The sequence below is a fragment of the Nocardia brasiliensis ATCC 700358 genome (assembly GCF_000250675.2).
Lineage (GTDB): Bacteria > Actinomycetota > Actinomycetes > Mycobacteriales > Mycobacteriaceae > Nocardia > Nocardia brasiliensis_B.
This window is the reverse complement of sequence record NC_018681.1, coordinates 5,743,871-5,971,477: the sequence shown is the minus strand read 5'-3', so window position 1 is coordinate 5,971,477 and position 227,607 is coordinate 5,743,871. Positions and strand designations below refer to the sequence as shown.

212 protein-coding genes, 2 pseudogenes and 1 riboswitch (2 of these 215 only partly in view) are annotated in these 227,607 nt (G+C 68.2%); of the genes and pseudogenes, 114 read left to right on the top strand and 100 right to left on the bottom strand.

The features are described from left to right. The 3 genes in view from O3I_RS26305 to O3I_RS26295 are tightly spaced (at most 12 nt apart) and all read right to left on the bottom strand, a layout consistent with a single transcriptional unit that may run on beyond the window. Positions 1 to 828: the 5' portion of an FAD-dependent oxidoreductase gene (locus O3I_RS26305; protein ID WP_014986038.1), read on the bottom strand. It extends 294 nt beyond the left edge of the window; only the first 828 of its 1,122 coding nucleotides appear in the window; the start codon lies at positions 826 to 828; its stop codon lies off the left edge, out of view. Then, positions 825 to 2,138, bottom strand: coding sequence for an FAD-dependent oxidoreductase (locus O3I_RS26300; RefSeq protein WP_051066763.1), 1,314 nt, complete (start codon positions 2,136 to 2,138; stop codon positions 825 to 827). The genes O3I_RS26305 and O3I_RS26300 overlap by 4 nt, the downstream gene beginning before the upstream one ends. 12 nt (positions 2,139 to 2,150) lie before the next feature. After that, a complete protein-coding gene (locus O3I_RS26295; RefSeq protein ID WP_014986036.1) occupies positions 2,151 to 3,089 on the bottom strand; it encodes a ScbA/BarX family gamma-butyrolactone biosynthesis protein in 939 nt (312 codons plus the stop codon). A gap of 238 nt (positions 3,090 to 3,327) precedes the next feature. Between O3I_RS26295 and O3I_RS26290 the strand changes: the two genes are divergently transcribed. After that, positions 3,328 to 4,263 (top strand): ACP S-malonyltransferase, encoded by a 936-nt coding sequence (locus tag O3I_RS26290; RefSeq protein ID WP_141692007.1) that lies wholly within the window; start codon positions 3,328 to 3,330, stop codon positions 4,261 to 4,263. Beyond that, positions 4,260 to 5,504: a wax ester/triacylglycerol synthase domain-containing protein gene (locus O3I_RS45665; protein WP_014986034.1), complete on the top strand. Its 1,245-nt coding sequence runs from the start codon at positions 4,260 to 4,262 to the stop codon at positions 5,502 to 5,504. Before O3I_RS26290 ends, O3I_RS45665 begins: the two co-directional genes overlap by 4 nt. A gap of 11 nt (positions 5,505 to 5,515) precedes the next feature. On the opposite strand, the gene O3I_RS26280 is transcribed toward O3I_RS45665, so the two are convergent. Next, on the bottom strand, positions 5,516 to 6,631 hold the full coding sequence (locus O3I_RS26280) for an FAD-dependent oxidoreductase (RefSeq protein ID WP_014986033.1): 1,116 nt from the start codon (positions 6,629 to 6,631) through the stop codon (positions 5,516 to 5,518). A gap of 161 nt (positions 6,632 to 6,792) precedes the next feature. Between O3I_RS26280 and O3I_RS26275 the strand changes: the two genes are divergently transcribed. Further along, positions 6,793 to 7,053, top strand: coding sequence for a phosphopantetheine-binding protein (locus O3I_RS26275; RefSeq protein ID WP_014986032.1), 261 nt, complete (start codon positions 6,793 to 6,795; stop codon positions 7,051 to 7,053). 1 nt (position 7,054) lies between these two features. Here O3I_RS26275 and O3I_RS26270 read toward each other — a convergent pair whose 3' ends face one another. After that, on the bottom strand, positions 7,055 to 8,416 hold the full coding sequence (locus O3I_RS26270; protein WP_014986031.1) for an ABC1 kinase family protein: 1,362 nt from the start codon (positions 8,414 to 8,416) through the stop codon (positions 7,055 to 7,057). A gap of 122 nt (positions 8,417 to 8,538) precedes the next feature. Between O3I_RS26270 and O3I_RS26265 the strand changes: the two genes are divergently transcribed. The 3 genes from O3I_RS26265 (at position 8,539) to O3I_RS26255 (ending at position 11,513) form a co-directional block, all read left to right on the top strand. After that, positions 8,539 to 9,168 (top strand): TetR/AcrR family transcriptional regulator, encoded by a 630-nt coding sequence (locus O3I_RS26265; protein WP_014986030.1) that lies wholly within the window; start codon positions 8,539 to 8,541, stop codon positions 9,166 to 9,168. Positions 9,169 to 9,432: 264 nt separating this feature from the next. Further along, complete coding sequence (locus O3I_RS26260; protein ID WP_014986029.1) at positions 9,433 to 10,635, top strand: PucR family transcriptional regulator; 1,203 nt, start codon at positions 9,433 to 9,435, stop codon at positions 10,633 to 10,635. A 209-nt stretch (positions 10,636 to 10,844) separates the two neighbouring features. Further along, complete coding sequence (locus tag O3I_RS26255) at positions 10,845 to 11,513, top strand: YdcF family protein (protein ID WP_014986028.1); 669 nt, start codon at positions 10,845 to 10,847, stop codon at positions 11,511 to 11,513. Between the two features lie 199 nt (positions 11,514 to 11,712). Here O3I_RS26255 and O3I_RS26250 read toward each other — a convergent pair whose 3' ends face one another. Next, complete coding sequence (locus tag O3I_RS26250) at positions 11,713 to 12,126, bottom strand: hypothetical protein (protein ID WP_014986027.1); 414 nt, start codon at positions 12,124 to 12,126, stop codon at positions 11,713 to 11,715. Positions 12,127 to 12,418: 292 nt separating this feature from the next. On the opposite strand from O3I_RS26250, the gene O3I_RS26245 reads away from it, so the two are divergent. The 3 genes from O3I_RS26245 to O3I_RS26235 all read left to right on the top strand — a co-directional run bounded on the left by O3I_RS26245 (position 12,419) and on the right by O3I_RS26235 (position 14,964). Further along, positions 12,419 to 13,249, top strand: a complete 831-nt coding sequence (locus O3I_RS26245) for a hypothetical protein (RefSeq protein ID WP_141692009.1) — start codon at positions 12,419 to 12,421, stop codon at positions 13,247 to 13,249. 108 nt (positions 13,250 to 13,357) lie between these two features. Beyond that, entirely contained in the window at positions 13,358 to 14,128 is a 771-nt protein-coding gene (locus O3I_RS26240) for a helix-turn-helix domain-containing protein (RefSeq protein WP_041562882.1), read from the top strand. Beyond that, positions 14,125 to 14,964 carry a fructosamine kinase family protein gene (locus O3I_RS26235; RefSeq protein WP_014986024.1) on the top strand — a complete coding sequence of 280 codons (840 nt, stop codon included), beginning with the start codon at positions 14,125 to 14,127 and terminating at the stop codon, positions 14,962 to 14,964. Before O3I_RS26240 ends, O3I_RS26235 begins: the two co-directional genes overlap by 4 nt. A 13-nt stretch (positions 14,965 to 14,977) precedes the next feature. On the opposite strand, the gene O3I_RS26230 is transcribed toward O3I_RS26235, so the two are convergent. Genes O3I_RS26230 through O3I_RS26215 form a run of 4 tightly spaced genes read right to left on the bottom strand, consistent with a single transcriptional unit; the run spans position 14,978 to position 18,708 of the window. Further along, positions 14,978 to 15,577: a GTP-binding protein gene (locus tag O3I_RS26230; RefSeq protein ID WP_014986023.1), complete on the bottom strand. Its 600-nt coding sequence runs from the start codon at positions 15,575 to 15,577 to the stop codon at positions 14,978 to 14,980. After that, positions 15,558 to 15,932, bottom strand: a complete 375-nt coding sequence (locus O3I_RS26225) for a DUF742 domain-containing protein (protein WP_014986022.1) — start codon at positions 15,930 to 15,932, stop codon at positions 15,558 to 15,560. The genes O3I_RS26230 and O3I_RS26225 overlap by 20 nt, the downstream gene beginning before the upstream one ends. Continuing rightward, positions 15,929 to 16,354, bottom strand: coding sequence for a roadblock/LC7 domain-containing protein (locus tag O3I_RS26220; RefSeq protein WP_014986021.1), 426 nt, complete (start codon positions 16,352 to 16,354; stop codon positions 15,929 to 15,931). The genes O3I_RS26225 and O3I_RS26220 overlap by 4 nt, the downstream gene beginning before the upstream one ends. 2 nt (positions 16,355 to 16,356) lie before the next feature. Then, positions 16,357 to 18,708, bottom strand: a complete 2,352-nt coding sequence (locus tag O3I_RS26215) for a sensor histidine kinase (protein WP_014986020.1) — start codon at positions 18,706 to 18,708, stop codon at positions 16,357 to 16,359. 255 nt (positions 18,709 to 18,963) lie between these two features. Here O3I_RS26215 and O3I_RS26210 point away from each other — a divergent pair, with 255 nt between their 5' ends. Further along, complete coding sequence (locus O3I_RS26210) at positions 18,964 to 20,517, top strand: succinic semialdehyde dehydrogenase (RefSeq protein ID WP_014986019.1); 1,554 nt, start codon at positions 18,964 to 18,966, stop codon at positions 20,515 to 20,517. Positions 20,518 to 20,615: 98 nt separating this feature from the next. Here O3I_RS26210 and O3I_RS26205 read toward each other — a convergent pair whose 3' ends face one another. The 3 genes from O3I_RS26205 to O3I_RS26195 form a co-directional block, all read right to left on the bottom strand. Continuing rightward, the gene (locus O3I_RS26205) at positions 20,616 to 21,011 is read right to left on the bottom strand and encodes a DUF779 domain-containing protein (RefSeq protein WP_014986018.1); all 396 of its coding nucleotides are present in this window, start codon (positions 21,009 to 21,011) and stop codon (positions 20,616 to 20,618) included. Beyond that, positions 21,011 to 22,528, bottom strand: coding sequence for an acetaldehyde dehydrogenase ExaC (gene exaC / locus O3I_RS26200; RefSeq protein WP_014986017.1), 1,518 nt, complete (start codon positions 22,526 to 22,528; stop codon positions 21,011 to 21,013). Before exaC ends, O3I_RS26205 begins: the two co-directional genes overlap by 1 nt. A gap of 99 nt (positions 22,529 to 22,627) precedes the next feature. Continuing rightward, positions 22,628 to 23,863 (bottom strand): transcriptional regulator, encoded by a 1,236-nt coding sequence (locus tag O3I_RS26195; RefSeq protein WP_014986016.1) that lies wholly within the window; start codon positions 23,861 to 23,863, stop codon positions 22,628 to 22,630. A gap of 133 nt (positions 23,864 to 23,996) precedes the next feature. Here O3I_RS26195 and O3I_RS26190 point away from each other — a divergent pair, with 133 nt between their 5' ends. Continuing rightward, complete coding sequence (locus tag O3I_RS26190; RefSeq protein ID WP_014986015.1) at positions 23,997 to 24,419, top strand: MmcQ/YjbR family DNA-binding protein; 423 nt, start codon at positions 23,997 to 23,999, stop codon at positions 24,417 to 24,419. A 7-nt stretch (positions 24,420 to 24,426) separates the two neighbouring features. Here the strand turns inward: O3I_RS26190 and O3I_RS26185 are convergent, their stop codons facing one another. The 4 genes from O3I_RS26185 to O3I_RS45660 all read right to left on the bottom strand — a co-directional run bounded on the left by O3I_RS26185 (position 24,427) and on the right by O3I_RS45660 (position 27,663). Further along, positions 24,427 to 24,750, bottom strand: coding sequence for a hypothetical protein (locus tag O3I_RS26185; RefSeq protein WP_014986014.1), 324 nt, complete (start codon positions 24,748 to 24,750; stop codon positions 24,427 to 24,429). Between the two features lie 143 nt (positions 24,751 to 24,893). Further along, a complete protein-coding gene (locus tag O3I_RS26180; RefSeq protein ID WP_014986013.1) occupies positions 24,894 to 26,036 on the bottom strand; it encodes an alkaline phosphatase family protein in 1,143 nt (380 codons plus the stop codon). Between the two features lie 45 nt (positions 26,037 to 26,081). Further along, entirely contained in the window at positions 26,082 to 26,390 is a 309-nt protein-coding gene (locus tag O3I_RS26175; protein WP_029900504.1) for a nuclear transport factor 2 family protein, read from the bottom strand. 181 nt (positions 26,391 to 26,571) lie between these two features. After that, a complete protein-coding gene (locus tag O3I_RS45660) occupies positions 26,572 to 27,663 on the bottom strand; it encodes a hypothetical protein (protein ID WP_014986011.1) in 1,092 nt (363 codons plus the stop codon). A 472-nt stretch (positions 27,664 to 28,135) separates the two neighbouring features. Between O3I_RS45660 and O3I_RS26165 the strand changes: the two genes are divergently transcribed. Next, positions 28,136 to 29,020 (top strand): LLM class F420-dependent oxidoreductase, encoded by an 885-nt coding sequence (locus tag O3I_RS26165; RefSeq protein ID WP_014986010.1) that lies wholly within the window; start codon positions 28,136 to 28,138, stop codon positions 29,018 to 29,020. Positions 29,021 to 29,098: 78 nt separating this feature from the next. Here O3I_RS26165 and O3I_RS26160 read toward each other — a convergent pair whose 3' ends face one another. Together O3I_RS26160 and O3I_RS26155 are read right to left on the bottom strand one after the other, a co-directional pair. Next, positions 29,099 to 29,506 (bottom strand): hypothetical protein, encoded by a 408-nt coding sequence (locus tag O3I_RS26160; protein ID WP_014986009.1) that lies wholly within the window; start codon positions 29,504 to 29,506, stop codon positions 29,099 to 29,101. Further along, positions 29,503 to 29,790, bottom strand: a complete 288-nt coding sequence (locus tag O3I_RS26155; protein ID WP_014986008.1) for a hypothetical protein — start codon at positions 29,788 to 29,790, stop codon at positions 29,503 to 29,505. Before O3I_RS26155 ends, O3I_RS26160 begins: the two co-directional genes overlap by 4 nt. A gap of 194 nt (positions 29,791 to 29,984) precedes the next feature. Between O3I_RS26155 and O3I_RS26150 the strand changes: the two genes are divergently transcribed. Next, positions 29,985 to 32,267, top strand: a complete 2,283-nt coding sequence (locus O3I_RS26150; RefSeq protein ID WP_014986007.1) for an ATP-binding cassette domain-containing protein — start codon at positions 29,985 to 29,987, stop codon at positions 32,265 to 32,267. A gap of 37 nt (positions 32,268 to 32,304) precedes the next feature. Here O3I_RS26150 and O3I_RS26145 read toward each other — a convergent pair whose 3' ends face one another. After that, positions 32,305 to 33,153 carry a helix-turn-helix transcriptional regulator gene (locus tag O3I_RS26145; protein WP_014986006.1) on the bottom strand — a complete coding sequence of 283 codons (849 nt, stop codon included), beginning with the start codon at positions 33,151 to 33,153 and terminating at the stop codon, positions 32,305 to 32,307. Between the two features lie 100 nt (positions 33,154 to 33,253). On the opposite strand from O3I_RS26145, the gene O3I_RS26140 reads away from it, so the two are divergent. Then, positions 33,254 to 33,973, top strand: a complete 720-nt coding sequence (locus tag O3I_RS26140) for an SDR family NAD(P)-dependent oxidoreductase (RefSeq protein ID WP_041562881.1) — start codon at positions 33,254 to 33,256, stop codon at positions 33,971 to 33,973. A 16-nt stretch (positions 33,974 to 33,989) separates the two neighbouring features. On the opposite strand, the gene fabG is transcribed toward O3I_RS26140, so the two are convergent. Both fabG and O3I_RS26130 read right to left on the bottom strand, forming a co-directional pair. Continuing rightward, complete coding sequence (fabG, locus tag O3I_RS26135; RefSeq protein WP_051066762.1) at positions 33,990 to 34,784, bottom strand: 3-oxoacyl-ACP reductase FabG; 795 nt, start codon at positions 34,782 to 34,784, stop codon at positions 33,990 to 33,992. Next, on the bottom strand, positions 34,760 to 35,365 hold the full coding sequence (locus tag O3I_RS26130; protein WP_041564386.1) for an HAD family hydrolase: 606 nt from the start codon (positions 35,363 to 35,365) through the stop codon (positions 34,760 to 34,762). The genes fabG and O3I_RS26130 overlap by 25 nt, the downstream gene beginning before the upstream one ends. 143 nt (positions 35,366 to 35,508) lie before the next feature. Here O3I_RS26130 and O3I_RS26125 point away from each other — a divergent pair, with 143 nt between their 5' ends. The 4 genes from O3I_RS26125 to O3I_RS26110 all read left to right on the top strand — a co-directional run bounded on the left by O3I_RS26125 (position 35,509) and on the right by O3I_RS26110 (position 38,717). Then, the gene (locus tag O3I_RS26125) at positions 35,509 to 36,387 is read left to right on the top strand and encodes a siderophore-interacting protein (RefSeq protein WP_014986002.1); all 879 of its coding nucleotides are present in this window, start codon (positions 35,509 to 35,511) and stop codon (positions 36,385 to 36,387) included. Positions 36,388 to 36,446: 59 nt separating this feature from the next. Continuing rightward, positions 36,447 to 36,896: an SRPBCC family protein gene (locus O3I_RS26120; protein WP_014986001.1), complete on the top strand. Its 450-nt coding sequence runs from the start codon at positions 36,447 to 36,449 to the stop codon at positions 36,894 to 36,896. 507 nt (positions 36,897 to 37,403) lie between these two features. After that, the gene (locus O3I_RS45655; RefSeq protein ID WP_014986000.1) at positions 37,404 to 37,871 is read left to right on the top strand and encodes an SRPBCC family protein; all 468 of its coding nucleotides are present in this window, start codon (positions 37,404 to 37,406) and stop codon (positions 37,869 to 37,871) included. A 267-nt stretch (positions 37,872 to 38,138) separates the two neighbouring features. Continuing rightward, complete coding sequence (locus O3I_RS26110; protein WP_014985999.1) at positions 38,139 to 38,717, top strand: EF-hand domain-containing protein; 579 nt, start codon at positions 38,139 to 38,141, stop codon at positions 38,715 to 38,717. Here O3I_RS26110 and O3I_RS26105 read toward each other — a convergent pair. Next, positions 38,714 to 39,655: an Lrp/AsnC family transcriptional regulator gene (locus O3I_RS26105; protein ID WP_014985998.1), complete on the bottom strand. Its 942-nt coding sequence runs from the start codon at positions 39,653 to 39,655 to the stop codon at positions 38,714 to 38,716. The two genes, O3I_RS26110 and O3I_RS26105, sit on opposite strands and share 4 nt — an antisense overlap. Positions 39,656 to 39,740: 85 nt before the next feature. On the opposite strand from O3I_RS26105, the gene O3I_RS26100 reads away from it, so the two are divergent. Further along, complete coding sequence (locus O3I_RS26100) at positions 39,741 to 40,613, top strand: VOC family protein (protein ID WP_202804878.1); 873 nt, start codon at positions 39,741 to 39,743, stop codon at positions 40,611 to 40,613. Positions 40,614 to 40,775: 162 nt separating this feature from the next. On the opposite strand, the gene O3I_RS26095 is transcribed toward O3I_RS26100, so the two are convergent. The 6 genes from O3I_RS26095 to O3I_RS26070 form a co-directional block, all read right to left on the bottom strand. Further along, entirely contained in the window at positions 40,776 to 41,186 is a 411-nt protein-coding gene (locus O3I_RS26095; RefSeq protein WP_041564385.1) for a YybH family protein, read from the bottom strand. A 115-nt stretch (positions 41,187 to 41,301) separates the two neighbouring features. Continuing rightward, the gene (locus O3I_RS26090; RefSeq protein WP_014985995.1) at positions 41,302 to 42,687 is read right to left on the bottom strand and encodes an APC family permease; all 1,386 of its coding nucleotides are present in this window, start codon (positions 42,685 to 42,687) and stop codon (positions 41,302 to 41,304) included. A 138-nt stretch (positions 42,688 to 42,825) separates the two neighbouring features. Next, a complete protein-coding gene (locus O3I_RS26085; protein ID WP_014985994.1) occupies positions 42,826 to 43,971 on the bottom strand; it encodes an LLM class flavin-dependent oxidoreductase in 1,146 nt (381 codons plus the stop codon). Between the two features lie 13 nt (positions 43,972 to 43,984). Beyond that, a complete protein-coding gene (locus O3I_RS26080) occupies positions 43,985 to 44,989 on the bottom strand; it encodes an ABC transporter substrate-binding protein (RefSeq protein ID WP_014985993.1) in 1,005 nt (334 codons plus the stop codon). Beyond that, complete coding sequence (locus O3I_RS26075; RefSeq protein WP_081594141.1) at positions 44,986 to 45,783, bottom strand: ABC transporter ATP-binding protein; 798 nt, start codon at positions 45,781 to 45,783, stop codon at positions 44,986 to 44,988. The genes O3I_RS26080 and O3I_RS26075 overlap by 4 nt, the downstream gene beginning before the upstream one ends. Beyond that, entirely contained in the window at positions 45,756 to 46,493 is a 738-nt protein-coding gene (locus tag O3I_RS26070; RefSeq protein WP_014985991.1) for an ABC transporter permease, read from the bottom strand. The genes O3I_RS26075 and O3I_RS26070 overlap by 28 nt, the downstream gene beginning before the upstream one ends. Positions 46,494 to 46,815: 322 nt before the next feature. On the opposite strand from O3I_RS26070, the gene O3I_RS26065 reads away from it, so the two are divergent. The 3 genes from O3I_RS26065 (at position 46,816) to O3I_RS26055 (ending at position 52,540) form a co-directional block, all read left to right on the top strand. Next, the gene (locus O3I_RS26065) at positions 46,816 to 48,321 is read left to right on the top strand and encodes a flavin-containing monooxygenase (protein WP_014985990.1); all 1,506 of its coding nucleotides are present in this window, start codon (positions 46,816 to 46,818) and stop codon (positions 48,319 to 48,321) included. A gap of 210 nt (positions 48,322 to 48,531) precedes the next feature. Continuing rightward, the gene (locus tag O3I_RS45030; RefSeq protein WP_141692012.1) at positions 48,532 to 49,035 is read left to right on the top strand and encodes a hypothetical protein; all 504 of its coding nucleotides are present in this window, start codon (positions 48,532 to 48,534) and stop codon (positions 49,033 to 49,035) included. Between the two features lie 106 nt (positions 49,036 to 49,141). Beyond that, a complete protein-coding gene (locus tag O3I_RS26055; RefSeq protein ID WP_041562879.1) occupies positions 49,142 to 52,540 on the top strand; it encodes an acetyl-CoA carboxylase family protein in 3,399 nt (1,132 codons plus the stop codon). Between the two features lie 1,144 nt (positions 52,541 to 53,684). Here O3I_RS26055 and O3I_RS26050 read toward each other — a convergent pair. After that, positions 53,685 to 54,851: a serine hydrolase domain-containing protein gene (locus O3I_RS26050; RefSeq protein WP_014985987.1), complete on the bottom strand. Its 1,167-nt coding sequence runs from the start codon at positions 54,849 to 54,851 to the stop codon at positions 53,685 to 53,687. Positions 54,852 to 55,178: 327 nt separating this feature from the next. Here O3I_RS26050 and O3I_RS26045 point away from each other — a divergent pair, with 327 nt between their 5' ends. From O3I_RS26045 to O3I_RS25985, 13 genes are all read left to right on the top strand, one after another. Further along, on the top strand, positions 55,179 to 55,826 hold the full coding sequence (locus tag O3I_RS26045; protein ID WP_014985986.1) for a pentapeptide repeat-containing protein: 648 nt from the start codon (positions 55,179 to 55,181) through the stop codon (positions 55,824 to 55,826). A 3-nt stretch (positions 55,827 to 55,829) separates the two neighbouring features. Then, positions 55,830 to 56,234 (top strand): alpha/beta hydrolase, encoded by a 405-nt coding sequence (locus tag O3I_RS26040; protein ID WP_014985985.1) that lies wholly within the window; start codon positions 55,830 to 55,832, stop codon positions 56,232 to 56,234. Positions 56,235 to 56,379: 145 nt separating this feature from the next. After that, positions 56,380 to 57,423, top strand: coding sequence for an AraC family transcriptional regulator (locus O3I_RS26035; protein ID WP_014985984.1), 1,044 nt, complete (start codon positions 56,380 to 56,382; stop codon positions 57,421 to 57,423). A 29-nt stretch (positions 57,424 to 57,452) separates the two neighbouring features. Further along, the gene (locus tag O3I_RS45650) at positions 57,453 to 57,629 is read left to right on the top strand and encodes a hypothetical protein (RefSeq protein WP_167829181.1); all 177 of its coding nucleotides are present in this window, start codon (positions 57,453 to 57,455) and stop codon (positions 57,627 to 57,629) included. Positions 57,630 to 57,669: 40 nt separating this feature from the next. Further along, positions 57,670 to 57,921 carry an MFS transporter gene (locus tag O3I_RS26030; RefSeq protein ID WP_141692013.1) on the top strand — a complete coding sequence of 84 codons (252 nt, stop codon included), beginning with the start codon at positions 57,670 to 57,672 and terminating at the stop codon, positions 57,919 to 57,921. A gap of 171 nt (positions 57,922 to 58,092) precedes the next feature. After that, positions 58,093 to 59,352 (top strand): hypothetical protein, encoded by a 1,260-nt coding sequence (locus O3I_RS26025; protein WP_237748135.1) that lies wholly within the window; start codon positions 58,093 to 58,095, stop codon positions 59,350 to 59,352. Further along, complete coding sequence (locus O3I_RS26020; protein WP_014985981.1) at positions 59,349 to 60,323, top strand: glutamate ABC transporter substrate-binding protein; 975 nt, start codon at positions 59,349 to 59,351, stop codon at positions 60,321 to 60,323. The genes O3I_RS26025 and O3I_RS26020 overlap by 4 nt, the downstream gene beginning before the upstream one ends. Then, the gene (locus O3I_RS26015; RefSeq protein WP_014985980.1) at positions 60,320 to 61,498 is read left to right on the top strand and encodes a hypothetical protein; all 1,179 of its coding nucleotides are present in this window, start codon (positions 60,320 to 60,322) and stop codon (positions 61,496 to 61,498) included. Before O3I_RS26020 ends, O3I_RS26015 begins: the two co-directional genes overlap by 4 nt. Beyond that, the gene (locus O3I_RS26005) at positions 61,495 to 63,876 is read left to right on the top strand and encodes a serine/threonine-protein kinase (RefSeq protein WP_081594140.1); all 2,382 of its coding nucleotides are present in this window, start codon (positions 61,495 to 61,497) and stop codon (positions 63,874 to 63,876) included. Before O3I_RS26015 ends, O3I_RS26005 begins: the two co-directional genes overlap by 4 nt. Then, positions 63,873 to 64,964, top strand: a complete 1,092-nt coding sequence (locus O3I_RS26000; protein WP_014985977.1) for a protein phosphatase 2C domain-containing protein — start codon at positions 63,873 to 63,875, stop codon at positions 64,962 to 64,964. Before O3I_RS26005 ends, O3I_RS26000 begins: the two co-directional genes overlap by 4 nt. Then, positions 64,961 to 66,247 carry a VWA domain-containing protein gene (locus O3I_RS25995; RefSeq protein WP_041562877.1) on the top strand — a complete coding sequence of 429 codons (1,287 nt, stop codon included), beginning with the start codon at positions 64,961 to 64,963 and terminating at the stop codon, positions 66,245 to 66,247. The genes O3I_RS26000 and O3I_RS25995 overlap by 4 nt, the downstream gene beginning before the upstream one ends. After that, on the top strand, positions 66,248 to 66,883 hold the full coding sequence (locus O3I_RS25990) for an FHA domain-containing protein (RefSeq protein WP_014985975.1): 636 nt from the start codon (positions 66,248 to 66,250) through the stop codon (positions 66,881 to 66,883). An 83-nt stretch (positions 66,884 to 66,966) separates the two neighbouring features. After that, positions 66,967 to 68,865: a CocE/NonD family hydrolase gene (locus O3I_RS25985; protein WP_014985974.1), complete on the top strand. Its 1,899-nt coding sequence runs from the start codon at positions 66,967 to 66,969 to the stop codon at positions 68,863 to 68,865. Between the two features lie 1,457 nt (positions 68,866 to 70,322). Here the strand turns inward: O3I_RS25985 and O3I_RS25980 are convergent. After that, positions 70,323 to 70,787 carry a hypothetical protein gene (locus O3I_RS25980; protein ID WP_065652224.1) on the bottom strand — a complete coding sequence of 155 codons (465 nt, stop codon included), beginning with the start codon at positions 70,785 to 70,787 and terminating at the stop codon, positions 70,323 to 70,325. Positions 70,788 to 70,950: 163 nt separating this feature from the next. Here O3I_RS25980 and O3I_RS47080 point away from each other — a divergent pair. Then, positions 70,951 to 71,238: pseudogene (locus tag O3I_RS47080) on the top strand (GNAT family N-acetyltransferase); the annotation flags it as partial. Between the two features lie 11 nt (positions 71,239 to 71,249). On the opposite strand, the gene O3I_RS46480 reads toward O3I_RS47080, so the two are convergent. Continuing rightward, entirely contained in the window at positions 71,250 to 71,627 is a 378-nt protein-coding gene (locus tag O3I_RS46480) for a hypothetical protein (protein WP_237748445.1), read from the bottom strand. Positions 71,628 to 71,877: 250 nt separating this feature from the next. Between O3I_RS46480 and O3I_RS46475 the strand changes: the two genes are divergently transcribed. Together O3I_RS46475 and O3I_RS25965 are read left to right on the top strand one after the other, a co-directional pair. Continuing rightward, positions 71,878 to 72,270, top strand: coding sequence for a GNAT family N-acetyltransferase (locus tag O3I_RS46475; RefSeq protein ID WP_014985971.1), 393 nt, complete (start codon positions 71,878 to 71,880; stop codon positions 72,268 to 72,270). Between the two features lie 5 nt (positions 72,271 to 72,275). Next, entirely contained in the window at positions 72,276 to 72,803 is a 528-nt protein-coding gene (locus tag O3I_RS25965) for an AAA family ATPase (RefSeq protein ID WP_041564378.1), read from the top strand. A gap of 175 nt (positions 72,804 to 72,978) precedes the next feature. Here O3I_RS25965 and O3I_RS25960 read toward each other — a convergent pair whose 3' ends face one another. Further along, the gene (locus O3I_RS25960) at positions 72,979 to 74,463 is read right to left on the bottom strand and encodes an FAD-dependent oxidoreductase (protein WP_041562876.1); all 1,485 of its coding nucleotides are present in this window, start codon (positions 74,461 to 74,463) and stop codon (positions 72,979 to 72,981) included. 129 nt (positions 74,464 to 74,592) lie between these two features. Here O3I_RS25960 and O3I_RS25955 point away from each other — a divergent pair. Next, positions 74,593 to 75,683 (top strand): annotated as a pseudogene (locus tag O3I_RS25955) (P1 family peptidase). A 283-nt stretch (positions 75,684 to 75,966) separates the two neighbouring features. On the opposite strand, the gene O3I_RS25950 reads toward O3I_RS25955, so the two are convergent. The 4 genes from O3I_RS25950 to O3I_RS25935 form a co-directional block, all read right to left on the bottom strand. After that, positions 75,967 to 76,161 carry a hypothetical protein gene (locus O3I_RS25950; protein ID WP_014985968.1) on the bottom strand — a complete coding sequence of 65 codons (195 nt, stop codon included), beginning with the start codon at positions 76,159 to 76,161 and terminating at the stop codon, positions 75,967 to 75,969. A 19-nt stretch (positions 76,162 to 76,180) separates the two neighbouring features. Further along, a complete protein-coding gene (locus O3I_RS25945) occupies positions 76,181 to 76,639 on the bottom strand; it encodes a hypothetical protein (RefSeq protein ID WP_014985967.1) in 459 nt (152 codons plus the stop codon). A 71-nt stretch (positions 76,640 to 76,710) separates the two neighbouring features. Continuing rightward, positions 76,711 to 77,052, bottom strand: coding sequence for a hypothetical protein (locus O3I_RS25940; RefSeq protein WP_014985966.1), 342 nt, complete (start codon positions 77,050 to 77,052; stop codon positions 76,711 to 76,713). Between the two features lie 66 nt (positions 77,053 to 77,118). Then, a complete protein-coding gene (locus O3I_RS25935; protein WP_014985965.1) occupies positions 77,119 to 78,093 on the bottom strand; it encodes a glycosyltransferase family 9 protein in 975 nt (324 codons plus the stop codon). Between the two features lie 219 nt (positions 78,094 to 78,312). On the opposite strand from O3I_RS25935, the gene O3I_RS25930 reads away from it, so the two are divergent. Beyond that, positions 78,313 to 78,894, top strand: a complete 582-nt coding sequence (locus O3I_RS25930) for a DUF6328 family protein (RefSeq protein ID WP_014985964.1) — start codon at positions 78,313 to 78,315, stop codon at positions 78,892 to 78,894. 77 nt (positions 78,895 to 78,971) lie between these two features. Here the strand turns inward: O3I_RS25930 and O3I_RS25925 are convergent, their stop codons facing one another. Then, a complete protein-coding gene (locus tag O3I_RS25925; protein ID WP_041564376.1) occupies positions 78,972 to 80,195 on the bottom strand; it encodes a glycosyltransferase in 1,224 nt (407 codons plus the stop codon). 151 nt (positions 80,196 to 80,346) lie between these two features. Then, entirely contained in the window at positions 80,347 to 80,499 is a 153-nt protein-coding gene (locus O3I_RS45645) for a hypothetical protein (protein WP_167829180.1), read from the bottom strand. A gap of 277 nt (positions 80,500 to 80,776) precedes the next feature. On the opposite strand from O3I_RS45645, the gene O3I_RS25920 reads away from it, so the two are divergent. The 4 genes from O3I_RS25920 (at position 80,777) to O3I_RS25905 (ending at position 83,377) form a co-directional block, all read left to right on the top strand. After that, positions 80,777 to 81,190: an STAS domain-containing protein gene (locus O3I_RS25920; RefSeq protein WP_014985962.1), complete on the top strand. Its 414-nt coding sequence runs from the start codon at positions 80,777 to 80,779 to the stop codon at positions 81,188 to 81,190. A 98-nt stretch (positions 81,191 to 81,288) separates the two neighbouring features. After that, positions 81,289 to 81,963 (top strand): PAS and ANTAR domain-containing protein, encoded by a 675-nt coding sequence (locus O3I_RS25915; RefSeq protein ID WP_014985961.1) that lies wholly within the window; start codon positions 81,289 to 81,291, stop codon positions 81,961 to 81,963. Between the two features lie 288 nt (positions 81,964 to 82,251). Then, positions 82,252 to 82,602, top strand: coding sequence for an anti-sigma factor (locus tag O3I_RS25910; protein ID WP_014985960.1), 351 nt, complete (start codon positions 82,252 to 82,254; stop codon positions 82,600 to 82,602). Further along, positions 82,592 to 83,377 carry a SigB/SigF/SigG family RNA polymerase sigma factor gene (locus tag O3I_RS25905; RefSeq protein ID WP_014985959.1) on the top strand — a complete coding sequence of 262 codons (786 nt, stop codon included), beginning with the start codon at positions 82,592 to 82,594 and terminating at the stop codon, positions 83,375 to 83,377. The genes O3I_RS25910 and O3I_RS25905 overlap by 11 nt, the downstream gene beginning before the upstream one ends. 20 nt (positions 83,378 to 83,397) lie before the next feature. Here O3I_RS25905 and O3I_RS25900 read toward each other — a convergent pair whose 3' ends face one another. Beyond that, positions 83,398 to 83,637: a hypothetical protein gene (locus O3I_RS25900; RefSeq protein ID WP_014985958.1), complete on the bottom strand. Its 240-nt coding sequence runs from the start codon at positions 83,635 to 83,637 to the stop codon at positions 83,398 to 83,400. Positions 83,638 to 83,856: 219 nt separating this feature from the next. Here O3I_RS25900 and O3I_RS25895 point away from each other — a divergent pair, with 219 nt between their 5' ends. The 8 genes from O3I_RS25895 to O3I_RS25860 all read left to right on the top strand — a co-directional run bounded on the left by O3I_RS25895 (position 83,857) and on the right by O3I_RS25860 (position 92,350). Continuing rightward, positions 83,857 to 84,264, top strand: coding sequence for a hypothetical protein (locus tag O3I_RS25895; RefSeq protein ID WP_237748133.1), 408 nt, complete (start codon positions 83,857 to 83,859; stop codon positions 84,262 to 84,264). Between the two features lie 403 nt (positions 84,265 to 84,667). Beyond that, positions 84,668 to 85,381, top strand: coding sequence for a response regulator transcription factor (locus O3I_RS25890; RefSeq protein WP_014985956.1), 714 nt, complete (start codon positions 84,668 to 84,670; stop codon positions 85,379 to 85,381). Beyond that, positions 85,368 to 86,447 carry a HAMP domain-containing sensor histidine kinase gene (locus O3I_RS25885; protein WP_014985955.1) on the top strand — a complete coding sequence of 360 codons (1,080 nt, stop codon included), beginning with the start codon at positions 85,368 to 85,370 and terminating at the stop codon, positions 86,445 to 86,447. Before O3I_RS25890 ends, O3I_RS25885 begins: the two co-directional genes overlap by 14 nt. Positions 86,448 to 86,531: 84 nt before the next feature. After that, positions 86,532 to 87,128: a diaminobutyrate acetyltransferase gene (ectA, locus tag O3I_RS25880; RefSeq protein ID WP_081594139.1), complete on the top strand. Its 597-nt coding sequence runs from the start codon at positions 86,532 to 86,534 to the stop codon at positions 87,126 to 87,128. Beyond that, positions 87,125 to 88,402, top strand: a complete 1,278-nt coding sequence (ectB, locus tag O3I_RS25875) for a diaminobutyrate--2-oxoglutarate transaminase (RefSeq protein WP_014985953.1) — start codon at positions 87,125 to 87,127, stop codon at positions 88,400 to 88,402. Before ectA ends, ectB begins: the two co-directional genes overlap by 4 nt. Then, complete coding sequence (locus O3I_RS25870; protein ID WP_014985952.1) at positions 88,399 to 88,797, top strand: ectoine synthase; 399 nt, start codon at positions 88,399 to 88,401, stop codon at positions 88,795 to 88,797. The genes ectB and O3I_RS25870 overlap by 4 nt, the downstream gene beginning before the upstream one ends. Before the next feature lie 6 nt (positions 88,798 to 88,803). Further along, positions 88,804 to 89,709: an ectoine hydroxylase gene (gene thpD, locus O3I_RS25865; RefSeq protein WP_014985951.1), complete on the top strand. Its 906-nt coding sequence runs from the start codon at positions 88,804 to 88,806 to the stop codon at positions 89,707 to 89,709. Between the two features lie 583 nt (positions 89,710 to 90,292). Continuing rightward, positions 90,293 to 92,350, top strand: a complete 2,058-nt coding sequence (locus tag O3I_RS25860) for an AMP-binding protein (protein WP_041564370.1) — start codon at positions 90,293 to 90,295, stop codon at positions 92,348 to 92,350. A gap of 52 nt (positions 92,351 to 92,402) precedes the next feature. Here O3I_RS25860 and O3I_RS25855 read toward each other — a convergent pair whose 3' ends face one another. The 3 genes from O3I_RS25855 to O3I_RS25845 all read right to left on the bottom strand — a co-directional run bounded on the left by O3I_RS25855 (position 92,403) and on the right by O3I_RS25845 (position 95,451). After that, positions 92,403 to 93,569: a lactate 2-monooxygenase gene (locus O3I_RS25855; protein ID WP_014985949.1), complete on the bottom strand. Its 1,167-nt coding sequence runs from the start codon at positions 93,567 to 93,569 to the stop codon at positions 92,403 to 92,405. Beyond that, positions 93,566 to 94,426: a 23S ribosomal RNA methyltransferase Erm gene (erm, locus tag O3I_RS25850; protein ID WP_014985948.1), complete on the bottom strand. Its 861-nt coding sequence runs from the start codon at positions 94,424 to 94,426 to the stop codon at positions 93,566 to 93,568. The genes O3I_RS25855 and erm overlap by 4 nt, the downstream gene beginning before the upstream one ends. A 266-nt stretch (positions 94,427 to 94,692) precedes the next feature. Beyond that, the gene (locus O3I_RS25845; protein WP_041564368.1) at positions 94,693 to 95,451 is read right to left on the bottom strand and encodes a tyrosine-protein phosphatase; all 759 of its coding nucleotides are present in this window, start codon (positions 95,449 to 95,451) and stop codon (positions 94,693 to 94,695) included. Between the two features lie 23 nt (positions 95,452 to 95,474). On the opposite strand from O3I_RS25845, the gene O3I_RS25840 reads away from it, so the two are divergent. After that, a complete protein-coding gene (locus tag O3I_RS25840; RefSeq protein ID WP_141692015.1) occupies positions 95,475 to 96,053 on the top strand; it encodes an NADAR family protein in 579 nt (192 codons plus the stop codon). On the opposite strand, the gene O3I_RS46845 is transcribed toward O3I_RS25840, so the two are convergent. The 3 genes from O3I_RS46845 to O3I_RS25825 form a co-directional block, all read right to left on the bottom strand. Continuing rightward, complete coding sequence (locus O3I_RS46845) at positions 96,054 to 98,435, bottom strand: tetratricopeptide repeat protein (RefSeq protein WP_014985945.1); 2,382 nt, start codon at positions 98,433 to 98,435, stop codon at positions 96,054 to 96,056. 114 nt (positions 98,436 to 98,549) lie between these two features. After that, on the bottom strand, positions 98,550 to 98,858 hold the full coding sequence (locus O3I_RS43000) for a hypothetical protein (protein WP_014985944.1): 309 nt from the start codon (positions 98,856 to 98,858) through the stop codon (positions 98,550 to 98,552). Between the two features lie 25 nt (positions 98,859 to 98,883). Beyond that, complete coding sequence (locus tag O3I_RS25825) at positions 98,884 to 101,136, bottom strand: serine/threonine-protein kinase (RefSeq protein ID WP_014985943.1); 2,253 nt, start codon at positions 101,134 to 101,136, stop codon at positions 98,884 to 98,886. 242 nt (positions 101,137 to 101,378) lie between these two features. On the opposite strand from O3I_RS25825, the gene O3I_RS25820 reads away from it, so the two are divergent. Next, the gene (locus O3I_RS25820) at positions 101,379 to 101,978 is read left to right on the top strand and encodes a TetR/AcrR family transcriptional regulator (RefSeq protein ID WP_014985942.1); all 600 of its coding nucleotides are present in this window, start codon (positions 101,379 to 101,381) and stop codon (positions 101,976 to 101,978) included. Here O3I_RS25820 and O3I_RS25815 read toward each other — a convergent pair. The 3 genes from O3I_RS25815 to O3I_RS25805 all read right to left on the bottom strand — a co-directional run bounded on the left by O3I_RS25815 (position 101,975) and on the right by O3I_RS25805 (position 105,001). After that, positions 101,975 to 102,898 (bottom strand): alpha/beta hydrolase, encoded by a 924-nt coding sequence (locus O3I_RS25815; RefSeq protein ID WP_014985941.1) that lies wholly within the window; start codon positions 102,896 to 102,898, stop codon positions 101,975 to 101,977. The two genes, O3I_RS25820 and O3I_RS25815, sit on opposite strands and share 4 nt — an antisense overlap. A 925-nt stretch (positions 102,899 to 103,823) precedes the next feature. Next, positions 103,824 to 104,231 (bottom strand): VOC family protein, encoded by a 408-nt coding sequence (locus O3I_RS25810; protein WP_041564366.1) that lies wholly within the window; start codon positions 104,229 to 104,231, stop codon positions 103,824 to 103,826. Between the two features lie 35 nt (positions 104,232 to 104,266). After that, positions 104,267 to 105,001 (bottom strand): TioE family transcriptional regulator, encoded by a 735-nt coding sequence (locus O3I_RS25805; protein WP_014985939.1) that lies wholly within the window; start codon positions 104,999 to 105,001, stop codon positions 104,267 to 104,269. An 82-nt stretch (positions 105,002 to 105,083) separates the two neighbouring features. Here O3I_RS25805 and O3I_RS25800 point away from each other — a divergent pair, with 82 nt between their 5' ends. Further along, positions 105,084 to 106,226: an erythromycin esterase family protein gene (locus O3I_RS25800; protein ID WP_014985938.1), complete on the top strand. Its 1,143-nt coding sequence runs from the start codon at positions 105,084 to 105,086 to the stop codon at positions 106,224 to 106,226. Positions 106,227 to 106,236: 10 nt separating this feature from the next. Here O3I_RS25800 and O3I_RS25795 read toward each other — a convergent pair whose 3' ends face one another. Beyond that, entirely contained in the window at positions 106,237 to 106,566 is a 330-nt protein-coding gene (locus tag O3I_RS25795) for a hypothetical protein (protein ID WP_014985937.1), read from the bottom strand. A 204-nt stretch (positions 106,567 to 106,770) separates the two neighbouring features. Between O3I_RS25795 and O3I_RS25790 the strand changes: the two genes are divergently transcribed. The 3 genes from O3I_RS25790 (at position 106,771) to O3I_RS25780 (ending at position 109,217) form a co-directional block, all read left to right on the top strand. Continuing rightward, entirely contained in the window at positions 106,771 to 107,493 is a 723-nt protein-coding gene (locus O3I_RS25790) for an esterase/lipase family protein (protein WP_014985936.1), read from the top strand. Between the two features lie 156 nt (positions 107,494 to 107,649). After that, on the top strand, positions 107,650 to 108,729 hold the full coding sequence (locus O3I_RS25785) for a dihydrodipicolinate reductase (protein WP_014985935.1): 1,080 nt from the start codon (positions 107,650 to 107,652) through the stop codon (positions 108,727 to 108,729). Further along, positions 108,726 to 109,217 (top strand): carboxymuconolactone decarboxylase family protein, encoded by a 492-nt coding sequence (locus O3I_RS25780; protein ID WP_014985934.1) that lies wholly within the window; start codon positions 108,726 to 108,728, stop codon positions 109,215 to 109,217. The genes O3I_RS25785 and O3I_RS25780 overlap by 4 nt, the downstream gene beginning before the upstream one ends. Here the strand turns inward: O3I_RS25780 and O3I_RS25775 are convergent, their stop codons facing one another. Both O3I_RS25775 and O3I_RS25770 read right to left on the bottom strand, forming a co-directional pair. Further along, positions 109,218 to 109,916, bottom strand: coding sequence for a hypothetical protein (locus O3I_RS25775; protein WP_141692262.1), 699 nt, complete (start codon positions 109,914 to 109,916; stop codon positions 109,218 to 109,220). Positions 109,917 to 109,947: 31 nt separating this feature from the next. After that, positions 109,948 to 111,501: an amino acid permease gene (locus O3I_RS25770; RefSeq protein WP_041564364.1), complete on the bottom strand. Its 1,554-nt coding sequence runs from the start codon at positions 111,499 to 111,501 to the stop codon at positions 109,948 to 109,950. Positions 111,502 to 111,658: 157 nt separating this feature from the next. Between O3I_RS25770 and O3I_RS25765 the strand changes: the two genes are divergently transcribed. Continuing rightward, positions 111,659 to 113,032, top strand: a complete 1,374-nt coding sequence (locus tag O3I_RS25765) for an FAD-dependent oxidoreductase (protein ID WP_014985931.1) — start codon at positions 111,659 to 111,661, stop codon at positions 113,030 to 113,032. Between the two features lie 3 nt (positions 113,033 to 113,035). On the opposite strand, the gene O3I_RS25760 is transcribed toward O3I_RS25765, so the two are convergent. Beyond that, positions 113,036 to 113,452 carry a nitroreductase family deazaflavin-dependent oxidoreductase gene (locus O3I_RS25760; protein WP_041564363.1) on the bottom strand — a complete coding sequence of 139 codons (417 nt, stop codon included), beginning with the start codon at positions 113,450 to 113,452 and terminating at the stop codon, positions 113,036 to 113,038. Between the two features lie 71 nt (positions 113,453 to 113,523). After that, the gene (locus O3I_RS25755) at positions 113,524 to 113,916 is read right to left on the bottom strand and encodes an ankyrin repeat domain-containing protein (RefSeq protein WP_014985929.1); all 393 of its coding nucleotides are present in this window, start codon (positions 113,914 to 113,916) and stop codon (positions 113,524 to 113,526) included. 130 nt (positions 113,917 to 114,046) lie between these two features. Here O3I_RS25755 and O3I_RS25750 point away from each other — a divergent pair, with 130 nt between their 5' ends. The 3 genes from O3I_RS25750 to O3I_RS46455 all read left to right on the top strand — a co-directional run bounded on the left by O3I_RS25750 (position 114,047) and on the right by O3I_RS46455 (position 117,271). Then, the gene (locus tag O3I_RS25750) at positions 114,047 to 115,324 is read left to right on the top strand and encodes a glycosyltransferase 87 family protein (RefSeq protein ID WP_014985928.1); all 1,278 of its coding nucleotides are present in this window, start codon (positions 114,047 to 114,049) and stop codon (positions 115,322 to 115,324) included. 93 nt (positions 115,325 to 115,417) lie between these two features. Next, complete coding sequence (locus O3I_RS44095) at positions 115,418 to 115,615, top strand: general stress protein (protein ID WP_014985927.1); 198 nt, start codon at positions 115,418 to 115,420, stop codon at positions 115,613 to 115,615. A 120-nt stretch (positions 115,616 to 115,735) separates the two neighbouring features. Further along, complete coding sequence (locus tag O3I_RS46455; RefSeq protein ID WP_081594322.1) at positions 115,736 to 117,271, top strand: FAD-dependent oxidoreductase; 1,536 nt, start codon at positions 115,736 to 115,738, stop codon at positions 117,269 to 117,271. Between the two features lie 56 nt (positions 117,272 to 117,327). On the opposite strand, the gene O3I_RS25735 is transcribed toward O3I_RS46455, so the two are convergent. From O3I_RS25735 to O3I_RS25725, 3 genes are all read right to left on the bottom strand, one after another. Then, entirely contained in the window at positions 117,328 to 117,990 is a 663-nt protein-coding gene (locus O3I_RS25735; protein ID WP_014985925.1) for a DUF4360 domain-containing protein, read from the bottom strand. Positions 117,991 to 118,137: 147 nt separating this feature from the next. Then, on the bottom strand, positions 118,138 to 119,253 hold the full coding sequence (locus O3I_RS25730) for a hypothetical protein (RefSeq protein ID WP_014985924.1): 1,116 nt from the start codon (positions 119,251 to 119,253) through the stop codon (positions 118,138 to 118,140). Positions 119,254 to 119,490: 237 nt separating this feature from the next. Continuing rightward, a complete protein-coding gene (locus O3I_RS25725; protein ID WP_014985923.1) occupies positions 119,491 to 120,159 on the bottom strand; it encodes a TetR/AcrR family transcriptional regulator in 669 nt (222 codons plus the stop codon). Positions 120,160 to 120,293: 134 nt separating this feature from the next. Here O3I_RS25725 and O3I_RS25720 point away from each other — a divergent pair, with 134 nt between their 5' ends. The 5 genes from O3I_RS25720 to O3I_RS25700 all read left to right on the top strand — a co-directional run bounded on the left by O3I_RS25720 (position 120,294) and on the right by O3I_RS25700 (position 124,446). Continuing rightward, complete coding sequence (locus O3I_RS25720) at positions 120,294 to 121,727, top strand: cytochrome P450 (protein ID WP_014985922.1); 1,434 nt, start codon at positions 120,294 to 120,296, stop codon at positions 121,725 to 121,727. Beyond that, on the top strand, positions 121,724 to 121,915 hold the full coding sequence (locus tag O3I_RS25715) for a ferredoxin (RefSeq protein ID WP_014985921.1): 192 nt from the start codon (positions 121,724 to 121,726) through the stop codon (positions 121,913 to 121,915). The genes O3I_RS25720 and O3I_RS25715 overlap by 4 nt, the downstream gene beginning before the upstream one ends. A 269-nt stretch (positions 121,916 to 122,184) precedes the next feature. Beyond that, complete coding sequence (locus O3I_RS25710) at positions 122,185 to 122,835, top strand: hypothetical protein (RefSeq protein WP_193364882.1); 651 nt, start codon at positions 122,185 to 122,187, stop codon at positions 122,833 to 122,835. Continuing rightward, positions 122,832 to 123,545 carry a hypothetical protein gene (locus O3I_RS42995; RefSeq protein ID WP_014985919.1) on the top strand — a complete coding sequence of 238 codons (714 nt, stop codon included), beginning with the start codon at positions 122,832 to 122,834 and terminating at the stop codon, positions 123,543 to 123,545. Before O3I_RS25710 ends, O3I_RS42995 begins: the two co-directional genes overlap by 4 nt. Before the next feature lie 25 nt (positions 123,546 to 123,570). Continuing rightward, positions 123,571 to 124,446: a lysophospholipid acyltransferase family protein gene (locus O3I_RS25700; RefSeq protein ID WP_014985918.1), complete on the top strand. Its 876-nt coding sequence runs from the start codon at positions 123,571 to 123,573 to the stop codon at positions 124,444 to 124,446. Here O3I_RS25700 and O3I_RS25695 read toward each other — a convergent pair. The 3 genes from O3I_RS25695 to O3I_RS25680 form a co-directional block, all read right to left on the bottom strand. Continuing rightward, a complete protein-coding gene (locus O3I_RS25695; protein WP_014985917.1) occupies positions 124,443 to 124,889 on the bottom strand; it encodes a nuclear transport factor 2 family protein in 447 nt (148 codons plus the stop codon). The two genes, O3I_RS25700 and O3I_RS25695, sit on opposite strands and share 4 nt — an antisense overlap. Positions 124,890 to 125,254: 365 nt before the next feature. Continuing rightward, complete coding sequence (locus O3I_RS42990) at positions 125,255 to 126,604, bottom strand: M14 family zinc carboxypeptidase (RefSeq protein WP_014985915.1); 1,350 nt, start codon at positions 126,602 to 126,604, stop codon at positions 125,255 to 125,257. 93 nt (positions 126,605 to 126,697) lie between these two features. Continuing rightward, the gene (locus O3I_RS25680; protein ID WP_014985914.1) at positions 126,698 to 128,998 is read right to left on the bottom strand and encodes a GH92 family glycosyl hydrolase; all 2,301 of its coding nucleotides are present in this window, start codon (positions 128,996 to 128,998) and stop codon (positions 126,698 to 126,700) included. A 212-nt stretch (positions 128,999 to 129,210) separates the two neighbouring features. Here O3I_RS25680 and O3I_RS25675 point away from each other — a divergent pair, with 212 nt between their 5' ends. From O3I_RS25675 to O3I_RS25660, 4 genes are all read left to right on the top strand, one after another. After that, positions 129,211 to 130,029: an alpha/beta fold hydrolase gene (locus O3I_RS25675; RefSeq protein WP_014985913.1), complete on the top strand. Its 819-nt coding sequence runs from the start codon at positions 129,211 to 129,213 to the stop codon at positions 130,027 to 130,029. Positions 130,030 to 130,142: 113 nt separating this feature from the next. Beyond that, the gene (locus O3I_RS25670) at positions 130,143 to 130,871 is read left to right on the top strand and encodes a hypothetical protein (protein ID WP_014985912.1); all 729 of its coding nucleotides are present in this window, start codon (positions 130,143 to 130,145) and stop codon (positions 130,869 to 130,871) included. 28 nt (positions 130,872 to 130,899) lie between these two features. Next, entirely contained in the window at positions 130,900 to 131,463 is a 564-nt protein-coding gene (locus tag O3I_RS25665; RefSeq protein ID WP_014985911.1) for a PadR family transcriptional regulator, read from the top strand. Between the two features lie 56 nt (positions 131,464 to 131,519). Continuing rightward, complete coding sequence (locus tag O3I_RS25660; RefSeq protein ID WP_014985910.1) at positions 131,520 to 132,455, top strand: phosphotransferase family protein; 936 nt, start codon at positions 131,520 to 131,522, stop codon at positions 132,453 to 132,455. Here the strand turns inward: O3I_RS25660 and O3I_RS42985 are convergent, their stop codons facing one another. The 3 genes from O3I_RS42985 to O3I_RS25645 all read right to left on the bottom strand — a co-directional run bounded on the left by O3I_RS42985 (position 132,456) and on the right by O3I_RS25645 (position 134,036). Then, entirely contained in the window at positions 132,456 to 132,788 is a 333-nt protein-coding gene (locus O3I_RS42985; protein WP_014985909.1) for a ribbon-helix-helix protein, CopG family, read from the bottom strand. Next, the gene (locus O3I_RS25650) at positions 132,788 to 133,075 is read right to left on the bottom strand and encodes a hypothetical protein (RefSeq protein ID WP_228836063.1); all 288 of its coding nucleotides are present in this window, start codon (positions 133,073 to 133,075) and stop codon (positions 132,788 to 132,790) included. The genes O3I_RS42985 and O3I_RS25650 overlap by 1 nt, the downstream gene beginning before the upstream one ends. Positions 133,076 to 133,136: 61 nt before the next feature. Continuing rightward, positions 133,137 to 134,036 carry a class I SAM-dependent methyltransferase gene (locus tag O3I_RS25645; RefSeq protein ID WP_041564354.1) on the bottom strand — a complete coding sequence of 300 codons (900 nt, stop codon included), beginning with the start codon at positions 134,034 to 134,036 and terminating at the stop codon, positions 133,137 to 133,139. Positions 134,037 to 134,169: 133 nt separating this feature from the next. On the opposite strand from O3I_RS25645, the gene O3I_RS25640 reads away from it, so the two are divergent. Then, positions 134,170 to 135,051, top strand: a complete 882-nt coding sequence (locus O3I_RS25640; RefSeq protein ID WP_014985906.1) for a phosphotransferase enzyme family protein — start codon at positions 134,170 to 134,172, stop codon at positions 135,049 to 135,051. Positions 135,052 to 135,055: 4 nt separating this feature from the next. Here the strand turns inward: O3I_RS25640 and O3I_RS25635 are convergent, their stop codons facing one another. Genes O3I_RS25635 through O3I_RS25620 form a run of 4 tightly spaced genes read right to left on the bottom strand, consistent with a single transcriptional unit; the run spans position 135,056 to position 139,606 of the window. Further along, complete coding sequence (locus O3I_RS25635) at positions 135,056 to 136,456, bottom strand: beta-N-acetylhexosaminidase (RefSeq protein ID WP_014985905.1); 1,401 nt, start codon at positions 136,454 to 136,456, stop codon at positions 135,056 to 135,058. Between the two features lies 1 nt (position 136,457). Beyond that, the gene (locus O3I_RS25630) at positions 136,458 to 137,330 is read right to left on the bottom strand and encodes a carbohydrate ABC transporter permease (RefSeq protein WP_014985904.1); all 873 of its coding nucleotides are present in this window, start codon (positions 137,328 to 137,330) and stop codon (positions 136,458 to 136,460) included. Continuing rightward, complete coding sequence (locus O3I_RS25625) at positions 137,321 to 138,280, bottom strand: carbohydrate ABC transporter permease (protein WP_014985903.1); 960 nt, start codon at positions 138,278 to 138,280, stop codon at positions 137,321 to 137,323. Before O3I_RS25625 ends, O3I_RS25630 begins: the two co-directional genes overlap by 10 nt. 6 nt (positions 138,281 to 138,286) lie before the next feature. After that, positions 138,287 to 139,606, bottom strand: a complete 1,320-nt coding sequence (locus O3I_RS25620) for an extracellular solute-binding protein (protein ID WP_014985902.1) — start codon at positions 139,604 to 139,606, stop codon at positions 138,287 to 138,289. Positions 139,607 to 140,189: 583 nt separating this feature from the next. On the opposite strand from O3I_RS25620, the gene O3I_RS25615 reads away from it, so the two are divergent. The 14 genes from O3I_RS25615 to O3I_RS25550 all read left to right on the top strand — a co-directional run bounded on the left by O3I_RS25615 (position 140,190) and on the right by O3I_RS25550 (position 154,239). Continuing rightward, a complete protein-coding gene (locus O3I_RS25615; RefSeq protein ID WP_014985901.1) occupies positions 140,190 to 140,969 on the top strand; it encodes a DUF4239 domain-containing protein in 780 nt (259 codons plus the stop codon). Positions 140,970 to 141,037: 68 nt separating this feature from the next. Beyond that, a complete protein-coding gene (locus O3I_RS25610; RefSeq protein WP_141692261.1) occupies positions 141,038 to 141,991 on the top strand; it encodes a hypothetical protein in 954 nt (317 codons plus the stop codon). Positions 141,992 to 142,038: 47 nt separating this feature from the next. Further along, complete coding sequence (locus O3I_RS46450; protein ID WP_014985899.1) at positions 142,039 to 142,227, top strand: hypothetical protein; 189 nt, start codon at positions 142,039 to 142,041, stop codon at positions 142,225 to 142,227. A 941-nt stretch (positions 142,228 to 143,168) separates the two neighbouring features. Further along, a complete protein-coding gene (locus O3I_RS25600) occupies positions 143,169 to 143,765 on the top strand; it encodes a TetR/AcrR family transcriptional regulator (protein ID WP_014985898.1) in 597 nt (198 codons plus the stop codon). 160 nt (positions 143,766 to 143,925) lie between these two features. Beyond that, positions 143,926 to 144,044: riboswitch (SAM riboswitch) on the top strand. 151 nt (positions 144,045 to 144,195) lie between these two features. Beyond that, the gene (locus tag O3I_RS25595) at positions 144,196 to 144,969 is read left to right on the top strand and encodes a 2OG-Fe(II) oxygenase (protein WP_014985897.1); all 774 of its coding nucleotides are present in this window, start codon (positions 144,196 to 144,198) and stop codon (positions 144,967 to 144,969) included. A 2-nt stretch (positions 144,970 to 144,971) separates the two neighbouring features. Next, positions 144,972 to 145,691: a tRNA-dependent cyclodipeptide synthase gene (locus O3I_RS25590; protein ID WP_014985896.1), complete on the top strand. Its 720-nt coding sequence runs from the start codon at positions 144,972 to 144,974 to the stop codon at positions 145,689 to 145,691. Further along, a complete protein-coding gene (locus O3I_RS25585; protein ID WP_014985895.1) occupies positions 145,688 to 147,124 on the top strand; it encodes an MFS transporter in 1,437 nt (478 codons plus the stop codon). Before O3I_RS25590 ends, O3I_RS25585 begins: the two co-directional genes overlap by 4 nt. A 126-nt stretch (positions 147,125 to 147,250) precedes the next feature. Next, positions 147,251 to 148,063 (top strand): MBL fold metallo-hydrolase, encoded by an 813-nt coding sequence (locus tag O3I_RS25580; RefSeq protein WP_014985894.1) that lies wholly within the window; start codon positions 147,251 to 147,253, stop codon positions 148,061 to 148,063. Between the two features lie 256 nt (positions 148,064 to 148,319). Continuing rightward, entirely contained in the window at positions 148,320 to 149,276 is a 957-nt protein-coding gene (locus O3I_RS25575; protein ID WP_014985893.1) for an alpha/beta fold hydrolase, read from the top strand. Between the two features lie 107 nt (positions 149,277 to 149,383). Next, entirely contained in the window at positions 149,384 to 150,394 is a 1,011-nt protein-coding gene (locus O3I_RS25570; protein ID WP_014985892.1) for a FecCD family ABC transporter permease, read from the top strand. Between the two features lie 26 nt (positions 150,395 to 150,420). After that, positions 150,421 to 151,443 carry a FecCD family ABC transporter permease gene (locus tag O3I_RS25565; protein ID WP_041562875.1) on the top strand — a complete coding sequence of 341 codons (1,023 nt, stop codon included), beginning with the start codon at positions 150,421 to 150,423 and terminating at the stop codon, positions 151,441 to 151,443. Between the two features lie 29 nt (positions 151,444 to 151,472). Then, positions 151,473 to 152,321 carry an ABC transporter ATP-binding protein gene (locus tag O3I_RS25560; RefSeq protein WP_014985890.1) on the top strand — a complete coding sequence of 283 codons (849 nt, stop codon included), beginning with the start codon at positions 151,473 to 151,475 and terminating at the stop codon, positions 152,319 to 152,321. A 48-nt stretch (positions 152,322 to 152,369) separates the two neighbouring features. Next, positions 152,370 to 153,365, top strand: a complete 996-nt coding sequence (locus O3I_RS25555) for a Fe2+-enterobactin ABC transporter substrate-binding protein (RefSeq protein ID WP_014985889.1) — start codon at positions 152,370 to 152,372, stop codon at positions 153,363 to 153,365. Between the two features lie 37 nt (positions 153,366 to 153,402). Next, complete coding sequence (locus O3I_RS25550; RefSeq protein WP_014985888.1) at positions 153,403 to 154,239, top strand: siderophore-interacting protein; 837 nt, start codon at positions 153,403 to 153,405, stop codon at positions 154,237 to 154,239. 14 nt (positions 154,240 to 154,253) lie between these two features. Here O3I_RS25550 and O3I_RS25545 read toward each other — a convergent pair whose 3' ends face one another. Continuing rightward, complete coding sequence (locus O3I_RS25545) at positions 154,254 to 155,759, bottom strand: cellulase family glycosylhydrolase (RefSeq protein ID WP_051067009.1); 1,506 nt, start codon at positions 155,757 to 155,759, stop codon at positions 154,254 to 154,256. A 140-nt stretch (positions 155,760 to 155,899) separates the two neighbouring features. Between O3I_RS25545 and O3I_RS25540 the strand changes: the two genes are divergently transcribed. Beyond that, the gene (locus tag O3I_RS25540; RefSeq protein WP_202804877.1) at positions 155,900 to 156,916 is read left to right on the top strand and encodes an ABC transporter substrate-binding protein; all 1,017 of its coding nucleotides are present in this window, start codon (positions 155,900 to 155,902) and stop codon (positions 156,914 to 156,916) included. 10 nt (positions 156,917 to 156,926) lie between these two features. On the opposite strand, the gene O3I_RS25535 is transcribed toward O3I_RS25540, so the two are convergent. After that, positions 156,927 to 158,087, bottom strand: coding sequence for an AbrB family transcriptional regulator (locus tag O3I_RS25535; RefSeq protein ID WP_014985885.1), 1,161 nt, complete (start codon positions 158,085 to 158,087; stop codon positions 156,927 to 156,929). Between the two features lie 201 nt (positions 158,088 to 158,288). On the opposite strand from O3I_RS25535, the gene O3I_RS25530 reads away from it, so the two are divergent. After that, positions 158,289 to 160,403, top strand: coding sequence for an acyltransferase family protein (locus O3I_RS25530; RefSeq protein WP_014985884.1), 2,115 nt, complete (start codon positions 158,289 to 158,291; stop codon positions 160,401 to 160,403). Positions 160,404 to 160,415: 12 nt separating this feature from the next. Here O3I_RS25530 and O3I_RS25525 read toward each other — a convergent pair whose 3' ends face one another. After that, the gene (locus O3I_RS25525; protein WP_014985883.1) at positions 160,416 to 161,084 is read right to left on the bottom strand and encodes a TerD family protein; all 669 of its coding nucleotides are present in this window, start codon (positions 161,082 to 161,084) and stop codon (positions 160,416 to 160,418) included. A 383-nt stretch (positions 161,085 to 161,467) separates the two neighbouring features. Here O3I_RS25525 and O3I_RS25520 point away from each other — a divergent pair, with 383 nt between their 5' ends. The 3 genes from O3I_RS25520 to O3I_RS25510 are packed head-to-tail and all read left to right on the top strand — an operon-like array spanning position 161,468 to position 163,791. Then, complete coding sequence (locus O3I_RS25520; protein ID WP_014985882.1) at positions 161,468 to 162,700, top strand: FAD-dependent oxidoreductase; 1,233 nt, start codon at positions 161,468 to 161,470, stop codon at positions 162,698 to 162,700. Positions 162,701 to 162,745: 45 nt separating this feature from the next. Beyond that, positions 162,746 to 163,021: a hypothetical protein gene (locus O3I_RS45640; protein ID WP_041564345.1), complete on the top strand. Its 276-nt coding sequence runs from the start codon at positions 162,746 to 162,748 to the stop codon at positions 163,019 to 163,021. Between the two features lie 26 nt (positions 163,022 to 163,047). Next, positions 163,048 to 163,791, top strand: a complete 744-nt coding sequence (locus tag O3I_RS25510) for a copper homeostasis protein CutC (protein WP_167829179.1) — start codon at positions 163,048 to 163,050, stop codon at positions 163,789 to 163,791. Positions 163,792 to 163,835: 44 nt separating this feature from the next. Here O3I_RS25510 and O3I_RS25505 read toward each other — a convergent pair whose 3' ends face one another. From O3I_RS25505 to O3I_RS25470, 8 genes are all read right to left on the bottom strand, one after another. Continuing rightward, on the bottom strand, positions 163,836 to 164,744 hold the full coding sequence (locus O3I_RS25505) for a cutinase family protein (protein WP_014985879.1): 909 nt from the start codon (positions 164,742 to 164,744) through the stop codon (positions 163,836 to 163,838). Positions 164,745 to 165,043: 299 nt separating this feature from the next. Then, complete coding sequence (locus tag O3I_RS25500) at positions 165,044 to 165,442, bottom strand: RidA family protein (protein WP_014985878.1); 399 nt, start codon at positions 165,440 to 165,442, stop codon at positions 165,044 to 165,046. Next, positions 165,439 to 167,082 carry an AMP-binding protein gene (locus tag O3I_RS25495; RefSeq protein WP_014985877.1) on the bottom strand — a complete coding sequence of 548 codons (1,644 nt, stop codon included), beginning with the start codon at positions 167,080 to 167,082 and terminating at the stop codon, positions 165,439 to 165,441. The genes O3I_RS25500 and O3I_RS25495 overlap by 4 nt, the downstream gene beginning before the upstream one ends. 34 nt (positions 167,083 to 167,116) lie before the next feature. Beyond that, on the bottom strand, positions 167,117 to 168,289 hold the full coding sequence (locus O3I_RS25490; protein ID WP_014985876.1) for an acyl-CoA dehydrogenase family protein: 1,173 nt from the start codon (positions 168,287 to 168,289) through the stop codon (positions 167,117 to 167,119). A gap of 4 nt (positions 168,290 to 168,293) precedes the next feature. Continuing rightward, the gene (locus tag O3I_RS25485) at positions 168,294 to 169,145 is read right to left on the bottom strand and encodes an enoyl-CoA hydratase family protein (RefSeq protein ID WP_014985875.1); all 852 of its coding nucleotides are present in this window, start codon (positions 169,143 to 169,145) and stop codon (positions 168,294 to 168,296) included. Beyond that, positions 169,142 to 169,690, bottom strand: a complete 549-nt coding sequence (locus O3I_RS25480) for a MarR family winged helix-turn-helix transcriptional regulator (RefSeq protein WP_014985874.1) — start codon at positions 169,688 to 169,690, stop codon at positions 169,142 to 169,144. The genes O3I_RS25485 and O3I_RS25480 overlap by 4 nt, the downstream gene beginning before the upstream one ends. A gap of 1 nt (position 169,691) precedes the next feature. Then, complete coding sequence (locus O3I_RS25475) at positions 169,692 to 170,468, bottom strand: SDR family NAD(P)-dependent oxidoreductase (RefSeq protein WP_041564343.1); 777 nt, start codon at positions 170,466 to 170,468, stop codon at positions 169,692 to 169,694. Positions 170,469 to 170,473: 5 nt separating this feature from the next. After that, positions 170,474 to 172,885, bottom strand: a complete 2,412-nt coding sequence (locus O3I_RS25470) for a bifunctional salicylyl-CoA 5-hydroxylase/oxidoreductase (protein ID WP_202804876.1) — start codon at positions 172,883 to 172,885, stop codon at positions 170,474 to 170,476. Between the two features lie 32 nt (positions 172,886 to 172,917). Here O3I_RS25470 and O3I_RS25465 point away from each other — a divergent pair, with 32 nt between their 5' ends. After that, a complete protein-coding gene (locus O3I_RS25465; RefSeq protein WP_141692101.1) occupies positions 172,918 to 173,313 on the top strand; it encodes a hypothetical protein in 396 nt (131 codons plus the stop codon). Between the two features lie 698 nt (positions 173,314 to 174,011). On the opposite strand, the gene O3I_RS25460 is transcribed toward O3I_RS25465, so the two are convergent. Beyond that, the gene (locus O3I_RS25460) at positions 174,012 to 174,248 is read right to left on the bottom strand and encodes a hypothetical protein (protein ID WP_041562872.1); all 237 of its coding nucleotides are present in this window, start codon (positions 174,246 to 174,248) and stop codon (positions 174,012 to 174,014) included. 18 nt (positions 174,249 to 174,266) lie between these two features. On the opposite strand from O3I_RS25460, the gene O3I_RS25455 reads away from it, so the two are divergent. The 3 genes from O3I_RS25455 to O3I_RS25445 all read left to right on the top strand — a co-directional run bounded on the left by O3I_RS25455 (position 174,267) and on the right by O3I_RS25445 (position 178,648). Next, positions 174,267 to 174,923 (top strand): hypothetical protein, encoded by a 657-nt coding sequence (locus tag O3I_RS25455; RefSeq protein ID WP_014985869.1) that lies wholly within the window; start codon positions 174,267 to 174,269, stop codon positions 174,921 to 174,923. A gap of 306 nt (positions 174,924 to 175,229) precedes the next feature. Then, positions 175,230 to 175,643, top strand: a complete 414-nt coding sequence (locus tag O3I_RS25450; protein WP_014985868.1) for an MmpS family transport accessory protein — start codon at positions 175,230 to 175,232, stop codon at positions 175,641 to 175,643. Then, complete coding sequence (locus O3I_RS25445; RefSeq protein ID WP_014985867.1) at positions 175,640 to 178,648, top strand: RND family transporter; 3,009 nt, start codon at positions 175,640 to 175,642, stop codon at positions 178,646 to 178,648. Before O3I_RS25450 ends, O3I_RS25445 begins: the two co-directional genes overlap by 4 nt. On the opposite strand, the gene O3I_RS25440 is transcribed toward O3I_RS25445, so the two are convergent. Beyond that, the gene (locus O3I_RS25440) at positions 178,649 to 179,566 is read right to left on the bottom strand and encodes a hypothetical protein (protein WP_014985866.1); all 918 of its coding nucleotides are present in this window, start codon (positions 179,564 to 179,566) and stop codon (positions 178,649 to 178,651) included. Positions 179,567 to 179,634: 68 nt separating this feature from the next. Beyond that, positions 179,635 to 180,783 (bottom strand): helix-turn-helix domain-containing protein, encoded by a 1,149-nt coding sequence (locus tag O3I_RS25435; protein WP_014985865.1) that lies wholly within the window; start codon positions 180,781 to 180,783, stop codon positions 179,635 to 179,637. 149 nt (positions 180,784 to 180,932) lie between these two features. Between O3I_RS25435 and O3I_RS25430 the strand changes: the two genes are divergently transcribed. The 5 genes from O3I_RS25430 (at position 180,933) to O3I_RS25410 (ending at position 184,614) form a co-directional block, all read left to right on the top strand. After that, entirely contained in the window at positions 180,933 to 182,384 is a 1,452-nt protein-coding gene (locus tag O3I_RS25430; RefSeq protein WP_014985864.1) for an FAD/NAD(P)-binding protein, read from the top strand. Positions 182,385 to 182,504: 120 nt separating this feature from the next. Continuing rightward, positions 182,505 to 182,696, top strand: coding sequence for a (2Fe-2S)-binding protein (locus O3I_RS25425; protein ID WP_014985863.1), 192 nt, complete (start codon positions 182,505 to 182,507; stop codon positions 182,694 to 182,696). A gap of 59 nt (positions 182,697 to 182,755) precedes the next feature. Beyond that, positions 182,756 to 183,238, top strand: coding sequence for a bacterioferritin (bfr, locus tag O3I_RS25420; RefSeq protein ID WP_014985862.1), 483 nt, complete (start codon positions 182,756 to 182,758; stop codon positions 183,236 to 183,238). A gap of 116 nt (positions 183,239 to 183,354) precedes the next feature. Continuing rightward, positions 183,355 to 184,065, top strand: coding sequence for a hypothetical protein (locus tag O3I_RS25415; RefSeq protein WP_014985861.1), 711 nt, complete (start codon positions 183,355 to 183,357; stop codon positions 184,063 to 184,065). A gap of 111 nt (positions 184,066 to 184,176) precedes the next feature. After that, positions 184,177 to 184,614: a hypothetical protein gene (locus O3I_RS25410; protein ID WP_014985860.1), complete on the top strand. Its 438-nt coding sequence runs from the start codon at positions 184,177 to 184,179 to the stop codon at positions 184,612 to 184,614. Between the two features lie 88 nt (positions 184,615 to 184,702). Here O3I_RS25410 and O3I_RS25405 read toward each other — a convergent pair whose 3' ends face one another. Continuing rightward, positions 184,703 to 189,091 carry a hypothetical protein gene (locus tag O3I_RS25405; RefSeq protein ID WP_014985859.1) on the bottom strand — a complete coding sequence of 1,463 codons (4,389 nt, stop codon included), beginning with the start codon at positions 189,089 to 189,091 and terminating at the stop codon, positions 184,703 to 184,705. Continuing rightward, positions 189,054 to 189,599, bottom strand: a complete 546-nt coding sequence (locus O3I_RS25400; protein ID WP_041562870.1) for a hypothetical protein — start codon at positions 189,597 to 189,599, stop codon at positions 189,054 to 189,056. The genes O3I_RS25405 and O3I_RS25400 overlap by 38 nt, the downstream gene beginning before the upstream one ends. Before the next feature lie 1,284 nt (positions 189,600 to 190,883). On the opposite strand from O3I_RS25400, the gene O3I_RS25395 reads away from it, so the two are divergent. Further along, positions 190,884 to 191,591 (top strand): SDR family NAD(P)-dependent oxidoreductase, encoded by a 708-nt coding sequence (locus tag O3I_RS25395; protein WP_014985857.1) that lies wholly within the window; start codon positions 190,884 to 190,886, stop codon positions 191,589 to 191,591. Between the two features lie 93 nt (positions 191,592 to 191,684). Here O3I_RS25395 and O3I_RS42980 read toward each other — a convergent pair whose 3' ends face one another. After that, the gene (locus O3I_RS42980; RefSeq protein ID WP_014985856.1) at positions 191,685 to 192,332 is read right to left on the bottom strand and encodes a TetR/AcrR family transcriptional regulator; all 648 of its coding nucleotides are present in this window, start codon (positions 192,330 to 192,332) and stop codon (positions 191,685 to 191,687) included. A 727-nt stretch (positions 192,333 to 193,059) separates the two neighbouring features. Between O3I_RS42980 and O3I_RS25385 the strand changes: the two genes are divergently transcribed. Both O3I_RS25385 and O3I_RS25380 read left to right on the top strand, forming a co-directional pair. Next, the gene (locus O3I_RS25385) at positions 193,060 to 194,247 is read left to right on the top strand and encodes an alanine--tRNA ligase-related protein (protein WP_014985855.1); all 1,188 of its coding nucleotides are present in this window, start codon (positions 193,060 to 193,062) and stop codon (positions 194,245 to 194,247) included. 200 nt (positions 194,248 to 194,447) lie between these two features. Beyond that, positions 194,448 to 195,314, top strand: a complete 867-nt coding sequence (locus tag O3I_RS25380) for an alpha/beta fold hydrolase (RefSeq protein WP_014985854.1) — start codon at positions 194,448 to 194,450, stop codon at positions 195,312 to 195,314. A 263-nt stretch (positions 195,315 to 195,577) separates the two neighbouring features. Here the strand turns inward: O3I_RS25380 and O3I_RS25375 are convergent, their stop codons facing one another. Next, complete coding sequence (locus O3I_RS25375) at positions 195,578 to 196,510, bottom strand: SDR family oxidoreductase (RefSeq protein ID WP_014985853.1); 933 nt, start codon at positions 196,508 to 196,510, stop codon at positions 195,578 to 195,580. Positions 196,511 to 196,592: 82 nt separating this feature from the next. Between O3I_RS25375 and O3I_RS25370 the strand changes: the two genes are divergently transcribed. After that, positions 196,593 to 197,174 carry a TetR/AcrR family transcriptional regulator gene (locus tag O3I_RS25370; protein ID WP_014985852.1) on the top strand — a complete coding sequence of 194 codons (582 nt, stop codon included), beginning with the start codon at positions 196,593 to 196,595 and terminating at the stop codon, positions 197,172 to 197,174. 139 nt (positions 197,175 to 197,313) lie between these two features. Here the strand turns inward: O3I_RS25370 and O3I_RS25365 are convergent, their stop codons facing one another. Next, positions 197,314 to 197,919, bottom strand: a complete 606-nt coding sequence (locus O3I_RS25365; protein WP_014985851.1) for a hypothetical protein — start codon at positions 197,917 to 197,919, stop codon at positions 197,314 to 197,316. 239 nt (positions 197,920 to 198,158) lie between these two features. Here O3I_RS25365 and O3I_RS25360 point away from each other — a divergent pair, with 239 nt between their 5' ends. From O3I_RS25360 to O3I_RS25350, 3 genes are all read left to right on the top strand, one after another. Beyond that, positions 198,159 to 199,730 (top strand): LVIVD repeat-containing protein, encoded by a 1,572-nt coding sequence (locus O3I_RS25360; protein WP_041562868.1) that lies wholly within the window; start codon positions 198,159 to 198,161, stop codon positions 199,728 to 199,730. Continuing rightward, entirely contained in the window at positions 199,727 to 200,395 is a 669-nt protein-coding gene (locus tag O3I_RS25355; protein ID WP_041562867.1) for a DUF305 domain-containing protein, read from the top strand. Before O3I_RS25360 ends, O3I_RS25355 begins: the two co-directional genes overlap by 4 nt. A 294-nt stretch (positions 200,396 to 200,689) precedes the next feature. Then, positions 200,690 to 201,871, top strand: a complete 1,182-nt coding sequence (locus tag O3I_RS25350) for an MFS transporter (RefSeq protein WP_014985848.1) — start codon at positions 200,690 to 200,692, stop codon at positions 201,869 to 201,871. 28 nt (positions 201,872 to 201,899) lie between these two features. Here O3I_RS25350 and O3I_RS25345 read toward each other — a convergent pair whose 3' ends face one another. From O3I_RS25345 to O3I_RS25335, 3 genes are read right to left on the bottom strand one after another with little or no spacing between them, the layout of a single operon-like run. Next, the gene (locus O3I_RS25345; protein WP_014985847.1) at positions 201,900 to 204,644 is read right to left on the bottom strand and encodes a non-ribosomal peptide synthetase; all 2,745 of its coding nucleotides are present in this window, start codon (positions 204,642 to 204,644) and stop codon (positions 201,900 to 201,902) included. Positions 204,645 to 204,659: 15 nt separating this feature from the next. Continuing rightward, positions 204,660 to 205,484, bottom strand: a complete 825-nt coding sequence (locus O3I_RS25340; protein WP_014985846.1) for an SDR family oxidoreductase — start codon at positions 205,482 to 205,484, stop codon at positions 204,660 to 204,662. Continuing rightward, positions 205,475 to 206,185 (bottom strand): thioesterase II family protein, encoded by a 711-nt coding sequence (locus tag O3I_RS25335; RefSeq protein ID WP_014985845.1) that lies wholly within the window; start codon positions 206,183 to 206,185, stop codon positions 205,475 to 205,477. The genes O3I_RS25340 and O3I_RS25335 overlap by 10 nt, the downstream gene beginning before the upstream one ends. Positions 206,186 to 206,559: 374 nt before the next feature. Here O3I_RS25335 and O3I_RS42975 point away from each other — a divergent pair, with 374 nt between their 5' ends. From O3I_RS42975 to O3I_RS25315, 4 genes are read left to right on the top strand one after another with little or no spacing between them, the layout of a single operon-like run. Then, on the top strand, positions 206,560 to 209,076 hold the full coding sequence (locus tag O3I_RS42975; RefSeq protein ID WP_014985844.1) for a beta-ketoacyl synthase N-terminal-like domain-containing protein: 2,517 nt from the start codon (positions 206,560 to 206,562) through the stop codon (positions 209,074 to 209,076). After that, positions 209,073 to 209,822 (top strand): thioesterase II family protein, encoded by a 750-nt coding sequence (locus O3I_RS25325; protein WP_014985843.1) that lies wholly within the window; start codon positions 209,073 to 209,075, stop codon positions 209,820 to 209,822. Before O3I_RS42975 ends, O3I_RS25325 begins: the two co-directional genes overlap by 4 nt. A gap of 51 nt (positions 209,823 to 209,873) precedes the next feature. After that, positions 209,874 to 211,115 (top strand): condensation domain-containing protein, encoded by a 1,242-nt coding sequence (locus O3I_RS25320; RefSeq protein ID WP_014985842.1) that lies wholly within the window; start codon positions 209,874 to 209,876, stop codon positions 211,113 to 211,115. Continuing rightward, entirely contained in the window at positions 211,102 to 211,800 is a 699-nt protein-coding gene (locus O3I_RS25315) for a hypothetical protein (protein ID WP_014985841.1), read from the top strand. Before O3I_RS25320 ends, O3I_RS25315 begins: the two co-directional genes overlap by 14 nt. On the opposite strand, the gene O3I_RS25310 is transcribed toward O3I_RS25315, so the two are convergent. Then, positions 211,775 to 213,556, bottom strand: a complete 1,782-nt coding sequence (locus tag O3I_RS25310; RefSeq protein WP_014985840.1) for a non-ribosomal peptide synthetase — start codon at positions 213,554 to 213,556, stop codon at positions 211,775 to 211,777. The two genes, O3I_RS25315 and O3I_RS25310, sit on opposite strands and share 26 nt — an antisense overlap. A 193-nt stretch (positions 213,557 to 213,749) precedes the next feature. On the opposite strand from O3I_RS25310, the gene O3I_RS25305 reads away from it, so the two are divergent. After that, entirely contained in the window at positions 213,750 to 215,312 is a 1,563-nt protein-coding gene (locus O3I_RS25305; protein ID WP_014985839.1) for a condensation domain-containing protein, read from the top strand. 15 nt (positions 215,313 to 215,327) lie between these two features. On the opposite strand, the gene O3I_RS25300 is transcribed toward O3I_RS25305, so the two are convergent. From O3I_RS25300 to O3I_RS25290, 3 genes are all read right to left on the bottom strand, one after another. Next, positions 215,328 to 216,323: an aldo/keto reductase gene (locus O3I_RS25300; RefSeq protein WP_014985838.1), complete on the bottom strand. Its 996-nt coding sequence runs from the start codon at positions 216,321 to 216,323 to the stop codon at positions 215,328 to 215,330. 147 nt (positions 216,324 to 216,470) lie between these two features. Continuing rightward, entirely contained in the window at positions 216,471 to 217,004 is a 534-nt protein-coding gene (locus O3I_RS25295; protein WP_014985837.1) for a GNAT family N-acetyltransferase, read from the bottom strand. Between the two features lie 383 nt (positions 217,005 to 217,387). Further along, the gene (locus O3I_RS25290; protein ID WP_014985836.1) at positions 217,388 to 218,290 is read right to left on the bottom strand and encodes an NmrA family NAD(P)-binding protein; all 903 of its coding nucleotides are present in this window, start codon (positions 218,288 to 218,290) and stop codon (positions 217,388 to 217,390) included. 123 nt (positions 218,291 to 218,413) lie between these two features. Between O3I_RS25290 and O3I_RS25285 the strand changes: the two genes are divergently transcribed. Then, on the top strand, positions 218,414 to 219,283 hold the full coding sequence (locus O3I_RS25285) for a helix-turn-helix domain-containing protein (RefSeq protein WP_051066758.1): 870 nt from the start codon (positions 218,414 to 218,416) through the stop codon (positions 219,281 to 219,283). Here O3I_RS25285 and O3I_RS25280 read toward each other — a convergent pair. The 6 genes from O3I_RS25280 to O3I_RS25255 form a co-directional block, all read right to left on the bottom strand. Beyond that, complete coding sequence (locus tag O3I_RS25280) at positions 219,280 to 219,615, bottom strand: histone-like nucleoid-structuring protein Lsr2 (protein WP_014985834.1); 336 nt, start codon at positions 219,613 to 219,615, stop codon at positions 219,280 to 219,282. The genes O3I_RS25285 and O3I_RS25280 overlap by 4 nt on opposite strands. A 93-nt stretch (positions 219,616 to 219,708) precedes the next feature. Next, positions 219,709 to 221,862 carry a DUF6461 domain-containing protein gene (locus O3I_RS25275; RefSeq protein ID WP_014985833.1) on the bottom strand — a complete coding sequence of 718 codons (2,154 nt, stop codon included), beginning with the start codon at positions 221,860 to 221,862 and terminating at the stop codon, positions 219,709 to 219,711. 251 nt (positions 221,863 to 222,113) lie between these two features. After that, positions 222,114 to 222,692 (bottom strand): SAM-dependent methyltransferase, encoded by a 579-nt coding sequence (locus tag O3I_RS25270; protein ID WP_014985832.1) that lies wholly within the window; start codon positions 222,690 to 222,692, stop codon positions 222,114 to 222,116. After that, positions 222,689 to 223,444, bottom strand: a complete 756-nt coding sequence (locus O3I_RS25265) for a PIG-L deacetylase family protein (protein WP_014985831.1) — start codon at positions 223,442 to 223,444, stop codon at positions 222,689 to 222,691. The genes O3I_RS25270 and O3I_RS25265 overlap by 4 nt, the downstream gene beginning before the upstream one ends. Beyond that, complete coding sequence (locus O3I_RS25260) at positions 223,441 to 224,382, bottom strand: acyl-CoA dehydrogenase family protein (protein WP_014985830.1); 942 nt, start codon at positions 224,380 to 224,382, stop codon at positions 223,441 to 223,443. The genes O3I_RS25265 and O3I_RS25260 overlap by 4 nt, the downstream gene beginning before the upstream one ends. After that, positions 224,382 to 225,116: a glycosyltransferase gene (locus O3I_RS25255; protein WP_014985829.1), complete on the bottom strand. Its 735-nt coding sequence runs from the start codon at positions 225,114 to 225,116 to the stop codon at positions 224,382 to 224,384. The genes O3I_RS25260 and O3I_RS25255 overlap by 1 nt, the downstream gene beginning before the upstream one ends. A gap of 402 nt (positions 225,117 to 225,518) precedes the next feature. Between O3I_RS25255 and O3I_RS25250 the strand changes: the two genes are divergently transcribed. Continuing rightward, entirely contained in the window at positions 225,519 to 226,928 is a 1,410-nt protein-coding gene (locus tag O3I_RS25250; RefSeq protein WP_014985828.1) for a threonine/serine ThrE exporter family protein, read from the top strand. A 69-nt stretch (positions 226,929 to 226,997) separates the two neighbouring features. Here the strand turns inward: O3I_RS25250 and O3I_RS25245 are convergent, their stop codons facing one another. Beyond that, on the bottom strand, positions 226,998 to 227,607 hold the 3' portion of the coding sequence (locus tag O3I_RS25245; protein ID WP_424769588.1) for an ANTAR domain-containing protein. The gene runs 143 nt beyond the window's last position; the window shows 610 of its 753 coding nt (coding positions 144–753); its start codon lies off the right edge, out of view; its stop codon occupies positions 226,998 to 227,000.

Below are 227,607 nucleotides of genomic sequence, written 5' to 3'. Positions count from 1 at the left end.
GGCCGCGGCGTCTCCGAGCAACACGACGCGTCCCCGAACCCAGTGGGGGACGGTGACTTCCACCAGGTCGAGGCATTCGACCCGGTCGGCGTCGCGCAACGTCCGCAGGATCACGCAGTCGTCGATGCGGCGGCGGTCGCTCGGTGGCCAGTGCTGGGGAACCGTGCCGTCGAACGCACCCGAGATCGCCACGAAACAGGCCACCCGATCCTGGGTCGGGTACGCGGCCACGATGCGCCGCAGGCCCCAGGTCTCGTGCAACTCGCCCGGCGGCGTGCTGCCGCGGCGGGCCCACCAGCACCAGATGCGCCAGCCGAAGCGGCGTTCGGCGGTATGCAACCGCGCCTGCTGCCTGGTGCGCGAGCGGATGCCGTCGGCGCCGACGACGAGGTCGAAATCGCGCTCGCGCCCGTCGGCGAAGCGCACCCGCACGGTCGAACCGATCTGGCGCATCCTGGCCACCTCGGTCTCCAGATCGACCGGCGTGCCGCCGTTGGCGGACTCGAGGATGGCGAGCAACTCGGCGCGCGGGGTGGCCCGCGGCAAACCCGCTCGCGCGCCTAATCGTTCGAGATCGAAGGTGCGCAGCACGGCGCCGTCGCGATCGTGCACGACATAGCGCCGCAATGGCGCGCTGGTGTGGATGAACGAGTTCCACAGGCCGAGGTCACGCAGCACCCGACTGCCCGCCGGCCACAGGGTGATCGCGGAACCGTGGCGGCTGTAACTGCTGATCGTGTCGATCACGGTGGGCCGCACGCCGCGCTGGCGCAGCCGCGCGGCCAGGGTCAGCCCGGCGATGCCGCCGCCGACGATCAGGATTCTCACCTGCCCGCTCCCTGCGGCAGCGCCGCAAGCAGTGCCGCGGCCGCGTCTTCGCCGGAGCGGCAGCAGGCTTCGAGCGAGGTGCCGAGCAGATAGTCACCGGCCAGGGCGACGCCGGTGAGCGGCGCGACCGCGGCGGCGAGGGCGGCCAAGAAGGTGCCGTAGTGCGGCAGGTAGGCGCAATACGCGCGCGGCCAATGCCGGATCGCCGCTGCGGTTCTGGGCTGCGGCGACGTGCCGAGGTGGGTGCGCAGGCGCTGTTCGGTTTCGGTGACCAGCTCGAGCACGTCGGCCTCGGTGGGTTCGCTCAGGCGGCCGTGCCTACCGGAGAAGGTGTACCGGACAAGGTTTCTCGTCTCTTTGCCGTAGCTGCCGACATTGCTGCACGGCTGGTCGTCCAGTGCGATCGCGCGCACATCGGCGGCGAAGACGTCGTGCGCGTAGCCCACCACCGCGACCGTGGCCGGAAAGTACCGGACCGAACGCAGCAGGCCCGCCGCCGTTTCCGAGAGCGTGGCCAGCAGCGGCGCCGCCGCGTAGGCGGGCGTGCACACCGCGACGGCGTCATATCGCGTCCGGCTGGACCGGCCGCGGGCATCGATCGCCTCGACGTATATCCGGCTCTCGGCTCGCGAGACACGGGTGACCCTAGTGCGGTAATGGATCTCGGCGCACGTCTCGACCCGTGCCAGCAGTGTGGCCAGGCCGGTGGTCGGCTGGTCGAAGCGGTCGAGCAGCATGCCCATGTTGACGCCGAAAGTGCCGAGGTAGCTCTCCTCGGGTTCGGCGCCGTTCATCCGCACCGTGATCGGCCGGAGGAAGTTGGCGGTGGTATCGCGGCCGAAATGCGCCGACAGTGGCCGGTCGTCCCGGCGTGCCAGCTTCGCGGCCAGCTCGGAGCCGAGGAAGCGGGCCGAGTCCGTCGCGCGGACCTTCCTGGCCAGCCCGTCGAGCTTGCCCAGATCGCGCCAATCACACATGCGCGCAACGGCACTCATGGTCGCGGTCCGGCGCGCGCTGTCGAGCGGGACCAGTTTGCCCGCTACGAGGCGAGCCGTGTTGATGCCGAACGGCTCGTATCCGGTCCCGCCCAGCAGTTCGAGCATCGCCCGCAGCCGGGTGTAGCGGTGCCCGATGTTCTTGCCGCCCAGCAGCACTGCGCGTCCGTCGAGGTCGGCCGCGCCGACGCGGCCGCCGACCCGGTCGTCGGATTCGAAGATCTCCACCGCGCAGCCGGCCCGGTGCAGCGCCAATGCGGCGGAGACCCCGGAGACACCGGACCCCACCACCGCGACTCGTTCCGGTGTCGTCACGTTAGTACCCCTTCAGCCCGAACCGGTTTCGTCGAGCAGGTCGAGGGTGACGGTGCCGAGCGCCGCGCCCGCCTGCTGGAAGCCGACGCGCACGCGCTGTTGCCGGGGGGAACCAGCAGCGCCGGAACATGTTTCGTCGATCGCGGCCGTGCAGTGCGTGACCAGGTCGGGCTCGCAGAAGTTGCCGAAATCGACGTCGCACCCGACGAGCAGACAGCGCTGCGGCGGCACGCCCCGGTGTTCGGCCAAGGTTGCCAGACCCGCCTGGCGGGCGGCCTCCAGCAGCAACATACCGGGCACGTGGTCCATCGGATGGTCGAAGAAGAACGGGTGCGCCGGATCGAAGACCAGCCGGAAGGACATGCCGCCGTCTGTGGTCGTCGCGCCGTGCGCGAGCAGGACGTTCTTCGGGTGCTCCCGGCCGACCCGCTGCGGTGCGAGCAGCGCGGCGGGGTCGACCGGCCCCGCGGGTTGGGGCCCGCGTGCGAGCGTCTTCTTGCGGGCCTTCTCCCGGATGTAGTCGTAGTAGTGCTGGGGTAGCGGCAGCCACCGGCCGCCGGCCCGGGCGCATTCGTTGCCGTCGACGATGATCGTCACCGGGTGCTGCGCGAGCCGCTCGGAGGTACGGGCGTTGACGATGGTCACCACCCGCGCGGGCGCGGGCCCGGCCCGCAGGAACTCGGGGGCGAAGACCTCGATCCGCATATCGCGGAAGACCAGGAACTGATTGTCCGGAACCTGGACGAACGCGTGCGCCACGTACTCGGTCACCTGACGGGTGACCTCCATGATCGCGATCGGATCCAGGTAGTCCGGATTGCCGCCGTCGTTGAACAACACGTGGCTGCGCGGCAGCATCGCGGCCACCGCCCATTCGCGCTTGCCGAGCACCGCGGCGTCGGTGAGGAACACCTCGTTGACGGCGCTGCGGTGCACCGTCGAACGCGGCACGGTCTGCTCGAAGCGTAACTCCGACAGTGTGTTTCGGCTGCTATCGGCGGAAGTACGAGTCGTCGTTGCGGTCGTGTCCACGGTTGCCTCTCGTCGAGTAGCGGGCCGGGATCGCGGCCGCGGGTTCCGGCTATCGGGAGCGTATCGACGCCGAGCGGCGCGAATCATCGTGCGTTCGGTGAACCGTGCTCAACGTCTGACCGAATACCGGTGCCGCAGCGGGCGTTACGCTCGTCCCGTGCTCGATACACGGCCCACCGGGTCGGCGCGATGCGCCCTGATTTTTCCCGGCCAGGGCGCGCAACGTCCGGCCATGGGTGACCGGTGGCGCGACACTGCGCAGTGGCGGATCGTCGATGAGATCTCCGCCTGGACGGGGCGTGATGTCGCCGAGTTGATCTTGCGCACCGGCGAACCCGGTTTGCGCAGAACGGATTCGGCGCAATTGGCGATCTTCACCATGTCGTTGCTGGCGCTGGACTACCTGACCGAGCACCACTCCATCGGCCCGATCCACGCGTGTGCCGGACACAGCCTGGGGGAGTACACCGCACTGGTGGCGGCGGGGGCACTGACACCCGAGACCGGTGCGAAACTCGTGGCCGCGCGGGGTGCGGCGATGCGCATCGCGACGCTGCGGTGTCCCGGCACGATGGCCGCGATCCTCGGCGCGGGCAGCGAAGTGGTCGAGGGGTTCGCGGCCGCGGCGCGGGCCGATGGCGCGCGAGTCTGGGTGGCCAACGTGAACGGGCCGCGCCAGGTCGTGGTGTCCGGCACCGCCGAAGGTGTCGACGCGGTGGCTCAGGACGCGAGGCTGGCGCGGCTGAAAGTGGTGCGGATACCGGTCGGTGGTGCGTTCCACACTCCGCTCATGCGGCCCGCGGTGCCGCTGCTGCGGCGGGCCTTGGCAGCGGCCGAATTCGAGCGGACCGGCGTGGCGGTCGTCGCGAACGCCGATGCCGGGCTGTACACCGCCACGCGCTGGCGGGCACTGGCCGAACGGCAGCTGACGGCGCCGGTGCGCTGGACCGCTGTGCTCGCGACGCTGTCGCGCCTGGGCTGCACGCGGCTGGTGGAGGTGGGGCCGAGCCGGATACTGGCGAAAGCCATCGGCCGCGGCGACCACGCGCCGACGGTGCGGTACTTCGGCTACCCGGCGGAGTTCGAGCCGTGACCGGGTATCGCGCCGGTCGGCGACTGACCGAATTGGACTGCGTCCATCTACGTCTCGACAGCGCCGGGCATCCGATGCACTGGCTGCTCGCGCTGCGGCTGGCGCCGGGTGCTTCGATCGCGGTCGACCGGTTGCGGGCGCGGGTGGCCGAGCGCGCCGGGGCACACGCGCTGTATCAGCTGTGCCTGCCCGAGCGGCCGCGCCGCCGACCGGTTTTCGTCGCGGCCGCGGATCCGGCTGTGCGGGTGCGGCACGCCGCCGTGCCCGATCACAGCGGTCTGCTCCGAGTGATCGAGCAGCGCATGGCCACCGCGCTGCCGCGCAGCGTGCCGCCGTGGGACATCACCCTGGTCGACGAGGCCGACCGTGGCGGCCAGACGGTGTTGCTCCGCGTACACCACTGCCTGAGCGATGGACTGGCCGCACCGGGCTTCGCGGCCCTCGTCGTCGACACCGACACCGCGCACGACTACGAGAGATTCGTTACCGCGCAACGATTTCCCTTCAAGCGCGCACTCACCTGGCGCACCTGCACCGAGGTGCCACGGCAGTATCGTGCCGCGCGTCCGCTGCGCCGCGCGGGCCGGGTGCTGCCGTTCCCGCCCGCGGACTGCGCCCGGCGGGTCGCCGAATTCTCGATCCCGATCCGGACATTGCGGCAGCACGCGGCGGACGCGCTCGGCTCGAGCACCGAATACCTGCTGGCGGCGGCCGCGGCGGCCTATCGCCAGGTGATCCCCGGTACCGATCGCGGCGGGCTGCGCGTCATGGTGCCGGTGACCCTCGACGCGGCGGCGCGGCACACCGGAAATGCCACTGTCTCCGCGTTTTTGGCGGTCGATCCGGCGGGTCCTGGGATGGCGGATCAGGTCAGGGCGGTGCGGGAGCGGTTGGCCGCCGTCGACCCGGTGGACCAGGGCCGCGCGCTGGCGTCGGCCGGGGTGGATCTGCAATATCTGCCGTGGCGGGCGCAGACCCGATTGATGGCACGGATGGTGCGCGACACCTGCCGCCTCAGCGTCAGTGTCACGCCCGGATTCGCGATGCGGCGCACCGTATTCGGGCATGACGTCGATGCGACGGTGCCGTTCTCGCCGCTGATGGCCGACGAGCTGATGGTGACCGCGTTGATCCTGCGCGACCGGCTGACCGTCGGCGTCGTCTCCGATCCTCGAGTATTGCCCGGTGCCGTCTCGGATTTCGCCGAAAGTCTGCGTGCGCTGTTGCTCAGCCCGGTGTAGCGACGCTCGGGCTACGGATTCCAGCGGGTGATCTCGGCGATCACCATCCGTTGCGGCAGCGCGCGCAGCACGGCATTGCGCATCGTGCTGCCGAACCTGGTGCGGCGCTGCATCACCGGGATCAACCAGCGTGAGCGGTTCTGCACCGCGTCGACTCTGGCCCGGCGACGCTGCACGTACCGCCGCAACGCCGCCGGGACCTGGGCGGCATGCACCTGCGACAATTCCTCGGCGAGCACCAGCGCGGATTCCATCGCCATCGACGCTCCGACGCCCGCGGTCGGCAGAAACGCCGCGCCCGCGTCGCCGAGCAACACCACACGCCCGAACCGCCACTGCGGCAACCGGAGATCGTCCAGGTCGAAACAGCCGACGCGATCGTCGGCGCCGAGCGTGTCGATCATCCACTCCATCGGTCCGGCCACCCCGCGCAGTCGATCGCGCAGCTGGGCCGCAGTGGCGGGCGCGCCCACGGCCGGCAGCGCGGCAGCGCAGCCTACCGAGCCGGTGGTGGGGTTGTAGCCGAAATACCGTCCGACTCCCCAGAATTCGTGCGACTCGTCGGCCGCCACCGCGTGACCCGGCGTCCACCAGGTCCACAGCCGCAGGCCGCTGCGGCGCATGTGCACGGGTCCCGCGACCAGCCCGCGTACCGCCGAATCGATTCCGTCGGCACCGACCACCACATCGAATTCGGCCTGCGTGCCATCGTCGAAGTGCGCCAGCACGATTCGTTCGTTCTGGTCGAGGGCGGTGACGGTGCGCGCCATCCGCACCTGGGTGCCGCCGCCGTAGGACCCGAGCAGTTCGATGAGTTCGGCACGCCGCAGCGCCCGGGGCACACCGTCGCCGAGCCGGCCGCCGAAGTCGAACACGCGTAGTGGCCCGCCGCCATCGACGTGGGTGGCGTAGGTGTTGATCGGCACGGTCAGCGCGTCGAATCGGGCGCCGAGACCGAGGTGTCGCACCACCTGGCGGCCCATCGGCCACAGCGTGATGACATACCCGACATCCCCGTACCGGGTGACCCGTTCGACAACCGTGGGCTCGATGCCGGTGCGCCGCAACGCCGCGGCCAGGGTCAGGCCCGCGATACCGCCGCCCACCACCAGGATTCGCGGCGTCATGGCCGGTCCATTCGTGCTTTGTGCACGCTTCGAGTCTATTTCCCGACCGGAGCTCGATCATCGTCCGGCAGTTGATCTCCGCACCGCACCGGGCCGTTCGTTGAGCGCGGCCGGATCATTCGATCCACGACTGCCGCCCGGCCGCTGGATAGGTTGGAGCGGTGTCCGACGCCACCCTGCACGTGCTGCTCGACATCGTCGAGACCGATCTCGGGATGGTGGTGCCGCAGGACGAGCCCACGCAGATCGCCGTCGGCGATCTGGGCTTCGACTCGGTCGCGGTAGCGATCGGTCTCGTCGCCATCGAAGAACGCCTCGGCGTCCGGCTGACCGAACGTGAGTTGCTCTCCTGCTGGACGATCGCCGATATGGTCGAGCTCATCGACACGGCGCTGCGCTCGGCCGCCGGATCGGCCGAGTAGGTCAGCGGAACTGCCGGGTGGCTCGCCCGATCTCGGTGACCGGCGGCTCGTCGTAGAGCCACTCGCGGGCGATCCGATGCCAATTGTTGGTGGTCTCCAGCTGTCCCAGCGCGGCGAAGGTGAACAGGTCGGCGCGCCGGGAGAAGACGTGTTCGGCGGGCAGTCGCTGCTTACGCATGCCGCGGAACTCGGCCGCCCTGGGGTCCACGGCGAGAATCAAAGCCCCCGTGGCGAGTTCGGGGGTGATGGTGATCTCCTCGTCGACCAGGTGCCAACCGGCGGCGGCCCACACGTAATCGAGCACCTCCTCGGCGTCGACACCGGAGTCGGGATCGATGATGCCGCGCGCGACCCACATCGCGAACAGATCGTCGGAGCGGCATTCAGCCGCCGCCTGCAAACAGGCGCGCTCCACCTCGACGTGCTCCGGGTCCATGCGGTGGTAGAGGCCGAAATCCACGAAACCGAGCCTGCCGTCGGCCGCGAGCAGGATGTTGCCGGGATGCGGGTCACCGCAGAATTCGAGATCGGTGAACAGGGATCCGACGTAGAAGCGATAGATCAGCTCGCCGATCCGGTCCCGATCCGCCGTCGGCAGCCGCCGAATCTCTTGGCAGGGCTGCCCTTCGAGGTACTCGGTCACCAAAACCTGTGGACCACAGCACTCTTCGACGCTGTCGGGCACCGTGACGAACGGGTGTCCACGGTAGCGCGTGGCCACTCGGTGCTGGGTCCGCGCCTCACGCACGTAGTCGAGTTCGCTGCCGATATTGCGCGCGATCTCGTCGAGCACCTCGGCGTCGGCGGCGCTGGGCAGCATGGACTTCCACAGCTTGCTGAACATCGCCAGATTGCGCATGTCCGCCTCGACGGCGGCGTCCACCCCGGGATATTTGACCTTGACCGCGACCTGGCGTCCGTCGTGCAACCGAGCCCGATACACCTGGCCGATCGAGGCCGCGGCGATCGCGGTTTCGTCGAAATCGGCGAAAACCCGTGCCAGCGGTCCGAGATCGTCCTCGATCACCGCGCGCATGGTCGAAAACGAGACGGCGGGAGCCTGATCGCGCAATTCGGCGAGCTTGACCCGGAACATCTCCCGATGCGATTCCGGCAGCAGATCGACGTCGAGCACCGAGAGCATCTGCCCGAGCTTCATCGCCGCGCCTTTCAGGCCGCCGAGCACGGTGACGAGCTGTTGCGCCGCTTGCAGTGTCGATCGTTCGGCGAGCACCTGCCGGGCCGCCTCCGGCTTGCCGACCATGGACAATCGGGTGCCGACGCCCCGCAGGGCCTGGCCCGCGGCCAGGCGGCCGAGCTTGCTGCCGCGCGCGAGACGGCCCTTAGGCACCCGATCGCCCACTGTCGTAACCTCCGTTGGCCCAACATGCCGCGTGACGCGGTGGCACCCACTCTCGCACACTTCCGGGCGGGGCTAAACTGAGCGAAGCTCATTTTTGCACGACAGCAGGCAGGAGTTACCCGATGCCGTCGAAAGCCGTGGGGGAGCGCAGGCGTCCTACCCAGGAGCGTGCCAGGGCGACGCGCGAGCACATCCTCGACACCGCCGCCCGGCTGTTCGGCGAACGCGGTATCGCCAACACCTCGACCAACCGGATCGCGGCCGAGGCCGGGGTCAGCATCGGCACGGTGTACCGGTACTTCACCGATCGCTCGGTCATGGTCGAGGAACTGCTGCGGCGCCTGCTGGAGAACATCGAACGCCGCTTCTCCCAACGGGTGTTCGGGCTCGGCGAGAAGCCGAGCCTGGAGGTGATCACCGAGATCCTGGAGGTGATCACCGACGAGCTGGTGGAGAACGCGCTGCTGGTGCGGGCGCTGGTGGCCGGGGTGCAGTTCTACAACAGTGGCATCCCCGAGTTCGAACCGCGCCTGCGTTTGCTGGTGAAGGTCATGGTCATCCAGGTGCTCGGCCCCGGCGACGACCACGAGTACGACGTGATGACCTTCGTGCTGATCAACACCGGTTTCGCCGCGGTACTGCGCGCCTCGGCGCTCGAGGTGGACAGCGCCGAGCGAGCCGAGGCGGTCCGGATGACAGCCAGGATGATGGCCGCTTGGATGGATACCGAGATCAAACGGGTCCAGGCCTGAAAAAGTGAGCACCTCGCTATCTCCGGTACCGCGCGATACACCGCACCGCGCGCCCCGGTTCGGTATTTTGCCTGGTGAGCGGCGGTAGCCGGGCTCGTCACCGACCGCCTAAAGAGGAGTAGAAGGTGAGCGGGCGCTCGGTTTACCGTTGCTGCCAAGAACAAAAACCCCGGTAACAACGAAGTTCTCGGCGTGGCAGAAGTCCTCAGTTACTTCCCGCCAACGCCGCAGCGACTGCGGAGTAGGGAGACCAGGAGGCCACCGGTGACCATCGAAAGTCTCGATCGCCCCGAATGCGGCGTGCTACGCCGCCAGATCTCGTCGTCCGCCCGCGATCTCGACGTGCTGACGCGGACCGTGATCACTCATCTGGCGGCCGGCCCGATGGCCGAGACCGTGCGGCGCGGCGAGGTCAAGACCGTGGTGCGGATCTGCCTGGAGTGGTTGATCCAGCGGTTGAACGGGCACCCGGTGCCCACCGTCACCGACCGGCTGGAATCGGCCGCGGGCGAGTGCGCCCGCGCGGGCATCCCCATCGACACGGTGCTGCACGCGGTGAACGAAGGATGCAAGCTGGGCCTGGACCTGATCGCCCGACCGGGCCCCGCGGACGCGCTCGGCGTGGTCACCGGCATCGCGCGGGTGGTCGAGCTGTCCAAACTGGTCACCGTCGAGGTGAGCAAGGCCTACGTCCGGGAACACAAGGCGGACGCGGCCGAACATCAAACCGAGACCCACAACCTGACCTCGGCGCTGCTCGGCGGGCAGCTGGGCGGCGGCGAGTTGTCCTTCGCCGCAGAGTATTTCGTGCTCGCCATCGCGCTGCCCGCGCACCCCGACGAAGGACGGCCCGGACTGGACCGGCAGGTGGTCGCCCGGCGCAAGCTGCGCCGCCTGCAGTCCGCGCTCGCGACCGAGCTCGGCGGTCAGGCGCTGTCACTGCTGTCGGTCGACGGGGGCACGATACTCGTGCCCGGCACCGCGCGCGCTGACGCCGAACTCGACGATCTGCTGCAGGCGCTGGCCGCGGCGGCGTGCGTGCCGATCACCGCCACCGTCGTGCTCGCCCGGCCCGAAGGAGTGCCCGCGGCGGCCCGGCAGGCGCACGAATTGCTCGACACCGCACAGCGATTGGGTCGCGGGCCCGGCGTACACCGCTTCGCCGAACTGGCGTTGCAGCATCAGTTGAGTCGTCCGGGGATCGGCCGCGACATGCTCGGCCACCATCTCGCGCCGCTGGACGAACACCCGGATCTGCGCGAAACCTTGCAGCTCTACATCGACAGCGATCTGAGCAGGCAGCGCACCGCCGAACAGCTCGGGGTACATCCGAACACCGTCGACTATCGGCTGCGGCGCATCGGGGAACTCACCGGCTTCGACCCGGCTCGTGCCGGTGGATTGTGGTATCTGCGTTCGGCATTGGTGGCGCGATTGGGATTTGTCCCATCGGACGGCCCGCAATAGTGATCGGTCTCGAGTAACAGCCGCGCGAATATATACCGAGGTCACAGCCCGAGGAGCGGCATCACAGCTGGGTGTGGCCGACGGCGGTGAATTATCCAGGAATGGAACGGAATCAGTGCTTTCCGCCGGTAATCGGGCGAATCTTGTTGCGTATTCTTCCCTTTGTGCCGAGGCCATTGTCGTCTCGCACATGATGCCGCGGAGATATTATGCGCAACAAGAATTCCGCTCTGCTCCGGCGAATTGTATATCCGGCCACGGGACTGCTGGCGGGGTTCGCGGTCGCGGTCGCGCAGTGTCCCGCGCACGCGGAACCGCCCCGGCCCGCAGACGCGGTGCGGGCCTTGCCCGCGCCGCTCGCCGAACTGGTCGACGCGGTGCTCTCGGCACTGGAAAACCGTGCACCGCTGGTGGTTTCGCCGCCACCGCCGCGTTACGCGCCCGGTACCGCGATCGTGGTCCTCGGCTACGGTCTGCTGCCGGACGGCACCATGCGCCCGACCCTGGTCGACCGCCTGCGGGCCGGCTGGCTCGAGGCGGTGCTCGCCCCCGCCGCACCGGTCATCGTGACCGGCGGCAACCCGCACAACGGCGTCACCGAGGCAGACGCGATGGCGCAGTGGCTCATCGCACACGGCATCGCCCCCGACCGCATCCACCGGGAGCCCCTGGCCCGCTCGACCGTCGAAAACGCCACCCACTCCGCCCGCCTCATGCGCGACATCGGCGCGACCACCGCCGTGATCGTCACCTCCGCCGACCACATAGACCGAGCTGCCACAGATTTCGCCGCCGCCGGAATCCCCATCACCGCCACCGTAACCGCCGAACAACTCCCAGAACCAGCCGCCCGCCTACTCCGCGCTCGGGGCGCGTGAGCATCGCTGACGCGCCTTGCGACCAGGCGAAAAGTACCGCACCCCGACCGACACCGAACGGAGGAGTTGCTGGGCCATTTCGAACGCCGCGATGGCCCAGGGTGATTGCGGTCGCACGGCTGCTTCCCTGAACTAATCGGCCATGCCCATCCGGCGTCGCCTGAACATTCGCTTCTGCCGACTACCCTGAGTTGCGGTATCAGAGGCCGGCACTCCGCGACAGCAGAACCTCGGCGGTCTCCCGGCTGATCACAACACTGATCTCGTCGAGTGCGCTGTTGACGAGAATGCCGTGACACTCGATGTCGTCCACGGCCATCCGAAGTAGAACCTCGCCGGACACGCCCCCGTTGAATCGGGGACCGAAGTTTCGAAGGGCGACTTCGGGATCCGCCCACGCCAGCACACGTGACCGACCGTCACCGTAGGTGGTGCGTCCGGCTCCTACGTCGTTACCGGCGACGAAACCTCCCTGTCCGTCCGGCTGCACGTTCCCGGTAACCACGATGCCGAGTGTGCTCGAACGAAACAAAGCCAGAAATCGGTCGAAGCTGTCCGGGGTTCGGCCATCCACGTGTTCGCCGATCAAGTCCGACAACAACGATTCAGTCACCCCTCGAACGATAGCCGGACAGTCGAATGCGCGCTCATGCCACGTCCGCGGCGCTTGGCCGATTTGCTGGCGGATATGCGGGCACAGAACCAGCCAGAGGTAGCCTGGGCGCGCTTCTTCCGAGGCGGGGGAGCCTCATGACGGTGAATCCGGCATCCATCGCGCAACGCGGTACACCGGCAAGAAGCGCGGCTAACGCGCTTGCCGATGATGCATACTGACGCAACACGATTGGGACTGCTCACCGACGTTGCGAGCTAATCCCCACTCGCAACGCTTATCGCTGTCGGTCGTGCCGGCAGGGCTCCGGTCGTCCGGTGCAGGCATTCCCCACACGGATGCATTGACGCGGTTTGTTACCGCGGCGGAGCCTGTTCGTATGACATGCCAGCCGCTCTTTCTCGGTACCGTCGCGCTCTGGACACGATGTCCATGGACGCGCGAAAAGCCATTCGGAAAACTGTCCTACGCGCGGACGGCCGTGATCGCGGTGAGTTGTATTGCGGCCGCGGCCGCGATCACGGTCGGTGCAGGCCCGGCACAGGCCGACAGCTCGACCACGGTCAGTCCCGCCGGAGCCGGCGTCACAACTGCCAACATGGGTCCGGTGGTCTTCGGGTCGGGCGCCTCGGCCGTCGACTGCTACACCGGAACGACCAGTGGCGGTGCCGTCCCCGCAGCACCGAACAACCAGAACGCGAGCGGCCCGGTGACCGTGTCGCTGGGCACCTTGACCGTGAGCCGATGCAACCCCGGCGAGCCCGATCGCATCGTCGAGGTGACAACCACAGGGACTTGGACAATGGTGGCACAGAACGGGTCTCCGATCGCCGCCGATCTGGTCATTCCGCAAGGGGGACTGACCATTACAACCAGGGGGACGGTGAACTGCACCACCGTATACGCGCCGGACGAGCCTGCGACGGTGGCCGGTACCTACACCAACAGCGCCGAGATCGGCGGCCTGAAGTCGCTGCCGACAGTGACCGTCCGCGACATGGCGCCGAACCGGACAACGGGTGACGCGTCCTGCCCGCCCGGGAATTCCTGGGGCAGAGTGTCAGCCACTTTCATCGTGAACAACCCCACCGACCCGGGACGCATGATCACCGTTGGTCCGTAACTCCGGGACGCCGGTGCGGTACGGACGCTGCGGTTCGGCTTGCCGACCAAGACCTTCATTACCTGGGAGGTAATGGTTTGGGGGTGGAAGGGTTCGTAGGATTGGGGGGTGACTGGGCGGACGGCGGGGGATTTGTTGCGGCATTGGCGGTTGGAGCGGCGGCTGAGTCAGCTGGAGCTGGCGGGGCGGGCCGAGACTTCGGCGCGGCATCTCAGTTTCATCGAGACGGGGCGGGCGACGCCGAGCCGGACGATGCTGGTGCATTTGAGCGAGCACCTGGAGATCCCGTTGCGTGAGCGCAATCGGCTGCTGCTCGCGGCCGGGTATGCGCCCGCCTATGCGGAACCGGCGCTGGACACGCCCGCGATGGCCGCGATCCGCGGTGCGATGGAACAGATCCTGATCGGGCACGAGCCGTATCCGGCGCTGGCGATCGACCAGAACTGGACCATGATCGACGCGAATTCCGGTGTGGCGCTGATGCTCACCGGTATCGATCCGGCCCTGCTGCAACCGCCGGTGAACGCGCTGCGCCTGAGCCTGCACCCGGACGGCTTGGCAGGCCGCATCGTCAACCTGGCGCAATGGCGCGGTCATCTGTTCGCGCGGCTGGCCCGCCAGGTCGAGGTCACCGGTTCGCCGCAGCTGGCCGAATTGTTCGAGGAGTTGCGCGCTTTCCCCGGCGGCGAGATCGATCCGATGCTGCCCGAACCCGACCAGTCCGTGGTCCCGTTGCGGTTGCGGCACGAAGGCGCGGAATTGTCTTTCCTGAGCGTCACCACCGTGTTCGGCACGCCGATGAACGTCACCGTCGCCGAACTCGCCATCGAGTCCTTCTTCCCGGCCGACGAGGAGACGCGGAAGCGGTTGACCGCATGAACCTTGCCCAGCACCTCGGCGGCCTGCTGGACACCCCGGTCCGCGCCGTGACCGATCTCGGGGCGAGTCACGCGTGGACCCTGCACCGCGCCGACTTGGCCGACAACCGTAGCGTTTTCGTGAAGGCGTCCGCCGAACCGACCACGGTCTTCGCCGCCGAGGCGAACGGTCTGCGCTGGCTCACCACCGATGCCCTGGTCCCCGACGTGCTGGCCGTCGACGAAAACCTGATCGCCCTGCCCTGGTTGGCCGACGCGGGCGCGACGGTTGCCACGGCGGAGCGTCTGGGCCGCGAACTGGCTGCGCTGCACGCGAATTCACCGCAGACCTACGGCGCGCCCTGGCCCGGGTGGATCGCCGAACTGCCCTTGGACAACACCGCTTCCCCTGGCCCGTGGGGGAGTTGGTACGCCGAATACCGCCTCGCCCCCTACCTTCCCCGAGCCGCACCGCATCTCGGCCCCGACGGAATTCGCTTGCTGGAGCAGGTGATCGATCGCATCGACCGGCTGGCGGGCCCGCCGGAGCGGCCCGCGCGCATCCACGGTGACCTCTGGTCGGGCAACCTGATCTGGACCGCCGAACGGGCCGTGCTGATCGATCCGGCCGCACACGGCGGGCACCGGGAGACCGATCTGGCCGTGCTCGCCCTGTTCGGCGCTCCGCACCTGGACCGAATCCGCGCGGCCTACCACGAGTTCCACCCGTTGGCCGCGGGCTGGCGTGCGCGTATCCCACTGCATCAGTTGCACCACTTGCTGATCCACGTGGTGCTGTTCGGCGGCAGCTACCGTGCGCAGACCCTCGCCGCCGCCACGGCAGCGCTGGCGAGCTGAATCGCGCGGTGGCTCAGCTGGTGACGATCGGCTGCTGCACCCGCGCGATCAGATGTTCCACCAGCGTCATCAGCACCGTCTTGCACGATCCCCGATCGCGGGCGTCGCACAGCTGCACGGGGGTGTGCGGATCGAGGTCGAGCGCGTCGCGCACCTCGTCGACCGTGTACACCGGCGCTCCGTCGAAACAGTTCACGCCGACCATGAACGGCAGCCGCCGCCGTTCGAAGAAGTCCACGGCGGCAAACGAATTGCCCAGGCGCCGGGTATCGGCGAGCACGACGGCGCCGAGCGCGCCGCGGGCCAGCTCGTCCCACAGGAACCAGAAGCGGTCCTGTCCGGGGGTGCCGAACAGGTACAGCACCAGGTCCCGGTCGATGGTGAGCCTGCCGAAGTCGAGCGCGACCGTGGTGGTGGTCTTCGACTCCACCCCGGACAGATCGTCGACGCCGGTGCTGACCTCGGTGATGAGTTCCTCGGTGCGCAGCGGGGCGACCTCGCTGATGGCCGAGACCATGGTCGTCTTGCCGACGCCGAACCCGCCGGCGACGAGGATCTTGACCGAGGCGGCCAGGTGCGGCGTGCCGCTCGGGTCAAATTTTTCGGATTCCATCCAGTACCGCTCGCAATATGTTGAGGTCTTCGGGCCCGGCTTCCGTCGGAACCGGAGCACGGAATATGAGTTGCCCGTCGCCGATCAGGTCGCCGACGAGGATCTTCGTCACCGCGAGCGGTAAACGCAACTGTGCCGAGACTTCGGCCACCGATTGCGAAACCCGGCAGACCCGAAGGATATCGGCGTATTCGGGTTCGGTTCGGCGCAGTGGGCCCGCGGCGTCGTCGGTGACGACCGACGTGAGCATGTCCAGCTCGGGACCTGCTCCGGTGGTGCGCCCACGCGTGAGCGCGTAGGGCCGGACCAGCGGGCCGGCCGCCTCGTCGAACCAGGGCTCACGCGGTTGGGTCATGGCAGATGCGGTTCTCCCTGCCCGACGAGATCGTGTCTCGGTGTGGTGGACAGATAAGTGCCGACCCGTTGTACGGTCAGGTTCATCTCGTAGGCGACCATGCCGAGGTTCGCGGACTCGATCGCTTGCAGTGCGAGGCAGGCGTTGTCGCCCGCCGAGGTGACGAACAGCACCGCCCGGTCCAGTTCGATGACGGCCTGGCGTACGCCGCCGCCGTCGAAGCGGTTACCCGCGCTGCGGGCCAAACCGTAGAGCGCGGAGGACATCGCGCCGAAATGTTCGGCGTCTTCCCGGGTCATCGCGCTGGAGCGGCCGAGTAGCAGTCCATCGGTGGACAGCACCACTGCGTGCCGTACTCCGGCCAGCCGGTCGACGAGATCGTCGAGTAGCCAATTGAGATCACCTGTGGGAGTAGCGGACACGCCTACCCTTCCTGTTCGTCCGGGATGATAGCGGAGCGGCGGCCCTGCCTTGTCCCGTTCTCGATGGCGGACATGAGATCACGTGCCTGCTCCGCGGACCGCGCCTGCGGGGCGGGCGAAGCGGGCGGTTCGGGGGCCGATTCCGCCAGCGGCGCAGCGAGATTGGCCTGCCTGCTGCGGCGCGGCAGGGCCGGCCTGGTGTCACCGCCGGGCTGCGGCGCGGCGTACTGCGGCGGCTGCGGGGCCGGTGATTCGAGCGCCAGGGTGGCGACGGCCCCGGCGGCGGGCTGCGGCGCGGCCGCCGATTCGGCGACGGGTGCCGCGGGCAGGCGTCGGCGCCGGCCGGGGTCGGTCAGCTCCGAGGGCGTCTGCGGCGGTACCGAATCGGTGACGATGAGCGCGGACGGAATGAGCACGATGGCCTTGATGCCGCCGTAGTCGGACTCCGACAACCGCACCGTGACACCGTGGCGCACCGCGAGCTGGGCGACGACGAACAGGCCGAGCCGGGAGTCCGCCGACAGCGCCGCGACGCCGAAATCGGGTGGGGTGCGCAGCATGTCGTTGAGCCGGGCGAGTTCGCCGTCGGACATGCCCATGCCCTGGTCGCTGATCTCGGTGACCACGCCCTTGCCGACCACGTTGCCGCTCACCTCGACTCGCGATTGCGGCGGGGAGAACGCGGTGGCGTTGTCCACCAGTTCGGCGAGCAGGTGGATGAGGTCGGCGACCACGGTGCCGACCACGTGCACCTCGGGCAGCCGGGCCACCCGGACCCTGGCGTAGTCCAGTGTTTCACCGACCGAGCTGCGCACCAGATCCATCAGCGGCACCGGGTTGCGCCACTGCCGGCCGGGCTGGCCGCCGCCGAGGATGGTCAGGTTCTCCGCGTTGCGGCGTTCCCGGGTGGCCAGGTGGTCGAGCCGGAAGAGCGTGTCGAGCAGGATCGGATCCTCTTGCCGCTGTTCGGCTTCGTCGAGGATCTCCAGTTGCCGGTGCACCACGATCTGGCTGCGGTGCGCGATATTGAGGAAGACCGACTTCACGCCCTCGCGGGTGCGGGCCTCGGCGACCGCCGCGCCGATGGCGGCCGCGTGCGCGTGCTGGAAAGCCTTGGCCACCTGGCCGATTTCGTCGTGGCCGAAGTCGAGCACCGGCGTTTCGACCGCGGGGTCGATGGTTTCGCCGTCGTTGAGCCTGCGCATCGTCTCGGGCAGGCGTTCGTCCGCCATCGCGATGGTCTGCCGGCGCAAACGCTTGAGCCTGCGAATGATCCGGTTGGCCAGCACCAGCGCGATGAGGAAGGCGACGATGCTGACCACGAGCACGCCGCCGCCCGCGTACAGCGAGTTGGCCGCGGAGTTGTTCGCCTTGTCCTCGGCCAGTTCCTGGGAGTGCCGGTTCTGGGCGGTCCACACATCGATCAGGCCGCGGTTCACCTCGGACGCGGCGTTCTGCCACTCCGCGTTCGACAACGGCAGCGCGGGCTGCTTCGAGCTGGTCGAACTGCTGGAGCTGCTCGAACTACCCGAGCCGTTCGAACTGTTCGCCGCCGCCTGCGTGGTCAGATGCCGCTGGGCGACAGCCGATTCCATCAGCGACAGCTGCTGCCAGGCATTGCTGCCGGTGAGCGCCTGCAGCCGGTCGTGCTGTGCCTTGTCGGCGCTGAGTTCGGTGGTCAGGTTGCCGATCTCGGCGTGATAGAAGCCGACTTGGCGCAGGAATTCCTCGACCGGGATGGGCGTGGCGCCGTTGCTGGTGGAAAGCATGACGCCGAGCGCGTTGCTGCGCGACATCGCTTCGGCCGCATTGAGAAACCGCATGCCGTCGGCGATCGCGACGCCGATCTCGGTGTCCGGCGCGGTCTGTTCGGCGATGCCGGTGCCCACGGAGATGACGTCGAGCAACCGGTTGTAGAACATGTACGCGTCCGAGGGCGGCAGCTGACCCGCGTCGGTCGCCATCCGCACCTGCGTCATCTGGCTGAGCAGTGTGTTGAAGCCCGCGACGTCGTCGCCGATCTTCGAATCGTCCACTTCGCGAAGGCCGTTCGACACCTCGATGAGTCCGCGCATCGCGCCGTCGAGGCGGATCCGGGCTGCGGCGAGGGCGGGCGGAACGGTGTCGTCACCGGCGAGCTGGGCCAGGGTCAGGCGGCGTTCCTGCTGCACCGCCTCCATGAGTTCTCTGGTCTGCGGGATGGCGTTCTGATTCTGTACCGCCCACTCTTTCGCTTTGGTCCCCTCGGCGACCAGGTATCCCGCTGCGCCCACGCCGACCACAAGCAGAGTCAGGCTCGGAATGAGCGCGATTGCCAGGATCCGCGTACGGACCCCGAGCCTCGCTCTGAACATCGGCACAACCTAAACCACAAAATGGACTGGGCGGGACCAGTGTCCCGCTGACTGAGACTCGAGTTGACTTTCCCGTGAACGACAACCGACGGCGGCATGACCGCTCGGCGTGGCGTTTGCGGCGGGATTCGCGGCCGGATCTGTCCCGCTTCGGCGGCAATGACCGCTGTCGCGGTACTGCGGGGTCCGCGCACGGCGTAGATTGTGTGTACCTCGCGGTAACACGAGATCGCATCGACTACGTAGGAGGCCACGATGCCCGCGCCGGAAGCCGCCGTCTTCGACCGTCTGAGCGGGCTCGCCGCGATCGACAATCCGGACGAGCGTGCGCGTAAGACGATCGCCGAGACGTTCAGCGGTAAGCCGCTCGGCAGCGTGCCGGTCGGCACCGCCGACGACGTGGCGGCCGCGTTCGAGAAGGCCAGAGCCGCGCAGACGCGCTGGGCGGCGCGTTCGGCCGCCGATCGCGCCGCGGTGCTGGAACGCTACCGCGCGCTCGTGGTGAAGCACCGCGAATTCCTGATGGACGTGGTGCAGGCCGAGACCGGCAAGGCCCGCTGGGCGGCGCAGGAAGAGATCATGGGCCTGATGTTCGCGGCCCGCTACTTCGCCAAGGCCGCACCCGGCCTGCTCGGCGCGCACAGCGTGCCCGGCGCGTTCCCGGTGCTGAATCGCACGTCGGTGCGCCATCAGCCCAAGGGCGTCGTCGGTGTGGTTGCGCCGTGGAACTACCCGATGCTGCTGTCCATCGGCGATTCGATCCCCGCGCTCATCGCGGGCAACGCCGTGGTGGTCAAGCCGGACAGCCAGACCCCGTTCTCCTCGCTGGCCAACGCCGAGCTGCTCTACCGCGCCGGCCTGCCACGGGACCTGCTCGCGGTGGTCCCGGGACCGGGCACCGTGGTCGGCACCGCGATCGTGGACAGCTGCGACTACCTGATGTTCACCGGTTCCTCCGCGACCGGCCGCACCCTGGCCGAACAGTGCGGACGCAGGCTCATCGGCTTCTCCGCCGAACTCGGCGGCAAGAACCCGATGATCGTGGCGCAGGGCGCGAACCTGGACAAGGTCGCCAAGGCGGCGGTGCGGGCCTGTTTCTCCAACGCGGGCCAGCTGTGTATCTCGATCGAACGGCTCTACGTGGAACGGTCGATCGCCGACGAGTTCACCGAGAAGTTCGTCGCCGCCGTCGAGGCGGCGAAACTCGGTGCGGCCTACGACTATTCGGCCGATATCGGCTCGCTCATCTCCGAGGCCCAGCTGGAGACGGTGACCAAGCATGTCGCCGACGCCACGTCCAAGGGCGCGAAGGTGCTCGCCGGTGGCAAGGCCCGGCCGGACCTGGGCCCGCTCTTCTACGAGCCGACCGTCCTCGCCGAGGTCACCGACGAGATGGAATGCGGCCGCAACGAGACGTTCGGCCCGCTGGTCTCGATCTATCCGGTCGACAGTGTCGCCGACGCGATCCGGCTCGCCAACGACACCGAATACGGCCTGAACGCCAGTGTCTGGGCCGCGAACAAGTCCGCGGGGGAGCGGATCGCCGAGCAGTTGCACGCCGGGACCGTCTGCGTGGACGAGGGTTACGCTCCCGCGTGGGGCAGCACCGCCGCGCCGATGGGCGGCATGGGCATCTCCGGCGTCGGGCGCAGGCACGGCCCGGACGGACTGCTCAAGTTCACCGAGCCGCAGACCGTCGTCGTCACCCGGTTCCTGAATCTCGATGCGCCCCCGCTGGTTTCGCAGGACAAGTGGCAGCGGTTCCTGATGTCGGTCGCGCGCAGCCTGCGGTTCCTGCCCGGACGCTGATCAGCGCCCGCCAGGTGGTCGTGCGCCACCTGGCGGACACTGCCGCCGGGCCTCGCCCGCGCCGGTCGACGCGAACGGGGTCCGCAGGCCCGGAGGTCCTAGGTCATCCGATCGGCCCCGGTGCGCGGCGGCGGCAAGGTCGCCACCTCCGCATCGGTGAGCAGTCGGGATCGGATGCGGAAGCGCACGTCGTCGGGCGCCTCCAGGGGGAAGCCGCTACCGCGTCCGCTCACCACGTCCACCGTCAGGTGCGTGTGCTTCCACACCTCGTATTGTTCGGCGCACATCCAGAATTCGGTGTGCCAGGGCAGGTAGCCGAGCAGCACGTCGGCACTGCCGACCCGGCATTCGCGCACCGGGAACCAGCGTGGCGAGGCGGCGTCGCCGTAGTCGTCGCACTGGTGCAACAGCACGGCACCGTGGTAGTCGATCAACTGCCGCAACACATTTCGTGCCCGGTCCGTGATGGCGACCCGCTGCGCTCGCTGCTGCATCAGAAGAACCCCTGCTTGTTGGGCGCATAGCTGACCAGCAGATTCTTGGTCTGCTGGTAGTGATTCAGCACCATCTTGTGGTTCTCCCGGCCGATGCCGGACTTCTTGTAGCCGCCGAACGCGGCGTGCGCGGGGTAGGCGTGATAGCAGTTGGTCCACACCCGGCCCGCCTTGATCGCGCGGCCCATCCGGAACGCGGTGCTGCCGTCCCGGGTCCAGACGCCGGCCCCGAGACCGTAGAGCGTGTCGTTGGCGATGCGCACCGCTTCCTCGACGGTGTCGAACCGGGTCACCGCGACCACGGGTCCGAAGATCTCCTCCTGGAACACGCGCATGGTGTTGCTGCCGGCCAAGATCGTGGGTTGGATGTAGTACCCGCCGGGCAGCCCATCCACCTTGCGGGCCTCCCCGCCCGTCAGCACCCGAGCGCCCTCCTGTCGTCCGATGTCGATGTAGGACAGAATCTTTTCGTACTGATCGGGCCCGGCCTGGGCGCCGATCATGGTGCGCTCGTCGAGCGGGTCACCGCCCACGATCGCGTCGGTGCGCTCGATACAACGGGCCAGGAACTCGTCGTAGATCGAGGAGTGGATCAGCGCGCGCGACGGGCAGGTGCACACCTCGCCCTGGTTGAACGCGAACATCGTGAAGCCTTCGATCGCCTTGTCCAGATATTCGTCGTCGGCGGCGAGCACGTCGGGCAGAAAGATGTTGGGGCTCTTGCCGCCCAGCTCGAGCGTCACCGGCACGATGTTCTCGCTGGCGTACTGCAGAACAAGCCGCCCGGTGGTGGTTTCGCCGGTGAACGCCAGCTTCGCCACCCGGGGACTGGCGGCCAGCGGCTTGCCCGCCTCCACGCCGAAACCGTTGACCACGTTGAGGACTCCGGGCGGTAGCAGATCGGCGATCAGCTCGACCACGAGCAGGATCGAAACCGGGGTCTGTTCCGCGGGTTTGAGCACGATGCAGTTGCCCGCGGCGAGGGCGGGCGCGATCTTCCACGCGGCCATCAGGATCGGGAAGTTCCACGGAATGATCTGGCCCACCACACCGACCGGTTCGTGGAAGTGGTAAGCGACTGTGTCGCCGTCGATCTCGGCGATGCTGCCCTCCTGGGCCCGGATCGCGCCCGCGAAGTAGCGGAAGTGATCGACCGCCAAAGGCAGGTCGGCGGCCAGGGATTCGCGGATCGGCTTGCCGTTGTCCCAGGTCTCGGCCACCGCGAGCCGCTCGCGGTGCGCATCGATGCGCTCCGCGATCCGCAACAGGATGTTCGCCCGCTCGGTCGCCGAGGTGAGCGCCCAGCGCTCGGCGGCGGCGTGCGCGGCCTCCAGCGCCATATCGATATCGGCGGCACTGGATCGTGCCACGGCACAGAAGTTTTCGCCGTCCACGGGGGAGGGGTTGTCGAAATACCGTCCCGTCATGGGCGGCGCCCAGTCACCGGCGATGAAATTGTCGTAACGGCCGGCGAAACTGACGATGCTGGTGTCGGACCCCGGTCTCGCGTAGATCATGCACTCGCTCCTCGCAGAATCACTGTGGTCGGGTCACTATGACCCGCCAAGGTTGGTGCGAGGTTGGTGTGACCGACGCGCGTGCAACTGCACGTGCATTCAGGAGCGCAAGGCAGTGTGCAACCGGGCGGCGACCACGGCGCGGCGCACGTCGTCGAGGGGCAGCAGTCGCAGCGCGTGCTCGTGCACCGCGATATCGCCGGGCGCGCGCTCGCCGAAGGTGACCGCGTGTTCGGCGCGATCGCTGGCCAAGACCGCATTGCGCACGCCGACATCGAGATAGGAGCGCCACTGCACCACGCCGGGCGTGTCCGAACCGGGCAGCAGTGGGCCGCGATAGAGCCACACCGCGGAGGTGGTGTCGCCCGCCGCCACGGCGGCCAGCAAGTCGACCGCATCGCAGGCCACCGGCCCGGTCAGCAGGTAGCGGCGGTTGGTGATCTCGCCGCCGGTGGCGCGGCGCAGATGCGACACATCGGCCTTGAGCGTGCTGGCGGAGACCGTCCGGTCGCCGTACACGGCGGCGTGCAGCTGCTCGGGCGTGAACCCGTCGGGCTCGAGCGCGAGCAGCGCCAGGATCTCCAGCTGACGCGGTGGCAGCGGGACCGGCCTGCCGTCGCGCATCAGCCGTGCGGTGCCCAGACATTCGAGCCGGACGCCCGGCGTCGGCGTGGGCTCGGCGGCGCGCAGCATCGTCTCCACGGCGGTGACCAGCGCCCGCACCGAGGTCAGCACCAGCGGGTGCGAGCGATCCCAGGAGCTGGACAGGTCGAGCACACCGAGCTGCCTGCCGTCGGGCGCGTGGATCGGCGCCGAGTAGCACACCCAGCCGTGCAGCGCGGCGATCAGATGCTCGGCGGAGAACACCGAGCAGGGGCGGTCGTCGTGCAGGGCCAGCGATAAACCGTTGGTGCCCATATTGCTTTCGTTCCAGCACCCGCCGGGCGCGAAGTTCACCTGCTCGGCCTGCTTGCGCAGCGAACGATCGCCCGCCGACCACAGGATCGTGCCCGCCTCGTCGGTGACCACGGCGAGATAGCCTGCGTCCTCGGCGATTCCGCGTAGTTCACCGGACAGTTCGGTGATCGGCGTGCGCAGCGGGGATTCCGACCAGAGGTCGGCGACGTCGTCCAGGCCGGGGGCGACCGTGCGACCCGGATCCACCGTGTGCAGCGAGCGCTGCCAGGATTGGGCCACGTCGGTGCGGAGCAGGGTGGGCCGCGACCGCGGTGGCGTGGCGGTATTCGGAGCCGTAGCCCAGCGCTCCCATTCCTTTTCCAGTTCGGCCCGCCGCTGGGTCAGGGTGCGGAACTGTGCCACCTCGAAGAACCCCATCGTCGTGTGAGCTCACATTCGCTCTCTCATTCTGGCGTATGCAAGACGGCGGTGGGAGGGTTTGCCGACATACCGAACGGTCCTTGCGGCGTATCTCCGTGTCGCACCCGGCGTGGCGGACTACCCTCGGAGGATGGCGACCGTTTCACGGCGGGCCCAGCTGGCCGACGTGCACGAACTGGCTTCCGGCATGCCGTATGTGACACGCATCGATGGCCCGCGGGGCAACCCGATCTATCAGGTGGGCGGGAAATCGTTCGTGTTCTTCCGGACACCGCGCCCCGACGCCTTCGACCCCGGCAGCGGCGAACGCTACACCGACGTCATCGTCTTCTGGGTGTCCTCGGAATCGGAGAAGCAGGCGCTGGTGCAGGATCCGCGATTACCGTTCTTCACCACCGCTCACTTCAACGGCCACCCCTCGGTGCTGGTGCGCGGCAGCCGGATCGGCGAACTCACGCATCAGGAACTGGCCGAGGCGATCCAGGACGCGTGGCTCGCCCGGGCCTCCGGCAGGCGGGCGGCCGACTGGCTGGCCGCCAACCCGCCGGTCTAGGTCTGGCTTACTTGTTGAGGAAGATGCCTGCCACGTCGGCGTTCTTGATCGGCGTGTCGGCGTTGCGCTGACCACCGCACAGCAGGTCGACCGAGACCATCGTGGCGTCCACCACGGTGCCCGCGGGTTCGTGGTCGTCGTTGGTCTGCTGCTTGACGAACTTGGTGATCGTGACGCGCTTCTTGTCCTGGTCCTGCTGGACGTAGTCGCTGCACTTGGTGTCACCGCCCTTGTTGACGGCGCGTTCCACGTCACTGCAGCCGGCGAGCATCAGTGCGACCGCCGCGATCGCGAGGCCGGCCTGCCCGGTCCGGGACAGCGTGCCGTTCATGTGCTCCTCCTGAATACTTCGTCGCCGCGGCCGTCCGCGGCGATCGTCACCACCCTAGAGCCCACCCCGCGCGCCGCATGGCGGGCGCGCGGGCGAGTCAGGGAACCGGTGGCGGTCCGGCTCCCCGCCCCTGCTGTACCCCGTCAGGCGCGAAAGATGCGCAACGGGATCTCGAGTTCGGCGGGGGTGAGCGAGCCGTGGTGGCCGACCATCATCGACTGCAGCGGCTCGGCGCCGCTGCGGATGATGCCGCCGGTGCCGCGCGGCGCCACGACCACCTCGCCGATGCGCTCGGCGACCCGCGGCGACACGATCGGGCCGAACCACCCGCGGTCGATCACCTCGGTGCGGGGCAGCACCGCGTAGTCCGGGCCGAGGATCTCCGTCCAGGCGGCCGCGACGTCTCCGGCCGCGCCCGGTTCGGTGTACACGTGCCGGGCGCGCGGTTCCCCGCCCAATTGCCGCACGCCCGCGCGGAGCCCGTCGTGCTCGTCGAAATCGATGCGCTCACCGAGTTCGACCATGCCGTGATCGGCGGTGACGAACAGCGCGGCGTCACGCGGCAGCCGTTCGGCGATATCCGCGGCGATCCGGTCGACATGGGCCAGCTCCAGCAGCCACGCGTCCGAGGACGGCCCGCGCACGTGCCCGGTGGTGTCCAGATCGCCGTAGTAGGCGTAGACCAGCGTGCGATCGCCCGCGCGCAGGCTGAGGCCGACGCCGTCCACCAGATCGCCGACCGAGAACGCGGGACGAAACGCGCACCCGCGCAACACCGCTCGGGTGAGGCCCGAACCGTTCTGGTAATTCGGCGCCACCTGTGTGACCACGATGCCCTGCGCGGCCGCGCGTTCGAAAACCGTTGCGGTGGGCTGGAAATCCTCCGGCACCAGCTCGTTCAGCAGATCGACGCGCGCACCCTCGCCGTGCAGCCGCCAGCGCAGCGAGTTCACCAGCCGATCCTGCTCGGGCACCCGCATCAGATAACCGACGATGCCGTGCTCACCCGGCGGCACACCGACGCCGAGCGAACTCAGGCTGGTCGCCGTGGTGCTCGGGAAGCCGGTGGTGAGCGCGACCGACGGCAGGCCCGACAAGAACGGCGCCACACCGGGATTCGCGGCCAGCGCGGCGGCGCCGAGCCCGTCGATCAACAGGACGCATACCCGGTCGGCGGCGATATCGAGGCCGAGCCGGTCGCGCTCGTCCGGCAAGCCGAAACCGGCGAGCAGCGAAGGGAACAGGTCGGCGAGGGAGCCCGTACCGTAACGGGGCGCAGCGAACACGATCGTCAGGATGTCAAGCCCGGTGCGGTGCGGGCAAGGGCGGGGTCAGGCCTGGCCCGTCTCGAACCGGCTGACCTTGCCGTCGCGCACGGTGAACCGCCAGCTGGTGCGCATCGAACCCCAGCGCGAATTGGTGTAATCGGCAACCAGTTCGGTGCCGCCGTCGTCCACCGACTCCACCTGCATCCGCGCGTTGCTGCCGAAGACCTCCGAGTCGGTCCACTGGCCGATATTGCGTTCCACGCCGTCGTCGGACATGGTCGCGTCGTCGGTGAGCGCCGCGAAGAACCGATCCTGGTCGTTGGCGTTGAGCGCGTCCACGAATTCCTGCACCACGGGATCTAGCTGAGTCATCCGGTTACCCCTCTCGGATCAGGTGACAGCACATGAGCGAACGTAATGAGCGAATCATGTCCCAGTGCGCCGTGCGCATGGCGGAACCGAGCGCAGCGAGGTGAAGCCATGAGCAGCAGGGCGGCAAACCTCCGGCGTCCACTCTAGGGCAGAACCGGTAGCCGTGCCGGGACGGCGCTCGTCACGGTGTGGGGAGGTGGAATTCGGTACGCAGCGCGTCGAACAGTTCGGGGTAGTCCATGCCGTAGGTGGTCGCGGCGGCCCGCACCGCACAGCAGGCGGCTTTGAGCGGGTCGTCGATATCGGTCGCGGCGGAATACGCCCAAACAGCTTTGTGCTGCTGGATCTGCTCGGTGTTGCCGGGGAGACCGGACACGATCGTGACCGGGATCTCGGGGTCGGTGTCGATCCGCGTCACTATTTGGGAGCCGTTGCCGAAATCCGGCGGTGCCGCCGCATGGTCCCCGGCGTCCAGCGCGGCGAGACCGGCCCGGAAATCGGCGAATTCCGTCAGTCCCGCGCGTTCGAATGCGCGATGCACGCACCAGCGGGCCAGCTCCCGCTGCCGTGCGGGGGACAGCGCCACGATGCCGTCGACCAGATCTCGGTCCAGACCGGAGAGGACCTGTGCGTCGTAATTGCCGAAACCTGCCGTGAGCACATGTGCGGGTGGTCGCCCGCCCCACGTCGCCACCCGCTCGTGAAAAGCCTTGACATCCGGGTGATCGTGCGGGACCCGCTGCACGAGGCCGTCGGCGTCGCGGATGTAGGACCGGTCGTAATCGGGTATCGGCAGCGCTTTCGCCGGTGCCGAATACGCGGTATCGGTCTTGTGCAGTTGCCGAATTCCGTTGTCTGCCTCGGTAGTCGGCCACAGCACGAGCCGATAGGTCTCGGGCGGTTCGGCCACCTCCAGATCCCAGTTGTCGTCACGGCCCCGGGCGTAGGCGCGAATCCGGTACCGCCCCGGCGGTATCGGCTCGAAGCCGGGCACCACCTCGCCGTCCAACCGCAGTACCCGCAGTTCTCCGGCGGATTCGAGCCCGGCCTCCTCGACGGCCTCCCATTCGGCGAGGTCGTTGTCCTCGGGTGCGGCGTCGGTGGTCACCACCGTGACACTCACCGGCCCGTAGGCGATTCCGGTCAGCACGGTCACGAATCCTGGGCCCGGACACAACAGGGTGCCCTCGTCCCGGGTGTCGAGTGTGTCGGCGTCGACCGCCCCCACACTGAACTGATGGTGGTCGACCTGAACCGGCGCCACACCCGCCATGGTTGTGTTCCTTTCGTCAGCGATCGTCGTTTGTCTCGCGGCTCGAGGTCAGCCCTTCACGTAGAACGTGTCGCCCTCGAGCACCCGGTTCTTGGTGAAGAACCAGGTCGTGATGCCGCCGCCACGCCCGTTCTGTCTACCGTTGATGAAGCACATGCTGATTCCCGTCGCGGCGTGCGTCGGCACGGCGGCGCGCCCGCGGCTGCGCCGGGCAACGTGACCACCACCGCGGTCGCGGCGGCAAGTACGGTCATGCCCAAGGCGATTCGATGTCTGATCCGGCGATTTCGGGCATGCGGCCCTACATGAGAATTCATGAACCCCTCCTGCTCCCCATCGGCCGGGTAGAACTCCGGCGCATCCAGAAGTTGATCACGGACCGGCGCGAACTGTCATCGACTGGGGACTGGGGAGCAAGTGGAGGGCAGAGCCTGTGGAAAACGGGAAACGGGGGGCTGGTAGACAGGGGATCGTGACGGCGCAGCGGGCTTTTCGATTCGGTGTGAACATGGTGGCTCCGGATTCGCGGGCCCTGTGGATCGAGAAGTGCCGCAGGGCCGAGGAACTGGGGTTCGACGTGATCGGGGTGGCCGATCATCTGGGCTGCCCGGCGCCGTTTCCGTCGATGGTCCTGGCCGCCGAGTCGACCGAACGGGTGCGGGTGAACACGTTCGTGTTGAACACCTCGTTCTACAATCCGGTATTGCTGGCGCGCGATATCGCGGGCGCGGATCAGCTCACCGACGGGCGGGTGGAGATCGGGCTCGGTGCCGGTTATGTGCAGACCGAATTCGAGTCCGCGGGAATCCCTTTCGAGTCCGGTGGCAAGCGGGTGGCACACCTGGAGCGGACGGTCAGCACGCTACGGACCCTGTTCTCCGATCCCGAATATCAGCCGCGCCCAGCGCAACCGGCGGGCCCGCCGCTGCTGATCGCCGGCTGGGGCGACCGGCTGCTGCGCCTGGCCGCCGAAAGCGCCGATATCATCGCCTTTCCCGGCGCGTCCGCGACCGAGCACGGCGGCCCCTTGCATCTGGCCGGGTTGGCCGAGATCGGCGAACGGGTCGAGTATGTCCGTGGACTGCTCGGGAAGCGTTCGGACAGTGTGGAATTCAATCTGCTCGTGCAGCGGGTGGTGCCGCCGGAGGAGCGGGTTGCCGTGCTCGAGCTGTTCGGTCCCGCCCTGCCCGAAGATGTCGCCGATCGCCCGGAAGAGCTGCCCACCTTGCTGATCGGCACGCCCGACGAGATCGCCGACCGCGTCCGGGCGCACCGCGACCGCTACGGCTTCAGCTACATCACCGTGCTCGAGCACAGCATGGAACAGTTCGCCCCGGTAATCGACCTGCTGCGCTAGACGCACCGCTTCTGTGTTCGCGCACCGGCTATGGCGTGGCACAGCGGGTGCGGGAACGCAGAACTGGTGCGCGAAACCCTAGGGGAGCAGGTCGATGATGACCCGGGGGTCCAGTTGGCGGAGTTTCTTGGGACGCGCTGTGAGACAAGGCCAGTCGCGAGCCACCGCCTCGGCGGCGGCATGCCCGGCGGGTAGCAGGAGTTCGGCGTCGGGGTTACCGGCGAAGGCGGCGCCGAGTCGTTCGGACGCGCCGCGGTCCAGGGCGGTGATGATGGTGTGCGGCAGTTCCAGCAGCACGTCGAGGATGTCGAGGCGGTGCGGCGAGATGTGCGCGCGGGCGGCCGCCAGTGCGGTGGCGGGGACGACGATGGTGTTGTTCGCGCCGACCGTCGCCCAGACCACGGCCTGGGCGTAGTTGGCTTGGTTGGCCCAGCTGACGACGGCTGCGGTATCGAAGACGACACCGCCCAGGGCGGGGGTTTTCACGCGGCGCCGAGGTGTGGCCCGCCTGCCTCCTCCTCGGATAACGGCGGTAACCCTTGAATGGCGCGGGCGCGGTTGATCAGCTCCAGCGGCGGTCTGCCGCCGAACACCTCTTCGAGCTTGGCCAGCGACTCGGCCGTGCCGAGCCGCGCGAACACCGATTCGGCGACGAACGCCGCCACCGACTCGATCCGCCCTTCGGCGCGCCAGCGTTCGAGGGTACTGACCAGTTCCTCGGGCAACGTGACGGTCACCTTCCGGGTGCGATGCGCGCGAGGCTGGCCCATTCTGGAACCTTATCCCGAGATCGTTCTGGACGGGAAGGGTCCGGCGGGGGCGGCCGGGGCGGAAGTTCGCGCGCGGGAGCATCTTTCACGGCCGGTGCGGAGAGCAGAGCACCCGCCCGAATGGGCGTGAATTAATGTGATCTGCGTCACATCGCCGTGGGTATTTTGTCGGTGTCGAGTGGCATGGTGTTCGTATGCCTTTCGCCGAAACCGCTCCCGGCACCGATGTCATCCGGCTGCTCGGAGCCAGTGAGCACAACCTGCGCAATGTGTCGCTGGACATCCCCAAGAACAAGATCACCGTTTTCACCGGGGTATCCGGTTCCGGCAAGTCGTCGATCGTGTTCGACACCATCGCCGTGGAATCGCAACGGCAGCTCTACGCGACGTTCCCCGCGTTCATCCTCAACTTCCTGCCGCGCTACGAGCGCCCGCACGCGGAGGCGATGGAGAACCTCACCGCACCGGTGATCATCGACCAGCAACCGGTGGGCGGCGGCCCGCGCTCGACGGTCGGCACGATGACCGACATCTTCTCCATGGTGCGCGCCATGTTCGCCCGCTTCGGCGCCCCCTCGGCCGGATTCGTCTACCACTACTCGTTCAACGTGCCGCAGGGCATGTGCCCGGACTGCGACGGCCTCGGCGTCTCGGTGCGGGTCGACCCGGACCGGCTGCTGGACCGCACCAAATCACTCAACGAGGGCGCGATCCTGTTGCCCGGCTACGGCGTCGGCAGCGGCGACTGGCAGCTGTACGGCAATTCGGGGCGCTTCGATCTGGACAAGAAGATCGCCGATTACACCGAGGCCGAATTCACGGATCTGTTGCACGGCACCGGCGGCAAGGTGGAACTCACCTTCGCCAAGGGCACCTGGAAAGCGGACTACGAGGGCATCGCCGCCAAATTCACCCGCACCAAACTGCAACGCGACACCTCCGGCCTCAGCGAGAAGACCCGGGCCCAGATCCAGCAGTTCCTCACCGAAGGCGTCTGCGGGACCTGTCACGGCGCGCGGTTGAACGCGGCGGCGCTGGCAACGAAGATCGACGGCCGCAACATCGCCGACTGGGCCGCGCTGCAGATCACCGATCTGATGGCCGTGCTGGACGAGATCACCGACCCGGCCGCGGTCGGGCTGGCCGCCGCGATCCGCACCGCGCTGCAGCGGGTGGCCGATATCGGGCTGGGCTACCTGAGCCTGGACCGGCCGACCTCGACGCTGTCCGGCGGCGAAGGGCAGCGGCTCAAGATGATCAAGCACCTGTCGAGCACGTTGATCGGCATGACCTACATCTTCGACGAGCCGAGCGTCGGACTGCATCCGCGCGACGTGGGGCGGTTGAACGATCTGCTGAAGGCTTTGCGGGACAAGGGGAATACGGTGCTCGTGGTCGAGCACGATCCCGACGTGATCCAGATCGCCGACCATATCGTGGATGTCGGTCCGCGGGCGGGCCTGCACGGCGGCCGGGTGGTGTTCGAGGGCAGCTTCGAGGAACTGCGCGCGGCCGATACACCGACCGGCGCCGGGCTGCGCCGTCCGTTCACGGTGCGGCAGGACTTCCGGAAGGCCAAGGGGGAGTTGCTGATCGAGCACGCCTCCGTACACAACCTGAAGGACGTGACCGTCGGCATCCCGACCGGCGTGCTGACCTCGATCACGGGCGTGGCGGGTTCCGGCAAGAGCAGCCTGATCCGGGACGTCTTCGTGGTCGAGCATCCGGAGGTGATCTTCGTCGACCAGTCGGCCATCGGTGCGTCGTCGCGCTCCACTCCCGCAACGTATCTGGGGTTGATGGACCCGATCCGCAAGTTGTTCGCCAAGGCGACGGGGGAGTCGCCGGGGTTGTTCAGCTTCAACTCGGCGGGCGCCTGCAAGCAGTGCGAGGGGCGCGGCGTGATCATCACCGAGATCGCCTACATGGATCCGGTGACCACGCACTGCGATGCCTGCGACGGGCGGCGCTTCTCCGACGACGTGCTCGCACTCACCTTGCGCGGCAAGTCGATCGCCGACGTGCTGGAGCTGACGGCAGAGGAAGCGCTGGCGTTCTTCCCGGAGAAGGCGCTGAACGCCAAGCTGCGCACCATGAACGAGGTCGGCTTGGACTACCTGAGCCTCGGCCAGGCGATGAGCACCCTGTCCGGCGGCGAGCGGCAGCGCATCAAACTCGCCACCCAGCTGGGCAATACCGGCAGCGTCTACGTGCTCGACGAACCCACCACCGGCCTGCACATGTCCGATGTCGACACCCTGCTCGCCCTGCTCGACGGCTTGGTCGAGCGCGGCAACACCGTGGTCGTCATCGAACACAACCTCGACGTCGTCGCCCACTCCGACTGGGTGATCGACCTGGGCCCCGACGGCGGCAAGGCCGGCGGCGAGGTCGTCTTCACCGGCACCCCCGCCGAACTTCTCGCCGACCCCCGTTCACTCACCGGCGAATACCTGCGCCGGTACAAGGCCGCCTAGGTCTTCGGGGCCGCACCATCGATCCGTGTCCGGCGGTTCAGCGGTGCTCGCTGAACTGCTGGGTGCCGGTGACGCGGAGTAGGTCGAGGGCGGAGGCGGCGGGGGTGTTCGGTTCGGCGGAATAGACGACCACGGTTTGGTCGGCGTCGGGGACCAGGAGGGTGTCGCATTCGACAACGAGGGGGCCGAGTTCGGGGTGATCGATGGTTTTGGTGGCAGTGCGCCACGGGCTGGACGGCCGTTCGCGCCAGAGCTGCTCGAACTCCGCACTGCGCGTGCGGAGTTCGGTGATCAGGCGATCGAGCTCCGGATCGGTCGGGTATCGGGCTTTCGCGCTGCGCAGGGTGCCGACGCCGTACGCGCCGAGCATGCGGACCTCGTCGGGGGTATGCCGGACTCGGCTCACCGCGGTGCCGAGGAAGCACTGCCAGATCATGTTGCGTTGCGGGACCGGCCACGCGGAGAAGTCGCCGAGCAGTGCGGTGGCCATCGAATTCCAGGCCAGCACATCGCTTTTCGCGGACATCACCAGCGCGGGCAAATCGGACATCCGGTCCAGCAGTCGTAAAACGCTGGGCCGCACCACCATCGCGATATGGCATACCTGCGGCGGAGCGGCCCCGCCGAGTTGGAACAGCAGGTTGCGATCGTTGTCGTTCAGCCGCAACGCGCGCGCCAGCGCGGCCAGCACCGCGGTGGACGGGTGCGGGCCACGGCCCTGCTCGAGCCGCACCACGTAGTCGACGCTGATACCTGCCAACTGCGCCACTTCCTCGCGGCGCAAGCCGGGCACCTGGCGCCGCAGACCGGCGGGCAGGCCGACATCGCGCGGCTGTGTCCGGCTGCGGGCCTGCCGGAGCAGGGCGGCGAGTTCGGTGCGGTCCATCGTTCGATCATCCCGCACCCGGCGCGGCCGGGGGTGGTACCGCTGATCCCATGACGAACCCGCCCTGTGCAGGCGGGGTGCGGGTGCCGAAGCTGAACGTATGACGACAACGACAACGGCTCTGGTGACCGGAGCGAACAAGGGCCTCGGCCGGGAGACCGTCCGCAGGCTGGGCGAATTGGGCTGGCAGGTGTTCCTCGGCGCACGGGACGCCGCGCGCGGCAAGCAGTCGGCGGCGGAACTGGCCGAACAAGGGTTGAACGTCGAGTTCGTGCAGCTGGATGTCACGTCGGCCGCCTCGATCGCGGCGGCGGTCACCGCGGTGCGGGAGCGGACGCAGGCACTGGACGTGCTGATCAACAACGCGGGTATCCCCGGCAACTTCCGGGCACCGGAGGAAACGCAGGCCGAGGATCTGCGTCCGGTCTTCGAAACCAATGTGTTCGCACCGGTCCAGGTGACCCACGCGTTCCTGCCGCTGCTGCGCGCGGCGGCGCACCCGCGTGTCGTGATGGTGTCGAGCGGTATGGGCTCGCTGGCCGTCACCTCCGACCCGGAGCGCCTGGAGTCGTCGCTGCCGAACCTGAACTACAGCCCGTCGAAGGCGGCGCTCAACATGATCATGTCGCAATACTCGCGGGCACTGCCCGAGATTCGCTTCAATGCGGCCGATCCCGGTTACACCGCAACGGATTTCAACAACAACGGCGGCTATCAGACCGTCACCGAGGGCACCGACGCCATCGTCGAACTGGCCACCGCGGGACCGGACGGCCCCACCGGTGGGTATTTCGATCGGCAGGGCCGGCTGCCCTGGTGACGTCGCGGCCGCGCGCCTACCTCGCGCCGCCGTTGACGTAGAGTGTCTGGCCACTGACATAGGACGCTTCGTCGCTGGCGAGGAACGCGATGACCGCGGCGACCTCGGCGGGCTGCCCGACCCGGCCGAGCGGGGTGCGTTCGGCGACCGACTGCTGATGTTCCTCGGCCGACATACCGACGCGGTTCGCGGTCGCGGCGGTCATCGCGGTGGCGATATAGCCGGGCGCGACGGCGTTGACGTTGATGTTGTACGGCCCGAGTTCGATGGCGAGGGTGGCGGTCAGGCCCTGGATGCCGGCCTTGGCGGCGGCGTAATTGGCCTGGCCGCGATTGCCGAGCGCGGACCGGCTGGACAGCGACACGATCTTCCCGTAGCGCTGCGCCACCATGTATTTCTGCGCGACCTGCGCGCAGTGGTACGCACCGGTGAGGTTCACCGCGAGCACCGCGTTCCAGTCGTCCTCGGCCAGCCGGAAGAACAGGTCGTCGCGGGTGATGCCCGCGTTGTTGATCAGGATCTGCGGACTGCCGAGATCGGTGACGATCTGGTCGAAGACCGACTGGACCGACGCGCGGTCGGTGACGTCGCAGACGTAGCCGCGGGCGGTACCGCCCGCGCGCGTGATCTGTTCGAGGGTGTCCTCGGGGGCGTTGCGGTCCAGCACGGCGACCGCGGCGCCCTCGATCGCCAGCTGTAGCGCGGTGGCCGCGCCGATGCCCTGCGCCGCACCCGTCACCACGGCGACCTTGTCGGTGAACCGGTCCTGCACTGCGTTCTCCTCTCTCAAAATGATTGTTCGGCAAGCCATTCGGGAAACTCGGTGAGATCGGTGAGGACGACGTCGGCCCCCGCGGCCCGCAGTTCGGCGGCGTCGCACGGACCGGTGGTGACCCCGACCGCGAGCACTCCCGCGGCCTGCGCCCCGCGCATATCGCCGGCGTGATCGCCGACGAAAAGGTGGGCACCTTCCTCGCGCAGCACGCTCGCCTTGCCCGCGGACCACAGGTCGCCCGCGAGATGGTCTATCCGCCAACCGAGTTCGTCGATGTGCAACTGGGCGAGCGGGCCGTGCTTGCCGGTGACGACGAGCACCCGCCCGCCGCGCGCGTCGACCGCCGCCAGCGCGGCGTCGGCCCCGGGCATGGCGGGGATGCTCGACACGATCGACGGATACAGTTCGCGGTATCGGGTCACCAGGGCCGGGACGAGTTCCTCGGGTGCGCCGGCCTCGGCGAGCAGGGTGGCCAGTGGCGGGCCGAGTCGATCCGCGAAATCGGCGCCGCGCAGCGGCACGTCGAATTCCGCCGCGAGAAGGTCGACGGCCCGGCCGACTCCCGGCCGCGAATCGATCAGCGTCATATCGAGGTCGAAGCCCACCGTCCAGGTCACCACCCGACCCTAACGGGCCGTACCGAACGCCCGCACCCGAGCATCGGGCGGCCCCTGGATCGGGCCGTGTGGCTCGGCGACTGGGGGCTCGATCTGGCGCGGCCCCCTCGCGCGGGGGGTGGCGCTCAGGTTAGCCTAACCTTATGGCAACCACGACGCGCACGAACCGCCCGACCATGGCCTACGCGACGCTACAGGTCAGCCGGGTGGCTCAACTGACACCGCACATGGTCCGCATCACGCTCACCGGACAGGACCCGGACGCGCTGATCAACGTCGGGCCCGATCAGTACACCAAGGTCTTCTTCCCGCTGCCGGGCCAGCGGCGGCCCGTCGTCCCGCCCCCGCTCGACAGCGCCGATCAGGCGATGAGCTGGTACCACCGGTATCTCGCCATGCCCGACGCGATCCGGCCGCCGATGCGCACCTATACGGTGCGTGCGCAACGACCCGAACTCGGTGAACTCGATATCGACTTCGTCCTGCACGCCGAACACGCTGGGCCCGCGTCGGATTGGGCGGCCAAGGCCGTGCCGGGCGCCGAGATCGGCATGCTGTGCCCGCCGTTCGCGCTGTACTGTCCCGAACCCGCGGTGGCGTGGCAGCTGGTGGTCGGCGACGAATCCGCGATCCCGGCAATCGGTTCCATCATCGAGGGGCTCGACCCGGGCGCGGTGCTGCGCGCGTTCATCGAGGTCTCCGGTCCGGAAGAGGAACAGCGCTTCGACACCGCGGGCGACGTGCGGATCGACTGGATCCACCGCGGCGACCATCGACCCGGTGACGCGGTGCTGGCGGCGGTGCAGGCCGCCGAGTTCCCTGGCGGCGCGCCGTATGCGTGGATTTCCGGCGAGGCGAACCTGGTCAAACTGACCCGCAGGCATCTCGTCCGGGAACGCGGCATCGACAAACACTCGATCACCTTCACCGGTTACTGGCGGGTCGGGCGCACCGAAGAGGACAACGGCCGGGAGAACGTGCGGCGGGCCGCGGCCGGGGAGCCGCTCGTCGACGAGGACTGACCGCGCACCGGCGTATGTAATGCTGGTGGCATGGTGGGATTCGTTGCGGCGGTGCGCCGGTGACCTCGGATGCGGAACTGGATCCAGCGGCGGTCGAGATCGGCAGCTTCTTTCCGGTGCCGCCGCAGGACGTGTGGCGCGCGCTGACCGAACCGGACCTCATCGAACGATGGCTACTCCGCTCGACCGGGTTCGCCGCGACCGTCGGCACTCACTTCATCTTCGAGGTTCCCGCTCGTACGCCCGGCGAGGTCGCCTGCGAGGTACTCGTCGCCGAGCCCGACGCGCAGCTGACCGTCAGCTGGGTGGACCTGCGAGCCAAATACCCGGCCCGGTGGGTCGTCGACTGGACGATCCGGCCGCAGGGTCGCGGTACCCGACTCGTGTTGACCCAGACCGGTTTCGACATCGAGAACCGCAGGCAGAAGATGGCACGCAATGCGCTGGAGCGTGGATGGCGGACCACGCTGACCCGGCTGGGCGAGGTGCTGGACGAATTGGCCGAGTGAGGGCCGAGGTAGATCGCCGGCTGTAAATGCCTGGCACGCATGTAGGTTCGTGACCACGCCTGGTTGATCCACGCGGGCAAACCGCAGGTGAAGGGTAAGCTGCTCGCGGCGCTGGCTTTTGACGTCCGACTTCGAATTGTGCTCGGAGGACTCGCGGTGCCGCCTCTGGTGGGCGGTAGCGCGTCCACGGCGTCTCCTTTCGTAATGCGCTGGGCGCAAGTGTCGCTCGGGCCGGTGTGGCAGTGGTCTTTGGCGTCGAGATCGAGCTTGGTCTTCGATCCCGGGTGGCAATGGGCGTGGCGGGTCGCGCGGCTGACTGTTTCTGGTGCGGTGCTCGACGCGGGTAAATGTCTGGCGGGCAATCGAGTTCGCGGGCGAAGATCGGCGTGGTGTTCTAGGGTCGGAGGCGGGCGGCGAGTCGAGGAGACAGCGCGTCGGCGTGCGAGCTTGCTCCGGCGTGGGAGTCGAGCCGGCACCGGGGGAGTCGGGGCGCGGCAGGAGGACAGCATGGGGCATGTCGAGCACAGCGCGGCGTGTAAAGCGCCGGTGGACTTCACCTTCACCTACGTCGCGGACTATCGCAACGTCCCGAAATGGATGTTCGGCATCCGGCACTTCACCCCGGTCGGTGACCAAACCTCCGGTGTCGGAGCGGTTTTCGACACCGCACTGCATCTCGGCCCCACCACTCTGCACCTGCGTGCCGACACCACCGAATGGATCGACGGCTCCCGGGTCACCATGCGGGCCATCAAGGGCATCGCAGGAACGATCCGCTGGGACTTCGCGGCGCTGAGCCCGGACACCACGAAGGTCAGCGCCACCGCCGACTACCGAGTCCCCGGTGGTTTCGCAGGCCGCTTCCTCGATCGAGTGATCAAGGCTTTCATCGGCCCCGCCATCCGGCATACGGAAAAGCACCTCCGCGAGCAGATCGAGACCAGTTACCGCCAGTCCCTCCCGCACCCCGACTGACCGCGCACGTCGTTTCGGCATCCCAATGATTCACGTGGAACGAAGCCTCCCGTAACTCCAAGCTCCCCAACACCTTTCATCAAGCGCAAGTCTGCATCGAGTGCGGGTTCGCAACGGATGCAACGCCTTGGACCCGCCTGCGGCGTCATCGAACTCGCCGAATCGCGACCGGCTGAGCCGCGCGGTCCCTACCATGGTTGGGGTGCGGGCATCGGCCTCGCCCGTTCCGGCTCGTCGCGTTGTCCGAGACCCAGGAGGGGATGAGTCGTGTCGGTTCCGGATTTCCTGACCGCCAAGATCGGTCACGGTTTCGATCATCTCGACGTGGACGGCGACGGCCGGCTGACCGAGCACGATCATGTGCTCTGCGGGCAGCGGGTGGCTGCGTCGCTGGGCTATCCGCCGAATTCCGCTGCGGAGCAACGCATCATCGATGCCTACCTGGCGATCTGGCGGGATCTGCACCTGCCGCACATTCCCGGTGGCGGCACCGCGATCACCAGGGAACAGTTCATCACCTCCACTCGGACCCTGGCCGAGGATCCGGCCGCAGCGGCGGCGACCGTCGGTGCGCTGGCCGAGGCGTTCCTCGCGATCGCCGACACCGACGGCAACGGCAGTGTCGATCCGGGTGAGTTCGCGGCGTTCCAGCGCGGCCACTTCCCCGGCCTGTCCGACGAAGCAGCGCACGAGGCGTTCACGCACCTCGACCGCGACGGCGACGGACGGCTCTCGGCCGCGGAATTCATCCAGGCGATCATCGAGTACTGGTCCAGCTCCGATCCGAACGCCCCGGGCAACTGGTGGATGGGCCGCCCCGACTTCGCGCACATCCCGCCGCCCTAGACAGGTGGCGCGGTGCGCTTGAAATAGCCGTCGATGGGAGCGATTTCGAGGTGCTGCACGCCGGGGAGTGCGCCGAGGCGGTCGGTGGTGTAGCCGAAGAGGTCGTCGACGGTGCGGCATACCGCGATGACGAGCAGGTTGGCGCTGCCGGTGGTGGCGGCGACGAACGCGGCTTCGGGGTCGGCGGCGATCGTTTGCGCGACGGCGGCGAGCTGCCCCGGGGTGACGGTCAGCCAGAGCGCGCACTGGACGGTGAATCCGAAGAGCAGTGGGTCTGTTTCGACGTCGAAGCGGATCAGCCGGGTGCGTCGCAACTCATCCAGCCTGCGCCGGACCGCGGATTCGGACCAGCCGACCGCGCGGGCGAGGCTGGGGTAGGGGGCGCGGCCGTCGACGGCCAGGACGGGGACCAGGCGGCGATCGAGTTCGGTCATGATCGGTGGCGTCGATTCCGCTGCCGGTCCGCGCAGCGCCGCGACCTGTTCGGCCGACAACACCGAGGTCCGCCCCGACCAACGGCGGTTCATGAAATGCCGCAATAGGCGATGTGCTTGTACTGCAAGCACTTTCGGATTCCGGGCCAGCTCTGCGAGCGGCGCCTCGTCCGGGGTCCGGAACAAGCAGGTGATCTCGGTGCCGCTGGATACGACCGTCACCCACGCGGTATCGGGCCGACACGCGAGCACCCGGGCGAGTCCGGCGGTGCCGTCCGGCCGCATCTGCACGCGAACGACCCACTCCGCGCGACCGGTACGCCGCTCGTCCCACGCGCCGGTGATGCGCAGCGCGCCCGCTCCGCGCAACCGGTTATAGCGGCGTGCGACGGTCCGTTCGGCGACGTCGAGCACCGCACCGATCCGGCTGAACGGCGCGCGACCATCCACCTGGAGTGCGTGCAGCAGCCCGCGGTCGATGTCGTCGAGGGTGACCGGATCCACCTGATCAGGGTAGGGCAGTGCCGGATTCCGGCATCGTGCCCCGGGTTTCGGGACTCTTGGTCGGCGGCCGATGATCATCGTCGGCGTGAGCACTATCGACGTCATCCACCACACCGGCATCCTGACCCGCGACCTCGACGGACTCGTCGACCGCTACACCGCACTCGGGTTCACGTTGAGTCCACGCTCCCGGCATCTGCTCAGCGCGGGTCCGGGTGCGCCACTGGTTGAAAGCAGCACCGCCAATCAGTGCGCGCTGTTCGGCAATTCCTATCTCGAATTGCTCGGGATCGTGTCCGAGACCGCGCCCGACCCGTGGCATGCGCGAGCCATGGCAGACCAGTACGAAGGGCTGCGCATCCTGAACCTGGGGACCGACGACGCCTACGGTGCGCAACGGCGGCTGACTGACGCCGGTCTGGCCGCTTCCGGCGTGCTGGAGCTCGAACGCGGCGTCGACACCGCCGACGGTATCCGCACTTTGCGTGCCCGCGCGGTGCACATCGATCCCCGGACCACTCCGGAGGCGCTGCTCGGCATCGCCCAGCACCTCACCCGCGAATACGTGCTGCAACCCAGGTATCTCACGCACCCGAACGGAGCGCGCGACATCACGGCCGTCCTCATCGTGGTCGCCGACGCAGAGTTCGACGCGGTCGTCGACCGGTACCGCCGCATCGTCGAGGTGCGCCCACAGCACCTGGATCATCGCACCGTCCTGGAACTGCCTGCCGCCCGACTGGAATTCGTCCGCGCCACCGCCGCCGCGGATCTCCTGCCCGGCGAACCGGCCCCGGCCGCGTCCTACCTCGCGGCCCTCACCATCACAGTCGATGACACGGACCGCGCCCGCGCCGTCATCGATGCCGCGACCGTGCCCACCCGCGACACCCCCACGGGCTTCGCCGTCTCGTCCCGAGACGCCCTCGGCCCCACCCTGTTTTTCGCCGCCCCCTGAACTGGCCGTCCCGTCGCAACACTCACAGACGATCCATACGGTTCACAGGGACTGTATGCCCTGTGAGCCGTATGAACGCTCTGTGAGTCCCCGCCTATCTGTCGCTTGGTCCACCGTGGGTCAGGGCACGCGGGGGCGAGGACCGTCCGCCCCCAACCACTTTCAGACCGGGGGCAGGGTGCTGTCAGGGAACGAGTGGTGTTCGTGGGTGACGGTCCAGCGGTCGTTCTCTTTACGCAGACCCAGCGTCAGGCGGAGGCGGCGGGCGGGGTTCTCGGCGAATTCCTCCGGGGTGCCGCACAGGAGCAGGGCGTGCGCGAAGGCGACGTCGGCGCCCGCGGTGATGTCGAGGGAGACGATCTCGAAGGTCGCGCCCTGGGCCTGCCATTCGAAGAAGCCGGGCCAGGCCGCGCGGTAGGCGTCGATACCGCGCAGCCCTTCGTCCGGCGGCGGGACGTCGAACATGACGATGTCGGGTGCGTGATCGGCGAGGACGGTGTCCAGGTCGCCGGCGTGCACGGCCGCGGCCCACCGCTCGATCAAGACCCGGATCTGCTTCTCGTCGTCCGACATCGTCAGTCGTCCCTTCGTCTGGGCCTCACCGGCACCGATCGGCATCTGTGAGCCTGCCGAAAACGCGCATGCGACGCAATGGATTCCAGGGGATATGTGATATTTCCCGAGCCGGTCAGGCGAGGGTGGAGCGTTTGCGGCTGTAACCGAGGTAGACGGCGATGCCGATGAGCACCCACACCGCGAACCGCACCCAGGTCAACCCGTCCAGTGTGGTCGCGAGCAGCACGCAGCCGATCAACGCGAGGATCGGCACGAACGGGACGAGCGGCGTGCGGAACGGCCGCTCCCGGTCGGGTTCGGCCCGCCGCAGCACCAGCACGCCTATGCACACCACGGCGAACGCCGACAGCGCGCCGATGTTCACCAGCTCGACCACGATATCGATGGGCAGCAGTCCGGCGATCGCGGCACAGAACACGCCGAGGATCAGGGTGAGCCGGACGGGGGTCGAACGCTTGCCGGTCTGGGCGAGTCCGAAGGGCAGCAACCGATCTCGGCACATCGCGAAGCTCAGCCGCACCTGCGCGTACACGATCAGCAGCAAGCCCTTGGTGAGCGCGATGACCGACGCGATCACGATGACGTTGCCGATCCAGCCGATGTGCAACCCGCTGAACGCGGTCGCGATCGGCGCGCCGTTGTTCAGCGTGGCGAACGGCGCGATACCGGTGAGCACGGCGCTCACCAGCGCGTACAGCAGCGTGGCGATGAGCACTGTGCCGATGATCGCGAACGGGACGTCGCGGCGCGGATTGCGTGCCTCCTCGGCCGAGGCGGCGACTACGTCGAAGCCGAGGAACGCGAAGAAGGCGATTGCCGCGCCGCCGATGATGCCGCTGAAACCGAAGGGCGCGAACGGAGTCCAGTTCTGCACGTCGATATGCGGCGCACCGACCGCGACCACCAGCACGAGCACCCCGATGGTCACCCCGACCAGCGCTTTGGTGATCTTCGCGGTCAGCGACACCTCGCCGACCAGCACCGCGACGATCACGCCGATGATCAGCACCGCGGGCAGGTTCACGATCCCGCCCTCGCCCGGGCCCGCCGCGATGGCGTGCGGGACGGTGATGCCGAACATCGAATCCAGTGCCGACACCGTCGTGCCCGACCAGCCGATCGCGACGGCCGCACCGGCGATGACGAATTCGAGCAGCAGGTTCCAGCCGACCAGGAACGCCGGACCTTCGCCGAGCGTGGCATAGGTGTAGGTGTAGGCGCTGCCGGACACCGGCACCATCGCGGCGAGCTCGCTGTAGCAGAGCGCGACGAGCACACAGACCGTGCCGGCCAGCACGAACGACAGCACGATGGACGGCCCGGCCTTCTCCGCGGCGGCGACGCCGGTGATCACGAAGATGCCCGCACCCACGATGGTGCCGACGCCCATCGCCGTGAGGTCGATGCGCCCGAGCCTGCGCGCCAGCTTCGGCGCTCCGTCGGTGGTCGCGGTGTCGGGGACGCGGCGGCGCCAGCGCTGAGCGGGTGCGGTGGTCATGACTCCCTTATGAGCTCGTCCAACGGTCCCGCCGGTGCGCCGGACCGAAGGACATTCTCATCGAAGTCAGTCAGTGATCGTTAACTGGGGATCCCCAGCCGATCTCGTGCACCTCGTTTTGCCTGCGACTTTGTCAGGTCAGCTGCTCGACGAGGCCGCGAACGGCGTGGCGGCGCGCGGGGCCGCCGGACGCGACGGATGCCGCCACAATCCCTTGCGCTCCAGGATGGGCAGCACCCCTTCGCCGAACCAGTACGCCTCTTCCAGATGCGGATAGCCCGACAGGATGAAGTGACCGATGCCCAGCTTCGAGTACTCGATCAGGCGCTCGGCCACCTCGGCGTGCGAGCCGACCAGCGCGGTGCCCGCGCCGCCGCGCACCAGCCCGACACCGGCCCACAGGTTGGGCGCGATCTCGAGCCGGTCGGTGCTGCCGCCGTGCAATTCGGACATTCGCCGCTGTCCCTCCGACTCGCTGCGCGCCAGGCTGGCCTGTACGCGTTCGATATCGGCCGGGTCGATGCCCTGCAGCAGCCGATCCGCTTCGGCCCAGGCCTCTTCGGACGTGTCGCGGCTGATCACGTGGATGCGCAGGCCGTAGTCGAGCACCCGGCCCGCGTCGACGGCGAGGCGGCGGATCCATTCCAGTTTCCTGCTGACCGCGAGCAGCGGTTCGCCCCAGGTGAGATAGGTGTCGGCGTAGCGGGCCGCGACCGGCCCGGCGGGCGCGGAGGACCCGCCGAAGAACACCGGCGGGATCGGATCGGGCCGGTTGCTCAGCAGTGCGTCGCGGACCCGCACGTGTGCACCGTCGAACGAGATCGGTTCCGGCGAGGTCCACAGCTCGCGGACCACGTGCAGGAATTCGCCGGTGCGCGCGTACCGCTGTTCCTTGTCCAGGAAGTCGCCGTAGGCCTGCTGCTCGTGTGGTTCGCCGCCGGTCACCACGTTCAGCAGCAGCCTGCCCTGCGAGTGCCGTTGGAAGGTGCCCGCCATCTGCGCGGCCAGCGTGGGACTGACCAGGCCGGGCCGGAACGCGACCAGGAACTTCAGCGTCTCGGTGGTGTCGACCATCATCGCCGTGGTGAGCCAGGCGTCCTCGCACCAGGCGCCGGTCGGGGTGAGCACCGCCTCGAATCCGTTGTGCTCGGCGGCCGCGCCGATCTGATTCAGGTAGCGCAGCGTCGCCGGACGGTCGCCGGACATGAAGGTGCCGTGCCCGCCCGCGACCAGGCCGCGGGAATCACCGTAGGTGGGCAGGAACCAGTGGAACGACAAAGTCATGGGAGCCAACTCCTCAGGCAGCGGGGAACAGGTCGTTGAAACGGGTGTCGATGTAGTCGGCGATGGTGACCTTGCGGGGGATGAGCCCCGCCTCGGCGAAGGCGTCGGCCACGTTCTGCTCGGCCGCGATGGTGGGTGCGTCCAGCTGATGGTCGAGATAGCGCCCGCGTTTGACCACGGTGAGGATCACGTCATAAGGCAGGCCGGTCAGTTCGGCGTAGGTTTTCGCCCACTGCTCGGGGTGCTCGTTCACCCACGTGTGCGCGCGGCCGATGCGGCCGAGCAGATCACGCAGCGCGGCGGCGGTCCCCTTGCGGTCCAGCGCCTTGACGCCGGCCACGTAGAAGGCGTCGCCGGGGATGTATCCGTTGCCGTCCACCAGGATTCGCGCGTTCGACTGCTGTTCGGCCTGCGCCGTGTAGGGATCCCAGATCGCCCAGGCGTCGACCCGGCCGGTGGACAGCGCGGCGAGCGCGTCCGGCGGCTGCAGGTACTGCGGCTCGATCTGATCCCACTTGATCCCCGCCTTGTTCAGCACGGTGAGCAGGTGATGGTGCGCCGAGCTGCCCTTGGTGACGGCGATCTTCTTGCCGCGCAGGTCTTCCGGCGTGCGCAGCGGGGAATCCTTGGGCACGACGATGCCCTGACCGTCCTTGCCCGACTGATACGCGCTGACGATCTTGATCGCCGACTTGGCGGCCGCCGCGAACACCGGCGGCGAGTTGCCGACGCCGCCGAAATCGACTGCGCCGGAATTGATCGCCTCCAGCATCGGCGGCCCGGCCTGGTACTGCGACCACTCGATCTGGTACGGCGTCTGGTCCAGCTCGCCCGCGGCGGTGAGCAGCGCCTGCAGCCCGGTGCCCTTCTGGTCGCCGAGGTGCAGTGTCACCTTGGCCAGGTCCACCGAACCGTCCGGGCGCAGCGCCGCATCGTCGGCCTTGTCGGTCCCGCAGGCGGTGCCGACCGCCACGACCAGTGCGAGAGTCGTTGCGAGCAGCAGCCTTCTGGCTTTCATTCGGTTCCTTCCGGTGCCACGCCGAGTTCGGCGAGCAAGGTGTTGCGCAGGGCGAGCAGGTGCGGGTGTTCGCTGCGGCGCGGACGCGGCAGCTCGATGCGGGACTCGTGGGCGATCCGGCCGTCGCCGAGCACCAGCACCCGGTCGGCCAGCCGCAGCGCCTCCTCGACGTCGTGGGTGACCAGCAGGACGCCGGGCTTGCGGCGCTGCCACAGATCGATGACGAGCCGGTGGATGGTGATCCGGGTGAGCGCGTCCAGGGCGCTGAACGGTTCATCGAGCAGCAGCAACTCCGGCTCGCGCACCAGGGCGCGCGCCAGGCTGACGCGTTGCGCCTCGCCGCCGGAAAGGGTGAGCGGCCAGGCCTGCGCCCGCTCGGCCAGGCCGACCTCGGCCAGGGCGGCCCGCGCCGCCCGTTTCGGATCCGGTTGGCGCAGACCGAGATACACATTGGCCAGCACGCGCTTCCACGGGACCAGGCGCGGTTCCTGGAAGGCGACGGCGATCGTGCCCCGCGTACGCAATTCGCCCTGCACCCCCTGGTCGAGACCCGCGAGGGCGCGCAGCAGGGTGGACTTGCCCGATCCGCTGCGGCCGAGCAGCGCGACGAATTCACCCGGCGCGATAGCGAGATCGAGGCCGTCGAGCACGCGTCGCCCGTCGAATTCCCGGACGAGGCCGCGGACCTGGGCGACGGGCGTCGTATCGGTCGCGGAAGTGGTTTCCAGGCTTGATGTTTCGGGCGCGACGACCCGTTCGTCGGTGATCACTGCCCCAGAAACCCGCGTCGCCATGCCAGCGCCTTCCGCTCGATCAATCGGACCAGCGCGTCGGTCAGCAGACCGAGCACGCAGTACACCAGCAGGCCGACGACGATCACATCGGTCCGCAGGAATTCGCGGGCGTCGTTGATCAGGAAGCCGAGGCCCGCATCGGCGTTCACCTGTTCGGCCACGATCAGCGCCAGCCACGCGACGCCGAGCGACTGCCGCAGGCCGACCAGGGTCTGCGGCAGCGCACCCGGCAAGACGATGTGCCCGAGCAGCGCGAAGCGGCCGAGCTGCTGCACCCGGGCGAGCTCGGCCAGTTTGCCGTCCACGCCTCGGATACCGGCGAAAGTGTTGAGGTACAACGGAATCGCCGCGCCGAACGCGACCAGCACCACCTTGGGCAGCTCGCCGATGCCGAACCACAGGATGAGCAGCGGAATCAAGCCGTAGAACGGCACCGTGCGCAGCATCTGCATCGGCGGGTCGACCACGTACTCGCCGATCGTGCTCAGCCCGGCCAGTATCGCGAGGCCGATGCCGAAGACCGCACCGATGGCGAACCCGGTCGCCGCCCGCCCGAGCGACACCGCGATCGCTTCCTGCAGGGTGCCTTCGCCGAGCAACTCGCCGGCGGTGTGCAGGATCGTTATCGGCGAGGCGAGCAGTCGTTCCGGTAGCACGCCGGTGGCGCTGGCGAGCTGCCAGGCGAGCACCAGGACGAGCGGGCTCACCACTCGCAGCCAGGACTTGCGCGGCCGCCACCGAGCGGCCGACCGAACCCGAATCGGTGTCGGCTCCAAGACAATTGATGACACGCGACACCTCGGGTTGGGGACAGGATCCGCGGTGCGCACCAGGGCGCGCCGCAGTCATCCATGTTGAGCGCCCGGCGCCGCGGCGTCATCGTTTGCAACCAGCCAGGTTTTAATTGCGGCGGCGTCCGGCAGCAGCTATTCGGCAACCCGACTAGACGTAACTGTCGATAACACGTAACCTGGCGTCAACTCTGGGCGAAGGTGACCAGAGCGCGACCGACCAGACGAAACGAGTTCCCCAATGACGCGGCATGTCGACGTACTGATCATCGGTGCCGGGCTTTCCGGAATCGGGATGGCCTGCCACCTGACGCGCGAGCAGACCGGACGCAGTTACGCGATCCTGGAGCGCCGCGCCGCCATCGGTGGCACCTGGGATCTGTTCAAATACCCGGGCATCCGCTCCGATTCGGACATGTACACCTTCGGCTACGGCTTCCGCCCGTGGAACGGCACCAAGGTGCTCGCCGACGGCCCGCACATCCGGCAGTACGTCGAGGACACCGCGCGGGAATACGGCGTCACCGAGCACATCCACTTCGGCCGCAAGGTGACCACGGCCCGCTGGTCCAGCGAAACCGAGACCTGGACGGTCGAGGCGCTCGACGAGCAGACCGGCGCGGTCGAGACATTCACCAGCAACTTCCTCGCCGGTTGCACCGGGTACTACGACTACGACAACGGCTACCGTCCCGAGTTCCCCGGTGAAGCGGACTTCGGCGGGCAGATCGTGCACCCGCAGCACTGGCCCGAGGATCTGGACTATCGCGGCAAGCGGGTCGTCGTGATCGGCAGCGGCGCGACCGCGATCACCCTGATCCCCGCGATGAGCGGCGACGCCGCGCACGTCACCATGCTGCAGCGCTCGCCGACCTACATCACCACGCTGCCCGCCAACGATCCGGTCGCGGTCGGCATGAAGCTGGCGAAGGTGCCGGAGAAGGTGGCCTACCGGATCGGGCGGGCCCGCAATATCGCCTTGCAGCGCGCCAGTTTCCAGCTCTCGCGCACCAATCCCGCGGCCTCGCGCCGGGTGTTGCTCGCCGCGGTGCGGGCCCAGATCGGCAACAAGATCGACATGCGGCATTTCACGCCGTCCTACGACCCGTGGGATCAGCGGCTGTGTGTGGTGCCGAACGGCGACCTGTTCCGGGTGCTGCGCAGCGGGAAGGCGTCCATCGTCACCGACCGCATCGAGACCTTCACCGAGAACGGCATCCGGCTCGCGTCCGGCGCGGAACTGCCCGCCGACATCGTGATCAGCGCGACCGGCCTGCGGGTGCAGATGCTCGGCGGGGCGACCCTCGAGGTCGACGGCGAGCCCGTCGTCACCCGGGACCGCGTCGTCTACAAGGGCGCGATGCTAAGCGGCGTCCCCAACGCGATCATGGTGCTCGGCTACACCAACGCCTCGTGGACTCTGAAGGCCGATCTCACCGCCGAATATTTCTGCCGGACGCTCAACCACATGCGCGACCACGGTTTCACCCGGGTGGAAGCGATCGCCGAGGAATCCGACCGTTCGTCCGATTCCGTCATGGGCGGCGCGCTCACCTCTGGCTACATCCAGCGCGGCGACGCCGTCATGCCCCGTCAGGGCACCCACGGCCCCTGGCAGGTCATCAACAACTACTTCCGGGACCGCAAAATGCTGCGCAAGTCCCCGTTGGACGACGGCGTCCTCACCTTCACCCGCTCCCCGCACACCGCCGAAGTGCGCCCGCTGGAAACCAGCCGCACCGCTTAGTCCCACCACCCGTCCCCGGATCCGCCCGAGCGGAGTCCGGGGACGCGGCCGTTCTGCGCCGATGATCCGCGCCCGCAGCAAGTGACCTGCGGTCCCGGCGGCCGGACACACTCGACCGTCCTCGAGAGACACGCAGCCTGTGCCAGGGCGAATCGTGCTGTGCCCGTTGTTCGTCCCGGTACAGCGCCGTTGTTGCGTATATTGCGGCCGGTGGAGACGCCGGGTACGCCTGATCCCTTTCATCCGGCCGGATCGCACCCGGGACCTTGGGACGACGACGCTGTTCGTCGCCTCGAACACGTCGGCCGTGCGGCACTGCATCGTGCAGGCCGCGAGGCTGGTCGCCGGGACTTCTACGCTGACGTCTCGCTCTGGACGACGGTCGGGATGGGTCTCTGTGTCGGCGAGATGGCAGACATTCACGTGCTGCGCTGGCAGGCATACTTGATATCCGCACTGCTGGTCACCGTGGGGGTCCTTGGTGTGGTGTTGCTGCTAGACCGGTTGCCCCGGCGATCGATGGGGTCGTCGCGGAGAACTCCTGCGATCGGGGCGGTGCTGGTCGGCTGGTTCTTCTTCCTCGGTGAATTGCTCGATGTCACGTTGCCCCGTTGGCAGGGGTTTCTCGTGGCACTGGCGACGATCGTCGGGACAGCAGTTGTCGTCGGTGAGTTCGCCGCCCATCGGCAACGCGTGCAACGCCCTCGCCAGTGATCGGCATCCGAATCCCGGCGCGTCCGGACAGTGACGGTTGGCGACCTGAGCACTACCTGGTGAGGCGCGAACGAGCGGGCGGGATGGGATCGGGGAGACTGGCGAGATGCGCTTGGTGGTGGTCAACCGGGGTGAGGTGGCGGTTCGGGTACTGCGGACGGCTCGGGAGCGGGGGTGGGGGACTACGGCGGTGTGTACCACCGACGAGTCCGGGGCGATGCATGCTCGGCTCGCCGACGAAGTGGTGCCGTTGCCTGGCACCGGTGCGGGCGCTTACCTGGACGTGGCCGCGGTGGTGGCGGCGGCACGGCAGGCGGGGCCCGGAGCGCTGGTGCATCCGGGGTACGGATTCCTCAGTGAGAGTGCGGAACTCGCGGCTGCCTGTGCCACGGCGGAGTTGATCTTCGTGGGTCCGTCGCCGGAGGTGCTGCGGATCTTCGGGGACAAGCTGGCGGCGCGGGCCGCGGCGGAGCGGGCCGGCGTGCCGGTGCCTGCCGCGACCAAGGCGGGCTCCGATGCCGCGGCGATCGCCGCACTGCTCGCGGCGCATCCGGACGGGGTGATGGTGAAGGCCGTTGCCGGTGGAGGCGGACGGGGGATGCGCGCGGTGCGCGACGCCGCGTTGCTCGAGGAGGCATTCGAGCGGTGCCGTGCGGAAGCGTCGGCCGGATTCGGCGATGACACCGTGTACGCCGAAGCGCTGATCTCCGCGGCCCGGCATATCGAGGTACAGGTGGTCGCGGACGGCGTGCACGCGGTCGCGCTCGGCGACCGCGATTGCAGTGTGCAGCGGCGGCACCAGAAACTGATCGAGATCGCACCCGCGCCGAATCTCGATGCGGCGCTGCGGGAACGGCTGCATCGCGACGCCGTCCGGTTGGCCGAGTCGGTGGGCTGCCGCGGCGTGATCACCGTCGAATTCCTGGTGCGCGATGCGGAAGCGTGGTTTCTCGAGGTCAACCCGCGGCTACAGGTCGAGCACACGGTGACCGAGGAGGTCACCGGTATCGACCTGGTCGCACTCCAACTGGACCTGGCGCTGGGGGCGACGCTGGCCGACCTCGATCCGGCGGCTACCCGGAGTATCGCGCCTGTTGGCAGTGTGCCGTCGAGCACCTATTTCCATGCGGCGAACGGGGCGCAAGGCGAAGTGGCGCAGGACGAAGTGGCGCGGGGCGAAGTGGCGCGGGGCGAAGTGGCGCGGGGCGAAGTGGCGCGGGGCGAAGCGGGGCAGGGCGAAGCGGGGCACAGTGCGCCGGACACGTTGCCGGGCAAGGGCTTTGCTGATCGAGCGAGCACGGTCCGCGGCTACGCGGTGCAGGCCAGGGTCAATGCGGAGCTTGTTACAGCGGGTGGGGAAGTGCTCCCGAGTACCGGGACGGTGGCCGAATTCGCGGCGCCGACGGGTTCGGGTGTGCGTGTCGACACCGCCGCCTACACCGGGATGCGGCAAGGGGCGCAGTTCGATTCGCTGCTCGCCAAGGTGATCGCGCGCGGCGCGTCGTATCCAGCTGCGCTGCGGCGGTGTTCGGACGCGCTGGCGGAAACCGTTGTGCGGGGGATCGATACGAACCTCGCGCTGCTGCGCGCCGTGCTCGAGTCGCTCGCCGACGGTGTGCCGGTGTCCACCTCGTGGTTCGAAGAGAACTTGGCCGAGTTGGCCGGGCGGGCGAGTAGCTATGCGCCCGTGTCGCATTCGGCATCGAGTCCCGCGACGACCGTCGCCTCCGTCGAACTGGGCGACGACGAGTCCGTGGTGCGTTCGCCGATGGGCGGCACCCTGGTCAGCCTGGTCGAACCGGGCACCGTCGTGGCGGCGGGCGCCGAGGTCGCGGTGCTGGAGGCGATGAAGATGCAGCATGTGCTGCGCGCCGAACAGGCGCTGCGGGTCCGGCGGCACCTGGTAGCGCCCGGCGCGACGGTGGATCCGCATGCGCCGCTGCTGATCTGGACACCTGCCGAGCACGACGGACCCGCCGCCGCCGACACGGTGGTCGACCTCGACACGATCCGGCCCGACCTCGCCGAGGTCTATGACCGGCACCGCGTCGGCCATGACGAAGCCCGTCCCGAGGCCGTCGCCAAACGTCACCGGCTCGGCAGGCGCACCGCCCGCGAGAACATCGCCGATCTCGTCGACGACGACAGCTTCGTCGAATACGGCGCTCTCGCCGTCGCCGCGCAACGCCTGCGCCGCACCGCCGAGGATCTGATCGCGAACACCCCGGCGGACGGGCTGATCGGGGGAGTCGCCACTGTCAACGCCGACCGGTTCGGCGCGGACCGTGGCCGGGTGGTCGTCATGTCCTACGACTACACGGTGCTGGCGGGCACACAGGGGATGCGCAATCACGCCAAGACCGATCGGCTGCTCGAACTCGCACGCGCCCAAGGACTTCCGGTCGTATTCTACACCGAGGGCGGTGGCGGCCGCCCCGGCGATACGGACCACGGCGGCATCTCCGGCCTCGATGTCACCACGTTCCGCGCCATGGGCGCACTGTCGGGCCGGGTGCCGTTGCTCGGCCTTGTCTCCGGCCGCTGCTTCGCGGGCAATGCCGCGCTGCTCGGCATGTGTGATGTCGTCATCGCCACCCCCGACGCCAATATCGGGATGGGTGGTCCCGCGATGATCGAGGGCGGCGGCTTGGGGGTGTACGCGCCGGAGGATATCGGCCCGGTCGAGGTGCAGCGGCGCAACGGTGTTGTGCACATCGTCGCCGCCGACGAAGCCGAGGCGGCCCGGCTCGCGCAACGTTACCTCGCCTATTTCCAAGGGCCGGTGGATGATTGGACCGCGCCCGATCCTCGGCTGGCCCGGCATGTGGTGCCGGAGAACCGCCTGCACGCCTTCGATATCCGGGCCGCGATCGCGGCGGTCGCCGACGTGGACTCCGTGCTCGAGCTACGCGCCGACTGGGCCGTCGGCATCGTCACTGCGCTGATCCGTGTCGAAGGACAACCCTACGGGCTGATCGCCAACAACTGCCACCATCTCGGCGGGGCCATCGACGCGCCCGCGGCCGAGAAGCTCAGCGCCTTCCTCCGGTTGTGCGACGCGCACGGGCTACCGATCGTCTCCCTGTGTGACACACCGGGTTTCATGGTCGGGCCGGACGCCGAGAAAGAAGCCACCGTCACCAAATTCAGTCGCCTGTTCATCGACGCGGCGGGCCTGTCGGTGCCGTGGGGCACGATCATCCTCCGCAAGGGGTACGGCCTGGGCGCACAAGCCATGGCCGCGGGCTCTTTCCGTGCGCCGCGTTTCGTCATCGCCTGGCCCACCGGCGAAATCGGCGGCATGGGCCTGGAAGGTGCGGTCCGCCTGGGGTTCGCGAAAGAACTCGCGGCCATCGAGGACCCGGCCGCCCGGCAGCAGGCGTTCGACAACCTCGTAGGTCTCGCCTACGCCAGCGGCCGCGCCCTCACCGCCGCCACTGCTCTGGAACTGGACGACGTCATCGACCCGGCCGACACCCGCCGCTGGATCCGCACCCTGGGTTGACCACCCCTTTCGCGCACCCTGTGCACCCACCGGAAGCGGCCGATCCTGGGCAGGATTGCGCGTCAGCGGTCCATGCCCCGCGAAGCCGTTCGAAGGGCGACGCACCCTTTTCTGCGACTTCGCACCCGCTGCGGCGTGCCAGAGGGGGTGTGGCAAGGCAGAAAGGGTGCGCCTGCCGGGCAGAACACCGCTGCCGCGCGCCGGTTGCGGCTCCGGCCTCCGCGTGCGTCTGGTCGCTCACCGGGAGCGGTCGCTTTTGCACCGCGGAGGCGAATCCTTTGTGCGCGAACGGCTTTGCGACCGTCGGGTCGGTCCTTGCCTATCGGGGCGTCCGTCGTCCCTCGTCGTCGGCGAATCCGATTGTGGCGCACCGAAGCCGACGGCATTCCCCGGGCCGTTTCCTAAACTCTGTCCCGAAGTCCCATTCGCGCCTGCCTGGTTCGGTGTACCTGCCGCGGGAGTTACCGGGATAGTGCTGAGCACGTCGGGTGGGGTTCCCGGCTTTAGGTGCGGGTCAGGTGCGCGGGGTGGGGTTCCGGCGTGGTCGTCTGGCTGTGGTGGCGTCTCGAGCGGCTTGGGAAAGACAGGGGCGGTTGGGTAGCGGGCCGGGTGGTGTGGACCAAGCGACAGATAGGTTGGGGGTCACAGAGTTTTCGTACTGTTCACAGGGTCTGTAGCTGCTGTGAACAGTATGGAAGGTCTGTGACCCCGGCGACTCGCCCAGCAAAGCACGCCGAGCCATAACCCCACCCACCCGAAACCGCTGTTACCTCGTCGAGGAACTCTCGAAAACAGCACCACAGCCAGACGACCACGCCGGAACCCCACCCCTGCGCACCTGGCCTGCGCCTAAAGCCGGGAACCCCACCTGACGTGCTCAGCACTATCCCTGTAACTCCCGCGGCAGGCACACCGAACTGGGCAAGTCACACTTCGGCAGCCAGCCAACAAGCCCGAACGCAAGCAAACCAAGCGACAGTTAGCCCCGTGTCGACACGCGAAAGCCGCACACCTGCACCACTTCTCGGGATCAACACCCCTTCTGGCCGCCCAGAAAAGGTGTAGATCCCGAGAAGTGGTGCAGCTGCTAATGGCCCGCCTCACCACTTCGAGACAGAACCTAGTCGCCGTCTCGGCCGGAAGCTCAGTTCAGTGTGGTTTCCAGTGCGTCTACCAGATTGCGGGCGCGCAGGTCTATGGCCTGTTCGATGATGTAGTTCGGGGTGTAGGCGAAGGCGATTCGGCGGGCGGGGTCGGCGTAGGCGAGGGAGCCGCCGCGGCCGGGGTGGCCGAAGGATCCCGGTCCGCCGAGCGGGATTTCGTCGCGCGGCAGCATGTAGCCGGTGGCGTACCGGTTCGGCAGCATGATGACCGCGTCTGTGCCGCTGACTTGTTCACGAACGGCGGCGGCGAGGGTGTCCGCGCGCAACAGGCGCCGGCCGTTCACCTCGCCGACGAGCGCGGCGTAGAGCCGGGCCAGTCCGCGGGCGGTGCCGATACCGTTGCTCGCGGGCAGTTCCGCGGCGTGCACAGCGGCCGAGTTGAAGTCGATATCTCCCGGGTCGGTGACTTGAAAGGCGCGGTTGCTCAACGATTCCGGGTCGCGCAGCGCCGCCACCATCGCGCGCAGTGGCTCCGGGATCAGCTCGTCGGGCGCCGCGGTGAGGTCCGGCTTCGGCGCGAAGACCAACCGGCTCACCCGATGCTGTTCGGCGGGCGGCAGGCCGATGAAGAACTCGACGCCGAACGGTCCGGCGATCTCGTCGGCGAGGAACCGTCCGACGCTGCGTCCGGTGACGCGGCGGATGACCTCGCCGACCAGCCAGCCGAAGGTGCGCCCGTGATACCCGTGCGTGGTCCCCGGCGGCCAGTTCGGCGCCTGCGCCGCCAGCGCGTCGACCATCGGCGTCCACGCCAGCGCGTCGGCGAGCGGGACCGGCTTGTCCAGCGCGGCCAGGCCGGCCTGGTGGGTCAGCAGCCAGCGCACCGGGATCTCGGCTTTGCCCGCCGCCGCGAACTCCGGCCAGTACCGCGCGACGGGCGCGTCGAGGTCGAGCAGGCCGCGCTCGGCGAGCAGGTGCGCGAGGGTTGTTGTCACGCCTTTGGTCGCCGAGTAGACCAGCTGCAACGTGTCGCGCTGCCACGGCCTGGCGGTGTCGGGATCGGCGATGCCGCCCCAGAGATCCACCACGGGTTCGCCGTCCCGGTACACGCACACGGCGGCACCGATCTCGCCCTGTTCGGCGAAGTTCGCGGCGAACGCGTCGCGCACCGCCTCGTATCCGGGTGCCACCGTGCCGTCGATCGTCATGTCCCCAGCATGTCATCAGCCTCGCGGGCAACGCATCCGCCGAGCACGAGGGCGCGTATGCCCCGCGCTCCGAAACGCTCGCAGCACCTGCATCCGCCGAGCACGACCGCGCGTATGCCCCGCGCTCCGAAACGCTCGCAGCACACGGTGCAGTATCTGCCTGCCGCCCAACGCGCAACCAGCATTCCGCAGCAGCGTTACCGCCGCCGTCCCATCGTCCGCCGGACGGACGGCGGTTGATCGAACCACCCGCGTCGCGCCGCTTGTCGGTAGGGCAGGGAATACTCGTGTGCCGACCCAGGCAGCGTGAAGATCGGGAGGAAATGCATGGCTCGGGAGCTCGGGGACCTGTCGTACGCGCGGTATCTGACGGCGCCGGCGGGAGCGCTCGAATCGGAGGGCGATTACCACTGCGTGCACGTCGACGCCCTCGACCTCGACGACGCCGACGTGCAGAACGCGCGGTTCGGGGAGTCGGTGTTCACCTCGGTGGCGTGGCATCGGGGCAGCCTGCGCCACACCAGGTTCGCCGACGTGTGGATGCGCAATGTGCGCTGGGTGGGCACCGAGCTGGCCGACACCAACTGGCTGGACGGCGAAGTCGTCGCGGGCGCGCTGTCGGGCGTCGATTTCGCGGGCGCGCGCCTGCGCCGGGTCCGGTTCGAGGGCTGCAAGTTCGATTCGGTCAACTTCCGCACCGCCCAGCTGCGGGAGGTGTCGTTCGTCGAATGTGTGCTGCGGGACTGCGATTTCGGCGACGCCGCGCTGCACACCGTGACCTTCCCGGGTTCGACTTTGGAAAGCCTGGTGCTGCACCGCGCCACCTTGACCAAGGTCGACCTGCGCGGGGCTCGTTCGCTCGATATCACCGAGGGCCTCGACGCACTGCGTGGCGCGACCATCGACAACGGCCAGCTGATGGAGTTGGCCCCCGCCTTCGCCCGGCACCTGGGCGTCGTCGTGCGCGATTCCTGAGCGGTGATATCGCAGCTGCGGTTCGCCGGACAACCGCACCAGGCCGACGAGGCGGCGCCGTACGACGCGGCCACCTGTGACGACTACGAGCCGCGCCCGGCCGAATTCCCGCTCGATACCTGCGATTTCTGGCCGACCGCCGGTACCGCGAAGGCATTTCGGCCGCAGCGCGCCGAGGGTGCGGCTCCGGTGCTGTTCATCGGGACCAGGCACGATCCGACCACGCCGGTGGGCAACGCCGAGCGGATGGCGGGCTATCTCGACAGCCCGCTGCTGATCCGGGAGGGTGACGGGCACACGTTCGTCTTCGGCGACGTCAACCGGTGCATCGACGAACGTGTGGTGTCCTACTTCGAGGACCCGGCCTCGGCGCACGGCGGGGTATGCGCCGCCGAGCCCGAGCACTGACACCAATTGTGTTCCTTCCCAACAGGGCTCGGCCGCGATACTGGACGAGGAGAGAACTTCGGCAATTCGCCCATCGGCGAGCGCGCGCATTGATACATTTCGCCAAGCCAGCTGGTATGGCGAATTCGATGAGGAATGCGAGCGAATGTTCGATCGGGATCTGCGCCGGACGACCACCGCCGGCCTGCGCGTTTTGCTCGCGCTGGCCGAGGAACGCGGAATGGCCGCGGCCGAGGGCCTGGCAGGCACCACGCTCACGCGTGGCGATGTCGAGTGCACGGTGCACCAGGAATTGGTGGTGATCCGTAACCTGCTGGCCCGCTTCGGTACCGAAGCCGCGCTCGGCGCGGAAGCGGGCAGCCGGACCGGTCTGCCGCTGGTCGGTCCCTGGGGTCTGGCGCTGCTCAGCAGCCGTACGCTGCGCGACGGATTCGATGTGGCGGCCCGCTATCTCGACCGCGTTTTCGTCTCCGGCCGGCTCACCGTCGAGCAGACCGGCGGCGAGACCCGGTTACGCTTCGACGATTCGGAGAACCCGGCGCATATCCGTGCTTTTCTCGCCGAGCGAATGCTCACCGGGGCGGCCACCGTGTGCGCCCAGCTGTTCGACGGAGAAATTTCACCGATCCGGATCGAATTCCGGCACACGGCACCGTCGGACAGCCGTCGATTCCGTGAGATCTGCGGCGTGGAACCGCTTTTCGGCGCCCGGGCCGACATTGTGATTTTCCACAGTCGAGGCCTGGACGCGCCGATGCCACGCAACCATGAACGGGCCCGCGGCGACTGCGCCCAGCTCTGCCGGGACCTGCTGCATCGCAGGCAGCCCCGCTCGGGTGTCGCGGGCAGCGTCCGTGACCTGCTCGTCCGCAATCCGGGTGAGCTGCCTGATCAGATCGCGGTCGCCAACGAATTGTTCATGAGCCCGCGCACGCTCTCGCGCCGCCTCAACGAGGAGGCGACCTCGTTTCGCGCGCTGCTCGACGAGGTGCGCCAGCTGCTGTCCGAACAGTTGCTCGCGTACACCGACATGAGTACCGAGCAGGTGGCGGCGCGCCTGGGCTACGCCGAAGCCGCGTCGTTCATTCGCGCGTTCCGGCGCTGGAAGGGCTGTCCGCCCCAGGAGTTCCGCCTGCACGAGGGGCGGTCGCTGCCGCGCGAGGTCCCGGTACCGGCGGGCGTGCGCTGACCTGTCCCCGGGCGTCGAGCGCGCCCACCGTGCCCGGCGTCGATCGTGTCGGACGGTCGGGGCCGCACCGGGGTTGGGCCGCGCCGGGCACACTCGGCTGCTTCGCCGGTGCGGCGGTGTGCCTGGCCGCGCTGGCCCGCTACGCCCCGCAGCACGAGGAGGCGCTGATCGATCTGCGCGTCTTCCGGTCACCGGCGCGGTGGTGATCGCGATCCTGGCGTTCGGCGCGATGGGCGGCTTCCTGTGGTGGCGGGGCTGCCCGTCGCACAGGCCGGGGTCGCGGCCAGCGTGGCCACCACCTCACGACAGATAGGTCAGTCACTCGGTGTCGCGGTGATCGGCTCGCTCATCGCGAGTCATCCTGCCGCTCTGGCCTCAGCGAAGGCGTTCCAGACCCCCGCCCGGCTCGGCTGGCTCACCATCACCGGGATGCGCGTCGCGGCGCTGGTCGTGGCGCGAATCAGCAAAGCGCCCAAGGTGATTCGACCGCCCAGCTGAGCGCAGCGGCGCGCGTCGTCGCGGCCGAGCAGTGTGATCGCCGCCGGACAAGCCCCGACTTGCCTGGTCAGCGGCGTTTGTCCAGTACCTGGGCAATCGGTCGGCGCACCGAATCCTCCTCCCGTACTATCGCGATCGAAGACACCGGCCGGGGAGATGAAGGAGGACGGTGTGGGACCTCGCATCCGCAACGGGACCCTGTGGTTGCGACGCTTCGCCGGCACGACGCCGGGGGTGATCGTGGGCGTCGTCGTCGTATCCGTCGTGCTGTGCCTGCTCGCCGGGTTCACCGCGATGAACCAGATGAGCGGCAAGAACGCCCGCCAGCAGAGCGCGCTGGAGCGCACCGAGCCGCTCGCCTTCGCCGCCCAGCGGCTGTATGTGGCGCTCTCGGCCGCCGACGCGACGGCGGCGACCGCGTTCCTGTCCGGCGGGATCGAGGCGCCCGCGGTGCGTCAGCAGTACCAGCAGTCGCTCGCCGACGCCGCGGCCGCACTGGCGGACGCGACGGTCGGGGCATCCGACGAGCAAACGCGGCAGATCGTCGCCAGGATCGTGGCCGACCTGCCCGCCTACACCGGGCTCGTCGAGGCCGCCAGGTCGAACAATCGGCAGGGCTTCCCGGTCGGCTCGTCCTACCTCAGCGAGGCCTCGGGTCTGATGCAGGACTCGCTGCTGCCCAACGCCGAACGGCTCACCACCGCGCGGTTCGCGGCGGTGCGCACGGACGAGCGGGCGATCGGCGCGCGGCCGATGCTCAGCATCGTGCTGGTCCTGCTGGTGTTGCTCGCGTTAGCGATTGCCTCCTGGATCCTGTTGCAGCGCACCAACCGCCGGGCCAACCTCGGCGTCGTGCTGGCGGCGGGCGCGACCGCGCTGGCGCTGCTGTGGCTGATCGTCGCACCCGGTGTCGCGTCGAAAGCCTTGGACACCAGTGCATCCGGCGCGAGCAGCCGCTTCGAAACCCTGGCCAACGCGCGGATCGCGGCCCAGCAGGCGCGCACCGAAGAGACCCTGCAGCTGATCACGCGCGGTGATATCGCGGCCGGTGAGGATCGCTACACCCAGCATTCGATCGAATTGCGCGAGCGCCTCGCGACCGTCGTCGCCCCCGATTCCATTGCGGCCCAAGAACTCGCGAACTGGCTGTCGGGTCACCGCGCCCAGGTCGCCGCCTATCAGGCCGCCGACTATCGAGCGGCGGTGAGCCAGGCGATCGGCACCGGATCGCAGTCCTCCGCCACCCGGTTCGCCGCGTTGGACCGTGCGATGAACGACAACCTCGCGCAGGAGCGCCGCGCTTTGCGTGACGACTTGTCCACCGCGGGTGCGGCGTTGACGCTGAGCCCGTTCGGCACGCTGGCCCTGCTGGTGTTCGCGGCCGCCGCGATGGTGGTCGGCCTGTGGCCGCGGCTGAAGGAGTTCCTGTGAAAACACGCCTGATCCTGGCCGCGTTACTGGTCGGCGCCACGGCCCTGGTGTCCGGCTGCGGCTCCGGCGACCTGCCCGCGCCGAGCACATTGGACGCGGTGAATCCCAAGCCTGCGGGCGCCGAGGAGATCTCGGTGCCGCCACAGGCCGAGGGCGACAGCAGTTGTGACTCGGAGGCGACGTTGCGGCCGAACGCGGTGCAGCCGAGACCCGGTGCGATGCCGCCGGGTTCGCCGATGGCGGCGATCGTCGCGAACGGCAGGCTGCGAGTCGGGGTCGACCAGAACACCTACCTGTTCGGTTTCCGGGATCCGGGCACCGGCCAGCTGCAGGGTTTCGACATCGATATCGCACGCGAGATCGCCAAGGACATCCTGGGCGATCCCAACAAGATCGAGCTGCGCTCGGTGACCGCCGCGGAACGCATCTCCGCGCTGCACGACAAGAAGGTCGACCTGATCGTGCGTACCTTCTCCGCGACGTGTGAGCGGCGCCGGGAAGTGGACTTCTCGGCCGTCTATTACCGCTCGGCCCAACGCATTCTGGCACCGCGCGAGTCCGGCATCAGCACGGGTGCCGACTTGGCGGGCAAACGCGTCTGCGTCGCGCGCGGTACCACCGCGGCGGCCCCGCTGTTCGCGATGGCCAAGCGCCCCATCGTCATCGGCGTCACCAACTGGACCGACTGCCTGGTCGCGCTGCAGCAGGGACATGTGGACGCGGTCAGTGGCGACGATCCGATCCTGTTCGGGCTGGTCGCGCAGGACCGTAATCTCCAGGTGGTCGGCGAACCGATCGGCACGGGGGCGTACGCGGTCGGCGCGCCCAAGGGCAGCGACGAACTGGTCCGGTTCGTCAACGGCGTGCTGGAGCGGATGCGCACCGACGGCACCTGGCAGCGGATCTACACCGACAAGCTGTCCGTGCTCGGTCCCTCGCCGGGGCAGCCGGTCGCCCGGTACGTGGGATGAGCCGGACCATGCAGCTGCTCGGCCTGGTCGAGATCGACCTCGAATTGACCCGTCGGACAACCGAACTCGACGCGATCACGAACACGATGCTGGAACTCGACAAGCATCCCGGGCTCACCCTGGTGCGCCGGTATCCGCCGTCCGGTGTCACCGCGGCCCGCTGGCTGCCGGTGCGCGACGCGCTGGCGCTGATGTGGGAGGACCTCGGGCGGATGCGCGCGATCCTGGATTCCGCGCGCACCGTGCGCGGCACCCGCGCCAAACTCGACGACGCACAGCGCGCCGAACTGACCGAGCTGCTGCGTGGACGGTCATACGAGGTGTCGCGGACCCCGATCCCGCTGGCCGAGCGCTCGCTGACCGGTCCGAGTGAACACGTGCTGTTCGTCGGCCTCGCCGACACGGTGGACCGGATGCGGGCGAGTTTCCCGCCGATCGCCGAATTCCTCGACGCGGTCGACCAGGTGAACACCCGGGTGATGTCGGGCCTGGCCCCGCTGCAGGAGACCTTGGACAAGGCGGGGGCGGCGACACCGGAGTTGCGCGCGATCGGCGACGGCATCGCCGAACTGCTGAGCTGCTCGGCCACCGATCCGCTCGCGCTGACGAACGCCGAGATCGATGCTCGCCTGGCCGAACTCGGCGATGCGCTGCGGCGGCAGGCGGCGATCCTCGCCGAATTCGCGGCGCTGGCGGCGAATCGGCCCGCCGCGGTGGCCGCCCTGCGCACCAGGTTGGCCGAACTCGTGGCGACCGTGGCACGCGCCGCGCGGGCCAAAGCGGAGGTCGAGCGCACCATACGATCGGGTCCGCTGCCGCAGCTCGTCGACGAATCCGCCCGGCTGCGTGGCGAACTCGACGCAGTCGCGGCCGAATCCGGTGCGGCGGCGCTGCCCGCGCTGCGTGGTCGAATCGACCGTGCGCTCGCGGCGGCCGCCGCGGCGGAGAACCTGGCCCAGGGCCTGCTCGACCGCCGGGCCGAATTACGCGGCAGGCTGGCGGCGTATCACGCCAAAGCGGCGCGGCTGGGCGTCAGCGAAGACCGGGATCTGCTCGCCGCGCACGAGACCGCGGCTGCGCTGCTGTCCGGCAAACCCTGCGATCTGGCGGCCGTCACCCGCGCGGTCGCCGACTACCAGCAACTCGTCGCGGCGAAATCGGGGAGGCGATCATGAGTACCCAGAGCTGCACCGAACCCGGTTGCACCGGCACGATCGAGGACGGCTACTGCACGGTCTGCGGCACCGCCCCGGCCGAGGCGACGACGATCCGCTCGACCGCGCAGCCGAACGAGGCCGCTGCGGCCGAGGCGACCACGGCGGCCGCCACCCCCGAGCACTGCACCGAACCCGGTTGTGCCGGAACGGTGATCGACGGGTACTGCGAGGTGTGCGGCACCGCGCCGGCCCCGCCGACGGCCGCGATCGCATCCACCCCGAGCACCCGCGGCAGTTCGCGCTCGATGCGCACCGGCCGGTCCTCGTCCCGCTCGAGCCGCCGCGGCAGGCTGGGCGCGGGCATGGTCGACGTGCCGCGGGTACCGCGCATCGATCCGGCCGGCGCCATCCTGGCCGACCCGGAAGTGGCGGAGAACAAACGATTCTGCGGCAAATGCGAGAAGCCGGTGGGGCGCGGCCGCGACGGCACACCCGGCCGGACCGAGGGCTTCTGCCCGAACTGCGGTACCCGATTCTCGTTCACCCCCAAGCTGTTCAAGGGCGATCTGGTCGCCGGCCAGTACGAGGTGGCGGGGTGCCTGGCGCACGGCGGACTCGGCTGGATCTATCTCGCGACCGACCGCAACGTCAGCGACCGCTGGGTGGTGCTGAAGGGTTTGCTCAACTCCGGCGACAGCGATGCCATGCTGGCCGCGGTGGCGGAGAAGCGTTTCCTCGCCGAGGTCGAGCACCCGAGCATCGTCAAGATCCACAACTTCGTCGAGCACGCGGGCTCGGACGGGGTGCCGGTCGGCTACATCGTGATGGAGTACGTCGGCGGCACATCGCTGAAACAGATCCTGCGCGCTCGCCGTGAGACCGACAGCGGCTATCTGCCGCCCGCACAGGCGATCGCCTACATCCTGGAGATGCTGCCCGCGCTCGGGTACCTGCATTCCCTGGGCCTGGCCTACTGTGATTTCAAGCCGGACAACGTGATGCAGACCGACGAGCAGCTCAAGCTCATCGATCTCGGCGCGGTGATCGCGATGGACGACGAGGACAGCCCGATCTACGGCACCGCGGGATACCGGGCGCCCGAGATCGCGAACACCGGCCCGACGGTCGCCACCGATGTGTACACCGTCGGCCGCACCCTCGCCGTGCTGCTGATGCACGTGCCCCAGCACAACGGTCATTTCGGCGCGCTGCCCGGCCCGGAGGCCGAACCGCTGCTCGCCACCTACGATTCGCTGCACCGGTTCCTGCTGCGGGCCACCGACGAGTCGCCGGACGCGCGGTTCGCCTCGATGGAGGAGATGGCCGACCAGCTGACCGGCGTGCTGCGCGAGGTGCTGTCCCTTGATGACGGGGTGCCCCGGCCGGGCATGTCGACCTATTTCGGGCCACCGCGTGGTGTGTTCGGCGTCGATGTGGCGGTGGACGCGGCGAAAATCATTGCCGCCCTACCGGTTCCGCTGGTCGACCCGACCGACAGCGCGGCCGCTCTGCTCGCGACGACCGGCGGCACCACACCGGCCGAGCTGGAGCGCTCGTTCGAGGCGGGGCTGCGCTCGGTGGTCACCGGACGCGGTGAGTCGGCCGAGATCCCGCTGCGGCTGATCCGGGCCGCGCTGGAGGTGGGCGACAGCGCCGAGGCCGATCGGCGGCTGACGGCGGCGGCCGGGACGCTGTGGGGGGACTGGCGACTGACCTGGTATCGCGGCCAATCCCGTTTGCTCGCAGGCGATCTGGCGGAGGCGGCGATCGAGTTCGAGGCGGTGTACGCCGGGCTGCCCGGTGAGGCGGCGCCGAAACTGGCGCTGGCCGCCGTCGCGGAGCTGTCCGGTGCCGCCGCGACCACCGATTTCGCCGCCGCACAGCACCAGCGCAGGGCCGCACTGTATTACGAGACGGTCTGGCGCACCGATCGCGGCTACCTCAGCGCGGTGTTCGGCCTGGCTCGGCTGCGCACCGCGGCCGGTGACCGCGACGGTGCGGTGGCGGCGCTGGATCAGGTCGACGCGGGCTCGGTGCTGTTCACCGAGGCCGGGATCGCCGCGGTGCGCACAGTGCTGCACGATCGAGCGCCGGCCGAGCTCACCGAGCCGATCCTGCGCGATGCCGGGGAGCGGATCACCCGCCTGCGACTGGACTCGAGGCGCCGTTCCGCCGAGATCCGGCTGCGGGTGCAGGCCGCGGCGCTCGACTGGCTCCAGGCCGGCGGCGTGCCGTCCGAGCACGGGCGGCTGCTGGGCGTGCCGCTCGATCAAGACGGTGTCCGGGCCGGATTGGAGCGTTGCTATCGGGACCTTGCCCATGAAACCGACGACATGTGGGAGCGATTCGCATTGGTAGAGCAGGCGAACACCATCCGCCCGAGGACCACGCTATGACCGACCCGGATCCGGAGGCCACGCTGCCGACCCCGGTGGTGCCCGCCGTAGCGCCGACCGCACCCGAATCGCGTTGTCCGGGTTGCGCGTCCGCGGTGCACGCGGGGGATCGCTTCTGCGAGAGCTGCGGTCACGAGCTGGGCGGCAGGCAGGTCGTGCTGCCGAACAACGAGCCGGGCCCGCCCGGGGACTGCGAGAACTGCGGGGGCGCCCGCTACGACCCCGACGGATATTGCACCGGCTGTGGGCAATTGCGCGGTGCGCCGGATCGGTTCGCCGCCGACCTCGGCGCCGTCGCGGTGGTCACCGACCGCGGAATCGCGCACGCGCGCAACGAGGACGCGGTGGCCGCCGCGGTGCTCGACGACTCCGCCGCGGTGGTGATCGCGGTCGCGGACGGGGTATCGACCTCCGAGGATCCGCAGGTGGCGTCGGGGACCGCGGCCAAGACCGGTGTCGACGCCTGCCGCGCGGCACTGCTGGCGGGACGACCCGCTCGCGAGGCGGTGATGGCGGGCCTCGAGGCGGCGGCCACCGCAGTGCGCGGGATCGCGATCACCGACGGGCACGCGCCCTCGTGCACCTACGTGTCGGCGGTCGTGCAAGCCGATGCGGATGGTGTGCTGCTGACGGTCGCCAATGTCGGTGACAGCCGGGCCTATTGGCTGCACGCGGATACACCCGAGGACCCCGCGAATCCACCCTCGCAGCGGCTGACCGTGGACGACTCGTGGGCACAGGCCCTGGTCGACGCGGGTGCGATGGACGAGCAGGCCGCCATGAACGATCCGCGCGCACACACCCTGATCCGCTGGCTCGGTGCGGACGGACCGGTGAAACCGTGGTCGGACAACTGCGTTCGCACGCTGCGCACCACCGGACCCGGTGTGCTGCTGCTGTGCAGTGACGGCCTGTGGAACTACCTGTCGGACGCGGCCGCGCTGGCCGAGCTCGCCACCGCGCACGCACCGGCGGTCGCCGCCCGTGAACTGGTCGAGTTCGCGCTGCGCTGCGGCGGCAGCGACAACATCACCGTCGCCCTCGTTCCCATTCCGTGGTCCGGTGAGTCAGGAGCAGAAGTACAGTGAGTTCTCTTGCAGGAAACGGTGTTTCGGTCGCCGTGGACCAGAACGAATATCTGGCCGACGGGGTCGGCACGGTCGATGCCGTGGTCACCGTGGAAACCGCGGCCGGCCTGGTGGTCGCCGCGCCGCCGCAGGAGCGGCTCGAGGTGATCATCGTCGACTGCTCGGGGTCGATGGCCACCGGGCACAAATTCCCGGGCGCCCGCCAGGCCACCCTGGCCGCGCTGGACGCGATGGCCGACGGGACCAGATTCGCCATCATCGACGGTACGCACATCGCCCGGCTGGCCTTTCCCACCGACGTGCCGTCGCTGGCCGCCAACCGCGAATCCCGGGCCGCCGCGCGCCGCAAGCTGGACAAGCTGAAGGCGGGCGGCGGCACCGCGATGGGCACCTGGCTCGGCCTCACCAGACAGCTGGCCAAGAAGCATCCCGGCGCGATGGTGCACGCCATCCTGCTCACCGACGGCAAGAACGAGCACGAGGAACCCGCCGCGCTCGCCGCGGAGATCGCGCAGTCCGAGGGCGTGTTCACCTGTGATTGCCGTGGCGTCGGAACCGATTGGCGGGTGGACGAATTGCGGGCCATCGCCTCGGCGCTGCACGGCACCGTCGACATCGTTGCCGACCCGGCCGAGCTGGCCGCGGATTTCACCGCCATGATGCGGGGCTCGATGGCCAAGGCGATTCCGGAACTGACCCTGCGGGTGTGGACTCCGGCCGGGGCCAAGGTGCGTTTCGTCAAGCAGGTGGCGCCGGCCATCGAGGACCTCACCGCCCGCCGGGTCGACACCGCCGCCCAGGTGGGGGAGTACCCGCTCGGTGCGTGGGGCGCCGAGGACCGCGACTACCACGTGCAGGTGCAGGTGGAACCTGGTGCGCCGGGCCGGGAGAAGCTCGCCGCCCGGGTCAGCGTGGTCAGCGGTGGGGAGGTGCTCGGACAGGGGCTGGTGAAGGCGGTCTGGACCACCGACACCGAACTGTCCGCCCGAATCAGCAGGCGCGTAGCGCATTACACCGGGCAGGCCGAACTGGCTCAGGCGGTGCAGGAAGGGCTGGCGGCGCGCAAGAGCGGCGACACCGAGACCGCGACGGCCAAACTGCGGCGGGCAGTCGAGCTCGCCGCGGAATCGGGGAACGAGGGCACGGCGAAGTTGTTGCGCGGCGTGGTCGAGGTCGACGAGCAGAACGGGACGGTCCGGTTGCGCGCCGGTGTCGCGGCCGCGGAAGAGATGGCGCTGGACGCGCGATCGACCAAGACGGCCAGGGTGCGGAAGGAGGGGTAGATGACCGTCACCTGCCCGGACGGGCACGAATCGAGCGCGACGGACTACTGCGACAGCTGTGGTGCGCCGATCGGTTCGGCTGCCGCCGTGGTCGAACCGAGCGCGCTGTGCCCCGCGTGCGGCGCGCCAGCCGGCGGCCGCTTCTGCGAGCAGTGCGGACACGATTCGGCCTTGCCCGCGCCGCCCGCCGCAGCGCAGGAGACCACACAGACGGTGGTCCCGGACCCGGTTGTCTGGGTCGCCACCGTCACCGCCGATCGGGAGTTCTACGATCGGGTGATCGCCCGCAAGGGGCCCGACGCCGACCAGGTCGGGTTCCCGGCGTTCTACCCTGAACGTCGAATCGTGCTGCACGGCAACGACATCCTGATCGGCAAGCGCAGCGCTTCGCAGGGGCTCAGCCCCGATATCGACCTCGGCATCGCCCCCGCCGACGTCGGTGTCTCGCGCGCGCACGCCACCCTGCACCTCGATGCCGACGGGCTCACCGTCACCGATCTCGGTTCCACCAACGGCACCAGCGTCAACGGCAGTGACGACCGCATCCCCGCGCGGGTGCCGGTGCGGTTGCGCAGCGGGGATCGGATCCACCTCGGGGGTTGGACCACCATCGTGCTGAGCGCCGAACCTGCCTGAACGTCCTGCCGGATCGTCCCGTCTGGGACAGTAGTGCCGATTTCGGGGACGGCGGTGTTCGTTTACGCCTATCGTCGTGCACTATGACGGCCCAGCCACTCAGCACCGCGGCGACGACGGTACCGCCGAACCACCGATTCGAGATCGGTCCGGTGCGCTATCCGAAACTGTTCGGCGCCAACACGGTTCCCATCCCGATGTCCGATGGTGCCGTCCTCACCGCCGATATCCTGCGACCCGGCGACGGTGGCGGACCCGCCCGTGAGCCGTTGCCCGCGATCATCAACTTCACCGCGTACAACAAGATGCTCAATCGCCGAGGTATGCGCTGGCACAACACCTTACGGAAGCTCAGTGCCCGGCTCGGCGGCTCGGACCGGCAGCGGTTCACGGCGCGAGACGTGCTGTACACGCCCGCAGGCGGCATTCTCGAGCCGTTCGTGATCAACCGCACCGCGGTGTTGCGCGGCTACGTCGGGCTGATGATCGACGTGCGGGGGACCGGTACGTCGACCGGCAGTTGGGACTTCTTCCAGCCCCGGGAACAGCAGGACTACCTGGAGGCCGTCGCGTGGGTCCGCGAACAGCCCTGGTGCAACGGCGAATTCGTGGTCACCGGCATCTCCTACGGGGCGATCTCGGCGTTGATCACCGCGGGTTTGCGGCCGGAGGGGCTGCGCGCGGTGTTCGCGATCGAGGCCGGCGAAGACCAGGTGCGTGAGCTGGGACTGACCGGCGGGGTGCCGACTCCCGGCATGCTGCTGTGGATCCTGGCCGTGAACGGCTTCAAATGGTTACCGTCGGTGTCGGGACTGCGGAAGGCGGGGATCACCAAGCAGTTCCTGCGCGACCGGTTCGCTGACCCGGCCAGCTGGGTGCGCCACGCCGTCGAGATCGGGCTCACCGAGAACCACCCCGACAGTTTCCTCAACCCGATGTGGGCGACCAAACTGGCGCGCTTCGAAGACATCACGGTGCCGACCTGGATCCACGGCGGCTGGCACGACGTCTACAACCGATCCAACTTCCGGATGTTCGACCGAATTCCGTTGTCCGGTGGAGCGAAACAGGTGCTGGTCGATGATTCGTATCATCTGACCGCCGGTTCGGGCTTCGGCGCTCCGGACAGTCCGCAGCCGATCGACGAGTTGCAGTGCGCGTGGTTCGACCGCTGGGTCAAGGACATCGACAACGGCATCGACCGGTACGGGCCGGTGACCGTGCGTCGGCAGGGCGACGGTAAATGGTTGCAGCACAAGCAGTTCCCCGACCCCGCGGCGACCGTGCGCAAGCTCTACCTCGACCCCGCGACCAGCGGCACCGCACCGCACGCGGGAACCGACGCCGCGCTCACCGCCGAGCCGGCCGAGATCGAATCGCGGCTCCCGCTGCCCAACGGCCCGACGCGCATGGCTTCCAACAACACCGGCGTGATGAGCATGGGCGTCACCCTGCTGCTCGGCAGGCGGTTCGGCACCGACGACCGGCACGCCGAAGCGGGTGCGGTCACCTTCACGAGCGCGCCGTTTCCCACCGACACCGTGCTCTCCGGCACCATGAACCTGCATCTCAACGCCGAAATCGAAGGCGCCGACGCCTTCTGGTCCGTCACCGTCTGCGACGTCGAACCCGACGGCGCCTCGGTGCCCCTCACCCGCGGCGCCCTGCTCTCCACCCACCGCGCGATCGACACCGCCGCAAGCGATTACGTCGACGGCGAACTCCTCTTCCCGCTGCACACCCTCACCGCCGACGCGGTCCTCCCCATCGAACCCGGCACGCCGTTCACCATCGACATCGAAATCAACCCCACCGAAGCTCTACTCCCCGCCGGCCACCGACTACGCGTAGCCGTGAGCCGCACCAGCTTCCCCCGCCACTTCCTCGCCCCCTGGCGTCAACGCCACATCACCGGCCAAACCATCGTCCTCGACCCCGAGAGCCCTAGCTACTTAACGTTTCTCGCCCGTGCTGCGGAGTAGGGAGTGCGGGTGGTTGTTGCGTTCGACTGCCGATGCGTCGCGTTCGGCTCGATGCCCATGCGTTTGGTCCTGTTGGCTTGTTCCCGTCGTATGACGAGCCCAGTTTCGTGCGCCTGCCGCGGGAGTTACACGGATGGTGCTGAGCGCGTCAGGTGGGGTTCCCGACTGTAGGCGCGCGTCAGGTGTGCGGCGTCCTGTCCCAGCGTGGTCATCTGGCTGTGGTGCCGTTTTCGAGAGTTCCTTGACGGGTATCAGCGGTTTCGGGTGGGTGTCGTTGCCCCTCGGCGTGTTTCACGGCGCGAGTCGGGGGTCACAGACGTTCCCTACGGTTCACAGCAGCTACAGCTGCTGTGAACCGTATGAACTCTCTGTGACCCCCGACCTATCTGTCGCTTGGTCCACTCGCTCGGCTCCCGTAGCGATCAACCGCACCCCTTCTGCGTATCCGCACCACTTCTAGGGATTCGCACCCCCTCTGGCCTGCTAGAACGGGTGCGAATCCCTAGAAGTGGTGCAGCTCTTGCCCCGATCTCCCTATCTGTCGCTTGGTCCTGACCTCCGACTGCTAAGCACCCACCCCACTGCTACTCGCCGGCCAGGCTGACCATCCCCGGCTGTCACCCGCCCGCGTTGCTCTGCGCATACGCGTTGCTCCGCCCGCCCGCCCGCCCGCCCGCGTTGCTTTGCCTCACTCGCACTGCACCACTCACGCGCTGCGTCACTCGCTCCTTGCGTCACTCGCTCCTTGCGTCACTCGCTCCTTGCGTCACTCGCGCGCTGCATGACTCGCGCGCTGCATGACTCGCGCGCTGCGCCACTCACGCGCTGCGCCACTCGTGCCCTGCTCAATTCACGCGCTGCGCCACTCGTGCCCTGCTCAATTCACGCGCTGCGCCACTCGTGCCCTGCTCAATTCACGCGCTGCGCCACTCGTGCCCTGCTCAATTCACGCGCCCTCTCTTCTCCCAAGCTGCTCGAGACTCCACGACAGCCAGATGACCACGCCGGAACTTGGCGCGGCGCACCTGACGTGCGCCTACAGCCGGGTACGGCACCCGACGCGCTCAGCGCTATCCATGTAACTCCCGCGGCAGGTGCACGAAACTGGGCTCGTCACACTGCGGTAGCCAGCCAACAGGACGAAACGCAAGGAATCCCAACAAAACCCAGCCATCACCCGAACCAACGGCCCGCCCTCGCGGCGCAGAGTAAGGCTGGCACCCGCTCTCGGGATGCGCACGTGTTCTGGCGGCTCACAGCTCTGGCAGACCGCTCTGGCGGACCAGCTCGGGTGAGTCGGCTTGGGCCGGTCAGCTCGGGCCGGTCAGCTCGGGGGGTCGGCTCGGGCGGACCAGCTCGGGTGAGTCGGCTTGGGCGGGTCGGCTCGGGCCGGTCAACTCGGCCGGTCAGCTCCGGCCGGTCAGCACTGGCGAACCAGGATGGGCACAGGTGCGAGGTCAGACGATTTCGAGGTCGTAGGTGGCTTCGACCCAGAAGCCGCCGGGTTCGTATTCGCCGCCGAAGGTGAGGATGTAGTTGCCGTAGGCGAGGTCTTCCAGGGTGGCCCACAGGCCCCAGGCGGTTGCTTTGTAGCGGCCGTGTTCGCCGAAGGGGCCGCCCTCGACGGCTTCGACGGGGAATGGTTTGCGGTTGGCGACCTCGCGGACCGGCAGGGGTACGCCGTTGAGTTCGGCGTGACCGCTTGCGGTCGCGACGTATGGGATGCGTCGGTTGCGCAGGGTGGTCCTGTGCATCATGTTGAACAGGGGGAAGAAGATCGGTTTGCCGTGGGGGATCTCGCAGCGCCGGCTTGCTTTACCGCCGAACGTGCCGGCGAGGAACCAGACGTCCGCAGGCTGATTCTCCCCGGCAAACCGCCCGGTCTCATCGCAGACGGGGTTACGTTCGGTGGGTATCGACATCGCCCACTGCCACCACCGTCCGGCCAGCTCGACATCCTGACTCAGCACCACAACCCACCTTGCTCATCCCAGCCCACTGCGCAGGACAGAATGCCACAGTAGAGCCGTCCCGGGCACCCGGCCAGCCCCGAACTCCGGTGGCGCGAGTCGATCGTCGAGCGCTGTGGGTGGGGTGTGCGCGTGGTGGTTTGGCTGCTCTGAAGTTTGGTGGTGGGAGTTGCTCGCCGGGCGAAATGTGCTCGCCGGGCGAAATGGGTTGGACGGGCGGGTGGCGGTCGGCACAGGATGGCTGGTGCGGATTTTTCTGAGGACGCCACGGCTGGTGTTGCGCCGGTTCGACGCAGACGACGTCGATGAACTGGTGCGCTTGGACAGTGATCCGGCGGTGATGCGCTACCTGACCGGGGAGCCGACGCCACGCGCCGAAATCGAGGACGAGGTGTTGCCTCGAATTCTGCGTGACTACGCACGAAGTCCGCTGGGTCGTTTCGCGGTGCTGGAGCGGTCGACGATATCGCGCTCCGCCATGGCCGACAGCGGTGCGATCGACGCCAGTGCGTGGTCGGCCCGCGAGTCGCTGGACTCGGCCAGCCGAGTGGGTGCGGCCGGGTGTTCGTCGGGCACGGTATTGCCGGTATCGGCTGGCAGGGTGGGTGCGGTGGCAAGTTCATGCGGCACTACATCGCCGGTTTCGACTGGCGCAGTGGGCGCGGTCGCGTGTTCGTCGAGCACGGTATCGCCGGACTCGGACGGTCGCGCGGGTGCGGTGGCGAGTTCGTCCGGCATCACATCGCCGAATTGGGTTGGCGGAGTGGGCGCGGTCGCGTGTTCGTCGGGCACGGTATCGCCAAATTCGGACGGTCGTGCGGGTGCGGTGGCGAGTCCTTCGGGCACGGTATCGCCGAATCGGGCTGGCGGAGCAGGTTCGGAGGCAAGTTCGTCGGGGACCGTATCGCCGAATCCGGACGGCCGTGCTGGTGCGGTGGCGGGTTCGTCCGGAACCAGTTCGCCGGATTCGGTTGGCCGAGTGGGCGTGGTGGCGAGTTCGTCCCGCACCACTTCGCCGGACTCGGAGGGCGGAACGCGTGCGGTGGCGACTTCGGTCGACGCGGAACAGGTGGGTGCGTTTGTGGGCTGGGTGGCGTTGCAGCCGCCGGCGGATGGTGGGTGCCGGGAGGTCGAGCTCGGTTATCGGTTCGGGGCGTCGGTGTGGGGGCGGGGGTATGCGACCGAAGTGGCGCGGGCACTGGTGCACAAAGGGTTCACCGAGTTCGGGGTGCGGCGGGTGTGGGCTCAGACGATGGCCGTCAATGTCGGCTCGCGTCGGGTGATGGAGAAGGTGGGTCTCCGCTATGTCCGCACGTTCTATCCCGACTTCGAGGATCCACTGCCCGGCACCGAGCACGGGGAGGTCGAGTACGAGGTGTGCCGCGACGAGTGGCTAGCGGGCGCGGAAAATCGGTTGCCGGGGTTGCGAACATGATCGGTATGACGGCATCGGCCTATCTCCTCACCGGTATCCAGGCGGCGGGCAAATCGACTGTGGCACAGGCGCTCGCCGCGCGGCTGCCGCGCTCGGCGCATGTCCGTGGCGACACCTATCGGCGGTTCGTCGTGGGCGGGCGGGCCGAGATGAGCAGGGAGCCGACGACTGAAGCGATGGACCAGTTGCGGTTGCGGCACCGCCTCGCCGCCCAAACGGCGGACACCTACGTTGCGGCGGGTTTCACCGCGATCGTGCAGGACACGGTGCTCGGTGCGCTGCTGCCCTACACCATCGAGCAGTTCCGGACCCGCCCGCTGTACGTGGTGGTGCTCGCTCCGCGACCGGCGGCGGTCGCTGCCCGGGAGGCCGGGCGCGACAAGGTCGCCTACGGCTCGTTCACCGTCGAGGATCTGGACACCGTGCTGCGGGACGAGACGCCCCGCATCGGATTGTGGCTGGACACTTCGGATCTCACTGTAGAGCAGACGGTGGACGAGATCCTCGCCCGCGCGGAGCCACTGTGCCGATGACTCCGCGCGGACTCCCCGCCGCTCAATGGTGGTGCGCCGCCAGGCTGTTCGGTAACCGACGCCGGTCGAGGACCACGACAACAACGCTAGCCAAGGCACGCTGAACAGATCTCCGCACCATGGGTTCTCAGCAGGATCTTGCTATGCGCTGCGGACCAGCGACTGGCAAGCGCTGCTACAGGGGGCCGAGCGATTCGGTGGCAGGGCCCTCCAACAGGGTGCCGTCGGCGGCGAAGCGGGAGCCGTGCAGCGGGCAATCCCAGGACCGTTCGGCATCGTTCCAGCGGACGATTCCATAGAGATGTGGACAGACGGCGGACACGGTCGTCGTGACGCCGTCGACTGTGCTGGTCGCGGTCGGGCGCAGGCCGTGCCGCCGCACCGCACCACAGCCTTCGGCGGGCACGGTGTGCGCCCCGCGCGCTGCGGCCCGTAACCATCCGGCGGTGAGCCGTTGCGCCACAGCGCCGTTCGCGGAAGCCGCCGACGGCAGCGACTTCAGTTCGCCGGGGCGCCAGCTGGCCAGCGCGCCCGCCCAGCTCGGTGACTTTCCGGTGATCCGCCCGGCCAGCGCCACAGCGGCGGCGATACCGTTGGTGAGCCCCCATTTCGCGTATCCGGTACCGACCAAGATGCTGTCCTGCCCGGGCAGCAGCGGTCCGACATAGGGCAACTCGCCGACCGGCGCGTAGTCCTGAGCCGACCATTCCTGCACGAGTTCCGCGGTGGGGAACCATTTTCGCGTCCACGTGGTCAAGTCGTCGAGCTGCCGGCGCTCCGAGCGGGTGCGCCCGACGGGATGCCCGTTGCCGCCGACCAACAGCAGGTCCCCGTCGGGGGTCGGGGCGTAGCGCAGCGAACGAGTGGGTTGCCCTGCGCTGAGGTACATTTCGCGTGGCAGCTCGGCGGCGATCCGATAGGCCACCAGGTACGAACGCTGCGCGGTGAGCCGCGCGAAGAAGCCGCCGCGATCGAGTATCGGTGTGCCCGTGGCCAAGACGACGGTGCCCGCGCCGAGATCACCGTGCTCGGTCTCGACCGTGAGATCCCCATCTGGGCCCCGCCGCACATTGTGCACCAGGGTCGATTCGTAGATCGGCGCCGCGTGCGCTTCCACGTCGACGGCGAGCGCGGCGAGCACCGCCATCGGATCCACCTGCGCCTGATCGGCCAGGCGCACCGCGCCGAACGTGGGGAACGGCAGGTCGAGTTCCGGGATCAGCTCGGTCGGTAGCCCGGCCTGCCGCGTCACCTCGTATTCCGTACGAACAAAGTCGATTTCGGACTCACGCTGCGCGTAGGTGAGGGCGTCGGCCTGCTGCACCGGCACGGCGTGTTCGGCGCAGAACCGCAACAACCATTGCTGGCCTTCGCGATTCGCCGCGACGTAGTCACGCAGGGTGCCTGCGGTGTGCAGCCGCCGGATCCGCTGGGCTCGGATGCCCTGCAGCAGACTGATCTTCCCGGTCGTGGCGCCGGTCGTCCCGCCGCCGATCCGTTTCGCCTCGACCACGGCCACCTGGACGCCGTTCTCGGCGAGCAGCAACGCGGTCGCCAAACCGGTGAGTCCCGCGCCGATCACGACGGTGTCGAAGCGCGAGCCCGGCGTCAGCCGCAGCCGCGCCGGAACCTCGGCGTCGTTCAACCATAGTGACCTCATGTCCCCGGCATAGCCGGTCCGGAGCTGCGCAAACGCGGCCGATCGATGTCCGGGGCGCGGGTCCGCGGGCCGAAGGATGTTCGCCGAAATTGCCGCGCGGCAGTCGAGTTTGTTCCCTAGGCTCGTCCCATGACTCTGCGCGCGCGAGCACACGGCCTCGAATTCACCGGCGTCCCGGGGCAGTTCAACGCGATCACCGACGTGCCCAGCGTCGAGGTCGGCTACACCACGCTGATCCGCGGCGACGATGTGCGTACCGGCGTCACCGCGATCCTGCCGCGCGGCCGCGACGGGGTGTTCCTGCCGTGCGCCGCGGGTTGGTACTCGTTGAACGGCAACGGCGAAATGACCGGCACCACCTTCCTGACCGAGACCGGGGCGCTGTCGCTGCCCGTGCTCGTCACCAACACCCATGCCGTGGGCACCTGTCATCGCGGCATCATCGACTGGCTGGTCGGCGCGTTCCCGGACCTGCCCGACGATTGGGCGCTGCCGGTGGTCGCCGAGACCTGGGACGGCTACCTGAACGACATCAACCGCGCGCACCTCACCACCGCCGACGCCATGCGGCCATCGAGGCCGCGGCGGGCGGGCCGGTCGCCGAGGGCAGTGTCGGCGGCGGCACCGGCATGGTCTGCTACGGCTTCAAGGGTGGTAACGGCACCGCTTCACGCCGTGTGGGTTACGGCGCGGACACGTACACGGTGGGTGCTTTCGTGCAGGCGAACTTCGGGGCGCGCCGGGAACTCGTGATCCGGGGCGTCCCGGTCGGTACGCAACTACTGGCCGATAATCCGCTCGGAACCTGGACCGCGCCTGCGGGTTCCGGCTCGGTCATCGTGGTGCTCGCGACCGATGCGCCCCTGCTGCCAGGTCAGCTGACCGCAATGGCCCGCAGGGTGCCGCTGGGGTTGGCTCGCACGGGCACCACGGGCTCACACTTCTCCGGCGACATCTTCCTGGCGTTCTCCACCGCCAACGAGGGCGCGTTGACCAGCGCCTTCCTGGACGGCGAAACCGCTTATGAAAACCTGAGATTCATTCCCTGGGGCCAGCTGAACCCGTTCTTCGAAGCCGCAGTGGGAGTGGTCGAGGAGGCAGTGCTCAACGCACTCTTCGCAGGCCGAACTATGGTGGGCCGCAACGGACATCGCGTACCGGCCATGCCGGAGAATACCGTGCTGCGACTGCTGGGCCGCGGCGGGGAACCGGAGGTATAGCGGTCAGTGCTGGGCCGCAGTGATCGCTCACGCACAAACGACCAGCGCCGCGCACCGGACACTTGCTGCTCGATGCCGTCGACACCGCGGTCACTTCGCACGGCGAACTCCCGCCCACCGGTGCAGCGACGAGCGCCCGGCTGCCCTGCAGCCACTGCCCGCAGCAGTGCGGGCCATCGCTGGGCTGCCTCGTCGCCCAGCGCTTGGTGGTGTGGCTCAGCGCTTGGCGGCGTCGTCGCCCTGGCGCGCGCCAGCGTGTGGCTCAACCGGACTGCTTTGTCTCCTAGCGTCCAGGCGCGGTGCCCTGCATCAGTTCGGCCTCGGTGGCCTCGTGTACTGCGAGCCAGCGCACGAACTCTTCGAACGATGCTCGCCGTTCCTGACCTACCGAGGCGAGCATTTCCTCCAGTAGTTCGCGCATTCGATTGTGTTGCAGGACCAGGAGTTCTACGACGTTGCGGTGATGTCGGTCGGTCATCGGTCCGGCCTGTCCACGCTCAACCGCCGAATCCGACCAGCGCGGCGGCGAGGTCGGTGGCGTCGAGTACTTCGAGGGCCTGTTTGCGGACGTCGGGGCACTGCTCCGAGGTGATCTTGTCGATGACACTGCGGTCCTTCAGCACGGTGTCGTTGATGCCGCCGTTGCGCGCCGCCCAGTTGTGCACGGTGCCGTTGAAGGTCACCCGCGCGACGGCGGCACCCTCGGCACGCCACTTGTCGATGTCGGGACTCATCATGTCGCACAACTGCTTTCCCGCCGCGGGACCGACCTCGTCGGGGTCGGGCACCTGCGCGGTGGCGGAGGGCATGGACAGCGTGATCGAGGAGTCGGTGGGCGTCGCGGGGGTCGCCTCCTTGTTGTCGGTGTCCGAGCACGCGGCGGCCAGCGGGGTGACCGCTAGCGCCGCGGCGATCAGCAGGACGCGCAACCCGGACCGACGGCGATGATGAGTCATGTCGTTCTCCTCAGTACAGGAACCGCCCGTGGCGGTGTCCCTTGCGCAATACCCGGGTGCGCGACCGGCAATCAGTGCCCGGCGGGGTCGCTGAGCTGCTTGCCTTCCTTCGCTTTGAGCCTGCGGTGCTCGGCAACCACCACGAGAACACCGATGGCGAAGCACAGCACCGTCACGATGGCGCCGATGATCGCCCAGCCTTCGAAGCCGTAGCCCGCTGCGGTCAGGGTCAGCCCGAGACCCACCAGCCCGAGCGCCACCAGCACGATGCCCGGCCAGTTGCGGGTGTCGGCGATGGACTCACCGACGTGGGTGCGTGAAGTCCGGGTGTAGTCCGGGAAGTTCTCTTCGGGACGTCCGTGGTGCTCGGCACCGCTGTGTCCCGTGGTCGATTCGTTCGGTCCGGGAAGCATGGAGGGTCCTTTCTAGTCCACATCACCCAAGGGGGATATTCGGGCGGGTACCCCGGTGTTCGGCCCTCAACCGGCGCTACGGAGCAGCAACTCGGTCGCGGTGACGATCGCGGTGTCGGGGATCGCGTCCAGGCAGTGGGTGCCGCAGGGTCGGCTGCGGTTACCGAGCACGACGGTCGGCACGCCGTAGGGCGCCCAGCGCCGATCCGGCACGACCGGCGCGAACAACGAGACGACCGGGGTGTCCACGGCCGCGGCCAATGGCGCCGCACCGGTGTTCGGGGCCACCACGGCGTCGGCGTCGCGGAGCACGGCGGCGAGACCGGCCAGGTCGGTGGCGCCGCCCAGATCGCGGGCCAGGCCGTAAGCGACCGTTCCGGTGAGCGTCTGCTCGGCCGGGCTGCCGGTCACCACCACGCGGTGCCCGGCGTCGACGAGCGCCGCGGCGACCTCTCGGCTACGCGTGGCCGACATGCGGCGAGCCGGCTCCGGCGCACCCGGATGCAGCACGATATAGCCTGGGCCGCCGGTCAATTCGTCGACTTCGGGCAGATCCGGGCGCACCCGCAGCCGATGGTCGCCGGGTGGATAGCCCGCCGCGGCCGCCAGCGAGAGCGCCCGGATCTGTTCCGGCAGTGCGTCGTCCACACGATGGCGGACATCGAGCAGGGTGCCCGCCTGGTCCGGACTGATCGCACTGATCCGCGGCACCCCGGCCATTCGAAGGATCAAGGCGAGGGGCAACGGGGATTGCCGCATCGAGGTCGCGATGATGGCCTCGTCGGGTTCCAGCAGGCGCACGCATTCGACGAGCGCGCGTACGCCGGCGTTGGTGAGTGGTGGGGGATCGGCCCCGACCCACGCGGCTTCGAATTCGACCACCCGATCCACGCCGGGGAGTAGGGCGGCGGCCGAACTGCCGCGCGGCCCAGCGAGGAAGGTGAGGGTGTCGGCTTTACGTGCGACGGCTCGGACGGCGGGACCGGCGAGCAGGACGTCCCCCGCGCTGTCCAACCGGGCCACCAGCACATGGCCGGTCATCGGGTCGGCATCTTCCGGTGCGCGGTTTTCATACCGCCCGTGTGCCCGTGTCCGACCATCCGAAACGCCCGATCTGCGGCGGTTCGATATTTGTGCTGGTCGAGTGTCCGACTGGGGTGATTCGTTTCGGTGGAGCCGGGTAAGCAGTGAGGTGCCGGAGTTGCCGCGGCAGCGCGGCGCGGCGGTGGAACAGCGTCGAGCCGGCGAGGGACTAGCGGCATGGTCGAGCAACAAAATGAACCAGCGGTCGAGCACAACCGCGAAATCGATCGGTGCCGAAACGATCGCGACTGGAATTGGGATGCGCGTGGGGAGACCGAAACCGAACGGCTGGACCGCAATTGGGGCACCCTCATCCAGGAACTGCGGGTGGTGCAGACCGGTGTGCAGTTCCTGATCTCGGCGCTGTTGATCGTGCCGTTCCAGGCCTCGTTTCCGACGTTGTCACCATCGCTGCGGGTGCTGTACTTGATCACGCTGGCCGCGGCCATCGGGGCCACCGTCTTTCTCGTCGCACCCATCTCGTGGCATCGCATCCTGTTCCGGCGCCACCGGCTGGGCAACGTCGTGTCAGCGGCGCACCGCTGCGCGATGATCGGGATCGGGCTGCTCGGTGTCTCGCTGACCGGCGCGATGATCCTGGTCTTCGAATTGGTCACCGGGGCCACGGGCGGTGTGGTGGCAGGGGTCGTCGTCGCGGTGCTGTTCTTGGCGGCGTGGTTGATCGTGCCGTGGTGGTGGCGCTCGCCGCGTGACGAACCCGGCTCGACGGACCGCGCGAGCGATGGTGCCGCACGCTGAGGTCGCCGATCGGGCCGCACTCAGTGATCAGACCCTCGCGCAGTGATCGGACCTCTGGCTCAGTGATCGGACCCCGCTCAGCGCGCCGAGGAGACGACTTCCGCGGCGTGTGCGGGCGCGGCGCGGTGGTAGGCGGTCAGTGTCTCCAGCGCCACCTGATCCCATGCGTAGCGTCCCGCGGCGCGTTGATATCCGGCGGCGCCCCAAGTTTCGCGCAGGGTCTTGTCGTCGAGCAGCGGACGCACGGCACGGGCCACCGCGAGCGGGTCCGGCGGCGCGATCAGCCGGCCGGTCACCCCGTCCACCACGGTGTCGAGCAGCCCGCCGACCGCGGTGGCCACCACCGGTTTACGGCACGCCATGGCCTCGAGCGCGGTGCGACCGAACGGCTCGTACGAGGGCGTGCACAGCACCACGTCGGCGGAACGGTACCAGCGCGGCAGTTCCGTCCGCGGCACCGGCCCGATCATCCGAAGACGGTCCTGCACACCGTATTCCATTGCGAGCCGGCGTAGCCGCCTGCCTTCGCCGTCGTCCTCGACATCGTCACCGACCGGTCCGCCCGCGATCACCAGTTCGGTGTCGGGCAGGTCCTCGAGTGCCTTGATCGCGACCTCGAAACCTTTGCGCGGTACCAGCTTTCCAACCGAGAGCAGGCGATGCAGGCGGTAGCGTTGCCCGCGTTCGGCGCGAGCGCCCTCCGGCGTGAACGCCGCGAGATTCACCCCGGACGGAACGATCGAGATCCGGAATCGAGGCACGCCCATCCTGGTCAGCTCGACCACCTCGTCCGCGGAGGTCGCGACGATGTGCGCGGCCCGCCCGGCGATCAGCCGCTCGAAACGGATGCGCGAACGCGGGCTGGTGTCGGCCAAACCCTGATTGCGGCGGCGTACGGTGCCGAGGGCGTGGAAGGTCACCACGACGGGAATGCCGTGCGCCCGCGCGGCCAGCTCCGCGGCGAGCCCGGACATCCAGAAGTGCGCGTGCACGATATCGGGCTTGTCCCGGCCCCAGTGCCGCTGCAGGAAACTGCCGAAATCGCCTAGGTGCGGCAGACTTTCGTTCAACGGCAGCGCTCGCGGCGGCCCGGCGGGCACGCGGACCAACCGGTAACCGGCGGCCGTGACCACTTCGGTCGGGCTGGTCGGGTCGGTCCGCCGGATATAGACCGAGACCTCGTGTCCGCGCTGGACGTAGGCCGCCGCCAGCTCGCCGACGTGGACGCTCTGACCGCTCGAATGGGCGCCGCCGGGCTCGCCGAGCGGGGAGGTGTGCTCGGAAACCATGGCAATCTTCACGATGTGCTCCGTTCTCTCCACTGCTGCGCGGCATGCGGCACCGCCCCGCGACCAGAGATCGCGTGACCCAATGCATTTCGGATATGCGCCTGGAATGCCCGAGTACGCGGGAACGAAACCACCGGGCCTGCTTGCTGTTACGGCTCGGGTCTCACATCGTCGAGACGACGATGCCGAGCGCGACCACGGACAGCACCGCCACCAGTACCGCCGTCGCGATGATCGCGATGGTTGCGGTTACCGGGGATTGGTGGCGAATCAACGGCGGGCGGGTGGCCGAGCCGGGCGTATTCGTGGCCTTCATGGTAGAGGCGTACCCGTTGGCCGGTTCGGTAACCCTCGGCCTGATCAGCGGCGTCGGAGGAATTTGTGACAGCGGCAGCCGAGCGTGCCACACTGTAGTGAGGTTGAGACGACAGCCGACCCCGGTTCGACGCAGGCGCCTATCCCCCGCCACACACCGGCCGATGGAAGCGTGGCGACAACCGATCGCCCCATTGCGCGACACGTGCTCACCTGAGATTCGCATCGCTCCAGGCAGTGGCGTCGAACTGGAAACCCCCCGTACGGGAGGCTCTGTTATGTCCGCGAGTTCCGCTTTACACGAGTACGCCGAAGGTGTGCATCGGAACGGTTCCGGGCCCGCGTCACGCAACAGCCGGGCCTGGGCACAGCGCGTGGACCGCCGGCACGACTGCATGGTGGTCCGAGTCGAAGGCGAATTGGATGCCACCGCCTGTCCGCAGTTCTTCACCACGGTCGAGCGCGCGGTGCGCGCGAAGTGCCCGGCGGTGGTGATAGATCTGCGCGCCGCGCGATTCCTCAGCATCCGGGCCGCCGTGACGCTCGGCGCCACCCGGCAGCGGGCCGCGTGCGACGGTGTGGATCTGCGCCTCGTCGGCGGCGGCCCGGAGGTCGAGCGTTCGCTCGAGGTCTCCGGCGTCAGGCCGCTGTTCAGCCCTTATCCCTCGATGCGCGCAGCGTTGGACGGGTGAGGCCGAGTAATCCGACACGCCGGGTCGACTTCGGCGTGGCGCAGCCAGATCTGTTCGCGTGGCGTGCCCGTTCGACGGATACTTGCGCTGTGACTGAAATGGGGCCGGTCCAGCCCGAGAACGCTCTCGCGCTGGACCGGGTGATCGGATTAGGGACACCACAGAGTGTCGGTAGTTTTCGTTTCTGGTTCGCCGATCAGCGGTGGGATTGGTCGGACGAGGTGGCCGCGATGCACGGCTATGCGCCCGGCACCGTCACGCCGACTACCGAACTGCTGCTGACGCACAAGCACCCCGACGACCGCGCCCAGGTGGCCAGCGCGCTGGCCAAGTCCATCGAGGAGGGCGAGCCGTTCTCCAGCCGCCACCGCATCCTCGACACCCTGGGCCGGGTGCACCACGTCATCGTCGTGGCCGATCACCTCTTCGATCACGTGGGCGCGGTCGTGGGCACCTCCGGGTACTACATCGACGTCACCGAGACCCTCGAGGAACATCGGCAGGAGGCTCTCGACGACGCCCTGCCGGAGCTGTGGGCCTCGCGCGCGGTGATCGAGCAGGCGAAGGGCGCGGTGATGCTGGTCTACGGCGTCAATGCCGAGCAGGCGTTCCGGGTGCTCAGCTGGCGTTCGCAGGAGACGAACATCAAGCTGCGCACGCTCGCCTCACGGCTGGTGGCGGATCTGGAATCGCTCACCAATTCGACCGTGGGACTGCGCACCCAGTTCGACCATCTGCTGCTCACCGCCCACGAACGGATCGACGCGGGCTGACCCGCCGAGCACGTTTCGGTCCAGCCGCGGCGGGTACGACGGTAGGGAAGAAAAGCGCCGCGGTTTCGGATCTTCAGCTTTCGCGGCGCTGGGTTCGGCTGTGGTGGGCGTGTAGCCGCGGCGGTGGGCAGACGGGCGGCCCGCGAGAACCGGATCCCGACAACCTGGCGGCTCCGGGTCGGCTGCGAGAGCAAGGTGGTGATGGGCATGGGGGAGTGGACTTCCCGATCCTCTACGGAAACAACGACAATCGGCGTCCGAATCCCCGCTCGGCTGGAACAGTTGACGATGTTGCGGGGGCTCGCCGAAACCGTGGCCCTTATCGCCGATTTCGCGCTCGACGAAGTCACCGACATCCGTTTGGCCTTGGACGAGGTGGCCACCTCGCTGGTCCTGGACGCGGTGCCGGGCTCGCAGCTCAACTGTGAATTCACCTATGACACCGACCAGATGTTCGTGCACGTCGCGTCGGCAGCGACCTCGGAGCAGGTGGTCGGTCAGGCTGGTTTCGGCTGGCATATCGTGCGCACGCTGACTCATTCGATCGCCGCGTCGCAGGCGCCCTTCGACGCAGACGTGGCCGGCTATCCCACCGTGGTCGACTTCAGTTGGGTGCGAAGGGCATCCGATGGCGGGTAGCTCAGCAACCCGCGGCGACAGCTACGAGAATATCGAGCCTCTGTTCGAGAAGATCGCCGCGCTGGCCGAGGACGATCCGCGGCGTGAGCCGCTGCGCGCCGAACTCATCGAACGCTGCCTGCCGCTGGCCGAACACATCGCGCGCAGATTCGCCGGACGTGGCGAGAATTTCGACGATCTGCTGCAGGTCGCCCGGCTCGGTCTGGTGCAGGCGGCGGACCGTTTCGATGTCGAGCGGGGTTCCTCGTTCCTGTCCTTCGCAGTGCCGACCATCATGGGCGAGGTGCGCAGGCATTTCCGGGACAACACCTGGTCGGTGCGAGTTCCCCGGCGTACCAAGGAGATTCAGCTCACGATCGGGGTCACGGTGGAGGCGCTGTCGCAGCGGCTCGGCCGGATGCCGCGGGCCAGGGAGATCGCCGCGGAACTGGAGGTGGACGTGGTCGAGGTCACCCAGGCGCTGATCGCGGGCAACGCCTATCAGTCCGCGTCGATCGACGCGGTGGCCGGCGACGATGTCGAGAACGCGCCGCTACCGCTGCTGGAAAGCCTGGGCGCCGAGGAGCCCTCCTACCATCTGGTGGAGGACTACCTCGCCGTGCGCCCCCTGATCGAGGAGCTGCCCGAGCGCGAGCGCCGGGTGCTGATCATGCGGTTCTTCGAATCGAAGACCCAGTCCCAGATCGCCGACGTGCTCGGCGTCTCGCAGATGCACGTCTCGCGCATTCTGTCGAAAACCCTGCAGCAGCTCCGCGACGACGCCTTGCGCGACTGACGACGCGAATCCCCTTGTCGTCAGAGCGGATTCGGCGGCGTCGGATCGTGCGGCGGGGACAGCGGCCCGCCCGGTTCGGGTACCGGCGGCAGCGGGCGGCCCGGGTCGGGCGCCGGGCGTGGTTCGGGTACCGGTGGCAGCGGATCCGGCCCGGGCTGCGGCGGCGCGGGCGCCGGGTCCGGACCGGGCACCGGCGGCACCGGATCGGGCTCCGGGATCGGGGGAATCGGACTCGGTTCGTGCGGTACTGGAGTGGTCATGGGATTGCCTCCTCGCAGCAGCGGTACCCACCGTGGCCGGACCCAACCACCGCGTGGCTACCGGTGACTCCGCTCACAGAGTGGCTGTCGGTCAGCGTTTTTGGTGCGTTTCAGCAGCGTTGGCGGGGGCTTTGTGACGTAGTGCCGGTTTGCGCGAAGTTGGCGTCGGGTACGTGAAAGGGAACCGGACTTACGATGCCGATGGCTCAGGAGATCGTCATGAACGACCACCGACTAGGCACCCGGAATCCGTACGCCGGACCGGGGAGCTCGAGGTCGACGAAGTATCAGCAGGACAAGCCCGCACCCGAGCGGCGGGAGCGCACCCGCGCGGGGAATGTGGAGCGCACCCGGGTCACCAGGGATCACGACACCATCCGGCAGTGGGCGGAGCGGCGCGGCGCCACGCCCGCGACGATGCCCGGCATCGCGTACGGCGGACCCATGGGTTCGCTGCGCCTGGATTTCCCCGGCTACGGCGGAGCGGTGCTGCGGCCGGTGGACTGGGACGAGTGGTTCGCCACCTTCGAGGAACGGCACCTGCACTTTCGCTACCAGGAGCAGCTCCCGGACGGCACACCGAGCAACTTCAACCGGCTGGAACGTTCGACTCGCGACGAACGCTGAACCGGCCGGGCAGACGCGAAAACGCGGGGCAACCCGTGTGTCGGGCATCACGTAACGGTTGCATAACGACGCTCATGCGGCCAGGGTGGATGGATAACCAGACAGGCGTGAGCCGCCCGCGTCCGACCCGCACACCGCACCCGTTGCGGCCGGTGCGGGGTGGTGCAAGGGCTGATCAAGCGTCCACACGGCGTTTACCGAATGGTCTGTTCGGGTATCCGATAGATCGGCAAGGTGGCTCGAACAAGCGGTATGTCGCGTCGGTATGGGGATGCGATTCTCCGCACCGGCAGACGTCCTGCGTGTCTGCAAAGGATAGGTATTTGAGCGAGCGTAGCGAGCGAACCAGAGGCACAGCCGCCTTCGCGGCCTTAGCGCGGCCGAGCGTCGGCGAGGTGCGGCGATGACGGCGAACCTGATGATCGTCGAGGACGACGACCGGGTCCGGGGTGCGCTGCGGCTCGCCATGGAGGACGAAGGCTACGACGTCGCCGAGGCCGAGGAGGCCGAGGACGCGCTCACCCATCTGCGCAGCAACGGCGTGCCCGATGTGATGATCGTCGATCTGATGCTCGGCGATATGGACGGCTTCGACTGCATCCGGGAGATCCGCCGCGAACACGACGTGCCGATCATCGTGGTCAGCGCGCGCGACGACACCCACGACGTGGTCGCCGCGCTGGAAGCGGGCGCCGACGATTTCGTGGCGAAGCCGTTTGAGATCAAGGAGATCACCGCGCGGATGCGGGCGGTGCGGCGCCGGGCCAGGCTTACCGCCGAACGTGAGGCGCCGCCGCAGGAAGTCGTGCTCGACGCCGACCCCGAGGCGCCGCTGGTGCTCGCGCAGGACGCGGGCGTGGTGCGCCGCGGCGAGGAGGAGATCCGGCTGACGCTCACCGAGTTCCGCCTGCTGTGCGAACTCGCGGAGACGCCGGGCCGGGTGCTCAGCCGCACCGTCCTGCTCGAACGAGTATGGGACCAAGGCTTTTTCGGTGACGAGCGGATCGTCGACGTGCACATGCGCAGGCTGCGCACGAAGATCGAACGAGACGCTTCCGACCCGCGCGTCGTGGTGACGGTGCGCGGGCTCGGCTATCGACTCGATGTCCAGCGCTGAACGCTGGCTCGATCCGACACGCTGGAGTCTGCGCGGCCGGGTGACCGCCGTGTTCACCACGATCAGCGCGCTGATGTCGCTGGTGCTGGTGGTCTCGGTGTTCACCATCAGTCGCAGCTATCTGGAACGCGCGCAGGCCGGTACCACCGACCTGCAGGCGAACCTGGATCTGCTGCGCAATGTGCTGGTCGCCTGCGCGGTCGCGGTCACCGCGATCGGCGCGGCCGTGGGCTGGTGGGCGAGCAGGCGCGTGCTCACTCCGCTGCACCAGCTGGCCGCGACCGCCGCCCGGATCGCCTCGGGCGATCTGGATCTGCGCCTGTCCGCCACCCACGATCAGGATCTGGCGACCACCGTGGAGTCGTTCAACTCCATGGTCGACTCGCTGCAACGGCGAATCGAGCGCGAGCACCGGCTGTTCGGCGATGTCAGTCACGAATTGCGCACGCCGCTCACCACTTTGATGGCCAGTGTGGACGTGCTCAACCGGCATCGCGACGATCTGCCGGAGCGTTCCCAGCGGGCGCTCGCGCTGGTCACCGAGGAGGTCGATCATCTGCGGCGGTTGCTCGACGACCTGCTCGCGCTCGCGCGGGTCGAGGCGGGCATGCACCGCGGCGACCAGGAACCGCTGTCGGTGCGAGATCTGTTGCGGCACACGCTCGCCGAGCGCCGCTACCCGCCCGAGCTGCTGACCGTGCACGAGGATGTCGTCGTGCTCGGCCGCAAGCTCGAATTGGAGCGGGCGGTGGTGAACCTGCTGCAGAACGCGGATCTGCACGGCGGCGGCGTGGTCGCGGTCGCCGCGGATCGGGTGGGCGACGCGGCGGTGATCGTCGTGGACGATGCGGGCCCCGGGGTGCCGACGGCAGACCGGGTGCGCATCTTCGAACGGTTCGCGACCGCGCGCAGCGGCCGGCGGTCGGCGACCGGGACCGGGATCGGCCTCGCGCTGGTCGCCGAGACCGTCGCCAAGCACGGTGGCCAGGTCGAATGTGTGAGCCGCCCGGGCGGCGGCGCCCGGTTCGTCGCCACCTTGCCGGGCGTCGGCGCAATCGAGCCGTAACACAACCGTAATGAACTCGACCAGGTCAGCTCAAAGTTGATTCGTAAGCCTGGATAAGTACTACAGGCCCGACCAGGGAGTTGTATGTCAGTGCCAACGTTGAACACCGCGGAGATCGAACGATCCCGTGTCGAGCAGGCCGCGGCCGCGCTGGGTCCGGACCCCGGCCGCCACCGGACCGAGTTGGTTCTGCGCAAGCCACGCGTCGAGGACGGCGCCCAGCTGTGGCGGATCGCGAAGAACTCCGAGGTCCTCGACGTCAATTCGAGCTACGCCTACCTGCTGTGGTGCCGCGACTTCGCGGAGACCACGGTGGTAGCCGAACTACAGGGCCGTGTAGTCGGTTTCGTGATCGGCTACCTCCGCCCGCAGGCGCCGGACACCGTGTTCGTCTGGCAGGTGGCGGTGGACCGAGCGCAGCGCGGCCGGGGCACCGGCGCCCAATTGCTGCACGCTTTGCTGAACACTGTTGCACCCCAGGGTGTTACGACGCTGGAGACGACGATCTCACCCGACAACGCCGCGTCCATCGCGCTGTTCGGCTCGGTCGCCCGGCAGCGTGACGCCCGAATGACCAAGCGCCCCTTGTTCGACAAGGGCGTCTTCCCGGACAGCCATGAGTCCGAGGACCTGTATCTCATCGCACCGATCGCTCGCACAACGCAGGAGGACCACCGATGATCACCGCCGACACGAGCATTTTCGAAAGTCTGGAATCGAATGTGCGCGGCTACTGCCGCGCCTGGCCTGCGGTCTTCTCGAAGGCCAAGGGCAGCTGGTTACGAGACGAGGACGGTAAGGACTACCTCGACTTCTTCGCAGGCGCGGGCGCGCTGAACTATGGCCACAACAACGACGTGCTCAAGCAGCCGCTGCTGGACTACATCGCCAGCGACGGCATCACGCACGGGCTCGACATGTCCACCTCGGCCAAGCGCAGCCTGCTGGAGACCTTGCGCGACACCGTGTTCACGCCGCGCGGGCTGGACTACAAGGTGCAGTTCCCCGGTCCGACCGGTGCCAACGCGGTCGAGGCCGCGCTCAAGCTGGCCCGCAAGGTGACCGGCCGGGAGACGATCGTCAGCTTCACCAACGCCTTCCACGGCATGACCCTCGGCGCGCTCTCGGTCACCGGCAACGCGGCCAAGCGCGCTGGCGCCGGTGTGCCGCTGGTGCACGCGGCGCACATGCCCTACGACGGCTACTTCGACGGCACCACCGCCGATTTCCAGTGGATGGAGAAGGTGCTCGACGACACCTCCTCGGGCTTCGACCGCCCGGCGGCCGTGATCGTGGAGACGGTGCAGGGCGAGGGCGGCGTGAATGTCGCTCGCGCGGAATGGCTTCGGCACCTCGCCGGGCTCTGCGAGGCGCGCGACATCCTGCTGATCGTCGACGACGTGCAGATGGGCTGCGGCCGCACCGGGCCGTTCTTCTCGTTCGAGCTCGCCGGCATCACCCCCGATATCGTCACGCTGTCGAAGTCGATCGGCGGCTACGGGCTGCCGATGGCGCTGGTGCTGTTCAAGTCCGAGCTCGATCAGTGGTCGCCGGGCGAGCACAACGGCACTTTCCGCGGTAACAACCCGGCCTTCGTCACCGCCGATGTCGCGTTGCGGCACTACTGGTCCGACGACACCCTGCAGAACGCGACGCTCGCCAAGGGCGAACGCATCGCGAGTACGCTGACGGAACTGGCGGGCAACGTCCCCGGCGTCTCGACCCGCGGCCGCGGCCTGGTGCACGGCGTGGTGTTCGACGACCCGTCGCAGGCGAGCAAGGTGTGCCAGATCGCGTTCGAACGCGGCTTGCTGGTGGAGACCTCGGGTTCCACCGACGAGGTGGTGAAGTTGCTGCCCGCGTTGACGATTACCGACCAGGAACTGGACCACGGCCTGAGCATCCTCACCGGCGCCGTGGACACCGTTTGCAATGGAATGGGGGCGATCGCATGATCGTACGTACCACCGCCGAGATCACCGATACCGAACGCGATGTGGCCGGGGAGGGTTGGCGCAGCAAGCGCATCATCCTCGGCGGCGACGGGGTCGGCTTCTCCTTCCACGAGACCACCATCGACGCGGGCAGCACACACGAGTTCCACTATCGCTACCATGTGGAAGCGGTATGGTTGATCGAGGGTGAGGGCACGCTCACCGATCTCGACAACGGCGTGACCTACGAGCTCGGTCCCGGCTCGATGTATCTGCTGGACGGGAACGAGCGCCACCAGCTCTCGGCCCGCACCCGGATGCGGATGATGTGCGTGTTCAATCCTCCGGTCACCGGGCAGGAGGTCCACGACAGCACCGGCGCGTACCCGCTCGTTGCCGCGACGATCGGGGGATAGGCGGTAATGGTTTTGCAGCACACTGAAACTCGACCCTCGACAGACCGGATCGATCGTTACCCGACCCGGATCGATGCACCGGCCACGCACCTGGATCGTACCGATCCGACGGTGTGGGGCCGGGTCGAGAGCCCGGCGCTCGCGGCCTTCGACACCGACGGCTTCGCCAGCATCGACGAACTGCTCACGCCCACCGAGGTCGCTGATTTCAGCGCCGAGATCGGCAGGCTGGCAGGCGATCCCGCGTTGCGCGACGACGAACGCGTGATCGTGGAGAAGGCGTCGAACCGGGTGCGGTCGGTCTTCGAGGTGCACCGGCTCAGCGCGGCGATCGCGGACCTGGTCCGCGAGTCCCGGGTCGCCGGGCTGGCCCGGCAGGTGCTCGGTTCCGAGGTGTACATCCACCAGAGCCGGGTCAACTACATGCCGGGCTTCCGCGGCACGGGTTTCTACTGGCACTCCGATTTCGAGACCTGGCACGCCGAGGACGGCATGCCGGCGCCCCGAGCGGTGAGCCTGTCCATCGCGCTGACGGACAACTACCCGATCAACGGCAGCCTGATGGTGATGCCCGGCTCGCATCGCACGTTCGTACCGTGCTTGGGCAGCACGCCCGCGGAGCACTACCGGGAGTCCTTGCAGGAGCAGGAGATCGGCGTGCCGACCCAGGAGGACATCACGACGCTGGCGAACCAGTACGGCATCAGCCAGTTCACCGGACGGGCCGGCTCCGCGCTGCTGTTCGACTCCAACCTGATGCACGGTTCGTCGAACAACATCACTCCGTTCCCGCGCTCGAACATCTTCCTGGTGTTCAACAGCGTGGAGAACACCCTGGTCGAGCCGTTCGGCGCGCCCGCGCCGCGGCCCGGCTACATCGGCAGCCGCGACTTCACGCCGCTGTCCGCCTGACCTGGGCCGATCGTCGACCGAAGGTGCCCTTCGCCGCGTTCCCGCGGGGCGAGGGGCACCTTTCGGTTCGGCCGGGTTCCGCTCGCCGCGCGCGGCCGCCGGATCGGCGGTACGATCCGCTGCGCGAGCGTGTTTCGACGCGGGGGCCAGTGGTTACTCAGGTGATCGCGGGGGTAGTCCGCACTGCCGAGGGCTCTCGTGTCCGGCCCGGACGCGCCGAAAGAACTTCTGACCCCGGCAAAATCTCGGCCAACTGCGCTGTCTTGGTGCGCCGGACAAGGTCGGCGGGGATGCTGTCGTGCGCACCCTTGGCTGCCGCATGCCGAACCCCAGGTCGACCGGCATTGCGCGCGTGACGTTCTCGGTCGCATAGCGGATTTTTCGCAACTGTGCGCGCATTTCGCGAACATTGTGCACTGTGCTGTGGCCGATAGTGGATTCGGACGAAAATGGGCATTTGACCAGCTAATTGGCTAATCGATGGCAATGCGTTGCGTACTTGACCTAATTGTTACCGATGGGTACAACTACGTGACCATGCCGACGCAGACCGCTCGGTCGGCCCATGCAGAAAAGCACGCAGTTGGTTACGGATGTCATCACAATAGACGCGGAGTTCGCAGCCGCACGAAAAGCACTGTGGGACTTTTTCATGGACCCGCAGACCTACGCCCGCATGTTCCAGGGAATCGGCGACTGTGAGCGCGCGGAAACCTCGGACACCCACCCGGTGCTGCTGATTCGCGCGCGGCACGCGGACACCGAACTCACCGTGCCCGCGCTGCGGCTGGTGGTCGGCAAGGAGCTGGAAAGTTTCGAGCTGCAATGCCCTGGCCTGGGCAGTTTCGCCGCGGTGCGGCTGCGCGGGGAAGCCGAGGCGGAGCCGACGCGGGTCACCATCACCTACTTCGGCGCCGGACGCATCCATCCCTGGATCGCCGAACAGGACAACGCGGACGTGATCGCCTGGACCACGGCCGGCCTGAGCCGCATCGTCGACGCGGTCCTCGGCACGCCGACCTCGGTGCTCGTCAACGGCGAGGAATCGCCGACGAAACAGCAGGTCGGCACGCTGAAGCAGATGGTGACGACCGGTGTCGTGCGCACCTACCGGCCCGACCGCGCACTCAAACAGGTGGGCGGGCTCGCCCGCTGGGGATTCACGCTCGCGGGTGGTTACGCGGCCGCCGCAGGGCATTCGCCTAATCGGCTCGCGGTAGTGGACGGCGTTTCCGCGCGCACGTTCGGTCAAATGCACGATCGCACCCACAAACTCGCTTCAGCGCTGGCGATGCTCGGCATCGGCGCGCGGGACAAAGTGGGGCTACTCTCGCGCAACCGGGTCACGATGGTCGAATGCATGGTCGCCACCGGCAAACTCGGCGTCGACACGGTGCTGCTGAACACCGGCCTCTCGGCCCGGCAGATCGAGGACGTCGCCGACCGGCACGGACTGTCCGCCGTCTTCCTCGACGACGAGTACGAGCCGCTGACCAAGTATGTGGCCGCGTCCGTACCTCGCTTCGCGACCGGACACCTGACCCGGTACGACCGCAACACCGTCGACGACCTCATCGCGCTCGACGCGCCGACCTTCGCCCGGCCCAGCCATCCCGGCCGGCTGATCGTGCTGACCTCGGGCACCAGCGGCACGCCCAAGAGCGCACAGCGACCGCAGCCCAAGGGTTTCGGCACCGTGGCGGCGCTGCTCTCGCGCATCCCGATGCGGATGGACGAGACGATGCTCATCCCCGCGCCGCTGTTCCACACCTGGGGACTGGCCGCGTTGCAGATCAGCACGCCGATCCGGGCGAGTGTGGTGCTGCCGGAGCGGTTCGACGCCGAGGACTGCCTGCGGTTGATCGAGGAGCACCGGGTCACCGCGTTGATCGTGGTGCCGGTGATGGTGAACCGGATCCTGGATCTGCCCGCGCACGTGCGCGATCGCTACGACACGTCGAGCCTGCGCGTGGTCGCCAGTTGCGGTGCGCCCCTTGCCGGTCCGACGGTGGTGAAGTTTCTCGACGCCTTCGGCGACGTGCTCTACAACGTGTACGGCTCGACCGAGGTGTCCTGGGCGACCATCGCCGATCCGGCCGATCTGCGGGCCGCGCCGACCACCGCGGGACGCCCGCCGCTGGGCACGAAACTCGCTGTGCTGGATAAAGAATTGCGTCCGGTGCCGCGCGGGGTGACCGGCCGCATCTTCGTGCTCAACCACATGCTGTTCGACGGCTACACCGACGCGAAGCCGCCCACCGAATGGGGCGGCATGCTCGATACCGGTGACCTCGGCTACCTCGACGCCGACGGGCTGCTCTTCGTCGCGGGCCGCGACGACGAGATGATCATCTCCGGCGGCGAGAACGTCTTCCCGCGTCCGGTCGAAGAGGCGCTCTCGCATCTGCCGCAGGTCAGCGAGGTGGCGGTGGTCGGCGTGCCGGACCAGGAGTACGGGCAGCGCCTCGCCGCGTTCGTGGTGACCAGGGAGGGTTTCGGGCTGGATCGCGACATGGTGTGCAACTACATCCGGCATCGGTTGAGCCGTTTCTCGGTACCGCGCGATGTGACCTTCCTGGACGCGCTCCCACGCAACGCGACCGGAAAGATCCTCAAGCGCACGCTGATTCAGCCGAGCTGACCGCGGCACGGCCGAGTTGCCCTGCCCGGCAGGACAACTCGGCCGCCGCCGATCAGTGCAGTCGCCTGATCGCGTCGTCGGCCAGGTCGGCGATGGTCGGGTAGCCGTCCACCGCCATGATCAGATCCGCCTCCGCGAGCAGCGTGCGCAGCACGTGCACGATGCCGTCCACCCCGCCGATCGCGAGACCGTACGAGTACGGGCGGCCGATGCCGACGGCGGTCGCGCCGAGCGCGAGTGCCTTGATGATGTCGGCGCCGGAGCGGACCCCGGAGTCGAACAGCACCGGCAAACCGTCCACGGCCTCGACGATCTCGGGCAGATGCTCGATCGCCGGGATCCCGCCATTGGCTTGCCTGCCACCGTGATTCGAACAATAGATGCCGTCGATGCCCGCGTCCTTGGCGCGCCGCGCGTCCTCGGGATGACAGATGCCCTTGAGGATCAACGGCAGATCCGTGAGCGACCGCAGCCAGGGCAGGTCGTCCCAGGTGGGCGCGCCGCCGAACAGTGCGACCCAGGTGAGAATCGCGGTCTTCGGGTCCTCTTCGGGACTCTTCGCCAGCAAGCCGCGGAACACCGGATCGGTGAAGTAGTTCGCCAGGCAGTGCCCGCGCAGCTGCGGGAAGTTCGAGGTGCTCAGATCGCGTGGCCGCCAACCGGTCACCCACGTATCCAGCGTCACCACAATGGCTTTGAACCCGGCCTGTTCCGCGCGCCGGATCAGGCTCTCGGCCAGGTCGCGATTGGTGGGCGTATAGAGCTGGAACATGCCGGGGGTGTCGCCGAAGTGACCGGCCACCTCCTCGAGCGGATCGACTGTCAGGGTGGATGCCACCATCGGCACGCCGGTGCGCGCCGCCGCTTTCGCGGTCGCGATATCGCCGTGCCCGTCCTGGGCGCAGAGCCCGACCACGCCGATCGGGGACATGAAGACCGGCGCGGGCAGCCGCATGCCGAAGAGTTCGATCGAGAGGTCACGGACCTTGGTGGCGCGCAGCATGCGGGGCACGATGCCGTACTTCTCGAAGGCCGTCACGTTGGTGCGCTGGGTCAGTTCGTCGCCCGCGCCGCCCGCCACGTAGGACCAGATCCCCGGCGGCAGCGCGGCCTGCGCGCGGGCTTCCAGTTCGCTGTGGGTCATCGGGAAGCTCGGCTGCACCCCGGCGAGCCCCTGCAGGTAGATCTCGAACTGGTAGTCACCGAAGTTGCTGGTCACCGGCCACCCTTCCTTGTCTGATACACAAATGTATCCGATACGTTTCTGTCCCGGACGGAGTTGCCGCGCAATCCGCGATAGAGGGTGAGCCAGCGCTGCGGGTCGATCGGCCCGACCGGCTCGTCGGGCGCGATGCCCGCGGCGCGACAGGCCGTGCGCACGGTCCGGCCGGGGAAGCGGGTCCGCAGCGAACTCGCCACCGAACCGCCGACACCGGAGAAACCCAGCTCGACCACTTGGCGGTAATCGGCCAGCTCTGCGGCGGGCAGCAATGGGCTGGGGCGGCGCCGCAGCCGCAGCACGGCGGCATCGACGCTCGGTACCGGACGAAAACTGGCCCGGCCCACCCGTGCGCCCAATTCCATTGCGACAGTGGGCCAGTGGGTGATCGTCAGCTTGCTCCAGCGGCCGTAGTCGCCGGTGTGCTTGCGCGCGAACTGGTATTGGGTGAGCAGGGTCGCCGAGGTGAGCTGTCGCGCCGCCAGGCACCAGCGCACGATATCGGTGGTGACGCCGAACGGCACGTTGGCGACCACCGCGAACGGTTCCGCCGGGGCCGGCACGGTGCGGAAATCCCGGTGGAACAGCTGTATTCGCGGATCGCCCGCATACCGGCCGCGCAGTTTGGCCGCGTAGCCGGGATCCTTCTCGTAGGCCCGGATCTGCCCGGCGACGCCGAGCAGGTGCCGGGTGAGCATGCCGTCACCCGGGCCGATCTCCAGTACGAGTTCGTCGGCGCGCAAGGCCGCCGAGCGCACGATGAGCCGGGCGGCGCCGGCATCGGTGAGGAAATTCTGGGACAGGCGTTTGCGGGTGCGCGCGACGCGGGCGCGCGGCAGCGAACGATGGCGGGACATGGTGTCCTCCGAACGGAGTGGTCGAATCAGGGAAAGGTGATTCGCCCGGACCCATGCCAGGGCACAGAGATCCGACGGTCGCTAGCGACCGTCGGCGCAGATCCCGATCAGGACAGTCGGGACACCGGAGCGGTGCGGTGCGCTGGCGGAGTCCAGGCCTCCGCGCGCAGCCGGATGAAATATGCGCCGACCGCGCACGCTCCGTTCGTCACCAATGTGCCCACGTGCGGCAAGCTACCGCACCGCCGCGTTGTCCCGCGACCGAATTATTCGCGCGCGAGCACGCCCGCCGGCGCGGACGTCTCCAGCAGATTCCGGCGCAGGCCCGCGATCAGTTCGTCGTCGACGCCGAGCAGCCGCACCGCGTAGCCGTGCAGCGATCCGTGGTCGGCGGCCAGCGCCGCGAGGAACAGCCGCATCACCTCCGGCGGCGCCTGCCCGAAACCCGGCCAGCGCGGCATCGCGCCGGCGCGGGCGGCCCGCCAATCCGCGACCAGCCGTTCGGTCGCCAGGCCGGTGCGCGCGAAGTCCGCGATGATCTGCTCCTGCGGCACCTCGAGCAAGGCCAGTACCAGCGCGGCCAGCAGTCCGGTGCGGTCCTTGCCGGAGGCGCAATGGAAAACCACCGGGCCCTCGGCGGCGGCGATCACCCGCACGGCCTCGCGGATCTCGGCGACGCCGTCGTAGGCGACCTCGAGGTAGCGCTCCGCGAGAAACGGCCCCACCTCGATCTCGGGACCGAGGGCCGCCTGATCGTAGGGGCGGTGTTCGATGCTGAGATTGTGGTAGCGGAACGAATCATGCTCCGGGATCCGGCCTTTGGACTCGATCTCCCACGGATAGCGCAGGTCGATGACGGTGCCGATGCCCAGTTCCAGAAATTGCTGCCAGTCCGCACCCTGCAACTTGCCGAGCGAATCGGAGCGAAACAGGCGCCGCCACCGCACGATCCGGCCGTCCGGGGTCGAGTAGCCGCCGAGATCGCGGAAATTGTGCAGTCGCACGAACGAGATGTGTCTGTTCACCACTCGGACCCTATGCGTAGGGCATGCTTTCGAGCATGGATCTGCGCTCGGTGGGAGACCTGGTCGGCGCGACGGCGGCCGGGGAGAAGGTGGACTACCTGTGGTTCTGGGGGCATCAGCCGGAGCGGAACGGGCAGCCCGGTCCCGGATGCCTGAGTCAATGGTGGCCGGTGCGATTCACCGTGGATGGTGCGCGTTTCGAGTCCGCCGAGCACTACATGATGTGGGGCAAAGCGGTGCTGTTCGGGGACACCGAGAACGCCGCCCGCGTGCTGGCCGCGCCCACCCCGAAGGACGCGAAAGAACTCGGCAGGCAGGTGCGCGGATTCGACAGCGGTGTGTGGCGCGCGCACCGTTTCGAGACCGTGGTGCGCGGGAACGTGGCGAAGTTCGGGCAGCGCGCCGAACTTGCCGCGTACCTGCTGGGCACCGGGGATCGGGTGCTGGTGGAGGCCAGCCCGGTGGACCGGGTGTGGGGGATCGGGCTGGCCGCCGACGATCCGCGGGCCGAAGATCCCGCGCAGTGGCGTGGGCTCAATCTGCTCGGCTTCGCGCTGATGGCCGCGCGTGCGCGACTGCGGGGCGGCCGGCCGGGCGACTGATCAGGCGTTCGTCGAACGTTCCTCCTCGGCACACGCGCGCCAGACCCGTGCCTCCGCGTAATTGCCTTGCCGGTCGAGCAGTTCGGCCAACCCGGCCATCGCGCGAGGCTCGCGCCGATCCGCGGCGGTGCGCCACCAGCGCTCCGCGTCCTCGAGATCGCCGCGCCGGAACCGGACCACACCCAGGTCGTAGGCGGCACCGGGATGACCCGCCTCGGCCGCCTGCGCCCACAGGCCGCACGCCTGGTCCTCTTCGCCGCGGCTGTACATGGCGACGCCCAGGTCGTACAGGGCGGCGCGATAGCCGGTGTCCACGGTGGCGGCGTCGTCCGGCGGGGGAGGTGGGCTCGGCGGCGGCGCGGTCTGCGGCTCGGCCGGCGCCTGAGCCGCGGGCATGGCCTGCGGAACGCGGTCTCCCGCAGGCGTCTGCGGGCTCGCCGACTGCGCGTTGTTCCGCGCCTGCCCGTCCCGATGCGCCTGCGCCGCACGCGACAGCGGCGGACTCGGCGGCAACTGCCCGTTCCGCAGCGGCCCGTCGCCGTGCGCCTGCCGGGCAAAGGAACTGCCGCCGGGATGCTCTGTCGCGGGCATCTGCTCTGCGGCGGGCCCGGCTGCTCGTTCGGCCTGTGCTTGCCGGTCGCCGAAGTTTTGACCGGCAGGGTCTGCGCCGCGCTGCTGCGGTGCGAGTGGACCATTCCCGGCCGAGTCGTCGGGCTGAATGCGCCGCGACGGGAAGTTGTTTCCGATGAGACCTTCGGAGCGCGCCGACGCGAGCGACCCGTTTCCGGTCGACCCCACAAAGCCTGCGAAGCCGTTGCCGAGGGAGCCTTCGGCTCGCTGCTGCGGTGCGGGGAAGCCGCTTTCGGCCGGACCCTCGGTGCCGGGTCGGGCGAGTGGAGTGTGGTCCGCGGCGTGCGCCTGCTGGCCGGGCGAGGAGTTCCAGGCCAAGCCGTCGGGCGGGGGTTGGCGGGCCGGATCGCTGCCTCCGATGGAATTGTCGGCCCACGGTTGTGGTGCAGGAGCGTCGGTTCCGGTGGAGCTTCCGGCGGGCCATTGCTCGGCGGACGTGTCGTATGCCTGCGGTCGGTCGGTGCGGGGTGGCGGAGCGGTCGAGTTGTTCGCGGACAGCCCCTCGGCGTGGAGTTGCTGGGCGAGTGATCGACTTCCGGCGAAGCCCTCGGCGCGCAACTGCTCAGCGGGAGAGTGAGTTTCGGGCATTCCGGGCGAGTGGGACTGCTGGGATGCAGCGCTGTTTCCGGCAGGCGCATCGGTGTGCGACGGCGCAGGTGCGCCGTTTTCGGCGGGTGCCTCGGTGTAGGGGCGGGTGGGCGGAACACTTCCGGGGAACTCGCCCGCGTGCGTCTGTCGGCTCGACGAGGTGTTCCACCCCAGTTCGTCGGGGTGGGGCAACCGCGGTGGCGGGCTGTTTCCGGCCGGTGGTTCGGCGAGCGGTGGGGGTTGGAGGCGGTTGTTCGCGGTCGCGGGTTCGGCGGACTGCGGGGCCTGGAGGTGGGGATTTGCGGTCGCGGGTTCAGCGGACTGCGGGCCCTGGCCGGGGCTTGCGGTCGGGGGTTCGGCGAGTGGTGGGGGCGTGAAGGGGTCTTTTCCCGCCTGGGGCGCTGTGAATGGTTGCGTGGCCGGAGTGGGGGCGCTCGGCGGGTTGGTCCGGGCGGTGTGGGGTGAGCCGGGTTCGGCGGGGGTCCGGCCCTGGCCGTTGGGGGCGGGCGGGCGGACCGATTGGATGGAGCCGGGGTCTGGTGCGTGCGCGGGAATGGCGGGAAGTTCGCCCGACGGCGGGGTGGGCATCGACCGCAGGGGGCGGGTGGGGGCGGTGTCGGTCGGCGAGGCGGGCATCGAGTCGCCGCCGTATTGGGCGATGGGCGCGCTCTGCACCTCGAGTACGAGATTGGCGAAGTTGGCGGGCCCCTCGCCGATGCTGCACCACAGCACGATTCGATCGTCGGGCGTGGTCTCGATGACGATGCCGTAGTTGCCGACCCAGGACTTCTGCTCGCCGAAGGCGTCGACCCAGACCGGGGTCAAGGTGACCAGGGTGCCGGAGCCGGTGCCGACGATATCGAAGGTGATGCCGCCGACGAGCGCGTCGGACCAGACGTCGACGCCGGCCAGCCGGCGCCCGTTCAACGCGACGTAGCCGTTCACCACGGACACGCCCATCCCGAGCCCGCGCAACCCCGGCGGCGGGGCGGCGGACAGCAGCGTCAGCGTGACCGCGGTCGGCGCGGGGCCGACCTGCTCGGTGTACATCGGGTAGATCTTGCTACCGCGCAGCACGATGGGCTCCGCGCTCTGATAGCGCTCGGCCAGCGGTAGGTCGTCGGGTGAATTCCGCCCAGCCCATGACGAATACGTCTCGTTCATGTGCTGTCCGCCTTTCCGCCGAATGCGGCCGTGCCGTCGCTGTGCTGTTGCGGCGGATATACCGTACCCGGACCCGCAGGGAATGGCGCAGCAATCAGATGCCCGCCCGCATCGTCACCGGGGTGCATCGATACCGAGCAGTTCATCGGCTGTTCGGTCGCCCTGATCCAGTACATCCAGCCCGTGCCGCGATCGCCGCTGCCGCCTGGGGAACTGGGGTCCACGGATCGCGACGAGTCCATCCAGCTCACGGTGCACAGTGTCGCGGTTCGCCGCGGCGTTCAGCAAGCCGTCCGGCCGGCGCACGATGTCCGCGACCGGCTCGTGGTCGGCAGGCAGCTCCGGCGCGAGTTCCGGAAATTGTGCGGCGAGCAACGGCAAGGCCGTGATGTCCGTGCGGGTATGGTGGCGCGTCAGCGCCACGCGGTGCGCGGCGACCGTCAGGATTTCAATCCCGGCGGGCGACGATGCGTTCCAGTGCCGCCAAGTCCTGCTCCAGCATGCGGAACAACCAGTACACGCCGATGAAGGCGAGCGCGCTGCCGACGCACAGCACGCGCAGCGGCACGATGACCGACGGAATGTCTTCGCCCGGAATGAAAGTCGCGCCCGCGACGCCGAGCAGCGGCACCGCGGCGGCGATCGCCAGGAAGTAGGTGCTGCGCCGGTCGAGCTGACGCAGGCGGCGGCCGTCCGCGCCGCCGAGCCCGCCGTGCGGCAGGAACATCGGGTACAGCGAGCGCACCGCATAGAAGTTGACCATGAAATACGGGTAGGCCATGGCGATGGCGCCGCAGACGATCTGGGTGAGGAAGAAGTGCACGTACGATTCGGCCGTGAGGTGATTTCCCGTGGCCTGCACCGAAACCGGGACGACGACGCCCGCGATCACCCACAGCGCGAAACAGGTCAGCACGTTGCGTTTGCCGAGTAGCAGGGTGTCCGAGCGCGCACGGGCGAGTGTCCGCGCGTCGTAGCTCTGCCCGCGGCGCAAGCCGCGCGATACCCGCCACAGCCCGGCCAGCAGCACATTGGTGACGACGAAACCGAGGAGAAAACACAGGGCGTAGGTGGTCACCGCAATCTGGTCGAAGCGATGCTGCGCGGGCGCGTCCAGCTTGCCGATGATGAGCGTGCGGTTGTGGTGGTAGCTGTACCAGATGGCCAGCGCGTTCGGTACGGCGATGGCCAGCGCCATGATCGGGTGCATGAGCAGCCGGGCCCGCAGCCGCCAACTGCCGGGTGGTGGGTCGACGAGGTCGCGGGCGCGCGCATCGAGACAGACCTCCAGCTGCTGGGCCATGTCCGCGCCGCTCGGCCAGCGTTTGTCCGGATCGGGTTCGAGCGCGCGGACCAGGACCCGGCGCAGCGCTGCCGGGCAATCGGCGGGAAGATCCTGATACGGCAAGGCTTTCGGGCTGCCCGACCGGCGTTCGAGCATGCCGTCCAACGCCGTGCGATCACCGCCGGTCACACCCTCGTCGTCGAAAGGCTTTCGGCCGGTGAGCAATTCCCACAGCAGCACGGCCAGCGCGTAGAGATCGCTTCTGGTGTCGAGATCTTCGGCCGTCTCGGGACGGTCCGGATGGACGGCGGCGAGCTGCTCGGGCGACATGTAGGCGAGCGAGCCGCCGAAATAGGCGACCGGGCTGTCCCCGGAGACGTTGCCGCTGAAGCTGATGTTGAAATCGGCCAGCTTGGGCACGCCGTCGGCGGTGAGCAACACATTGGCGGGCTTGATATCGCGGTGCAGCACACCGGCTTTGCCCGCGTAGTCGAGCGCCTCGGCCAACCGGCGGCCCAGCCAGGCGATGGTCTCCGGCCAGGACAGGGCGGTCAGTTCCGCGCGCAACGGTGATTCGCTCGGCCGGATCTCGCCCTTGCCCGCCAGTACCGCGTCGACCACGTCGATGAGCAGCGTCCCGCCGCGCTGGTCGGGCGGCGTCGCCCGCACCCGTTCGAGCACGGTGAACAAGGTGCCGCCCGGCACGTACTGCATGTACAGCAGCCGCAGTTTACGGCTCTGCAATACCCGCTGGTCGAACACGCGCACGATGTAGTCGTGGTCCAGCTGCGCCAAAGTCTGTGGCTCGGTGCCTTTGTCGCGGGAGATCTTCACCGCGACCAGTCGCTGCATCGAGCGCTGCCGGGCCAAGAAGACTCGGGCGAACGCGCCCCGGCCGAGTCCCGTCATGAGGTCGAAGTCGTCGATCTGCTGCCCGGCCGCCAGGTCGTCCAGCCGCACCGGCTCGGCCGCCGACATCAGCGTGCTGTGATAGTCGTCGGTCGCCAGCATTTCCGAAAGTTGCTCGGCCTGTTCGGGATACGCCGCCGTGTACTCGGTCACCTGGACCGCGGTGCCCGCGCGGCGCCGGACGTGGAACTCCTCATAGATGAGGTCCGGCGGCAGCGGCCAGGTGCGCAACTCGGGCAGCTCGTCGACGTATTCCGCGAGGCGTTTCGGCGCGGTGCCCCGGCCCCAGCGCTGGGCGAGATCGACCTTGATCAATTCGATCAGCGACACCCGCCGGATGGCGGGGGAGTCGGGCAGATACGCCCGCAGGTCCGGCGGCTCGTCGCTGTCGCGCCAGGCGTCGGCGAAGCGCTCGACCACCGCGGCAACCCCGGTGCCGCGCGAGTGTGCGGGCGGACGGTCCGATGCGACCGTCGCCCCCGAAACCGGCGGGGCGGGGTGCGCCATCTGCGCATGGTATCCCCGCCTCCACCCGAAAACCGGACGTTTGCCCGCAAAAGCTCAGCGAAACAGTCCGCCTCCGTCAGTGCCCACCCAGCCGCGTACCGAACCACCGCGCCGATCAGCCCAGCGACATCGGCGTATCCCGCCGAACCCACGTCCCGCCTCCGCGGTCTGGCGAAGGCGACCCCGGCCTTGCGCAACGCCGTTGCTGTTGACAATCGGGGTAGGGGCGGGAGAGTGATGGGGTGAGTGTCGACGGGGTGCGGAAGCGGCCGCAGCAGGCGCGGTCCGTGGCGACCGTGGAGTTCGTGCTCGAGGCTGCTGCCCAGCTGTTCGATCGGCGGGGGATCGCGGCCACCACCAACGAGATCTCGGCTCGGGCCGGGGTCTCGATCGGCACGCTCTACCAGTACTTTCCGAACAAATACGCGCTGATCCACGCCTTGGCGCAGCGGCACGTGCGCGACGCCGCCGGTCGGCTCGAGGTGGTGTTCGCGCAGTTGCGCGCCGAGCGGCCGCCGCTCGATCGGTCGATGCGCGCGGTGCTCGACGTGGTCGTGGCGGCGCACCGGGACCACCCCGGCCTGCACCGCCTGATGCACCGGCTCGCCCCGCGGGCCGCGACGGACCTCGTCGCGCTGCAGGAGTTCGAGGCGCACGTGATCGGCGAGATCGCCTTTCACCTGCACCGCTGTGGCCGCGGCGGTGCGGATCCGGCGCTGACCGCGGCCATGCTCTTCCACGCCGTCGACGCGCACCTGCACCGGGTGCTGCTGTGGCAGCCGATCGACGTCGACCAGCTGATGGAGCTGGTGGAACGGCTTGCGCCGCTCGATGATCGCTAGGCGATCGAGGTACCGCGCACGGTATCGGCCACCGCGCGGAGGGTGTCCTCCAACTGAGTGAGGCCGGGCTGCTCGATCGGGTAGTGGCCGCAGTTCGCCAGCAGCACGACCGCGGTGCGCGCGGGGATGCGCCGCAGGAAACGCAGTGACGATTCCGGCGGCGTCCAGCGATCGTTCGCCGGGTGCACCAGGGTGAGCGGCGCCGCCGCGAACCTTTCCGGAGGCGTGTGCCGATAGTCGAGGAAGCCGGAGAGAAAGCGCAGCGGCACCCGCACGCCGCCGCCTTTCGGATCGGTGGCGCACAGCCGCGACAGCGCGGGATCGAGGCTCATGTTGCGCATGTCGGCCAGCCAGCGGATCGGCACCCGGAGCCGGCCGAACAGCGGGTCGGCCACGCGCAGGGCGCTCGGCGCGAATCCGCTGGTCCAGGCGATCCGCACGGCCGCGCGGCGCGCGACCGGATCGGCGGGATCGAGCAGACAGGTGGCGAGTACGTGGGCGATACCGCCGTGGCGGGCGGCCACCTCGTAGGCGAGCATGCCGCCCATGCTCGCCCCGAACAACACCAGCGGCCGCGCGTCCGCCGCCTGTTCGGCACGCACCAGGTCGACGAGCAGTTCCACCCAGTCCTCGTAGCGGACCGACCCCGGGTCCGGTTCGACCGTATCGCCGTAGAGCGGCAGATCCGGCGCGAGCACCTCGACCCCCGCACCGGCGGCGAGTGCCGCCAAGGGCCAGAGCGCTCCCGAATACCCGCCGCCCCCATGAATGATCATCATGCGTACCGTCGCCGCCGGATCGACGGCCCGTGCGATGTGCACCCGCCTGCCCTGCCACGGCCACCAGGTGGACAGCGGTTCGATCAGTGGCTCCGCGCGGTACTCGGCCGGCAGAAATCTCGCGTAATCAGGGCGTTCCATGCCTTCCACCGTGAATTACCCGGTCAGCGGCCACAACTCGCATTCGCCCGCCGGCCCGGCACGGGAAATCGAGTCTGTACCAGGCACGCAACGTCCCGGCGGTCCGGCACCGAAACTGTGCTCGCATTCGATGCCGGCCCCCGCAGCTAGGTTCTGTCTCGAAGTGGTGAGGCGGGCCATTAGCAGCTGCATCACTTCTCGGGATTCACACCTTTTCTGGGCGTCTGGAAGGGGTGTGAATCTCGAGAAGTGGTGCAGGTGTGTGGCTTTCGCATGTGGAGGCGGGGTTATCTGTCGCTTGGTTTGCTTGCGTTCGGGCTTGTTGGCTGGCTGCCGAAGTGTGACCTTCCCAGTTTGGTGTGCCTGCCGCGGGAGTTACAGGGATGGTGCTGGGCGCGTCAGGTGGGGTTCCCGGCTTTAGGCGCATGTCAGGTGCGCGGGGGTGGGGTTCCGGCGTGGTCGTCTGGCTGTGGTGCTGTTTTCGAGAGTTCCTTGACGAGGTAGCAGCGGTTTCGGGTGGGTGGGGTTGTGGCTCGGCGTGTTTTGCTGGGTGAGTCGTGGGGTCACAGACTTTCCATACGGTTCACAGCAGCTATAAACCCTGTGAGCAGTACGAAAACTCTGTGACCCCAACCTATCTGTCGCTTGGTCCACACCACCCGGCCCGCTACCCCCCAACCGCCCCTGTCTTTCCCAAGCCGCTCGAGACGCCACCACAGCCAGATGACCACGCCGGAACCCCACCCCCCGCACCTGACCTGCACCTGAAGCCGGGTACGGCACACGACGTGCTCAGCGGTTTCGGGTGGGTGGGGTTGTGGCTCGGCGTGTTTTGCTTGGCGAGTCGCGGGGGGCACAGACCTTCCATACCCTTCACAGCAGCTACAGCCCCTGTGAACAGTGCGAAACCTCTGTGACCCCCAACCTATCTGTCGCTTGGTTCACACCGATGCGCCCGGATATCGACTGGACGGCCGTCGGGATCCCGAGCGGTCATCGTCCACTGGGTCGGCAGCGTTTCGATCGGCCCGACGGGTGCACCGGCGCCGAGGATTCGTTCCCGGACCGCACACAGGTGCGCGTGGGTCGGCACGCGCAGGCCCCACCCGGCCCGGCCCAGCGGGTCTGGTGCGATATCCGGTCCGGTAACGGTTTCGACGACCATCAGGTGGTCGGCTCCGCCGACGTCGACGACCGCGATGCGCGGCTCGGCGGCCGTCGCCGCGCGCTCGAAAGCGAGCCTGGCTCCGAGTAATTCGGTGTAGAAGGACACGAGCCGGTCGAGGTCGGTGGTGCACAAGGTCAGATGGTTGACGCCGAGGAGGTCAGGCATGGTGGCCTCAGCGTAATGCCGCCGCGTACGCGGCACTAGACCGTGAGTTGTTCTGGCGCAGCGTGTTCGAGGATGTGCCGGTAGTGGCTGAGTTGGGCGGCGGCGTCGAGCATGGCCAGGCCCTGGGTGGTGAGTTTGTGTTGCCAGTCGTCCAGGGCGTCGGCGAGAGCGGCGGTGCCGCCCGCTGTCCGGACCTGTTGTAGCACGGTGGCGATGTGGCGCAGCGGGTAGCCGCCGCGTCGGAGCAGGTGGGCGAGTTCGGCGTCACGGGTGTCGCTCGCGTGATAGCGGCGGTAGCCGGTGGCGCGGTCGCGGGCCGGGACGAGGATCCCGGCGTCTTCCCATTTGCGCAGTGTCGCGGGGGTGACCCGGATACGGTGCGCCAGTTCGCCGATGGTGCGCGCCGCGCGGTCGTCGGGCACCGTGGAGCCGGCGGGCGCCGCGGTCAGGTGCGCGACGGATTTCCGTACCGTGTCGAGGGTTTCCCGGTCGCGGAGCAACTGGCTGTGGCCCCGATCGATGGTGCGCAGCACCTTGTCCAGGTCGCCGTCGTGCAGTGCGCGCATGATCTGCCCGCCGAGCGCGTGGCCGTAGGCGGGGAGCAGGGCGAGGTACGCGCGCAGCGCTGCCGCGTGCACTTCGGTATAGATCCGGTAGCCGCTGGGACTGCGCGCCGCGGGCGGGAGGAAGCCGTCCTGTTCGTAGTTGCGGATCGCCTGGGTGGACAGTCCGTGCTCGCGAGCGAGGTCGGTGGGACGAAAGGATTTCATCGTATTTGAGACTTTACCGGTCGATCAATCCGCTGATAGCGCAGAAGCCTCAACCGTTGTTTCAAAGATACGATTGACCCACATGACTCAGGAAATTCGTGACTTCGTGCCATCCGGGTGTGAGCTGCTAGGCCTCGGGGAGCCGACCCATCAGGAACCGGCTTTCGCGCTGATCCGCAACGAACTGTTCGCGCAACTGGTCGAGCTGGGCTTCCGATCGATCGTGCTGGAAACCGATCGGGTGGCCGCGTTCGCGGTCGACGATTTCGTGCGAGCAGGCATCGGCACCCTCGATACCGCGATGGATCAAGGCTTCTCGCACGGCTTCGGTGCGCTGGACGCCAACCGGCGACTGGTCGGGTGGCTGCGCGACTACAACCGGGGCCGCCCGTCCGCGCAGCAGCTCTCGTTCCACGGTTTCGATACGCCGAGCGAGAACTACAGTGCGCCGAGCCCGCGCCGCTACCTCGAATACGCCCGGGACTACCTGCGGCTCGACCTGGACCTCGGCGATCTGCTCGGCCCGGACGAGCGCTGGAGTCGCTCGGCGGCGGTGCTCGACCCCGCCGAGTCGCCGGGCGCCACCCCGGCGGCCGATCGGCTGCGGTTGCTCGCCGACGACATGACCCTCGCCCTGCGTAAGCGTGCGTCGGACTTGATCGCGGCGTCCTCGCGCACCGAATGGCGCAGGGCTGCAGCATATCTCGACGCCGGTATCGGCCTGCTCCGCTATCACCGCGCCGCCGCGCGGCGGCTGGCCACGGACGAGCGGATCACCCTGTTGCTCGCCACCAGGGACGCGCTCATGGCCCAGAACCTGTTGGAGATCCGCGATATCGAGGCTCGCCGGGGGCCGACGCTCGTCTTCGCGCACAACCTGCACGTCCGGCAGCATCAATCGCGCGATTCCGTGCGTGCGGCGTTGCCGGGCTATGAGTGCGCCGGTGCGATCGTCGGGTCCTTGCTCGACGACGAGCGGTACGCCTGCATCATCGGCAGTCTGGGCAGTAGCGCGGTGCTCGGTCTCGCGGAACCGGCACCGGACACCCACGAGAGTTTCTTGCAGAGCCGGACTTCCAGCTGGGGGCTGCTGCCCGCGGCCACACCCGAGGCGGCGCGCACCAGGACCGATCCCGAGCCCCGGCAGGGTTATTTTCCGCTCGACCATCTCATCGTCGAGCAGGCGGCGGCCCTCCTGCACGTGCACGCCGGCGTCGCGAGCTGACGCGCGCCGCTCACGCGCCGGTGTCGTACTGCGGGATCGCCCAGCGGGCGTAGGTGTGTTCGGGTCGCGCCGTGATGATGTCGCAGCTGTTGACCAGCGGCTCGGCGTTGCCTTCGAGGTGGTCGAGCGTGGGCGTGATGAGTGCTTCGAGACCGTGTGCCTGGACCATGCTGATCAGTTGGCCGACCGGGTCTTCGGTGGCGGCGTCGTATTCCACGGTGGTGAGCAGGTGGTAGCCGAGACGTTTGGCCAGGTTACGGATCTGGGTTGTATCCCATGCCCGTTGCGCACCCGACACGTCGCGGCGCAGATAGCCGAGTGCAGTTGGTTCGGACCCCATGGCCGGCCCTCTCGCGTTGGCGGAATTATTTGGCGGCAAGGCCTACGCTACCTGGGCCTGGGGCGGCATTCCCAGAGTTTCGCGGGGGTGTCCGAGTCGAAAAGGCAGTATCGCGCCATTGGAACTCGGGGCGGGTGTGCGACTGGAACCTCGACGTAGGGTGCAGACGAATGTCCTGGGCTTTTCCGACCGAATGGAGTGCGCATGCTGGTCCGGGTGATCCGGTGGGCCGTGGTGTTGTGTTGCGTGGCAATGGGGTTCGGTGTGGTTCCGGCCGCCGCCGCGCCGCCGCCCGCGCGTCCGGTGCTCGTGCTCGGGGGTTTCGCCGCCGACGCGGGCAAGATCGAGACGTTGCGGGCCTGGCTCGGGTCGCGCGGCTATGTCGCGTACTCGATGCTGCTGCTGGGTGATCCGACGGGGACCGCCGCGATCGCGGATTCGGCGCAGGCGGTCGCGGACCGGGTCGCCGCGATCCGGCGGGAGACCGGCGCCCCCCGGGTCGATCTGGTCGGGCACTCGATGGGCGGGCTCGCGCAACGTCATTTCGTCAAGTTTCTCGACGGGCGGGCGCATGTCGGGACTTATGTCGATTACGGCACGTCGGAGTACGGCACGTATCTCGGTGTCGCCTGTGCGTGGGCCGCGGGATGCCGCGATCTGGTGCCCGGCTCGGATTTCCTCACCCGGCTCAACACCGAACCGGCGTTGCCGCCCGGCCTGCCCGCCTATCACCTGTTCAGCACCGATGCGGGGGAGGAACGCGAGCCGTTGCCGGGTGCGGTCAACGCCAGTGTGCAGGGTTTCTGTCCGGGTCGCGCGGTCTCGCACGCGGACGAACCGATCGATCTGGCGATGCAGCAGTTGATCGAGGCGGCGTTGCGGGGTGGGCCGCTCGGCACCGACTGTCCGCCGCAGCCCGAAGAGTAAGGAGAGTTATCTGTAACCGACGGTTACAGATAACTCTGCTTTGCTTCAAAAGAGGATTGGGAGCGCGGAAACAACACGCTTGCTCCGAAGATGACGCCAGCCTACCAGGTTCGCGATATCGACGTGAACCGACCAAGCGCTTGCTACGCTCGCCGCATGATCTCCACGGCGGTGTGGGGCACCGGCAATGTCGGCCGGGCGGCCATTCGGGCCGTCGAGGCACATCCGGCGCTGGAACTCACTAGTGTGCTCGTCCACAATCCGGACAAAGTCGGGCGCGACGCGGGGGAGTTGAGCGGGCTCGACTACTCGGTCGGTGTCTCCGCGACCGACGATGTGGACGCGGTGCTGGCCGCGCGTCCGCGTGCGGTCGTGTACGCGGCCTCCGGTGATATCCGGCCCGACGCGGCGCTCGCCGATATCGTCCGCGCCCTGCGCGCGGGCGCGGTCGTCGTCAGCCCCGCGTTGTACGCGCTCTACGACCCGCGCAACGCACCGGCCGAGATCCGCGAGCCGGTGCTGGCGGCGATCGCGGAAGGCGGCGGTGCGCTGTTCGTGTCCGGCGTCGATCCGGGCTGGGGCAACGATGTGCTGCCGCTGCTGATCAGCGGGCTCGGCAGCACCGTCGAGGTGATCCGGTGCCAGGAGATCTTCGACTACTCCACCTACGACCAGCCCGATTCGGTCCGCTACCTGGTCGGCATGGGCCAGCCGATGGACTATCAGCCGCCGATGCTCGCGCCGAGCGTGCCGACCATGGTGTGGGGCGGGCAGATTCGTTTGATGGCCCGGGCGCTGGGCGTCGAGTTGGACGAGATCCGCGAGACCCTGGATCGCCGGGCGCTGGACGCCACGATCACCACCCGGTCGATGGGCGAATTCGCGGCGGGCACGCAGGGCGCGGTGCGGTTCGAGGTGCAGGGCATCGTCGACGGCGCGCCCCGCATCGTGGTCGAGCACGTCACCCGCATCCATCCGTCCTGCGCGCCGGACTGGCCCGCACCGGCCGACGGCGACGGTGCGCACCGGGTGATCATCGAGGGGCAGCCGCGCATCGAGGTCACCGTCGAGGCGAGCGACGAGGACGGCAACCGCTCGGCGGGCGGAAACGCCACGGCGGTAGGGCGTTTGGTGAGCGCGATCGATTGGCTCGTCGAAGCGGGCCCAGGACTCTATGACGCACTCGATATCCCGCTGCGTCCCGCGGTCGGCAAACTCGGAAGGAAGAACCCATGATCGTCGATATCCCCGAGGGCAAGGACCCGATCGGTTACGTCTGGGGCGAAATGGTGCCCGGTATCGGTGTCGCCGCGTCGCAGTTCTCGCTGGCGGTGTATTCGCACAGCACCCTCGGGTTGCGCGAATTCGAGGCCGCGCGCCTGCGGATCGCTCAGATCAACGGCTGCCTGTTCTGCCAGGACTGGCGCACCGAGCGGGACGGCAAAAAGGTGGAACCCGAATTCGCCGACGCCGTCACCGAGTGGCGCACCACCGAGGCGTTCGACGAACGCACCAGGCTCGCCGCCGAATACGCGGAACGCTACGCCCTGGATCACCACAGCATCGACGACGAATTCTGGACGCGGATGTTCGCCGAATACAGTCAGGCCGAGGCGGTGGAGCTCAGCATGAGCATCGGATCCTGGCTGGCCTTCGGCCGGCTCAACCGGGTGCTCGGCCTGGACACCGCCTGCGTGCTGCCCAGCCACGCGACCACCCAGTAGTCAGCGCCGCTTCGGCACCCACGCGGGCTGGCCCTCGACCAGCCCGGTCTCGAACAGTTCGGGCGCGTCCAGCACGGCGCGCAGCCGCTGGTACGCCTGATCGGCGGTGAGAGTGCTGGGGTAGCGGATGTATTCGAGCGCGGCGGTCGTGCGCACCCGGAATCGGTGCCGGAATTCGTGATCGCCCGCGTAACTCAGCGCGATCCGGCCACACCATTCGATATCGTGCGCGCCGTCCGCGCGACGGGTGAACAGCACCTCCTGGTCGGCCACCGAATCGTGGCCGAGCAGGTAGATGTTGAACGCCAGATATTCGAGTTCGTCGAGCTCGCGCAGCGGCAGCGGGTCGGCGGTGAGCCGTTGCGGCGCCACGGCCCGCAACTGGAAAAGCTTGCCCGGCGTCGCCGCGAGAAAGCCGGTGCCGTCGTCCTCGCCCCAATAGGTGGACGACAAGGTGCACCGGTGATAGTTCGTCCACACCACCGGCGAGGACCAGTCCGGCGCGTCGGCCGCGTGCTCGGGCAGCCCATCGGCCGCGTAGTCCGCCGACCGGAGATGGAAGTCGAACCACAGATTACCGGCGCGATCGAGCCGCCCGGTCCACGCGAATTCCTCGATGGCATGCCCGGCGGGCCACGGGTTGCCCGGAAACACGATCCGACCGTTGGCAGCCCCGCACTCCAGGTCGATCCTTTCCATGCCGACGAACATAGCGACCGGCACCGACAAATTACGCGTTGACGGGTGCCTCGTCGTCGGGGGCCTGCTCGACGGTGCGTTTCGGGCCGGTGAACCAGGTGCGCGCGGAAACGAGCCACCAGATCCCGATCGCGCCGACCACACCGGCCAGGGCGATCGGCGCGTAATTGACCGTATTCCAGGTGAACTCGCTGTTCCAGGGATAACCACGATCGTCCATCGGCAGGATGAACAGCACACTGATCGCGACGATCCACAGCAGCGCGACGATGCCGACCGGCCGATACCAGCGGCCCAATTGCCATGGGCCGGTGCGGAATCCGGCGCCGTTCAGTTGACGCAGCAGAATCGGAATGCCGTAGGCGATGTACAGGCCGATGGTCGCGACCGAGGTGGCGGCCGCGTAGGCGGTCGGCGCGTTCTCGGCCGGCACCAGCATGGAGGGAATCAGCAGCACGAAAGCGAACGTGGAAATGAAGAGCACCGCGTTCACCGGCACCTTCCGCGCCGAAAGTTTCGACCACAGCGCCGAACCCGGCACCGCGCCGTCGCGGGCGAACGCGAACAGCATGCGTGAGGCCGAGGTGACCGAGGCGTAGCCGCAGAACAGCTGCGCGATCGCCGCGATGATCAGCAGCAATCCGGACCAGAAGGAGTTCAGCGAATTCTCCAGGATGTAGATCACCGGGTAGCCGCTGTTCTTCGCCGGATCGAGGGCGTCGTCCAGATTCGGGATCGCGAACGTCACCGCCATGATCAGCAGGTAGCCCGCGATCGCCGACACCACGATGGTGTTGATGATGCCCTTGGCCGCCATCCGGGACGCGTCGTGGGTTTCCTCGGACATATGCGCGGAGGCGTCGTATCCGGTGAAGGTGTATTGGGCGTGCAGCAGTCCGAGCAGGAAACTGAACGCCACGCCACCGAACCCGACCGCGCTGTTGTCCACCGTTTCGGTGAACACGAAGCCGACGCTCTGGTGCTGTTCCGCGCCGAACGCGAGGACCAGGACGAATATCGCGACGCCGCCGACGTGCCACCACGCGGAAATATTGTTGATCACCGCGGACAGGTGCGGACCGATCGCGTTGAGGATCGCGTGCAGCACCAGAATGACGACGAAGACCAGGAAGATCGCGGTGCGGTCGGTGCCGATATCGAGGCCGATCACATTCAGCACGACCGTCGTGAAGATCGCCGCGCCGTAGTCGATCGCCGCGGTCACCGCGATCTGGCCGATCAGATTGAACCAGCCGGTGAACCAGCCCCACACCGGTCCGCCGAGCTGCGACGCCCACCAGTACAGGCCGCCGGAGGTGGGATAGGCCGAGGCCAGTTCCGCCATCGCCATACCCACGAACAACACCATGATCGAGACCAGCGGCCAGCCCCAGGCCATCGTGATCGGCCCGCCGTTGGCCAAACCTATTCCGTAACTGGCCAATCCGCCGGTCAGGATGGAGACGATGGTGAAGCTGATGGCGAAGTTCGAGAAGCCGGACCAGGACCGCGCCAATTCCTGTTTGTAGCCGAGCTCGGCGAGCCGGCGTTCATCGTCGGAAGGGGGTGGCGTGCTATCGCTCATGTACTGCTCCAGAGTGTAAACGCTGCCCTCACACAGCGTTTGCCAGAAGATCAGTGTGAAGTAATCGATGGTCAACCGCACGGCAACCAGGAATTCCGCGGCAAATCGCGCCGACCCCGTCGTCTGCCGGGCGGTTCGCCGCCGTAGCGTGGACAGTATGACGGAGCGACTGGTGGTCATCGGTGGTGACGCGGCGGGCATGTCGGCGGCTTCGCAGGCCCGCAGGCTGCGGTCGGCGCGCGAACTGGAGATCATCGTCTTCGAACGCGGCCGGTTCACCTCGTTCTCCGCGTGCGGCATCCCGTACTGGGTGGGCGGCGACGTGCTCGACCGCGACGCGCTGATCGCCCGCACGCCCGAAGAGCATCGATCCCGCGGCATCGACCTGCGGCTGCGCACCGAGGTGATCGAACTCGATCTCGAGGGCCGCCGGGTGCGCGCCCGGGCGCTCGACTCGGGCGACGAATCCTGGACGGACTACGACAAACTCGTGCTCGCCACGGGCGCTCGCCCGATCCGGCCGCCGCTGCCCGGCATCGACGCCGCCGGCGTGCACGGCGTGCAGACGCTCGACGACGGGCAGGCGCTGATCGATACGCTCGAGACCACCACGGGCAAACGTGCGGTGGTGGTCGGCGCGGGCTATATCGGCGTCGAGATGGCCGAGGCGCTGATTCAGCGCGGCTACGACGTGACGATGCTGCATCGCGGCCCCGAACCGATGGCGACCATGGATCCGGACATGGGCGCGCTGGTCCGGGAAGCCATGTGCGGCATGGGGATCACGGTGGTCAGCAAGGCCGAGGTCACCGAGGTGCTGACCGACGAGCACGGTCGCGCCCGCGCGGTGGTGGCCGACGGCGCCGAATACCCGGCGGACGTGGTGGTGCTCGGCATCGGGGTGCGCCCCGACACGGAGCTGGCGCGCGCCGCGGGGCTACCGCTCGGTGCGCACGGCGGGCTGCTGACCGATCTGGCCATGCGGGTGCGCGGTCACGAAAACATCTGGGCGGGCGGCGATTGCGTCGAAGTGCTCGACCTGGTGTCGGGCCGGGAACGGCATATCGCCCTGGGTACGCACGCCAACAAACACGGTCAGATCATCGGTGCGGGTGTCGGCGGGGGATACGCGACGTTCCCCGGCGTCGTCGGCACCGCGGTGAGCAAGGTCTGCGACCTCGAGGTGGCCCGAACGGGGTTGCGCGAGAAGGACGCTCAGGCCGCCGGACTGCAATACGTCACGGTCACCATCGAATCCACCAGCCGCGCAGGCTATTACCCCGACACCGCGGCGATGACGGTGAAGATGCTCGCCGAGCGGCACACGGGCCGGCTGCTCGGCGTGCAGATCGTCGGCCGGGAAGGCGCGGGTAAGCGCGTCGACATCGCCGCCGTCGCGCTCACCGCCCGGATGACCGTCGAGCAGATGACCGCGCTCGACCTCGGTTACGCGCCGCCGTTCTCCCCGGTCTGGGATCCGGTTCTGGTGGCGGCGCGCAAAGCGGTCGCCGCGGTGCGGGCCCGCGGCTAGCGTTCAGGCCTGCTTGCGGTAGACCGCGAACACCGGGATCCGCCGTGACGTCTTTTCCTGGTACTCCCCGAAGCCCGGCATGATCTCGACCATCCTGGCGTACAGCGCGTCGCGCTCGGCGCCGGTGACCTCCTCGGCTTTCGCCTCGTAGCGTTCGGTGCCGATCTCCACGGTCAGCTCGGGGTTCGCGCGCAGGTTGAAATACCACGCCGGGTGCTTGTCCGCGCCGCCGTTGGACGCGATGAGCACCACTCGCTCGCCGTCGGGCAGGAAAACGAGCGGGCTGGTGATCTGCCGGCCGGACTTCGCGCCGGTCGTGGTGATCAAGACCATGTGCGCGCCCTCGAACATGCCGCCGACCTTGCCCGCGTTCGCGCGGAACTCCTCGATGACCTGTTCGTTGAAGCTGTTCTGTGCCACGTCGTTCGCCTCCGGTTCGTCGGTTCCGTCCTGACAACACCGGCCGTGCACCGCGAAATTCCGGGGTCGGCTCAGTAGTCGCGGAACAACTCGATCAGGTCGGTCTTGCCGAACATCACGGCGGCGTCGCGCGCCGACGGGGTACCCGCGTCCGGGTCGGCCCCGGATTCGAGCAGCAGCCGCACGATCTCGGTTTCCCCTTTGAACACCGCGCCCGCCAACGGGGTCTGCCCCTTGTCGTTGGCGCGCGTCGGATCGGCGTCGCGGTCGAGCAACGCCGCGACGGCCGCGCGGTGCCCGTGGTAGGTGGCGAGCATGAGCAGCGTGTCGCCCGCTTCGTTGGTGAGGTCCGCGGGTACTCCCGCATCTATGTATGTCGCCAGCGCCGTCGCGTCGCCCTGCCGGGCGAAATCGAACACCTTGGTAGCGAGCTCGATGAGTTCCGGATCCATGTCAGCGCCCATGGGCTCATTACTACCACCGCCCGCGCGGTTCCCGGTCGCGCGCGCCGCGACGCCGAGTCCGGTCGAATACTCGTGGGTAGCCCCTCCCACCTGGTGTGCCGCGCCGCACGGGTCGGTATAGTCGCCGCGGATGAGTAGTGTCACCACCCGCGTTGAGCCGGAAGCACAGCACCGTCGACTCGGGGTCGTGGTGTGGCTGGCACCGGCCCTCGCCATCGGGTTCTCCGCGTTCTGTCTGCTGCTGCCGGTGTGGCCGTTCCACGAGATCACCGGCGGGTTCATCGACCTGCAGGTCTACCGGTTGGGCGTGGACGCGCTACGGCACGGCAAGGACATGTACGGCCAGCTGCCACAGACCACGATCGGCGCGGGACTGCCGTTCATCTACCCGCCGTTCGCCGCCCTGGCGCTGAGCCCGTTCGCGCTGCTGCCCTGGCACGCCGCCGCGTTCACCTTCTTCGTGTCCTCGGTGGTCGCGCTGGCGTTGACGCTGTACCTGGTGGCGCGCCGGATCTGGCCCGCGGCGGAGCAGCGCAAACTCGCGCTGTTCGCGACGCTGTGCGCCACACCGCTGGGTCTGCTGCTGGAACCGGTGCACGCGACGCTGGACTTCGGCCAGGTGAACCTGCTGCTCATGGCGCTGGTCGCGGCCGACTGCCTGGCCCACAAGCCACGCTGGCCGCGCGGCATGCTGATCGGCATCGCGGCCGCGATCAAGCTGACCCCGGCCGCGTTCGTGCTCTACTTCCTGGTGCGCCGGGACTACAAGTCGGCGGCCACGGCGGCGATCACCGGCGCCGCGGCGACCGGCCTCGGGTTCGTGGTGTTGCCGCACGATTCGGCCAAGTACTGGTTCGGCGGGCTGGGCAATGTGTCCGGCTTGAGCGGTTCGGCGTTCCACACCAATCAGTCGATCCAGGCCGTGCTGGCCCGGCTGAAGGTGCCCGAGCCCGCGTTCACCGTCCTGTGGCTGGTGCTGGGCGCCGCGCTGCTGGTGCTCGTGGTCGCGGCCATGCGGCGCGCGACCGATTTCCCGCCGCTGGCGCTCGGCATCAACGCGGTGTTCACGCTGCTGCTGTCGCCGATCTCGTGGTCGCACCACTGGGTGTGGATCGCCCCGGCGCTGTTCGGCGCCGTCGGCTACGCCGCCACCAGGTTGCCCCGGCGCCAGGCCATCGGCTGGTGGGTGACGATCGCGATCATCACCGCGATCTTCGTGTACGGGCCGCAGAACTGGCTGCCCGACGGCGAGCATCGCGAAACCCAGTGGACCGCTTGGCAACACGTCGTGGGCAACACCTATGTGTGGTTCAGCGTGCTGCTCGTCGCGTTGTATTTCCTCTCCGGCCGCAGGGCCGTGACCAGGGTGGAACCCGCTCCGGTGTTGGTGGCCCAGCACCAGACCTGAGCCGGGCGTGTTTGCTCGCCGAAACCTCGGGTAGCGCCACACAGACGGCCTCGGCCGTCGCTGTCAGAACACCCGAGGCAAGGAGAGATACGCATGGCCGACGCCCCACGCGGCTTTGCCGCAATGGACGCAGCGCAGCAGCGCAAGATCGCCAGCCTGGGCGGCAAGGCGAGCAGCGGCAGCTTCGACAACGACCCCAAGCGGGCCAGCGAGGCGGGCAAGAAGGGCGCCGCGGCGCAACCGACCGCAGCTAAACGCCTCGGCGGCTCGCACAGCCACCGCAACCGGTAGCCCTGGCGACCGGAGGATGGGGCGAGGCCGTTGCCTCGCCCCATCCGGCTGTCCGCGCCGTTCGATCGGCGCAAGAGCGACGCAAGGGTGCCGCAACAGCGGCGCGGCACAGTCGGATTCATGAACGAGACATTCGACGTGGTAGTGGTCGGCGCGGGCCCGGTCGGCTTGATGCTGGCCTGCGAATTGCGGCTCGCGGGAGTCGATGTGCTGGTGGTCGAGCGGCTGACCGAGATCGATCAGACGATCAAGGCCGCCGCGATCACCGTGCCGGCCGCGCAGGCGATCTATCGGCGCGGGCTGCTGGCACGTTTGCGCGCGGAACAGGACAAGAGTCCCGCGCCGCTGCGCGCGGCCTTCGGCGTCGCGGGGGCGGAAGGGGATGCGGCACCGGAGGTTCCGCAGGGGACGCCGTTCGTCGGGCATTACGCGGGCATCATGCTGCGGCGCGACGCCCTCGACATCGAGGACCCGGCGTTTGCCGATCTCGGCCCCGCGTCCCACATCTTTCTGGTGACCCAGCAGAACCTGGAGTCGATGCTCGGCGAGTGGGCCGAGGAGCTGGGGGTGCAGATCCGGCGCGGGGTCACCTTGACGGACTTCACCGACGGCGGCACCGGCGTGACAGTTCGCCTGGGCGACACTGCCGTTCGGGCGGAATGGCTGGTCGGCTGCGATGGCGGCCGCAGCACGGTGCGCAAGCGGGCCGGTTTCGACTTCCCCGGTCTGGAGGCCGAAATCACCGGGCACCAGGCGCTCGTCGAGCTGACCGGCGCCGAGGCGTTGCAGCCGGGTTGGATAACGACGCCCACCGGAATGTATACCTACGGGCCGACTCCCGGCCGGATCCTCACCGTCGAGCTGGACGGCCCGCCCGCCGATCGGGACGCGCCGGTCACCGCCGGGGAACTCCAGGCCGCGCTGCGCGCGGTTTCCGGTGTGCCGGTGCGGATCACGGCCGTGCACTCGGCCACGCGGTTCACCGACAACACCCGTCAGGTCACCTCGTATCGCAGGGGCCGGGTATTGCTGGCAGGCGATGCGGCGCACGTCCATTCGCCATTCGGCGGGCAAGGCCTCAACCTCGGTATCGGGGACGCGGTCAACTTGGGCTGGAAGCTCGCGGCCGTGGTGCGCGGCCGGGCGGACGAGGAGCTGCTCGACACCTACACCGCGGAGCGGCATCCGATCGGTGCCGGGGTGCTGAACTGGAGCAGGGCGCAGATCGCGCTGATGCGACTCGACCAGCGCAGCAAGCAACTTCGCGCCTTCATGACCGAACTGCTGGCCACCCGCGACGGGACGACCACGGTATTCAAACGGCTCTCCGGTGTGCTGCACCGCTACGATCTCGGCGGCACGCACGAACGGGTCGGGGCGGTCGTGCCGGACTTCGAGCTGTCCGACGGGACGCGCCTGGGCGAGCATTTCGCCGACGGTGCGGCGGTGCTGTTCGATCTGGCCGATTCGACGGAATTGCGTGCACTGGCGGCGAATTGGCCGCCGGGCGTCCGGGTGGTGACGGGCAAGCCGGTGGACGTGCGGGAGCTGTCCGGCCTGCTGGTCCGGCCCGACGGGTACGTGGCGTGGGCGGGCGAGGGCGGCAGTCTCGACGGGCTGGCCGCCGCGCACCACCGCTGGTTCGGCGCGGCCTGACGACATGGCTGGAATCCCGTTGTCACCAACGGGATTCCAGTGTCAGGCAGTGCGGGTCAGGGGTTCGGGCAGACCTTCCAGGCGAAGTGGTAGGTGGTGTTGATGGCGCCGTCGGTCGAGTCCATCGTGATGAAACTGGTCTTCTTCGGGTCGGAGGTGCCCGCGTCCACCCGCAATTGGGTGTTGATATTGAAGTTCCGGGTTTCGCCACACGGCAGATAGACGATCGCGCCTACCTCGGTGGTGTCGGTCTTTTGCCAGTCGTCGGCGAACGGGCCTTTGAATGTGTGATCGACGAAGTCGGTCGGTGAATTACCCTGGAAATAGTAACGGGCCCGTTCCAGCGCGGTCGCGCCTTTTTGCAAACTCGCGAAACCGCGATAGTCCGCCTGCGCGATTCCGTAGGTGAAGCCCTGCGGCACATGCACCTTCAGGTTGAGCTGGCAATTCTTGCGGAAGTCGGTGGGGCCCGCCCCTGGGCCGACCTGGGCGGTGTACGCGCTGTAGGTCACCGTGAAGGCGGTATTGTCGGGTGAAACCGCCACTGCCGCTGTGTCCTTGGGGCAACCGGTACCGTTGACGGTCACCACGTCGATGACGATCTTGTCCGGTGGGGCACCCGGCCAGTCGGAGCCGGGCTGCCCAGAAACGGGGGAACCGGACATCGGCAAAGCGAACGCAAATAGGGCGGCGCCGACGACGGCTAATTTCTTGTACATTGGAATTCCTCGGAATGTTCCGGTTGCGGGACAAACCTCACTTTAAGTCGGTACCGCCTGCCCGATACTCCCCAGTGAAGTGGGGAGGATACGGAATGGTTTGCGTCCGTGCAGGATTGGTGATCGGGGTGGACGGTTCTTTATTGTTCAAGCGAGTTCGAGGCGCGGTCCGATATGTATCGCTCGATAGACCTCGTTACGGATCGCGTTCGCCTGCTCGTCGGTGAGCGTGCGGGTGAGTGGCCGAAGGACGAGTCGTACGACAGCGTTGGCCTGCCCCGGCCGGATGCCGAGGCGCTCGCGCGCCGAGCCGGGCAGCCGATCCCACGGGGTGCGTGCCGTGACGAGCACCGACTCGATGTCGTCGAGCCTGTCGTGCAACACTTTTCGCACTGTGTCGCCCAGCGTCTCGTCGTCGGTGTGGTCCGCGATGACCACCGACAGATCGCGCCGGATCGGCGGCAGCATCGAGACCGGGCGCCACGGCGTCAGGTCGCGCAGTTGCTCGGCGATGCGCGGGTCCGCGGAGCGCAGATAGCGGATATCGGGAATTCCCTTGCGCAGCATCAACGCTCGGTCCAAACCGAGCCCGAGTGCGGTGCCGGACCAGCGACCCGGATCGAGCCCGGCGCCGGCCAGGATGTGCTCGGCGATGAGCCCGCATTCGGCGAGTTCGAGCCATTCGTCCCCGAGCCGTACGTCGACTTGGCGGCCGAGCGCGGTGTACGGGTGGACGGCGGGGGTGGTGCGCCACACCGCGCCGGGCAGCACCGCGGCCACCAGCCGGGCGATCATCTCCTGCAGGTCGGCTTCGCCGGTGTCCGGGTGGGACCGCAGACGCCACAGATCCAGCTGGTGCGGTTCGCCCACATGGTTGCGATCCACGACGTCGCGACGGTAGGCGAGGCCGGGGACGACGATCAATTCATCTGTCTCGGTGTGCATTTCGGCATAGCTGCGTAGTGCGGCCGGGATATCGGCGGTGGTGTGGCTGCGCAGCATGGCGGTCGGGCTGAGATATCGGGTGTAGCGCGCGTCGCGGGTGATATCGGCCGGGTCGTAGCCGAGCTTGTCGTAGTTGTCGGCGACCGCGACGATCGGCGAGTTGCGCACGACGCGCACGGTCGGCCCGGCGGTCGAGGTGAGCGCCGCGATGAGCTCGTCGAGCAGTTGCTGCATGGCGTGTGGGCCCTGGGCGGCGTCGCTGAGGTCACGCACCGTCAGCGCGCGCGACAGATCAGGGGTGGTGAGATAGGTAGGCATCGGTAATCCCTTGGTAGCCGGTCGGTTTCGGTACAACCCCCGAACCGGCGACGGCCACAGGAACTACGTGCGGCTACGCACGCGGCTGTCCCCGCGGCCGACTGTCGGCCCGGGGCAAGGAAATCGCCTGCCTGCGTTCATGCGTCGAGAGTAGATGATCCACCGGTGCGATGGCCAGCGGATTCGCTGCGCACGGCCATGGAGCTGCCGAGTTCGGTCCGGACGGTGTAGCGCGCGTCAGGACGACGCGGGGGAGTCGCCGGACAGGCGCTGGGCGACGTCGGGCAGGCGCATGACCATGGCGATGGCGAAATCGGCGATCAGATCGATCAAGCCGTCGCGGTCGACGTCGAGGCCGCCGTCGAGCCACACCAGCACCAGTTCGGCGGCGCCGCCGGTGATCAGTTGCGAGGTGGCGGCCACGGCCGTGTCCTGGCCGGCGGGCAGGGCGAGCACCAGCCGGGTCTGCTCGATGATCACCTCGGCGACCCGGCGCATCCCCGCGAAACGCGAGCGCATGAGCGCCTCGCTGCCATAGGCCTGCGCGAAGATGATCTGCGCGCGGCGCGGATCGTCGGTGACCTCGATGATCAACGCGGCGACGCCCGCCCGGATCCGGTCGGCGGGTGTGCCCGCGGTGTCCGCGATCGCGGCCCGCGCCCGTTCGAGGGCGGACTCCTGGACCTCGAGCAGTAACTCGGCGGCGAGCACGTCCAGGTCGGGAAAGGCCTCGTAGAAGAAGCGCGGGCCGACCTTGGCCTGTTCGCAGACCCCGCGCACGGTCAGCGCCGACAAGCCCTGGGTGCCGACGATGTCGAGGGCGGCGTCGATCAACCGCCTGCGCCGATCTTCCCGGCGTTCGGCGGTGGACGTGCCGCGATAGGTGCCGCTGAATGCTCGGGTCACCTCAGGAGCCTCGCACAGCAGAAGTCGGGAAACAAGTGTTTACGGAAACGTGCGTTTCCGGTATGGTCGGAGCATCGCAGCGTCGCGAAGGGACGGCCGCAATGAGTCTTCTTGTGCCCCAGAGAATTACCGACGTGCCAGGGGATGTTCGCCACTTACGTGCGCGGCTCGCCAGGCACGCGCAAGCTCTCGGCGCCCGGGTCGTCGACCGGTATCCGTCCGCGGCGGGGCCGCTCGCGCCACCGCCGGCGGGCAGTGACCTGCGGCCCGTCCCCGGCGACTTCGGCGCGCCGGGCATCGGTTATACCTTGCATGCGTTGAGCGATCCGATCGGGTTGGCGCGCAACCGATTCGAACTCTATGGTCCGGTCAGCTGGATGGGTCTGCTCGGTCGCCGGACGGTCGGTGTGTTCAGTCCCGCCGCGGTCGAGGCGGTGCTGCTCGACCGGGACAAGGTGTTCTCGGCGCAGCGCGGCTGGGAATTCGTGATCGGCCCGTTCTTCCACGGCGGGTTGCTGCTGCGGGATTTCGACGAGCATCTGTTCCATCGCCGGATCATGCAGCAGGCGTTCACCAGGCCGCGCCTGGTCGGCTACCTCGAGCTGACGACGCCGCGGATCACCCGGGGGATCGCGCAGTGGCGGCCCGGCGCGCACTTCGCGCTCTACGACGAGGTCAAGAAGATTCTGCTCGCGCAGGCCACCGAGGTCTTCGCCGGCGCCGAACTCGGGCCCGAAAGCGTGATGCTCAGCCGGGCTTTCGAGGACGCAGTGCACGGCGCGACCGCGCTGCTGCGGACCAATGTGCCCGGCGGCGTGTGGTCGCGTGGTCTCCGAGGTCGCCGCATTCTGGCCGACTACTTCCGGCGTGAACTGCCCGCCAAGCGCGCGGGTGCGGGCAAAGATCTGTTCAGCGTGCTCTGCACTGCGGAAAGCGAAGAGGGGTATACGTTCTCGGATCGCGAAGTGATCGAGCACATGATCTTCGTGATGATGGCCGCGCACGACACGAGCACGATCGCCGCGACCATGCTGGCCTACGAGCTGGCCCGCCATCCGGACTGGCAGGAGCGGCTGCGGGCCGAGTCCCGGGCGCTCGGCAAACCCACACTCGACTATGCCGACCTCGACCGCCTGCCGGCGCTCGATCTCGCGTTCAAAGAGGCGTTGCGGCTGTATTCGCCGGTGGCGCAGCAGGTTCGGGAAGCGACCAGGGACACCGATATCCTGGGCCACTATCTGCCGCGCGGCACGCTCGTCGTGGTCGGCGCCTACCCGATGATGCGCACCGCGGCATACTGGCACGATCCCGACGCGTTCGATCCCGAACGGTTCGCCGCCGACCGGCGTGAGGACAAATCGCATCGCCTGGCCTGGGCCCCGTTCGGCGGCGGCGCGCACAAGTGCATCGGCCTCTACTTCGGCGGCATGACCGTGAAAGCCGTGCTGCACCAGATGTTGCTGCGCTACCGCTGGTCCCTGCGGCCCGGCTACGAGGTGCCGCTCGTCGCGGGCACCGGCCCGATGCCCGCGGACGGTCTCCCGATCCGGCTGGAGCGGCTGTCGTGAAGATCGTCGCCGACCGTGCCCGCTGCGAGGGGCACGGAATGTGCGAAGCCCTGGCCCCCAACCTGTTCCGGGTAGGCGACGACGGCATCGTCGAACCCCTTGCGGACGCGGCCGCCGAATCCGACCTGGACCTCGTCCAGCTGGTCGTGGACAGCTGTCCCGTCGAGGCCCTGCGCCGCACCCCCTGACCGCACGCACCCCTTCTGACCTCCCGCACCCGCTCTGCCCCGTGGAACCGGGTGCGGGAACGCGGAAAGGGTGCGGGAAGTCAGGCCGGGGCCGGGCACGGCGCCGAGCAGTATCCCGTGCTGATCGAGGGATTCGCCGAAGCGGTGGGTGCGCCGCCGCGGTGATCATCGGGTAGCGGCGCGAAAGCGACTGCGGGAGATCAAGAGTTTGGAACCTCGATGGCGAGGCATTACCTGTCCGATACGACAGGCTCGGCAAGGAGGTTCAAGTGTCGTCTGGAGTGTTGATCACAGTGATCGTTCTGGTCGTCCTCGCTGCGGTGGTCATCGCCTTACTGGTGTGGCCGATGGTGCGCAGGCAACGGCTGCGCAGCCGATTCGGACCGGAATACGACCGGACGGTTCAGGAACACGACGACCGCCGCGCCGCGGAACGTGAACTGGCCGAACGCGAACGCCGCCATGCCGAGCTCGAGCTGCGCACTCTGTCCGACGAGCAGAAGCAGCTGTACACGGCCCGCTGGGTCGAGGTGCAGGAGCAGTTCATCGACGATCCGGCGGCGGCGCTGCTCGCCGCCGATCGTCTGCTGACCACGGTGATGGCCGAACGTGGTTATCCCACCGAGAATTTCGACCAGCAGGTGGCCGATCTGTCGGTGGAGCACGCGGAACCGCTCGGGCACTACCGGGCCGCGCACGAAATCGCCACCCGGCCCAGCGGGACCGCCGTGTCCACCGAGGACCGGCGCACCGCGATCGTGCACTACCGGGATCTGTTCCAGGACTTGCTGAACGGCGCGTCCGACGACAAGAAGGCCGCACCCGTCGAGACGGCCGAACGGGACACGACCGCCGCCGAACAGCAGGCGCACCACGACACGACCGAGCAGACCCAGCACGACAAGAAGGCACTGTCATGAGCACCGAATACGACCGCACCGCGCATCCCGAGCGAGTCACCGCAGCGGATTCGCCGAAAGAGCACGAGACCGATTGGGCGACGGCGGAATCCGAAGCACAAGCGGACGAACGGGAAGCGGCGGCCGCCGAGTACGGTACCGACGCGGACCGGACATCCACCGCATCGAGCACGGCCGGCTCACACCAGCGGGCCGACGCGTTCGGCGAAACCGATTCCGGTGGGCATGTGTCCGCCGCGGACCAGCACGCCGAGGCGCTGACCGAAGCCGATGTGGACCCGCACGCCACCGCCGATCCGGAGCGGGAAGTAGCCACCGAGGCACGCCTCGACGAGCCCGCCGCGGATCAGGGCGCCGCCGCGGGCACCGAGGTCGCGCCTACGGGGTCGACCGCGAATACGTCTGAGCAGCAGCGCACTTCGCTCGACAGCGTCGGGTCGGCGCTGTTCGGCGAGGCCGATCTCGATCGGCTGCGGACCCAATGGCGTGAGGTGCAGGGCGCGTTCGTCGACAGCCCGCGCGACGCGGTCACCCAGGCGGACAAGATCGTCAGCGACGTCATCTACCAGCTGACCACCGCGTACGCCGAACGCAAGCGCGTGCTCGAGGAGCACAGCTCGGGTCTGCAGGACGCCGACACCGAGGAACTGCGTCAGGCGTTGCGCGGCTATCGCGGGTTCTTCCGGCGGTTGCTGACCATCGAATCGTAGAAACCGAACGACGGAGTCGTTGCCCATGAAGTTGCCCGGATTGCCGGCCGATCGGATCGACCGTCTCGCCGATTGGGTCGCCCACCAGGTGAAGTCGCGGGTCCCGGCGGCCGACCCGGCCGACCGGGATCCCGAATTCATCATCGACACCGTGGGTCCCGCGTGGCTGTTCGCCCGGATGTACTTCCGGGCGGAGGTCCGCGGCCTCGACCACATCCCGGACGAAGGCCCGGTCCTGTTGGTCGGCAATCATTCCGGGGGCAACGTCTCCCCGGAGGTGCTCGTCACCACGCTGGCGTTCGTGCGCCGGTTCGGGCCGCATCGGCCGTTCTTTCAACTCGCGCACGACATGGTGATGGCCTATCCGGTGATCGGCACGCTGCTGCGGCGTTTCGGCACGGTGGGCGCGGATCCGGACAGTGCGCGGCAGGCACTGCGGGACGGCGCGGCGGTGCTGGTGTACCCCGGTGGCGACTGGGAGGTGCATCGACCGACCTGGGAGGAAGACCAGATCGATTTCGCGGGCCGTACCGGCTTCCTCCGATTGGCCTGGGACGCACGCGTTCCCATCGTCCCGTTCGTCAATGCCGGTGCGCAGCAGACCGCCTTGATGCTCAGCCGCGGGGATCGGCTGGCGCGGTTGCTGCGGCTGGACCAGATGTTGCGCCTCAAGGTGTTTCCGATCTCGCTGGCACTGCCCTGGGGTCTCAACATCGGCGACCTGGCCGGGCATATCCCGCTGCCGAGCAAGGTGACGATCGAGTTCCTCCCGCCGATCGATCTGCGGTCCGAACATGGATCCGAACTCGATCCGGACGCCGCCTACGACCACGTCACCGGCGTCATGCAGGACGCGTTGACGCGGCTGTGCGCGGAGCGCGGCTTGCCGATCCTGGGCTAACCGGTACCCGGGAGCGGCTGCGCGACGAACATATAGCTCTTCTCCTCGACTCGGCGCGCGATGCGCCAGCTTCCGTCGACGCGGGCGAAGGTGTCCAGGTACCACAGCCCGCACAGCATGAGGCTCGACGGGCCGTCGCCGCCGGACATCATCATCGGGTTGTGGCACATGGTGCGGCCGGTGGCCGTGTCACCGTCGACGGTGATCGAGGAATTGCTGATGAGGTGCTGGAATGCGGGGAAATTGGGCAGCATGGCGGCGAGGAATTGCTTCGTCGCCGCCACGTCGCCCGCGGGGCCGCCCATCGCGGTGTAGTCGATGTGCGCGTCACCGGTGAAGATATCGTCCAGCAGGTCCCACTGCCCGGTGTCGACCGCGTGCGAATACCGGACCATCAGATCCTGGATCTCCATGCGATCGGAAATCTCTTGCAGGGACAGCATGCTCGCCTCCGAATTACGCCGAACGGTTCGGCGCAATGCCACCAGGGTTGTGCGCGGGATGCAAGACCCGGGCGCGAGCGGGGGAGGTGGGTGTCAGGCCTTGTGCGGCAAGATGTTCAGTACGAGTACGAGTCCGGCCGCGATGCTGAGGCAGGCGAGGACCGTGGTGACAGCAGACTGCGTAAGAGTGGCAATGCCGATCGAAAAGGCAAGGCACGTAGCGAATGCCAAAACCGCGGTCCCCGGCTCCAGGCCGGCGATGCGGCTGGGTCGGTTATCCGTCGATGTCATGTATCTGTGATTACCCAACGCGGTCCGTTACGAAACCGTGACTTCGAAATCGATGGCATACCTCCCGGTCAGGGTCAGATCGGACGGCCGTCGCGCAGCCGGGTCACGGCGGTCACGATGGCGGCGGACTGGACGGCGACCAGGCGCGGGATCGGCACGGGCAGTCCGGGCGCGTTGGTCTCGATATCGACGCACCATTTATCGAAGATCGGCGCGAAGCGGAGGCGTTCGGTGACCACGTCGTCCGGGCCGGTGCCCGGGTAGGACTCGAGCAGCTGGAGCAGCATGCCGCCGGCCCGCAGCCGGGCCACCCCTGTCCACACGTACTTCTCGATGAAGAGTTCGCCGAGGGTGGCCTCCCGGGTATCGGTGGCCGACCGTTTGGCGATTGCGTTTCCGCGCAGGGCCCGTACCGTGTCGGTCAAGGCCCGTTGGAAAGGGTTGCTGCCGTCCAGGTGTGCCGTGAGGCGACTGAGCGCCCCGCTCACCAGGTCGGCGATCTCCTCGTACTCGGTCGCGGTGGCGTGCAGGACATCGGCGAGCCGGTGGCCGCTCGGCGTCTCGTCGGCGACCCGCGGGTCCACCCACAGCGGCAGTTCGCACACCAGGATGGCGGTTCCGTGGGACGCGGCGTAGTCGCGGATGCCGCCGCCGTACATCATCGCCAGCGGTTCGATGCCGTCGCCCGCCAGCGCCTCGGCGATCCGTGAGAACGGCGGCAGCTCGAAGATCCCGGGCTGCCAGGTCGCCGCGCCGGGGACGTCGGGCTCGCCGGTGTAGATCGGCACGCCGGCGGCGGCGAGCTGTCCGGTCAGGCCGGACCAGTACTCGGGGTCACCGCCGGTGGTGTAGAAGAATCCGCCGCCGAAATCGGCGTTGTGCAACGACACGATCAGCGCGGGCCGGGTTCGATCGATCAGACCCATCAGCGCTTTCGTCTCCGGCAGCGGCGCGCCCACCGCGATGCCGCGCCAGCTGGCCGGGAAGCACCACTCCGGCTGCTCGGCCGCCGGTGGCCGGTAGAAGCCGTGTGCGACAGCGGTTCTCGTTCGTGGCCCGGCGAACCAACTCTCGTTGAGCTTGGTGCCGTCCGGGTCCAGGCACAGCACGAAATGCCAAGTCGCGCCGAGTGTTCGGTCGTCCTCGCGGGTGAGTCTGCCGAGCAGGTGCCGGATGGTCGCCATGCCGATCGGCTCGTTCGGATGCGGGTTGCCGACCACCACCACCTGCCGGGGCCCCGCACCGACTCGCACGCACCTGATCGGGTGCCCGCCGCGCGACCTGCCGATCTCCGTGACGGTGACCCGATCGGGTAACGCGTCGACGAAGCGGTCCAATTCGTCGACCGTAGGGAACGAATCGGTCGGTGCCACCGCGCCGACGAGTCTGCCTACTTCGTCCGCCGCCACTTCGTCTGTGTCCATAGTCAATAGTGGGATCGATGCTGACGCGAACGGGTCAGTTCGCCCGCAGCAAAGGCGATTTCACCGCGCCGCGCCCAGCGCCGCGCCCGGTGGCTACCGCAGGGCGCCGAACGACGGCGGCGTGTCGGCGTCCGTGGCGCCGAACCGGGGCGCGGGTCGCGGGCCCATGGTGAAGTCGAGGCGGCCGCCGGACAGCGCGAACGACTCGGGCAGCCACGCCCGCGTCGTTTCCGCCCCGCCGACCCGCAACGACTGGATGTAGCGGTTGGCATCGGAGGTTTCCGGCGCGACGATGGTGAATTCGGCGCCGGTCGAGCGGCGCACCACGGCGGACTCGAACGCGGGCCCGTGCACGAAAAGTTCGGCCCGGCCCGGGATCACCGGATACAACCCGAGCGCGGCCCAGACGTACCAGGCCGACATCGTGCCCAGGTCGTCATTGCCCGCCAAGCCGTCGGCGTCCGGGCCGAAGAGTTCGGTGCGGGCCCGGTGCACCACGTCCTGCGTGCGGTGCGGCCGCCCGGCCCAGGCGTACAGCCATGGGGTCTGCAACGACGGTTCGTTGCCGAGGTAGGCGTGCGGCGCGTGCGGGCCCGCGTTGAGTTCGGTGAAGAACTCGTCGAGCCGGGCGGCGGCGCGGTCTCGGCCGCCCATCCTGGCGAAGAGCTCACCCACATCGTGCAATACCATCCAATGGTATTGCGCCCCATTGCCTTCCACGTAGCCCTCGGTGGCCGCCGGATTGAACAGGAGCCCGAAGAAGCCGAGCGCGGACCGCGGTTGCAGCCAGCCGGTGAACGGATTGAACAGATGCTCCCACCCGCCGGCTCGGCGCAGGAAGGTGTCGTGCCGCTCGGTGTCGCCCAGTCGCGCGGCCAGTTGGGCGATGCCGAAATCGGCGATGTTGTACTCCAAGGTGTCCGACACCTGATCCGGCACCCAGCCGAGCCGCAGATACTGGTCGTTGCCGGGGCGCTCGGTGTAACCGGACAGCTCGCCGACGCGTTCGGCGCCGGCGATCATCGAGTCCAGTGCGTCCGCGGCCGTGAAATCCCGTGCCCCGAAGGCGTAGGCGCTGGCGAGGATCGAATGGTACGGGTCGCCGTTCATCACACCGGTGACGGTGTTCTGATGCGACCACCGGTCCCACACGTCCCCGAGCGCGTGCGCGTTGTCGTACATGGATTGCGCGATATCCGAGGCGACATCCGGTGCGAGCCAGGCGAGCAGTTGTGCCGCACTGCGATAGATGTCCCACCCGGAGAAGGTGGCGTAGTGATGATGCCCCGGGCGCACCTGATGGACGTGGCCGTCGAACCCGGTGTAGTTGCCGTCGACATCGTCGAAGATGTACGGCTGCAGGAACACGTGATAGAGCGCGGAATAGAAGGTGCGCAACCGATCTGGCGCACCGCCCGTCACCACGATCTGGTCCAGTCTGCGCTGCCAGGCCGCGTGCGCTTCCGCCCGCACGGTGTCGAAATCCTTGGCGCCGACCTCGGCGGCGAGGTTGCGCCGGGCGCCCTCGACGCTGACATAGGAGATGGCGGTGCGCATCTGCACCGGCAGGTCGGAGTCGAACTGCAGGAACAGCCCGCTGCCTTGGCCGTTGCTGGCGATCTCGCCGGACCGGGTGCGACGCGTCTGTGCCTTGCCCGTGACCGAGTGGCCGCCGGGATAGAGGACATCGTCTTGCCAGGTGCCCGACGCCGTGATCGGACGATCGAAGGTGGCGTGGAAGTGCACCCGGTACCGGCTCTTCGCGCCGCAGAACCCGCCGGTGTGCGCCCAGCCGGATACCGTGTTGCCATCGAGGGTGATCTCGGCGTCCTCGACGCCGTTGACCGAGCCGGTGACGTCGAGCAGCACCGTGCCGGGGCGGCCGGTGGGGAAGGTGAACCGGGCGACGCCGCCGCGGGTGGCGGTGGTCAGTTCGGTCCGCACGCCGGAATCGGTGGTCACGCCGTAGTAGCCCGGGTCGGCCCGCTCGTTCGCGTGGTCGAAGGTCTGCAGGTAGCCCGCGCCGTCGACGGCCGGTGACCGGCCGATCGATCCGCTGATCGGCAGGACCGGAAAGTCCTGCGCGCCAGTGCATCCCGGCCCGGAGATATGCGTCATCGAGAACCCGTACAGCCGGTTGTCCTCGTACTTGTACCCGCCGCCCGCGGTGCGCACGGTGTCCGGGCTCCACTGCATCATCCCGAACGGGGCCACCGCGCCGGGAAAGGTCATGCCCGCGCCGCCGCCGTGCCCGAAATCGGGCCCACCGTCCCGGGTGCCGACGAACGGATTCACGTACCGGCTGGAGTCGGCCGCCGTTTCGGCGTGCGCCCCGGCGGGAACGAGCGGAACCAGCAGCGGGACAACGAGGCAGGCCAGACGGCGACGCGACATGCATGCTCCCTCGACGAGCCTCCGACAACGTTGCCCAGTGCCTGCTCATCCTGGCATCGCACGGTCCGCCCCAACCCGCCGACACGCCGCTGATCAGCGCCTTTGCCGAGACCGGTCCCTCTCGGTGGCGAGGGGGCCGGTCGCCTCGACGTGCGGGACTACCTGACGACCGGCCGGGTTTCCGGCCGCCGGACGGCGGGTAGGGCCCTGCTATGGAGCTTTCGGAAGATTTCGAATGGCAGGGGCGGCGGATCTCGTGGGGGCGCGCGGGGCAGGGGCCCGCGGTGGTGTTCTGTCACGGCACACCGTTCTCGTCGGTGCTGTGGCAACCGTTCGCCGAGGCGCTCGCCGACGACTTCACCGTCTACCTCTGGGATATGCCCGGGTACGGCGCATCGTCGAAACGGCCCGAGGACCCGGTCGATTTCGGCAGTCAGGCGCTGGCGTTCGCCGCGCTGCTCGACTACTGGCAGGTCGACCGGCCGCATGTCGTCGCGCATGATTTCGGCGGCGCGGTATCGCTGCGCGCGCACCTGGTCGGTCAGGTGCCGTACGCGTCGCTGCTGCTCGTCGACGTCGTCGCGATCCCGCCGAGCGGTTCGCCGTTCTTCCGATTCGTGCAGGAGCATCCGGACCTGCTCGCGGAACTGCCGCCCTACATCCACGAGGCGCTCGTGCGCGCCTACATCCAGGGCGCGAGCTACCGGGGCCTGCGCGACGCAGAGCTCGAGCCGCTGGTCGCGCCATGGACCGGCGAGGTCGGACAACCGGCGTTCTACCGCCAGATCGCGCACTACGACGAGCGGTTCCTCCAGGAGAACGAGCGGTTGCTGGAGCACCTCGAACTGCCGGTCCGCGTGCTGTGGGGTGCACAGGACACCTGGATCCCCGCGGAGCTCGGCTACCGGCTGACGGCTCAGATCCCCGGTGCCACAGTGCGTTCCGTACCCGACGCGGGCCATCTCATGCACTACGACGCCCCGATCGCTCTCGCCGATGAGCTGCGCGCCTGGCTTCCGCGCGCGGACTGACGCGACCGCCGATCGACCGTCTAGCCAAATTTGCTTAGCGCGCCGTCCGTCGCTACGCTCGACTTACTAGCCAATTTTGGCCAGTGATCGAGCATTGCAGAGGATGTGCCGAGATGGCCGGAGAGATCACCACCCCCCTGTTGCCCTGCGTGGACATCGACGAGATGGGCGAGTTCTATGGGATGCTCGGGTTCGAGCAGACCTACCGCCAGACCCGGCCCAATCCCGCCATCGGGCTGCAGCGCGAGGACATCTGGCTGCAGTTCTTCGGGATGCCCGGCTTCGTGCCCGCCGACTCCTACGGGTCGTGCGTGGTGCAGGTGCCCGATATCGGCGCACTGTTCGACTCGTTCGCGGCCGGCATGCGTGCGAAGCACGGCAAACTGCTGGTCGCCGGTACGCCACGGATGACCCGTCCCCGGCGGCGCAAGAACACCGGCAATCTCACCGGTTTCCTCGTGGTCGATCCGGGCGGAAACTGGATCCGGTTCTTCCCGATGCGGGCCACCGACGAGGCGGGACCGACGTCGAAACTTCGCAAGGCGATCGATGACGCTGTGGTGCAGGCGGATTCGCGCGGCGCGGACGCCCAGGCGGTGAAGATCCTCGACGGGACATTGCGGCGTACCGAAAACAGCGCGACGACGGTCGATCTGGTCGATGCGCTCGCCTTCCGTGCCGAACTCGCTGTGCGCCAGGATGATCCGGCCTGTGCCGAAGCCTTGCTCACCCGGATCGAGACCATCTCGCTGACCGGCGAGGACCGAGCCGCGCTCGCCGACGCCCTGGCCGGTGTCGCGGAGCTGCGCCGTATTGTGGCCGCGTGGCGAGCCGATCAGTGACACGCTCCCGGTGCGAAAGGTAGGAACGATGTCCGCAGTTCGGCTCTTGGTGCTCGGCGCGGTGCGGCGGCGCGGACGAGCGCACGGCTATCAGGTCCGGGCCGATCTGGAATCGTGGGGTGCCCACGAATGGGCGGGCGTCAAATCCGGCTCGGTCTATCACGCGCTCAAAGCGATGACCGCCGAACACCTGCTGATCGCGCACGAAACCACCGCGAGCACCACCGGCGGTCCGCCGCGCATCGAATACGAGACCACCGACGCGGGGCAGCAGGCCTATCTCGGCCTGCTGCGCTCGGCGCTCGCCCAGCGCGATCCGCGGCTGGACGTGCTCGCCGCCGCGGTCGGGCTGATCGATGATCTGCCCCGCGCGGAGGCCATCGATCTGCTCCGGCAGCGCGCCGAGCAGATGGCCCGGTGGCGCGCGAGCATCACCGAACACATTTCGCCCGGTACCGATCTCGATACCTGGGGCCCGGTCGGCGAGGTGCTCGGTCTGTGGCTGCACACGGCGGACAGCCGCGCCGAATGGACTCAGCGCCTGATCGATCGCTTGGCCGCCGGCGCCTTCGAGATGGCCGACGACCGCTGAGCAGGCGCGGGGTGACAGATCTGCGGGACCCGGGCGCGCGCTGGTAGAACTGGAGCGTGGTCAGTCAGCCGGTTCGCAGCGCCGCCGAGTGGACGGCGGGGGATGTCGCCGGGGTGCTGGCGCAGGCTTGCCCGGCGGCCCGGGTGACCTCGATCCGGCCGGGCCCGCCCAGTTACAGCAACTGTCTCTGGCTCGCCGAGACCGTCGACGGCCGACTGCTCGTGCGCATTCCCGGGCGCAGCGCCGATCCCGAGTATGTCCGCGCCACGGTCACGGCGACTCACCTCGCGAGTGCGGCCGGCGTGCCGACGGTGCGCTATCACGAATTCGTACCGCAGACCCCGCTCGGTCTGCCGGTGACCATTCAGGAATACCTGCCCGGTGAGAGCGGGACCGCCGCGTTACGCGCGGACCGGGCCGATCTGCGCCTGCTCGCCAGCACGCTCGGCGACTGGCTGGGCACCCTGCACGGCGTTCGGCGCGAAACCTTCGGTGCGGTCACCGGTTCGGGGGAGCGGACGACCTGGACGGCGGCTGCCACCGATCAGGTCGAGACCGCACTGCGCGCGGTTCCCGAAGCGGCGCTGCCCGCTTCGCCCGCGACGATCGCGGCGGCCTTCGCTCGCGTCGTCGCCGAACTCGGCCCCGGCGAGCCCGCCTCGCTCGTGCACGGCGATCTGTACCTGGACAACATGCTGGTCGACAACGGTGCGCCCGCGGCACTGCTCGACTTCGAACACGCGCACTACTACGACAGATTCGCCGATTTCGGCAAGCTCAGCGAGCTGCTGTTCGAATGGTGGCCGGGTGCGGAAGAACCGTTCCTGGAGTCCTACCGCGACCATTTCCCGCCGGACCCGGCCGACGAGGTGCGGCTGCGGCTGGGCGTCGGCCTGTACGCGCTGAACCAGACCGCGTATTTCGCGCGCTGGCAACCGGAACTCGTAGGGGAGTACCGGACGCGGCTCGGTAAGTGGCTGGCCGCCGGGTAGTCAACTCGCCCGGGGATGGATGGGGCGGACGCCGGCGAGGGCGCGCAGGGCGTCGGCGCGGGAGATGGGCTGGTCGTCGGCGAGCGCGGCGAGTTCCACGGCGAGCCAGTCCCGGATGAGTTCGCTCATCGTGACCCCGCGGCGGCGCGCTTCGGCCTTGATGGACTGATCCATGTCGAGCGGAATCCGCAGCGAGCGCACCACCATGATGTCCTCGCCGGGCGCGAGCGGACGCGGTACGTCGGCGTCGTGCACGGGTTGGTCGTCGAACACGAGGCTGTCCATGAGTTCGTCCACCCCCTGCGGGGTGGCCGGGAAGTTGTTGTCGCCCATCACTGGTTCTCCTGTTCCCATTTTTCGAACTCGGTCACCTGCTCCGGGCTCATCGGGCGGGCGGCGACGATCTGCCATTGCCAGGACTCGGCCTGCCGCAAGCCGACGATCAGCGGCCGGCCTGCCGCGGTACGGCCCCATATGGTCAGCAGCTGGATGCCTTCGACGCCGCGACCACGGCGTGGCCATCGTCGTTGCCTGGTCAACACCTGCATCACCTCGTCCGGCGTGATCCCGATGAGCATGTCCAGCGCCCAATCAGGCCACTCGAAACCCACAGTCGACATAATACGCGCGTAGTACGCCGAACGGGAGTGGGCTACCCGGGGATGGTGGGTGTGGCGAAATTCAGGGCCGGATCGCGGTCACCAGGCGCGCCAGCGAGGGCACCACCTGCGCGTCCGGGGCGGCCGTGTCGAATTCCCGGCCCACCGCGGCCAAATAGTCCGGCAGGGTGCGGCCGGCGGTGTGCCACCCGCGTGCGCCGAACCACTGCGCCGCGTCGCTGCGCCGCTCGTTGTAGATCAGGTGCACCCAGTCGGTGCCGCCGTTCAACGGGGATTCCGGTTGCCGATCCAGCGCGGCGCGGGTCGCCTCGGGTACTACGTCCAGCTCTTCGATGGCGACCCGGCTGCCGGGAGCGCTGAGCTGCGCGATGTGCGCGAAGAGTTGATCCACCGCGGCGGCGGGCAGATAGAGCAGCAGACCCTCGGCCAGCCACGCGGTCGGAGCGGTTGGGTCGAAACCTTTCGCGCGCAACGCCTTCGGCCAGTCCTCGCGCAGATCGACCGGCACCTCACGGCGCTCGGCGCGCGGCTCGTCGCCGTGCGCGGCCAAGGTCTGGCGTTTGAACTCCAGCACTCTGGGCTGGTCCAGTTCGTAGACGACGGTGCCGTCGGGCCAGGGCAGCCGATAGGCGCGCGCATCGAGGCCGGCGGCCAGGATGACGACCTGACGCACCCCGGCCGCGGTCGCGGCAGCGAAGTAGTCGTCGAAATACTTGGTCCTGGCTTCCAGGAACGTTTGGAAGGTCGGGCCGAATCCGGGCGTGAGCAACGGATGGTCCGGGGCTTTGCCGTCGAGCAGGTCCGCCCATTCGGGCCCCGCGGCGCGGGTGAAGATCTCGGCGAACGGATCGACCACCAGTGGATCGGGTCGCCGACCGGCGAGCGCGCGGGCCGCGGCGACGAACAACGCGGTGGACCCGACGCTGGTGGTGATGTCCCAGGTATCTCCCTCGGTACGCACGATCGCCAAGGTACCTGCCGGATGGAAATATTGCACTACGCAGTCTGCCCGCCCGAACAGCGTCGCCCGCGCCCTCGGGGGCGCCGGGAAATCCACCTGCGTTCGGGCCATGGGCACTGGTAGAACTTGTCCCGTGGTTTACGTCGAGATCCCGCTGACCGAGGACATCAGGGCGGCCGTCGCGGCCGAATGGGGGCACAAGGGCGACGGCGTACGGCTTTTCGGCGGCGAGGAGTCCGCGGCCTACCGGATGGGTGACGTGGTCGTCCGGATCGGCCCGGCGGATCGCGATCCGGCGCAGCTCGAATGGTGCAACGGCATCGCCGTCGCGGCCGCCCGCGAGGTTCCGGAGGCGGTCGCGCCGCTCGCGCGGGCCGATGGTTCGACCGTCTACGTGGTGGCGGGTCGCCCGATCACGGTGTGGCCCTTCATCGAAGGCGAGTGGGCGAGCAGCGAGGATCCGGTGCAGCGCGACGAGGCGGCGGCGCTGCTGGCGCGGGTGCACCGCGCGCTGGCCGAGCACCGGCCGTCACCGCGGCCGACCCGATCGTTCCTGGAGATCGGACTGGACGGCGCGCCGTCGGCGGAACTGCCGGACCCCGAGCTGGACCGCTGGCTCGCCGACTTCACCCGAGCCGCGCGTCCCCAGCCGCTGCACGGTGACTACTACGAGGGCAATCTGCTCTCGCGCGCCGGTCACGTCACCGCGGTGCTCGACTGGGACGAAGCGCTGGTCGCCCCGCCCGAGGTCGAACTGGCTTCGGCCGCACTGGAATTCGGTGACGAGTACGGCCGCGACCTGGCCGGCGTCCGGGCGTTCGTCGAGGCCTATCACGCGGCGGGCGGCACCGCGGTCCCCTTCGACGATGTGGCCCTGGCGCAGCTGATGCGGCACCGCTTACGCAGGGAGGCGGTCTATTTCGGCCTTGCGGTCGCCCGCGGCGTCGAGCACGATGCGGACGACCTCGAGTACCACCGCGAGCGAATGGCCGCCTTTCATCGACTCCGCCCCTGAGGGTTCAGCGCGGCCGGTGCGCGGAGCTGGGGACGTCGGGCCGGGTCTGCCACGGGTGTGGTCCGTCGAGCGGGCGATACTCCACGCCGAGGGCGTCGAGGCGGGGAAGATGGTGCTCGCGTAGCCGCGTGCGGAACTCGCCGAGGTCGCGATCGGCTGGGCTCCAAGCGGTTTCGGCGATCGCGCAGAGTCGCGGGAAGGCCGCATAGTCGACTCGCCGCACGGTGTCCAGGTGCTCGCTCCAGATCTGGGCTTGCAGCCCGATGACCCCTGGCCCGGTGTAGGCGGGCTCGTAGCTGTACATGTCTTCGAGCGTGCGCAGGTAGCCGACCGGGATCGGTTCGTCCGGGTGATCGGACTGCCGATGATCGAGATAGACCTGATCTTCCGGGCACAGCACGACCTCGTGGCCCGCCTTGGCCGCCCGCTCGGCCGCGGCCTCGTCGCGCCAGGCCCCGATCACCATCGGCGGCAGGTCACCGGCGTCGAGGACCTCGTCCCAGCCGAGCGCCCGTCGCCCCTGGGCCGTCAGATAGGCGGCCAGGCCGGCGACGAAACGACCGTGTGCCGGGGTCGCGCCGGGCACCTCGTCACCACCGAGGCCGATGACCGGTGCCGGGAAGAGGGTGAGCACGTGGTCGAAGACGCGGCGGAAGAACGCCATGGTGTCCGGTGTCGGATCGAGCAGCGGGGTGCTGACACCCCACGAAGTCCATACCTCCCACTGCTTTTCGGGATCGGGGCCGAGTTCGGGATAGGCGGCGAGCACGGCCCGCGCATGACCGGGTACGTCGATTTCGGGCACCACGGTGATCGCGCGTTCCGCGGCGTAGGCCACGATCTCGCGGAGGTCGTCGTCGGTGTAGAAACCGCCGTGCGGGCGCCCGTCCCGTTCCGGGCCGTCATGCCTGCCGACCATCGATCCGCTTCGCCACGAGGCGATCTCGGTCAATCGCGGGTAACCGGGCACCGCGAACCGCCAGCCCTGGTCATCGGTCAGATGCAGGTTCAGCACGTTGAGCTTGTGCGCCGCGAGCAGGTCGAGGAACCGCAGCACCTCGGCCTTCGTCCGGAAGTTCCGGGCGACGTCGAGCAGGCAGCCGCGCCAAGCGAAGCGCGGATGGTCCTCGATGACACCGCACGGCACCGACAGCTCCCGACCGCCGATCGGGGCGGCCCGCAACGCCTCCGGGCCGGCGAGCTGGCGCAGCGTCTGCTGTCCGTAGACCCGGCCCGCGTGATCCGCGGCCGTGAGCGTGATGGCGTCCGGGGTGATCTCCAGCCGGTAGCCCTCGGCCGGAAGGTCTGTGCCGCTGCGGATATCGACCGCGGCGGGCCATGGACAGGTGCCGGACAGCGGGGTCGCCGAGACCGGGCGGGGGAGCAGGGTGTCGAAACCGGGCATGTCAGCCTTTCACCGCTCCGCCCAGACCCGAGACCAGCTTGCGCTGCACCAGGATGAACAGGACGAGAGCCGGAATAGTCATCAGGGTGGAGGCGGCCATCACCGCGCCCCAGTCGGTGTCCTCGGGCTTGAAGAAGACCAGGATCGCCTGCGGCAGTGTCTGATTCTCGGTCTTGGAGATGATGAACGTCTTCGCGAACAGGAAGTCGTTCCACGCGTGGATGAACGACAGCACGCTCACCGAGACGAGACCGGGCGCGACGAGCGGCAGCAGGATCTGCCACGCGAACCGGATCCGGCTCGCCCCATCGAGTTTGGCGGCTTCCTCCAGTTCGTCCGGTATCGCGGCGACGAATCCGCGCAGCAGCCAGATCGCCAGCGGCAGGCTGAACACCAAGTCCACCAGCATGATCGAGCCGAGTTCGTTGAGCCCGAGCGCGGGCACGGTGCCGCCGATCTCGCGCATCAGGAAGAACAGCGGAATCGTCAGCGCCTCGACCGGAACCATCTGCGCGACCAGGATCATCACCAGCAGCACGGTGCGGCCGCGGAAGCGGAACCGGGTGAGCGCCACCGCGGACAGGAACGACAGCAGCAGCGAGAGCAGCACCACCACCACGGCGATCAACAAGCTGTTCAAGAAGAAGCGGCCGAATCCGTTCATCGAGAGCACCCGGCTGAAACTGTCCAGGCTCGGCGCGAGGGTCCAGGGTTTGGGATCGGCCGACTGGATCTCACCCGGCGGCTTGATCGCCGAGAGCACCATCCAGTACAGCGGGAAGGCGACCAGGCCCGCGATCACCACCGTGACGGCTTCGGCGATCAGGCGGCCCGGTTTACGCGGGGTGCGGCGCACCTTGGTCGTCACACCCACTTCGTGCTCCTGCGCTGGGACCGGACGTAGAGGCCGGTGATCGACAACAGCAACAGCGTCATCAGGACTCCGATCGCGGAGCCGAGCCCGTATTCCTGCCCGGCGAAAGCTTTTTGGTAGGCGTAGACGTTGAGCACCAGGTTCCGCCCGGCGACGCCGCCGCCATTGGTCATCACGTAGATCTGGGTGAACACCTTGAAGTCCCAGATGATCGACTGCACCGTCGCGATCAGCAGCAGCGGGCGCAGCATCGGCAGGATCACCGAGCGGGCCGACCGCCACGCGGACGCGCCGTCCAGTGCCGCGGCCTCGAGCACCTCTTCCGGGATGGCCTTGATGCCCGCGTACATCGTCACCATGACGAACGGGAACGAGCACCAGATCACCTCGGCGGCAACCACACCGAACGCGCTGAGGGTGCCGAAGGTCCACGAGTGGCCTTCCATCGAGCGCAACCCGAGGCCCGACAGCGCCTCGTTCACCACACCGAAGTCGGTGTCGAACAGGAAGAGCCAGACATAGGAGCCCGCCATCGCCGGGGTCGCCCACGCGCCGAGCGCCGCGAGGAACAGCAGCATCCGCGGCAGCGGCCGGACCCGGGTGGCGAGTACCGCCAGTGCCGTGCCCACCACGAGCCCGCCGATCACGCAGACCCCGCCGAACACGAAGGTGTTGGCGAGCACGATCCAGAACTGGCTGTCGGCGAGCAGTTCTCGATAGTTGCCGAGGCCGACGAACTCCAGTGGTGCGGCGCCCGTCGCCTGCGCCTGCCCGTAGTCGTAGAACGAGATGAGCACGATCTGATAGATCGGGTACACCAGCACGGCGGCGAGCAGCAGGCCCGCGGGTGCGAGATAGAGCCAGGCGGCGATCGTGTCCCGGCGCAGCCCGCGTGGTTTCGGTGCGGTCCGCGGTGCCGGCGCGGTGGTCGGTAGTTCTCGAATAGCCATGTGTGCCTACCTGAATGCCTTGTTCATCACGGCGGCGGCCGCGTTGAGTGCCGCTCCCGGGGCCTTGCTGCCCGTGGCGATCTGCTGCACCGTGGTCGGCAGCACGTTCTGGCTGTCGATCTTGGACCAGCCCGGTGTGCTCGGCACGAACTTCGTTCCGGCACTGAGTGACTCGACGAACGGGGCGAGGAACGGGTCGTTCGCGGCGAGTTGCCGCTGCACGCCGGCCAGGGTCGGCAGGTTACCCATCGCGCGGTACATCTTTTCCTGATACCGCGCCCCGCCCAGCAATTCGATGAAATCGCGGGCGAGGCCGCGGTGCTTGCTCGCCCGGAACACGCCCAGCAGATTGCCGCCCGCGAACGCCGGTGCGATCGAACCGCTTTGGACGCCGGGCAGCGGAACCACCGCGTATTTGCCCTTGGCCGCGCCCTGCTCGACCGCCTTGCGGTTGAAGTCGCCGCCGATTGTCATCGCGGCCTTGCCGCCCGCGAACGCCTGGACGCTCTGTGTCCCGGTGAAGTCGACGCACTGGGCGGGCGGGCAGATGTCGTCGCGGATCAGCTCCGCGTAGCGGATGACGCCTTCCTTCGCCAAATCGGAGTTGATCGTCGAATTCCACATCGTGCCGTCGTATTCGGCGATCTCACCGCCGTGTGCCCACAGGAACGGCAGCATCGCGTAGGTGTACTTGCCGCCCACCGAAATCCCGTACAGCTCAGGCTTGGCCGCGCGGATGCGCCTCGCGGTCTCGGTGAGTTCGGCCAGCGTGCCCGGCGGTCGCAGGCCGAGTTCGGCGAAGATGTCGGTGCGGTAGTACAGCGCCCGGATGCCCGTGTACCAGGGCAGGCCGTAGACCTTGCCGCCCGATTTCGCGGTGTCCAGCACCGAGGGCACCAGGTCCTTGCCCTCCGGCCAGGCCGCGAGATCGGCGGTGAGATCGGCGAACGCGCCGCTCACCGCGTAGCCCGCGAGGTCGGTGTTGCCGAACTCGGCGACGTCGGGCGCGCTGGCCGGATCGTTGAAGGCGCCGGCGAACTTCTCCGCGCGGGCCGCGACCGGTACCCACTGCACGTCGACGCGCACGTCGGGCCTGGTCGCGGTGAATTCCGCGATCGCCTCGTTGATCACGGCTTCTTTCGGCGCGCGCGTCGCCTCGTCGAAGAGCCAGACGCGCACGGTCCCGGTCTGCTCGTCGCCGCCGGTCCCGGCCGGATCGGACTGTACCGGTGCGCAACCCGCGAGCAGCAGGAGCGCGGCCGCACCGATGAGCGCTCGTTGTACTTGCCCGCCAACGGGTTTGGGCCGGAGCCTGCGGTGCACCATCGATTTCCTTCGGAGAGCCACTTCATTGTGTTGCAATATACGCAACGCATATTGCGTTGTGTGCCACAATGTTTAGCACCAACGTGGGTCACATTCAAGGGGTTGATGTGACCCAGATCGCATGTGCCGACTGCGGCCGCGGCGCGGCGAAAGGGTTTCGGCGGCGGTTATGTGCGGGATTCGCGGAGTTGTCGCCCGGGCTTTCGGTCGGCTCGCGCGACTGTGGCGGGGTCATTGTTTGTCGCCTGTGTTTCGTGAACTCCGGCGCGGTATGAACTCCGCGAATCCGTATCGGTTCGGATGTTTCTCGGCGATAACGGAGGATGCCGTCGCGCGCCGGGTATCTGCGCGATGCGAGATCGACGGCGGTTTGCTAAATAGGGCGGGATCAGGCATTTGCTACCGAATCGCTACGCCCGCCATCGTGGTAACAGTTCGGTAACGGTGCGATATATGGTCGCCTGGCCAGGTCTAATGTTCGACCCTAGCTCTTGCTATGGTGCCAGTGCCGTGAGTGTCCGGCCGCTCGAACATACGCTCGGAAATAGGTTGTCATCGACTCTGACCGGGAAAGCGAAGCGAGATGGCTCAGGAATTGCTCGTCGCAATCGGTGCCGCGACCATTGCCGTATCGATATTTGTCGTCGGCGATATGTTGCGGCCGAACACGTGGCGGCATGTCAGTGACGAATCCGCGAGCACGCTCGCGCTCGACCTGGCCAAAACGTTCTTCACCGCGGTCGTCGCGTTCGTCTTCGTGACGTGCTGGCAGCAGAACCAGAACGCCTATGCCCACACCATCACCGAGTCGAAGGGGCTCGTCGACACCTACTGGGCAGCGGAGGCCATGCCGGAGCCGGAGCAGCGCAGGCTCGAGGCCCAGCTGCGCGCCTACACCGATCAGGTCATCGGCCAGGAGTGGCCGATGATGGAGAACCAGAATCGGCTGAGCCCGGCCACCGGCGAGACGCTCAACGCGCTGCGGGCCGATGTGGTGTCGCTGCACTCGGCCGATCCGGCCGTGATCGAGGCCAGGTCCCGCGCGCTCGCCGGCATCGATCGGGTCACCCAGGCCCGGCATGATCGAGCGATCGATGCGCAACGCCGCATCCCCGAATTCCTCTACATCACACTGCTTCTCGGTGCCATCATGGTGATGCTGAACCCGGTGTTGTCCGGCATGCAGGTCACCTGGCGCAGCATCGCGATGACCGCGCTGCTCGGGTTGGTGATCGGTGGCGTCCTGCTAGCCATCCATGACCTGGAGCGGCCGTTCGCGGGCGCGATCAGGATTCCGCAGGACGCGTTCACCTACGTTCAGTCCCACTACGAGGGCACCGTACGCGGGCCCGAGCAGCAATGAGCGGTGTGCCGCCGGATCGCCCGTCTCGGGGTGGGGGGTTCGTCGGAACACTGAGTGGTGCAAGGGTTTTGGCTGTACTGGGTACGTTCCTGTCGGTAGCGGTACTGTGCGCCGGGCCGGCTGTCGCCGAGGACGTGGTGCCGGGGCCGGTCCTCGGCGAGGTAGCGACGGGCAGTGCTGCGGGGGTCGCGCAAGAATCGGTTACGACGGGCGGCGCGGCTCCGCAACATGGTGTGAGCCCGGACCCAGGGGCGGCCGGGACCCGCAGTGCGGACCCGCAGTTCGGCGAGACCGGCAGTGCGGACCCGCAGTTCGGCGAGACCGGAAGTGCCGCAACCGGAATCGAGCTGGCGCTCGAGCCGCCGACGCCGCCTTCCGTCGGTCGGCCGCTCGAACTCGAGGCGGTGGCCGAGGTCGGGGACGAGATCGGGGTCGACCCGGCGGAGCTGGCGACTCCCGCACTGCTGGGCCTGGAGGCGGGCAGTGCCGCGCCGTGCGCGGGGAGTTCGACGGTGAGCAGCGGCGCGACCGTGCTCGGGTTGGCGACGGGGTCCGCGCTGATCGGGCCGGGCATGATCGGGCCGGGTTCCAGCGGCTCCGCGATCGGCAGCGCCGTCGTCGGTTCGAGTGCGACCGGACTCGGCAGCGCCGCGCTCGGGTCCAGCGGATCGGCGCTCGGTGGCAGCGTGGTCGGCGGCCTGCTCAGCGGAAGCGCGGCGACGAGCTGTCTGCTCGCGATCCCGGCCGGCTCACCGCCCATCCCGGCCTTCCCGCCGCTGCTCATCCCGCTGTCGCTGGAACCGAGCGTTCCCGGGGTGCCCGCTCCGGTGCCGGTGGCTGCTCCGATGGCAGCACCGGCCCCGCCGCCTGCGGTCCCGGTCGCCGTGGTTCCGTACAGTCCGGTCGAGATCATCCCCGATCCGTTCGGCTGGGACACCCTCGAGCTGGTCACCTTCCTCGTGGTGATCGTGCTGGTGTCTTCCGCCTCGTCGGCGGCCGCCGCGCGCAAGCGCAAACCCTGAACCTACGGTGGCGTAACGTAGCTGTCCCACGTGTCGATAGTCCGCTTGTGCGCCCCTACCTCCGACCTCTGCTCGGTGGGTGTGCGGCCTTTCTGCTCGTATTCGTCGCGTTGTTCGTCGTGCGGTGGGACGACCGGCAGATGGAGCCGCTGCCCCCGGTCTCGACACCGCTGACCGCTGTCGTCGGTCAGGTGCCGGCGAGTACGGTCCCCACGACCACCCCGGCTCGGCACTAGGTGCACGTCAGACGTATGAGGCGGGTTCCAGCGTGGTCATCTGGCTGTGGTGGCGTCTCGAGCGGCTCGGGAAGAGAAGGGCGGTTGGGAGGCGGGCCGGTTGGTGTGGACCAAGCGACAGATAGGTTGGGTATCACAGAGTTTTCGTACTGCTCACAGGGTTTATAGCTGCTGTGAACCGTATGGAAAGTCTGTGACCCCGCGACTCGCCCAGCAAAACACGCCGAGCCACAACCCCACCCACCCGAAACCGCTGACACCTCGTCAAGGAACTCTCGAAAACAGCACCACAGCCAGACGACCCCGCCGGAACCCCACCCCCGCGCACCTGACCTGCGCCTAAAGCCGGGAACCCCACCTGACGCGCCCAGCACCATCCCTGTAACTCCCGCGGCGGGCACACCAAACTGGGAAGGTCACACTTCGGCAGCCAGCCGCCAAGCCCGAACGCAAGCAAACCAAGCGACAGTTAGCCCCGTGTCGACACGCGAAAGCCGCACATCTGCACCACTTCTCGGGATCAACACCCCTTCCAGGCGCCCAGAAAAGGTGTAAATCCCGAGAAGCGGTGCAGCTGCTTAATGGCCCGCCTCACCACTTCGAGACAGAACCTAGCTCACCGGCTCATCTCGAAATCTGTTGCGAGGACTGCGGATTGCCTCGTACGCCAGCGCTTGCTGTACCAGAACGTCCATGCCGCGAGGATGGCCAGCAGTGCCAGCGGATGCGCTGGACACGCGGGTTCGCATAGGAGGTCCGGTCTGCGTGCGTATCGGCTGTGGAAGCATACTATACGAACGTATTAGAGCACGAGCTGTAATTATATGTTGCTGTCGGACGTACGTATGAGAGCCATCGGTAGTGTCCCACGTCTGGAACGGCCGCAGGCGTTACGGTGCACTTGGGACGAGTCCGCTTCGAGTGGAACGAGAGGGGTCGAGATGGTCGAAAGCCGCACTGCCGTCGACGGCACGGACCGGCGCAGCCAGCTGCTGGACCGGTTGGCCGACGCGATCGCCGAGGGCGGTATCGAAGGCGTCAGCATCCGCGATCTCGCCGCGCGCGCGAACGTCTCGATCGGCACGGTGCAGTACCACTTCTCGACGAAGACCGAACTGCTCCTCTCCGCGTGGCATCACGTGCGCGCCCAGGCCGCCGAACGGTTCCGGCAGTCCGGCGTCGCCGACCTCGCCCCCGCCGATCAGCTGCTCGGCCTCACCGAACTGCTGCTCAGCCCCACCCCCGACGACCGCCTCACCCGGGTGTGGTTGGCGCTCGTCGCCCGCGCCACCCACGACCGCGAGATCGCCGCCCTGCACCGCACCCAGTGGCGCGAAACCGAAGAGCTGCTGGCCACCGTCCTCGCCCGCGTCAACCCCGCCCGCGCCGCCGAATCCTCCGACGCCGCAGCCGAACTCCTCGCCCTCCTCGACGGCCTGGCCATCGCCACCATCACCGAACCCACCCGCATCTCCCCAGAACGAGCCCGCCGCATAGCCCGCACCTGGACCCACACCTGGACCGCCGCATCAGGCTGAACCGCCGTTGGTGGGCGCTGGCCGGACGGCGACTACTCGCCGGTGGAGCGGGCGATCCGGGCGGGCCTGAATACCTGACCGGAGGGCTCCTTCGGGATCTTGAAACTCAGCGCGATTCTAAAGCGTGACAACGGTTCTGCCGTGGCGGATTCTTGAGCCAGGTCAAGAGTGCCAGCGTCAAGTCCCCGGCTAGCTGGCCGGCAACCCTCCATCCGCGGCGGGGTGCCCCGGGTCAAGACCAGGCCGAGCCGCTCACCGCGGCCCGGGCAAGCGCGGGCTCCGTCGAGAACTGGGGCCCTCTCGAGAACTGGGGGTCGAACCATGTCTACTGACCGAACTCTCTTCTCCTGCCTGGGCCTGTGCCCGGTCCATAGAGCGACAACCAGAGGGGAACGACATGACTACGGCCACGCCATCTCTCGGAGAACGCGTGTTGGACACCACCAGGCAGGGATTCGACCGTGCGTCCCTGACCGCACTGTTGAACGGAGACGTGCACGCCGTCCGGCTGTCGGGGTTCGTCCGGCCGGACGCGCTCGAACATCTGCGAAAGGCGTTCGTGGGCAGGCAGGACCACGGTCCGCTCGCCACCGACCCGCAGTTCCGCCGGATCGGTCACGCCTTCTCGGAGACCAGCACCGACAGCGGCCGGGCGCAGTACTTCGAGCACGCCCGGGACAATATCGAGCGCCTGCGCGAGATCGCCGCGCCGTATTCGTATCCCGCGGACGATCTTCGGCTGCTGCTCGACGAGATCTGGCCGTCCGGTGCGAGTCTGCTGCGCCAGGACGGGCAGGCTTTCTTCGCCGGTGTCGCGCGTTATCAACTCGCGGGGGTCGATCTCGAGCCGCATACCGACAACGTGAGCCGAAACCTGCCGGCGGACTTCGCGGTTCGGATCACGCGCCAGCTGTCGGTGAACGTCTATCTGGACGTGCCGGATCAGGGCGGGGAACTGGAGATCTGGGACGACTACCCGGACGAGCACGAGTACCGGGATCGTTCCGGCGACCGGGTGTACGGCATCAATCGGGCGCAGGTCGGCGAGCCCGCGCTGGTCATCACACCGCGGGTCGGCGACGCGATCTTCATCGATCCGCGCCGGGTGCACGCGGTCGCGCCGTCACAGGATCGCCCGCGCATCACCATCGGTTTGTTCATCGGTGTGAGCGATCCGGCTGCCGCGCTGAAGGTTTGGAGCTGACGATGACCACCACCACGCTGCTCTCCGCGTCGCACAAGGCCGCCTACGATCTGCGCTCCGACGGCATCACCACCGACGGCCGCTCCACGGTGCTGCTGGTCAGCGTCGGTGCGGACTATCACGAGGGTGAAAAGCTCGCGGCGACAATAGATCTGATCAACAGGTCGAACTTCGGCCGGGTCTCGATCGCCGTCGCGGACACGCTGCAACGGCACAACCTCAGCGGCGGCACCGATATCGACCGGCACGCCCGGGCCCGCATCGCCGGTGACGAATGGATCGCCCGCAACAGCACCCTGCTGGACCGGATCGACTGCCCCACCAACGTGCTGCGCTGGGACTTCGCCCTGTCGCACCCACGCTACGGTGATCTGTACGACGCGGTCGAGCACGCCTACGAGACCGACGAACCGTACCGGCACGCGATCGACAGCACCATCGACCGCTTTATCGAGCGCCGGCTCAGCCGGGAGCCCGACGTCGATCAGGAGTCGGTCCGGAAAGCTTGCCGCGCATATCTTTTGGAGGAATGCCCGATCATCATGCCGCTGTGGGCGCACGAGGGCTTCGATTTCGTGATCTACCCGCAACGCATCTCGGCGGCGATGGGGCGGACCCGCGAACTGTTCGTCGTGCCGGAGCATCCGGACCGGGTCGCTTGGCTCCCTTTGCGTTTCAAGAAACGGAAGTCGGCGTTGCACGGCGCGAGGGAGGAACAGTGACGACCGTCGAGATTCCCGCGCGGCGCCGGGTCGTCGGGTTCGGCGGACTCGCGGTGGCGTCGTTCCTCGGCTGCATCGACCTGACGATCGTCACCACCGCGTTGCCCACCATCGGCGACGATCTGCACGCGGGTCCGTCGAATACCGAACTGACGCTCGGCGTTTTCCTGATGGCGCTGTCGATGTTCATGGTGACGGCGGGCCGGGTCGCGGACCGCTTCGGGCGGCGGCGGGTGCTGTTGTTCGGGCTCGCGCTGTTTGTAATCGCGTCGGTGGGCGCGGCCGCGGCGTGGTCGATCGGTGCCCTGATCGTCGCGCGCTTCGTCCAGGGCGCGGCCTGCGCGGTGCTGTACACGAGCACCTCGACGTTGGTGGAATCGCTCTTCCCACAGGGGGATCGGGGTAAGGCGATCGGCTGGCTTTACTCGGTGAACGGGCTCGGCCTGGCCATCGGGCCGGTGCTCGGCGGCCTGCTGGTGCCGAGCCTGGGCTGGCAATCGATCTTCTGGATCAACCTGCCGCTGGGCTTGGCCGCGCTCGCCGCCATCGCCTTCGCGGTGCCGCCGAGCGTGCCGGACAAGACCGGCGGGACGGACTGGCCGGGGCAGGTGGCGGTCGCCTTCGCCGTCGTCTCGGCGGTCGGTATCTTCGTGCTCGGCGACCTGCGCGGGTTCTCGTCGCCGTGGGTTCTCGTCGCGGCCGTCGTGCTCGTCGCCGCGGTCGCCGGCGGGATCGTCGTGGAACGCCGCGCGGCGAATCCGCTGATCGACCCTGCGCTGTTCGGCAAGCGCCGATTCGTCGCCGCGATCGTCTCGGACTTCGCGCTGGGTCTGTTCTACGCGTCCGCGCTGCTGGTGATCCCGACCTATCTCACCCAGGGCCGGGATTTCGACGTGCGGCAGGCGGGTTTCCTGCTGCTGCTGGTCAGCGGGACGCTGGCGCTCTCGTCCCCGGTCGCGGGGCGGTTCGTCGATCGCTTCGGGCCACCTGCGTTGCTGCCGTGGGGTTTCGGGCTGCTGGCCTTGGCCGGGCTCGGTATCGCGGTGGCGGCGTTCGGCGACGGGTTGGCGCTGCTCTTGGTCGCGCTGGTGCTGTTCGGCGCGGGCTGGGCGTTGGTGCTCGGCCCGGCGACCGTGCTCGCGATCTCGTCCGTCGAACCGACCCGCACCGGGTTCGCGGTCGGCGCCTCGTGGACGTTCCACAACCTGGGCGGCGCGATCGGCGCGGCGGTCGCCACCGTGGCCTTCGGCAACGTCGGCCTGGCCGTGTCGGGTGCGGTCGGCGACGCGACCGGGCGGGTGGCCGCGTTGATCGCGACCACCAGCGTGGTCGCGGCGATCGCGGTGTTGATTCTGACCCGCGGGCGGACCGAGACACCGTCGGAACTCGTCGCGTCCTCCGAGCCTGTTCCGGTCGAGGCGGGCACCGCATAGGCCGGATTCGGGTGCGGCAGGCGCGCCCTGCCGCACCCGGATCGGACGCGCGATCACGTAACTCGCTGCACGGCATTCGTCCTCTGTGTAGAAACAGGGGTGGGTGTACCGGATTGCGAGGGTGATATGTGGAAGATCTGCCAGACCTGCGCGGTGGAGCACGACGCCGCGGCGCAGCTCTGCCGTATCTGTGCGGACGAGCGGCAGTGGATGCCTGCCGACGGCCAGCGATGGACGACGCTGGCGGAACTGGTCGCGGCGGGGCACAAGGTGGCGATGCGTGAACTCGAACCGGACCTGTTCGGTTTGACGGCCGAGCCCCAGGTCGGCATCGGCCAGGAATCGCACCTGGTGCGCACGCCCGCGGGCAACCTGCTGTGGGACGTGACCGGCTACGTAGACGAGGACGCGGTGCGCCGGGTCCGGGAACTCGGTGAAGTCGTCGCCATCGTGCCGTCGCACCCGCACCATTACGGCGTGCAGGTGGAATGGAGCCGGGCCCTCGGCGGGGTGCCGGTCCTGGTCGCCGAGGCCGATCTGGCATGGGTCGCGCGCCCGGACCCGGTGATCCGCCCGTGGTCCGGGCGGCTGGAAGTGCTGCCCGGTCTGACTCTGCGCCAGCTCGGCGGGCACTTCCCGGGCAGTGCGGTCGCGCACTGGGCGGCCGGCGCGGGCGGGCAAGGCGTGCTGTTCAGCGCGGACACCATCCAGGCCAACCCGGATCGCAAGTCGGTAGCGTTCATGCGCAGTTATCCGAACCGGATTCCCTTGTCGCCCAACGTGGTAGAGCGCGTTACCAAGGTAGTCGAGGAGTTCGAGTTCACCCGCCTCTACGACAACTTCGGCAAAACGCTCGACACCGACGCCCGCACCACCATCCGCACCTCCGCTGCCCGCTACGTCTCCTGGGTCCGCGGCGACCACGACCACCTGACCTGAGTCCGATCACGGACCACCACCCGCCGCCCCTCGCACCCGAGCCGGGCGGCGGGCTTGTTCTGCAGAGCGTCGAAAGGCGGCACCCGACGCCGAGAACGTTGGCGCTGCCGGCGCGCAAACCGCACTCCTGAACCGCACCCTGGGTGGGGGTCTGTGCCACCTTGGGGAACGGAGCCCAGTACTCGGGGTGCTGCTGCGCGGGGCGGGCGCGGCGGAGAGTAGGACGTGTCACCACCTACTCGAATCGGAGAGACCGATGCGCACCTCGAGCACCTTCGCCGTCCCGGCCGCGCGGCGTGCCACGGTGGCGGCCGATGACGGTGTGGCCCTTGCGGTGTACGAGTACGGACCGCGGCAGGCGGAACTCACCGTGGTGCTGGTGCACGGGCATTGCCTGCGGTCGGAGTCGTGGACCGACGTGCGCGACGCGCTGCTGCGCCGGTACGCCGGTGCCCGGGTGGTCTGCTACGACCATCGTGGCCACGGCGACTCGGCGATCGCGCCGCGGCAGACCTACCGGCTCGAGCAACTCGGCCACGACCTGAGCCGGGTGCTCGACGCGGTGGCGCCCTACGGTCCGGTCGTCCTGGTCGGTCACTCGATGGGCGGCATGACCGTCCTGACCTACCTCAGCCAGCGTCCGCACGTGATCGGTACCCGCGTCGCCGGGGTCGCGCTCGTCGCGACCGCGGCCAGCGGGCTCGCCGACGCGGGTTTCGGCCGTCTGCTGCGCAATCCGGTGATCTCGGTCTTCCAGGCCGCGGTGCGGCGGGCGCCGCGGCTGATGCAGCGCGCGAAGTTGGTGGCCTGCAGGGTGTTCGCGCCGGTGGTCCGGGCCGCCGAGTTCGGCGATCGCAAGGTGAGTCCGCGGGTGCTCGCGCTGGCCAACGCGATGCACAACCAGACGCCGATCGTGACGATGGCGAGTTTCCTGAGCGCCTTCATGGTCTACGACCAGACCGACGCGCTCGCGCTGCTCTCGAAGATTCCCACCCTGGTGCTGTGCGGCACCGCCGATCTGATGACCCCGCCCGCGCATTCCGTCGCGATGGCCGCGGCCGTCGAGTACGCGGATCTGGTGCTGGTCGAGGGCGCCGGGCACTCGGTGATTCTGGAGCAGCCGAACCAGGTCGCCGCGGCACTCGAACGCCTGCTGACCCGGACGGGTGGGACCGTCCGGATCCGCGGCGCGCACCTCACTCTCGTCGCCTAGCCGAGGGGCCGCGTTGCGAAGGTCTCATTCGGACAATTTCCATTCGGGGAGGTAGGTAAGGCTAAGCTGCATTGATTGCTGCCCGACCGCACTGGAGATAGAACCCGATGGACCTGCCGAGCAACCAGCCCCTGCGCTGGTCAGGGTGGTTGTTGGCGGCGGCGGTGCTGGCTGCCGCGTGCCTGCTGAGCCTGATCGTGGGCACGAAAGCGATTCCGCTCGGGGAAGTCTGGGCCGCGCTCTGGGGCGGAGACGGCTCGCCCGATCACCTGATCGTGACCGAATACCGCCTGCCGCGCACCCTGCTCGGCCTGCTCGCCGGGCTCGCGCTGGGTGTCGCGGGCTGCCTGATGCAGGGACTCACCCGCAACCCCCTGGCCGATCCCGGCCTGCTCGGCATCAACGCGGGCGCGGCCTTCGCGATCACGCTCGCGGTCGCGTTCCTGGGCGTCACCCAGATCACGGCGTACGTCTGGTTCGGCTTCGCCGGGGCCGCCCTGGTATCGCTGGTGGTGTACCGGCTGGGCACCGCGGGCAGGCAGGGGTCGGATCCGATCCGCCTGACCCTGGCCGGCGTCGCGGTGACCGCGGTGCTCTCCGGCCTGACCAAGGGCCTGATCCTGTTGAACCCCAAGGCCTTCGAGGAGTGGCGGCAGTGGGATTCGGGTTCGCTGACCGGGCGCGGCTACGACGTCATCGGGGGCGCGGCGCCGTTCATCGTCGTCGGCTTGCTCGCCGCGGTGGTCGCCGCCCGCTCGCTGAACGCCCTCGCGCTCGGTGACGACCTCGCCCGTTCGCTCGGCGTGCACGTCGGGCGTTCCCGGCTGCTCACCGCGGTGGCGCTGACGCTGCTGTGCGGCACGGCAACCGCGGCGGTGGGGCCGATCACCTTCGTCGGGCTGGCGGTGCCGCACGTGGCGCGCTGGATCGTGGGCCCGGACCAGCGCTGGATCATCGCCTATTCGATGTTGCTCGCACCGATCCTGGTGCTCGGCTCGGATGTGATCGGCCGCATCATCATTCGGCCCGACGAGGTGCCCGCCGGCCTGGTGACCGCGTTCGTCGGTGCGCCGGTGCTGATCTGGCTGGCCCGGCGCGACCGGGTGAGTGCCGCGTGAGCGCCCCGATCGATTTCGGCCGGACGATGGTGGTGCTGCGCGCCCCGCGCGGGTTCGGCGCGCGCATCAGCGTGCGCACCACTCTCGTCTGCGTGGTGCTGCTGGTCGCCGCGTTCGCGGTGGCCGTACTCGCCCTCGGCACCGGCGATTACGTGATCCCGCCGGACCGGGTGCTCCGGGCCCTGTTGGTCGGGGACAACCGATTCGATCGGCTCGTGGTGTGGCAGTGGCGTTTTCCCCGCGTGGTTCTGGCCCTGGCACTGGGCGCGGCGCTGGGTCTCAGCGGCGCGATCCTGCAGTCGGTGACCCGGAACCCGCTGGGCAGCCCCGATATCGTCGGCTTCAACACCGGCGCCTACACCGGCGCGCTGCTGGTACTGCTCGCCGTCGGCGGCGGCCACTTCCAGACCGCTCTCGGTGCGCTGATCGGTGGTCTCGCGGCGGCCCTGGTCATTCAGCTGCTCGCGTTCCGCAACAACGTCACCGGCTTCCGGTTGATCATCATCGGTATCGGCGTCAGCGCGATGCTGGCCTCGGTGAACACCTGGCTCATCCTGCGCGCCGATCTGAACTCCGCGATGTCGGCCGCGGCCTGGGGCGCGGGCTCGTTGAACGGATTGTCCTGGCCGCAGGTGGGTCCCGCGCTCATCCTGCTGGGAGTGCTCGCGCTGCTCGTGATTCCGGCCGCACCGCGGCTGCATGTCCTGGAACTCGGTGACGATCTGGCGAGTTCGTTCGGCGTCCGGGTCGGGCGGACGCGGCTGCTGCTGATCGTGTTGAGCGTCGCGCTGACCGCGGTCGCCACCGCCGTCGCGGGGCCGATCGCGTTCGTCGCCCTCGCCGCACCGCAATTGGGCCGCCGGCTCGCCCGCAGCCCGTCGACCGCCCTCGCGCCGGCCGCGGCGATGGGCGCGCTGCTGCTGATCGCCGGTGACTGGGTCGCGCAGCGCGCGTTCGCGCCGACGCAGCTGCCCGTCGGCGTGGTGACCGTCTCGATCGGCGGCCTGTATCTGGCGTACCTGCTGGTGACCGAGGCACGGCGGACCTAGTGCCGGGTGCAGGAACTGAGGAAGCGAAGATGAGCGAAAACAACGGCGCCCCGGTCGAATCGGGCGTCGGCGCCGCGAAACAGGCTGCGCTGCGGGCCGATCGGGTGCGCCTGGGTTACCGCGGCCGCACGATCAGCGACCAGCTGTCCGTCGACGTGCCGGACGGCGAGTTCACCGTAGTGATCGGCCCGAACGCGTGCGGCAAGTCCACGCTGCTGCGCGCCCTGGCCCGCCTGCTCGCCCCGGAATCCGGCGCGGTGCTGCTGGACGGCAAGTCCATCGCCACCTATCCGGCGAAGGAGGTGGCCCGCCGGATCGGCCTGCTGCCGCAGACTTCCCTCGCGCCGGACGGCATCCGGGTGGCCGACCTGGTCGCGCGCGGCCGGTACCCGCATCAGTCGCTGCTGCGCCAGTGGTCACAGGCCGACGCGGACGCGGTGGCGGCGGCCATGGCCGCGACCGGTGTCACCGAACTGTCGGCGCGTCCGGTCGACGAGCTGTCCGGCGGGCAGCGCCAGCGCGTGTGGATCGCCATGGTGCTCGCGCAGGACACCCCGGTGATCCTGCTCGACGAACCGACCACCTACCTCGATATCGCGCACCAGATCCACCTGCTCGACCTGTGCCGGGCGCTGCATCGCGACTCCGGGCGCACCGTGGTCGCGGTCCTGCACGACCTGAACCACGCCTTCCGCTACGCGGGCCACCTCATCGCGATGAAGGACGGCCGGGTGGTCGCCGCGGGCCCGCCGAAGCAGATCGTCACCGCCGAATTGGTGCGCGAGGTCTTCGATCTCGGGTGCCGGATCATCGACGACCCGGAAACCGGTGCGCCACTGGTCATCCCGCTTGCCGAGAATGCCGCCCGCGTCGGCTGAGACGTGTACGAGCTTGCCCACCACCGAGAGAAGAAGGAACACCGATTCATGACGCTGTCCCGAATGACGGCCCGCCTGCGCGCCGCCGTCGCCCTACTGATTTTCGCGCTGGTCGCGGTGGCCGGTTGTAGCAGTTCCGGCTCGGACGCCGCGGACAAGTCCGCCACCCGGCAGGTGCAGACCGAGCGCGGCGCGGTGACGGTGCCGGCCGAACCGCAGCGCATCGCGGTCGTCAACGGCGCGCTCGCGGGTTACCTCTTCGACCTCGGCGCCAACGTCAAGGCCGCCGATCCGCGGGTCCTCGGCGTCACGTTGAAGCCGGGCGAGTTCCCGGCCGCCTGGGACGCGGACGCCAAAAAGCAAGGGACAGCCCTGCTTCCGTCCGGCGACGACATCAACCTCGAGTTCATCGCGGCCCAGCAGCCGGATCTGATCATCGGCGGCGGCCAGGGCTACCCGGGCCAGCAGTCGTTGCAGGCCTACGACCAGCTCTCCGCCATCGCCCCGACCGTGCTGGTGCCGACGACTCTCAACAACTGGCAGGACCAGCTGAAGGTGGTGGCCGAGACCATCGGCCGGGCCGACAAGGTGGACGCGCTGATCACCGCCTACCGGGACCGGGTCGCGAAGGTCAGGTCCGCGATCAAGCCGCCGCAGGGCGCGGTCGCGGTCTTCCAGTCGCGTAAGGATCTGAAGCCGTCGGTGATCGCTCCCGGCACGCCGCTGGCCACGCTGCTCACCGACGTCGGTTTCACCATCGACAACCAGGTGGAGGCCAAGGCGGGCAACCCGACCCGGGCCGCGGCCGCGGACTGGGTCGCGTTCAGCCAGGAACTGCTGACCACGGTGGTCGACGCGCCCGCGGTGATCGTGGTGCAGCTCGACGGGGGCCGCACGGTCGAACAGCTGAAGCAGGATCCGCTGATGGCCAAGCTGCCCGCGTTCCAGTCGGGCCAGGTCTACGAACTGCCGCCGACCAGCCAGCGCCCGGACTACCGCAACGCGATGAACACCCTCGACCTGCTAGAGGCGCGCTTCAAGTGACCTGCGCGGGGCCATTGTTCGGCAAGGAGGACGACTGATGGATCGGGCCGCATACGCCGAACGCATCGCGGAAGTACTGGCCGGATCGCACGGCGCGAAGGTGGGCTATCCGATCGGGTTGCGGGAGCTCGAGGTATTGCGCCGTGCGCCGGTCGGTTCCGGTCTGCTGCGGATCACCTTCGGCGGTCCGGAGCTGGCCGGGTTCCACAGCTATGTGCCGGACGAGCATGTGCGCCTGATCTTTCCGGACGCGGCGGGGGAGTTGCACCTGCCGCGCCGGGACGGGCTGTCCCTGGAGTGGGGCAACCCGCGACCGGTGTCGCGGGAGTACACGGTGCGGCGCTACGACGCCGAGAACGGTGAACTGGACATCGATTTCGCGATCCATCCCGGCGGCCTCGCCTCGGCCTGGGCGGAAACGGTGCGGCCGGGCGAGCGCATCCATCTCGCGGGCCCGCCGGGCGGCGTGGTGGTGCCGGTGAACTACGACCGGTACCTGTTCGCGGGAGACATCACCGCATTGCCCGCGATCGCCCGCTGGCTCGAATGGCTGCCGGACGACGCGTCCGGTTGGGCGTTCATCGAAGTGGGCGGTGCCGATGCGGAGATCCCGCTGACGGCCCCGCCCGGGATGCGGGTGCGGTGGGTGCATCGCGGTGCGGCGGCACCCGGGCAGAGTGACGCACTGGAGCGGGCGCTCCGCACCGTGGAACCGCCTGCCGGACAACGGATCTACGTGTGGATGGCGGCGGAGGCGGGCTGTCTGCGCCCGATCCGCCGCTGGGTGCGCACCGAACTCGGCGTCGGTCCGGAAGACTTCCTGATCGCTGGGTATTGGAAGCGCGGTGTCGCCGACTTCGACCGGGAGGAGTGACCGGCCGGGGCCGGTCAGCGCGTGCCGCTGATCGGTCCGGCCGGCACGGTGGCCCCCTTCGACCCCGGCCGATGGATCTGCACCGTGACCGGGGTCGAACCGGTCGCTTCGACGGTGACGATCCGTGCGCCGGCCGCCGAGGTGACTTTCCCGCCCTCGACACGGACCTCGTAGCCGTCCGGATAGTGCAGGTCGGAGACGTAGATCTCCGTCGGCGCCGACAGTGCCTGCGGTGTGTATCGGTAGGCGAAATCTCCGGTGGCAGGGTCGAATCGAGGTCGTTCCGGGGTGCCTGCGGTGGCGCGGGGATAGGTGCGCACCAGATCGCGTCCGATATCGCCGAGGAACGGGTCGGGTTTCGGACCGCCCTGCCCGAAGCGGGACGCGTAGTGCCAGTAGTGCCAGCCGATGAATCGCTCGTCGGCCCGGGTGAGCGTGTTGCGCAGCACCGTCGCATCCCCGTCGCCGAATTCGGTGACCAGCGTGGGGATTCCGGTGCGCCGGGCGAACGAGTCGATATTGCCCCAGGTCTTGTCCTGCTGCACCGGACATACCCCGCGCAGCTCTTCGGGCAGTCCGAGATAGATCGCCAGCTGGCTCGGGATGCAGTAGTCGTGCGGCGCGAACACGATATCGGGCGAGGTGATCGGCGGATTCTTGCCCAGATGGGAGGGCATCGTCTCGTTCCAGGTCACATTCGGTTCCCAGAAAATAGGCAGCTCGGCGTTGCGGGCCCGGACCGCATCGGTCAGCTTCTGCATCGCCGCTTGGTATTTGGTGTCGAAGCGGGGGCAGCCGTCCGGGAAGCAACTCAGGAAGGCCGAGCCGGGCCACGGTTCGTTCAGCAATTCGAGGCCGAGCACACCGTTGCGGCCCTTGACCTTCTCCGCCAACGTGGCGAGGGCAGTGCCGAGGTGGTCCAGCACGCCATTGCTGTTGTCCCACACCTCGTCCCAGCCACGGTTCATGCTCGGCATCAGGTAGTAGAGCGGGAAGCCGGGATTCGGTTCCAGCTTGCCCGGGCGGGCGCGCAGCGACCACTCCGGGAAACCGTTGCCGCCCCAGATCTTCGACAGTCCGTCCTGATGGTTGTCGAGCAAGGTGTAGATACCTTGTGCCGCAAGGGTATCGACAACTTTCGCCACCCGGTCGAGATAGGCGGTGTCGACGACGCCGCGGGTGGGCATCAGCCCGGCGAAGTTCACGCCGAGCCGCACGGTGTTGAACCCGTGCCGGGCGAGCAGGGCGGCGTCTTCGTCGGTGACGGTGAAGCCGTCGCCGGGCTCGACATACGGCGCGTCCTTGTCGACGTTGTTGATGCCGTGCAGCAACACTTTTCGGCCCCGGGCATCGACCAAGTAGGCGCCTTCGGCCTGAATCCGGCTGAGCACCGGCGCATCTGGGACCGGCGCGGCCTGCGCGGGCAGGCCGACCAACGTCGAACCGCCGATCATCGCGACGGCGGCACCGGCCACCCATCGTCGGCCGCGCGTTCGTGCCGCCGCCAGTGTCCGTTTCATCGCTTTGCGCATGCTTGATGGTCACATGTCCAGTTCGGCTGGCCCTAGCGGCGATTTCCCCAGTTGCGCGCTGGGGAATAGGCCGCGCGACGGCTCGATCCAGGTAAGGCTTGCCTAACCGATATGTTCTAATGGCCGTCATGGACACAATCCAGCTATCCCGCCGCCGTCTGCTCGCCACCGCTTGCGCAGCCGGTCTCGGTGCCGTCGTCACCGCGTGCACCGGCCGGTCGCCCGCGGACGATCCGTCCGCAGGCGGCAGCTGGAGCTTCACCGACGATCGCGGCAGCACGGTCCGCACCGACGGGATCCCGAGCCGGATCGTCGCGTTCGGCGGTTCCGCCGGGCTGCTCGCCGATTACGGTCTGCAGGATCGTGTCGTCGGCGTGTTCGGCGAAGCGGTGACCCCCACCGGACAGGCCTCCGCGCTGGCCGGTGACCTGGACGTGCAGAAGGTGACCGTCCTCGGCAACAACTGGGGCGATTTCAATCTGGAGAAATACGCGAGCCTCGAACCCGATCTGCTGATCACCGACGAATACGTGCCGGATCGGCTGTGGTACGTCCCGGATTCGAGCAAGGACAAGATCCTGGCGATCAACCCGAACGTCGTCGCGGTGCGGATCGCCCGGAAGACGTTGCCGCAGCTCATCACCCGCTACGGCGAGCTGGCCACGGCGCTGGGCGCGGATCTGAACGCACCCCGGCCGGCGCAGGCCAAGGCTCGTTTCGACGCCGCCGTGCAGGCGGTCCGCGACGCGCTGGCCGAGCGCCCGGGTTTGCGTGTGATGGCGGCCTCGGCCGCGCCCGGCATCTTCTACGTGTCCGACCCGAGGGTGTCGGCCGACCTGAGCTATTTCGCGGAACTCGGCGTGGACATGGTGGTGCCCGACAACGTCGCGGGTGACGGCTTCTTCGAGGAGCTGAGCTGGGAACGCACCGACAAATACCCCGCCGACCTGATCCTGCTCGACCGCCGCGCGGCCGCGCTGTCGCTGGACGCGCTCAACGCGAATCCGGTGTGGCGCAGCCTGCCCGCGGTGCGCGCCGGTCAGGTCGCCGATTGGCAACCGGTGTTCCGGTTCTCGCACGCGGGCGCCGCACCGCTGCTGGAGGATCTGGCCGCGGCGATCCGGCGTTCCACGAAGGTCAGCTGAGGCCCGGCGGTCAGCGCTGCTCGGGCACCGTCGCCTGCGCCTCGGCGGTGACCGGGCATTCGGCCTCCGGCTCGGCGCGCGGCTCCCGGTCCCGCAGCAGCCGCAGGACCAGCGGCAGTGCCAGCACCATCGCGAACAGGCGCAGGCTCTGCGCGCCGGCGATGAGCGTGAGGTCGCTGTTCAACGACTCCGCGATGCCGAGCACGGCATTGATGCCACCCGGTGTGGTGGCCAGGTAGACGTCGGAATACTCCAGACCGGCCAGCACCGACACCACCGCGGCGACCCCGCCGACGGTCGCGCACAACGCGACGATGGCCGCCACCATCGCCGGGATCATCCGGAACATCTGTCGCACCACCGGTTTGGTGAAGCGCGCGCCGACCTCGAAACCGATGAGCACGAACAGCACGTCCCGGAACAGGTTGGTCGGTGCGAAACCGTGCGTCACGCCCGTGGTGGTGAGCACCGCCGTGATCAGCATCGGACCGATCAGCGGGGCGTTGGGCAGGCGCAATCGGCGACCGAGCCAGATTCCGGCGATGGCCAGCACGATCGCGATCGACAGTCCGGCCACCTGATCGCCGCGTCCGACCATCACCCAACCCGGCAGGGCCGCGTCGACCGCCGCGTGCCCGTCGAGGTGCGGGCCGTCGGCGGTGAGATCGCCGTCCCGGATCAACGTGGCGACCAGCGGGGCGGTCAGCACGACGATCCCGACCCGCAGGTACTGCATGAACGCGACGATCCGGGAATCCGCGCCCGCTTCGTCGGCCGCGGCCACCACGGCCGCGGAACCGCCGGCGATCATGCCCAGCGTCGAGGTGGCGAGGTCGACCTTGGTCACCCGGGCGAACACATAGGCCGCCGCGCAACTGGCCACCAGACTCCCCGCGGCGACCGCGGTGACCGGCACGATCGCCCAGCCGATCCGGGCGAGCAGCTTCACCTGCAGATAGCTGCCCATCAACACGCCGAGCATCGCCTGCGTGCCGAGCGACACATTCGCGGGCAGTGGCGCGGGCAGTTTGCCGACCAGCGCCAGCACCGCGCCGACCAGCAACGCGAGGATCATCTGTGGCGCGGGAAAGCCGACCTTGCCCAAAAGCCAAGCGGCGCCGACGGTTACCGCGGTGAGCAGCAGCCACGTGCACGCCTGTCGACGACTCATATGTGCGAACGATACCGACGTAGAGTTAACAACTCGCAAATCAATGGTTCCGGCAGGCTACGTTTGGCACCGCGTGAATGAGACGATGGGCACACTCGTCGCTATCGCGGATATGACCGGAGTCCGACCGACGTGATAGGAGAATAGGGTGCGTCGCATACCTGATTCGCCCGGACCGGCAGCGCCGACCTCGCGGCGCCCATGACGGAACCCGAAGCAGCACCTACGGTCACCGGTACGCCGCGGCTCGAGGCGGCGCAACCCGCGCCCGCCGGTGCCGGCGACCCGCGTTACCGCCGTGACCTCGACGGACTGCGCGGGGTGGCGATCGCGCTGGTCGTGGTGTTCCACGTGTGGTTCGGGAAGGTGTCGGGCGGGGTCGACGTATTCCTGGTGCTGTCGGGATTCTTCTTCACCGGAATGGTGTTGCGCCGCGCGGAGTCCGGTGCGCTCGGCGTGGTGTGGACGATGCGCCGAACCGCGCGGCGGTTGTATCCCGCGCTGCTGGTGGTGCTGGCGGCGGTCCTGGTGGCCACCGTCGTGCTGCGGCCGTACACCCAGTGGTCCGATATCGCCGACCAGACGCTGGCCTCGGTGCTGTACTACCAGAATTGGGATCTGGCGCTCTCGTGGGCGGACTACCTCGCCGCTGATCCGTCGGTGAGTCCGCTGCAACATCTGTGGTCGATGTCGGTGCAGACCCAGTTCTATCTGGCGATTCTGCTGGTGATCGCGCTGGTCGCGGCGGCATGCCGAACCTTCGGGCACGAAGCGCACTTACGCCTCGTGCTGGCGTCGGTGCTGGGCGGCCTCGCGGCGATGTCGCTGGTCTACGCCACCGTGGGCGTCGCGCACCGGCAGGGCTGGAACTACTACGACAGCGGCGCGCGGGCATGGGAACTGCTGGCCGGTGGTCTGCTCGCGATCGCCGTGCCGTGGTTGCGTGCGCGTCGCTGGGTGCGGCTGCTGCTCGCCGCGTTCGGGACCGCTGCAGTATTGCTGTGCGGGCTGCTCTTCGACGGCGCGAATTCCTTCCCCGGCCCGGCCGCCCTGTTCCCGGTGGCCGCCGCCGCGGCGTTGATCATGGCGGGCAACGGAGTTCCGCCCGCGGCGCGTCCGCTGCCGAGCAGGTTGCTCGCCACCCGTCCCATGGTCGCGCTGGGCGAACTCGCCTACCCGCTGTATCTGTGGCATTGGCCGATCCTGATCTTCGTGCTCACCGAGCGCGGGACCAGCGCGATCGGTCTGACCGATGGCGCGCTGGTCATCGTGGTGTCGCTGGTCCTCGCCTACCTCACGCACCACCTGGTCGAAGAGCCGTTGCGCACGCGGTCCGGACGTGCGCCGGCGCCGCGTGCCGCGCTGGTCTATCGCCGGACCGCCGGCGTGGCCGTTGCGCTGGTGGGCTTTTGCGTGGTCGGTGTCGGGTTCGGCTGGCACATCGTGGTCCGGGCGAATCCGCCGAAACCCGCCGCGCTGCTGGATCCCGTGCACTATCCGGGGGCCGAAGCACTGGCCGCGGGCGCCGAGGTGCCCGCCGCGCGGATGCGGCCGACGGTGTTCGAGGCGCCCGCCGAGGCCGCCTATCCCAGCGTCGACGGGTGCATCGCGGACTGGCTCACCCGGGACGTGATCACCTGTAGCTACGGCGATGTCGCCGCGTCCCGGACCATCGCGGTGACCGGCAGCTCGCACGCCGAACACTGGGTGCCCGCGCTCGACCTGCTCGGGAAGGAACACCAGTTCCGCGTCGAGGTGTATCTGAAGATGGGCTGCCCGCTGACGATCGCCGAAGAGGTGAGCTACAAAGGGGAACCGAACCCGGACTGCCGGGACTGGTCCCGGGACGTGCTCGATCGGTTGGGGGCGGACCGCCCCGACTGGGTCTTCACCACCAGCACCCGCCCGCGCGACGATATCGGTGACGAGACGCCGCTGGAGTACCTCGACGTGTGGTCGGCGCTGTCCGAGCGCAACCTGAATCTGCTCGCCATGCGGGACACACCGTGGTTGCGGCGCAACGGGATTCGCTACCGTGGCATCGATTGCCTCGCGCACGGCGGCGACCGGATCAGCTGCGGCATGAAGCGGACGGACGCGCTGGACGCCGTCGATCCGGCGGACGCGCCCGCCGCCTCGTATCCCAATGTGTTCCCGCTCGACCTCACCGATGCGGTGTGCGAGCCGGAGGTCTGCCCGATCGCGGAGGGCAACATCCTGATCTACCACGACGAGCATCACTTGACCGCCAGCTACTCCCGTTCTCTCGCACCGGAACTCGGCCGCCGACTGCAACCGATCCTCGGCTGGTGGTGATCGATCCGTAGCTCACACGAGGTGGGCGCCGATCAGCGGGACCGCCTCGAGCGGGTGGGTGGCGGTGATGGGGCGGGCGATGCGACGCAGCTTCCAGCCGTTACCGGTGCGGTGCACGGCGGCGACCACCACGCCGGTGTGTGCGGTGCGGGTCAGGTCGAGGTAGGCGAGCTCGGTGCGGTTGACGCCGTCCACGACCCGGCAGTAGGCGTCGGGAACGCGGTCGAAGGTGTGGTGCTGGTACGAGGTGACGACGAACAGGACCGTGCTGACCCGCGGGTGGGCGCGCGACAGATCGGCGGTGATGATCTCGCTGTCGCCGTGACCGGCGCCGAGGTGGCCGGTGCCGTGGTGGCGGACCGCGTTGTCACCGGAGGTGAGCTGGGCGAAATAGACGGCGTCGAGCAGGCGGTGGCCGTCGAAGAGCAGGGCGGTGGCGTCGAGGTCGGCGGCGAGATGTGTGCCGTCGAACGGCGCCCAGCCGAGGCCCATGCGAACGTAGCGCAGTGTCGCACTGCGGCCGGCGGGTGGTTCGATGTGGCGGACCGGCGCGGACCCGGACGCGTACGCGCCGGTGTGCGCTATCCGTGAAATCCGTTGCTGCCGTTGGTGGGAACGTCCGATCCGGACGCCGTGGTCACTCATCAGCCGGGTGGTCGCATCGTTGCTCGTTCGCTGCATGGGCAACTCCTTTTCTCCGCGTGCCGACTCGGACCCCGATGCAGTGGGCAGTTCCCCCAAACAGCCAGTGTGGCGATCTATCAGCAGAATTCGACCCGAGGCCGAACATGTTCTCCGCGACGGGATTCGATCTCGATACCACCCGTGACGCACTGTGTTTGCGCCGCAACGGGTTTCGTATCGCACAATCATCCGCGTACCCGCAGTATACCTCGAGCAACCAACGGACGCGGCGGTATTCGTCCGGGCGGTGCTAGTCTGGGGTGGTCTTCTCACCGGAGAGTCCTGTGGACGCTCGCGGGCTTCGGCCTCACTGCACGGTTTCTCGATGTCCGACGGCATCGGGGAGGTGGGAGTCGTAATCGACTTCGGTGAGGTGTGTTGTGCGCAAGTTCGATTCGGTGTGTCCGGATGTCATCGTGATCGGTGCCGGGCTGGGCGGACTCTGTCTGGCCCAAGGATTACGGCGGGCCGGGATCGGTGTCGCCGTGTACGAACGGGATGCTGCGGTAGATGTCAGGGCACAGGGGCATCGGCTGCACCTCGACTGGCGTGGACGGCGGGCGCTGGCGGAAAGCCTTCCGCCGCAGCTGTTCTCGCTCATCGGTGCGATCGCCGGACGCCCTGCGCCCGTGGTGCACGGTTTCGATGCGCAGCTGAGTCCGACGGGGGTGTTCACCCTGGACGAACCGGCACCTGGGCAGAGCGCCGGGGCCGAGGTCATGCCCGCGCACACGGTGATCGACCGGCGGATATTGCGGCGCATCCTCTTGTCCGGTCTCGACGACGTCGTGCACTTCGGCCGACGTTGCGTGGGATACGTCAGTGAAAATGATGTCGTGACAGCGCGATTCGCGGACGGCGGAAAGGCGCGCGGCACAGTGCTGGTCGCCGCGGACGGTGTCGGGTCGGCGATCCGAGGGGTGCGGCTGCCGCAGGCCCGCGTCGTCGACACCCGGACACGCTTGATCTACGGGCGGGTGCCGCTCACGCCGGAACTGCGCCGCGCCCTCCCGCCGACGATGTTCGGTGTGTTCAATTCCGTGGTGGATCCGGACCGGCGGTTCGTCGGTATCGCGCCCGTGCAATACCGGGAACCTCCGGCGACGGCCGCCGCCCGGCTGGTTCCCGGACTCCGGCTGGGCGCGGTGGCGGACACTCTCGCCGTGTTGTTCGGATGCCACGTCGACCGACTCCCCTTGGGGGACAACGGTCTTCGCGCAGCCGACGGCGCACAGCTGCGAAACCTGGCGCTCGGCCAGCTGTCCGGCTGGCATCCGCTGGTCACTCGCATCGTCGGGGGCTGGATCCCGTCGAGCGTCTACCCGATCGTCGTGCGCAGCAGCGTGCCCGTCGCACCATGGCCGAGTTCGACCGTGACCTTGCTCGGTGACGCGATCCACGCCATGAGCCCCGCGGCCGGTGCCGGCGCGAACATGGCGCTGCGGGACGCCGCGGCCCTCGCCGCGGCGCTGGCCGCCGCGACAGATCAGGGCACACTACTCGACGCGATCCGCGACTACGAGCGGGACATGCTCGAGGAGGGGTTCGCGATGGTGCGGCTTTCCGCGGCGAACGGGACGAAAACCCTCGGCGCCGATCCACTGCCGAACTGAACAGGCCGGCGGTACCGTCGCATCGTCCCCGCGGAAAGGATGGACATGTTCGCTCGCGTAGCTGTGTGGGAACCGATGCCCGACGACGACCGGCAGTGGGTGATCGACGCCGCGAAAGCCGTCCCGGGTGTCTTACAGGCCTATCACCTCGTCGACGAGCAGACCGGAAACGGGCTGTCTGTGGCGTTTTTCGAGGACGACGTCGATCCGGCGCAGGTGCGGGCGGCGATCGCGCGCCGGGCGGAGGAGATCGGCTGGCACGAGGTGGCGCGGCCGAGTCCGAAATCCGAGACGATCTATCGGGTGCTGCGGTCCGGGTAGGCGGGTCGGCGGGGATACTCGCTGGTGTGCGCATAGAGATCTGTGTGGAGTCGGTCAACGGGGTGCGAATCGCCGAACAGGCGGGAGCGGATCGGATCGAGTTGTGCGGCGGGCTGTCCGACGGCGGGCTCACGCCCAGCCTCGGCCTGCTCGAGCACGCGATCGCCGCCACCGCGAAAACCCAGGTGCACGTGCTGATCCGGCCCCGGCCGGGTGATTTCGTGTACACGCGCGACGAGATCGACCTGATGGTCCGCGATATCGTCGCGGCGCGGGTGGCCGGCGCCGACGGGGTCGTCGTCGGTGCGCTCGACGGGTCGGGCGCGGTCGATCCGGCTTGCGAGGCGTTCGTCGCGGCGGCTGAACACCTGGATATCACCTTTCACCGGGCGATCGACGTCAGTGCGTCCTCGCAGCGGACTCTGGATCAGGTGATCGAACTCGGTTTCACCAGGGTGCTCACCGCGGGCAGGCAGCGGGCGGTCCTCGACGGTGCGGCGGTGATCAAGGATCTGGTGGGGCGGGCCGCGGGTGCGCTCGACGTGATGGCGTGCGGCGGTGTCCGCCCGTCGAATGCCGTCGCGGCGCTGGACGCCACCGGTGTCGCCGACCTGCACGCGGCAATGCGCACACCGGTGCCGGGCGCCGAGGGCAGCGGGGCGTTGTTCGCGGGAGCCGGTGTGCCGCAAGGCTTCGACCGCTTCGACACCGACCCCGCCGAGGCCGCCGAACTCTGCCGCCTCGTGCACGGTCGGCGGCGAGCCGAATAGTGTTGCGGCGGTCCGGCGTTCAGCGCCGGACCGCCGCGCCGGGCTCAGCCCCTGGACACCTCGATCAACCGCTCACGCAGCCAGGTCAGCGGGGTGTCCCCGCCGCCGACCGCGTAATGCGGGTAGCTCTGGTGGATGCCGGACTTCAGGAAGTCATCGATCTGCTGCTTGCGCTCTTCGTAGGCCGAGTTGTTCAGCTGGTCGGACAGCAACCCGAGACCACCCGCGGCGAGCGCGTCGGCGATGAGCGCGTTGGCCTGCTGCTGGTAGGCGTCGAGCAGCGCGGGGTTGGGGTTCGAGATCTGAGCGAAGAAGCCGGCGATGCGGGCGGCGAAATCACCGTCGGGGATCGCGCAGTACAGATCGCCCGCGGCGCAGAAGGTGTAGGTCTGCGGGGTGAGCCAGCCGAAACCGCCCAGGCGCGGGCCGCCCGCACCCGCGCCGAGGACCGGCGGGCCGATCAGCGTGTCGGTGGGCGAGCGGCGCGGATCGGAGATGAGCCCGACCAGGGCGACGCGCTCGGGGCGCACCACGCCGAGCCCGGTGCCGATCTCGGCGGCGACGTCACCGGCGGCGTCCGCGCCCTGGCTGTAGCCGAGCAGCGCGAACCGGGTCGAGTCGCAGCGCTGGGCCATGCCGGTGAGCAGTGCGCGGGTGCCGTTGATGGCTTCCTGCTTGGAACGTCCGTAGACGTCGCCTTCCCACGGGAACGCGGTCGCCGGGTAGGCGACGTAGTCGGTCGCCACGTCGCCCGGCAAGTTGTCGGCGACGGCGGCGAGCATCCCCTTGCCCGGCTCGGCGTTCGAGGTCTCCCAGGTGCCGGGCACCGCGACCACGTACATTTCGGGGCAGTGTTGCGGGGCGGCTTGTGCGGTCGTCGCCGCGCCGACCGGCAGGACTGCGGTGACCATGGCGGCCGCGCAGGCGGCGGTGTTCTTCCATCGCGAAAACATCGTGTACTCCGTGTGCACTGCCGGGGCGCGGCCCGGTCGGCGAAGGCGCTCGGTGTCCGTTTTGAGCGCCGTTGACTGTCTCTCTTCAGGTGTTCCCCCACCTCCAGAATTTTCCGGAGGTCCGAACAGTGTCTCCAGAATGTTCGCCGGACGCCAGCGGGTTCGGTGACTTCGTTCGGAAATTCGGCCGAACATCAGCCCGGAATATGTGCACGGCGGCCACCTTTCGGCCATGTGCACAGCTTCTGCCTGCGGTTATGCGGCTTACGCACAAGGCGGGGCGCGGCGCGTGCGCCCGCCTACGCGCGGTCGGGGATGACGGCGGTGACCTCGATTTCGACCATGGCTTGTTTTTCGATGAGCCGGGTGACCTCGATGGCGGTCATCGCGGCGTCGAAGGTGCCGATGATGTCCTTGAAGGCCGTGCCGATCTCGCGTTGGGCCGCGAGGTAGGCGTCGGCGTCGGTGACGTACCACGTCATCCGGACGATGTGCGCGGGCTCGGCGCCCGCCTCGGCCAGCACCGCGACGACATTGCGCAGCGCCTGGCGGACCTGGCCGGCGAGGTCGTGGGCGCGGAACACGCCGTCGCTGTCCCAGCCGACCATGCCCGCCACGAACACCAGCTCGCCGCGCGCGACGACGCCGTTCGCGTAACCGCGCGGCCGCGGCCACCCCGGCGGTTGCAGGACCCTCATGCCGTCGCCGCCGAATCCCCGTGCATCGCACCGGTTTCACGTAAGCGGAAGCGTTGCAGCTTGCCGGTCGGGGTGCGCGGCAGATCCGCGACGAAGGCGATGGCCCGCGGGTACTTGTACGGGGCCACAGTACGTTTCACGAAGTCCTGCAATTCCTCGACCATCCCGTCGGTGGCGTCGATCTCCGGACGAAGCACCACATAGGCTTTGACGATCTGACCCCGATCCTCGTCGGGCACGCCGATCACCGCGCAGTCGGCCACGGCGGCATGCCCCGCCAGGGCATCCTCCACCTCGGGCGCGGCGATGTTGTAACCGGACGACACGATCATGTCGTCTGAACGAGCCTGATAGTGGAAATAGCCGTCGGCGTCGACCCAGTACGCGTCGCCGGTGTAGTTCCAGCCGTCGCGCACATAGACCGTCTGCCGCTCGTCGGCGAGGTAGCGGCAACCGGTCGGCCCGCGCACCGCCAGCAGCCCGACTTCCCCGGGCCCCAACGTGTTTCCGTCCGCGTCCACCACCCGGGCTTGATATCCGGGCACCGGCAACCCGGTCGCGCCCGGTCGCGCGTGCGCCTCGTCGGCCGAGATGAAGATGTGCAGCAGCTCGGTGGCGCCGATGCCGTCGATCAGCTCGATCCCGGTGGCCTCGCGCCAGCGGGTGCGGGTCGACGGCGGCAACGGTTCACCCGCGGAGACGCACTTGCGCAGTGTGGTGCCGCGCAGGCCGGCCCCGTGCCGCGCGAGAATCCGGTAGGAGGTGGGCGCGGTGAACAGCACGGTCGCGCCGAATTCGGTGATGGCCTCCAGTAATCGGGCCGGACTCGCCTGCTCGACCAGCACCGTCGACGCCCCGACCGTCATGGGGAACAACAGCAATCCGCCGAGCCCGAACGTGAAAGCCAGTGGCGGGCTGCCGATGAACACGTCGTCGGGTTCGGGCCGCAGGATGTGCCGCGGGAAGGTGTGGCAGATCGCCAGCACGTCGCGGTGAAAGTGCGCGGTGGCCTTGGGAACTCCGGTGGTGCCGGAGGTGAAGGCGATGAGACAGACGTCGTCGGCCGCGGTGGCCACGGTATCGAACCAGCCGTCGTGGCGGGCCATCAGCGCTTCGAGCCCGTCGCCGGAACTGCTGTGGAAGTAGCGGATCCGGTCGAGGGTGGGGCAGGCGGCCGCGACCGCCGCGAGCTGACCGGCCAGCGCCGCATCGCACAGTGCGTGGGTGATCTGCGCCTTGTCGACGATTTGGGTGAGTTCTTTCACGCGCAGCAGCGGCATGGCCGTCACGGCGATGCCGCCGGCCTTCATCACCGCGAACCAGCAGGCCGCGAGCATCGGATTGTTCGGGGCGTCCAGGAGTACCCGGTTGCCCGGCACCAGCCCCATGTCGTGCACCAGCACCGCGGCGATCCGGTTGGCCTGGTCGTGCAGTTCGGCATAGGTCCAGCGGGGACCGCCGGGAGCCTGGACGCAGAGCCGGTCACCGTTGCCGTCGAGCACATGCCGGTCGAGTAGTTCGGTGGCGCAATTGAGTCGGCTGGGGAAGCGGAGTTCCGGTCGATCGAACACGAGGTCGGGCCACTGGTCCAGCGGCGGCAGGTGATCGCGGGCGAAGGTGTCGATGTGGGCGCTTGTCATGGTCGAACCTTGTGGGGGAGAGGGTGAGCGGAGATCAGGACGGATCGGGTGGGATGCCGCGCAGCAGTTCGCGGGCGATGATCAACTGCTGCACCTCGGTGGCGCCCTCGTAGATGCGCAGGGCGCGGATATCGCGGTAGAGCCGCTCGACCGGCTGGTCGCGGACCACCCCGAGCGCACCCCACATCTGTACGGCGGCGTCGATGACCTGCTGGGCGCCTTCGGTCGCGGCCATCTTGGCCATGGCGGCCTCCTTGGTGACCGGGCGGCCTTGATCGCGTTGCCACGCGGCCCGGTAGGTGAGCAGCGCGGTCGCGTCGATCGTGGTCGCCATGCGCGCGAGTTCGGCTCGGGTGAGCTGGAAATCGGCCAGCACGCTGCCGAACATCCGTCGCGAGGTGGTGCGATCCAGCGCTTCGGCCAGTGCGCGCCTGGCGAAGCCGAGCGCGGCGGCCGCCACCGAGGTCCGGAAGACGTCGAGGGTGCGCATCGCGACACCGAAACCGCCGCCCGCGGCGCCGATTCGCTGCGTCGCCGGTACGCGGCACCCGTCGAAGCGCAGGCGGGCGAGCGGGTGCGGGGAGATCACGTCCAAGCGCTCGGCGATGTGCAGACCCGGGTTGTCGGCGTCGACCAGGAAGGCCGAAATACCCTTCGCGCCAGGGGCTTCGCCGGATCGGGCGAACACGACGTAGAAGTCCGCGATGCCGCCGTTGGAGATCCAGGTCTTCTCGCCGTCGAGCACGACATCGCCGCCGTCGGCGCGCGCGGCGCAGGACAGCGCGGCGGCGTCGGAGCCCGCCTCCGTCTCCGACAGCGCGAAGGCTGCGATCGCCGTGCCGGCCGCCACCCGCGGCAGGTACCGCCGTTTCTGCTCGTCGGTGCCCGCCAGGCTGATCGCGCCGGAGCCGAGTCCCTGCATCGCGAAAGCGAAGTCGGCCAGTGCGTCCCGCTCGGCCAGGATCTCGCGGGTGAGACACAGTGCGCGCGTGTCGATCCGGTCGCGACTGCCGCCGAAGTCGGTGCCCGCGACCGCCTGCCGCAGCCAGCCCGCGTCCCCGAGTTCCCGGACCAGTCGGCGGCACCGGTCGTCGAGGTCGGCTCCGGTGTCCCCGCCCAGCCGTTCCGCTGCCCAATCACTCAGGGCGGCACCGTGTTTGCGGTGCTCGTCCGCGAAGAACGGCCAGTCCCAATGGTCGGCGTGCATCGGACTAGTTCCCTTCGAACTTCGGCCGCTCTTTGTCCCGGAACGCGTGATACGCCCGGGCGAAATCCTGGGTGAGCATGCACAGGGCTTGGGCCTGCGCTTCGGCCTCGATGGCCTGGTCCACCGTCATCGACCACTCCTGGTGCAGCATGGTTTTCGTGATGCCCTGGGCGAAAGTCGGCCCTTCGGCCAGCCGGCGCGCCAGCTCGGCGGCTGCGCCGAGTACCTGTTCCGGCTCGGTCAGCTGGTTGAAAAAGCCCCACGCGTACGCTTCGGCCCCGGTCATCGTCCGGCCGGTGTACAGCAGTTCGGACGCGCGGCCCTGTCCGATGATCCGCGGCAGGATCGCGCAGGCGCCCATATCGCAGCCGGCGAGGCCCACCCGGGTGAACAGGAACGCGGTCTTGCTGCGCGCGGTACCGACGCGCAGATCCGCGGCCATGGCCAGGATCGCGCCCGCGCCCGCGCACACCCCGTCCACCGCCGCGACGATCGGCTGCGGGCACGCGCGCATCGCCTTGACCAGATCGCCGGTCATCCGGGTGAACATCAGCAGTTCGGGTGCGGGCAGCGCGATCAACGGGCCGATGATGTCGTGCACGTCGCCGCCGGAGCAGAAGTTCTCGCCGGCGCCGGACAGCACGATCACGCTGACGTCCTCGGCATAGGACAAGCGGCGGAACAGATCTCGCAGCTCGGCATAGGAGTCGAAGGTCAGTGGGTTCTTCCGGTCCGGGCGGTCGAGCACGATCGTGCCGACGCCGGCGTCGACCTGCCAGCGGAAGTGTTCGCCGGTGTAGTCGGCGAGGGTGCCGCGGTTCGCCGCGCGCAGGGCGGGATCGAGGTGCTGGGTCATGCGAGGTCCCGTGGGGTCGATGGATCGGTGTCGAGCTCGGCGGTGGTGGCGAGGTGGATGCGGAGCTTGCCGAGCAGGTCGAACAGCGCCTGCTCGTTTCCGCGGCCGAAACCGGCGAACATCTCGGTGAGCCAGCCCTCGTGTTCGGCGGCCATCTCCTCGAATCGCGTGCGGCCCAGCCGGGTCAGCCGCACCAGCGTCGCCCGCTTGTCGACCGGGTCCGGTATCCGGTCGACCCAGCCCTCGGCGACCAGCTGATCGGTCAAGCCGGTGACGTTGCCTCCGGTGACCATCAGGTAGCGCGACAGCGCGCTCATCCGCAGGCCGTCGTGATGACGGTCGAGCTGTGCCAGATAGTCGAAGCGGGGCAGCGAGGTGGCGAAGCGCAGGCGCAGCCGGGTCCGGATCTCCTGCTCGATCTCGTTGGTGGTGGCCAGGAGTCGCAACCACAGCCGCACGTCGAGATGGTCGCCGGAGGCCGCGCGGGCCTCCATCCCGATGCGTTCGTCACCGAGCACCGGCCCGGCGTCGCGCTGGGCGGTCATCTCACATCACCTCCCCGCCGCTGACCGAGATCGACTGTCCGGTCAGCGCATCGGCCGCATCCGAGCAGAGCCAGGCGACGGTCGCGGCGACCTCCGCGGGTTCGATCAGCCGTCCCTGCGGGTTGTGCCGGACGAAGGCCGCGCGCGCCTGCTCGGTGCTGCGCCCGGTCGTTTCGATCACGTGTGCCACGCTTTCCTGGAGCAGCTCGGTGTCGGTGAAACCGGGGCAGACCGCGTTCACCGTGACCGGCGTGCCCGAAAGTTCCAGTGCCAGTGCGCGAGTCAGTCCGATCACGCCGTGCTTGGCCGCCGCGTAGGCGGTCACGTAGGGGTAGCCGCGCAGCCCGGCCGTGCTGGCGATGTTGACCACCCGGCCGCGGCCGCCGGCGAGCATGTCCGGCACGGCGTTCCTGGTGCACAGGAAGGTCCCGGTGAGATTGACCGCGAGCATGCGCTGCCACAGCTCGTCGCTGGTGTGCCGCAACGGCGCACTGGCCGCCTGCCCGGCATTGTTGATCAGGATATCGATCGCGCCGTGCCGTGTGCGGGCGTCGGCCAATGCCGCGGTGACCGCCGCCGGATCCGTGATGTCGCACGATATTGCGTGCGCGGCAGCCGATTTCGGTAGCCGGGCGACGGTGTCGGTGGCTCGGGTGAGGTCGCGGGCCAGCAGGGTGAGACGAGCACCGTCCTGCGCGAGCCTGCTCGCGATGGCCGCGCCGATCCCGCGCGATCCGCCGGTGATCAGCGCGTGCCTGCCGCGGGTGTGTTGCGCCATGCCGGTCATCCCTTCGCCGTCGCGGCGGCCTGCTGGCGCTGGATGTTCGCCTCGAATTGCCGCTTGGCTGCGCGATATTGCTTCGGCCAGGTCAGGTCGGTGTAGCCGATCCTGGCTGCCTCGGTGAGCGTCCAGGCCGGATTCGCCAGGTGCGGGCGGGCGATCGCGCACAGGTCGGCGCGTCCCGCCGCCACGATGCTGTTCACGTGGTCGGCTTCGGAGATCGCCCCCACCGCGATCGTGGCGATGCCGGCCTCCTGGCGTACCCGATCGGCGAAGGGTGTCTGCCACATCCGGCCGAAGGTGGGCTGCTCCGCCTTCGACACCTGCCCGGCGGAGCAGTCGATCAGGTCCGCGCCCGCCTGCTTGAACTGCTTCGCGATCTCGACGGCGTCGGCCGGGGTGATACCGCCGTCCACCCAGTCGTGCGCCGAAATGCGGACCGACATGGGCAATTCGGCGGGCCACGCGGCGCGCACGGCCGCGAACACCGCCAACGGGTAGCGTAACCGGTTCGGCAGGGAACCGCCGTAGCCGTCGGTGCGCCGGTTGGTCAGTGGCGAGATGAAGCTGGACAGCAGATAGCCGTGCGCACAATGCAATTCGAGCCAGTCGAAGCCTGCTTCCGCCGACCGGCGGGTGGCTTCGACGAATTGCTGTGTCACCTCGGCCATGTCGTCTTCGGTCATCGCGCGCGACCATTGGCTCACCCCGGGCAGGTACTGCTGGGGCGAGGCGGAGATCAACGGCCAGTTCGGTTCGTCGTCCGCGGCGGTGAGCGGTTGATCGGTGCCGTCCCACATGCGGCGCGTGGAACCCTTCGCGCCCGAATGACCGAGCTGCACGCCGATTTTCGCGTCCGTGTTGGCGTGCACCCAATCGACGATGCGCTGCCACGCCCGCTGTTGCTCGTCGGTGTAGAGCCCCGGGCAGCCGGGCGTGATCCGGGCGGTGGGACTCACGCAGGTCATCTCGGCGAAGACCAGTCCGGCCCCGCCCGTGGCACGCGCGCCGAGATGGACCAGATGGAAATCGGTCGGCACGCCGTGCACCGCCGAGTACTGCGCCATCGGCGAGACGATCACCCGGTTCTTCAAGGTCACCGAGCGGACCGTGTAGGGCGTGAACATCGGTGGGACGGAAGGCTCTTCGGCGGTGCGGGACACCCCCGCCCGGGCGTCGAACCACCGCTCGTAGTCCTCGAGCCAGCCCTTGTCGCGTAAACGCAGATTCTCGTGGCTGATTCGCTGGCTGCGGGTGAGCATCGAGTACATGAACTGCTCGGGTTCGAGTTGGTCGCAATAGCGTTCGCCGCACACCTCGAACCACTCCATGGCGTTCCACGCCGCGTTCTGCAAGCGCAGTGCGTCGATCGAACGCGCCTCCTGATATCGGGTCAGCACGGCGGGCAGGTCGGCGGGGGAGTCGCCGTGCGCACCGAACTGCCGTACGAGTTCGATGGCGTCCTCGAGCGCCAGCTTGGTGCCCGAGCCGATCGCGAAATGCGCGGTATGCACCGCATCGCCCATCAGCACGACATGACTGTCACCGTTGTCGAGCCACCACTGATCGCATTTGACGCGCTGAAAGTTCTGCCATCCCGACCCGGGCAGGTGACGCGAGTTGCTCATCAGTTTTTCGCCTCGGAGATTGTCGGCGAACAGCCGCTCGCAGAACGCCACCGATTCGCCCGGCTCGGCTCGGTCGAGTCCATGAGCCCGCCAGACGTGTTCCGGGCATTCGACGATGAAAGTGCTGGTGTTCTCGTCGAACTTGTAGATATGCGCCTGCACCCAGCCGTGTTCGGTCTGCACGAAGTCGAAAGTGAAAGCGTCGTAGAGCTTTTCGGTACCGAGCCAGATGTAGCGGTTGGGCCGGGTCACCAGATCGGGTGCGAACACGTCGCGGTGTGCGGTGCGGATCCTGGAATTGATGCCGTCGGCGGCGACGATGAGGTCCGCGTCCGGGAATTCGCGATCCGAGTCGACTTCCCTGTCGAACTCCAGCTTCACCCCGACCTCTTCGCACCGTTCCTGCAGGATGTTGAGCAGCTTCTTGCGGCCGATGCCGACGAAACCGTGTCCGCCGGAGCGCAATACCCGGCCCTTGAACCGCAGTTCGATATCGTCCCAGTGATTGAACGCCGACTGGATCCGGTCCGCGGTGGGGCGATCCCACACGCGCATGTTGTCCATCGTGGCATCGGAGAACACCACACCCCATCCGAAGGTGTCATACGGCCGGTTGCGCTCGATGACGGTGATCTCGTGCTGGGCGTTGAGCTGCTTCATCAGCAACCCGAAGTACAGGCCGGCGGGTCCGCCGCCGATGCACACGACCTTCATCTGCTCTCCTCTGAAGTCGCGGTAGCAGTACTTTACAACTAAAGCTTTAGATGTGAAGTAGTTTCCGGCCACGGATTTCCGGCGGTGAGTGCGATGATCTCGACATGAGTTCGGCAAGAGCGGCATGGGTGCTGCTGGCGGGAGCGACCGCGGCATGGGGTGTCTTCGTCGCGTCCGAGCCGCTGTACCAGGTCTCCTCGTGCGAGGTCGTAGGGATGGACGCAGCATGCGGCGACTCGATGTTCGCCCACTACGGAGTGCGGCTGGTGCTCTTGCTGTCCGTGCCGGTGGTGCTGTGTGCCGTGCCCGCGCTGCAGGCTACGCGCCGACTGTCCTGGCTGATCGCGAGCATCTTGCTGCTCGGCTCACTGATCGCCCTACCCGCAACGGATTCCGTGTTCGCGGCGTGGGGGTACTACCTGCCGATTGGGGCGGTCGCGGTCGTAGTGGCCCGGCTCTCGAGCTGGTACGAACGTCGCAGGGTCGCGGTCGCGCGCTAGCGGGGGCGCGTGGCGTGGCGGGTTCTGTTGCTGCAGTGTCGGTTTCGGCGGGCCGGCTACCCGTCAAGGTGTCGCCCGTCCCAGGTATACGCCCGAATCATGCTGAGCGCGTTGCCTGCCGTACCCGGCTGTAGGTGCAGGCCAGGTGCGCGGTGTCTTGTCCCGGCGTGGTCATCTGGCTGTGGTTGCGTCTCGAGCGGCTCGGGAAAGGGAGGGCTGCGGAGCGGCTCGGGGGAGCCGCGCGGGAAGGGGGCGAAGCGGCACGGGGAACGGGCGGCCGAGCGGCTGGGTGCCGATCCGTGGAAACCCGCCGAGACGCAACGGTACTCGGTCGAAAGCTGGCGTTTTTCGCGCAAGGCGCTCTCGAGAATGGCACCACAGCCAGATGACCACGCTGGAACAAAACGCCGCGGATCAGCGCGCGCCTACAGCCGGGGACGGCAGGCGACGTGCTCAGCACTATCCCTGTAACTCCCGCAGCAGGTACACGTCACCGGGCAGGGATGCATCGGCAGCCAGCCAACCGTCCAAACGCAAGGCCAGCGGCGGGAACCGGCCAACAGGGCCGGGCGGTATGAACCAAGCGACAGATAGGGCGAGGGTTCACAGAGCGTGCGCACTCTTCACAGGGTGTATAGCTGCTGTGAAGAGTGGAGGAAGTCTGTGACCCTGCGGAGTCGCGGCTCTGGGGCGTGGACTCAGCGGCGGAAGCGGCGGCGCAGGCGGGCGAGCAGGCCGGTGGCGGGTTCGGCTGCCGGGGTGGGGGTTTCGGCTGCGGACTCGGCCGCGGTCGCCTGGGCGAAGCGCACGTGCAGTTGCTCGCGGACCTGTTCGGGGGTGTAGGCGCGACGACGTCGCTCGGCACGCACGACCACCACGCCGGTGGCGACCACGCCGGCCGCACCTGCCAATCCCACTGCCTTCCACCACCGCATAGCGCATAGGCTACGGCCATGACGGGGACGGGCATCGATCTGGATCGGGCACTCGAGCTGACCAGGACGGGCGACATCTGGTTGTTCCGTGGGCATTCGGCCGCTGACCGGGCGATTCGGCTGACGACGAACAGTCCGGTGAATCATGTCGGGATGTCGGTGGTGCTCGATGATATGCCGGCGCTGATCTGGCATGCCGAACTCGGCCGATCGCTGCCGGACATGTGGTCGGGTGCGGCGCACCGCGGCGTCCAATTGCACAATCTGCGCGACGCGGTGCTGGTGTGGGCGCATCGGTACGGTCAGCAGGCGTGGTTGCGTCAGTTGGACCGGCCCGCGACGCGGGAGATGGAAGACAGCCTGCTGCGCACCATCGCCCGGCTCGACGGCACCCCGTTCCCCTCCACCGCCGGCCTGGCCGGGCGCTGGCTGCGCGGCCGGGCCAGCCTGCCGCTGCGTAAATCGCGCAGGGCCGCCGCGCGCGAGCTGGAAAGCGCGTATTGCGCGGAGATCGTCGCCGCGACCTACCAGGCGATGGGGTTGCTGCCGGAGCGGCGCAGCCCCAATTGGTATGACCCGGGCCGCTTCTGGAGCGGCGACAACCTCCAGCTTTCCGGTGGCTACACGCTGGGCGGCGAAATCGCGGTGCGGACACCGCCTGCGCCCGAGTCCTGACCGTCCACCGCACGGGCAGCGCGCCCGCTGCGTGATCCGTTCGATTTCGTGCCGCTGAGTCGCGGCACTCTTTGAACATCAGGCTAAACCTGGTGGTAGCAGGCGTGCCGCGAATATGGGCTATGGCATATTGCCGAAGGTGAAAGGTTTCTGTTACCGTGCGTCACGGCAATAATCCGCCCACCGAGGCGGGCCGTGGCCGTCGAATCGAGGGCTGTCGACGGGCCGGCGAACGGGGCCGGCGCAGGAGTGCCGCGTATTTGCGGTGAAGAAGGCTCGACGCTCGAACGGATAGCGGAGAAAGTCATGAAGGGTGCCTGGGTGTACGGCGTGGTATTCCTGGTTCTGGGCCTGACGGCCCTCTTCATCGCACGGTTGCGGCTGAGCGAGATCGAGGATCTGGCGATCGGGCATTCGAGCCCGCCGCCGGCGCTCGGCCAGTTGCGCGAGAAGATCGTCGACTACGAGATCGACGGCCCACCGGGCGCTCCGGTGCGCCTGTCCTACCTGGACGAGCAGGGCAAGGTCAAAGACGTGTCGACCGAGCTCCCGTGGCGCACCTCGCTGCGCACCCGCAAGCTCGTGCTGCCGACCGGCGTTGTCGCGCAAGCAAATTCCGATCAGGTCTCGTGCCGGATCGTGATCAACGGGCAGGAGCGGGACACGCAGGCGGCCAACGGCCCGTTCGCCGCGGTCAACTGCACGGTGCCGGTGTCATGACGAACTTCGTGCGGCGGCGCGGTAAAGCGACGCGAGAACCGTTGCGGGAGCGGCTGCGTGCGTTGCTGCCCAAAGTGCGCCACGAATTCTCGGTGCCGTTCGACCGGACGCTGCTGCGGCCCGCTCCCGGCCGGCCGTTGTTCGCACGCTTGCTCTACATGTTCTCGGTGCCGATCGTCGCGGTCTGGCTGCTGCTCGCGGGTGGACTGAATCTCGTTGTGCCCCAGCTCGAAACGGTGGTCAACGGGCATGCGCGATCTTTCCTGCCGGACGAGGCGTCATCGGTGCAGGCGATCGTCAAGATGGGTGATTCGTTCGGCGGCGCCGGCACGAACAATTTCGTCTATGTGCTGCTCGAAGGCGACGCCCCGCTAGGCGGTGACGCACATCAGTACTACTTGACGCTGCTGGACCGGCTGACGCAGGACAAGAAGCACGTCAACTCCGCGATGGATCTGTGGTCCAGTCCGGACTTCGCGCCCGCCAGCGAGAGCGCCGACGGCAAAGCCGCCTATGTGCTGCTCAATCTGGCCGGGAACATGGGCACCGCGCTGGCCATGGAATCCACCCAGGCGGCTCGGGACATCATTGCCGACAACCCGCCGCCCGCCGGCATCACGGTCCACCTGACCGGACCGTCGGCGGTGGTCAACGACGAACTCGTCTCGATCAACGATTCGATTCTGCTGCTCATCATCATGTGCGCCGTGCTCGTCGGCGGCGTGATGCTGTGCGTCTACCGGTCGCCGATCACGGTCGCGATGCCGCTGCTGACCGTCGGGATGGGCTTGGCGGTGGCCCGCCCGGTGGTTGCGTATCTCGGCGAGCACGAGGTGATCGGCGTTTCGATCTTCGCCTCCGCGCTGCTCGCGGTGATCGTGCTCGGCGCGGGCACCAACTACGGCATCTTCCTGCTCGGCCGCTACCAAGAGGCCAGGCGTGCGGGGGAGGACCCGGAGACCGCGTATTACACAGCGCTGCACGGGGTTCTGCACATCATCATCGCGTCCGGGTTGACCGTCGCCGGTGCGACGGCGTGCATGTCGTTCACCCGGCTCGCGATCTTCAGCACCTCCGGCCTGCCGTGCACGATCGCGGTATCGGTCACCCTCGCCGCCGCGTTGACGCTGGGGCCCGCGCTGCTCGCGCTCGGCAGCAGGCTCGGCTTCCTCGAACCGCGTGCGCAGTCCTCGCAGCGGCGGTGGCGGCGGATCGCGACCGCCGTGGTGCGCTGGCCCGGCCCGGTGCTGGTCGCCAGCCTGGCGGTGCTCGTGCTCGCCATCCTCGTGCTGCCGACTTTCCAGCCGAGCTTCAACGAGCGCATCGCCCAACCGAGCGACTCGCCCGCCAATCTCGGCATCGCGGCGGCCGACCGGCACCTGCCGCCGAACATCATGGCGCCCAGCATCCTGCTGGTGCAGTCGGACCACGATCTGCGCAATCCCGCGGATCTGGTGGCGCTCGCGAAACTGACGAACGCCGTGGTGAAGGTGCCGGGAGTCAGTGCGGTGCAGGGTATTACGCGGCCGTTGACCACACCGCTCGAACTCGGCACGCTCACCGGCCAGGCCGGCTACATCGGCAGCCGGTTCACCCAGATGAAAGACATGCTCACCCCGCGCCTCGACGACCTGACCACCCTCGCCGGACGCATCGATCAGCTGAATCTCACCATCAAGGGACTCGAAACCGCCCTCGCCACCGGCCAGCAGGGATTCGGCCAGGTGAACACCAGCGCCGCCGCCATGCAGACGGCCGTGTCCGGGGTGGTCGACAAACTCGATACGCTGCGCGAGACAGCCGGTCCGGCACGGGAGTTCGTGAACTCGATTCCGAATTGCCAAGACATCCAGGCCTGCCGGGCGGCGCAAACCGGCTTCTCGCTGTTCGACGACACCGACCGGCTCGACGGCACCGTCGACGGACTCGTGACCGGTCTGCGCACCGCGTCGCAAGCTCTGCCGCAACTCGCCACCCAGGTGGACGGCCTCAAAGGCTTTGTCGCGCAGGTCAAGAGCGTGATCGCGCCGCTGCAGGGCACCCTCGACGTTCTGCTCCCGCAGATCTCGGACATCACCCGGTTCCTCGACGAGGTCGCCAGCGGTTTCACCACCGCGGATCCCGGTGAATTCTTCTTCCTGCCGAGTCAGGCATTCGACAGCCCGCTATTCAAGAACGCGCTGCCGTTCTTCTTCTCGGCGGACGGCAAGGTGACGCGGATGATCGTGACCCCGCAGATGGAGGGCTTCAGCCGGGAGGCGATGGACCTCAGCGCGCAGATCATTCCGGCCTCGCTGCAGGCGATGAAGGGCACGTCGCTGGCGGGCAGCACGGTGAGCATCGGCGGGCCGGGCGGCACGCTGCTCAACATCGAGGCGTTCGTGCACGAAGACTTCGTCACCAGCGTGGTGGCCGCGTTCGCCTTCGTGTTCTGCGTCGTCCTGATCCTGCTGCGCAGTCTGGTCGCCGCCGTAGCGGTGATCGGTACCGTTGCGCTGTCGTATCTGTCCGCATTGGGCTTGACCGTGCTCATCTGGCAGCACATCGTCGGGAACCCGCTGCACTGGTCGGTGGCGCCGGTCTCGTTCACCTTCCTGGTAGCCGTGGGGGCGGATTACAACATGCTGTTGGTCAGCAGATTCAAGGAAGAATTGAAGGCGGGCATCAACACCGGAATCATCCGGTCGATGGTCAACACCGGCGGCGTGGTGACCACGGCGGGCCTCGTCTTCGGTGTGACCATGTTCGCGATGCTGGTGAGCTACGCGCACAACATCGCCCAGATCGGCACCACCGTCGGCATCGGGCTCTTCCTCGATACCTTGATCGTCCGCTCGTTCGTCGTCCCGACCATTGCCGCGCTCACCGGGCGCTGGTTCTGGTGGCCGATCAACATTCTGCGGAAACCGGAGCCGAAACAGTCTCGGCCGCGTGCGGTTCCGGTCCAGGTGAACGGGATACGCCCGGCCGCACCGGCTTTGGATGCCGCACGCGGTGGTCAGTGACTATCGGCTGCTGACCGGAACCGGCTCGGGGGCGGGTTCGGCCGCCTGCTGCGACAGGTTGCCGAACACCGCCACGGCCACCGCGCCGCCGATGGCGAGGAAAAAGCCCAGGATGGCAAGCCATTCCAGGCCAGGCCGCGAAGTGTCGCCGAGCAGCAGCACACCGACGATGCCGGGCACCACCGTCTCGCCGACCACCAGCGCCGCGGTCGCGCCGTTCACCGAACCGAGTTGCAGCGCAACGGTATGCAGATAGAAGCCGCCGATGCCCGCGATCGCGATCGTCCACGCGGCCGGATCGGCGAGCAGCGCGGGCACGTCGAACGGATCGATCCCGTGCACGATCCGGACCGCGATCGCCAACGCCCCGAACAGCATTCCCGCGGCCAGGCCCGCCGCGACCGCGCCCCGCGAGCCCAACCGCCGCACCACCAGCTGACTGGCGGTGAACAGCACGACCGACACGATCAGCACGCCCCAGTGCAGCGCCGGATCGTCGCTACCGCCACCCTCGTGCCCGGCCGCGGCGCCGAGCGCGGCCAGCGCGAAGATCACCGAGCAGATCGCCACCCAATCGCGCAGGTGCAACCGGATGCCGAGCACGAAGATGCCCAGCACCGCGGTGATGATCAGGTTCGCGCTCATGATCGTCTGCGAGAGGAACAAGGGAATCAGCCGTGCCGACACCGCGTTCCCGGCGAAGCCGACCACATCGAGCACGCTGCCCAGGATGAACGTCACGGTCAACACCGCCGCCACCGTCGAAGCGACGGTCGGCGCCCCGGTCTCGGTCACCTGCCCGCCCGCACCCCGCGCCAGCGCCGCCGCCGCGGACTGCCGCGCCGCGTACGCCTGCAACACCGAGGCCACCCCGTAACCCAGGCAGGCCAGCAACGCCGCGATCAGCCCGATCAGCATGCGATCGGCTTCCGCAGGGGAGAGGTAGTCGTTGTGTGCACAAACGACCATAACGTTCGCCAGGCGAACTATCTTCCCGCGGCCCCGGCGTCGGCTGCACTCTGCTCTCCGTCGAAGACCCGCACCGTCTGGGTGGTCGACAGTGGCTCGTAGTGGTCGGTGAAGAGCTTGGCGATCAGCTCGCCGCGGCTGGTGACGCCGACCTTCTCGAAGATCGCCTTCACGTGATCGCGCACCGTATGCGCGGACAGGAATAGGGTGCTCGCGATCTCACCGGTGGACCGGCCGCGCGCGATCAGCTCGGTGACGTCGAGCTCGCGCCGGGTCAACTCGTAGGCGGCCACCACCAGCGACGCGACCTCGGAGGGTGTGGCGGGCTCGATCACCAGCGCGGTCATGCCCGGCGCGCCGGTCAGGTCGCGCAGGCACGAGGCGTGGCAGACCAGCCAGCGTCCGGTGGTGGTGGTGCGAATGCGGATCCGGGAGTTCTCGCCGGTGATGCGGGCGCGGCCCGCGGTGCTGAGAATCCAGACGGGCAGCGGTATTTCGATGCCGTTCGGGGTGGTGGTCGCGGGGCCGGGCGGCATCTCGGCGAGCAGCTGCCGCGCCTCGTCGTTGATCGAAACGAGGCCGCCTTGCTGGTCGAACAGCAGCATGCCGGGCGCTTCCGGCTGCCCGCTCGCCGCGGTGGCGGCATACGGTTGCGCGAAACTGCGCAGCCGCCGCGCCATCGGCGCGGACAAGCCGCTCACCAACGCGATTTCCCTGTCCTGGAACGGCTTTCGCCCGCGTTCGCGGAAGAGGCTGAGCTGTCCCCACGGCTGCCCGTCGACCCGGAGCACGGCACGCAGTTCGTCGTCGAATCCGCGCGGGCACATGAAGTTCCGATACAGCGGGCTCAGGCCCGGGTCGTCGCCGGTCACCGCGCGCAGCCCCGCGACCGGGACCGGCGCCCGCGCCAGCTCGCGGAACAGGTTGACGTGTTCGGAGAAAAGCTCCGACTCCCAGTAGGTTCCGCATCCACCCTCGTGCAGGTTCTCCACCCGCACCGGCGCGGTGGTGAGCCCGTTGATCGGATCGGTCGCCACCCACACCGCCGCGTCGAACGGCGCGATCCGGCGCAACCGCGTCGAGGTCTGCGCGAACAGCGCGTGCGCGTCCGTGGCCGCTTCGACTCCCGCCAGCAGCCCACCCATGTCGACCGACGCAAAACTCATGCACGCAACCATGCCGCGTCGCCGTCGCGGCCGCCATCCCTCATTTGCGGGGGTGTGACGTTGCAACAGGAACCCCGCAAACGAGGGATGTCCGCGATGACCGTGTCCGGGTGAGGCTGGTCCGGTCCCAGTGATCGGAAGGAAACAGCATGGATCTCGGCATCATCGGCGCGGGCGCGGCGGCGGTCGCGCTGCTCGACGCGCTCGCGGCCGTCAAGGGCACGGCAGGCAGCATCACGGTGTTCGACGGCTCGACCGCGGTCTGGCGCGGGCGGCCCTACCAGCCGGACATCGACGCCGTCCGGGTGAACGCGCCGCCGGCGCTGATGTCGGTGCGTGCCACCGACCGCGCGCACTATGAGCGATGGCTGCAGAGACGGCCCGAGGCCGCCCGCTACTTCGATGAGGGCCTCGGGCAGCCGCTGGTACCGCGCGGCATGTACGGCGAGTATCTGGAGCAGACCGCCCGGAACGCGATCGACCGCCTGCGGCGCGGGGGCTGGCGGGTCAGCGTGGTGAACGCACGCGTCGTCGGCTTCTCCCGTGCGGCGGGCGGCAAAGCATTCCTGCACACCGCGATCGGTGACCATCCGGTGGATCGTGCGGTGCTCAGCGTCGGAAGTGGCCGTCCCCGTGACCATTACGGGCTGACCGGTGCGCCGGGCTACGTCAACGAGCCATACCCGTTGGGCGACACGATCACCGAGGTACCGCACGAGGTGCACGTCGCGGTGATCGGTAGCGGTTTGACGGCGGTCGATACCGCCGTGGCGCTCACCGCGAACGGCCACACCGGACCGATCAGCCTGCTGTCGCGCAGCGGCGTCCTGCCGTTCGTGCAACAGCGACCCCTTCCGCTCGCGCCGAAACACCTGACCGCGGCCAACGGGCAGCGACTGGCCGCCGCCGGTGTGGTTCGGCTGCCGCAACTGGTCGAGCTCATGCGCGCCGAACTCGCCGAGCTGGGACAGGATTTCGACTCGTTCGCCACGCAGCTCCGCGCCACCGAGGACCCGGTGGTCCGGTTGCGCAGGCAGCTGACCGAACTGGAGGACCCGCATCAGGGCCGTCGCCTGCTCACCATGGCGATCCGGGTGCTCGGCCCGATCGTCTGGCCGCTGTTGCCGGAATCGGATCGAACCATGCTGCGCGCCGAACACTTTCGCACGATCAGCAGTCTGAGTTCACCGATGGTGCCGCACAATGCGAAAATCGTGCTGCGGCTGCTGGATTCGGGACAGTTGCGGCTTCGCGCCGGAGTCCGCAAGATCGAGGCGCGCCCCGGCGGCGGTTTCACCGTGCACGACGGCACCGAATGGCACGCGGATTCGGTCTTCAACGCGGTCAACCCGCCCGCCTACACCACGCCTACCGAGACCGAGCCGCTGATCAGCGCGCTGCTGGCGTGCGGCGCAGCCGAATCCGCGGCCGCCGGGGGAGTGCGCACTGAATCCGGCACCCGCCGTCTGCTCGTCGCGGGCCGTCCCGACCCGACCTGGCACGTCCTGGGCAACCTGGCCGCCGACGCGATGTTCATCGCCACGAACCCGCCCGGGCTCGCCGCGGAAGCCGCCGGTCTCGTCCGGCACCTGGTGCCCTGAACGTCACAGGATGGATCGGTAACTGGATCTTGCGGACAAAAGGTGCTACCAATTAGGTGAGGCTTACCTAGTTAGGTTAGCCTCGCTTACTAACCGAAAGCCTACCTACGAGGGTCGATTGTGTACGTCTGTATCTGCAATGCCGTCTCCGAGGCGGACGTGCACAGTTGCGTCGCCGCCGGCGCCGCGACGGTGAAGCAGGTCAAGGCGGTCTGCGGCTGGAAGCCCGGCTGTGGCAGCTGCACCCGCAGGCTCGTCGACGCGATCGGACAGGCTCGGACGGCGGTCCGGCCCGAGGCGCCCGCCGCCTGAGCGAGATAGGCAATCCTTCCTGGAAAGCCCCGGTGTGACGTGTGACACCATCCGTGGCCATGGAAGGCGACAAGGACATCATCAATGTGCTCAACGAGCAGCTGACCGCGGAACTCACCGCGATCAACCAGTACTTCCTGCACGCGAAAATGCAGGCGAACTGGGGTTTCACCAAGCTCGCCAAGCACACCCGCTACGAGTCCATCGATGAGATGAAGCACGCGGAGATCCTCACCGACCGCATCCTCTTCCTCGATGGCCTGCCCAACTATCAGAAGCTGAACCCGCTGCGCATCGGCCAGACCGTGCCCGAACAGCTGAAGGCCGACCTGCAGATCGAGCTCGAAGCCGTCGAGCGGTTGCGCGGCGGCATCGAGCTGATGCGTTCCCGCGGCGACGTGACCTCCGCCCGCATCTTCGAGGCGATCCTCGAAGACGAGGAGCACCACGTCGACTATCTGGAAACCGAACTCGCCCTGCTGGAAAAGCTCGGCGAGCAGCTGTACCTGCAGCGCTACACCGACATTCCCGAAGGGGACTGAGCGGCGGCGGTGGTCGAGGGTGGTGGCCTGCTGAGCAATTGCGCCGGCAGGCCACCCACCATCGTCGTGGCTTCGGCTCCGGAGGGGTCCGGAGCGGGTGCGCTTAGCGTGCTCGCATGGAACCGATTCACCGCGAATACCGTGCGGGGTCAGTGGGTTACGCGCTGCCGGGCCTCGCGCTGGTCGGCTTCGCCGCGGGGTTGGCGCAACTGTCCAGAACGGGCGCGCCCCTCGTGGTCCTGCTCGGCGCTGTCGTCTTGATCGGTGCCGTGATCACCGTCGCCTACCTGGCGCACCGGCGCAGTGCGACGATCACCGACCGGGGACAGCTCACCATCCGGTCGCTGTGGCAGACCCGCGTTCTCGCGTGGCCCGATATCCAGCTCATCGAGATCGAAGCCAATGTGGCGGCGGTCGGGCAAGCCGACGTGGCTCGGGAGATCGCCGTCGTCTACGACCACGCCGGACGCAAATACGTGCTGCCCCATCTCGATTCCAGAAGCGAACCGCTGCTGCACGCGGAGGTGGATCGAATCCGCTTGGTGTGGGCGCAGTTTCGCGGCGCGGACTGGACGCTGTTGCCCGAGGTCACCGTGCAGGCCGCCCGCTCCCGCCGCGCCGGCGACCGCGCCACCGCCTTGCTCATCGCCCTGTTCGCGGCGCTCGCCACGTGGATCTGCGGACTCGTCCTGATCCTGATCGTGATCCTCACCGGAGCTTTCGAACTGTCCTTCGGCCTGGGCGCCGGTCTCACCGGCATCGGCACCGCCGTCGTCTTCGCCGCCACCTTCAGTGTGTGCCTGAAGCGCCGCAGGCGTGACTCGTAGACAACCTCTCGTCGGCGGCGGGCCGGAGTGCGTCGAGTTGCCGTGCGGCGCCAGGGCCGGGCAGGCTGGTCTTCGCTCGCAACGGCGCATTCCCGCAGGAGGATTGACCAGATGCCGAACTGGCCGACGCTCGACCCCACCGAACAGCACGACAAGCTCACCGAGATCACCAGCGAGGTGCTCGCCACCCTGCCGATCGGCTGGACTCGGCTTGTCGTGCGCGCCAAGATGATCGGGACGCATGCGGAATCCGACACCGGAGTGCGGATGCCCGACGGCACGATCCGAGCCTGGTCCTTCCCGCCTGATGTCTGGCGGAAGTTTCAGCAACTGCGGAAAGGAATGTATATGCAGGGACTCGGATCGTGGATCGAGTTCGAGTACATCCTGGATCCGCCCGACCGCTTCACCATCGAGTACAACCGAGACCAGCTACCCGCCTTCTCGACACCGCCGACAGCTGAGCACTTCGGCACCGAGAACAGGTGGTTTCCGCGCTCGGGCCAAGACATGCCGGAGTGGTTCCGCGAGGGGCTGAGTCGAACCTAGCGACTCGTCGCCGGTGCCCTGCCCGCCCGCGGAACCGCGATCAATGCTGCTGATTCGGCGGTGACCAGGCTGGACGGCGCGCGTCCGGTCATGGTGCGGCGTACGTCGCTGTCCCGAGATCGACGCCGTCCACAAGTTCCGGCGCCGTACCGTCGTCGGCGACACAGGCTACGGCTCGGCGGATTTCGGCATGCAGGACGCCTACCACGTCGAAACCGAGAGCCGCGAGAAGCGGTTCGGCGCCGCGCTCGAGCAGTGCCATCGCCAGGGCCCAGTTGTCGCGGAGGGCGGCATAGAGCTGACGCCAGGCGAACTCCGGAGCCCGGTGCAGCAGCACGGGGAACAGGTCGGTGATCACCTCGTGGTAGATCGACGGATCCGGATCGAGGCCGAGTGTGGCTGCGTCCATGAGCAATTCGACCGGGTCGACCAGGGCGGCGCAGGTCGGCGAGACCGCGAACTGGAGCAGCGTGACGACGCGGGTGGCCCGATCGCGGCGGCGCGCCTCGGCGAGAACCTCCATGCTGAGGTCGCGAAGAAGCGCGTCCCCGGCCGGGCGCAGCCCCACGGCGAACGCGACCAGGCCCGCGACCGCGGGCAACCGGTCACCGGTCATCAGCTCGCGGACTCGATCGGTGAAGTCCCGGTAAGGAGCCCTGCCCGGTGGATGGAACAGCAGGTCCACCAGCGCGGCGTAGAGCGGGTCGGGGATGCGTGGCATCGGCGCGGACACCGTCGGCTGTCCGGTACTCGAGATGATCAGGTGTTCATGGACCCACGCCATGGCGCGGCTGATGCTCCACGGCACCTCATCGAATCCGGTTTCGCCCGGAGGCTCGGACAGCATCGCGGCGTGCAACTGCCGATAAGGCGGGAACGGCCGGCTGCCCTGCACCGCACTGATCATGTACCCCGACGAACCCTCGTAGCCGAAAACCATTGCGAAGGCATCGGTCAGATATCGTGCTCCGCTCTGGGACAGGAACGCCATGGCGGAATCGGCCTCATACGGAATGAGCCAGAAGGCGGCGTCGAACCGGGCGCGATGGTCCGGCCGCACGTAGGCGAAGGGAGTCGCGTCGAGCTGGTCGTCGAAAACCCATTCGTAGCGCCGCATTCGGGCGAGCGCCGTACGGAACTGCGCCCACATGCTGTTCGCTGTTTCGTCGTTGTTGTCGACGGCGACGCTCGCGGCGAACTGGAACATCGTGGCCAAGCCGACAACTCGCTCGCCGTCGTCGGCCAGCGCGCCGACCAGTGCGATCGCGCGCCGCAGATCATGGCGAGCGAGGTGTTGGGCGAAGACCCGGGTGGTGCGTGCCCAGCTGTAGGGGTTTGCGATTGCTGTCGGTCCGGGTGCCAGCGCGCGGACCAGGTCGCCCGGCGATCGGTGGAAGCGGTTGCGGCACAGCGTCGCCCAGTCGCGCATGTGATTGGTCGAATACACGAGGGCGAATTCCCGCGCACCGGGTGCGTCGGCCCGCTCGCTGTCCGCGAGCCGGAACGGCACGGTTTTCGGGGCGTCGACCAGCGGGCGGGCCTGGCCGGGACGATCGAGACATTCGTGTAGCAGTGCGGCCGCCTGCTCGGTGTCGCCGGCGTCCAGGTGACGATGCGCGAGCAGCGCGAGGACGCTGTAGCGGTCCGTATTCATTTGGGACCAGGTGATTTCCGCCAGCTCTCTGGCTGTCGCAGACGCTCGTCCGAGGTCGAACTCGGCAAATCCCAATGCAACACTACGCAATTGGCTTTCCCGGTGCATCCGGCTGATGACGTCCAGGTCCGGGCGGTGGGCGGGGATCGTGGCGTGTGCGTCCTCGATCATTCCCACCGCGTCGGCCGTGTCGAACTCGGCCACCACCGAGGCTCGCCCGACTCGGCACCAGACGGAATTGTTCCACTCGTAGAGTTGGTTCAGCAGCCGGCCACTCTCGAATACCGCACCCCATCTCGCCTGCAAGCGTGCCGCTCGCAGAAATGCCTCTTCGGTGTGTCCGTTGACGGGGACGGTCGAGAGACGGCGGAGCAGGTGCTGAGCCGTCGCCCGATCGGTGTCGGCCAATTCGGAGGCGGCGTCGACCAAGCCGCGCCCCAGCGCGCCGGCGTCGTCGCTGCCCCGCTCGACTTCCGCGAGCAGCTCCGCACGATGCCGATCGGCACGGTCCGCCGCGTGCGGCAGCCAGGCCCGGAAAAGCCTGGCGCGACAATGCAAACGGCCCGCCGTGGTGGCTTCGGTCAGACTCGACTCGGCCAGCCGAAGCAGCTCGGGCGCGTCCTCGGTACCGGGGCGGGCGGCGAGATCCAGGTAGTCACCTGCCCGATCGGTCTGGATCGCGGCGACGAGTGCTCGAGCCGCGCGGCCGTCACTGGTTGCCGCGGCCGCGCGATACAGCGCGTCCGGCGGATGGTCCTCGCGCCAGCCGGAGTCGGGTCGCCGGGCCCGCTCCCACAGCACGAGGGCACGATCGAGATCGTACGGCGCGATCGCCGTCGCGGCCCATCGCAGCGGGTACTGGACCGGTTGCAGCGTGCCGATCTCGCTTGCCGGTACCGTCAACGCGCTCTGCACCAACAGGTCGCGCAGGCGGGCGTCGCTCGCGCCTCGCGGCGCGTGCCGCACGATCTCGTGCATGCCCAGGAACTGCTGATACGACGGCGGCACGGCGAGCACATGCTCGATCGCCACCTCGGTGCGCCCCATCCGAGCCAGCAGGCCGAGCACGCCGGGCGCAACCTCGTGCACCGAGCGCAGCGCTTGGCGACGGACCACGCCCAAATACAGAATCGCCGGTAATCCCGTTGTCAGCGAGGGGTTTTCGAGAGCCCGATCTGCGGCGAGTTCGACCAGTCCGAGGAAGTGGCGGTCGCTGCCCAGGGAAGCTCGGATGGCGCGACGCAGCCCGGGGCAGACGAGGTCGGCCAGCTCCGCTGCGACGGCGGCGCGGCTGCCGGCCATGTGCCTGCCGAGGTGGACGAGCCCGTAACGGTCGACACTATCCCAGTCGACGGCGGCCCATGAGGCGGCTCGGCCGCGGTAGTGGCGGACGATGCGCTCGTGCCACTCCTGGGCGTCGACCGCGTACTCGGGTCGCAGCCGATGGGTCGGCTCGCTGGTGAGGAATTCGCCGATCGAGTTGTGATACAGGGTGATTCGATCGTCGCGGACGTCGAGCAACCAGCGCAGCCGGGCCAGGATGTTGCGTACCGAACTCGGCCAGACCCGCACGCCGGCCAGCGTGCTGAGTTCATCGGTGGTCAACGCGTCTCCGGCCACCGCGAGCACGCCGAGAATCGGCTGCACCACCCCTTCCCAGGCAGGTGTCAGCGTGTCGTCGGCGCTGACGGGGTCGCGGATCTCGAGGAGGCCGAGCCGGGTGAGGTCGGTGCGCAGGGTGTCGATGAAATACGAGTACAGACCCGCCAGGCCGGGCGGTAGTCCAACAACCTCGAGTAGTCGCGCGGTCTGTGGCGCATCCGCGGCGAGCGCATCGCTCAATGCCCGCGCATAGGTGGACAAATAGAGAAAGTTTCCGTCGGCGCGGTCGGCGACATCGCGGTGGAATTGATCGAGCAGATAGCCCTGCGCCCGCGCGGCCGCCGCGATGGGTTCGGTGCTCAGCACCCGCCGGGCGTAGCCGACGAGGTCGTCGGCCACCTGTGGGGAGCCTGGATCAATGAGTATCTCAGCGAGCTGTTCGATGCGCGCGGATCGCAGGTGACCGAGTCCGGCATGCGGCCGAGACGTCATGAGGACACAGATGTTCGGTGGCAGTTCGGGTCCGTCGGCGAGCCAGCGCAGAAGGCTCGGTGCGGCTTGGTCGCCCGCCAGTTCGTCGAGCGCGTCGAGCAGGATCACGATCCTGGCGGCCGGGTCCGTCGCGAGCAGGACTTCGGCCGGCGCGAGCAATGCCAGATGCGCCAGATTGTCCGGCTCCAGCAGCCGGGGTTCGAGAGCGGCGTAACCGATTTCGATACCGGTCACCGTCCCCGAGACCTTGCTGATCCGCTGTTCCACCTCGAGGACGGCGGTGCGATGGAACGGCGAGACGGTCAGGTCCTCGATGCGGATGCCGATCGCTCGACCGCCGTGCGCGACCGTCTCGATGTGCTGGCGGACGACGACCGAGAGGCGTTCGGGTTCGAACAGCTCCGGCCGCGCGCGGGCGAGCTGGTGGCCGACGGACAGCAGAAACGACTGGATGTCCCCGCCTGCCGACCGGGTTCGGCTGTCCTGGCGGATGAAGTAGCGGAGCCAGTCGGGACGGGCGTGCGACAAACCGGCGAGCAGGCTGGTTTTGCCCGCTCCCGGCTCGCCGATCACCAGGACGTACCTGTTGGCTTCGGCTGCCGCTGTCACGCTGTCCCGCAACCATTTACGCTCGACGAAGTCCGGCCCGACCCGGTCCCGGATCAGCTCGGCGAACGGGCGTGGGCCTCGGTCACCGCTCCCGGCGGTCGGCTCCGAGATCGACTCCAATAGCTTGCCCTCCCGCGGCCACCTCGCGCACCCGCGTGTGGCCCTCGATCGTGCCCTCCGCGCGGTCGGCGCGCACCGCGGCCACGTAGCCTGCTACCCGGTCCGCGTCGATGCTGCCGCGCACCTGCGCCGATTCTCGCCCTTCGCCCGCGAATACCAGCGGCGTACCGTGGATCGTCTCCAGCACGCGACGGAGTGCGTCGACGAGGTGGAGCAGGCGTTCGTCCGACGGCGCGACCGGGTCCACACCGGCCGCGTATTCGTGCAGATCACTGCGCAACGCGCGCAGTTCGGGTTCGAATCGCTCCACCTGTGTCATGTCCGGCGCGGGGAGTTGTTCGGGTTCGGTCACGATCGGCGGCGTCTCGAGGTCGGTGCCCGGGTCCGATTCCGTGTCCGAACCCGCACGTCGCCGCCGGAGCAACTCACCGGCCTGGTCGTAGAGAAACCTGACACCCTCGGACAACGCGGCCGTACCCAACACGGCCAGGGGCAGAAATTCCTCCACGTGGCCGATGCTACCCGAGAGGTTCACGTGCAGAACTCTTTTCAAGACGCCACCGGGTCGGCGCCGCCGTGCACGACCGGGTCGCCTGCGGTCGGTCGGCGGATCGGAAGTCCACCATTGGCCGGTGCGAGCCGCGCCGAATGAGATCCGGCGTAGGCAAATCCGGCATGTTCGGGGAGCGGCCGCACCCCTCGATGCGCAACAGCTATGTCCCCCAAGCGGTTCGAACCAGCTTGGCGGGGTTGTTGGTGCCAACCGGTTCACACGATTGAGATTACTTGGGGTAAAGTGTAATTTTCAAGACCGATGTAAACGTCCGAACCTCGGGGTCCATGTGTGGTGTGCGGTGAGTGCCTGTACGAGTTCGGCCTCGTTCGTGTTCGGCGAGGGGAAGTGCTCGGCCGCGGAGTCGGTAGCCGGGCGACGATCCGCTCTGCATGCGTCCCGTCGGAGGCCTCGCGTGAACCCGAGACGGTATTACTATAATACCGTTCGTCAAGTCTTGGCGCGCCATCGATGGAGTGACGAGATCGAGCGGGCGCCCCGGGCGCGGCGGGATCGACATCGTCGCCGCGATGTGTGTCGTGTCGAGCTGTTTGTCGGGACGGGCCGTGGGTCGCCGGGTTTGCCGAGACTTGTTCTCTCCGGGCTGTAGTGCCGCTGGCCGTCAGCTGGCTGCTTCGCGTGCGGAGTCGCTGGTCCGGGCGGTACGGAGTCGGCGTTTTCGGTGCTCATCCGCGTCGTGCGGCCAGCCAGATCGCCGGAACGGCTCGGCGTCCTGTGCGGCTGCGCCCGCGTAGCGCGCCGGGCGGCACGTCCGGTGTGTCGGTGATCTCGCTTCTTGTCTCGATCCTGGCAAGCGACCGCGCGCCGCGCGCGCGTCATCGGCCAGTTTCGCGCTAGTGCGTGCGTAATGCACGCGCATCGTTAGTCCTGGGAAAGGGTCCCATGAACCGCACGATCGTGACCGCGGGGCGGATTCACTGCGTGGAGGGTCGAGGGCGAACCGAGGCGTTATTCCAAAATGATAATACGATAATACTGTTGCTGAGCACCTTTCGTGACTGGTGGGCCGTCCCGGAAGCTGAGGGCGGCTCAAGTGTTGACAGGTTAATATTAACGGAGCAACATTCATGACGTGGACCTGTTCTCCTACCCCAGCCTTCGCGCACATGTGCCGCCGGCGGTGGCGGACGGAGTCACCAAGCGGCGCAAGCAAAAAGGAGATGACGTCGGATGGCTGAAGCCTTGGTGGGGGATGGTCGGAAGCGGGGTGGGTGGGCAGTGGTTGCCGGTTCGGCGGGTGGCATCGGGCGGGAGGCCGCATTGCGGCTGGCCGAGGATGGATACTCGGTGCTGGCTTGCGGTGATGACGGCACCGGTGTGGCGGAGACCTGCAAATTGATCGAGTGGTCCGGGGGACGGGCGGTCGATCTGGTGGCCGATTTCGGGGACCCTGTGGCAACAGCTCGGTTGATCGGGGAGATGACCCGGTTGTTGTCGGGTGCCCCGGTGCAGGTGCTGGTCAACAACGCGGGGGAGGTCGACTACGGATCGACCGAGGATGTGTTCGACACCGTGTTCAATCTGAATGTGCGGGTGCCTTTTTTGCTGGCGGGTGCGCTCGCCCCGTCGATGGCGGCGCGCCGCGTGGGGGCGATCGTCAACGTCGGCGGGTTCGGTGCTCGAGTGGGCCTGCCGGACAATGGCTGGGCCCGGGCGGCGCGGGCGGCGCTGGTCGAGTTGACCAGGTCGTGGTCGGCCGAATACGGGCCGAGCGGGGTCCGGGTCAATTTCGTGGACCCCGGCGACCTGTTCGCCCCACCCCGGGAATTGCGTCCGGGCGAGGTAGCGCAGGGTGATAGCGGGCCTTCGGAGGTCGCGGAGGCTATCCGGTTCCTCGTCTCTTGCCGGGCCGCCCATGTGCACGGTGCGTTGTTGACCATGAACGGCAAAGTGGGCGTGGCGGAGCGCTGCCTTCCGCCGGCTTGACTTGCGAGGCCAGCGAAACATGTTGCGTTATAGCGCAATCGGCCCGTTTCGGCGTTTCCGAGGACCGATGTCCCGCAGCGGCGGCGCGGATGCCTATTCGTGGTTCGGTTCGAGCAGGGTGGCGATCATCGCCGTGGCGTGCCACCGCTCGAATTCCCGGTGGCTCCAGCCGCGTTCGTCGACCAGGCGCTGATAGTTCGTGTACTGGAGCTGCAACCAGAGCACGTCGGTCGCCGTGCGGCGTGAGATCCCCCGGCGCAGCGATCGGGTCGCCGCGACGGCGGCCACGACGCTACCGGCCGTCTCGAGCAGTTGCTGCTGCGTCGATTGCAAAAGTTCCGCCAGCTCGGGATCGGTGCCCGCGGCCTGCTCCAGTACTCCCTGCAACGGCCGCGCTCGCCGCATGATCGCGGCCGTGTGCGTGGCGAACCGCTCGAGCAGCCGGCGGGGGTCGTCGATCGTGAGGATCTGCGCCATCGTCGAATCGGCCTCGGTGGCGTCACCGTCGTTGTCTACGTATTGTCGGGCGAGCGCGAACAATTGGGCTTTGTTGCCCGCGGCGAATACCGTCGGACGGGAGACGCCGGCGCAGGTCGCTATCTGATCGATGGTGGCGCCGGCGTATCCGCGTTCCGCGAACACCTGCATCGCGGCTCGTACCACGATGTCCCGGGTGCGCCGCGCGGCCTCCTCGCGCACCGGGGAGCGGTACGTGCGCTGCAAGCGATTGACGTCTGCCATCTGGTCCGATTTACTCTCAGTTACGTTAATTTATTCATGATAAGCGGAAGGCGGGCTGACGTGAACGCCGGTCGATGTCGCCGCGCGCCACTCTCGTTGGCATCTAGCTGATGTCGGCCTCATCCGGTGTCGTCTCCTACCGCCTGCGGCGGTGTCCGCCGGAATGGTTTTCTACGACAAGAAGCGTATCAGTCGGATGTGCGAACTCGTCGGACGCTGGTCACACGGCCGTTCGGCGGTAGAGAAGCGCCCATCGGAATAGAAGTCGACGGATTACGACGGGCGAATCCGATGATGTCATCGAACGGCGCAAAAGATCCACGAGACTCCAAGTGTGTTTCACCGAAAGCCGGGTCGGCGACAAGTTCGGCAGAAATTTGCCGACGGACCAAAAGGATAGTTTGCTGGCCGGGACAATTACTTCGGCGGGGTTACGGGGGTCGTCCGAGGCAAGTCGGTGCGGCTCATGTCGGTGTGGGTGCCGATCACCGCACCGGCCGAAAATCGGTCGTGCTCTGCACGGTCTCGTTGTTACAGTGCGTCCATGAAGGTCAATTCGCGAATCGCTGCCGCGGCCGCACGAGCTCTCAGCTCGCCGGTCGCTGCCGCCTGACCTTCTCCCCATGTCAGCTGACCGGAAACGGTCCGCTGGCATGCGTCGGTCTTGTTGCAGGACTTGCCATCTGCGGTCGCTTCCGGTCGATTTCCCATCGATGGAGCAACCACCGTGATCACGACAGACCAGACTGTTCGAACCTTCCTCGACTTCTTCCGCGAACGCGGGCACGAACTCACGCCGGGCGGATCGCTCATTCCCGCGCCGGGGGATCCGGTGCTGTTCACCACCTCCGGGATGCACCCGTTGACCCCTTATCTCATGGGCAGTCCGCACCCGCTGGGCCGGCGGCTCACCGGGCTGCAACGCTGCCTGCGCACCACCGATCTCGAGGAGGTCGGCGACGACACCCACCTCACCGTGTTCGAGATGCTCGGGTCTTGGTCACTCGGCGACTACGGCGGATCGCAAAGCCTGCGTTGGGGATTCGAACTGCTGCGCGACGGTTTCGGCATCGATCCCGGCCGGATGCACGTCACGGTGTTCGGCGGTGACGAACACGTCGAGCCTGACCACGAGTCGTGGCGCACCTGTGATGAACTGGGCTTGCCGGTCGAACCGACCACCGACGAGAACTGGTGGTCCAACGGTCCGACCGGACTCTGCGGACCCGATTCCGAGATCTTCGTCTGGACGGGAGACGAAATGCCGCAGGGCACACCGACATCCGATGATCGGTGGGTGGAAGTGTGGAATCACGTCATGATGCGATACGTCCGGCACCTCGACGGCAGCCTCGAATCCTTGCGACGGCCTGGCATCGACACCGGGTTGGGTCTGGAACGATTGGTGCGCATCCTGCGAAACACGCAGTCCGTCTTCGAGATCGACGTCTTCCTGCCCTGGCGGACCACTCTGCCCCGACTCTGGGGCCCGCTGGACGAACGGTCGCTGCGATTGCTCTCGGATCATCTGCGATCCAGCATCGTCGTCCTCGGCGATCGGGTCACCCCATCCCCATCCGGCCGCGGTCACGTACTTCGCCGTTTGATCCGCCGCACCCTGACCACGCTATGGCGCGACGATCCGACCCGAACCCTGTCCGATCTGCCGATAGAGCTGGTCGAACACACCCTCGGGCACTTCCGGCAAACTACGCATCCCCACGATGTGCGCGCCATCCTCCTCGACGAGGAACGCAACTTCGACCGGCTGCTCCAGCGGGGACGAAAGATACTGTCCCGCAACCGTTTCACCGGGCGTCCCCTGACCGACGACGACTACCGCTATCTGCACGACACCCACGGCCTGCCCCGTGATCTGCTGGTGTACCTCGACACCGGAGCTGACGTCAGTTGACCCGTGCTCCGGCACCCGACTCTCTTCCCTTATTCCAATACAACTGACATAATACATCTGACTTGGAAAGGAGTGGTGAGAATGTTCAGTCGGCCGAAGTCCGTCGAAGCACTCACTGAGGACCGCCCGAGGCGGACGGGGGATTGCGCCGCGCCGCATCCCTCGAGCGAGCGCGGCAGTGTCGAGTCGGGGAGTGCGCGATGACTGCGTTCGCCGCCCCTGAGCTGGAAGCAGAATATTTCGCGGCCTACGACGCGGTGATGTCGTATTGGCCGGTACCGGCCGAGACGGTAGACCTCCCGGGTCGGTACGGAACGACGCGAGTCACGTCCGCGGGTCCGACCACAGCGCGGTCGCTGGTCCTGCTCCACGGATACAGCGGGACAGCTGGAATGTGGTATCCGGTCGTCGGCTCGCTGGCCGAGCAGCATCACGTGTACGCCGTGGACACCATGGGCGAGCCGGGCCGTAGTCGACACACCGGCGCAGCCTTGACCAGCATGGACGATCTAGTGGACTGGCTCGCGGAAACGTTCGATCTGCTCGGGCTGCCCGCCGCCGACCTGTGCGGCCAGTCGCTCGGCGGGCACCTCGCGTTCCGGTTCGCGCTCGCCCACCCCGAGCGAGTGCGGCGGCTGGTCCTGCTCGATCCGCCGCTGGTCTTCGCTGGACTCAGTCCCGAGTTCGAGGAGTTGGGTCGCAACCGCGACCCGCACCCCACTTTCGAGGACGCCCGCGCGATGCTGGCACCGGGCGCCCCCGGCAGCGGGCCGGCGGATGTGGAGACATACCTCGACCTGCTCGCGCACGGAGCCGCACACTTCCCGGCCTCGCCGATCGTTCACCCCGAGCTGCCGGACGGGCCGCCACACCTGCCGGTCCCGACCCTCGTCGCCCTGGCCGGCGCGAGCCAGGTGCACGATTCGGCGGCGGCCGCGGAGGTCGCGCGCCGTGCCGGGGCGCACACGGTGATCCTCCCCGGTGCGGGGCACGGCCTCCTGGCCGACGTCGAACCCGTCCGCAGCCTCGTCCTCGAACACCTCCGGCGAACGGACTCGCGGACCTGATATCGCGACCGCGAACCCGAACAGGATGCACGGACACTGCGGCAGTGCACGCCCCCCGGCGACAACACATGCACTGTCCCGGCTCAATCGGTCGAAATACGCTGGTGTGTGCGGACCTTCGCGCATTCGGTTCGGGAGTTAGGCCAGTGGAACACTCCATGCAGGAAGGGCCGATCGCTCGGAACCGTGGCGACAGCGGAACTCCTGCACCCGGAGTCGAGATCCGAATCAGGACTCGTTGACCAGGGACTGCAAGTCGTGATTCACCTCGGCATGGTGTAGTAGCCGGCATCGATGTCATCGATGAGCCGAGGGCCGGTCGGCTCCCAACTCAGCAGTTCCCGGGTTCGAGTGTTCGACGCCGCGGCATTCAGGCCGATGAATTCGGCCATCCAGCCGAAATGAGCCGCCGCGTCGTCGGGAGCCACTTCCTTGACCGGCACATCGAGCCGACTGCCGAATGCTTCGGCGACGGTTCGGATCGGAACCCCTTCCTCGGCACATCCGTGCAGGGTGGATCCGCCGGGGGCCTGCTCGAGTGCGAGGCGGAACAAGGCGGCGGCGTCGGAGCGGTGGATCGCGGGCCAGCGGTTCGAGCCGTCGCCGAGGAAGCCGGAAAATCCTTTGTCACGGGCGATTTCGGCGATCGAAGCCATGAATCCCCGGTCTCCTTTCCCGTGGACGGTCGGGGCGAGACGCACAACGGATGAGCGGATTCCCCGCGAAGCCAGCGCCAGCGTGGCCTCTGCGTTGGCTCGGCGCATCATGGGCATGGCCGCGGGATGCCCGGGTGCAACGGTGCTCACCTCGTGGCCGTCATGCTCGGTCGCCACAGTGCCTGGCGCCACGCCCAAAAGGCCCGAAGCGAGAGTGAACGGCTTGCCCGAGCCCGCCAGTGCCGCACCGACGGCATCGATGACGGCGCGGTCGGCGGCCGCGGCCTGGGCGAATTCGCCGGTGAAAGCGATGTCGTGTTTGAACGCGAGGTGGGCGACGCCGTCGCTGGCGGCGGAGGTGGCCTGTATGAGGTCCAGGTCGTCGATGGTGCCGTGGACGACCTCGGCGCCGAGCGCGGTCAGCGACTCGGCCGACTGCGTTGAACGGGCGAGGCCGACAACGGTGTGGCCGTGGTCGATGAGTTCGGTGACCAGGGCAGAGCCGATCCAGCCGGACGCTCCGGTGATGAAGACGCGCATGCGATTCTCCTCGTGATGTCATAGTGTGACATCACGAGGCTAGCAGTGATGTCACACTATGTCATCACGTATGATTCGGATCATGGGTCGATGGGTGCCGGATTCGCAGGGGCGGCTGATCGCCGCCGCGTTGGAGCTGTTCGTGGCACACGGCTTCGACCAGACGACTGTCGCCGATATCGCCGCGCGAGCCGGCGTGACGCAGCGGACGTTCTACCGGCAGTTCACCGATAAACGCGAGGTGCTGTTCTGGGGGCAGGAGCGTTTGACCGCGACGCTGGTCGCCGCGCTCGACGCCGTGCCCGAGAACGTCACGCCGCTGGATGCCGTGGTCGAGGCCATCGCGGCAGCCGCTGAGTTCTTCGGCGATCAGACCGCGGGCCCGCGGATGCGTCACCAGGTCATCACCGCGAATACCGAACTGCGCGAACGAGAACTGCTCAAGATGGCGATGCTGGCCGACGCCCTGACGCAGGCACTGGGCAAGCGGGGCGTCGCCCCGGCGACCGCCGAATTGGCCGCCCGGACAGCGGTCGCCGTCTTCGAGGTGGCCTTCACGCGATGGATCCAGGAAACGCCGGCACGGCAATTCGCGCAAGTCGTCGACGAGGTCTACCTCGAACTCCAGGCTCTGACATCGACCGTCGACGCTCGTTCTCGCTGACTGAGACCAATTGGGGAGCAACCCAATTCGCAATCGAGGTGGTCGACCTCGGCGCGCGCCGTGCTTGCCGCGCCGTCAGGACCGGCTGGCAACGCTGCCTGCCGAGTCGACGGTCGTGGACATTCCAGTGAACCAGTGACTAACGGCGAACACTCAAGCAGGCGACTCGCGCGCCGGCCATGCCGGCGTTGCCGTCTGTGGTGTCGGTTCTCTTCTCGTGCAAGACAATCGACGCGGGTTGACCCTTGCGGAAGGGCCAATTCACGGTGGAGACCTGGGCGGCCTTGCCGTCCTTGTCGGTGGTGAAGTCGAGCCAGAGTTCGTTCTGCGGGTTAGCGTATCGCGCGTCCATGGACATCGTGTCCTTGGCGTTCGGATCTTGCACATTCTGGTAGTGGAAACCGGAGTCGGCCGGCTTGGCACCACAGGGCTTCAGGTGTGCGTGCGAACCGTAGACGCGGTTGGGGAGCAGCCCGCTGACGAGCAGCACGGCCGTGGTCTTCTCGTCGTCGCTGACGGCGACAACCATGGCACGACTGCCTGCGGGAGCGAGTTTCTGGTCGTAGGTGACGGCGTCGGCGCCGTCCCGCCACGGCCCGAAGGTCCCCGACGAGTAGATGGGTTCGGCGGCGCTCGCGGGCGCTGCTGGAATCAGGAGAACGGCGGCGACGGCACCTAGCAGAAGCGGCTTGTAGTTCATGCGATCAGGCTCCGCCGCGGTGCCGAACCACGTCAATGCACCCATGTGGGGAATGTGTGCGCCGGTCGATCGCTGGCCGGCCTCCGCATCGAGCCGACCGCCTGCGGCCGAATCCGGCCGAGTCGGGGCGGGGAATCGTCGACGCTGTACGAGACCTACCCCACTTTGCGGACCCTGGCGGTGGTGCCGGAAAAGCAAAAATGTGTCGCGCCGGGATAAGGGTGTATTTGCCCTGTGGTGGCAAGAATTGAGGGACTTCTTATAGATGGAAACTGAGGATGTGTATGCCGCACCTATCGACAATTCTCCGGAGGGGGGCCGTCAGCGTGGTGACGGTGCTGTTCGCCTCGATGCTCGTTCCCGGCGGAGCTTCGGCGGATCTGCAATCGGACCTCGCCAACGACGTCCGGGAGTTCTTCGATGTCGGGCGGAGTTCGGTACCGCGGGCAGATTGCGGGCCGGGGTCCATGCCCGAGCCCGGACTGCAAGGTGATGTCCCGGCCGCGGATCGGAACAATGGTCGAAGCAGGCAGGGATACAGCTGCAACATGTCGTTGCTCGGCAGTCCTGGAGAAGCGCGGGGTTCCGGTCTCGTCTCGGCGAGTTTCGAGAATTGCATATACAGCAGCACCCTGTTTCCGGGCATCGTCTTCGGCGAACCGGGGCTGCGGGTATTCGATGCGACGGACCCGGCCCGACCGGTGCAGACCGCGGTGCTGGCCGAGCCTGCGATGGCTTGGGGTACCTGGGAAAGCTTGAAGGTCAATCCGAAGCGTAAGTTGCTCGCCGCCACCGCGGTGCCGACCGGTATGTCGGCGGGGTACTTCTCCGTCTATGACATCAGTGACTGCGCGCATCCGCGACTGTTGAATCCCGGAGTCGGGACCAATCTGCTGCAACCGATGCCCTTCCTGTCCCACGAGGGCGGCTTCTCCCCGGACGGAAACACCTATTGGGCAACGGGTGTCGCGCCGGGTTTGCTGACCGGCATCGATATTTCGGATCCGGTGAATCCACGGATCATCTCGCAGAATGTCACGGGCCTCACCGCGCACGGTTTCGGTATCAGCGACGACGGAAACCGGATGTACATGTCGGTCGCCGCGGGTATCACCACGTTGGACATCAGTGAGGTCCAGAGTCGTAAACGCGATCCGCAGGTATATCATCTCGGCCGGTTGTTCTGGATGGACGGCCAAGCCACACAACACAGCATTCCGGTGACCTACGGCGGAAAACAACATGTGTTCACCATCGATGAGGCCGGTGCCGGGGGAGTCAAACTGATCGATGTCTCCGACGATGCCGAGCCGCGGTTCGTGTCGAAGCTCAAACTGGAGATCAATCTGCTGGAGCACCAGGATTCCGCGTTGGCCTCCGGCATGGGCGGATCGGGGTTCGGCTACAACCCGCACTACTGCAGCGCGGACCGATCCGTCGATCCCACTGCGCTGGCGTGTGGTTGGGGCCAGTCCGGCATCCGCGTCTTCGATGTCAGGGACCCGGCGAACATCCGCGAACTGGGTTACCTGAATCCACCCGCCCGCACCTGGGGGCAACTGGGACTGCCGAATTCGCCGCACGCCTGGGCCTCGCTAGAAGGTCCGCCGGTGGTCGATCCGGTGGCGATCGGCCGCGCGATGGTGGAGGGACAATTCAATCCGCTAGAGGCGATCAGTCCACGGTCGCTGTGGCTCGCGCTCGGTGATCTCTCCGCGGACTGGTGTATGTCGCCACCGGCTTTCCGCGGCAACCAGATACTGGTGACCTGCTCGGACAACGGGCCGATGGTCATGCAATTCGAGAACGGCGTCTACGCCGCGCCCGACAACCAACTCTCCACGGTCGGCTCATGAGCAGGCGTACCTACGTTGCCGCATTGTGCGCCGCCGCGCTGCTGCTGCTGGTGATCGGTGCGAGTGCGCGGCCGCTGTTCGGGGCGACCCGAACAGCGACCGCGCCGGTATTGACCGCGGCCGAAATAGGTTTCGCGCAGGATATGACCGTGCACCACCAGCAGGCGTTGCTGCTGGCGCAACGGCTCGACCCGGCAGCAGATCAGCCGGTGCGGCGGGTGGCGCAAGAGATCGAATACTCGCAGCGCTATGAGATCGGCATCATGCAGGGCTGGCTGCGGCTGGCGCAGGCGGCGCCCACCGCGCGCGAACCGATGGCGTGGATGGCTTCGGATATGGCCGGGCACGGCCATCACGGCTCGGCCGCAACAACTTCCGGGACCGCGCTGCCGTCCATTGGCGCGGCGATGCCCGGCATGGCCGCGCCCGCCGAACTCGATCGCCTGTCCGTGGCCCGCGGACTCGACGGCGAAATCCTGTTCCTGCAACTGATGCTGCGCCACCACCAGGGCGGAATCACAATGGCGCAGGCCATCATCGAGCAGACCCGCACCGGGGCGGTGCTCGATGTGGCGCGGGAGATGCTGCTCACCCAGCGCAAGGAGATCGGGTTCCTCAGTGCCTTGCTGGTGGCCCGTAACGCGGAACCACTGCCGTTTCCCTGAGACAGACAGAAGCGATGCTCCTCGCAGCCGCAGGTACTGCTGCGAGGGTTGGCCGGAGGAGTTCCGATGTAAGCCACCTGCGGCCTGTCGTTCGCCGATATGCCTGTGGCGCTTGTGGACTGGAAGCGCAGGGACAACCCGTGCTGTGCTGCGCGGACCCATGACGTGGTTATATGGATACCGATCGGGAAGGCTGAAGGCAGGTGACCAAGGGGGTGGCGGCAACGCTGGGAAAGCAGCGTCGGAACGGGTTGTCGACGGGCGATCGCCGCCCGGATATGGGGGAGTGACACTGTGCGGACCGAGTTGGAGCCTGACCTCGAGACCACCGACAAGCGATCTTTTCGCTACGCGCTGTTGATCTCGCTGGCGAGCGGGATCGGTTATCTGCCATTCGCTTTGACCATCCCGATCCTGCCCGGCCACGTCACCGGCCGGTTGCACGGCGGCCCGGCGGAGGTGGGCGCGGTCATCGGCGCTTACGCGGTGGCCTCGCTGCTGGTCCGCCCGGTATCGGGCGCGCTGATGAACCGGCTCGGCGCCCGCGCCCTGACCATCGGCGGAACGGTGCTGACCATGCTCGCCACCGTGTGCTATCCGCTCGCCGGATCGATCACCGAGCTGATCTGCCTGCGCCTGCTGGTGGGCATCGGGATGGGCGTGATGCTGGCCGCGACCGGGGTCTGGCCGGTGCAGTTGGTCGCCAAGGACCGACAGACCTGGGCGCTCGGTTTGAGCGGCACCGTCGTCTACGTGTCCATCGGTCTCGGCGCTCCGCTGGGTACCTTGCTCGAGCACCTGGTGGGCACGGCGGCGACGTTCGTGGTCGCCGGGCTGGTCACCCTGCTCGTCATCCCGATCGCCCTGTATGTACCCGAGGTGCGCGTCTCCGCGAAGAAGGAGAAGACGGGCGTCGAGCCGGGCCGGGCGCTGCTCGGCACCGTGCTGCCCTGCGTCGCGCTGATCTTCAGCGCGTTCGGTTTCGCGGCCGTCTCCAGCTTCGCGGTCGCAAAGTTCAACACCCTCGGTATCACCGGGGGAGCAGCCGTGCTCACCGCGTATTCGATGACCGTGGTGCTGTTGCGAACAGCGAGTACCTGGGTCCGCTGGGAGGCCACGCGACCGGTGGCGCTGGCCGGCCTGTTCGTCGTCGAGGCTGCGGGGCTCGCGCTGCTCGGCGTGTCGGATGGTCTCGTTGTCGGTGTGATCGGTGGTGTACTGATCGGTGTCGGAATGTGGCAGATCTATCCGGTGCTGGGGGTGATCGTGGTGCGTTCGGTGAGCGAACGGCAGCGCGCCACGGCGCTGTCGACCTTCGGGGCCTGCTTCACCGTGGGCGTCGCCGCGGGCAGCGGCTCCCTCGGTCTGGTTGCCGATGCCGCCGGATATCAGGCGATGTTCCTCGTCTGCGCAGCCTGTGTCGGTCTGGGGCTGTCGGTCGCGGTGACCGCGGCCCGAGTGGCCCGGATCAGCTGAGACACCCGATATCCAGCGGCGATCGACGTCAATGGTCGGCTTCGCTCAATTGCCGGACCAGCTCGACGAACTCCGCCGCGGTCGAATGGCCGTAGAACTGCTTCGGTGACACCTTCGGCAGGTTGCGTTCCCGCATCTCGGTGAGCACCCGGACGACCAGCAACGAGTTCCCGCCCAGGGTGAAGAAATTGTCCTGCAGGCCCACTTCGGTGTTCAGCTGCTTGCTCCAGATGGTCAAGATGTCCTCGGCGATTCCGCCGGAGCCGGGCTCGTGCGCGACGGGTGTGCCGACCGATCTGATGTGTGGTTCGGGCAGCTCGGCGATATCCGGTTTGCCGTTGATCGTCAGCGGAATCGCGGCGACCTCGGTGATCGTCGCGGGCATCATGTAGTCGGGCAACATCGCTCCGGCATGCGCGAGCACCTGTGCGGTGCTCGCGGCGGACTCGAGGACGACATAGGCGTCGATCCGGCTGCTCGCCGGATCATCCGGCTGTTCCCGGTTGACCACGACGGCCGCGGCGGCCACCCGGGGCGCACCCAGCAGCACCGTGCGGATCTCATCCAGTTCGATGCGGTGCCCGCGCACCTTGACCTGGTTGTCCAGGCGGCCGAGGTGGTCGAGGCTGCCGTCGGGGTGCAGCCGCCCCTGGTCGCCGCTGCGATAGATCCGTTCTCCGGTCAGCTCATCGAGGATGAACCGTTGCGCGGTCAGCTCGGGCCGGCCGAGGTAGTGGCTGGCCACTCCCGCACCGCCTACGTAGATCTCACCCGGCGGACCGGGCGGCAGGACCCGTCCCTGTGCATCCCGGATGGACACCGACCACCCCGGCAGCGGACGGCCGACCGAGCGTGAGCCCGTCACGACGTGCTGCGGAGTTATCGTCTGCGCGGTCACGTGCACGGTGGTCTCGGTGATGCCGAACATGTTGACCACCCGGCAATCGGTGGCCGGGTGCCGGGCGAACCAGGGCGCCAGCATGCGCACGTCGAGTGGTTCGCCGCCGAAGATGATCAATCGAAGGGCCAGATCCCCGCGGACACGCTGATCGGTGTGCACGAGTTGGGCGAACGCCGACGGCGTCTGGTTCAGCACCGTGACGCGTTGCTCGGTCAGCAGGGCGTAGAACTCTTCGGTATCGCGGGTGGTCCAATACGGCACGACGACGAGGCGACCGCCGGTGAGCAGGCAACCCCAGATCTCCCACACGGAGAAATCGAAGGCGCTGGAATGGAACAGCATCCAGGTGTCATCCCAGCCGAGGGCGAAATCCTCGGCGGTGGCCTGCAACAGCGCCAGCACGTTGCGATGGGGCACGACCACGCCCTTGGGTGTGCCGGTGGATCCGGAGGTGTAGATCACGTAGGCGGGGTCGTCACCCTCGGTGGTGGATCGGGCATCGGCTGCCGTCTGACCTGCGCCGAGTTCCGTCAACGCGGAGGGAGTCAGCAGCCGAGTACCGGGAACCCGCGGGAACTCCGGTGCGGACGTGATGATGACGGGCATCCCCGCGTTCTCCGCGGTGAAGCGCAGGCGCTGCACCGGATAGCGCGGATCCATCGGTACATACGCACAACCCGCCTTGAGCACGCCGAGCAGGGTGACCACCAGCTCGGCGTCCCGTTCCAGACAGACACCGACCAGGCTGCCCGGTGCGATGTCCAGCGCGCACAGGCCCGCCGCGATCGCGTCTGCCCGATCGTTCAGCTGCTGGTAGGTCAGCTGCTCGTCGCCGGCCAGCAACGCCACGGCGTCCGGTTGTTTGGCCGCCATCTCCTCGAAGGTGCGATCGATGCGTCCGCGCACGGCCGGTGCGTCGCCCGCGCGTAGGAGTTCCGCTTGTTCGTTGCGCGGCAACAGCTCCAGCCCGGACAGCGGCCGATCCGGTGTCCCGTGCGCAAGCTGTTCGGCCAGATGCGCCGCATGCGCACAGAATCGTTGCGCGACAGCGGCATTCACGATGCCCCGATCGAACCGGCAGATCGCGCGCGACGAGCCGCGATCCAGCTGGACGGTGAGCGGGAAGATCGGCGTCAGGCACGCCGTATAGCTGTCTTCCGCGAAGGCCGGGCTCAGGACGACGCCGACGGCCGGCGGCTCCTGCGGCGTGACGGGCGCCTGGTCGAACCGGCGGAGGAATTCGGCGCACGACCACTCCGGCGGTTCGTCGACCGGGTGCACGCGAATATGTTCGCCCGCACCGTCGTTCAGGTCGAGAACGCCCAACGCCGCTCGATTCCCGCCGCCGTATCGGCTCAGGGCCAGGGCGATAGCGGGAAGGAAGAGTCGTTCGGCGTGCCCGCCGAGGGCGGTGAGATCGATCTGCGCACTGCCGACGACCCCGCGCAGCTCCGGATCTCCTAAGCCCCAAGCGATTTCGCCGTTGTACCGGAAGCCTGGCCGCGCTTCGGCGGGGCGGGGCGCGACGTCATCGCCGGGCCCGTCCAGCGGCAGCCGGGCGATTCGCCGCAGCGCGGCCGGTGGGATCTCCGCGCGGACGGCCACCAGCACCAGGTCCGCGGTCCCGTCGGCGTATCGCAGGGTTACGGCTCGTAACGGCGGTCCGTCCGGGTGAATCGGTCGCAGGGATTCGGCGCGCCTGCGGTCGGCGGCCTGCGGCTCGTCTGCGCCGACCGGCACCGAGGTCTGCCAGACCTGGACCGGATCGGACACGGCCTCGGCCAGCAGGCGCGCCGGATCGGTGGCGCCGGGAAGTCGCAGCACGAGGCTGTGGCAGCCGGCGGCAGGATCATTGAAGGTCGAGATTGTCACGGGTGGTCCTCCTGCTCATCGGGAGGTGAAGCCGCCGTCCACGGTCAGCACGCTGCCGGTGACTTGGCGGGATTCGTCCGTCGCGAGCCACAGCGCCGCGCTCGCGATGTCGGACGGATCGATCAGCGCGTTCATCGGCTGATCCTGGACGAAAATCTGCTCGTGCTCGGCGACCGGAACCTCCAGCGATCGGGCGATCTCGGCGAGCATCCGGCCTTCCAGCACGGGGTCGTCCCGGACCGAGCCGGGACACAACGCGTTCACCCGTACCCGCATCGGGGCGTAGTCCAGCGCCGCGGCCTTGGTCAGTCCGATCAACCCGTGCTTGGCCGCCACGTAGCTCGCGAAATGCCGATATCCGACCGTGCCCGCAGTCGAGGACACGTTGATGATGCTGCCGGATCTGCGTTGGACCATCACCGGGGCGACCGCCTTCATCATTCGCCAGGCGCCGGAGAGGTCGACGTCGAGCATGAGCGACCACTCCCGCTCGGTGATGTCATGGGCGATCTTCCCGGAGGGCGAGGCGATTCCGGCATTGTTGACCAGCACGTCCACCGTGCCGAATCGGTCCAGCGCCTGGTCCACCGCCAGCGCGCACTGGTGCGCGTCGCGCACGTCGACGGCGGCGGTCACGGTCGCGGCGCCCGCGCGTTCACACAGGGCCGCAGTGTGTTTCAGCTGGCCGGCCGATCCGAGTGGATAGGGCACGTCGGCGAGATCCCTGGTGATGTCCAGCAGCAGCAGGTCTGCGCCTTCGTCGGCGAACCGGAGCGCGCAGGCGCGGCCGAGGCCGCGGGCCGCGCCGGTGATGACCGCGGTCTTGCCGGTCAGCCCCATGCCGAGCTCCCGGCTATCAGACTCAGCAGCTGTTCCGGCTCGTCGACCAGATACATATGGCCGCCGGGAAGTTCCCGGTAGGCGAACGGACCGCGGGTCACCGTGGTCCATTGTTCGGCCTGTTCCCGGGCGACGAGTTCGTCTGCTTCGCCGCGCAGGGCGGTGATCGGCACCGCGAGCGGCTCGGTGCTGGTGGCGCGGTAGTTCTCGTGCATCGCCACATCGGCGCGGAGCACCGGAAGCAGGACCTCGACCAGTTCCGGATCGTCGAAGGCGGCATGCCGGTAACCGGCGAATCGTTGTACCCCGGCCAGGAACTCCGCGTCGGCCAGGCCGGTAGCTCGTTCGGTCCGTCCGTTGTGCGGACCCGGTGATCCGCTGACGAACAGGTGACGCAATCCGGGGTGACCGATCCGTTCGAGTTCCCGGGCGATCTCGTAGGCGAGCACCGCGCCGAGGCTGTGCCCGAACAACGCGATGGCCGCGTGTTCGCCGGCGTCGGCCAGGATCTTCGGTGTCAGTTCGGCGACGGCGTCGGCGACCTCGGTGAACGGGTCGTCCGGGAATCGCTCCTCGCGTCCCGGCAACTGGACCGGAAGCACGGTGACCTCCGGGATGTCCAGTTTTTCCCATTCTCGGAAGAATCCGGCACCACTGCCCGCGAAAGGCAGACAAGCGAGAAACAGCTGATGTGTACCCATGGCTACCCTTATCTTTCCTCGTCGGACCTCGTCATTCAGGACGTATCTCGACGTATCTCGACAACCCCAGTGCCAGTTCGCAGCGTACTCGGCGGCCAAGTCACTGTAAAGGCTTCAACAATGGCGGACGGGTACCTGACATATTGCGGATGAAGCTGTTGTTCCGCAGGTCTGGTGTGGTTAAGCTTGCTGGTATTGGGGCGATCGCGATCGGGTCGATCGGGAACGCTGCCGGAGTTTATCGAGCTGGGGGCGTGATTATCCCTCCCACGCCGGGCGATATTCACTGAGCACGGCAACCGCTGGGCAATATCGGCTTATCGCCGGGCAGTATCGAATGGTCATGGAAGCAGACGACATCAGGATGTGATGCCATGAGTACCCGTCAGCCCCCGGTCACCCAGACGGAGCGTATCCTCGCCGAAATTTGGTGTGACGTAGTCGAACTCGACGAGGTCGACGTGCTCGACAACTTCTTCGAAGTCGGTGGGTACTCGATGCTCATGCAGCTGGTGCGAGAGCAGATCGCGCAGCGCATCGGTATCCGCCCGACCTTGACGGAATTGTTCACCCATACCACTATCCGGTCGTGTGCCGCATTCCTTGATGGATCAACAAAAGAGCAGTCGAAGGTAATTGCGAACGAAAAAGCCGGCAGTTCCGAGTCTGTTCATCCGGGGGTCGATCGACGTGAAACGGATATTGCTGTCATCGGACTCGCCTGTCGTTTTCCGGATGCGGCGGATATCGGCCAGTTCTGGGAAAATCTGGTATCGGGCGTGGATAGTGTCAGCCGTTTCTCGCCGAAAAGCATTACTGGTCCCGGTGGCAGCAAGCGGGAATATGTGCCAGCGGGTGGACTGCTGCAGAAACCGGAATGGTTCGACGCGAGCTATTTCGCGTATACCCCGCGCGAGGCGCTACTGATCGATCCGCAGCATCGGGTGCTGCTGGAATGTGCGGTCGAGGCGATCGAGGGCGCCGGATACGACCCGGACCGATTCCCCGGCCTGATCGGCATCTACGCCGGATGCAGCCTGTCCACCTACACCGAGACCCTGCGGGCCAGGCAACTCGAAGACGGCTCGATCACCACCTGGGACATCTTGACCGGCAGCACCAGTGACTATCTGGCCAGTCGCATCGCCTACAAGCTGGGCCTGCGTGGACCGGCCACCAACGTGCAGGCGGCGTGCGCGACTTCGCTGTATGCCGTGCATTACGCCGCGCGGGCACTGCTCGCCGGGGAATGCGATCTCGCACTGGCCGGTGGCAGTTCGGTGCGGCTGCCCGCCGCGCTGGACAACTACCGAATCGGCGGAATCACCTCGCCCACCGGTGCGTGCCGCCCGTTCGACGCGGCCGCGGACGGCGTGATCGGTGGTCAGGGATGCGGGATCGCGGTGCTGAAGCGGTTGTCCGAGGCGATCGCCGACGGGGACCACATCCATGCCGTGCTGCGTGGTTCCGCGGTGAACAATGACGGCAGGGACCGGGCGGGGTTCACCGCGCCGGGCGTTCGCGGGCAGTTCGAGGTGGTGCGCGCCGCGCAGCAGGCGGCAGGCGTCACGCCCTCGTCCATCACCTACGTCGAGGCCCACGGCACCGGCACCCGGGTCGGCGATCCGATCGAGGTCGCCGGGCTGAATCAGGCGTTCGCCGACGGGAATTCACGCGAGCAGCCGTGCCTGCTCGGCTCGGTGAAGGGAAATATCGGGCATACCGATGCCGCCGCGGGCATCGCGGGATTCATCAAGACGGTACTGGCCGTGGAACACGGGGTCATTCCGCCGAGCCTGCATTACTCCGAGCCGAACCCCGACATCGACTTCACGGCGGGCCCGTTCGCCGTGGTGACCGAGCCGACGCCATGGGCGCCCGCCGGGCTGCCGCGCCGGGCCGGTGTCACCGCGCGCGGGCTCGGCGGTGGCAACGCGCACGTCGTGCTGGAGCAGCCGCCGGCGACGCTGCCGCGGGAGGTGACCGCGCAGGCCCAACTGCTGGTGCTGTCCGCGCACACCCCGGCGGCCCTCGACGAGCTGACGGCGCGGCTCTCCGGCTGGTTCGGCGATCAGCCCGAGCTCGAACTGGCGGATGTGGCGTGGACGCTGCAGGTCGGCAGGCGACTACACGGCTACCGCCGGTACGCGGTGGTGCGTGACCGGCAGGACGCGCTGCGGGTGCTCGGCGGTGCTGCGCCGGAGCGACTGGTCACCGGCGAGCACGCCAGAGATACGCGAGCCGTCGCCCTGCTGGTGCGGGAGACGGCCGAAGCGGAGGTGCTGCGGCAATGGCGGGCCCTCGGACTGGATCCGGACCTCACTCTGCATCCGGACTGTGGCGACGACGAGATCCGCGCCGCTCTGGATACGCCGGGCCGGCTGTTCCTGGCGATCGACGACGCGGGGTTGTCCACGCGCCTGCGGGAGCATCCCCGGTGGACGTCGGAGCACATCGTCGTCACGGTCGCCGATCCACTGGCCGCACTCGGTGAGCTGTGGCTCGCCGGGCTGCCGATCGACTGGGCAGCAGCTCATACAGGACAGGTGAGAAGGGTCGCGCTGCCCGCCTACCCGTTCCAGCGGCAGCCCTATCTGCTGACGGCGGAGACCGCTGCCCCGGCGCGACCGTCCACGCCTGCGGCCGGTCTGAACACAGAACAGACGGTGGCCATGCTGTTCACCGAATTCCTCGGCTTGCCGGACGTCGACCCGGCGGACAGCTTCTTCGATCTCGGCGGGGATTCGCTGGTCGCGACCGACCTGGTGATCAAGCTCGGGGAGTTGCTGCCGGTGGAACTGGAGGTGCGGTCGATGTACCTCGCGCCATCGGTGCGAGAGCTCACCGCGTTGATCGAAGAGCACCTGCGCGACTCGGCGAGTGCGTCATGACCGGATTGCGGGTGATCGAACGCCCGGCACCGGCCACCGCGGTGGCCACCCTATACTGCTTTCCGCACGCGGGCGGCGCGGCGGGGGAGTACGCGCGATGGGCCGCGTACACGCCCGCCTTACGACTGGTGGCCGTCCAGCCGCCGGGCCGGGCGCACAATCTCGGGGCGCAGGCGTTCACGTCGATGCCGGAGTTGGTACACGAGATCCTCGAGCGGGTGCAGTTCACCCCACCGTTCGCGCTGTTCGGTCACAGCCTGGGCGCGCTCGTCGCCTACGAGGTGGCAAGAGCCTTGGGGGCGAAGCCGTTACGGCTTTTCGTCTCCTCGTGCCCGCCGCCGCCACTGCGCGCGCGGCCCGCGCCGTTGCACCTGCTCGACGATGCGGAGCTGCGTGCCCAGATCGAACGGCTCTGGGGCCCACTGCCCGCCGCGACCGATTCCGACAAGGATCTGCGGGCCGCCGCACTGGCCTGCTATCGCGCGGATCTCCAGGTGCTGGAGACCTACGAGCACGCCCCCCGCCCCCGGCTGCGTTGCCCCGTCACCGCCATCGCCGGTACCGAGGAGTCGAGTGGCGGGGACTTGATGGCGGGATGGCAGGAACATACCGACGGGGCCTTCGAGTCGCTCAGACGGCCGGGAGGTCATTTCCACACCCGGGCGGACCCCGACGGCCTGGGCAGGCTGCTCAGCGACACCGTACGCGCCGACCTGATTCGAGCCGAGCGCGGCGTGACCAGATGAACGGCGTGGGGGTCGCCGGGGCGGTGGAACAACAGAGAGTGGAGGTCAGTCTTGCATCGGAGTATCACCAGGACCTATCTCAAACATTTCGCGAACGTGGACAAGGGAGCCGACGAGCTGATGCCGCTGACCGGCGCCCAGCGCAGGTTCCACCACACCAGGTCCGCCGACCCACTCGATCGGGTCAGGATCCTGCCGGTCTTCATGGAATTCCCGCCCGGCTTGTTGTCGATCGCCCGGCTGGAACGAGCGACGCGCTCGGTTCTGCTGCGGCATCCGGCGTTGCGCGGGGTGGCGGACACGGTCGGCGGCGTGCCCGTACTGCGGATCGGTCCGGTACCCGCGGATCCGATCGTGCAGGAAATCGTGTCCGCGGATACCGACAGCGCGGTCTGGGCCGCCTTGGCCGACTGGCCCGCCGGGCGTGGTTCGTTCCGGGTGCTGCTGGCCAGGAACGAGCAACGGGACCTGCTGGCCCTCGGATTCGACCACCTCGTCTGTGACGGCGAATCCACCGGCCTGGTGCTGGACGAGCTGATGTCCGCTTATCAGAGCTCGGTGCAGATCCCGGATTCGGTCGCCGCCACCGAACTGGGCCGCTATCGGGAGGTGGTGCAGCGGCGGCTCGCGAAGGAACACGCGGCCAGCACTCCGGAGGCGTTGGCGCACTGGATGTCCCGGGTGCGTGACGCCGGACCCGGGCGGTGGGGCAGCAACCGGGACGCGGGGGAGCCGGGTGGGCTGGCCACCGCCTGGCAGCACGTCGCGCTGCCGGAATCGGCCACGGATCGGCCGTTCTCGGTGTTGCTGGCCGCCTGCCACACGGCGCTGGCCCGGATACCGGGCACCGCGCCTGTCGCCTATACCTGGGGCGGCCACGACGAGGCGGGGGTGGTCGGCTGCTTCATCAACACGGTACTGGCCAACCCGCAGGACGACGGTATTCGCGAGAGTTGGTGGGAGGACCTGGAATTCGTGGACACCCCGTTCGACGAAGTCGTCCGGGCCGCCCGGGCGTCCCAGGCGCCGTGGACCGGCCACCTCGATCTCGTGCTGACCGTCGTCGATCGCACGCATCGCCCGGTGCCGGTGCTGGACGGCGTGGCCGGCACGTTCAGATATCCGTCGGGCAACCGGGTCGAGGACCCGGTGGTTGTCATGGCCGTCCATGACGAGGGGGAGTTGTCGGTGCGCATCGATCACGATCCGACGATCGTGCCCACCGCCGCCGCGACCGGAATCGCCCACGCCATCCGCGAATCCTTTGTGGACACCGGCCATGTCGCGGGCTGAACGCACCGACCGGTCACTGCTGATCTGCCTCGACGGGCAGGCGCCGGTCGTGGAATTACCCAACGGCGACAGCGTGCTGTTCGGCTGGCAGGGCGGGGAGATCGCCGTCGGCGCCGACCAGGAGCTGACCGCGGGCCGGATCCATGCCTTCGGTGACTACTGGCTGATGTCGAACTGCGGCACGGTGGGTACCTACTGCGTGGAGAACCTGGAAGGGGCAGGGGAATACGTGAAGGTGCGGCCCGGCCGCGCCGGGGTGCCGATTCCCTTCGAACTGAGCCGGGTGACGCTGAGCGTGGGTGGCGGAGGCAACAGCTTCACCGTCTACGCCCCCGAACACGGAGCCACCGCCGAGCCGGATGGCGCCGGAATTCCGTTGCTGGACGAGGAAAGCCGGTATTTCCAGGTGCTGGTCTGTCTGTGCGAGCCGGGATTGCGGGACTGTGGTGTCGCGGCGGTACCTACCCCGGCACAGGTCTCGGCCCGGTTGTCCGCCGCCGCGCGGCCGCTCGGTCGCTCGGCGGTCAACTACCACATCGACTATCTGGCAACGAAACTCGGGATCGTGGCCCCGCGCGGCATGACCAGGGCGTGGAAACGGGTCACCCTGGTCACGCAGGCGCTGAAGTTCGACCTGGTGCGCCCCGAGCATCTCGGCCTCATTCCCGGACCTGCTCCGGGATAAGGGTTTTCGACCGTCCACCGGCACCGCGGGCCTCCTGCGCCCGCGGTGCCGTCTCGGCGGAGCCGATGATCTTCGTGACGGCCTTGGTGAACTCGCCGAGGGTCGTCTTCTCGAACATGATCCGCATCGGCACGTGGTGGCCCAGATCGGCGCGGATCCGGCTCACCGCGTGCACGGCGAGCAGTGAATGTCCGCCGCGGTGGAAAAAGTCGTCGTGTTCGCGCAATTCGACGCCGCCCAGCACTTGCGACCACACCCGTCGAACCACTTCTCGCACCGGTCCCGCGGTGCGGGCGGTGCTGTTCATGGTGCGCACTGTGCTCGTGCCGTGCGTGGCGCGCAAGGCCGCGAGATCCACTTTGCCCCGGTCGGTCATCGGCAGCCGATCCACGAACGTGATCGCGCTGGGCACCATGTGCCCCGGCAGCCGGTCCCGCAGATAGTCCTGTATCGCCTCGGCCGACGGCTGGTGCGCCGCGGCCACCACGTACCCGGCGAGCGTCTGATCCTGGGGCAGGATCACCGAATCCGCGACGTCGGGATGCGCGCGCAGCGCGGACTGTACTTCCCCGATCTCGACCCGGAGTCCGTTGATCTGGACCTGATCGTCGTCGCGGCCGAGGAACTCCAGCACACCCGCAGCGGTCATCCGGACGCGATCACCGGACCGGAACACCCGGCCCCGGTTCGGCAGCCGGACGAAACGCTCCGCTGTGAACGCGGCGTCGCCGAGGTAGCCGCGCGCGACACAAGCGCCGCCGATGAGCAACTCCTCGTCCGGCGAGATACGCAGCTCGGCCCCGGTGATGCCCCGCCCGATCGGCACCTCCGGCCCGTCGTCGGTGCCGGCGTCGAACTCGTGGTATGTCACCGCCACGGCCGCTTCGGTCGGTCCGTACCGGTTGAAAAGCCTTACCCCGGGCAGTAATTCGGTGATTCGGCGGGCCACCGAGGTCGGCAGCCGATCCCCGCCGCTGATCAGGTACCGCAGGCCGGTGGCCTTGCCGAATGCCGGTTCGTCGAGCAGGAGCGACAATAGCGCCGGGGGAAGCCGAACCGCGGTGATCTCGTGCTCGACGAGCGCGGTCGCGATGGCGAGCGGGTCCAGATGTTCGCCCTCGGCGAGCGAGATCACCGTGGCGCCCGCGCCGAGCGGCCAGAAGAAGTCGGTCAGCGACGCGTCGAATGTGTACGGTGCCACCTGCAACAGCCGATCGCCCGGCCCGAGTGGTAGTCGCTCGGCGAGCCAGGTCAGATGCGGCGTGAGGTTACGGTGTTCGACGACAACGCCTTTGGGCGTGCCGGACGATCCGGAGGTGTACACGACGTACGCGGGATCGTCCGGTGCACCGGTGTCGGCAGGTTCGTCCTCGCCAGCGCCGGCGACATGGAGTGTGCGGACATGGTGCTGCCGGAACCGGTCCGCCGTCGCGTCGTGTACCAGCGTCACGGCCGGTGCGCAGTCCGCGAGGATCAGCGCCAGCCGCGGGGCGGGCTCCTGCAGGCCGAGCGGCACGAAAGCCGCACCGGCGCGCAGCACGCCGAGCATAGCGATCGCCATGTCGGGCCCGCGCTCCAGGAACAGCGCGACCCGCCTGCCGGGACCGGCGCCCGCGTCGGCGAGGCGCCTCGCGAGCTGTCCGGACCGCTCGAGCAAATCCTGATAGGTCAGTGGCTTTCCGGCACTGTCGAGCCAGGCCGTGGCCTCCTTCGCCTGATCGAGAACCGAAGTGTGCAGCAAGTTTTCGTTCGACATTCGCATCCCCCGCGGGTGGATTGATTACCGAGCCTCAATCCGATCACGGGCCGGTGGGCCGAGTCATCCTGTCGAACGTCAGGGACGGCCGAGCGCCTCGGACTGGCATAACTGAACGTGAGGAAATTCCTCGGATGACCGCAGGACCGCACCGCGGCTCTCGCAGGCCGCGAGACGAGGAGACGCGACGCTCATGGACGCCGTTTCGAGTATTCCGCTATCCGACCGCCAGGAGGCGATGCGCCGGATGGCCGCCGTATGGGAGCAGGTGCTGGCGAAGGAGGGAATCGAGCCGGACGACTCGTTCTTCACCCTGGGCGGGCATTCCGTGATGGCCGGCGCACTGTTGAGTGCGGTAGGAGAGCAGTTCGGGGTGCGGATCCCGATCCGGACGCTGTTCGAGCATTCCCGGCTGGCCGAGTTCACCGAACACGTGCTGGGTTCGGCGGCGCCCACGGCAGCGCCGCCGGATGCCGTTGTCCCCGATGTTCCCTTGGCGATGACCGCTTTTCAGCGGCGTATCTGGCTGGCCGAACTGATCGATCCGAGCGTGCGCAATCACGTTCCGCTCGCCTGGCTGGTAGCGGGTCGGCTGGACCCAGACCGGCTGCGCACCGCGCTGGGCCGACTGGTGGCCGAATACGAGGTATTGCGAACGAGATTCGTCGAAGACGACTTCGCGTTGTCCGTGCGGCTGCGGGAACCGTGGGTGCCGCCGCTGGAACTGCTCGACCTGCGCGACGCCCCCGAAGGCATGACGGACTGGCAGGCCGCAGCCATGCGCACGCCTTTCGATCTCGCGTCCGGCGAGCTGCTGCGGGTCGCCCTCGGCGAGCTCGGCGCCGGCCGTCAGGCGCTGCTGCTCTGCCTGCACCACCTGGTGATCGACGGGGAGTCGATTCCCGTCCTGCTCGCGGAGCTGGACCGGCATTACACCGCAGCGGAACGGCTGCGTCCGGTCGTCCAGTATCGAGAATTCGCCGCTTACCAAGAGGCACAGCGCGACAGCGATACCTGGAACGCCGATCTGGACTACTGGGCAGACACTTTGGCGGGCGCGCCCGCGGAGACGCCGTTGCCCGCGCCGGGTGCGCCGGAGCCGAACGGCGCGTTCCAGATTCCCTTGCCCACAGGTCTTTTGGACTCGCTGCGCGCGGCGCAGTCCGAGCACGGCGTCAGTTGGTTCATGGTGGCCGCCACCGCGCTGATGGTGACCTTGCATCGGTGGACCGGCCGCGACGACGTCACCATCGGGTCGCCGACGGCGAACCGGAATCAGCCCCGATTCGTCGAGCTGCTCGGCCCCTGCCTGAACACCGCCGTGCTGCGTTCTCGGGTGACGGCAGACAGCACCGTGCTGGACGTGCTGCTGCGGATGCGCGGCGCGGCGCTCGGTGCGCTGGAGCACCAGGCCGTCGAGTTCGACGACGTGGTCGCCCGATTGAATCCGGCCCGGCGGTTCGGGCACACGCCCTACGTGAACGTCACGCTGAACATGAACCTGCTGGACGGCCACGCCACAGAGCTGGGCGGGACCCGGCTGACGCCGGTACTGAACGACACGCTGCGCAGCGACAACGCCAAATTCGGCCTGACGGTGACCATGGCGCAACGGGACGGGCACCTGATCGGGCTGGTGGCCTATCGCGGAGATCAGCTCAGCGCCGAACACGCCCGCGAATTGGCCGACCAGTTCACCGATCTACTGGCCCGATTCCCGAAGGCGTTGAGCGAGCCGGTCATACGGGAAAGCTGAGCCGTGACGCGCGCCTCAGTGCTGGCCCGGCAACTCGGTGATGGGGTGTCCGACGACGCTGTGCGGCTGGTACGGCTCTTCGAGGTAGTTGATCTCGTCGTCGTCGAGTTCTACGTCCAGGGCATCGATGGCGTCTTGGAGGTGACTCATCTTGGTGGCGCCGACGATGGGGGAGGTGATCGTCGGTTTGGCGAGCATCCAGGCCAGCGCGAGCTGCGCCATCGGCAACTCCCGCTTCGCGGCCAATTGTCCGAGCCGGTCGACGATCTCGCGATCGGTGTCGCGGTAGAGGGTCTTGCCGAACGCGTCGGTTTCGCTGCGGGCGCTGACGCTGTCCCACTCCCTGGTGAGTCGACCCCGGGCCAGTGGGCTCCACGGGATGACACCGATGCCCTGGTCGGCGCACAAAGGCAGCATTTCCCGCTCTTCTTCGCGGTAGATCAGGTTGTAGTGGTTCTGCATGGTGCTGAACGGGGTCCAGCCGTTTCGCTCCGCGGTGTACTGGGCTTTGGCGAACTGCCACGCCCACATCGACGACGCGCCGATGTGCAGCGCCTTGCCCGCCTGCACCACGTCGTGCAGCGCCTGCATGGTGGTTTCGATCGGCGTCGCCGGGTCCCACCGGTGGATCTGGTACACGTCGACGTAGTCGGTGCCGAGCCTGCGCAGACTGTTGTCGATCTCGGTCATGATCGCCTTGCGGGACAGTCCGACGCCGTTGGGGCCGGGGCGGGTTCGCCCGTGCACCTTGGTCGCCAGCACGATCTCGTCCCGGTGGCCGTATTCGCGCAGGATCTGCCCGACGATCTGTTCGCTGGTCCCGGCGGAGTAGACGTTCGCGGTGTCCACGAAGTTCACGCCGGATTCCAGGGCGTGCAGCATCATCGGCCGTGCTTGTTCGAGGTCCAGGGTCCAGCTGTGCACGCCGTGGCCCGGCACGCCGAAACTCAAGGCGCCCAGGCAAATCCGCGACACATCCAGGCCGGTCGAGCCCAACTTGACATACTTCAAGATGTTCCTCCTCGAGCGAATCAATATCGGAACGGCGACATCTGATGGTGGCAAGGGCGCGGCGGTGCTCGCAAGCGATTGGGACAGAGTTTCGGACGAAAGGTGAATGCAGGGGCCAGATCTGGTTGCTGCTCTCGCTGCGCCGAGTCAGTGCATCGGCTTGTGGAAGACGAGGAAATCGCATGGGGTGGCGAGCAGCGGCACCAGATGGGGATAGCTCTCCTCCAGCTCACCTTTGCGCTCGAGGACGTATCCGAGGCGCTGATACCAGCCGTGCACGAATTCCTTGACCGGATGCGTCCAGTTGCGGGGCACCAGAAGTTCCAGTTGCATCGTCCGCGCGCCCTGCTCGACACAGTGGCGCTCGGCGAAATCGACCAGGGCCCGGCCGATTCCGGTGCCGCGTCGCTCGGGCGCGCACACCAGCATGCCGAATTCGCCGATGTCGTCGGACAATTGCTGAATGCAGACGGCCCCGACGATTCGGTGATCCTGCTCGCGCGCCACGGCGATCCGTCCGGCGGCGATCAACCCCCGCAGCTCGGATGTCGTTGTGCGGCTGGCACCCTCACGCCACAAGCCTTCTTCGGCCACCTCGTACACCCGATTCACCAGGTCGGTCAGCTCGGCGACCAGCGCGGTATCGTCCGCAGCCGCCGTCGGCACCATCTCGATGGACATGTGGTAGTTCCTTTCTCATCATGACGAGGTCGGCGACGCGGCGTCCCAGCTCGGAACGAACGAACTGCTCACCGAACGTAGCTCAGCGAGCAGTTCGGTCGCCACCGGCCGCCCGCACGGCACCGGTCTCGACAGCGGCCGCAAGCACGAATCGAGCAAGGCGCGCGGCGGGACTCGATCAGCAACGCTGGTATCCGGTGGTTCCGCGGCGGCTGCGTTCGTTCTTACCGGTTGTGTTGCGGCAGTGGGAAGCCGAGTGCTTGGGCGTCGGCACCGCCTCGGCGCGGGCCACAGACTTTCTACACGGTTCACAGCAGCGATACCTGCTGTGAACGGTCGACAGCGTCTGTGAGCCTCCTCCAGTGCTACCGCCACGGCGGCGCTCAGTCGGTGGCGAGTGCCGCTTGAAGCTGCGGCACAAACGTTGTGGTGACGAACGTTTCGATGCTGGTCGGGGTGGTGGTGCGGGGCGAACGTGGTTGCAGTGTCGCGGTGTGCCCCGAGTTGATCGCGTGCACGACCTCGACCATGAGGCCGGTGACATTCGGTGACACTCCGGCACGCCGTTGAGCCGCAGCGAATTCCTCGATCGACTGTTGTACGTAGCGAAGGTGCGGCAGATCAGCGATCCGGCCGATCACCTCGGCGACCTCGGCCATGCTCAGATCACGTTCACCATGGAGCTCGAGAACGTCCGATGCGGAGGTCGGGGTGCGCAAGCTGTGCGCGGCGGCCCGGCCGATGTCGGCGGTGCTGACGAAAGGCATTGCGACATCGGGATCGAACGGCGCACAGATGACCCCGGCGCTGCGGATGGCCTCGAGCTGACCGAGCAGGTTCTCCATGAAGTAGCCGGCCCGCAGGTGCGTCACTACCGCGTCGAGCGTATCGATCTGCCGCTCGAGATAGTGCAGTCCGGCGACCGGGCCGGTGCCCGCTGGTTTGTCCGCGCCCCAACTGCTCAAGGTCACGACCCGGCCGACTCCCGCGCCGGCGAGCGCCGCGGTCATGGCGTCGACGATAGAACGCTGATGCGCGAGGAAGTCGGGGCTGTCCGGGATGTAATTGGGCTGCACCATCACATAGACCCCGTCGGCACCGTCGAAAGCTTCGGCGAGTGCCGCTCGGTCGGTCGGATCTGCCACGAACGACTGCGCGCCAACAGCTTCCAGCGGCGCCAACCCTTCGTGACTGCGTCCGATGGCGCGCACGGCGCGGTCCGCTCGGAGTAGTTCCTCGACCACCACCCGCCCGGTGCGTCCGGTCGCTCCTGTCACCACGAACATCGGTCTCCCTTCATGACGGCCGCAGCCGTCCCTCGATGTCGCCGACGGTAGGAGCGGTCCGTGGCAGCGGGGTAGTGCTGACGCACCCACCCTGAAACGGCGGGCGTCCTTACTCTGGAGCGAGTGGTGAACAAACCGGGTGCCCTGGCCGAATTCCTGCGCGCGCGGCGCGCGCTCACGCGCCCGGAGCAAGTCGGGCTCGTCCCCGGTGCGGCGCGGCAGGTCCCGGGCCTGCGCCGGGAAGAAGTCGCCATGCTCGCCAATGTCAGCACCGACTACTACACCCACCTCGAGCAGGGCCGCGAGAAGCACCCCTCGACTCAGGTCCTGGACGCGCTGGCTCGGGTACTACAGCTCGACTACGACGCCCACACCCACCTCCGCGCTCTCGCCGCTCCCAGCAGGCCCGGGTGGCGGACGCACCAGGATCTCGGGAGCGTCGAGCGCGCCTGGACCAGCCTGCTGGAGCACATCACCACCCCCGCGATGCTCGTCACCCCCTGGCTGGCGGTGACAGCCCGCAACCGCCCCGCCGATGCCCTCTACGACGGAATACCGCTGCGGGACAACCTGGCACGAATGGCCTTCCTCGACGACGCGATAACCCGCTTCGTCGACGATCCAGACCAACTCGCCCGATGCACCGTCGCGACGCTGCGGGCTGCCGCCGGACCCGAACCGCACGCGCCGCAGATGATCGAACTGATCGGGGAACTATCGCTACGCAGCGACACCTTCCGTCAGCTGTGGGCTCGCCACGATATTCACCGAAAAGGCAGCGCCATCAAACACTTTCACCATCCGGTAGCGGGCCTGCTCACGCTGCACCAGCACGTGCTGACCCTGCCCGATCATCCCGAGCTGCAACTGTGGATCTACCGGCCCGAGCCGGGCGCCGACTCTGAAGACGCTGTTCGAAAGCTCGCAGAGTCAGCGACCGCAACGCTTCACCGGCCGACGCCGGTGTTCGCCCGGGCTCGAACTCGGGGCTAAGCGGCCGCTTTTTCGTAGGCGGCGACGACCTCGGCGGCGATCCGGCCGCGGCTCGACACCTCGACCCCGTTCTGCCGCGCCCATTCCCGGATCGCGGCGGTCTGCTCACGATCGCGCACCGAGCGCCCCTTGCCCTCTTTACCCCGTGGCGCCCGGCCGACCCGGCGTGCCGCCTCGGTCCACGGTGCCAGCGCCGCACGCAACTCCTCCGCGTTCTTCGCCGACAGGTCGATCTCGTACTCGACCCCGTCGATGCCGAACCGGACGGTATCTTCGGCTTTGGATTCGCCGTCGAAGTCGTCCACGAGTTCGACAGTCACCTTGCGCGCCACAACAACTCCTTCTGTTCAGTCCGAAACCGGGAAACGCCAGCCTAATCCGAACACGAGCAGAATCCAGTCTGCCGCGCGCGGACATCCTCTCGGCTAGCCCGGATCGCTGAGGACGGTCCGGGCTTCGTCGACGAAGTCGGCGGCGGCGGGGCCCCACGCGTAGCGGGCGGCGTCGAGGGCGCCGATCGCTGCGGCCAACGGGTCGGGGTTGGTGGCTTTGTGCAGCGCGGACCAGAACCAGTAGTTCGTCCGATCACCGACGGTCGATCGACGGACGCGCAGTTCGGCTTCCGCTGTCAGAGTTCGGGTCTCGACGCAGGCGACCACGTCGGGGTCGTCGGCCAATTGGACGTGTTCGGCAGTTCGGCCGACGGCCCACCACGCCATCGCCTGCTGGCGTTCGGCGGGCAGCTCCGTGAGCAGGTCGGTGTCCGCGCCCAGCGGGCCGTGCCCGCGATCGGCGCGAGATCCATCGGATCGGCGCGACACGGGGTGGAGCTCGCCGAGCAACGGCAGCACGGCGAAGCCGATCCCGGCCGATTCCACCCGTACGAGATCACTCTCGGCGAACGCGCTACCGGTGAAACGTTCCACTGCGACAAGCCCTTTGGCGATCTGGTTGCGGTAATCATCGAAATCCAAGTCGCGCAAGATCGGTTCGAGCGTGCGATCGTGTTGCTGCTCACCGAGTTCGAAGGCCGCGACGATCCGGCCGTCGGCGGCGAACGACAACCGCGTCAGACCGTTGACGTTCCAGTACAGCGACGCGGCGCGCGTACCGCGGGAGAGCGCGCGCAACTCCGGACCATGGCTGCCCTGATAGCCGTTGTACTCCACCGCCAGCACCGCGTCGGCGAGGGACGCCACCGCGATCCACGGATCGCCACGCTCCATCGCTCGCTCCTCGAGTTCATCCATTCGCTCGGGGGCGGCCGGGTCGCCGCCGAAGGCGCGCACCACGGTCCCGGGATCGCTCGCGGCGACAACGGTGATCGTCCCGGCGTCCGCGAGCGCGGTCGTCGCCACCCAGCGATAGGCGTCCTCGGGTTCGGCCACGCGCAGCGGTTCGGGCTCGCCGCGCAAACGGTGTCCGAGTCGATCGGTCCGCTTGTGCACCACCGTTTCGGTGTCCGGTGACTGCCACACGGTCAGCTTGTAGGACTCCCGGCCATCGGCGTCGTCGCGGCCGGTGGCGTGCACCCGGACCCGGTAGGTACCCGGCCACGGCGGCGTCTGTTCGATCAGCGAACCGTGGCCACCATAGCCCGGGGACGGTGGCGCACCGAGTATCGATGCCAGGCCACGGGTCGCGGTCCAGGCGACCTCGACCACCTCGTCCCATCCGCCGGCGTCGACCTCGGCCGGTGGACTGTCGAACACTTGGACCGTCACATGAACGAAGCCATCGGCGGTCCCGGTCCGCACCACCGGCCCCGCCGGACTCACGACCACCAGACCGTTGCCGCGGAAATCGGCGGTGTCGGGAAAGTCCGACTCGGTCAGCGCGAACCGATGGTCGCGAGCCTGCACGGTGCCCGAGGAATAACGCGGATACAGATACCCGGTGCGGATCTTCGCGATCCGCGCGGCGTCGTACGCGTCCGGCATCGGGGCCGCGCGCAGCAGTGGACACACCGCGGTCAGCGCGGCGCCGACCACCGTCGCCGGATCATCGCCATGCCCCAGGTTGCGCAGCACGATCGCCGCCACCGCCACCCCCAGCGCCAAGTGGGACGCGCCATGAGCCGCCGCGACCGCGGCCTCGTCCAGCGCGGCGCCCTTGTCGCGCTCCGCAGCCGAACGCAGTTGCGCGACAACGTCGCAGTGCTCGCTCAACCGGGCGGTCAGCGCTACGACAAGCGCCAGCGCGCCGGGCCGGAAGGCCTCGAGTTCGTCGATCGCCGTCGTCGTCGCACCGGCGCCCATCATGTGACCGACCATGACGGCCTGCCCGTCGTCGGGCATGGGCAGCAGCGCCGCCAGGCTCGGCACCACCGGCACGGCAAGTTCGGCGACCAGCAATTCGAGCGCGCCGAGTATCCGTTCCGGCAGCAACTCCCCGAGCCGCGCCAGCTCACCGCGAATCCCGTTCTCGCCGAACGCATATGCGCCGAACTCGCCGCTCGACAGCCGCAATCGGCCCAGCGTCGCCGCCGGAGACGCCGGTATCCGCGGCCGCACCTTCCGCATCGTCTCGGCCACAGCCGATCCGAGCTGATCGGTGACTTCGTCCGCAATATCGGTCATGGTTCCCCGCCCTGGTTGCGCCACTCGTGCGCCGTCGAATGTACCCAACGCGCTTCGATGTCGATCCACGCCGATCTCGGCCAGGCCGCCATCAAGGGCGCGTGGCATGGTTCGAGCCGCCGGTACGAACCGAATCCCTCTGGCGAGCAACATGTTACGCGGCAACGCCGAGTCTCCCCACGTGTGATCGCCGCGGACAGGGCGCGCTGTGGCGGACGAAGGTCGTCTGGCGTCTCACTCTGTCGGGTGGTTCACGCCGATGCGGTGAGGATCTCCATGCGGACGTCGTCGTCGAGGTAGGTGGCGACGCTGCGGTGGGGTAGGGCGGCGAGTACGAGGTCGGTGGCGTGGTCGCCGTCGAGGTGGTGGTCGGGTTCGGGGTGACGCCAGTGCGACAGGGCGACGGTGGTGCCAGGGGAGAGGTGCGCGGCCATCGTGGTGATCGTGGCGCTCAGGGTCGGCGCGGGTTGGTAGTAGGCGATTTCGCTGAGCACGATGAGGTCGAAATCGTTTCCCCAGCACCAGGGTTGGCCGAATCCCCAGTGGTGGACGGTGACGTGGGGTTGGTCGCGGCAGCGGGTGCGGGCGAGTTCGACGGCGCGTGGGGCGATGTCGGTGGCCAGGACTCGGTCGCAGCGTGGTGCGAGGGCGGCGGTGATGTGGCCGTTGGCGCATCCGGGTTCGAAAGCGGCCCGATATCGAGGGTGCGGCAGCATCGCCATGAGCAGGTGGCGTTTGCGGATCTCGTACCAGCCGGTGTCGAATTTCCAGGGGTCGGGATCCGCGCGATATTTGGCGTCGAAGAATTCCGGGTCGCTGCGCGGGTTCATACGAAGACAACCTCGTTTAAGGTGAGCAGGCGTGCCACGATATGGGGTGCCAGCACAGCGGCGTCGTCGGCGTGATCGGACAACGCGTGGATCTGTGAGGCGAACAGTGCGGTGGCTCGCCGTTTACGTCGCACACACTCCTCGGGAAGGATCAGGCGCCGGGCGCGGGGCCAGTCGATATCGGGATCGGCGGGAGCGGCCCAGTGCCACATCCACACCGGGTATTCGAGGACCCGGGCGCCGCGGCGGGCGGCGGCGGTGCAGGCGGATCGGGCGGTGGCCTCGTGATCGGGATGTCCGTCGTTGTGCAGCGGTATCGCCACGGTGGCAGCAGGCCGGATGTGGTCGGTGAGCAGGTCGGTGAGCCGGGCCGTGTGGACGGTGACCGCACCGTCGGGCAGGCCGAGGCTGACGACCTCGGCGACACCGAGTTCGGTTGCGGCGGCGGCGGATTCGCGCCGGCGGAGGGCGGCGAGGTCGGCCGGTGAGTGGGTGGGCGAGTTCGGGTGCGACGCTTCCCCGTCGGTGACGGCGATGATCGAGGCGTGTACCCCGTGATCGGTGAGCAGCGCGGTCAGCGCCCCGGTGCCGAGGACTTCGTCGTCGGGGTGTGGTGCGACGATCTGCAGGTGCGGGGTATCGACCAGGGTGAGTGGGTCGATCGCGGGCAACTGCTCGAGCCAGGGTGTCCAGGTTTCGACGGTGGTGCCCGGCGCGGTGAGATCTGCGGCGGCGAAACGCTGCACGCTCATCGCGCTCCGATCAGCGCGCCGAGATCGGCCAGGTCGTGTTCGGCGTGGCTTTGGCGCAGATACACGGTGGTGTCGGCGACGCGTTGTGCGTGTGCCGGGTTGTGGGCCAGCGGGGCCGCGCCGAGCGCTCGCCCCACGTGGTCGAGGGTGCGGGTCGCGGCGTCCTCGATGACCGCTCGCACCCGGCGGGCGCGGATGCGAGCGCTGGGCAGGTCGAGCGGATCGGCGTCGATCTCGCCGGCGGCGCAGGTCAGCGCGCAATGGGCGCCGTAGAGGGCGGCGTCGACTGCCCCGCGGTGGGCCAGTCGCAGTGCGTCGGCGCGGGCGGGGGTTTGCAGGAGTAGGTCGGCGACGCCCTGGGCGGCGCCGAGCCAGCACGCGGCCACCCCGATTGCGCCGTGCCAGAACCCGGGCCGCTCGACGTACTTCCCCGGTCCGGCGACCAATGTGGCGGGCACATCGGTGAATTCGACGCTCAGGGTCGCCGACCGGCTCATACCGGCACCGTGCCAGGTGCCGGGCAGCACCGTGATTCCGGGGTCGGAAAGGTCGACGGCGAACAGCGCCGACGCGTGTTCGACCCGAGCGGTCACCAGCGCGTGCGTGCATATCCCCGCCCCTGAACACCACAGCTTGCGTCCGGACAACCGCACCCGCTTTTCGCGGGCGACGGCGGCCAGTATCGGGTCGGGCGGCTCGGCCGCCCATACGCCCCACAACTGGCCGGGCCGCGGCCCGCCGACACCTAGTTCGGCGGTGATCGCGCAGGCATCGGCGTGGGCTTCGGTGAGCCTGGCGATCACGACATCGGTGCGTGCGAGGTCGGACAGCGCCTGCCACCGCTGCCCGGTGTCACCGCTACCGGGCAGCGGCCACTTCGACACCGCGTCGGTGTCGATGGCGTCGCGAACGAATTCGGCCGCTTCTGTTGCTCCCATCAGGCACTCTCCGGGTGGTCGCCGGCCAGCGCGGTGAGGTAGCCACCGAAGCCGCCCGGCACCCGATTGTCGCGGCGATCGGAGGTGGTGACGGCGGGGCGGTCGACCCACGCCACCCGCGCGCCCGCGGCCTGCAAGCGGGTGACGAGGTCGACGTCTTCGTGCACCGCCAGCGGCGCGAAGCCGCCGACACGGTGATACCAGTCGGCTCGCAACCCCAGGTTGGCTCCGTGGATGTGACCGTGGTGCCCGCGGCCCGGGCAGCCGTGGCGCAGGTAGCGGCGCTCGAATTCCGCGCGCACCGGCGCCGGATGCTCACCCCAGCCCACTGCCACCGTGCCGAGCACGACATCGGCTGCGCTCGCGTGAACCAGCTGGCCGCTGAACCAGTCCGGAGGAACAACCGAGTCCGCGTCGGTGCTCGAATACCACACCCGCGCCAGCTCCGGAACGGTGAAATGAGTGGCGGCGTAGGCGAATCCGGCGGCGCGGGCCGCTCCGACACTGCGGGCTCCGACCTCCACGATGTCCATCGAGGCCGGCACCAGACGTGCGGAGCCGTCGGTGCAGGCGTCGAGCACGACCACCACGCGCACCGGCACGTCACTGTTGCTCGCGGCCACCTCCACCGACGCCAGACAACGACGCAGCAAGTGCTGCTCGTTGTGGACCGGCACGACGACCACCACCGCGCTCGGCCGCACCGATTCGGCGACCTCGACCCGCGACCACATCACATCACCCTCCGGCAACCACTCCGCACCGATCCGACCGGAAACGATCTACCCCCCGCCGCCTGCGGCAAACAAACGGACACCGCCCGCCGAAAGTGGTCGGGTAACCGTCATCACAAGCCGGGATATTTGCGTTGCCAATGGGCAAACCGGCAGCAATGCTGGGCGGTGGCGGTGTCCTTCAGCTATTCGAGATCGGACTTCCGAGCATTGCGTCGTCGTTGGTAGTTCGTCGTTGCCGAGCAGCACTGGATCGGAGATCATGCCGAGCACGATTGCGAACGAGACAGCACGGGTGGGGTCGTGACCGGCGATCGCACCTGGTCTCGCGCGACTGGATCGAAACGTCGTCGAAAGTCCGATCAGGGATCGGCTCATCCGGTCGCGAAACCACCGCCGCGGGTGACCACGCCCGAGCAACGGCGCAATATCGCATTGTTGTTGCGCGGGAGCATCTATTCCGGTGTTTCGCCCGTTCCGGCCGCGACCGGGGAACAGTATTCGCCCCGCCAGGTCATCGACTTCTGCCTGGACCTCGGGGAGGTGATGTTGTCCTCTGGTGCGGATGCGCGCAGCGTGGAAGTAGCGATAGTCGCGGTGTCGGCGACGTGGAATCTGGCGTCCGTCGAACTCGACTTTCCCGGCTCATCGATCCATATGGTGCACGCTGCTGCCGACGAACCGACGATCGTGGGACTGCGGGCGGTGCGTGAAATGAACGCCGATCTGCACCGGCTCAACAACGTGTACGGCGTTGTCGATGACATCGTCGGCGGCCGGGCCGACATGACCCGAGCCAGTCAGCGGCTCGTCGAATACATGCGCTCGGATCCGAGATGGCCTTATCCGGTCGTTGCGGCCGCCGTCGGGTTATTGGGCGTGGTCGTGGCCTTGCAGGCAGGCGGCACTTTCCGTTCCGCGGTCGGGGCTTTCGTGCTGATGTTCGTACTGATGTACCTCGGAAGAATACTCGGCAGGCGCTACATTCCAGGATTCTTCGTCGCCGTCGCGCAAATGACCGTGGCCACGATGCTCGGCAGCCTGGCGATGGCCTACAGTTCGATCGATCCGGGCGAAGCCGCCAGCATGGTCGCCGCCTGCGTGGTGCTGCTCCTGCCACACCCGTGGATCGTCGCGACGGCACAGGACGCGATCTCCGGATTCCGGAGCCTGGCTTTGGTGCGTGGCTTGGGCATCGGTCTAGTGGTGCTCGGCATGGTGACCGGTGTTCAGGCCGGCGTGACCTCGACCCGGTGGGTGCACCTCGAAGTCGACCCGTCGGCGATTCATCTCACCGGTCTCACGCTGTTCTGGGCGTTGCTCGCCTCGGCGATCGCTGCCGGGGCGAATGCGTTCGCGCAAGGGGCGACCGCGCGGGTGGTGCCGATTTCGATCGCGGCCGCGGTATTCGCTCAGATGATCGTCCAGTTGTGTGCGCGGGCACATATCGGATTGCAATTATCGTTGATGCTCGGCGCGGCGATGCTCGGCGCCGTCGGCACGTGGACTGCGGCCCGCCTGCGTATTTCCCCGGCGTCGATAATCGTGCCCGCATTCTGTGGTGCTCTGCTGCCGTCGCTAGCGGTTGCCCATTCGCTACTTCAGTTCATCGGGCATACGCCCGGCTCGGGAATGTCGGTCGCGCTTTCCGTGCTCACCACACTCGCGATCGGCGCGGGCCTGGTGCTCGGCGACATCGTCGCTACCGGAAGGGCACGGCGGATGGTCAGCATGCGCACCCGGATCCCCTCGGCGAATCTCGACACCGAGCCGCAGCCGACCGCCGACACCGACAGGCCGGTGGAACTGTAACCCCATGGAACTGTGCGTCATTCACTGTGTCGATAAGTCTTCAGCGTGGATACCACCGGGCGGCGCGAGTCACTGACCGTGACTTCGATCCTGCGTGGGCGGATCCAGGTATTCGTGCAGGCTCAACACGATGTGGTCCATCTGGATACGCAATGCGGTCGGTCCGCCGCGCAGCGCGGTCGCGGCGGCGACCAGTCGCGCGGCCAGCACGCGCAGTTTGACGTTGGTCTCCTGCGATCGCCACCGCAGCGTGGCGAACGCCTGGTCCGGGGTCAGTCCATAGGCCAGGATGAGAACACCCTTGGCCTGCTCGATGTCCGCCCGCGCCGACACCAGCTCCGGCAATGTCTCCTCGAGGATCTCGCGCCGGTTACGACGCAGGCTGGCGGTCAAGTCGATGAAATACCCCTCGGTGCCGACCACGGCGCCGGTGGCGTCGAACATCCCGTCGGCCACGACCAGCACCTGATGATGCACCCCCGCGGTGTCGATGACGCGATGCCTGCTGCCGAACGCCCCATGATCCCGGACCGCGGCCGCCAGCGCGTCCGCGACCGCGGCGCGGTCGTCGGGATGGTTGTGCGAGAGCATCAACTCCGTGGTCGGAACCTTTTCGCCCGGCTCGTATCCGAACAAGTGCCAGATCTCGGCCGACCACTCCCAGCGCTGGTCGTCGAAC

What these genes read in the sequence shown, in the direction of transcription:
- O3I_RS26125 (WP_014986002.1), top strand. Translation starts at nt 35,509, where the DNA reads ATGGCAACCACGACGCGCACGAACCGCCCGACCATGGCCTACGCGACG.
- O3I_RS25700 (WP_014985918.1), top strand. Translation starts at nt 123,571, where the DNA reads ATGAAGTTGCCCGGATTGCCGGCCGATCGGATCGACCGTCTCGCCGAT.
- O3I_RS25680 (WP_014985914.1), bottom strand. Translation starts at nt 128,998, where the DNA reads ATGTCGCGTCGCCGTCTGGCCTGCCTCGTTGTCCCGCTGCTGGTTCCG.
- O3I_RS25445 (WP_014985867.1), top strand. Translation starts at nt 175,640, where the DNA reads ATGACGAACTTCGTGCGGCGGCGCGGTAAAGCGACGCGAGAACCGTTG.
- O3I_RS25530 (WP_014985884.1), top strand. Translation starts at nt 158,289, where the DNA reads ATGACGGAACCCGAAGCAGCACCTACGGTCACCGGTACGCCGCGGCTC.
- O3I_RS25415 (WP_014985861.1), top strand. Translation starts at nt 183,355, where the DNA reads ATGGAACCGATTCACCGCGAATACCGTGCGGGGTCAGTGGGTTACGCG.
- O3I_RS25440 (WP_014985866.1), bottom strand. Translation starts at nt 179,566, where the DNA reads ATGCTGATCGGGCTGATCGCGGCGTTGCTGGCCTGCCTGGGTTACGGG.
- O3I_RS25780 (WP_014985934.1), top strand. Translation starts at nt 108,726, where the DNA reads ATGATCGTCGATATCCCCGAGGGCAAGGACCCGATCGGTTACGTCTGG.
- O3I_RS25505 (WP_014985879.1), bottom strand. Translation starts at nt 164,744, where the DNA reads ATGTTTTCGCGATGGAAGAACACCGCCGCCTGCGCGGCCGCCATGGTC.
- O3I_RS25895 (WP_237748133.1), top strand. Translation starts at nt 83,857, where the DNA reads ATGAACGACCACCGACTAGGCACCCGGAATCCGTACGCCGGACCGGGG.
- O3I_RS26045 (WP_014985986.1), top strand. Translation starts at nt 55,179, where the DNA reads ATGGCTCGGGAGCTCGGGGACCTGTCGTACGCGCGGTATCTGACGGCG.
- O3I_RS25825 (WP_014985943.1), bottom strand. Translation starts at nt 101,136, where the DNA reads ATGGCGCACCCCGCCCCGCCGGTTTCGGGGGCGACGGTCGCATCGGAC.
- O3I_RS25750 (WP_014985928.1), top strand. Translation starts at nt 114,047, where the DNA reads ATGAGTAGTGTCACCACCCGCGTTGAGCCGGAAGCACAGCACCGTCGA.
- O3I_RS25365 (WP_014985851.1), bottom strand. Translation starts at nt 197,919, where the DNA reads ATGGGTGCATTGACGTGGTTCGGCACCGCGGCGGAGCCTGATCGCATG.
- O3I_RS25980 (WP_065652224.1), bottom strand. Translation starts at nt 70,787, where the DNA reads ATGTCGATACCCACCGAACGTAACCCCGTCTGCGATGAGACCGGGCGG.
- O3I_RS46455 (WP_081594322.1), top strand. Translation starts at nt 115,736, where the DNA reads ATGAACGAGACATTCGACGTGGTAGTGGTCGGCGCGGGCCCGGTCGGC.
- O3I_RS26095 (WP_041564385.1), bottom strand. Translation starts at nt 41,186, where the DNA reads ATGTCGGACGACGAGAAGCAGATCCGGGTCTTGATCGAGCGGTGGGCC.
- O3I_RS25495 (WP_014985877.1), bottom strand. Translation starts at nt 167,082, where the DNA reads ATGACAAGCGCCCACATCGACACCTTCGCCCGCGATCACCTGCCGCCG.
- O3I_RS25600 (WP_014985898.1), top strand. Translation starts at nt 143,169, where the DNA reads ATGGTCGAAAGCCGCACTGCCGTCGACGGCACGGACCGGCGCAGCCAG.
- O3I_RS26055 (WP_041562879.1), top strand. Translation starts at nt 49,142, where the DNA reads ATGCGCTTGGTGGTGGTCAACCGGGGTGAGGTGGCGGTTCGGGTACTG.
- ectA (WP_081594139.1), top strand. Translation starts at nt 86,532, where the DNA reads ATGTCAGTGCCAACGTTGAACACCGCGGAGATCGAACGATCCCGTGTC.
- O3I_RS25665 (WP_014985911.1), top strand. Translation starts at nt 130,900, where the DNA reads ATGTCCGCAGTTCGGCTCTTGGTGCTCGGCGCGGTGCGGCGGCGCGGA.
- O3I_RS26015 (WP_014985980.1), top strand. Translation starts at nt 60,320, where the DNA reads ATGAGCCGGACCATGCAGCTGCTCGGCCTGGTCGAGATCGACCTCGAA.
- O3I_RS26195 (WP_014986016.1), bottom strand. Translation starts at nt 23,863, where the DNA reads ATGGGGTTCTTCGAGGTGGCACAGTTCCGCACCCTGACCCAGCGGCGG.
- O3I_RS25965 (WP_041564378.1), top strand. Translation starts at nt 72,276, where the DNA reads ATGACGGCATCGGCCTATCTCCTCACCGGTATCCAGGCGGCGGGCAAA.
- O3I_RS26080 (WP_014985993.1), bottom strand. Translation starts at nt 44,989, where the DNA reads ATGAAAGCCAGAAGGCTGCTGCTCGCAACGACTCTCGCACTGGTCGTG.
- O3I_RS42990 (WP_014985915.1), bottom strand. Translation starts at nt 126,604, where the DNA reads ATGGACACAGACGAAGTGGCGGCGGACGAAGTAGGCAGACTCGTCGGC.
- O3I_RS25785 (WP_014985935.1), top strand. Translation starts at nt 107,650, where the DNA reads ATGATCTCCACGGCGGTGTGGGGCACCGGCAATGTCGGCCGGGCGGCC.
- O3I_RS25560 (WP_014985890.1), top strand. Translation starts at nt 151,473, where the DNA reads ATGAGCGAAAACAACGGCGCCCCGGTCGAATCGGGCGTCGGCGCCGCG.
- O3I_RS25815 (WP_014985941.1), bottom strand. Translation starts at nt 102,898, where the DNA reads ATGGAACGCCCTGATTACGCGAGATTTCTGCCGGCCGAGTACCGCGCG.
- ectB (WP_014985953.1), top strand. Translation starts at nt 87,125, where the DNA reads ATGATCACCGCCGACACGAGCATTTTCGAAAGTCTGGAATCGAATGTG.
- fabG (WP_051066762.1), bottom strand. Translation starts at nt 34,784, where the DNA reads ATGGCTTGCCGAACAATCATTTTGAGAGAGGAGAACGCAGTGCAGGAC.
- O3I_RS25335 (WP_014985845.1), bottom strand. Translation starts at nt 206,185, where the DNA reads ATGGGTACACATCAGCTGTTTCTCGCTTGTCTGCCTTTCGCGGGCAGT.
- O3I_RS25340 (WP_014985846.1), bottom strand. Translation starts at nt 205,484, where the DNA reads ATGGGGCTGACCGGCAAGACCGCGGTCATCACCGGCGCGGCCCGCGGC.
- O3I_RS25575 (WP_014985893.1), top strand. Translation starts at nt 148,320, where the DNA reads ATGCGCACCTCGAGCACCTTCGCCGTCCCGGCCGCGCGGCGTGCCACG.
- O3I_RS26035 (WP_014985984.1), top strand. Translation starts at nt 56,380, where the DNA reads ATGTTCGATCGGGATCTGCGCCGGACGACCACCGCCGGCCTGCGCGTT.
- O3I_RS25355 (WP_041562867.1), top strand. Translation starts at nt 199,727, where the DNA reads ATGAGCAGGCGTACCTACGTTGCCGCATTGTGCGCCGCCGCGCTGCTG.
- O3I_RS25570 (WP_014985892.1), top strand. Translation starts at nt 149,384, where the DNA reads ATGGACCTGCCGAGCAACCAGCCCCTGCGCTGGTCAGGGTGGTTGTTG.
- O3I_RS25545 (WP_051067009.1), bottom strand. Translation starts at nt 155,759, where the DNA reads ATGAAACGGACACTGGCGGCGGCACGAACGCGCGGCCGACGATGGGTG.
- O3I_RS25430 (WP_014985864.1), top strand. Translation starts at nt 180,933, where the DNA reads ATGGATCTCGGCATCATCGGCGCGGGCGCGGCGGCGGTCGCGCTGCTC.
- O3I_RS25485 (WP_014985875.1), bottom strand. Translation starts at nt 169,145, where the DNA reads ATGACCCAGCACCTCGATCCCGCCCTGCGCGCGGCGAACCGCGGCACC.
- O3I_RS25840 (WP_141692015.1), top strand. Translation starts at nt 95,475, where the DNA reads ATGCTTTCGAGCATGGATCTGCGCTCGGTGGGAGACCTGGTCGGCGCG.
- O3I_RS26205 (WP_014986018.1), bottom strand. Translation starts at nt 21,011, where the DNA reads ATGCAGCAGCGAGCGCAGCGGGTCGCCATCACGGACCGGGCACGAAAT.
- O3I_RS25450 (WP_014985868.1), top strand. Translation starts at nt 175,230, where the DNA reads ATGAAGGGTGCCTGGGTGTACGGCGTGGTATTCCTGGTTCTGGGCCTG.
- O3I_RS25985 (WP_014985974.1), top strand. Translation starts at nt 66,967, where the DNA reads ATGACGGCCCAGCCACTCAGCACCGCGGCGACGACGGTACCGCCGAAC.
- O3I_RS26090 (WP_014985995.1), bottom strand. Translation starts at nt 42,687, where the DNA reads ATGACCACCGCACCCGCTCAGCGCTGGCGCCGCCGCGTCCCCGACACC.
- O3I_RS25730 (WP_014985924.1), bottom strand. Translation starts at nt 119,253, where the DNA reads ATGCCTACCTATCTCACCACCCCTGATCTGTCGCGCGCGCTGACGGTG.
- O3I_RS44095 (WP_014985927.1), top strand. Translation starts at nt 115,418, where the DNA reads ATGGCCGACGCCCCACGCGGCTTTGCCGCAATGGACGCAGCGCAGCAG.
- O3I_RS25305 (WP_014985839.1), top strand. Translation starts at nt 213,750, where the DNA reads ATGGACGCCGTTTCGAGTATTCCGCTATCCGACCGCCAGGAGGCGATG.
- O3I_RS25795 (WP_014985937.1), bottom strand. Translation starts at nt 106,566, where the DNA reads ATGGGGTCCGAACCAACTGCACTCGGCTATCTGCGCCGCGACGTGTCG.
- O3I_RS25525 (WP_014985883.1), bottom strand. Translation starts at nt 161,084, where the DNA reads ATGCAGCGAACGAGCAACGATGCGACCACCCGGCTGATGAGTGACCAC.
- O3I_RS25885 (WP_014985955.1), top strand. Translation starts at nt 85,368, where the DNA reads ATGTCCAGCGCTGAACGCTGGCTCGATCCGACACGCTGGAGTCTGCGC.
- O3I_RS45645 (WP_167829180.1), bottom strand. Translation starts at nt 80,499, where the DNA reads ATGAAGGCCACGAATACGCCCGGCTCGGCCACCCGCCCGCCGTTGATT.
- O3I_RS25915 (WP_014985961.1), top strand. Translation starts at nt 81,289, where the DNA reads ATGGGGCCGGTCCAGCCCGAGAACGCTCTCGCGCTGGACCGGGTGATC.
- O3I_RS25615 (WP_014985901.1), top strand. Translation starts at nt 140,190, where the DNA reads ATGGCTCAGGAATTGCTCGTCGCAATCGGTGCCGCGACCATTGCCGTA.
- erm (WP_014985948.1), bottom strand. Translation starts at nt 94,426, where the DNA reads ATGTCCCGCCATCGTTCGCTGCCGCGCGCCCGCGTCGCGCGCACCCGC.
- O3I_RS42980 (WP_014985856.1), bottom strand. Translation starts at nt 192,332, where the DNA reads ATGGCAGACGTCAATCGCTTGCAGCGCACGTACCGCTCCCCGGTGCGC.
- O3I_RS26140 (WP_041562881.1), top strand. Translation starts at nt 33,254, where the DNA reads ATGACGACAACGACAACGGCTCTGGTGACCGGAGCGAACAAGGGCCTC.
- O3I_RS25590 (WP_014985896.1), top strand. Translation starts at nt 144,972, where the DNA reads ATGACCACCACCACGCTGCTCTCCGCGTCGCACAAGGCCGCCTACGAT.
- O3I_RS26050 (WP_014985987.1), bottom strand. Translation starts at nt 54,851, where the DNA reads ATGACGATCGACGGCACGGTGGCACCCGGATACGAGGCGGTGCGCGAC.
- O3I_RS26215 (WP_014986020.1), bottom strand. Translation starts at nt 18,708, where the DNA reads ATGTTCAGAGCGAGGCTCGGGGTCCGTACGCGGATCCTGGCAATCGCG.
- O3I_RS25360 (WP_041562868.1), top strand. Translation starts at nt 198,159, where the DNA reads ATGCCGCACCTATCGACAATTCTCCGGAGGGGGGCCGTCAGCGTGGTG.
- O3I_RS25275 (WP_014985833.1), bottom strand. Translation starts at nt 221,862, where the DNA reads ATGACCGATATTGCGGACGAAGTCACCGATCAGCTCGGATCGGCTGTG.
- O3I_RS25550 (WP_014985888.1), top strand. Translation starts at nt 153,403, where the DNA reads ATGGATCGGGCCGCATACGCCGAACGCATCGCGGAAGTACTGGCCGGA.
- O3I_RS25945 (WP_014985967.1), bottom strand. Translation starts at nt 76,639, where the DNA reads ATGACTCATCATCGCCGTCGGTCCGGGTTGCGCGTCCTGCTGATCGCC.
- O3I_RS25410 (WP_014985860.1), top strand. Translation starts at nt 184,177, where the DNA reads ATGCCGAACTGGCCGACGCTCGACCCCACCGAACAGCACGACAAGCTC.
- O3I_RS25790 (WP_014985936.1), top strand. Translation starts at nt 106,771, where the DNA reads ATGCTGGTCCGGGTGATCCGGTGGGCCGTGGTGTTGTGTTGCGTGGCA.
- O3I_RS25370 (WP_014985852.1), top strand. Translation starts at nt 196,593, where the DNA reads ATGGGTCGATGGGTGCCGGATTCGCAGGGGCGGCTGATCGCCGCCGCG.
- O3I_RS25765 (WP_014985931.1), top strand. Translation starts at nt 111,659, where the DNA reads ATGACGGAGCGACTGGTGGTCATCGGTGGTGACGCGGCGGGCATGTCG.
- O3I_RS25290 (WP_014985836.1), bottom strand. Translation starts at nt 218,290, where the DNA reads ATGTTCGTGGTGACAGGAGCGACCGGACGCACCGGGCGGGTGGTGGTC.
- O3I_RS25310 (WP_014985840.1), bottom strand. Translation starts at nt 213,556, where the DNA reads ATGTCGAACGAAAACTTGCTGCACACTTCGGTTCTCGATCAGGCGAAG.
- O3I_RS25565 (WP_041562875.1), top strand. Translation starts at nt 150,421, where the DNA reads ATGGTGGTGCTGCGCGCCCCGCGCGGGTTCGGCGCGCGCATCAGCGTG.
- O3I_RS26085 (WP_014985994.1), bottom strand. Translation starts at nt 43,971, where the DNA reads ATGACTTTGTCGTTCCACTGGTTCCTGCCCACCTACGGTGATTCCCGC.
- O3I_RS25555 (WP_014985889.1), top strand. Translation starts at nt 152,370, where the DNA reads ATGACGCTGTCCCGAATGACGGCCCGCCTGCGCGCCGCCGTCGCCCTA.
- O3I_RS25625 (WP_014985903.1), bottom strand. Translation starts at nt 138,280, where the DNA reads ATGGCTATTCGAGAACTACCGACCACCGCGCCGGCACCGCGGACCGCA.
- O3I_RS25465 (WP_141692101.1), top strand. Translation starts at nt 172,918, where the DNA reads ATGAGTTCGGCAAGAGCGGCATGGGTGCTGCTGGCGGGAGCGACCGCG.
- O3I_RS42985 (WP_014985909.1), bottom strand. Translation starts at nt 132,788, where the DNA reads ATGGGCGACAACAACTTCCCGGCCACCCCGCAGGGGGTGGACGAACTC.
- O3I_RS25490 (WP_014985876.1), bottom strand. Translation starts at nt 168,289, where the DNA reads ATGCACGCCGACCATTGGGACTGGCCGTTCTTCGCGGACGAGCACCGC.
- O3I_RS25805 (WP_014985939.1), bottom strand. Translation starts at nt 105,001, where the DNA reads ATGAAATCCTTTCGTCCCACCGACCTCGCTCGCGAGCACGGACTGTCC.
- O3I_RS25325 (WP_014985843.1), top strand. Translation starts at nt 209,073, where the DNA reads ATGACCGGATTGCGGGTGATCGAACGCCCGGCACCGGCCACCGCGGTG.
- O3I_RS25755 (WP_014985929.1), bottom strand. Translation starts at nt 113,916, where the DNA reads ATGGGCGCTGACATGGATCCGGAACTCATCGAGCTCGCTACCAAGGTG.
- O3I_RS45640 (WP_041564345.1), top strand. Translation starts at nt 162,746, where the DNA reads ATGTTCGCTCGCGTAGCTGTGTGGGAACCGATGCCCGACGACGACCGG.
- O3I_RS25675 (WP_014985913.1), top strand. Translation starts at nt 129,211, where the DNA reads ATGGAGCTTTCGGAAGATTTCGAATGGCAGGGGCGGCGGATCTCGTGG.
- O3I_RS25380 (WP_014985854.1), top strand. Translation starts at nt 194,448, where the DNA reads ATGACTGCGTTCGCCGCCCCTGAGCTGGAAGCAGAATATTTCGCGGCC.
- O3I_RS45660 (WP_014986011.1), bottom strand. Translation starts at nt 27,663, where the DNA reads ATGGCGGGTGTGGCGCCGGTTCAGGTCGACCACCATCAGTTCAGTGTG.
- O3I_RS25920 (WP_014985962.1), top strand. Translation starts at nt 80,777, where the DNA reads ATGTCCGCGAGTTCCGCTTTACACGAGTACGCCGAAGGTGTGCATCGG.
- O3I_RS25375 (WP_014985853.1), bottom strand. Translation starts at nt 196,510, where the DNA reads ATGCGCGTCTTCATCACCGGAGCGTCCGGCTGGATCGGCTCTGCCCTG.
- O3I_RS26075 (WP_081594141.1), bottom strand. Translation starts at nt 45,783, where the DNA reads ATGGCGACGCGGGTTTCTGGGGCAGTGATCACCGACGAACGGGTCGTC.
- O3I_RS26145 (WP_014986006.1), bottom strand. Translation starts at nt 33,153, where the DNA reads ATGGACCGCACCGAACTCGCCGCCCTGCTCCGGCAGGCCCGCAGCCGG.
- O3I_RS25620 (WP_014985902.1), bottom strand. Translation starts at nt 139,606, where the DNA reads ATGGTGCACCGCAGGCTCCGGCCCAAACCCGTTGGCGGGCAAGTACAA.
- O3I_RS26225 (WP_014986022.1), bottom strand. Translation starts at nt 15,932, where the DNA reads ATGACCCAACCGCGTGAGCCCTGGTTCGACGAGGCGGCCGGCCCGCTG.
- O3I_RS25535 (WP_014985885.1), bottom strand. Translation starts at nt 158,087, where the DNA reads ATGAGTCGTCGACAGGCGTGCACGTGGCTGCTGCTCACCGCGGTAACC.
- O3I_RS26150 (WP_014986007.1), top strand. Translation starts at nt 29,985, where the DNA reads ATGCCTTTCGCCGAAACCGCTCCCGGCACCGATGTCATCCGGCTGCTC.
- O3I_RS25460 (WP_041562872.1), bottom strand. Translation starts at nt 174,248, where the DNA reads ATGCGGTGGTGGAAGGCAGTGGGATTGGCAGGTGCGGCCGGCGTGGTC.
- O3I_RS25900 (WP_014985958.1), bottom strand. Translation starts at nt 83,637, where the DNA reads ATGACCACTCCAGTACCGCACGAACCGAGTCCGATTCCCCCGATCCCG.
- exaC (WP_014986017.1), bottom strand. Translation starts at nt 22,528, where the DNA reads ATGATCTACGCGAGACCGGGGTCCGACACCAGCATCGTCAGTTTCGCC.
- O3I_RS42975 (WP_014985844.1), top strand. Translation starts at nt 206,560, where the DNA reads ATGAGTACCCGTCAGCCCCCGGTCACCCAGACGGAGCGTATCCTCGCC.
- O3I_RS26065 (WP_014985990.1), top strand. Translation starts at nt 46,816, where the DNA reads ATGACGCGGCATGTCGACGTACTGATCATCGGTGCCGGGCTTTCCGGA.
- O3I_RS25810 (WP_041564366.1), bottom strand. Translation starts at nt 104,231, where the DNA reads ATGCCTGACCTCCTCGGCGTCAACCATCTGACCTTGTGCACCACCGAC.
- O3I_RS25905 (WP_014985959.1), top strand. Translation starts at nt 82,592, where the DNA reads ATGGCGGGTAGCTCAGCAACCCGCGGCGACAGCTACGAGAATATCGAG.
- O3I_RS25670 (WP_014985912.1), top strand. Translation starts at nt 130,143, where the DNA reads ATGGCCGGAGAGATCACCACCCCCCTGTTGCCCTGCGTGGACATCGAC.
- O3I_RS26005 (WP_081594140.1), top strand. Translation starts at nt 61,495, where the DNA reads ATGAGTACCCAGAGCTGCACCGAACCCGGTTGCACCGGCACGATCGAG.
- O3I_RS25475 (WP_041564343.1), bottom strand. Translation starts at nt 170,468, where the DNA reads ATGGCGCAACACACCCGCGGCAGGCACGCGCTGATCACCGGCGGATCG.
- O3I_RS25650 (WP_228836063.1), bottom strand. Translation starts at nt 133,075, where the DNA reads ATGTCGACTGTGGGTTTCGAGTGGCCTGATTGGGCGCTGGACATGCTC.
- thpD (WP_014985951.1), top strand. Translation starts at nt 88,804, where the DNA reads ATGGTTTTGCAGCACACTGAAACTCGACCCTCGACAGACCGGATCGAT.
- O3I_RS26210 (WP_014986019.1), top strand. Translation starts at nt 18,964, where the DNA reads ATGCCCGCGCCGGAAGCCGCCGTCTTCGACCGTCTGAGCGGGCTCGCC.
- O3I_RS25950 (WP_014985968.1), bottom strand. Translation starts at nt 76,161, where the DNA reads ATGACCGACCGACATCACCGCAACGTCGTAGAACTCCTGGTCCTGCAA.
- O3I_RS25870 (WP_014985952.1), top strand. Translation starts at nt 88,399, where the DNA reads ATGATCGTACGTACCACCGCCGAGATCACCGATACCGAACGCGATGTG.
- O3I_RS26235 (WP_014986024.1), top strand. Translation starts at nt 14,125, where the DNA reads ATGAACCTTGCCCAGCACCTCGGCGGCCTGCTGGACACCCCGGTCCGC.
- O3I_RS26000 (WP_014985977.1), top strand. Translation starts at nt 63,873, where the DNA reads ATGACCGACCCGGATCCGGAGGCCACGCTGCCGACCCCGGTGGTGCCC.
- O3I_RS25500 (WP_014985878.1), bottom strand. Translation starts at nt 165,442, where the DNA reads ATGAGGGTCCTGCAACCGCCGGGGTGGCCGCGGCCGCGCGGTTACGCG.
- O3I_RS25265 (WP_014985831.1), bottom strand. Translation starts at nt 223,444, where the DNA reads ATGAGCGTGCAGCGTTTCGCCGCCGCAGATCTCACCGCGCCGGGCACC.
- O3I_RS25455 (WP_014985869.1), top strand. Translation starts at nt 174,267, where the DNA reads ATGACGGGGACGGGCATCGATCTGGATCGGGCACTCGAGCTGACCAGG.
- O3I_RS25580 (WP_014985894.1), top strand. Translation starts at nt 147,251, where the DNA reads ATGTGGAAGATCTGCCAGACCTGCGCGGTGGAGCACGACGCCGCGGCG.
- O3I_RS25540 (WP_202804877.1), top strand. Translation starts at nt 155,900, where the DNA reads ATGGACACAATCCAGCTATCCCGCCGCCGTCTGCTCGCCACCGCTTGC.
- O3I_RS25635 (WP_014985905.1), bottom strand. Translation starts at nt 136,456, where the DNA reads ATGCCCGGTTTCGACACCCTGCTCCCCCGCCCGGTCTCGGCGACCCCG.
- O3I_RS25960 (WP_041562876.1), bottom strand. Translation starts at nt 74,463, where the DNA reads ATGAGGTCACTATGGTTGAACGACGCCGAGGTTCCGGCGCGGCTGCGG.
- O3I_RS25695 (WP_014985917.1), bottom strand. Translation starts at nt 124,889, where the DNA reads ATGCTGTCCCTGCAAGAGATTTCCGATCGCATGGAGATCCAGGATCTG.
- O3I_RS26190 (WP_014986015.1), top strand. Translation starts at nt 23,997, where the DNA reads ATGGCGACCGTTTCACGGCGGGCCCAGCTGGCCGACGTGCACGAACTG.
- O3I_RS25480 (WP_014985874.1), bottom strand. Translation starts at nt 169,690, where the DNA reads ATGACCGCCCAGCGCGACGCCGGGCCGGTGCTCGGTGACGAACGCATC.
- O3I_RS25910 (WP_014985960.1), top strand. Translation starts at nt 82,252, where the DNA reads ATGTTGCGGGGGCTCGCCGAAACCGTGGCCCTTATCGCCGATTTCGCG.
- O3I_RS42995 (WP_014985919.1), top strand. Translation starts at nt 122,832, where the DNA reads ATGAGCACCGAATACGACCGCACCGCGCATCCCGAGCGAGTCACCGCA.
- O3I_RS25435 (WP_014985865.1), bottom strand. Translation starts at nt 180,783, where the DNA reads ATGAGTTTTGCGTCGGTCGACATGGGTGGGCTGCTGGCGGGAGTCGAA.
- O3I_RS25270 (WP_014985832.1), bottom strand. Translation starts at nt 222,692, where the DNA reads ATGAACCCGCGCAGCGACCCGGAATTCTTCGACGCCAAATATCGCGCG.
- O3I_RS25775 (WP_141692262.1), bottom strand. Translation starts at nt 109,916, where the DNA reads ATGGAAAGGATCGACCTGGAGTGCGGGGCTGCCAACGGTCGGATCGTG.
- O3I_RS25255 (WP_014985829.1), bottom strand. Translation starts at nt 225,116, where the DNA reads ATGTGGTCGCGGGTCGAGGTCGCCGAATCGGTGCGGCCGAGCGCGGTG.
- O3I_RS25935 (WP_014985965.1), bottom strand. Translation starts at nt 78,093, where the DNA reads ATGACCGGCCATGTGCTGGTGGCCCGGTTGGACAGCGCGGGGGACGTC.
- O3I_RS25315 (WP_014985841.1), top strand. Translation starts at nt 211,102, where the DNA reads ATGTCGCGGGCTGAACGCACCGACCGGTCACTGCTGATCTGCCTCGAC.
- O3I_RS25735 (WP_014985925.1), bottom strand. Translation starts at nt 117,990, where the DNA reads ATGTACAAGAAATTAGCCGTCGTCGGCGCCGCCCTATTTGCGTTCGCT.
- O3I_RS25260 (WP_014985830.1), bottom strand. Translation starts at nt 224,382, where the DNA reads ATGGGAGCAACAGAAGCGGCCGAATTCGTTCGCGACGCCATCGACACC.
- O3I_RS26175 (WP_029900504.1), bottom strand. Translation starts at nt 26,390, where the DNA reads ATGACTCAGCTAGATCCCGTGGTGCAGGAATTCGTGGACGCGCTCAAC.
- O3I_RS26185 (WP_014986014.1), bottom strand. Translation starts at nt 24,750, where the DNA reads ATGAACGGCACGCTGTCCCGGACCGGGCAGGCCGGCCTCGCGATCGCG.
- O3I_RS25930 (WP_014985964.1), top strand. Translation starts at nt 78,313, where the DNA reads ATGGTCGAGCAACAAAATGAACCAGCGGTCGAGCACAACCGCGAAATC.
- O3I_RS25295 (WP_014985837.1), bottom strand. Translation starts at nt 217,004, where the DNA reads ATGTCCATCGAGATGGTGCCGACGGCGGCTGCGGACGATACCGCGCTG.
- O3I_RS25940 (WP_014985966.1), bottom strand. Translation starts at nt 77,052, where the DNA reads ATGCTTCCCGGACCGAACGAATCGACCACGGGACACAGCGGTGCCGAG.
- O3I_RS26265 (WP_014986030.1), top strand. Translation starts at nt 8,539, where the DNA reads ATGCCGTCGAAAGCCGTGGGGGAGCGCAGGCGTCCTACCCAGGAGCGT.
- O3I_RS26230 (WP_014986023.1), bottom strand. Translation starts at nt 15,577, where the DNA reads ATGGAATCCGAAAAATTTGACCCGAGCGGCACGCCGCACCTGGCCGCC.
- O3I_RS45655 (WP_014986000.1), top strand. Translation starts at nt 37,404, where the DNA reads ATGGGGCATGTCGAGCACAGCGCGGCGTGTAAAGCGCCGGTGGACTTC.
- O3I_RS26255 (WP_014986028.1), top strand. Translation starts at nt 10,845, where the DNA reads ATGCGCAACAAGAATTCCGCTCTGCTCCGGCGAATTGTATATCCGGCC.
- bfr (WP_014985862.1), top strand. Translation starts at nt 182,756, where the DNA reads ATGGAAGGCGACAAGGACATCATCAATGTGCTCAACGAGCAGCTGACC.
- O3I_RS25770 (WP_041564364.1), bottom strand. Translation starts at nt 111,501, where the DNA reads ATGAGCGATAGCACGCCACCCCCTTCCGACGATGAACGCCGGCTCGCC.
- O3I_RS25890 (WP_014985956.1), top strand. Translation starts at nt 84,668, where the DNA reads ATGACGGCGAACCTGATGATCGTCGAGGACGACGACCGGGTCCGGGGT.
- O3I_RS25990 (WP_014985975.1), top strand. Translation starts at nt 66,248, where the DNA reads ATGACCGTCACCTGCCCGGACGGGCACGAATCGAGCGCGACGGACTAC.
- O3I_RS25800 (WP_014985938.1), top strand. Translation starts at nt 105,084, where the DNA reads ATGACTCAGGAAATTCGTGACTTCGTGCCATCCGGGTGTGAGCTGCTA.
- O3I_RS46845 (WP_014985945.1), bottom strand. Translation starts at nt 98,435, where the DNA reads ATGAACGAGACGTATTCGTCATGGGCTGGGCGGAATTCACCCGACGAC.
- O3I_RS26155 (WP_014986008.1), bottom strand. Translation starts at nt 29,790, where the DNA reads ATGGGCCAGCCTCGCGCGCATCGCACCCGGAAGGTGACCGTCACGTTG.
- O3I_RS26280 (WP_014986033.1), bottom strand. Translation starts at nt 6,631, where the DNA reads ATGACGCCGCGAATCCTGGTGGTGGGCGGCGGTATCGCGGGCCTGACC.